Annotated in this window: 189 protein-coding genes, 3 tRNA genes and 2 pseudogenes (2 of these 194 running past the window's edge); 79 read left to right on the forward strand and 115 right to left on the reverse strand. The window is 62.7% G+C overall.

What is annotated here, in order from left to right; all coding sequences use genetic code 11:
* Positions 1 to 152: the 5' end (the start) of a hypothetical protein gene (locus tag IPM84_22800; GenBank protein ID MBK9095529.1), read on the reverse strand. The gene continues 163 nt to the left of window position 1, outside the view; the window shows 152 of its 315 coding nt (coding positions 1-152); it begins with the start codon at positions 150 to 152; the stop codon falls past the left edge of the window.
* Positions 153 to 724: 572 nt separating this feature from the next.
* Between IPM84_22800 and IPM84_22805 the strand changes: the two genes are divergently transcribed.
* Complete coding sequence (locus IPM84_22805) at positions 725 to 2,077, forward strand: IS110 family transposase (GenBank protein MBK9095530.1); 1,353 nt, start codon at positions 725 to 727, stop codon at positions 2,075 to 2,077.
* A gap of 768 nt (positions 2,078 to 2,845) precedes the next feature.
* Here IPM84_22805 and IPM84_22810 read toward each other — a convergent pair.
* A complete protein-coding gene (locus IPM84_22810) occupies positions 2,846 to 3,430 on the reverse strand; it encodes an HNH endonuclease (protein ID MBK9095531.1) in 585 nt (194 codons plus the stop codon).
* A gap of 298 nt (positions 3,431 to 3,728) precedes the next feature.
* On the opposite strand from IPM84_22810, the gene IPM84_22815 reads away from it, so the two are divergent.
* Both IPM84_22815 and IPM84_22820 read left to right on the forward strand, forming a co-directional pair.
* Positions 3,729 to 3,950: a helix-turn-helix transcriptional regulator gene (locus IPM84_22815; protein MBK9095532.1), complete on the forward strand. Its 222-nt coding sequence runs from the start codon at positions 3,729 to 3,731 to the stop codon at positions 3,948 to 3,950.
* Complete coding sequence (locus IPM84_22820) at positions 3,947 to 4,534, forward strand: ScaI family restriction endonuclease (GenBank protein ID MBK9095533.1); 588 nt, start codon at positions 3,947 to 3,949, stop codon at positions 4,532 to 4,534. Before IPM84_22815 ends, IPM84_22820 begins: the two co-directional genes overlap by 4 nt.
* On the opposite strand, the gene IPM84_22825 is transcribed toward IPM84_22820, so the two are convergent.
* The 11 genes from IPM84_22825 to IPM84_22875 all read right to left on the reverse strand — a co-directional run bounded on the left by IPM84_22825 (position 4,511) and on the right by IPM84_22875 (position 25,757).
* Positions 4,511 to 5,359: a site-specific DNA-methyltransferase gene (locus IPM84_22825; protein ID MBK9095534.1), complete on the reverse strand. Its 849-nt coding sequence runs from the start codon at positions 5,357 to 5,359 to the stop codon at positions 4,511 to 4,513. The genes IPM84_22820 and IPM84_22825 overlap by 24 nt on opposite strands.
* A 290-nt stretch (positions 5,360 to 5,649) precedes the next feature.
* Positions 5,650 to 5,853: a hypothetical protein gene (locus tag IPM84_22830; protein ID MBK9095535.1), complete on the reverse strand. Its 204-nt coding sequence runs from the start codon at positions 5,851 to 5,853 to the stop codon at positions 5,650 to 5,652.
* A 168-nt stretch (positions 5,854 to 6,021) separates the two neighbouring features.
* Positions 6,022 to 6,429 carry a hypothetical protein gene (locus tag IPM84_22835; GenBank protein MBK9095536.1) on the reverse strand — a complete coding sequence of 136 codons (408 nt, stop codon included), beginning with the start codon at positions 6,427 to 6,429 and terminating at the stop codon, positions 6,022 to 6,024.
* A 917-nt stretch (positions 6,430 to 7,346) separates the two neighbouring features.
* Positions 7,347 to 7,979: an HAD-IA family hydrolase gene (locus IPM84_22840; GenBank protein MBK9095537.1), complete on the reverse strand. Its 633-nt coding sequence runs from the start codon at positions 7,977 to 7,979 to the stop codon at positions 7,347 to 7,349.
* Between the two features lie 1,342 nt (positions 7,980 to 9,321).
* Positions 9,322 to 9,552, reverse strand: a complete 231-nt coding sequence (locus IPM84_22845; protein ID MBK9095538.1) for a hypothetical protein — start codon at positions 9,550 to 9,552, stop codon at positions 9,322 to 9,324.
* Positions 9,553 to 10,539: 987 nt separating this feature from the next.
* Positions 10,540 to 13,767: a hypothetical protein gene (locus IPM84_22850; protein ID MBK9095539.1), complete on the reverse strand. Its 3,228-nt coding sequence runs from the start codon at positions 13,765 to 13,767 to the stop codon at positions 10,540 to 10,542.
* A 32-nt stretch (positions 13,768 to 13,799) separates the two neighbouring features.
* Positions 13,800 to 15,272, reverse strand: coding sequence for a hypothetical protein (locus IPM84_22855; protein MBK9095540.1), 1,473 nt, complete (start codon positions 15,270 to 15,272; stop codon positions 13,800 to 13,802).
* Positions 15,256 to 18,276: a hypothetical protein gene (locus IPM84_22860; GenBank protein MBK9095541.1), complete on the reverse strand. Its 3,021-nt coding sequence runs from the start codon at positions 18,274 to 18,276 to the stop codon at positions 15,256 to 15,258. The genes IPM84_22855 and IPM84_22860 overlap by 17 nt, the downstream gene beginning before the upstream one ends.
* A 21-nt stretch (positions 18,277 to 18,297) precedes the next feature.
* Positions 18,298 to 22,818 (reverse strand): hypothetical protein, encoded by a 4,521-nt coding sequence (locus IPM84_22865; protein ID MBK9095542.1) that lies wholly within the window; start codon positions 22,816 to 22,818, stop codon positions 18,298 to 18,300.
* Positions 22,819 to 22,944: 126 nt separating this feature from the next.
* Positions 22,945 to 23,976 (reverse strand): NAD-binding protein, encoded by a 1,032-nt coding sequence (locus IPM84_22870; GenBank protein ID MBK9095543.1) that lies wholly within the window; start codon positions 23,974 to 23,976, stop codon positions 22,945 to 22,947.
* A complete protein-coding gene (locus tag IPM84_22875; GenBank protein ID MBK9095544.1) occupies positions 23,973 to 25,757 on the reverse strand; it encodes an AAA family ATPase in 1,785 nt (594 codons plus the stop codon). Before IPM84_22875 ends, IPM84_22870 begins: the two co-directional genes overlap by 4 nt.
* Before the next feature lie 135 nt (positions 25,758 to 25,892).
* Here IPM84_22875 and IPM84_22880 point away from each other — a divergent pair, with 135 nt between their 5' ends.
* The 3 genes from IPM84_22880 to IPM84_22890 are packed head-to-tail and all read left to right on the forward strand — an operon-like array spanning position 25,893 to position 28,844.
* Positions 25,893 to 26,702, forward strand: coding sequence for a (Fe-S)-binding protein (locus IPM84_22880; GenBank protein ID MBK9095545.1), 810 nt, complete (start codon positions 25,893 to 25,895; stop codon positions 26,700 to 26,702).
* 3 nt (positions 26,703 to 26,705) lie between these two features.
* A complete protein-coding gene (locus tag IPM84_22885; protein MBK9095546.1) occupies positions 26,706 to 28,130 on the forward strand; it encodes an iron-sulfur cluster-binding protein in 1,425 nt (474 codons plus the stop codon).
* A gap of 3 nt (positions 28,131 to 28,133) precedes the next feature.
* On the forward strand, positions 28,134 to 28,844 hold the full coding sequence (locus tag IPM84_22890) for a lactate utilization protein (GenBank protein ID MBK9095547.1): 711 nt from the start codon (positions 28,134 to 28,136) through the stop codon (positions 28,842 to 28,844).
* A gap of 20 nt (positions 28,845 to 28,864) precedes the next feature.
* Here IPM84_22890 and IPM84_22895 read toward each other — a convergent pair whose 3' ends face one another.
* From IPM84_22895 to IPM84_22915, 5 genes are all read right to left on the reverse strand, one after another.
* A complete protein-coding gene (locus IPM84_22895; GenBank protein MBK9095548.1) occupies positions 28,865 to 29,719 on the reverse strand; it encodes a carotenoid biosynthesis protein in 855 nt (284 codons plus the stop codon).
* A 326-nt stretch (positions 29,720 to 30,045) separates the two neighbouring features.
* Positions 30,046 to 31,005 (reverse strand): alpha/beta hydrolase, encoded by a 960-nt coding sequence (locus IPM84_22900; protein MBK9095549.1) that lies wholly within the window; start codon positions 31,003 to 31,005, stop codon positions 30,046 to 30,048.
* A 5-nt stretch (positions 31,006 to 31,010) separates the two neighbouring features.
* Positions 31,011 to 31,748: an alpha/beta fold hydrolase gene (locus IPM84_22905; GenBank protein MBK9095550.1), complete on the reverse strand. Its 738-nt coding sequence runs from the start codon at positions 31,746 to 31,748 to the stop codon at positions 31,011 to 31,013.
* A 121-nt stretch (positions 31,749 to 31,869) separates the two neighbouring features.
* On the reverse strand, positions 31,870 to 33,360 hold the full coding sequence (locus tag IPM84_22910; GenBank protein ID MBK9095551.1) for an SDR family oxidoreductase: 1,491 nt from the start codon (positions 33,358 to 33,360) through the stop codon (positions 31,870 to 31,872).
* Positions 33,357 to 33,572, reverse strand: a complete 216-nt coding sequence (locus tag IPM84_22915; GenBank protein ID MBK9095552.1) for a hypothetical protein — start codon at positions 33,570 to 33,572, stop codon at positions 33,357 to 33,359. The genes IPM84_22910 and IPM84_22915 overlap by 4 nt, the downstream gene beginning before the upstream one ends.
* Before the next feature lie 135 nt (positions 33,573 to 33,707).
* Here IPM84_22915 and IPM84_22920 point away from each other — a divergent pair, with 135 nt between their 5' ends.
* Positions 33,708 to 34,655: an EamA family transporter gene (locus tag IPM84_22920; GenBank protein MBK9095553.1), complete on the forward strand. Its 948-nt coding sequence runs from the start codon at positions 33,708 to 33,710 to the stop codon at positions 34,653 to 34,655.
* Positions 34,656 to 35,266: 611 nt separating this feature from the next.
* Here the strand turns inward: IPM84_22920 and IPM84_22925 are convergent.
* The 19 genes and pseudogenes from IPM84_22925 to IPM84_23015 form a co-directional block, all read right to left on the reverse strand.
* Positions 35,267 to 35,911, reverse strand: coding sequence for a hypothetical protein (locus tag IPM84_22925; protein ID MBK9095554.1), 645 nt, complete (start codon positions 35,909 to 35,911; stop codon positions 35,267 to 35,269).
* A 32-nt stretch (positions 35,912 to 35,943) separates the two neighbouring features.
* Entirely contained in the window at positions 35,944 to 36,717 is a 774-nt protein-coding gene (locus IPM84_22930) for an ankyrin repeat domain-containing protein (GenBank protein MBK9095555.1), read from the reverse strand.
* Positions 36,718 to 36,737: 20 nt separating this feature from the next.
* Positions 36,738 to 38,198 (reverse strand): NADH-quinone oxidoreductase subunit N, encoded by a 1,461-nt coding sequence (locus IPM84_22935; protein MBK9095556.1) that lies wholly within the window; start codon positions 38,196 to 38,198, stop codon positions 36,738 to 36,740.
* A 12-nt stretch (positions 38,199 to 38,210) separates the two neighbouring features.
* The gene (locus IPM84_22940) at positions 38,211 to 39,716 is read right to left on the reverse strand and encodes an NADH-quinone oxidoreductase subunit M (GenBank protein ID MBK9095557.1); all 1,506 of its coding nucleotides are present in this window, start codon (positions 39,714 to 39,716) and stop codon (positions 38,211 to 38,213) included.
* Between the two features lie 3 nt (positions 39,717 to 39,719).
* Entirely contained in the window at positions 39,720 to 40,130 is a 411-nt protein-coding gene (locus IPM84_22945; GenBank protein ID MBK9095558.1) for a hypothetical protein, read from the reverse strand.
* A gap of 5 nt (positions 40,131 to 40,135) precedes the next feature.
* The gene (locus tag IPM84_22950) at positions 40,136 to 40,495 is read right to left on the reverse strand and encodes a hypothetical protein (GenBank protein MBK9095559.1); all 360 of its coding nucleotides are present in this window, start codon (positions 40,493 to 40,495) and stop codon (positions 40,136 to 40,138) included.
* Between the two features lie 11 nt (positions 40,496 to 40,506).
* Positions 40,507 to 42,384, reverse strand: a complete 1,878-nt coding sequence (gene nuoL / locus IPM84_22955; GenBank protein MBK9095560.1) for an NADH-quinone oxidoreductase subunit L — start codon at positions 42,382 to 42,384, stop codon at positions 40,507 to 40,509.
* Between the two features lie 67 nt (positions 42,385 to 42,451).
* Entirely contained in the window at positions 42,452 to 44,020 is a 1,569-nt protein-coding gene (locus tag IPM84_22960) for a hypothetical protein (GenBank protein ID MBK9095561.1), read from the reverse strand.
* Positions 44,021 to 44,070: 50 nt separating this feature from the next.
* Positions 44,071 to 44,373: an NADH-quinone oxidoreductase subunit NuoK gene (nuoK, locus tag IPM84_22965; GenBank protein MBK9095562.1), complete on the reverse strand. Its 303-nt coding sequence runs from the start codon at positions 44,371 to 44,373 to the stop codon at positions 44,071 to 44,073.
* 42 nt (positions 44,374 to 44,415) lie between these two features.
* Positions 44,416 to 44,913, reverse strand: a complete 498-nt coding sequence (locus tag IPM84_22970; GenBank protein MBK9095563.1) for an NADH-quinone oxidoreductase subunit J — start codon at positions 44,911 to 44,913, stop codon at positions 44,416 to 44,418.
* Positions 44,914 to 44,923: 10 nt separating this feature from the next.
* Positions 44,924 to 45,412 (reverse strand): NADH-quinone oxidoreductase subunit NuoI, encoded by a 489-nt coding sequence (nuoI, locus tag IPM84_22975; protein MBK9095564.1) that lies wholly within the window; start codon positions 45,410 to 45,412, stop codon positions 44,924 to 44,926.
* A gap of 62 nt (positions 45,413 to 45,474) precedes the next feature.
* Complete coding sequence (nuoH, locus tag IPM84_22980) at positions 45,475 to 46,479, reverse strand: NADH-quinone oxidoreductase subunit NuoH (GenBank protein ID MBK9095565.1); 1,005 nt, start codon at positions 46,477 to 46,479, stop codon at positions 45,475 to 45,477.
* A 25-nt stretch (positions 46,480 to 46,504) separates the two neighbouring features.
* A complete protein-coding gene (gene nuoG, locus IPM84_22985; GenBank protein ID MBK9095566.1) occupies positions 46,505 to 49,141 on the reverse strand; it encodes an NADH-quinone oxidoreductase subunit NuoG in 2,637 nt (878 codons plus the stop codon).
* Positions 49,142 to 49,145: 4 nt separating this feature from the next.
* Entirely contained in the window at positions 49,146 to 51,014 is a 1,869-nt protein-coding gene (gene nuoF / locus IPM84_22990; GenBank protein ID MBK9095567.1) for an NADH-quinone oxidoreductase subunit NuoF, read from the reverse strand.
* A gap of 13 nt (positions 51,015 to 51,027) precedes the next feature.
* Positions 51,028 to 52,791 (reverse strand): NADH dehydrogenase (quinone) subunit D, encoded by a 1,764-nt coding sequence (gene nuoD / locus IPM84_22995; protein MBK9095568.1) that lies wholly within the window; start codon positions 52,789 to 52,791, stop codon positions 51,028 to 51,030.
* 64 nt (positions 52,792 to 52,855) lie between these two features.
* Positions 52,856 to 53,374, reverse strand: a complete 519-nt coding sequence (locus IPM84_23000) for an NADH-quinone oxidoreductase subunit B (GenBank protein MBK9095569.1) — start codon at positions 53,372 to 53,374, stop codon at positions 52,856 to 52,858.
* A 4-nt stretch (positions 53,375 to 53,378) separates the two neighbouring features.
* Entirely contained in the window at positions 53,379 to 53,735 is a 357-nt protein-coding gene (gene ndhC / locus IPM84_23005) for an NADH-quinone oxidoreductase subunit A (protein ID MBK9095570.1), read from the reverse strand.
* 201 nt (positions 53,736 to 53,936) lie between these two features.
* Positions 53,937 to 54,869, reverse strand: a complete 933-nt coding sequence (locus IPM84_23010) for an L-lactate dehydrogenase (GenBank protein MBK9095571.1) — start codon at positions 54,867 to 54,869, stop codon at positions 53,937 to 53,939.
* Positions 54,870 to 55,516: 647 nt separating this feature from the next.
* A pseudogene (locus IPM84_23015) lies at positions 55,517 to 56,233 on the reverse strand (metallophosphoesterase).
* Positions 56,234 to 56,734: 501 nt separating this feature from the next.
* On the opposite strand from IPM84_23015, the gene IPM84_23020 reads away from it, so the two are divergent.
* Positions 56,735 to 58,252 (forward strand): leucyl aminopeptidase, encoded by a 1,518-nt coding sequence (locus IPM84_23020; protein MBK9095572.1) that lies wholly within the window; start codon positions 56,735 to 56,737, stop codon positions 58,250 to 58,252.
* Between the two features lie 55 nt (positions 58,253 to 58,307).
* Here IPM84_23020 and IPM84_23025 read toward each other — a convergent pair whose 3' ends face one another.
* From IPM84_23025 to IPM84_23035, 3 genes are all read right to left on the reverse strand, one after another.
* Positions 58,308 to 58,703 carry a hypothetical protein gene (locus IPM84_23025; GenBank protein MBK9095573.1) on the reverse strand — a complete coding sequence of 132 codons (396 nt, stop codon included), beginning with the start codon at positions 58,701 to 58,703 and terminating at the stop codon, positions 58,308 to 58,310.
* Positions 58,704 to 58,798: 95 nt separating this feature from the next.
* Positions 58,799 to 59,638: a DegV family protein gene (locus IPM84_23030; protein MBK9095574.1), complete on the reverse strand. Its 840-nt coding sequence runs from the start codon at positions 59,636 to 59,638 to the stop codon at positions 58,799 to 58,801.
* A gap of 68 nt (positions 59,639 to 59,706) precedes the next feature.
* Entirely contained in the window at positions 59,707 to 60,267 is a 561-nt protein-coding gene (locus tag IPM84_23035; GenBank protein MBK9095575.1) for a sigma-70 family RNA polymerase sigma factor, read from the reverse strand.
* 456 nt (positions 60,268 to 60,723) lie between these two features.
* Between IPM84_23035 and IPM84_23040 the strand changes: the two genes are divergently transcribed.
* From IPM84_23040 to IPM84_23055, 4 genes are all read left to right on the forward strand, one after another.
* A complete protein-coding gene (locus tag IPM84_23040) occupies positions 60,724 to 61,533 on the forward strand; it encodes a hypothetical protein (GenBank protein MBK9095576.1) in 810 nt (269 codons plus the stop codon).
* 59 nt (positions 61,534 to 61,592) lie between these two features.
* Positions 61,593 to 62,168, forward strand: coding sequence for an aminoacyl-tRNA hydrolase (locus tag IPM84_23045; protein MBK9095577.1), 576 nt, complete (start codon positions 61,593 to 61,595; stop codon positions 62,166 to 62,168).
* Positions 62,169 to 62,259: 91 nt separating this feature from the next.
* A complete protein-coding gene (gene mfd / locus IPM84_23050) occupies positions 62,260 to 65,808 on the forward strand; it encodes a transcription-repair coupling factor (protein MBK9095578.1) in 3,549 nt (1,182 codons plus the stop codon).
* Positions 65,805 to 66,164, forward strand: coding sequence for a hypothetical protein (locus IPM84_23055; protein MBK9095579.1), 360 nt, complete (start codon positions 65,805 to 65,807; stop codon positions 66,162 to 66,164). Before mfd ends, IPM84_23055 begins: the two co-directional genes overlap by 4 nt.
* Before the next feature lie 130 nt (positions 66,165 to 66,294).
* Here IPM84_23055 and IPM84_23060 read toward each other — a convergent pair whose 3' ends face one another.
* Together IPM84_23060 and IPM84_23065 are read right to left on the reverse strand one after the other, a co-directional pair.
* Positions 66,295 to 67,809: a hypothetical protein gene (locus tag IPM84_23060; GenBank protein MBK9095580.1), complete on the reverse strand. Its 1,515-nt coding sequence runs from the start codon at positions 67,807 to 67,809 to the stop codon at positions 66,295 to 66,297.
* Entirely contained in the window at positions 67,721 to 69,895 is a 2,175-nt protein-coding gene (locus tag IPM84_23065; protein ID MBK9095581.1) for a pentapeptide repeat-containing protein, read from the reverse strand. The genes IPM84_23060 and IPM84_23065 overlap by 89 nt, the downstream gene beginning before the upstream one ends.
* A 207-nt stretch (positions 69,896 to 70,102) precedes the next feature.
* Here IPM84_23065 and IPM84_23070 point away from each other — a divergent pair, with 207 nt between their 5' ends.
* The 5 genes from IPM84_23070 to IPM84_23090 all read left to right on the forward strand — a co-directional run bounded on the left by IPM84_23070 (position 70,103) and on the right by IPM84_23090 (position 74,359).
* Positions 70,103 to 70,972, forward strand: a complete 870-nt coding sequence (locus IPM84_23070) for a hypothetical protein (protein ID MBK9095582.1) — start codon at positions 70,103 to 70,105, stop codon at positions 70,970 to 70,972.
* Between the two features lie 289 nt (positions 70,973 to 71,261).
* On the forward strand, positions 71,262 to 71,942 hold the full coding sequence (locus tag IPM84_23075) for a hypothetical protein (protein MBK9095583.1): 681 nt from the start codon (positions 71,262 to 71,264) through the stop codon (positions 71,940 to 71,942).
* A 53-nt stretch (positions 71,943 to 71,995) separates the two neighbouring features.
* Entirely contained in the window at positions 71,996 to 72,541 is a 546-nt protein-coding gene (locus IPM84_23080) for a hypothetical protein (GenBank protein MBK9095584.1), read from the forward strand.
* Positions 72,495 to 72,776, forward strand: coding sequence for a fibronectin type III domain-containing protein (locus IPM84_23085; protein ID MBK9095585.1), 282 nt, complete (start codon positions 72,495 to 72,497; stop codon positions 72,774 to 72,776). The genes IPM84_23080 and IPM84_23085 overlap by 47 nt, the downstream gene beginning before the upstream one ends.
* 278 nt (positions 72,777 to 73,054) lie before the next feature.
* Positions 73,055 to 74,359 carry an SH3 domain-containing protein gene (locus IPM84_23090; GenBank protein MBK9095586.1) on the forward strand — a complete coding sequence of 435 codons (1,305 nt, stop codon included), beginning with the start codon at positions 73,055 to 73,057 and terminating at the stop codon, positions 74,357 to 74,359.
* 29 nt (positions 74,360 to 74,388) lie between these two features.
* Here IPM84_23090 and IPM84_23095 read toward each other — a convergent pair whose 3' ends face one another.
* On the reverse strand, positions 74,389 to 74,841 hold the full coding sequence (locus IPM84_23095; protein MBK9095587.1) for a hypothetical protein: 453 nt from the start codon (positions 74,839 to 74,841) through the stop codon (positions 74,389 to 74,391).
* Positions 74,816 to 75,112, reverse strand: a complete 297-nt coding sequence (locus IPM84_23100; GenBank protein MBK9095588.1) for a hypothetical protein — start codon at positions 75,110 to 75,112, stop codon at positions 74,816 to 74,818. Before IPM84_23100 ends, IPM84_23095 begins: the two co-directional genes overlap by 26 nt.
* A 177-nt stretch (positions 75,113 to 75,289) precedes the next feature.
* Here IPM84_23100 and IPM84_23105 point away from each other — a divergent pair, with 177 nt between their 5' ends.
* Complete coding sequence (locus IPM84_23105) at positions 75,290 to 75,625, forward strand: hypothetical protein (protein ID MBK9095589.1); 336 nt, start codon at positions 75,290 to 75,292, stop codon at positions 75,623 to 75,625.
* The gene (locus tag IPM84_23110; GenBank protein MBK9095590.1) at positions 75,609 to 75,968 is read left to right on the forward strand and encodes a hypothetical protein; all 360 of its coding nucleotides are present in this window, start codon (positions 75,609 to 75,611) and stop codon (positions 75,966 to 75,968) included. Before IPM84_23105 ends, IPM84_23110 begins: the two co-directional genes overlap by 17 nt.
* Positions 75,969 to 76,148: 180 nt before the next feature.
* Here IPM84_23110 and IPM84_23115 read toward each other — a convergent pair whose 3' ends face one another.
* Both IPM84_23115 and IPM84_23120 read right to left on the reverse strand, forming a co-directional pair.
* Positions 76,149 to 77,573: a DeoR family transcriptional regulator gene (locus IPM84_23115; GenBank protein ID MBK9095591.1), complete on the reverse strand. Its 1,425-nt coding sequence runs from the start codon at positions 77,571 to 77,573 to the stop codon at positions 76,149 to 76,151.
* Between the two features lie 4 nt (positions 77,574 to 77,577).
* Positions 77,578 to 78,942, reverse strand: coding sequence for a bifunctional folylpolyglutamate synthase/dihydrofolate synthase (locus IPM84_23120; protein ID MBK9095592.1), 1,365 nt, complete (start codon positions 78,940 to 78,942; stop codon positions 77,578 to 77,580).
* A 127-nt stretch (positions 78,943 to 79,069) separates the two neighbouring features.
* On the opposite strand from IPM84_23120, the gene IPM84_23125 reads away from it, so the two are divergent.
* A complete protein-coding gene (locus IPM84_23125; protein MBK9095593.1) occupies positions 79,070 to 81,859 on the forward strand; it encodes a hypothetical protein in 2,790 nt (929 codons plus the stop codon).
* Positions 81,860 to 81,876: 17 nt separating this feature from the next.
* A complete protein-coding gene (locus tag IPM84_23130) occupies positions 81,877 to 82,896 on the forward strand; it encodes a Gfo/Idh/MocA family oxidoreductase (protein ID MBK9095594.1) in 1,020 nt (339 codons plus the stop codon).
* A 107-nt stretch (positions 82,897 to 83,003) separates the two neighbouring features.
* Here IPM84_23130 and IPM84_23135 read toward each other — a convergent pair whose 3' ends face one another.
* On the reverse strand, positions 83,004 to 83,345 hold the full coding sequence (locus IPM84_23135; GenBank protein ID MBK9095595.1) for a LysM peptidoglycan-binding domain-containing protein: 342 nt from the start codon (positions 83,343 to 83,345) through the stop codon (positions 83,004 to 83,006).
* Positions 83,346 to 83,570: 225 nt separating this feature from the next.
* Between IPM84_23135 and IPM84_23140 the strand changes: the two genes are divergently transcribed.
* The 5 genes from IPM84_23140 to IPM84_23160 all read left to right on the forward strand — a co-directional run bounded on the left by IPM84_23140 (position 83,571) and on the right by IPM84_23160 (position 93,380).
* Positions 83,571 to 86,795 carry an AAA family ATPase gene (locus IPM84_23140; protein MBK9095596.1) on the forward strand — a complete coding sequence of 1,075 codons (3,225 nt, stop codon included), beginning with the start codon at positions 83,571 to 83,573 and terminating at the stop codon, positions 86,793 to 86,795.
* Positions 86,796 to 86,869: 74 nt separating this feature from the next.
* Positions 86,870 to 88,306, forward strand: coding sequence for a bifunctional metallophosphatase/5'-nucleotidase (locus IPM84_23145; protein ID MBK9095597.1), 1,437 nt, complete (start codon positions 86,870 to 86,872; stop codon positions 88,304 to 88,306).
* A gap of 154 nt (positions 88,307 to 88,460) precedes the next feature.
* Positions 88,461 to 89,792 (forward strand): AAA family ATPase, encoded by a 1,332-nt coding sequence (locus IPM84_23150; protein MBK9095598.1) that lies wholly within the window; start codon positions 88,461 to 88,463, stop codon positions 89,790 to 89,792.
* Between the two features lie 77 nt (positions 89,793 to 89,869).
* Complete coding sequence (locus IPM84_23155) at positions 89,870 to 90,961, forward strand: DegT/DnrJ/EryC1/StrS family aminotransferase (GenBank protein ID MBK9095599.1); 1,092 nt, start codon at positions 89,870 to 89,872, stop codon at positions 90,959 to 90,961.
* A gap of 1,168 nt (positions 90,962 to 92,129) precedes the next feature.
* On the forward strand, positions 92,130 to 93,380 hold the full coding sequence (locus IPM84_23160) for a glycosyltransferase (protein ID MBK9095600.1): 1,251 nt from the start codon (positions 92,130 to 92,132) through the stop codon (positions 93,378 to 93,380).
* A gap of 173 nt (positions 93,381 to 93,553) precedes the next feature.
* Here IPM84_23160 and IPM84_23165 read toward each other — a convergent pair whose 3' ends face one another.
* The 3 genes from IPM84_23165 to bfr all read right to left on the reverse strand — a co-directional run bounded on the left by IPM84_23165 (position 93,554) and on the right by bfr (position 98,610).
* A complete protein-coding gene (locus IPM84_23165; GenBank protein ID MBK9095601.1) occupies positions 93,554 to 94,882 on the reverse strand; it encodes a hypothetical protein in 1,329 nt (442 codons plus the stop codon).
* A 526-nt stretch (positions 94,883 to 95,408) separates the two neighbouring features.
* Positions 95,409 to 97,898, reverse strand: a complete 2,490-nt coding sequence (locus IPM84_23170) for an alpha/beta fold hydrolase (GenBank protein MBK9095602.1) — start codon at positions 97,896 to 97,898, stop codon at positions 95,409 to 95,411.
* A 241-nt stretch (positions 97,899 to 98,139) separates the two neighbouring features.
* On the reverse strand, positions 98,140 to 98,610 hold the full coding sequence (gene bfr / locus IPM84_23175; protein MBK9095603.1) for a bacterioferritin: 471 nt from the start codon (positions 98,608 to 98,610) through the stop codon (positions 98,140 to 98,142).
* Between the two features lie 373 nt (positions 98,611 to 98,983).
* Here bfr and IPM84_23180 point away from each other — a divergent pair, with 373 nt between their 5' ends.
* Together IPM84_23180 and IPM84_23185 are read left to right on the forward strand one after the other, a co-directional pair.
* Complete coding sequence (locus IPM84_23180) at positions 98,984 to 99,985, forward strand: zinc-dependent alcohol dehydrogenase family protein (GenBank protein MBK9095604.1); 1,002 nt, start codon at positions 98,984 to 98,986, stop codon at positions 99,983 to 99,985.
* Entirely contained in the window at positions 99,976 to 102,264 is a 2,289-nt protein-coding gene (locus IPM84_23185) for a glucan 1,4-alpha-glucosidase (GenBank protein ID MBK9095605.1), read from the forward strand. Before IPM84_23180 ends, IPM84_23185 begins: the two co-directional genes overlap by 10 nt.
* Before the next feature lie 190 nt (positions 102,265 to 102,454).
* Here IPM84_23185 and IPM84_23190 read toward each other — a convergent pair whose 3' ends face one another.
* The 6 genes from IPM84_23190 to IPM84_23215 form a co-directional block, all read right to left on the reverse strand.
* On the reverse strand, positions 102,455 to 102,826 hold the full coding sequence (locus tag IPM84_23190) for a diacylglycerol kinase family protein (protein MBK9095606.1): 372 nt from the start codon (positions 102,824 to 102,826) through the stop codon (positions 102,455 to 102,457).
* The gene (gene ybeY, locus IPM84_23195) at positions 102,823 to 103,284 is read right to left on the reverse strand and encodes an rRNA maturation RNase YbeY (protein ID MBK9095607.1); all 462 of its coding nucleotides are present in this window, start codon (positions 103,282 to 103,284) and stop codon (positions 102,823 to 102,825) included. Before ybeY ends, IPM84_23190 begins: the two co-directional genes overlap by 4 nt.
* A 24-nt stretch (positions 103,285 to 103,308) precedes the next feature.
* Positions 103,309 to 103,497: a hypothetical protein gene (locus IPM84_23200; protein MBK9095608.1), complete on the reverse strand. Its 189-nt coding sequence runs from the start codon at positions 103,495 to 103,497 to the stop codon at positions 103,309 to 103,311.
* A gap of 54 nt (positions 103,498 to 103,551) precedes the next feature.
* Complete coding sequence (locus IPM84_23205) at positions 103,552 to 104,895, reverse strand: hypothetical protein (protein ID MBK9095609.1); 1,344 nt, start codon at positions 104,893 to 104,895, stop codon at positions 103,552 to 103,554.
* The gene (locus IPM84_23210) at positions 104,892 to 106,691 is read right to left on the reverse strand and encodes a carbamoyltransferase (protein MBK9095610.1); all 1,800 of its coding nucleotides are present in this window, start codon (positions 106,689 to 106,691) and stop codon (positions 104,892 to 104,894) included. The genes IPM84_23205 and IPM84_23210 overlap by 4 nt, the downstream gene beginning before the upstream one ends.
* Positions 106,692 to 106,779: 88 nt before the next feature.
* Positions 106,780 to 107,025, reverse strand: coding sequence for a hypothetical protein (locus IPM84_23215; GenBank protein MBK9095611.1), 246 nt, complete (start codon positions 107,023 to 107,025; stop codon positions 106,780 to 106,782).
* A 257-nt stretch (positions 107,026 to 107,282) separates the two neighbouring features.
* Here IPM84_23215 and IPM84_23220 point away from each other — a divergent pair, with 257 nt between their 5' ends.
* The 6 genes from IPM84_23220 to IPM84_23245 all read left to right on the forward strand — a co-directional run bounded on the left by IPM84_23220 (position 107,283) and on the right by IPM84_23245 (position 112,627).
* Positions 107,283 to 107,600, forward strand: a complete 318-nt coding sequence (locus IPM84_23220; protein ID MBK9095612.1) for a hypothetical protein — start codon at positions 107,283 to 107,285, stop codon at positions 107,598 to 107,600.
* A 74-nt stretch (positions 107,601 to 107,674) separates the two neighbouring features.
* Entirely contained in the window at positions 107,675 to 108,175 is a 501-nt protein-coding gene (locus IPM84_23225; protein ID MBK9095613.1) for a hypothetical protein, read from the forward strand.
* 995 nt (positions 108,176 to 109,170) lie between these two features.
* Positions 109,171 to 110,439 (forward strand): pentapeptide repeat-containing protein, encoded by a 1,269-nt coding sequence (locus tag IPM84_23230; protein ID MBK9095614.1) that lies wholly within the window; start codon positions 109,171 to 109,173, stop codon positions 110,437 to 110,439.
* Between the two features lie 147 nt (positions 110,440 to 110,586).
* Positions 110,587 to 111,087 carry a pentapeptide repeat-containing protein gene (locus IPM84_23235; protein ID MBK9095615.1) on the forward strand — a complete coding sequence of 167 codons (501 nt, stop codon included), beginning with the start codon at positions 110,587 to 110,589 and terminating at the stop codon, positions 111,085 to 111,087.
* Positions 111,069 to 111,683, forward strand: coding sequence for a pentapeptide repeat-containing protein (locus IPM84_23240; GenBank protein MBK9095616.1), 615 nt, complete (start codon positions 111,069 to 111,071; stop codon positions 111,681 to 111,683). Before IPM84_23235 ends, IPM84_23240 begins: the two co-directional genes overlap by 19 nt.
* Positions 111,684 to 112,150: 467 nt before the next feature.
* On the forward strand, positions 112,151 to 112,627 hold the full coding sequence (locus tag IPM84_23245) for a hypothetical protein (GenBank protein MBK9095617.1): 477 nt from the start codon (positions 112,151 to 112,153) through the stop codon (positions 112,625 to 112,627).
* Here IPM84_23245 and IPM84_23250 read toward each other — a convergent pair.
* The 10 genes from IPM84_23250 to IPM84_23295 all read right to left on the reverse strand — a co-directional run bounded on the left by IPM84_23250 (position 112,624) and on the right by IPM84_23295 (position 123,719).
* Complete coding sequence (locus IPM84_23250) at positions 112,624 to 113,550, reverse strand: hypothetical protein (GenBank protein ID MBK9095618.1); 927 nt, start codon at positions 113,548 to 113,550, stop codon at positions 112,624 to 112,626. The two genes, IPM84_23245 and IPM84_23250, sit on opposite strands and share 4 nt — an antisense overlap.
* On the reverse strand, positions 113,451 to 113,927 hold the full coding sequence (locus IPM84_23255) for a hypothetical protein (protein ID MBK9095619.1): 477 nt from the start codon (positions 113,925 to 113,927) through the stop codon (positions 113,451 to 113,453). Before IPM84_23255 ends, IPM84_23250 begins: the two co-directional genes overlap by 100 nt.
* Positions 113,928 to 114,141: 214 nt before the next feature.
* Entirely contained in the window at positions 114,142 to 115,635 is a 1,494-nt protein-coding gene (locus IPM84_23260) for an ATP-binding protein (protein MBK9095620.1), read from the reverse strand.
* 139 nt (positions 115,636 to 115,774) lie between these two features.
* Complete coding sequence (locus tag IPM84_23265) at positions 115,775 to 116,569, reverse strand: ABC transporter ATP-binding protein (protein ID MBK9095621.1); 795 nt, start codon at positions 116,567 to 116,569, stop codon at positions 115,775 to 115,777.
* A gap of 194 nt (positions 116,570 to 116,763) precedes the next feature.
* Positions 116,764 to 117,954, reverse strand: coding sequence for an ABC transporter substrate-binding protein (locus IPM84_23270; GenBank protein MBK9095622.1), 1,191 nt, complete (start codon positions 117,952 to 117,954; stop codon positions 116,764 to 116,766).
* Positions 117,955 to 118,294: 340 nt separating this feature from the next.
* Positions 118,295 to 118,975, reverse strand: coding sequence for a CBS domain-containing protein (locus IPM84_23275; protein MBK9095623.1), 681 nt, complete (start codon positions 118,973 to 118,975; stop codon positions 118,295 to 118,297).
* Positions 118,976 to 118,990: 15 nt separating this feature from the next.
* Positions 118,991 to 120,034: a branched-chain amino acid ABC transporter permease gene (locus tag IPM84_23280; GenBank protein ID MBK9095624.1), complete on the reverse strand. Its 1,044-nt coding sequence runs from the start codon at positions 120,032 to 120,034 to the stop codon at positions 118,991 to 118,993.
* Between the two features lie 25 nt (positions 120,035 to 120,059).
* A complete protein-coding gene (locus tag IPM84_23285; GenBank protein MBK9095625.1) occupies positions 120,060 to 120,932 on the reverse strand; it encodes a branched-chain amino acid ABC transporter permease in 873 nt (290 codons plus the stop codon).
* Positions 120,933 to 120,979: 47 nt separating this feature from the next.
* Positions 120,980 to 122,908 (reverse strand): long-chain fatty acid--CoA ligase, encoded by a 1,929-nt coding sequence (locus IPM84_23290; GenBank protein ID MBK9095626.1) that lies wholly within the window; start codon positions 122,906 to 122,908, stop codon positions 120,980 to 120,982.
* A gap of 22 nt (positions 122,909 to 122,930) precedes the next feature.
* Positions 122,931 to 123,719, reverse strand: coding sequence for an ABC transporter ATP-binding protein (locus IPM84_23295; protein ID MBK9095627.1), 789 nt, complete (start codon positions 123,717 to 123,719; stop codon positions 122,931 to 122,933).
* Positions 123,720 to 124,199: 480 nt separating this feature from the next.
* On the opposite strand from IPM84_23295, the gene IPM84_23300 reads away from it, so the two are divergent.
* The 3 genes from IPM84_23300 (at position 124,200) to IPM84_23310 (ending at position 127,805) form a co-directional block, all read left to right on the forward strand.
* Positions 124,200 to 124,949: a DUF4145 domain-containing protein gene (locus IPM84_23300; protein MBK9095628.1), complete on the forward strand. Its 750-nt coding sequence runs from the start codon at positions 124,200 to 124,202 to the stop codon at positions 124,947 to 124,949.
* A gap of 224 nt (positions 124,950 to 125,173) precedes the next feature.
* Positions 125,174 to 126,946, forward strand: coding sequence for a hypothetical protein (locus IPM84_23305; protein MBK9095629.1), 1,773 nt, complete (start codon positions 125,174 to 125,176; stop codon positions 126,944 to 126,946).
* Positions 126,947 to 127,118: 172 nt separating this feature from the next.
* The gene (locus tag IPM84_23310; protein MBK9095630.1) at positions 127,119 to 127,805 is read left to right on the forward strand and encodes a DUF4145 domain-containing protein; all 687 of its coding nucleotides are present in this window, start codon (positions 127,119 to 127,121) and stop codon (positions 127,803 to 127,805) included.
* A gap of 217 nt (positions 127,806 to 128,022) precedes the next feature.
* Here IPM84_23310 and IPM84_23315 read toward each other — a convergent pair whose 3' ends face one another.
* Complete coding sequence (locus tag IPM84_23315; GenBank protein MBK9095631.1) at positions 128,023 to 128,238, reverse strand: toxin-antitoxin system HicB family antitoxin; 216 nt, start codon at positions 128,236 to 128,238, stop codon at positions 128,023 to 128,025.
* Between the two features lie 268 nt (positions 128,239 to 128,506).
* Between IPM84_23315 and IPM84_23320 the strand changes: the two genes are divergently transcribed.
* Positions 128,507 to 129,313 (forward strand): SDR family oxidoreductase, encoded by an 807-nt coding sequence (locus tag IPM84_23320; protein MBK9095632.1) that lies wholly within the window; start codon positions 128,507 to 128,509, stop codon positions 129,311 to 129,313.
* A gap of 138 nt (positions 129,314 to 129,451) precedes the next feature.
* Complete coding sequence (locus tag IPM84_23325; protein ID MBK9095633.1) at positions 129,452 to 132,574, forward strand: hypothetical protein; 3,123 nt, start codon at positions 129,452 to 129,454, stop codon at positions 132,572 to 132,574.
* A gap of 162 nt (positions 132,575 to 132,736) precedes the next feature.
* On the opposite strand, the gene IPM84_23330 is transcribed toward IPM84_23325, so the two are convergent.
* Both IPM84_23330 and IPM84_23335 read right to left on the reverse strand, forming a co-directional pair.
* Complete coding sequence (locus tag IPM84_23330) at positions 132,737 to 134,014, reverse strand: DUF362 domain-containing protein (GenBank protein MBK9095634.1); 1,278 nt, start codon at positions 134,012 to 134,014, stop codon at positions 132,737 to 132,739.
* A 23-nt stretch (positions 134,015 to 134,037) separates the two neighbouring features.
* Positions 134,038 to 134,568, reverse strand: a complete 531-nt coding sequence (locus IPM84_23335; GenBank protein ID MBK9095635.1) for a zinc ribbon domain-containing protein — start codon at positions 134,566 to 134,568, stop codon at positions 134,038 to 134,040.
* A 250-nt stretch (positions 134,569 to 134,818) separates the two neighbouring features.
* Here IPM84_23335 and radC point away from each other — a divergent pair, with 250 nt between their 5' ends.
* Both radC and IPM84_23345 read left to right on the forward strand, forming a co-directional pair.
* Positions 134,819 to 135,481, forward strand: coding sequence for a DNA repair protein RadC (gene radC, locus IPM84_23340; GenBank protein MBK9095636.1), 663 nt, complete (start codon positions 134,819 to 134,821; stop codon positions 135,479 to 135,481).
* Between the two features lie 121 nt (positions 135,482 to 135,602).
* A complete protein-coding gene (locus IPM84_23345) occupies positions 135,603 to 136,424 on the forward strand; it encodes a hypothetical protein (protein ID MBK9095637.1) in 822 nt (273 codons plus the stop codon).
* Between the two features lie 16 nt (positions 136,425 to 136,440).
* Here the strand turns inward: IPM84_23345 and IPM84_23350 are convergent, their stop codons facing one another.
* The 5 genes from IPM84_23350 to IPM84_23370 form a co-directional block, all read right to left on the reverse strand.
* Positions 136,441 to 137,136, reverse strand: coding sequence for a hypothetical protein (locus IPM84_23350; protein MBK9095638.1), 696 nt, complete (start codon positions 137,134 to 137,136; stop codon positions 136,441 to 136,443).
* A gap of 117 nt (positions 137,137 to 137,253) precedes the next feature.
* Positions 137,254 to 138,498 (reverse strand): beta-ketoacyl-ACP synthase II, encoded by a 1,245-nt coding sequence (gene fabF, locus IPM84_23355; protein ID MBK9095639.1) that lies wholly within the window; start codon positions 138,496 to 138,498, stop codon positions 137,254 to 137,256.
* A gap of 276 nt (positions 138,499 to 138,774) precedes the next feature.
* Positions 138,775 to 139,887 (reverse strand): phosphate acyltransferase PlsX, encoded by a 1,113-nt coding sequence (gene plsX, locus IPM84_23360; GenBank protein ID MBK9095640.1) that lies wholly within the window; start codon positions 139,885 to 139,887, stop codon positions 138,775 to 138,777.
* A gap of 139 nt (positions 139,888 to 140,026) precedes the next feature.
* A complete protein-coding gene (locus IPM84_23365) occupies positions 140,027 to 140,875 on the reverse strand; it encodes a DegV family protein (GenBank protein MBK9095641.1) in 849 nt (282 codons plus the stop codon).
* 450 nt (positions 140,876 to 141,325) lie between these two features.
* Complete coding sequence (locus tag IPM84_23370) at positions 141,326 to 142,861, reverse strand: M28 family peptidase (protein MBK9095642.1); 1,536 nt, start codon at positions 142,859 to 142,861, stop codon at positions 141,326 to 141,328.
* 63 nt (positions 142,862 to 142,924) lie between these two features.
* Here IPM84_23370 and IPM84_23375 point away from each other — a divergent pair, with 63 nt between their 5' ends.
* A complete protein-coding gene (locus tag IPM84_23375; protein ID MBK9095643.1) occupies positions 142,925 to 143,416 on the forward strand; it encodes an acyl-CoA thioesterase in 492 nt (163 codons plus the stop codon).
* A 55-nt stretch (positions 143,417 to 143,471) separates the two neighbouring features.
* On the opposite strand, the gene IPM84_23380 is transcribed toward IPM84_23375, so the two are convergent.
* Genes IPM84_23380 through IPM84_23395 form a run of 4 tightly spaced genes read right to left on the reverse strand, consistent with a single transcriptional unit; the run spans position 143,472 to position 146,100 of the window.
* Positions 143,472 to 143,867 carry a hypothetical protein gene (locus IPM84_23380; protein MBK9095644.1) on the reverse strand — a complete coding sequence of 132 codons (396 nt, stop codon included), beginning with the start codon at positions 143,865 to 143,867 and terminating at the stop codon, positions 143,472 to 143,474.
* A complete protein-coding gene (locus IPM84_23385) occupies positions 143,864 to 144,778 on the reverse strand; it encodes a helix-turn-helix transcriptional regulator (GenBank protein MBK9095645.1) in 915 nt (304 codons plus the stop codon). Before IPM84_23385 ends, IPM84_23380 begins: the two co-directional genes overlap by 4 nt.
* A gap of 34 nt (positions 144,779 to 144,812) precedes the next feature.
* Complete coding sequence (gene scpB / locus IPM84_23390; protein ID MBK9095646.1) at positions 144,813 to 145,571, reverse strand: SMC-Scp complex subunit ScpB; 759 nt, start codon at positions 145,569 to 145,571, stop codon at positions 144,813 to 144,815.
* Positions 145,522 to 146,100 (reverse strand): hypothetical protein, encoded by a 579-nt coding sequence (locus tag IPM84_23395; protein MBK9095647.1) that lies wholly within the window; start codon positions 146,098 to 146,100, stop codon positions 145,522 to 145,524. Before IPM84_23395 ends, scpB begins: the two co-directional genes overlap by 50 nt.
* A gap of 69 nt (positions 146,101 to 146,169) precedes the next feature.
* Between IPM84_23395 and IPM84_23400 the strand changes: the two genes are divergently transcribed.
* A complete protein-coding gene (locus IPM84_23400; GenBank protein MBK9095648.1) occupies positions 146,170 to 146,388 on the forward strand; it encodes a hypothetical protein in 219 nt (72 codons plus the stop codon).
* A 393-nt stretch (positions 146,389 to 146,781) separates the two neighbouring features.
* On the opposite strand, the gene IPM84_23405 is transcribed toward IPM84_23400, so the two are convergent.
* The 5 genes from IPM84_23405 to IPM84_23425 form a co-directional block, all read right to left on the reverse strand.
* On the reverse strand, positions 146,782 to 147,273 hold the full coding sequence (locus tag IPM84_23405; protein ID MBK9095649.1) for a DUF11 domain-containing protein: 492 nt from the start codon (positions 147,271 to 147,273) through the stop codon (positions 146,782 to 146,784).
* A 379-nt stretch (positions 147,274 to 147,652) separates the two neighbouring features.
* Positions 147,653 to 149,131 (reverse strand): YfhO family protein, encoded by a 1,479-nt coding sequence (locus IPM84_23410; GenBank protein ID MBK9095650.1) that lies wholly within the window; start codon positions 149,129 to 149,131, stop codon positions 147,653 to 147,655.
* On the reverse strand, positions 149,095 to 150,474 hold the full coding sequence (locus IPM84_23415; GenBank protein MBK9095651.1) for a hypothetical protein: 1,380 nt from the start codon (positions 150,472 to 150,474) through the stop codon (positions 149,095 to 149,097). Before IPM84_23415 ends, IPM84_23410 begins: the two co-directional genes overlap by 37 nt.
* Positions 150,474 to 152,693 (reverse strand): hypothetical protein, encoded by a 2,220-nt coding sequence (locus IPM84_23420; protein MBK9095652.1) that lies wholly within the window; start codon positions 152,691 to 152,693, stop codon positions 150,474 to 150,476. Before IPM84_23420 ends, IPM84_23415 begins: the two co-directional genes overlap by 1 nt.
* A gap of 136 nt (positions 152,694 to 152,829) precedes the next feature.
* Positions 152,830 to 154,245, reverse strand: coding sequence for a glycosyltransferase family 39 protein (locus IPM84_23425; GenBank protein MBK9095653.1), 1,416 nt, complete (start codon positions 154,243 to 154,245; stop codon positions 152,830 to 152,832).
* Positions 154,246 to 154,481: 236 nt separating this feature from the next.
* On the opposite strand from IPM84_23425, the gene IPM84_23430 reads away from it, so the two are divergent.
* Positions 154,482 to 154,691, forward strand: a complete 210-nt coding sequence (locus tag IPM84_23430) for a hypothetical protein (GenBank protein ID MBK9095654.1) — start codon at positions 154,482 to 154,484, stop codon at positions 154,689 to 154,691.
* 175 nt (positions 154,692 to 154,866) lie between these two features.
* Here IPM84_23430 and IPM84_23435 read toward each other — a convergent pair whose 3' ends face one another.
* The 6 genes from IPM84_23435 to IPM84_23460 form a co-directional block, all read right to left on the reverse strand.
* Positions 154,867 to 155,451 (reverse strand): response regulator, encoded by a 585-nt coding sequence (locus IPM84_23435; protein MBK9095655.1) that lies wholly within the window; start codon positions 155,449 to 155,451, stop codon positions 154,867 to 154,869.
* 64 nt (positions 155,452 to 155,515) lie between these two features.
* On the reverse strand, positions 155,516 to 157,054 hold the full coding sequence (locus IPM84_23440) for a histidine kinase N-terminal domain-containing protein (GenBank protein ID MBK9095656.1): 1,539 nt from the start codon (positions 157,052 to 157,054) through the stop codon (positions 155,516 to 155,518).
* Positions 157,055 to 157,129: 75 nt separating this feature from the next.
* A tRNA-Pro gene (locus IPM84_23445) sits at positions 157,130 to 157,203 on the reverse strand.
* A 170-nt stretch (positions 157,204 to 157,373) separates the two neighbouring features.
* Positions 157,374 to 158,030, reverse strand: a complete 657-nt coding sequence (locus IPM84_23450; GenBank protein MBK9095657.1) for an endonuclease III — start codon at positions 158,028 to 158,030, stop codon at positions 157,374 to 157,376.
* Positions 158,031 to 158,185: 155 nt separating this feature from the next.
* The gene (locus IPM84_23455) at positions 158,186 to 158,917 is read right to left on the reverse strand and encodes an RNA methyltransferase (protein MBK9095658.1); all 732 of its coding nucleotides are present in this window, start codon (positions 158,915 to 158,917) and stop codon (positions 158,186 to 158,188) included.
* 18 nt (positions 158,918 to 158,935) lie between these two features.
* A complete protein-coding gene (locus IPM84_23460) occupies positions 158,936 to 160,171 on the reverse strand; it encodes an aminotransferase class V-fold PLP-dependent enzyme (GenBank protein MBK9095659.1) in 1,236 nt (411 codons plus the stop codon).
* Positions 160,172 to 160,603: 432 nt separating this feature from the next.
* On the opposite strand from IPM84_23460, the gene IPM84_23465 reads away from it, so the two are divergent.
* Entirely contained in the window at positions 160,604 to 161,719 is a 1,116-nt protein-coding gene (locus IPM84_23465; protein ID MBK9095660.1) for a glycosyltransferase, read from the forward strand.
* Positions 161,720 to 161,735: 16 nt separating this feature from the next.
* Here IPM84_23465 and IPM84_23470 read toward each other — a convergent pair whose 3' ends face one another.
* The 4 genes from IPM84_23470 to IPM84_23485 all read right to left on the reverse strand — a co-directional run bounded on the left by IPM84_23470 (position 161,736) and on the right by IPM84_23485 (position 166,412).
* Positions 161,736 to 163,814, reverse strand: coding sequence for a hypothetical protein (locus IPM84_23470; protein MBK9095661.1), 2,079 nt, complete (start codon positions 163,812 to 163,814; stop codon positions 161,736 to 161,738).
* Between the two features lie 33 nt (positions 163,815 to 163,847).
* Positions 163,848 to 164,636 carry a hypothetical protein gene (locus IPM84_23475; protein MBK9095662.1) on the reverse strand — a complete coding sequence of 263 codons (789 nt, stop codon included), beginning with the start codon at positions 164,634 to 164,636 and terminating at the stop codon, positions 163,848 to 163,850.
* A 183-nt stretch (positions 164,637 to 164,819) separates the two neighbouring features.
* The gene (locus tag IPM84_23480) at positions 164,820 to 165,656 is read right to left on the reverse strand and encodes a VWA domain-containing protein (protein ID MBK9095663.1); all 837 of its coding nucleotides are present in this window, start codon (positions 165,654 to 165,656) and stop codon (positions 164,820 to 164,822) included.
* A 141-nt stretch (positions 165,657 to 165,797) separates the two neighbouring features.
* Positions 165,798 to 166,412 (reverse strand): Uma2 family endonuclease, encoded by a 615-nt coding sequence (locus IPM84_23485; protein ID MBK9095664.1) that lies wholly within the window; start codon positions 166,410 to 166,412, stop codon positions 165,798 to 165,800.
* Between the two features lie 186 nt (positions 166,413 to 166,598).
* Here IPM84_23485 and IPM84_23490 point away from each other — a divergent pair, with 186 nt between their 5' ends.
* Both IPM84_23490 and IPM84_23495 read left to right on the forward strand, forming a co-directional pair.
* Entirely contained in the window at positions 166,599 to 166,883 is a 285-nt protein-coding gene (locus IPM84_23490) for a nucleotidyltransferase family protein (GenBank protein ID MBK9095665.1), read from the forward strand.
* Positions 166,880 to 167,260, forward strand: coding sequence for a DUF86 domain-containing protein (locus IPM84_23495; GenBank protein ID MBK9095666.1), 381 nt, complete (start codon positions 166,880 to 166,882; stop codon positions 167,258 to 167,260). The genes IPM84_23490 and IPM84_23495 overlap by 4 nt, the downstream gene beginning before the upstream one ends.
* Here the strand turns inward: IPM84_23495 and rarD are convergent.
* Together rarD and IPM84_23505 are read right to left on the reverse strand one after the other, a co-directional pair.
* Positions 167,244 to 168,113, reverse strand: coding sequence for an EamA family transporter RarD (rarD, locus tag IPM84_23500; GenBank protein MBK9095667.1), 870 nt, complete (start codon positions 168,111 to 168,113; stop codon positions 167,244 to 167,246). The genes IPM84_23495 and rarD overlap by 17 nt on opposite strands.
* 2 nt (positions 168,114 to 168,115) lie before the next feature.
* Entirely contained in the window at positions 168,116 to 170,233 is a 2,118-nt protein-coding gene (locus IPM84_23505; GenBank protein MBK9095668.1) for a molybdopterin oxidoreductase family protein, read from the reverse strand.
* A gap of 140 nt (positions 170,234 to 170,373) precedes the next feature.
* Here IPM84_23505 and IPM84_23510 point away from each other — a divergent pair, with 140 nt between their 5' ends.
* Positions 170,374 to 171,294 (forward strand): CPBP family intramembrane metalloprotease, encoded by a 921-nt coding sequence (locus IPM84_23510; GenBank protein MBK9095669.1) that lies wholly within the window; start codon positions 170,374 to 170,376, stop codon positions 171,292 to 171,294.
* A gap of 101 nt (positions 171,295 to 171,395) precedes the next feature.
* On the opposite strand, the gene IPM84_23515 is transcribed toward IPM84_23510, so the two are convergent.
* From IPM84_23515 to IPM84_23530, 4 genes and pseudogenes are all read right to left on the reverse strand, one after another.
* The gene (locus tag IPM84_23515) at positions 171,396 to 171,698 is read right to left on the reverse strand and encodes a DUF5615 family PIN-like protein (GenBank protein MBK9095670.1); all 303 of its coding nucleotides are present in this window, start codon (positions 171,696 to 171,698) and stop codon (positions 171,396 to 171,398) included.
* A gap of 29 nt (positions 171,699 to 171,727) precedes the next feature.
* Positions 171,728 to 171,975 (reverse strand): annotated as a pseudogene (locus IPM84_23520) (DUF433 domain-containing protein).
* A 476-nt stretch (positions 171,976 to 172,451) separates the two neighbouring features.
* A complete protein-coding gene (locus IPM84_23525) occupies positions 172,452 to 174,638 on the reverse strand; it encodes a serine carboxypeptidase (GenBank protein MBK9095671.1) in 2,187 nt (728 codons plus the stop codon).
* A 243-nt stretch (positions 174,639 to 174,881) separates the two neighbouring features.
* The gene (locus IPM84_23530; GenBank protein MBK9095672.1) at positions 174,882 to 176,453 is read right to left on the reverse strand and encodes a glycosyltransferase family 39 protein; all 1,572 of its coding nucleotides are present in this window, start codon (positions 176,451 to 176,453) and stop codon (positions 174,882 to 174,884) included.
* Positions 176,454 to 176,681: 228 nt separating this feature from the next.
* Between IPM84_23530 and IPM84_23535 the strand changes: the two genes are divergently transcribed.
* The 11 genes from IPM84_23535 (at position 176,682) to IPM84_23585 (ending at position 193,233) form a co-directional block, all read left to right on the forward strand.
* Complete coding sequence (locus tag IPM84_23535) at positions 176,682 to 177,362, forward strand: response regulator transcription factor (protein MBK9095673.1); 681 nt, start codon at positions 176,682 to 176,684, stop codon at positions 177,360 to 177,362.
* 8 nt (positions 177,363 to 177,370) lie between these two features.
* A complete protein-coding gene (locus IPM84_23540; protein ID MBK9095674.1) occupies positions 177,371 to 178,816 on the forward strand; it encodes a HAMP domain-containing histidine kinase in 1,446 nt (481 codons plus the stop codon).
* 750 nt (positions 178,817 to 179,566) lie between these two features.
* Complete coding sequence (locus tag IPM84_23545; protein ID MBK9095675.1) at positions 179,567 to 184,474, forward strand: hypothetical protein; 4,908 nt, start codon at positions 179,567 to 179,569, stop codon at positions 184,472 to 184,474.
* A gap of 773 nt (positions 184,475 to 185,247) precedes the next feature.
* A complete protein-coding gene (locus tag IPM84_23550) occupies positions 185,248 to 185,721 on the forward strand; it encodes a hypothetical protein (GenBank protein ID MBK9095676.1) in 474 nt (157 codons plus the stop codon).
* Entirely contained in the window at positions 185,718 to 186,107 is a 390-nt protein-coding gene (locus IPM84_23555; GenBank protein MBK9095677.1) for a hypothetical protein, read from the forward strand. Before IPM84_23550 ends, IPM84_23555 begins: the two co-directional genes overlap by 4 nt.
* Positions 186,108 to 186,303: 196 nt before the next feature.
* Complete coding sequence (locus IPM84_23560) at positions 186,304 to 187,383, forward strand: transaldolase family protein (protein MBK9095678.1); 1,080 nt, start codon at positions 186,304 to 186,306, stop codon at positions 187,381 to 187,383.
* 31 nt (positions 187,384 to 187,414) lie between these two features.
* A complete protein-coding gene (gene iolB, locus IPM84_23565) occupies positions 187,415 to 188,317 on the forward strand; it encodes a 5-deoxy-glucuronate isomerase (GenBank protein ID MBK9095679.1) in 903 nt (300 codons plus the stop codon).
* A gap of 40 nt (positions 188,318 to 188,357) precedes the next feature.
* Entirely contained in the window at positions 188,358 to 190,310 is a 1,953-nt protein-coding gene (gene iolD, locus IPM84_23570; GenBank protein ID MBK9095680.1) for a 3D-(3,5/4)-trihydroxycyclohexane-1,2-dione acylhydrolase (decyclizing), read from the forward strand.
* A gap of 64 nt (positions 190,311 to 190,374) precedes the next feature.
* A complete protein-coding gene (gene iolG / locus IPM84_23575) occupies positions 190,375 to 191,400 on the forward strand; it encodes an inositol 2-dehydrogenase (GenBank protein MBK9095681.1) in 1,026 nt (341 codons plus the stop codon).
* Positions 191,401 to 191,431: 31 nt separating this feature from the next.
* Positions 191,432 to 192,337 (forward strand): TIM barrel protein, encoded by a 906-nt coding sequence (locus IPM84_23580; GenBank protein MBK9095682.1) that lies wholly within the window; start codon positions 191,432 to 191,434, stop codon positions 192,335 to 192,337.
* 59 nt (positions 192,338 to 192,396) lie between these two features.
* Positions 192,397 to 193,233 (forward strand): sugar phosphate isomerase/epimerase, encoded by an 837-nt coding sequence (locus tag IPM84_23585; protein ID MBK9095683.1) that lies wholly within the window; start codon positions 192,397 to 192,399, stop codon positions 193,231 to 193,233.
* 169 nt (positions 193,234 to 193,402) lie between these two features.
* Here IPM84_23585 and IPM84_23590 read toward each other — a convergent pair whose 3' ends face one another.
* From IPM84_23590 to IPM84_23600, 3 genes are read right to left on the reverse strand one after another with little or no spacing between them, the layout of a single operon-like run.
* The gene (locus tag IPM84_23590) at positions 193,403 to 194,272 is read right to left on the reverse strand and encodes a sortase (protein ID MBK9095684.1); all 870 of its coding nucleotides are present in this window, start codon (positions 194,270 to 194,272) and stop codon (positions 193,403 to 193,405) included.
* Positions 194,269 to 194,964: a 1-acyl-sn-glycerol-3-phosphate acyltransferase gene (locus IPM84_23595; protein ID MBK9095685.1), complete on the reverse strand. Its 696-nt coding sequence runs from the start codon at positions 194,962 to 194,964 to the stop codon at positions 194,269 to 194,271. The genes IPM84_23590 and IPM84_23595 overlap by 4 nt, the downstream gene beginning before the upstream one ends.
* A 36-nt stretch (positions 194,965 to 195,000) precedes the next feature.
* On the reverse strand, positions 195,001 to 195,954 hold the full coding sequence (locus IPM84_23600) for a LysM peptidoglycan-binding domain-containing protein (GenBank protein ID MBK9095686.1): 954 nt from the start codon (positions 195,952 to 195,954) through the stop codon (positions 195,001 to 195,003).
* 165 nt (positions 195,955 to 196,119) lie between these two features.
* Here IPM84_23600 and IPM84_23605 point away from each other — a divergent pair, with 165 nt between their 5' ends.
* The 11 genes from IPM84_23605 (at position 196,120) to IPM84_23655 (ending at position 211,326) form a co-directional block, all read left to right on the forward strand.
* Positions 196,120 to 197,091, forward strand: coding sequence for a hypothetical protein (locus IPM84_23605; protein ID MBK9095687.1), 972 nt, complete (start codon positions 196,120 to 196,122; stop codon positions 197,089 to 197,091).
* Positions 197,092 to 197,128: 37 nt separating this feature from the next.
* Positions 197,129 to 199,150 (forward strand): M4 family metallopeptidase, encoded by a 2,022-nt coding sequence (locus IPM84_23610; GenBank protein ID MBK9095688.1) that lies wholly within the window; start codon positions 197,129 to 197,131, stop codon positions 199,148 to 199,150.
* A 20-nt stretch (positions 199,151 to 199,170) separates the two neighbouring features.
* On the forward strand, positions 199,171 to 200,709 hold the full coding sequence (locus IPM84_23615) for a hypothetical protein (protein ID MBK9095689.1): 1,539 nt from the start codon (positions 199,171 to 199,173) through the stop codon (positions 200,707 to 200,709).
* Positions 200,710 to 200,744: 35 nt separating this feature from the next.
* A complete protein-coding gene (gene serS, locus IPM84_23620) occupies positions 200,745 to 202,031 on the forward strand; it encodes a serine--tRNA ligase (protein ID MBK9095690.1) in 1,287 nt (428 codons plus the stop codon).
* A gap of 76 nt (positions 202,032 to 202,107) precedes the next feature.
* Positions 202,108 to 202,198 (forward strand) — tRNA-Ser (locus tag IPM84_23625).
* A gap of 11 nt (positions 202,199 to 202,209) precedes the next feature.
* Positions 202,210 to 202,301: transfer RNA gene (locus tag IPM84_23630), tRNA-Ser, on the forward strand.
* Positions 202,302 to 202,505: 204 nt separating this feature from the next.
* Complete coding sequence (locus IPM84_23635) at positions 202,506 to 203,723, forward strand: YgeY family selenium metabolism-linked hydrolase (protein ID MBK9095691.1); 1,218 nt, start codon at positions 202,506 to 202,508, stop codon at positions 203,721 to 203,723.
* A gap of 15 nt (positions 203,724 to 203,738) precedes the next feature.
* The gene (locus IPM84_23640) at positions 203,739 to 204,719 is read left to right on the forward strand and encodes an ornithine carbamoyltransferase (protein MBK9095692.1); all 981 of its coding nucleotides are present in this window, start codon (positions 203,739 to 203,741) and stop codon (positions 204,717 to 204,719) included.
* A 186-nt stretch (positions 204,720 to 204,905) separates the two neighbouring features.
* On the forward strand, positions 204,906 to 206,096 hold the full coding sequence (locus IPM84_23645; protein ID MBK9095693.1) for a hypothetical protein: 1,191 nt from the start codon (positions 204,906 to 204,908) through the stop codon (positions 206,094 to 206,096).
* 227 nt (positions 206,097 to 206,323) lie between these two features.
* The gene (locus IPM84_23650) at positions 206,324 to 210,280 is read left to right on the forward strand and encodes a hypothetical protein (protein ID MBK9095694.1); all 3,957 of its coding nucleotides are present in this window, start codon (positions 206,324 to 206,326) and stop codon (positions 210,278 to 210,280) included.
* 209 nt (positions 210,281 to 210,489) lie between these two features.
* The gene (locus tag IPM84_23655) at positions 210,490 to 211,326 is read left to right on the forward strand and encodes a hypothetical protein (protein ID MBK9095695.1); all 837 of its coding nucleotides are present in this window, start codon (positions 210,490 to 210,492) and stop codon (positions 211,324 to 211,326) included.
* A 37-nt stretch (positions 211,327 to 211,363) separates the two neighbouring features.
* On the opposite strand, the gene IPM84_23660 is transcribed toward IPM84_23655, so the two are convergent.
* Both IPM84_23660 and IPM84_23665 read right to left on the reverse strand, forming a co-directional pair.
* Positions 211,364 to 211,693 (reverse strand): type II toxin-antitoxin system PemK/MazF family toxin, encoded by a 330-nt coding sequence (locus tag IPM84_23660; protein ID MBK9095696.1) that lies wholly within the window; start codon positions 211,691 to 211,693, stop codon positions 211,364 to 211,366.
* Complete coding sequence (locus IPM84_23665) at positions 211,690 to 211,950, reverse strand: hypothetical protein (GenBank protein MBK9095697.1); 261 nt, start codon at positions 211,948 to 211,950, stop codon at positions 211,690 to 211,692. Before IPM84_23665 ends, IPM84_23660 begins: the two co-directional genes overlap by 4 nt.
* Positions 211,951 to 212,155: 205 nt before the next feature.
* On the opposite strand from IPM84_23665, the gene IPM84_23670 reads away from it, so the two are divergent.
* Entirely contained in the window at positions 212,156 to 214,216 is a 2,061-nt protein-coding gene (locus IPM84_23670) for a hypothetical protein (protein ID MBK9095698.1), read from the forward strand.
* 34 nt (positions 214,217 to 214,250) lie between these two features.
* Here IPM84_23670 and IPM84_23675 read toward each other — a convergent pair whose 3' ends face one another.
* The 4 genes from IPM84_23675 to IPM84_23690 all read right to left on the reverse strand — a co-directional run bounded on the left by IPM84_23675 (position 214,251) and on the right by IPM84_23690 (position 218,212).
* Positions 214,251 to 215,270 carry a M20 family metallopeptidase gene (locus IPM84_23675; GenBank protein ID MBK9095699.1) on the reverse strand — a complete coding sequence of 340 codons (1,020 nt, stop codon included), beginning with the start codon at positions 215,268 to 215,270 and terminating at the stop codon, positions 214,251 to 214,253.
* A 216-nt stretch (positions 215,271 to 215,486) separates the two neighbouring features.
* Positions 215,487 to 216,602 (reverse strand): o-succinylbenzoate synthase, encoded by a 1,116-nt coding sequence (gene menC / locus IPM84_23680; protein MBK9095700.1) that lies wholly within the window; start codon positions 216,600 to 216,602, stop codon positions 215,487 to 215,489.
* A gap of 136 nt (positions 216,603 to 216,738) precedes the next feature.
* Positions 216,739 to 217,176, reverse strand: coding sequence for a polymer-forming cytoskeletal protein (locus IPM84_23685; protein ID MBK9095701.1), 438 nt, complete (start codon positions 217,174 to 217,176; stop codon positions 216,739 to 216,741).
* A gap of 58 nt (positions 217,177 to 217,234) precedes the next feature.
* Positions 217,235 to 218,212 (reverse strand): ribose-phosphate diphosphokinase, encoded by a 978-nt coding sequence (locus IPM84_23690; GenBank protein MBK9095702.1) that lies wholly within the window; start codon positions 218,210 to 218,212, stop codon positions 217,235 to 217,237.
* Between the two features lie 98 nt (positions 218,213 to 218,310).
* Between IPM84_23690 and rdgB the strand changes: the two genes are divergently transcribed.
* The 3 genes from rdgB to IPM84_23705 all read left to right on the forward strand — a co-directional run bounded on the left by rdgB (position 218,311) and on the right by IPM84_23705 (position 221,169).
* Positions 218,311 to 218,943 (forward strand): RdgB/HAM1 family non-canonical purine NTP pyrophosphatase, encoded by a 633-nt coding sequence (gene rdgB / locus IPM84_23695; GenBank protein ID MBK9095703.1) that lies wholly within the window; start codon positions 218,311 to 218,313, stop codon positions 218,941 to 218,943.
* Complete coding sequence (locus tag IPM84_23700; GenBank protein MBK9095704.1) at positions 218,936 to 219,385, forward strand: acyl-CoA thioesterase; 450 nt, start codon at positions 218,936 to 218,938, stop codon at positions 219,383 to 219,385. Before rdgB ends, IPM84_23700 begins: the two co-directional genes overlap by 8 nt.
* Positions 219,386 to 219,489: 104 nt before the next feature.
* Positions 219,490 to 221,169 carry a sensor domain-containing diguanylate cyclase gene (locus IPM84_23705; GenBank protein ID MBK9095705.1) on the forward strand — a complete coding sequence of 560 codons (1,680 nt, stop codon included), beginning with the start codon at positions 219,490 to 219,492 and terminating at the stop codon, positions 221,167 to 221,169.
* A gap of 29 nt (positions 221,170 to 221,198) precedes the next feature.
* Here IPM84_23705 and IPM84_23710 read toward each other — a convergent pair whose 3' ends face one another.
* From IPM84_23710 to IPM84_23735, 6 genes are all read right to left on the reverse strand, one after another.
* Positions 221,199 to 223,346 (reverse strand): RCC1 repeat-containing protein, encoded by a 2,148-nt coding sequence (locus tag IPM84_23710; protein MBK9095706.1) that lies wholly within the window; start codon positions 223,344 to 223,346, stop codon positions 221,199 to 221,201.
* Positions 223,347 to 223,354: 8 nt separating this feature from the next.
* Complete coding sequence (locus IPM84_23715) at positions 223,355 to 223,585, reverse strand: hypothetical protein (protein ID MBK9095707.1); 231 nt, start codon at positions 223,583 to 223,585, stop codon at positions 223,355 to 223,357.
* A gap of 152 nt (positions 223,586 to 223,737) precedes the next feature.
* Complete coding sequence (locus tag IPM84_23720) at positions 223,738 to 224,061, reverse strand: DUF1670 domain-containing protein (protein MBK9095708.1); 324 nt, start codon at positions 224,059 to 224,061, stop codon at positions 223,738 to 223,740.
* The gene (locus tag IPM84_23725) at positions 224,058 to 224,537 is read right to left on the reverse strand and encodes a hypothetical protein (protein MBK9095709.1); all 480 of its coding nucleotides are present in this window, start codon (positions 224,535 to 224,537) and stop codon (positions 224,058 to 224,060) included. Before IPM84_23725 ends, IPM84_23720 begins: the two co-directional genes overlap by 4 nt.
* Positions 224,534 to 224,830: a DUF1670 domain-containing protein gene (locus tag IPM84_23730; protein MBK9095710.1), complete on the reverse strand. Its 297-nt coding sequence runs from the start codon at positions 224,828 to 224,830 to the stop codon at positions 224,534 to 224,536. Before IPM84_23730 ends, IPM84_23725 begins: the two co-directional genes overlap by 4 nt.
* Complete coding sequence (locus tag IPM84_23735) at positions 224,827 to 225,060, reverse strand: DUF1670 domain-containing protein (GenBank protein MBK9095711.1); 234 nt, start codon at positions 225,058 to 225,060, stop codon at positions 224,827 to 224,829. Before IPM84_23735 ends, IPM84_23730 begins: the two co-directional genes overlap by 4 nt.
* A gap of 20 nt (positions 225,061 to 225,080) precedes the next feature.
* Here IPM84_23735 and IPM84_23740 point away from each other — a divergent pair, with 20 nt between their 5' ends.
* From IPM84_23740 to IPM84_23755, 4 genes are all read left to right on the forward strand, one after another.
* Entirely contained in the window at positions 225,081 to 225,500 is a 420-nt protein-coding gene (locus IPM84_23740) for a hypothetical protein (protein MBK9095712.1), read from the forward strand.
* Positions 225,501 to 225,718: 218 nt separating this feature from the next.
* On the forward strand, positions 225,719 to 226,441 hold the full coding sequence (locus tag IPM84_23745) for a lysoplasmalogenase (GenBank protein MBK9095713.1): 723 nt from the start codon (positions 225,719 to 225,721) through the stop codon (positions 226,439 to 226,441).
* Between the two features lie 90 nt (positions 226,442 to 226,531).
* The gene (gene uvrC / locus IPM84_23750; protein ID MBK9095714.1) at positions 226,532 to 228,415 is read left to right on the forward strand and encodes an excinuclease ABC subunit UvrC; all 1,884 of its coding nucleotides are present in this window, start codon (positions 226,532 to 226,534) and stop codon (positions 228,413 to 228,415) included.
* Between the two features lie 4 nt (positions 228,416 to 228,419).
* On the forward strand, positions 228,420 to 229,661 hold the full coding sequence (locus tag IPM84_23755) for an MFS transporter (GenBank protein MBK9095715.1): 1,242 nt from the start codon (positions 228,420 to 228,422) through the stop codon (positions 229,659 to 229,661).
* A 124-nt stretch (positions 229,662 to 229,785) separates the two neighbouring features.
* Here IPM84_23755 and IPM84_23760 read toward each other — a convergent pair whose 3' ends face one another.
* Complete coding sequence (locus tag IPM84_23760; protein ID MBK9095716.1) at positions 229,786 to 230,109, reverse strand: type II toxin-antitoxin system prevent-host-death family antitoxin; 324 nt, start codon at positions 230,107 to 230,109, stop codon at positions 229,786 to 229,788.
* A 185-nt stretch (positions 230,110 to 230,294) separates the two neighbouring features.
* Between IPM84_23760 and IPM84_23765 the strand changes: the two genes are divergently transcribed.
* A protein-coding gene (locus IPM84_23765; GenBank protein MBK9095717.1) for a DMT family transporter crosses the window boundary here: on the forward strand, positions 230,295 to 230,686 show its 5' end (the start). It continues 511 nt past the right edge of the window; the window shows 392 of its 903 coding nt (coding positions 1-392); the start codon lies at positions 230,295 to 230,297; its stop codon lies beyond the right edge, outside the window.

Genomic DNA, 230,686 nt, shown 5'->3' on the forward strand with positions numbered 1-230,686 from the left:
GTCTTGTAGATGGCGACGGCATTCAGAATGGATTCAGCGATGTCCAACTCGGTCAGGCCATCGGCCTCCATTTCGAGGAGCGCCTTTTCGCTGAAGGCATAGTTGCCAGCCAACACCGCACGTTTGATCCGGCGGAGAATGTCGCTGCTCATAAATGACACCCCATCCTACGGCCATCGCTTCACGACTAACAACTTCTTGAACGTACGTCGTGTGATAAGCTTATTATATCACAGCTTGGGGTGAAGCTGTGCATCGATTTATGGTGTTGACGGCGCGTCGGCCTTGCTCTGCCGGCTCAACCGATGTGTTGGGTTTCTGCGCCCAACGCCAACCGTCAGCCGCCGGGGCCACCAACACCGTCAACCAGCCCAGATCCTCCCCGGTCGGCTGCACCCCCCCTTGTTCATCACAATCCCTACGGCAGAAACGGGACATCGTGTATAATGATCATGGTCAGGCGAGAAGCTACAATCGTAACACTCATTGGTATGCAAGAATCCGCGCTGCACCCTGATTCTCGGTCACGAGTGAATCCCACACTGGTGGTAGGCGCCTGTATACCACACAGATGCCGAACCCCGATGAGTAAGCTACTATATTTTACCTGTGACCGGGCTCGCCTGTCCAATCTATCGTTACTATGTCAATCAACAAGGAGGATCGCATGTCCAAATCAAGCAAGCAGGCGCAGGCCTATTCCAAGCAGGGGTCGCACAAGAACATCCCTGCGCCAGCGAGCAAACCGCTCTCCATTGTCTACCCCCATGCCGCCGGTCTCGACATCGGCAAAGACGAAATCTTTGTGGCCGTGCCTCCAGATCGTGACCCACAACCGGTGCGCGCCTATCCCACCTTCACACCCGACCTCATCGCCCTCGCCGACTGGCTGCAGGCCTGCCAGATCGGCACAGTCGCTATGGAATCCACCGGCGTCTACTGGATTCCCATCTACGAACTCCTGGAAGCACGCGGGATCAACTGTTTCCTGGTCAACGCCGCCCACCTCAAGCGCGTGCCCGGTCGCAAGAGCGATGTCCAGGATTGCCAATGGTTGCAGCAATGCCACAGCTTTGGCTTACTCGCTGGTTCCTTTCGCCCCGACAGTGAGATGCTGCAACTGCGCACTTACCTGCGCCATCGCGCTGAACTAATCGAGCGCCGCTCCCCTCATGTCCTGCACATGCAGAAAGTTCTTCACCAGATGAACCTGCAACTCGATGTCGTCCTCTCCGACATCATGGGCTTGACCGGCCAGGCGATCCTGCGTGCTATCCTCACCGGTGAACGCAACCCCCTCACTCTCGCCCGTTTGCGCCATCCCAACTGTCATTCCAGTGAGGAGACAATTGCCAAGGCCCTCACCGGTTCCTACCGAGACGACTATCTCTTCGTCCTCAAGCAATCCATGATGATGTACGACTTCTTCACCAACATGATTACTCAGTGTGACGCCGAAGTCGAACACTGCTTTGCCGCCATCAAGCCACGCCATGAAGTCCCTGAGCACACCCCGCCCCCGCTTGTCCTTGACCGCAAGAAGCGCAACTCACACAGCAAGAACGAACCAAGCGGCAACACTCGCCAACACATTGTCCGCATCACCGGCGTTGACTTCGTGGCTACCATTGGTCTCTCCAACTCCCTGGTGCAAACCATCTTCTCCGAAGTCGGAACCGACATGAGCAAGTGGCCAACCGTCAAGCACTTCTGTTCCTGGCTTGGACTCGCCCCCCGCAATGAAATCTCTGGCGGCAAAATCCTGCGTTCCAGAACCCCCAAGGTGCGTAATCGCGCCGCTCAAGCCTTCCGTCTGGCTGCTTCCTCCGCCTCCCACTCCAACTCAGCCCTCGGCGCCTTCTATCGCCGCCTGCGGGCGCGCATCGGTCCCGCCCAGGCCATGGTTGCCACCGCACACAAGATAGCGCGCATCTTCTACTACATGCTCAGGGATAAACGCCCTTACGAACACATCAGCGCCCAACGCTACGAAGAACAGTTCCGTGCGCGTGAAGTGAAGAACCTGCAACGCAAAGCCGCCCAGCTTGGCTTTTCACTCACCCCGCAAGCGGCCTGACACGAGACCGATCAAGCCTACCTGGCCTGTCCCTTGAACTGCGTTCCATCCAGCACGGTTCATCTCTGCGCGCCCACAAAACACCTGTTTTTGCCTCAACGCGCCCTCTTTTTGCCGCCGCAGCCCGCAATCTACGCCTTTTGCGCACCTTCTTCAGTCACTTCCACACCCCTTTCCCCCCGCGCCTTGGACCGTTTCTGAGTACGGAATGTTGGGCAGCGGCCCCCCGAGCACGACCTGACCGGACCGACCTGGGCAAACCAGCGGCCCCTTCCATTTCAACCGCCCGCCCGTGAACGGCCCTTCGACGGACCGCCCCACGCCAACCGGTCTCCAATCTCCGGTCTCCGGTCTCCAATCTCCGGTCTCCGGCAGAGCCGCCCAACGCCAACCGTCAGCCGCCGGGGCCGCCAACACCGTCAACCGGCCCAGATCCTCCCCGGTCGGCTGCACGGAATGTTGGGCAGCGGCCCCCCGAGCACGACCTGACCGGACGGGCCTGGGCGAACCAGCGCTTCCATTCCAACCGCCTGCCCGTGAACGGTCCGTCGCAGGACCGCCCAACGCCAACCGGTCTCCAATCTCCGGCCTCCGGCAGACCAGCCCAACGGTCGGCTTCACCTGCGGCTGCGCCTCCGTGACTTTCGCGGCCCCTGACCTCACCGGCGCAGCCGTCAGCTTGACGCAATGTTAGGCCACGCCCAAGCACCAAGCCGACAAAACGAGACCCGCCCGCCCCCGATGGCGAACTGTGTTGACCACTCGTCGTCACAGGGCACGTGTTCGTAGACCGATTTCAACTCTTGCGGCCTTGAACCAATTCCTCATTGATCCATTCGCGAGAAACTCAGGATGTACCTGGACGTAGTCGAGAAACCATCCCACGAGTCCATCCCAAATGTGGAAGTCCCCAGGCGGATGAAGTGTCCAGCCAAGTTGCTCCAGAGTCCAGTTCATCTTGGCACTGTTGCGGGCCATGGACGTCGTGACCCAGTTTGAGTCATCATCCGCTCCTCCGTGTGTGACCGGAATGAGATGGTCAACAGTGGCACTCAATTCCCAGTACGCTCGATGCGTGACATCCGTCTTCCAGTTCGGGTGGTAGGGGAAATCGATTGGCAGCGCCATCGAAATCACTCGGAGCACCGGTGGAAAGACCAGACGTTCACCTGTGTACCGATCGATGAATCCATCACGGATGAAGATACGGATCGCCTCTTGTGGGCCGTAGGTGCGCTTGATGACTTGGTCAGGGGCAAACGGGTACTCGCATCTGAGTAGATCGGCTGCTGTATCCAACGCTCCTGTCCGAATCGCTTCGCAGACAGTTTTCAAGACGCAAATCTTCTCGATTTTCTACCTCCAACGCTTGCGCCTTCTTGCCCAACGGACAAGGTTCAGTTGCGGCTGCGCCTCACGTACCTCCCGCAACCCACGGCCCCACCGGCGCAACCGTCAACTGGAACCAGTGGTTAGGCAAAGCCCAAGCACCAGACCCGCATAACGAGACCCGCCGCCCGTGGTGGCGAAACTCTCTCATCGCAATTGTATGACGGGCGAGTATGACCTTGCCGAAGCAAATTATCACAAGGTCTCAGTATGATACTTATATAGTGTAGACCTATAAGTATCATCCGTGCATAATTGCGACATGCCAAAATCGCTTCTTCACAAGCTCGGAGATAATATCCGCCAGCATCGTCTAGCGAAGGGTCTCTCGCAAGAGAAACTTGCTGAGCTGACAGGTCTACACCGTACTTATGTCGGCAGTGTTGAGCGAGGAGAGCGCAATATCAGCCTTCTCAACCTGGCCCGTATAGCGACGGCTCTGGATGCCTCCCTATCCGATCTCGTATCTGGAGTAGAACAGTGATATCACCCTACTTGGGACTGCCGATAGAGAGTTGGGAAAACCGGACTCGTGAATTGATCGATGAACATCCTCTTGAAATGATCGAGATAAACGATGTCGTTTTGAAAGTATGGAACGACATATTTAGTTCTGGAATCGGCAGCAAGCCCTTCAAAATCGGCGAGGATCTTTTTCCACGGCCACAGATCATGGCGTATTTTCTACATGAACTGATCCCCTTAGAGTTTTCTCGTCGCTATCCGGGAACTTGGAGGCGTGAAGAAACCGCCGATGAGAAAGACCTTGTCTATACCCCTGATCCAAAGTATTCTGTGGAGATCAAGACCTCTTCAAGCGCAAAGAGCATATTCGGAAATCGAAGTTATGCACAAGAGACAGACAGTCCAAAAAAGAACAAGTCAGGCTACTATCTTGCTGTTAATTTCGAGAAGTTCAAAGCATCAGTGCGGCCCAAAATAGTAGGAGTCAGATTTGGCTGGCTAGATTATTCTGATTGGATTGGACAGGCAGCAGCAACCGGACAACAAGCACGACTCGATCCCAGCGTGGGAAAATACAAGCTACTCAAACTCCCCCTCCAATAGACGCATCTGCTGAGGCGCGGTGAGAAACCTCTCGATTCTGTCAGCCGTGATTTGGCAGTAACCAGTATTTACCTCCATCCCCACAACGCTCCTGTCTAGTTGCAGGGCGGCGATAGCGGTTGTACCTGAGCCAATAAAGGGATCGAGTATTATTTCCCCGATATTCGATGACGCTTTGATTATTCTCTCAATCAACGCTCGCGGGAATTGGGCGGGGTGTGGGGTTCGCTCTCTTGAACTTCGATTTGTCCCTGACGTGACCTTTGGTATCTGCCAAACGTCTGAGGGATTCTTTCCTAGTGAGTTGACTTTTATCTTTCCGTTCTTTTTCTGATTAGGATATTTGACATTTGGGTCACGAACCTCATCAAGATTGAAAGTGTAACTTAGCGAGTCCTTTACGTACCACAGAAACTTCTCGTTACGTGGCGAGAAGAATCGCTTGCCAGCGACACCAGCACCATAGTTCCAGACAATTTCCTGAACCAAAAAGAAAGGCATTCGATTCCACAGCAAATAGGACAGTGGAATAGCCTTAGAACGATTAGGAATGGAGATGTATCCTAGATTTAGCCAGAAGGCTCCGCCGCATTTTGTCAGCCGATATACCTCCGCGATCCACTTTTCGCACCAACTGAGATAGTCATCGAGAGGCAGTATTTGTTCGTACTCCTTCCCGATATTGTAAGGAGGACTTGTGACAGTCAGATCTACGAAGGATTCCGGTATTCTTCTCATTGCGTCCAGACAGTCGACATTATAGATTGCACAGTTGGGTGCTTCATAGAATGGCTTTCCGAGATAGTTAGTTATGTTTCCGATCATGTGAGCAAGTCCTGGCAAGGCATCGTGATACTTATCATAGTCAGAGCCTCTTCTTCGCCAAGTTATCTTTCGCAAGCATTTTGGCTATCTCTGGATGCCCAACGCCGACCGTCAGCCGCCGGGGCCGCCAACACCGTCAACCGGCCCAGATCCTCCCCGGTCGGCTGTACGGAATGTTGGGCAGCGGTACCACCAGCAGAGCCTGACCGGACCGGCCTGGGCAAACCAGCGAACCATTCCAACCGCCTGCCTGTGGACGCCCCCGCCGAGGCTCCGCCCAACGCCAACCGTCAGCCGCCGGGGCCGCCAACATCGTCAACCAGCCCAGATCCTCCCCGGTCGGTGTACGGAATGTTGGGCAGCGGCCCCCCGAGCACGACCTGACCGGACGAGCCTGGGGAAACCAGCGACCCCTTCCATTCCAACCGCCTGCCCGTGGACGCCCCCGCCGAGGCTCCGCCCAACGGCACCTGCGGCTTCACCTGCGGCTTCACCTGCGGCTGCGCCTGCGGCTGCGCCTGACGGCTGCGCCTCCGTGACTTGCGCGGCCCACGATCCTACCGGCGCAGCCGTCAGGTGGAAGCAATGTTAGGCCCGTGGCCCTGAACCGTGGCGACCTGCCGCCTCGATCGCCGACAGATCCACTCCTACCGACCACATTGTTACTTTGGATTCTTGCCCTCGCCGCTCTCGCCTTCGGTGGCCTTGTATGTGAGCTTGCGTAGTTCGTTGATTTGCTCTTTCATTTGCTGACGCTGTGACGGAGAGAATACCGAACCAAACATACCCTCAGTGATTTCGAGTTCGAGGAGGCGAGACTCGGCCATAAGTACGTTTAGGCGATTCATGGTCTCCACGGCTTGCTTACCTTCTTTAGCCAGATTGCCCAATTCACGCTCAATCTCGACAGGGCCGATTTTGGCTCGCTTCACATCTGTTCCCGCAAATTGATCGATCAATTTGCGCAGAGGCTTTCTGAAGATGACAAGGGCCAACAAGATCATTACAGGCAAAGAACATAACAATGAACCAATCGTCTTTACCCATTCCATGACTTCGTTTGACGGCATATGAGTATCTCCCGCGAACGTCGGTTAGTAGTCTCCCTTATCCTGCATCCTGCGGCGTAGGTGACGGCTTGCGCGCCCAACGCCAACCGTCAGCCGCCGGAGCCGCCAACACCGTCAACCGGCCCAGATCCTCCCCGGTCGGCTGCACGGAATGTTGGGCAGCGGCGCCCGGAGCACGACCTGACCGGACGGGCCTAGGCGAACCAGCGAACCCTTTCATTCCAACCGCCTGCCTATGGACGCTCTCGCCGAAGCTCCGCCCAACGCCAACCGTCAGCCGCCGGGGCCGCCAACATCGTCAACCGGCCCAGATCCTCCCCGGTCGGCTGCACGGAATGTTGGGCAGCGGCCCCCCAAGCACGACCTGACCGAACGAGCATGGCCGAACCAGCGAACCATTCCAACCGCCTGCCCGTGGACGGCCCTTCGACGGACCGCCCAACGCCAACCGGTCTCCAATCTCTGGTCTCCGGTCTCCAGCAGAGCCGCCCAACGCCAACCGTCAGCCGCCGGGGCCGCCAACATCGTCAACCGGCCCAGATCCTCCCCGGTCGGCTGCACGGAATGTTGGGCAGCGCCGCCACCAACAGAGCCTGACCGAACGAGCCTGGGCAAACCTGCGACCCCTTCCATTCCAACCGCCTGTCCATGGACGGCCGTCAAAGGGCCGCCCCACACCAGCCGGTCTCCAATCTCTGGTCTCCGGCAGAGCAGCCCAACGGTTTGCGTTACCTGCGCTGGGGCGGGGACGGCGAAGCCGTCCAACTGGAAAAATGCTAAGGCGTGTAAAACTGCTTGGGATGTGCGCAGAATCCCCAGCGTCAGGTGCACGCTTTGTTGGGCAGGTTTTGCAAGACGGTCTTGAATTTGGTACTGTATTATTTACTTTCATTGGTGCATATATATTGGTGGATATTTTACCCAAACTTATCCATTAATTTTGGTATCTCTGACATATCGCTAAATGTAATTGCGCCAGGAAACGTAGGGCAATCTTCGTTTGGTCGATATTGCAAGGCGAACATTTTTGCGGCGCAAGCAGCTTCAATTCCTATGTTGCTGTCATCAACTACAACACACTGCGCAGGAGCGAAGCCCATTGTACTTGCGGCGTGTTGAAAGAGTAAGGGTTCTGGCTTCCATGAGCCAACTTCATATGAACTAAAAATATGATTATCAAAGTAAATAGATAAACCGCTTACTTGAAGAGCTTGACGAATTTTTTTCGTTGGGGCACTGGATGCAATGCATATTGGAAATCTAATAGAATTAAGCATTTCAATGACGTTTGGCATAGGCTTAAGTTGGCTAGAGAAAAGTTCGGAAACATGCTGCCGATAATCTATTTCAAATTGTTTTGGCAGGTTATGTTTAAGGCGTTGTTCGATATCAGCAAAAATTAGGCTAAGTTTTTGACCACGATAACGTTGCGTCAATGTTCCAACCGATTCGTTCAACTCTGGTAAAAGATCAAGGAATGCCTGATTGCATAAATATTCGCTGTCAACAAGTGTTCCATCTAAATCGAAAATTATGCAAGATGATTTCATGATGATTTCATGGTGACTGCCCAACGCCAACCGTCAGCCGCCGGGGCCGCCAACATCGTCAACCGGCCCAGATCCTCCCGGGTCGGCTGCACGGAATGTTGGGCAGCGGCCCCCCAAGCACGACCTGACCGGACCGGCCTGGGCAAACCAGCGAACCATTCCAACCGCCTGCCTATGGACGCCCCCGCTGCAGAGCCGCCCAACGCCAACCGTCAGCCGCCGGGGCCGCCAACATCGTCAACCGGCCCAGATCCTCCCCGGTCGGCTGCACGGAATGTTGGGCAGCGGCCCCCCGAGCACGACCTGACCGGACGAACCTGGGCAAACCAGCGACCCCTTCCATTCCAACCGCCTGCCCGTGAACGGCCGTCGAAGGATCGCCCAACGCCAACCGGTCTCCAATCTCTGGTCTCCAACCTCCGCTCTCCGGCAGACCCGCCCAACGCCAACCGTCAGCCGCCGGGGCCGCCAACATCGTCAACCGACCCAGATCCTCCCCGGTCGGCTGCACGGAATGTTGGGCAGCGGCGCCCCCAGCAGAAACATGACCTGCCCCCGCCGCCAGCAGAGCCTGACCGGACCGGCCTGGGCAAACCAGCGAACCCTTCCATTCCAACCGCCTGCCTGTGGACGCCCCCGCAGCAGAGCCGCCCAACGCCAACCGTCAGCCGCCGGGGCCGCCAACGTTGTCAATCAGCCCAGATCCTCCCCGGTCGGCTGCACGGAATGTTGGGCAGCGCCGCCCCCAGCAGAGCCTGACCAAACGGGCCTGGGCAAACCAACAAACCCTTCCAGTCCAACCGCCTGCCTGTGGACGCCCCCGCAGCAGAGCCGCCCAACGCCAACCGTCAGCCGCCGGGGCCGCCAACATCGTCAACCGGCCCAGATCCTCCCCGGTCGGCTGCACGGAATGTTGGGCAGCGGCCCCCCAAAGCACGACCTGACCGGACGAGCCTGGCCGAACCAGCGACCCCTTCCATTCCAACCGCCTGCCCGTGAACGGCCGCCGAAGCTCCGCCCCACGCCAACCGGTCTCCAATCTCCGGTCTCCGGCAGGCCCGCCCAACGCCAACCGTCAGCCGCCACCATCTCTACCCGAATCGCCCGCCGCGACAGATGTAGGCGGAGTTCGGCGAGCTCGGCGAGCCGTCGGCTGAACGTACTGTTAGGCGACCCCACGCCTGACCTACCCCGCGAGGCTGGCTTGCTCTGACCTGTACAACTCCCCCTGTCTGAATTGTACACTAATTTCGACCGTTCAACTGTCTCAGCCTTCATTAGGCACAGGCGGAGGCGCGCGATGTGCCGCGTCGCGTCCCCTCCACCTGCTTGCCCTGCTGGGTTATGTGATGAAGGTGTCCCCAATCTTAACGATACCCTTGTCTTGAAGGGTGTCATTTATCGCATCCATCATTCCCAAATCCTGTGGAGTTCCCTTTCCGGCAAGCACTCTGCGCAAAGCCATAAAAAAGGTCATCTCGCCTATAGAATGCTCATCGATCTTGGCCGATCCGGTTTTGATCTTCTCAGCATACGCGTTAAGTCTGCTTTCGATGAATTCAGTTGTTCCCACGATTTCCTCCATTGTGTTTTGAGTGAGTATTCAAGATTCTGATGTCAAGGGCATTTTTTCTGTTCGATCACGCACCTCCTTTGCTCATATAATTCGGGCAGAGTCCAACATCAACTGTGATGGCGAGTCGTGCGTCATCCTGCCTGTTGACCCACACTGTTACATGGGACGACCCAACGCCAACCGTCAGCCGCCGGGGCCGCCAACACCGTCAACCGGCCCAGATCCTCCCCGGTCGGTGTACGGAATGTTGGGCAGCGGCGCCCGAGCACCACCTGACCGGACGAGCCTGGGCAAACCAGCGACCCCCCTCCATTCCAACCGCCTGCCCGTGAATGGCCGTTGAAGGGCCGCCCAACGCCAACCGGTCTCCAATCACAGGGCAGAGATCAGAGATCAGAGATCAGGTGTGTGGAAGGCGAGAGTTCTGCGGTCTCTGGTCTCCAACCTTCGGTCTCCAACAGACCCGCCCAACGGCCAGGTTCAGTCCGAAGCCCTCTCGGCGTCCGCAGTCCACTCGATTCACCATCAGCATGACAACATCCCCCGCTGAGGCTCGATCTATTCATCTGTCCGCGCCAGCAGCGCGGTTCATCATTCAATGGAATCATCAGACTCTGACAGCTCAGCACTTGCGTAGCAAATCGTTCAGGGAGACCCACCGGTCCCGCCAGGCGCGGAACCCTTCATGGCACTGTCACTGCATTCAGTATACAACCCTTCTGCGCCCCTGTCAAGACCTCATCACCGGTCAGAGGTCAGAGATCAGAGATCAGAGATCGGGTGCGTGGAAGACGGGAGTTCTCCGGTCTCCGGTCTCCGGTCTCCGATCTCCAGTCTCCGATCTCCAGTCTCCAGTCTCCGGTCTCCGGTCTCCGATCTCCGATCTCCATCTCCAATCTCCCTCCCTTCCAACCACGAATCAACCGCCTTCCACGTAGGTCTCTGATCTCTGGTTTCCGTTCTCCGTTCTCCAGTCTCCGGTCTCTAATGCAGCGTCAGGTTGACGGTGCGAGCGGGCGGGTCGAGTGCGGGCGCGGCCGCGGCCTTGTTCTGCCCGGCCTGGCCGAAGTTGGTGGCGAGGAGGGAGAAGTCGAGCAGGGTGACGCAGGTGTCGCCGTTGAAGTCGGCGCGGGCGTCATAACCGGGCGTGCCCGTACACTTGCCGAAGGTGGTGACCAGGATCGAGAAGTCCAACAGGGTCACATAGTTGTCGTTGTTGGCATCGCCTTCACGCAGGACGCCGACGGCGGTCGGCGGATTGGCGCCCGCGGCCAGGGTGACGGTCTGACGGTTCTGCAGGGTGTGGCTGTGCTTGACGCGCAGGTCGTAGGTTCCAGGAACGATGCCGGTCAGGGTGAAGGCGCCGGTGGCATCGGTGGTGGGCGCAAAGCTGTAGGCCGGCGCGCCCTGGCCGGAAAGGGTCAGGGTGACGGTCAGCGGCACACTCCAGGCTGGATCGGGCGGCGCGGGTCGGCCCTGCAGGAGCACTGACGCCTGGAAGGAGGCCAGCGGGACATCGGATGCGGCGACTTCGGGACAGGCGCCGCTGACGCCCGCCGCGTTGCGCGCACAGACCTGGTAGTAGTAGGTCGCGCCGCTGGGCGCCGTCTGGTTGAAGGTGAACTGCCCGCCGCTGGCGCCGAAGCGGAAACTGACATCCGACGGCTTGACGGAGCCTTGCAGGGTGGCCGGGCCAGGCGTGAAGCCGGCGGTGGCGCTGCGATGAATGTCGTAGACGGTTGCCAGTTCACGCGCGCCGGTGGTGTCGGTCATCACGGTTGACCAGGTCAGGGTGACGCTGGCGCCGGCGCGCACGGCCGCGAGGGCGGGCGCGGCGATCGGGGTCTGCACTTTGGCCGTTTCCAGCAGCACAACGCCCCAGTTGCTGGCGACGGTCACGCTGACCGCGCCGCCGCTGACGGTGGTGGTGACGCCGCTGAGGGCATCAACCAGCACTGTGCCATTGGGCAGGCTGTAGGGCGCGGCGTTGAGGCCGCTGAAGCTGGCGGGGTGGGCCAGGTTGTCGCGGTTGAGCGCCATCAGCGCGGTCTGGCTGCCGTTGGTGCGGGCAAAGCCGTACAGCTTGTTGGCGTCTTCGATGATGAGACCGTGCTGCACATCGCCATCTTGCAGCGCGGGGTAGCTCCAACGGATGCTCGCCATCTGGCGTGAGAAGCCGGCCAGGTCGGCGGCCTGCGCGTTGGCGTCGTAGCTATACGCGCTGCCGCTGGCGTCCGGCCAGGGGAAGGGGGCGCGATTGTACGGGTCGTCCTCGTACTTCGTGCCGGCGAAAACGCCATCGTGGCTGAGGCCGATCTCATCGCCGTAGTAGAGCGTGGGTGCGCCGGGGTAGGTGAAGGCGAAGAGCCACCATTCCTTCATGCGCTGCACCGCGGCCGTGTCGCTGTCGTTGTTGCTCTTCTTGAGCAGGAAGCGCACGCGGTTGGTGTCGTGCGAGCCGGGCAGGTTCATCATCGCGTTGAAGGCCGGCGGCGGGTAGTCTTCCTGGATGGAGCGCAGGCGCGCGTTGAACTGCGATGGGGTGATGACGCTGATCGCGCCGCTGGAACTGCCCGCGTTGCTGTCGTTGTCCTCGAACGTGGTTCCGCCGCTGCAACCGTTGCCGGAGCAGCCGGTGAAGAGCCAGTTCAACATGGCTGAACGGAAGCGGTAGTTCATGACGCTGTCCCACTCGTTGCCGAGCAGCCAGGCCGACGCATCGCCCCACTCCTCGCCCAGGGTGACGGTCTGGCTGTTGACCGCGCGCACCGCGGCGCGGAAGCCTTCCCAGTAGTCGTTGGCCGGCGCGCAGGTCAGGCCGCAGTCCACATCCCCGCCTACGTCGAAGCGCCAGCCGCTGGCGCCCTGGTTGGTCCAGTAGGGGCCGACGGAGTTCAGGCCGTTGTTCCAGATCAGGCTGCGCACCGGGGCCGAGTTCGCCTGCAGCTTGGGCAACGAGCCGTAGCCGTACCAGGCATCGTAGGTGTTGGCGCCGCCGTAGCCGGGCGGGCGGCACGTGACGCGGTCGGCCGCGTCGCAGACGTTAGGATCGCCCGTACGGTCCGGTTCACAGGCCGGTGTGCCGATGTCAGGGATGTAGTACCAACCCGCGTACGGGCTGCCAGCAGACTCGCACGCGCCGCTTGCGGCGTAGAGCGCGTAATAGTCGAAATAGGGGCTGTCCGATGAGGTGTGGTTGAAGACGCCATCGAGAATGAGTTCGAGGCCGTGGCTGTTGGCGGCCGCGGCCAGGGCCTGGAAATCGGCCAGGTCGCCGAAATCGGGATCAATCTGCAGGTAGTCGGCGGTGTCGTATTTGTGATTGGAGGGCGATTTGAAGATGGGATTGAGGTAGAGAACGCTCACCCCCAGGTTGTCGAAGTAGCCGTCGTTGATCTTCTGCGTGATGCCGGCCAGGTCGCCGCCGTAGAAGTTGTCGCTGTAACGCTTGTTACAGGTGGGCGACGCCACGTTGCGCGGGTCGCACATGGTGGCGTTCCAGTCCGCGCTGTTGGAGCGCACGATGGCCGAGTTGGCGCCGTAGAAAAAGCGGCCGGCAGCCGGATCGTTGCTGGCGTCGCCGTCACGGAAGCGGTCGGGGAAGATCTGATAGACCACGCCCTGTTGCATCCAGGCCGGCACGTCGAAGGCCGGGTCGTAGACGGTGATCTGAAAGCTCTTCTGGTCGTTGTAGGCGTCGCTCATCGCGCCGCGGCCGCCGCCGTAGAACTTGGGGTCGTCGTCAGTGTAGAAGTCCTGATCGGCCGGGCTGCAGCCGCCAAAACCGTTGTCGTTCAGCTCGAAGAAGTAGTACAGAATCGTCGGCTGGCTGCCCACGGCGATGTCCGCAAACCACCAGTCGTAGGTGACAGGATCGGTGTCGAACGCGCCATCCCAGGTCATGGCCGCATAGGTCTCGCTGTCGGTGCGGTCGTTCCAGACGCGCACACGAGCTGTGGTGATGTCGCTCTGCGCCACGCGCAGCCGCAGTTTGACGGTCGTGCTCGGGGTGGTGGGGCCAACGGTCGAACGGTAGTCGCTGTCGAAGGTGTCGTGCAACACTTCAGTCCAGAAGATGTTGCAATCGGCCGCGCCCTGCGGCGCGGCGAGACCGGCAGCCGGCGGGTTGGCGGAGTGGCTCAACTGCGGCCATGAGACCGCTGCCAACAGAATCAACCCGCACAGGCGCAACCAACGCCATGTTTGTCGCATAAGAACCTCCAGAAATTTCCTTCGCGTTTCGATCAGGGGGGCGTGCAGATCTGCGCTTCGTTCCAGTGCGCAGAAGCCAGCATGATGTCGCGCACATCAATGTCGCGGTCGGCGTCCAGATCGTAGCGGAACGCGTAATTGGGCGTGCCCGGATCGCCGTCAGGATCGGGATTGTCGGCGGTGAGCAGCCAGCGCAGGGCAATCTGCACCATGTCATCCACGTCAACGATGCCATCGCCGTCGAGGTCATAACAGTTGTTGGCGACGATGACCACGCCATCTACCGCGCCGGCCAGGATCGAGCCAGCGCCGAAGGTGACGTCGGTGCGCCGCGGCGGCGTCAGGTTGAAGACCAGGGGCATCCCTGCGCTTGGCGCCAGGGCTGACAGGCGCACCTGCACGACGTCGAAAGTGCCGCTGGGGAAGCCGCTGAAGGCCCCGGCCGCGAAATCTACCGTGCCCGCGCTGTTGCTGAACTGGCTCTGGATGAGCACGGGCAGGGAGGCGCCGGCAGTCAGGGCTTGCACCTGCACGATGGCCGGATCGAAGTTGAGGTAGGCGGCCGCGCCGTTGACCGGCTGGCTGCCGGCTTGCACGCGCACCGTCACCGTGAAGGTGTCTCCGACCATGACCGTGCTGCTCTGCGGCGCCTGGAAGATGACGACGCCCGTCGGGGTCGCGGTGGGGGTCGCGGTCGGCCCGGTGGTTGCAGTCGGCGTGTTGGTCGGCGCAGTCGTCGCCGTCGGCGTGTTAGTCGGCGCAGTCGTCGCCGTCGGCGTGTTAGTCGGCGCAGTCGTCGCCGTCGGGGTGTTGGTCGGCGTCGGCGTATTGGTTGGCGCGGTGGTCGCCGTCGGCGTGTTGGTCGGCGCAGTCGTCGCCGTCGGGGTGCTGGTCAGTCCGGTTGTCGGCGTCGGCGTGGGGGTGTGCGTCTTCGTTGGTTTCGGGGTCTTGGTCGGCGTAGCCGTAGGAGTGGATGTCGGTCCGGCTGTCGGCGTCGGCGTGCTGGTCGGCGCAGTCGTTGGCGTGTTCGTGGGCGCGGCTGTCGGCGTCGGCGTGCTGGTTGGCGCAGGCGTGGGGGTGGGCGTCGGCGTGCTGGTGCTTCCTGCCACAATGATAACCAGGGCATCGTTGACCGCACCCAGGACGGAAGCGCCGCCAAAGGTGACATCGCTGCGCCGCGGGGTTGAGCGGTTGAAGGTCACCGGGGCGCCGGCGCTGGCGGCGATGGCCTGCAGACGCACGTAAGCCACATCGAAGATTCCGCTGGGGAAGCTGCTGAATGCGCCGGCGGCAAAATCCACCGTGCCTGTGCTGTTGTTGATCAGATTCTGAATCTGGACCGGCAGCGCGCTGCCGTTCGTCACCGCCTGCACCTGCAGCAGCGCGGGGTCGAAGTTCAGATAAGCAGCCACGCCGTCCACCAACTGGCTCCCCGCCTGGGCGCGTATCGTCAGCGTGAACACCTGCCCCACGCTCACCGTAGATGTGTCAGGAATGAGCGACAACGTAACCGATCCGGTTGGCGTCGGCGTCGGCGTGGCCGTCGGCGCAGTGGTCAGCGTCGGTGTGGCCGTCGGCGCAGTCGTGGGCGTTCTGGTTGGCGTCGGTGTGCTGATCGGCGCAGTCGTCAGCGTTGGTGTGGCCGTCGGCGCAGTCGTCGGCGTTCTGGTCGGCGTCGGTGTGGATGTCGGCGCAGTGGTCAGCGTCGGTGTGGCCGTCGGCGCAGTCGTCGGCGTTCTGGTCGGCGTCGGTGTGGATGTCGGCGCAGTGGTCAGCGTCGGTGTGGCCGTCGGCGCAGTCGTGGGCGTGCTGGTCGGCGTCGGTGTGGATGTCGGCGCAGTGGTCAGCGTCGGTGTGGCCGTCGGCGCAGTCGTCGGCGTTCTGGTCGGCGTCGGTGTGGATGTCGGCGCAGTGGTCAGCGTCGGTGTGGTCGTCGGCGCAGTCGTCGGCGTTCTGGTCGGCGTCGGTGTGCTGGTCGGGGCAGTGGTCAGCGTCGAGGTGGCCGTCGGCGTCGCGGTCGGCGAGATCACGGTGTAGCTGTAGTTGTCGCTGCCCGCTGCGTCCGGGTTGCGCACCCACTGCCCCAACGGGTTCTGATAGCCGCTGCCCGCACTGTTCGCCGCCTTGAGGTAGGCGCTGGCCGTGCCGTCGTTCACCTGCACACGGTAGTAGACCGTGGTCCCCGCACTCTGCGCCGGAATCGTCCCCTGCCACAGGTCGTAGGTGTACGAGGGCTGGCCGTGGAACGTCGTCGTGATGTTCTTGATCCACACCATCGGCAGGTAGGTGTCCCCCCCGCCGGTCGAGTAGATCACGTTCGCGCTGGTCAGGTCCTGCCATTCGGTCAGGATGTAGATGTCCACCGCAGTCGTCGGATAGACATTGCCCGAACTGTCCACGCTGCGGAAGGTGTACGCCTCGCCCGGCACGAACTCCGTCTGCGGATCGTCGCTCGGCGCGGCATGGTACAACGGATCCCACAGAATGTTGTTGCTCCCACCGCCGGCCGGGGTGGTGGTCGGCGTCGGCGTGTTGGTTGGCGCGGTCGTCGGCGTCGGCGTGTTGGTCGGAGCCGTCGTCGGCGTCGGAGTATTCGTTGGGGCCGTCGTCGGCGTCGGGTATTCGTTGGGGCCGTCGTCGGCGTCGGAGTATTCGTTGGGGCCGTCGTCGGCGTCGGGGTGTTGGTCGGAGCCGTCGTCGGCGTGGGGTGTTCGTGGGAACGGTCGTCGGCGTCGGCGTGTTCGTGGGAATGGTCGTCGGTGTGCTGGTCGGCGCAGTCGTCAGCGTCGGTGTGGCCGTCGGCGCAGTCGTCGGCGTTCTGGTCGGCGTCGGCGTGCTGGTCGGAGCCGTCGTCGGCGTCGGTGTATTCGTGGGCGCCGTGGTCGGCGTCGGAGGCGCAGCCGTCGGCGTCGGCGTGTTGGTCGGAGCAGTCGTCGGCGTCGGCGTGGCCGTCGGAGCCGTCGTCAGCGTCGGTGTGGCCGTCGGCGCAGTCGTGGGCGTTCTGGTCGGCGTTGGTGTGGATGTCGGCGCAGTGGTTGCGGTCGGGGTTGGCGTCGGCGTCGCGGTCGGCGAGATCACGGTGTAGCTGTAGTTGTCGCTGCCCGCTGCGTCCGGATTGCGTACCCACTGCCCCAACGGGTTCTGATAGCCGCTGCCCGCACTGTTCGCCGCCTTGAGATAGGCGCTGGCCGTGCCGTCGTTCACCTGCACACGGTAATAGACCGTGGTCCCTGCGCTCTGCGCCGGAATCGTCCCCTGCCACAGGTCGTAGGTGTACGAGGGCTGGCCGTGGAACGTCGTCGTGATGTTCTTGATCCACACCATCGGCAGGTAGGTGTCCCCCCCGCCGGTCGAGTAGATCACGTTCGCGCTGGTCAGGTCCTGCCATTCGGTCAGAATGTAGATGTCCACCGCGGTCGTCGGATAGACGTTGCCCGAACCGTCCACGCTGCGGAAGGTGAAGACCTCGCCCGGCACGAACTCCGTCTGCGGATCGTCGCTCGGCGCGGCATGGTACAACGGATCCCACAGGATGTTGTTGCTCCCACCGCCCGCCGGGGTGGTGGTCGGCGTCGGGGTGTTGGTGGGCGCGGTCGTCGGCGTCGGCGTGTTGGTCGGAGCCGTCGTCGGCGTCGGAGTATTCGTTGGGGCCGTCGTCGGCGTCGGGGTGTTCGTGGGAACGGTCGTCGGCGTCGGCGTGCTGGTCGGAGCCGTCGTCGGCGTCGGCGTGGATGTACTGCCGCTCACCACGTCGCAGTTAGCGTAGTTGACCAGGTTGCTGGGATCGTCCCAGCCCGTGGATTGATCGTCGCTCGGCGTCGAATCGTAGGCGCCCTTGCCCGCGCCGCCCTGGGTCGCGAACAGTTCGAGCTTGATGTTCGTTCCCAGGCCGATGCCCAGGGTCGCCAGGGGAATCTTCAGCTCGACGCCCTGGCTGTTGGCGTAGGCGATGTTGCTGCCGCTCTGCCCGCCGCCGCTGATGCCGCCCCAGTTGACGCCGCCAGCGCTCCACGCGCCGGCGGTCCAGGCGCGCAGCTCGGTCCAGCCGTTGTCGCCGCCGTCCATGCCCGCGATGTGGCCGCGCACGAGGAAATCGGGCAGGGTGGGATGGCTGAAGGTGATGGCGTTGCCCCAGGGATCGCTGCTGCCGCCGCCGCTCGAGTTGAGGTCAACGGTCAGGCCGATCTGGCCGCTGGAACCGGCCTGGGTGTAGTTGGGCAAATCCGCATAGACGTAAACATTCGTGTCGTCGTTGGCGCAGTAGAGATTGGTGAGATCGGTCCAGGTCGTGCCAGACCAGTCGGCAGGGCCAGGGCTGGCGAGGTCGCCGCTGGGGTCAATGGCGATGGCAGAGCCGTAGGCCGTGTCGCGCACGCCATCCAGGGTGATCGTTCCATAGCCATCGCGGCCCGCGCCGCCGGCGCCCGGGCCGTCGTTGCCTGAGAAGGCAACACTGAAACTGGCGACGGCCAGGGTCAAAACAAGCAAGAAAGCCCCTAACTTACGCATGATGACAATTGCCTCCACGAATCAACACGGGAACTGCCAGCGAGCAGCGACCCGCATGACATCCACCACATCAATGATGCCGTTGTGATCCACATCGTAACGAGCCTGGTAGAGCGGGCCGCCGGTGACCGCGCCCCAGGCCGCGGCCACAGCCGCGATGTCGTTGACGTCCACCTGGCCGCTGTCGTCGAAGTCGTAGCAGAAGGCGACGACGGTCCCGCCCGTGCTGCCGGTCAGGACCGATTGGCCGCCAAAGGTGGCGTCGGTGCGCCGGGGCAGCGACGCGTTAAAGGTCAGGGCTGTATCCGGGGCGGTGACGGCCTGGGCGATGAAGCGCACCTGCACGACATCGAAGGCGCCGCTGGGAAAGCCGCTGAAGGCGCCGGCGGCGAAGTCAACGTGGCCGACGCCGTTGTCGAACTGATTCTGGATGACGGCGGGCAGCAGGTTGTTGGGCTGCGTCAGCGCCTGCACCTGCAGCAGCGCCGGGTCGAAGTTCAGATAGACCGAAACCCCATCTACCTGCTGGCTGCCGGTGTTGATGTGCGCGGTCACGGTAAATGGCTCGCCGACCCGAATTTCCGTCGCGACGGGGACGATTTCAAGCGTCACCGCAGAGGGGCGCTGCGCGATGGGCGGGAGGGAACCGGGCGCAACCCCACCTGGCGCGCTGGCGCCGGCCTGCCCAAAATTGGTGACCAGCAGCGAGAAGTCCACCAGGGTAACGCAGGCGTCGTTGTCGAAGTCGGCGCGGGCATCGTACGCGGCGGCGCCCTGGCAGGTGCTGAAGGCTGTGACCAGGATGGAGAAGTCCACCAGGGTCACGAAGTTGTCGTTGTCGGCGTCGCCCTCGCGCAGGATGCCCAGGTTGGCCGTGTTGGCGCCGTTGTTGAGCGTCACCGTCACCTTATTCTGCAACGTGTGGCTGTGCTTGACGCGCACCTCGTAGACGCCGGGCGTGATACCGCTGATCGTGAAGCTGCCGTTCTGATCGGTCGTTGGCGTGAAACTGTAGGCGGGCGTGCCTGAGCCGGGCACAGTCAGCGAAACCGTCAAGGGGACTGCCCAGCGCGGATGGGGCGGGGCGGGGCGGCCCTGCAGCGTCACCGAGGCGGTCAGCGAGGCGCTGGCGCTGGCGATGACCACGGCGCCGTGCTCGACATGGTCCAGGACCGAAGCGCCGCCGAACGAGACATCGCTCAGGCGCGGGTTGGCGGAGGCAAAGGTCAACGGCGTACCCGGCGTGACCGCCAGCGCCTGGAAGGTGATCTGCGCCAGGTCGAAATCGCTGCCGGGGAAGGGGGCGGACAAGATGCCGGCCGCGAAGTTGATCTGGCCGGTGACATTGTTGAACGTATTCTGCAGGATGGCGGGGAGCGCGGCGCCAGGACTGATCGAGACGACCTGCAGCAGGGCCGGATCGAAATCGAGATACGCGGCCGCGCCATCCACCGCCTGGCTGGTGCGCACACGCACGGTGACGCTGAAACTGCTGCCGACGCCGGTGTTGGTGGTGGCCGGCGAAATTGCCAGGATGGCGCCGTGCGGGGTGGGAGTGATGGTAGGCGTCGGGCTGGCCGTCGCGGTCGGCGTGGGCGTCGCGGTCGGCGCGCCGCCGGTCGGCGTGGCGGTGGGGGTTGCGGTGGGCGTGGCTGTCAGTCCGCCGGCGCTGGTGGGGGTAGACGTCGGCGTGCTCGCCAGGTTGACGTGCAGGATGCGGCCCCATTGTGCGGGCACGGACAGGCTGAGATTGCCGCCGGACACGGTGAACGTGCCGCCGTTGAGCAGGTCGGTCAGCACCGTGCCATCGGGCAGGTGCGCCGCGACCGGAACGACGCCGTTGGCCGCGCTGCCGCTGTTGTTGGTGATGACCACGATCTGCTCGCTGCTGTTCCAGCGCAGGTAGCTGTAGAGCGAGTGGGTGGCGTCAATCAGGAGCGTCGTCATGTCGCCGCCGCGCAGGGCCGCGTGCTGGTTGCGGATGCCGATCAGCGTCTTGAAGTGCTGGTACATCGCCATGTCGGGGCTGCCGCCGCGGTCGCTCCACGGATAGGGGCGGCGGTTGTCCGGGTCGCCGCTGCCGGGCAGCGACACCTCGTCGCCGTAATAGACCGACGGCGCGCCGGGCAGGGTCATCTGCATGATGACGGCCAGTTCGAGGCGGTTCGTGTCCTGGTTGAGCTGGCTGAGGAGCCGCGGGGAGTCGTGGCTGCTGATCAGGTTCATCATGCCATACCAGGGCGACGGCGGCAGGAGGTTGCGGAAATTTTGCCAGGAGGCGTCGAAGCTGGCCGGCGAGCCGCCGTTGGCATAGTCGCGCAGCCAGTCCCGAAAGCAGTAGTTCATGGCCGAGTCGAGTTCGCCGGCGTTGACGAAATCCTGGTAGGGATAGCAACCGCCGGTCACTTCGCCCAGCATCAGGACTTCGCTGCTGCCGTAGACGGTCTTGACGTAGGGGCGCATGTCGCGCCACCAGTCGTGGGTGATGTCCTGCGCCACGTCGAAGCGCCAGCCGGCAATGCCCTTCTCCAGCCAGTAGCGCGTGACCGACTTACCGCCGGGACTCTGCGCGCTGCCGTCGCGGTAGAAGAACGCGCGCACGTCGGCGCTGGCATCTACGAATTCGGGGATCGTTTCGTAACCGTACCAGCCCTTCCATTTCCAGCCGTCGGTGCAGCCGGAACCGCTGCCCCCGGTGGTGAACCAGGAGCGGTAGGGATTAGGCCCTTCACACGCGCCAATGTCGGCGGGCCAACGGTTGAGGCCGTAGCCGTCCATGTACTTGCTGTCAGAACCGGCATGGTTGAAGACGCCATCCAGGATCACGCGCAGACCGTGCGCGGTGGCCGCGGTCATGAACTGATCGAACGTGGCATTGTCGCCAAAGCGGGGGTTGATGTTGTAATAATCGTTGGTGTCATAGCCGTGATTGGACGAGGCGTTGAAAACCGGATTGAGGTAGAGCGTGTTGACGCCCAGATCGTCGAAGTAGCCCTCGTTGATCTTGGCGATGATGCCCTGTAGGTCGCCGCCGAAGAAGTCAATGCCGTAGCCGGGCGTGCGCGGTAGATCGGTCCAACTGCTGTGCAGTTCGGTCACGCACGCGGGCGCGCCGGGGCCGGGATAGCCGTTGCAGGTAGTGGGGCCATAGACCGTGACGCCGCCGATGTCGTTCGACGCGCTGCCGTTGCGGAAGCGGTCAGGGAAGATCTGATAGATGACCGCATCCTTCAACCAGCTCGGCACGGTGTAATCTACCGGCGGCGCCGGAATGGTAGGCAGACTCCAGGAAGGGTTGACCGGGCTGGGACTGGCAACCCAGACGCCAGGCCCGGTGTTGCCGCCAGCAGGGTGGTAATGCCCGAGCAGGCCGGCGTCGGCGATGCGGAACTGATACCACTGGTCAATGTTGTATCCAGGGCCGGGCGCCAGGTATTCCCAGATGTCGTAGGGGCCGCTTGGGTCGGTGGCGACGACCGTGGCTGTATAAATAAAGCTGGGGTTGACGCCCGCGCCGGTGGTCCAGACCAGCACGTTGACGGTCTGCACGTCGCTGTGACAGGTGCGCAGGCGTACGGCCGCTTCGCCATCGGGCAGAATGCCGCCGACCGGGTCACGCCAGGCTACCTCCAGGTTGTTGTGATAGAGGGCCGTGGTGACGATGGCGCCGTCGCCGGTCTGCGCGGACGCGCATGAAGAGCCCGCAGTCGGCGTGGGGGTGGGCGAAGGCCCAACCGTAGGCGTGTTGGTCGGCGTCGGCGTGGGGCCGGTGGTGGGGGTGTTGGTGGGCGTGCCGTTGCTCTCGATGGCGCAGGCTGCATAGGCGCTTTGCGTGGTCGGGTCGGTGAGGCCCGTCGCCTGGTCATCGGACGGCGTGGTGTCATAAGCGCCGTGCGTGACGCCCTTCTGCGTGGCGAAGAATTCCAGGTTGACCGTCTGCCCGCTGCTCACGCCCAGGGTGCTCAGGGGAATCTTGAACTCGACGCCCTGGCTGTTGGCGTAGGCGATGCTGCTGCCCACCTGGCCGCCGCCGCTGAGGCCGCCCCAGTTGACGCCGGCGCCGCTGTTCCAGTTGCTGCCGTTCCAGGTGCGCAGCTCGGTCCAGCCGTTGTTGTCATCGCCAGCGATGCCGCTGCGGCCGGGGATGTTGCCGCGCACTGCGAAGTCAGGCTTGTTGGTGTGACTGTAGGTGATGGCGTTGCCCCAGGGGTCGCTGCTGCCGCCAGCCGCGGTCGCCTTGTCCACAAGCAGGCCGATCTCTCCGCTCGCCGTCATATTGCTGTAGGCCGGCAGGTCGGCGTAGACGAAGAGGAAGTTGTCATCATTCGCGCAGTAGAGCGCGGTCAGGTCAGTCCAGAGGGTGTGGGCCTGGCCGCTGATGGCAGCAGCCAGATCGCCGGATGGGTCGGCGGCGATGGCGGCGCTGTAACCCGCCTCACGCACGCCGTCGAGCGTGATGGTGGCAAAACCGGCGCTGCTTGGTCCAGCCGTGAGGAATCCTGTGGTTATGACGCTGAACGCAATCAGCGCGACCGTCATCATGCGAGAGAACACGTTTGCTTGCTGCACTGTCTACCCCAACGAAGTCAATTTTTCATGATGCATCAATACTTGACAAGTCAACTAAATTATAAACAGGAATAGAGACCATGTCAATTTTGCCGTCACCTACTGATTCTTGGCCACCATTTGGTTCAACCTGGACGGGCTGCCGAGCACGGCGATCACATCGCCGGCGCTCAAGCGGCGGTCGTGGGCCGGATGTAGATCAGGCACGCCCTGGTGCCGCAGGAGGACGATGCTGACATCATCGCGCTCCTCGATCTCGGCAATGGTGCAGCCGACCAGGGCCGAGTGTGCGACCAGATTGAAACGCGCCAGGGAAAGCGGCTGGCCTTCGATCGTTAGCGGGTAGGTGATGTCCACGCCGGCCGCGGCCGCGGCAAAGGCGGGCGCGGCCATGCCCGTCGCGCTGAAGGCCTTGAAACCGAACTGTTTGTGCAGGGACTCGGCGAAATCGTCATCGAAGATGCGCAGCACGACCTGGATCGTCGGGTTGAGGCTGCGCGCCTTGACCGCCATTTGCAGGTTGAGGCTATCCTGCTGAGTACAGAGCATGATGGCGCGCGCCTGGCGCACGCCGGCCGCGAGCAGGGTCGTCTCCCGGAGGCCATCATCATGAATCACGGGGATATTCAGGGCGCGCACCTCGGCCACCAGGGTTTCGCTCGGGTTCATTTCAATCGCGACCACATCCTGGTGCATACTGTGCAAGTGCTGAGCCACGCGGAACCCCAGGTGTCCCAGGCCAATCAGCACGACATGCTGGCTAAACGTCGAAGCAACAGCCATTTCCCACTCCTTGCCGCGCGCGCGACGGTTGAAGAGCATCACGCCAAAATCGGTCAGGCCGCGCGCCAATGTGCCGATGCCGATGAGGGGCATGACAAAATAAAAAGCCTGCAGGTACCACTGATTGGGAAAATCGCCGGCCGACTGCAAGAACGCCTGCGACAGCACGATGTAGATGGCTTCGGGAACCGACTCGATCGGCGCGTGGGCCTCCTGCGCCAGGGCGAAGTAGAGCAACCCGCCGCCGCCGAAGGCGATCACGGAAATGAACAGCGGCAGGCGAAATTCACGCAGCAAGATCAACGTGTCGCGCCAGGATGCACGCCACTCACGCCACCACAGGCTCAACGGCATTCCTCCCACACCAATCGCTCGAAGCCCAGGCTGACGACGGCGTAGCAGCGCAGGCGTAAGCGGTCGCCATATTTGGCCTGCAGCGCCGTCCGATACTCCGCCAGGCGGGCGGTTGCCTCCGCTACGCGCGGCGCTACCACGGGTACCGCACGCAGCGTCTCCGCCGTCAAACCACGCACCTGCTCCGCCGTCATCCCCGCCTCTGACAGGGCCACATACTTGAACTCGAACAAGAGGTCGGGCAGCGCGTACTGTCGCATCTCCGGCCGCACGATCATGCTGAGATCGGCATACGCCCGCGCCAATGCCGGCTCCGAATCCATGATGTAGGCAATATCGTTGAACAGCAGCGTCAGAAACACCGTCTTGACCGTCAGTTCATTGGCCCAGCGGTAGTCACGGTTGTCGAAAACCCGGAAGTAGCGCTGCTCCACGAATGCACACACCGGGCCCAGGTCGCCGCTGAGCAGAAACTGATCGGTCGCCTGCCGTCCCGCATCCTGGGCGCGGACGTCTGGCAGCAGCATGTCCTGAACGCGCTCGACGTACAGCTTGCGCGCCACCAGGTTCGGGATGCGCAAGATCAAATGGCCCAGGGACGTGCGCCCGCCGAAGGTCAGCACACCAAAATAGTAGAGAAACGACGCCATGAACGGCGCATCCTTGGCCGCCGTCAGCATGTCCTCAACCCCGAAGCGGTCGGCCAGCACCGACAGCGCCAGCGGCGGCTCCTCCTGGACGGCATCCAGCAGCACCTGCCCCCCGTCGGGCAGGCTGGCGATGTACGCCAGCTTGCCGCGATCCATCGCCAGGTTGCTGTCCAGCATGTGGCTGGGATTGCGGCAATTCTGCTGGAACTCCTGCATGAAATAAAGCGCCAGGGTGGGATTGTAGACCGGCGGTGCAGGTTCCTCGCAGAAACGGTAGCCATTGTAGAAGGTACGCATCATCTCCAGCGCCTCTGCAGTCTGGCTGGCGGAAAAGCGGCAGGCATCAGCAACCTGGCTCAAAGCATCAGCAATCTCGACCTCCGTGAAGCCACACAGATCATTCAGGGCAGGCTGCAAGTAAATGTTGCGCGCTGAGTTATAGCCGCTGGTCAAGTCGCTCAGCACGATCGGCGATACTCCTGTGATGAAGACCCGATCCAATCCAAATCCACTGGTTGCGCCCTTGACGGCCTTGAACAGCGTCTTCAGCGCCCCTTCCCCGCGCAGCAGCGCATCGTAGCGCGCCTTCCCAGTCGGCTGTCCGCTCATGGCCAGCTCGTTGGCAAAGTTGTCGTACTCGTCAATCAGCAAGTACAGCTTATGCGGAGTTTGGCTGATGGCCGTCAACACCGATTGCAGCGACACCAGGGCGTCGGTTGGGTGAATCTCGATAGGGCCTGGCAACATCTGTTGGTAGTAGGTCACAAAGTCCTGGATACGACCATTGACATGACGGTGCAACGCCTGCGCAATCTCATTCGCGTCGCCATACGCAGCGACCAGCGAAAAGTCCCAGCGCAGCACGAAATACTGATTGTGACGCGGCGTCGGGTTCTGCCCCACCGCCAGGTGACCAAACAGGCGCTCGAATTCCCCGGCCCGCGCGACGTCGTAATAGTTCGCCAGCGTCGAAAGCCATAGACTCTTGCCAAAACGCCGCGGCCGCAGAAACAGCAGCTGCTCGCCCATTTCTTCAATCACCGGGATGCGGTCGGTGCGATCCACGTAGAAGTAGTCTTCCGTAATCAACTTATGAAAGTCGCTGATACCGTATGGAAATTTCATGATGCCCTCCTGCACTCGCCCAAGCCTATTGTACCACTGGAATACCTGGGCGCGAAATGAGCGGTATTTCGGTTTGTCTTTGTCGGGGTTTCGTGCTATGCTGAAATGGGTCGAGAATCGCACAAGGAGTGCGCCATGTCTGCAACTTCTGTCAACGCCGGGCCGCGGCCCAGGCGGGTCAGTCTGTTTGTCACCTGCTTGTTGGATCACCTCTCCCCTCAGACGGCTGAGGCGGTGGTCACCATCCTGGAGCGCCAGGGGTTGACCGTGGATGTGCCGGCCGGGCAAACCTGCTGCGGGCAACCTGCCTTCAACGGCGGCTTCTGGGACGAAGCCCGGCAGATGGCCCGCCACACCATCCGCGTCCTGGAGAAATCCAACAACCCGATCGTGGTTCCCTCCGGGTCGTGCGCCGACATGATCGTTCATCACTTCCCCGAGCTCTTCCAGGATGAGCCGTCCTGGCTGGCGCGCAGCGAGCGCCTGGCGAGCCGCGTGGTGGAGTTCAGCCAATTCCTGGTAGACCACCTGGGTGTCACCGACCTGGGCGCCGTGGCCGCGGGTACCCTCACCTACCACGCCTCGTGCCATTTGACGCGCGGCCTGGGCGTTCGGCGGCAGCCGGAGGCCCTGCTGGCCCAGGTGCAGGGCGCAACGATTGTCGCGCTGCCGCAGGCCGACGAATGCTGCGGCTTCGGCGGCCTGTTCAGCATCAAATTCCCGCACATTGCGGAGGACATGCTCGCCAACAAGCTGCGCCACCTGGAGGAGAGCGGCGCCGACTGCCTGGTCGGTTGCGATTACTCCTGCCTGTTGCACATCGGCGCGGGCCTGCACCGCCAGGGCAAGGCCGTGCGCGTGGCCCACCTGGCCGACATCCTGGTCAACACCGGCCAGAAGGCGTGGCCAGAGCCGCCATCAGCCGCCCCTCCTGCAGGTCAATGAACCATGCATACTGCACCCATCTCTCTGTATGACCGCATCGAAACCGGGATGCACAACGACATCATGCGCGCAGCGTTGGGCGCCGCCACCGGCCGCTTTGCCACGCAGCGCCTGGCCTCCCTCGCCACGCTGCCCGACGCCGACGCGGTGCGTGACCGGGCGCGTGCCATGCGCCGGCGCACCATCGCCCAACTCGATCGCTACCTGATCGAATTGAGCGACCAGGTGGAGGCGGCTGGCGGCGTGGTGCATTGGGCGCCCGATGCGGCCGCCGCGCAGCGCATCATCACCGGCATCGCCCAGGCCAACCAGGTGCGGACGATCATCAAATCCAAATCCATGGTGACGGAGGAAATTCACCTCAACGCGGCGCTGGAAGCGGCCGGCCTGCAGGTGATCGAAACCGACCTGGGCGAATACATCGCGCAATTGGCCGAGGAACCGCCCTCGCACATCATCGCGCCGGTGCTGCACAAGACGCGCCAGGAGATCGGACGCCTGTTCCAGCAGAAACTGGGCGTGGATTACGTGGACGACCCGGCCGCGCTGGCGGCCATTGCCCGCCGCGTCCTGCGCCAGGCCTTTCTGAGCGCGGACATGGGCATCAGCGGCGTTAATTTTGCCGTCGCCAGCACGGGCACGCTGACGCTGGTCACCAATGAGGGCAACGGCCGTATGTGTACCTCGCTGCCACGCATCCACGTGGCGGTGATGGGCATCGAGCGCATCGTACCGACACCTGACGATCTGGCCCTCGTCCTGCAGATCCTCGCGCGCAGCGCCACCGGCCAGAAGCTGAGCGTCTACACGTCGCTGTTGACCGGGCCGCGCCGCGCCGCAGACCCCGACGGGCCAGAGCAGTTGCACCTGGTGCTGGTGGACAACGGGCGTAGCAGTATCCTGCAGAGCGACCTGGCCGAAATACTCACCTGCATCCGCTGCGGCGCCTGCCTCAACGTCTGCCCGGTCTATCGCAGTATTGGCGGCCACGCCTATGGTTCCACCTATCCGGGACCGGTGGGCAGCGTGCTCACCCCGCTGCTGGCCGGGATGGATGAATTTGGCGAGCTGGCGCACGCCTCATCGCTGTGCGGCGCCTGCCGGGAGGTGTGCCCGGTGCGTATTGACCTGCCTGGGCTGTTGCTCAAGCTGCGCCATGACACCGTGCAGGCCGGGCATCCGCCTCTGTGGTTGCGCCTGGGCCTGCAAGCCTACGCGCTGGCGGTTACCCACCCGTGGCTTTACCGGCTGGGCGGTAAGCTGGCCTCTGCCGGCACGCGCCTGCTGGCCAGGGAGGGCTGGATCCGTCGCTTGCCCGGCCCGTTGAGCGCCTGGACCGGTCAGCGGGACTTTCCCGCGTTTGCGCCCCGCTCCTTCCAGGAATCGTGGGCGCGACGCCGCCAGTCCCCGACGCCAGGGCAGGAGTGAGCCATGAAACCTGATCCAGATCGCACCGGGTTTGATGAAATCCTGCGCCGCGTGCGCACCGCGGTGGCAAACCCGGCCCTGGCCGCAGACCGCAGGCTTGCGGGAGAAACCCGGCTTGCGGGAGAAACCGAATTTCTTGGCAACGCCCTTGTGGCGCGCTGGCAGCAGGAGTTCCGCGCCCTGAGTGGGCACGCCTACGGCCCACTGACGCCGGCGGCCGCGGTCGGGCAAGCCCGCGACCTGCTGGTTGCGCGGGGCGCCCATGAGGTGTTAGCCTGGGATGACGAGGCCCTGCCTGTGCCCAATCTCAGTCAGGCGCTGGCCGCGGTTGGGATCAAAACGATCCATCCGCAGGTCAACACGGACCATGCTGCGCTCGATCACGTTGCTGTCGGCATCACAGGCGCCAGCGCCGGCCTGGCCGACACCGGCAGCATCATCGTGACCAGCGGCGCAGGGCGGGCGCGCAGCGCCGCGCTGGTACCGCCCGTGTACCTGGCCTTCCTACCCGTCCGCAGCATCTACCCGGATTTGCCCACCTGGATGGCGCAGGAGGGGGCGCGCCTGCTGCCGGGGACGGCCAACCTGGTCATCATCACCGGGCCAAGCCGCACAGCCGACATCGAACTGACCCTCATCATTGGCGTCCACGGCCCTGGCGAAATCCACGTCATCCTGATTGATGAAACAGCAGCCGATGATCCCATTGGCTGACAGTCGGGACGTTCAGAGGATCATGGCATCTGGTTGCGGGCAACACCGCGCCAGGCCAGGAACACGAACAGGCCCACAGCCAGGGCGCCAACCGCGGCCGGCCCAGGCAGGCGCCAGAAGAAGGCTTGCCCGATCGCTTCCAGCACCCAGGTGATGGTATAGATGAAGAGGAGCGGCCGCACAGGCACAGGCGGGGCACGCACAAGCAGCGTGATGACGGCAGACACGAGTAGCCAGCCCAGGAAGTTGCTCCAGGGAATGCCGAAATAACCGCCGGGCGCAGCCCAGATCCAAAAACCCCAGTGTACCATGTGCGGATCGAGAAAAAGATCCCAGGCAGTAAAGGCCAGGGCCGTTACCAGCGCGTAGGGAAGCGGCCGCGCGTGGCCGACTATCGCTTCTGCCACTGCCCAGGCCAGGGGCAAAAGCATGAGCCAGGCCAGGGGAACGAGCAGCGGCACGTGCGCGACCTGCGGTTGCAGCACAGCCGTGTAACGGTAGGCGCCGAACGGGAAACCAGTGGCGACGCCGAACGCCTCAGCGGCCCAGGCCAACGCAACCACGACGACCGCAACCCGCGCCACGCGCACCCCACCCCATGCGTCCGTCAGGATGGCGATCACGGCAATGAGCTGCAAGAGAACGCTGATGATGACGCCGCGCGGCAGGGCCTCGACGCCGAGGTTGCGCTGAAAAATCGGCAGTATGACGATGATGAGCAGCCAGGCGGCGCTAAAGAGGATGGCCGACTGATGCCGTGGGAGCCATAAGAGACCAGTGCGTGCCCACGTGCGCATGAAGCCAAACGCCTGGTATTCTGATTCCTGGAAGGCTTCGGCGCTTTCAGATGTCCCGCGATCGTCAGGCTTCTGCATAAGGCACTCGTTTCAGCCTCAGCCACATGAGGTCACAAGTAACTGCTGGGTCTGCCTGGAATTCAGAGAGGATTCACAGGATTGACAGGATATTCGAACTCTCGTGCCGATAGTTTTGCACACCACAGAACAAGAATCCTGTACATCCTGTTCATCCTGTCCAAATCGGCCTGCAGGGTGAGCAGTTACGGTCACAACGCTTAATGTGATAGCCGCGGACGCGACAGGTCGTGCAGCAGGGTGGCCGCCACGTTCAGGCCGGCCGCGCCCATGATGCCGCCGCAAAAAAGAACCTCGAATTGACTCGTCGTACGACGCCCTTTCGTTCATCCAGTGATGAATGGTATGACGGCCTGCAGGAAATCTTGCGGGCATTCTTCCTGCGGCACATGGCCGCAGTTGGGCATGACGGCCAGCTGCGCGCCGGGGATTTCCCGCGCCAGGCGCAGGCTCTGCTCCGTGGGCACCCAGGTGTCGAACTCGCCAGTAACGACCAGGACCGGCAGGGCAAGGCGCTTGACATCCTCGCTCAGCGTGCCCGGCGACCGGCTGGCGGCCAGGAATTCGTAGAAACCCCGGTCCCAGTTCTCGACCTTGAGCGGGCGCTGGTAGAACGCCAGCATCTCCGATGTGGCCTTCGACGGGTCATGGTAAGCGGTGGGCAGCAGATTGGCGATGTTGGCGGCTTGCGAACGCGCCAGCAGCGGCCCCAGGTGACGCATCTGCGGCGAGTTGAGCAGCGGCCTGACCAGCGAGGGCGTGCCGCCGCCGGCGTAGATGGCCGGGTCAACCAGCACCAGCGCGGAAACTCGATCCGGGTAGCGCAGCGCGACCTGCGCGCTGATCGTGCCGCCGGCCGAGTTGCCGATCAGAATGGCCCGCTGGATGCCGAGCTGATCGAGCAGACCGATCACCAGGTCAACCTGGGCGGCCGGGCTGTATGGGCTGGCGCCGGTCCAGGTGAGGGGGCGCTCGGTCAGGCCAAAGCCGGGGCGATCGAAGGCGATGACCGTGCCCAGGGCAGAGAGTTGCGGTTGCACCGATCGCCAGGTCTCGGTGTGCGAGCCGAAACCGTGCAAGAGCACCATGAGCGGCTCGCCCTGGCCGCTGCGCTTGACGTGCAGGCGCAGGCCGTTGACGGTGATGAACTCGCTGTCCGCGTCGGCCACTTGCTCCGGCGGTAGAAGGCCGGGCAGCGGCGGCACGGGGATCAACAAGGGGACGGTTAGAACCAGGAGGAGCAGGAGACCGATGACAATCAGGGCGGTACGGGCAAGTCGCTTCATTAGAATCACTTTGCAACCTCGCTCAGCAGGGCCAGGGTCGCGGCCACGGTTTGCGCTTGCTGTGCCTCGCGCGTGATGGTCGCTTCGTTGTCGCCCGACTGCTTGCCGTACCAACCGAACTGGGCATGGTTGCCGCCCTCGATGGCGACGAAGCGGGTGTCAGGCGGCAGGAGTGGAACCGAGGCGCTGATCTTGTCGCCGGTCGCCAGGCCATCGAGCGTGCCGAAGATCGAAGTCACGGCCAGGCGGCGGTCGGCCAGGCTGTTGTTGGCAGCCGGATAGGCCGCCCAAAGCGCCAGGCCCGCGACTTGATCGGGATGCTGATACGCGAACTGCGCGGCCATGGCGCCGCCCAGGGAATGGCCGCCGATGACCCAGCGCTGCACCGCGGGGTAGGCCTGCATGACCTCGCCGGCGCGGTTGGCGTCGAAGAAGGCGAGTTTGAGCGGCATCGGTACGATCACGACCAGGTAGCCGGCGTCGGCGATCTGGCGGGCGGCCGGGGCATAGGCGCGGGCGTCAACCAGGCCGCCGGGGTAGAACACCAGGCCCGTGGTTGGGTTGGCCGTCGGCGGCTGGAAGACGAGCCAGTTCTCGCCGGCCAGCGTTGTACTTTCCTGCGTGACGGTGATCGCTTCGGCCATGGGTGCGGCGGCGGACAGCGTGGTCCAGGCCAGGAAGCCGACCGCGAGCGCGATCAGCAGGAAAAGCGGAGTCAGCCAGAGTAAGCGTTTGGTTTTCATGAATGTCATTCCTTCATTTCTTCCTCACGTAGCGCTGCATGGCTACGGAAAATGAGACGGGAGGAGGCAGGAGAGAGTCACCGGCCAGTTCGGTCTCCTGGCCGGGCGACGTTATTCAGCGCTACGGTTTGGGGGCGGTTTGTTCGGCGCGGCGGGCGATTTCACGGATCATGCCGGAGAAGATCAATCCGTGCAGGGGGTAGAGGGCATACCAGTAGAGCAGGCCGAAGAGACCTTTGGAGGCGAAGAAGGCGGTTTGCACCAGCCGGGTGCGGCCATCGGGCTGCGGCTGGGTCTCGAACTGCAGCCAGGCCAGGCCGGGGACTTTCATCTCGGCGCGCAGACGCAGCAGCCGCGGGGCTTCGACGGCTTCGACGCGCCAGAAATCGAGGGCATCGCCCACGCGCAGGTCATCGGGATGGCGGCGGCCTCGGCGCAGCCCCACACCGCCGATCAAGCGGTCGGCCAGGCCGCGCAGTTCCCAGGCCCAGTTGGCGTAGAACCAGCCGCGGCGGCCTCCTATGCCGGCGAAGATGCGGAACGCGGTCTCAGGCGCGGCCGCGACCACCTGCTGGCGCTGCTCGATGAGGATGCCTTCCTGCACGGTGAACGACACCGGCGGAACGTCGCCCTGACTGCTGACCAGGGCATCTTTCCAGGTGGTCTGCACCTCGCCGGCGTCCAGTTTCGCCAGGGTGAAGCGCAGCGCGGTGGCGTAGTCGAGAGGCCGGATGGATGGGAAGATGCGCCGGGCGCTGTTCTCTCGCACGATGACTTCGTTGCGCAGGCCCTGGATCAACGGCTGCGCAATGGCCGCGGGCACGGGCGTCACCCAATGCACCCAATAGGACGAGAGGCGCGGGGTGAGCACCGGCACGGGCAGCAGCCAGCGGCGCAGCCCGCGCGCCTGCGCGTAGCCGGTCATCATCTGGCCGTAGTTCAGCACATCGGCGCCGCCAATTTCCAGGATGCGATCGGCGCTTTCGGGCACGGCCAGCGCGGAAACCAGGTAATTGAGCACATCACGAACCGCAATCGGCTGCACGCGCGTGTAGACCCAACGCGGGCAGATCATAACCGGCACGCGCTCGGTCAGGTAGCGGATCATTTCGAAGGAAAGGCTGCCCGAACCGACGATGACCGCGGCGCGGAATTCGGTGACGGTCGTGGGTGAAGGCGCCGCGTCCGGGGACGCAACCGCGGCGCGCAAGGCGTCGCCGGTAGCCTGGCGCGAGCGCAGGTGCGGCGAAAGATCGGCCTGCGTATCGCCCAGGCCGCCCAGGTAGATGATGCGCTGCACGCCGGCCTCCCGGCCGGCGCGGCCAAAGTTGGTGGCCGCGGTGACGTCGCGCTCGTGGAAATCAGGGCTGTCGCTCATGCTATGCACCAAGTAGTAGGCCGCGGTGATGCCGGCCATGGCCGCGGGGAGCGTTTGCGCCTGCAGGACATCGCCCTGCACCACCTCCACCTGCGCCAGCCAGGGGCGGCCCTGCAAACGGGCCGGATCGCGGGCCAGCACACGCACGCGATGCCCGGCCGCCAGCAAGAGCGGAATCAGGCGGCCGCCGACATAGCCGGTGGCGCCGGTAACCAAAAGATGCTGCGTTGTCATGCAAATAGCTCCATCAACGATTGTTTGCTGCGCTCGATCTGCAGCCATGCGGCCAATAGTCCGGCCAGGGGCGAGTCCGCGTCCGATTCGTGCAGCTCGGCACTGCTGGCGCTCAATTGCTCAAAAGCCTCGGGCGTCAAGGCAAAAAGCCAGGCGCTGGGGTCTGTTTCGTCGTCCACCTCGGTTGCGGACGGCGGCTCGCGGTTATCCATCTCTCTCTCCCTACATCATCCAGCTTTGAGACGGGCGGCGCGTACAAACGTCACCTCCTCGCCCGGTTTGCCCCGATCATCGGTCTGCGCTACACTGTGCGCCGTTGATTTCGGCACGATCAGGACTGGAGGATTATGTCAAACGATTCGTCGCCAGCGCGTGGCTACGCGCTGGTTCTGACGGCCGCGGCGCTGTGGGGCACGCTCGGTCTGTTCTACAAAGTGCTGATTGATCGCTTTGGTCTGACGCCGCTGACGGTGGCGTCCTATCGCAGTCTGCTGGCCGGGCTGATTCTACTGGCTGTGCTGGCGCTGCGCAAACCGCGGCTGCTGGCGGTCAACCGGCACGACTTACCGCTGCTCGTCGCCTATGGGGTGTTTGGCGTGGCCGGCTTCTTCATCGCCTACGCCTACGCGATTGACCTGGTGGGTGTGGCAGTGGCCGCGGTGCTGCTCTACACCGCGCCGGCCTGGGTAGGATTGATTGCCTGGCGCTGGCTGGGTGAGGAGATGCACCGGCGTCTGCTCATGGCCCTGGGGCTGACGTTGGTCGGATCGGTGCTGGTTGCGGGACTGTACGATGTGAGTCACCTGCGGTTGAACGGCCTGGGAGTTCTGGCCGGCCTGGCCGCCGGCCTCGGCTATGGGCTATGGAGCGTCTTCAATAAGATCGCTGTGGCCCGCTATTCCGCCTGGACCGTGCAGACGTACGCGCTGCTGATCGGGGCCGGCTGCTTTCTGCTGCTGGCGCCGGCAGGGCAGCTGCTCGGCCCGCTGGCGCTGCCGTCAAGCTGGCCCTGGCTGCTGGCGATGGCCGTCATACCGACGTTGGGCGGCGCCTTGACCTACTCACTGGGCGTGCGCTGGGTGCCGGTCAGCGTCGCCAGCGTCGTCGCCACCCTGGAGCCGGTCATCGCCGGCGCGCTGGCCTACCTGCTGCTGGGCGAAAGGCTGGCCCTGCTGCAGATCGCGGGCGGCGCAGCGATCATCAGCGCGGTGCTGCTGCTGCGGCCGCCCGTCTCCCCAGGTTCAGATGTCTTCGAGCCAAATTCAGAATGCACCCAGAATCCAAATAGGCCTTGAAAAGTTCCGGATACCGGAGTATACTGAGGGTGCCATTGCTCAGGAGGTCTATTATGCCGTCCATCGTTCGACTGTTGTGTTCAGGTGCGGCTCTGCTGTGCCTGATCTGTAGCTGTGGTCAACCGGCCGCAGACTCTGCGCCGGCGGCAACGCCGACGCACGCGTATTTGCCGAGCATCACGACACCGTCCGTGGTTCCTAACCCGCCGACGCAGACGGTCAAGCTCATCTTCATTCACCATTCCTCAGGCGAGAACTGGCTGGCCGATGAGCATGGCGGCCTGGGCGTGGCCCTGGCTAACAACAACTACTTCGTCAGCGACACCAACTACGGCTGGGGGCCGCCGGACGAGGACGCGGGTTTCGACTTGATCGGTGATCATACCGACATCGGCCACTGGTTCAGTTGGTTCGCCGGGCCGCAGCGCGACACCTACCTGGAGGCGCTGTATGCCGAGAGTGAGCAGCACGCCGGCTACACTCGCCTGCAGAGCGATCCGGGCGGAGCTAATCAAATCGTGATGTTCAAGTCGTGTTTTCCCAACTCCAACCTGATGGGTGACCCGAACGATCCGCCCAGCAGCGGTGACAACCCCTTGCGCGGCCAGGACTCAGGTTCGGAGGCCATGACCGTCGCCAACGCCAAGGGCATCTACAACGACATCCTGGCCTATTTCGCCACACGCCAGGACAAGCTCTTCATCGTCATCACCGCGCCGCCGCTGCAGGACGGCACATGGGGCGCCAACGCCCGCGCGTTCAATCGCTGGCTGGTTGAGGAGTGGTTGGACAACTACTCCTACCCCAATGTATTTGTCTTCGATTTCTACAATGTGCTGACCAGCAACGGCGGTAGTTGGCGCACCAACGACTTGGGCCGCGCCACCGGCAATCACCATCGCTGGCGTGACGGTGCGCTGCAATACGTCACCGACCAGGGGCGTAACACCACCGCGTATCCCGACGGCGGCAACGACGATCACCCCTCGCCCGTGGGCAATCAAAAAGCCAGCGGCGAATTCGTCCCGCTGCTCAACCTGGCCTACGACCGCTGGCACGCGGCGCAGACCGCGCCCGCGCTCGCACCAGTTCCCTGAGCGCATGGTGGGAGTTTCCAATCTGGCATAGCGGCGGCGTGAGAAGATCAGCGTGACGTTGACGTTGCTGCCCGCGGCAATCGCGGCGCTGATCGCGGGCGGCCCGGCCTTCGTGGCCGGAATCTGGCCCGCGGCATGGAGTGCTTGCGATGCGTTCAGGTTCTACTCCTGATGGGGGGATAGCGGTAATATCATTCAGTGGCGCCGGCCGCACGCAGGATCTGCTCGATCTCCTTGTGACCCTGGGCGATGGCGGTCTTGAGCGCAGTGCCGCCGCCGGAACCGACCACGGTCAGGTGGGCGCCGCGGGCGATGAGAAGTTCCACAACCGCTTTTCGTCCGTAGTAGGTGGCCCAGTTCAAGGCCGGATCGCCTGCGGCATCGCGCTGATTGACGTCCGCCTTATGGTCGAGCAGGAGCGTGACCATTCCCACGTATCCGCGCTGCGCCGCTTCGATCAGCGCGGTCGTGCCGTATTCGTTCCGGTTGACCAGGCTGACGTCGGCGCCGGCCGTTAGGAGGAGCGTCGCAATCGGCAGGTCGTTTTCGGCCGCAGCCAACGACAGCGGAGTCAGGCCTCGGTAGCTCAGGACGACGTTCACATCCATGCCCGCGACGATCAATCCTTCGGCCGCGTCCGCTTTGTGCTCGCGGATGGCGGCCGTCAACTGCCCCATGCGCTCCGCCTGCGCCACGGCAGGGTCGGGCGTACTGGTGGGCGGTGTGGTCGTCGGAGCGCTGGTGGCCGTGACCGCGACCGTGGCAGTGGCGGTGGGCGCCGGAGATGGCGCAGGCGTCGCGGCCGGGCCGCACGCAACCAGTACACTCAGCAGAAGCGCCAGTGCGCAGCCCTGACGCAGCGCCCGCCCCGTCCAATGACGGCGAGTTGACCCTGGGATTCGGATGTTTTTTGGGCAGAACGAAGGCCAATCGGCGTGTACGGTTGAATGGTTCGTGCTGATCATTGAGCGTCGCAATTCCCGCGTCACCCGCCAACCAGGGCGAGGAGTGTGGTGCGGGCCAGGGCCATCCACGGCGTGGGCCATACGCCGACCAAGACGGTGCCTACACTGGCGACGATCAAGGCGAGGTTCCAGGCCGGGGTCAGGACGATCTGGCCGCTGGCGGTTTCGCTGCCCAGGAACATGTTGACGGTGACGCGCAGGTAGTAGTACGCGCTGAGCGCACTGTTGAGCACAGCCACGATGACCAACCAGGTCCAGCCGGCATCCACGGCCGCCTTGAAGACGTAGAGCTTGCCGAAAAAGCCGGCCAGGGGCGGAATGCCCGCCAGCGAGAGCATGAAGATCGTCATGACCGCGGCCAGCGCCGGCTGCCGCCTGCCCAGGCCGTTGGGCGCGCTGACATCTACATCCATCTCGGCGTTGTTTTCCAGCGTCTGCAGCACCGCAAACGCGCCGATGTTCATGAAGGCATAGGCAAACAGGTAGTAGAGCGTGGCGCCGACGGCCTGATCGTTGTTGCCGGTCAGACCCACCAGGATGTAGCCGGCGTGCGCAATGCTGGAATAGGCCAGCATGCGCTTGAGGCTGCTCTGCCGCAGCGCCGCCAGGTTGCCCACCGTCATGGTCAGCACGGCCAAAATGGCGATGACCCACAGCCACGGCTTGTCGAAACTGGTCAGGCTGGCCAGCACGCGCAGCAGCGCGGCGAAGGCGGCGGTCTTGACGCCAACCGACATGAACGCGGTGACCGGCGTGGGCGCGCCCTGATAAACGTCAGGCGTCCACATGTGAAAAGGCACCATCGCCACCTTGAAGCCAAAGCCGATCAACAGCAGGCCCACGCCTACCGGCAGCAGCGGCGCCATGGGGCTGGGGGTGGAGAGCGGCGCCAGGAAGTGGGCCACCTGCACCAGGTCGGTGGTCTGCGTGGCCGCGTAGACCAGGGCCGCGCCGTACAAGAAGAAAGCGCTGGCAAAGGCGCCCAGCAGGAAATACTTCAGCGCGGCTTCGGTGGAGCGCGGCTGCTTGAGGTTGAAGCCGGTCATGATGTAGAGCGCCACAGAAAGGATTTCCAGGCTCATGAAAATGGTCATCAGGCTGGTGGAAGCGCTCATGAGGGTCATGCCGGCGCAGGCCAGCAGCAGCAGCGCGTAGTATTCGCCGACGCTGTCGCTGATGCGCTCGATGTAGCCCGCGGAGAGCAGGACGCCGGTCGCGCCCGCCGTCAGGATGATGACGTTGGCGAAGAGCGCGGTGGAATCCGCCACCACCATGTTCTGGAAGTGCCGGGCCGGGCCTTGCCACAACCAGGCGCTGGCTCCCAGCGCCAGCAAGAGTCCCGCCAGCGCCAGCCCGCCCAAAAGACGCTTGTGGCCGCGCAACCGCGTGACTTCAGCCATGAGAATCAGCAGCGCCATGCCCACCAGCACGAGCTGGGGCAGAATGGCGAGAAAATCGAGCGTCGGTATCTGAATCGTCATGTGGATGATCCTCTAAAATCCGGGGCGACCCAGGTCGGTCATGACCGCCGGCGGGGATGTTCGGAGATGCTGCGCCAGGCTCTCGACCGAAGGGGCGATCTTGTCGAAGAACAGGTTGGGGAAGAGGCCGATCACCACAAACAGCACCACCAGCGGGACCATGATCGCAATCTCACGCCGCGTGAGATCGGGCACCGCCGTGATTGTCTTTGGGACCGGTCCCTGCATGATCTGGCGGAAGGCGGTCAGCATGTACCAGGCGGCCAGGATGATGCCCGCGGTGGCCGGCCAGGCAAAGGCCGGGTTGGCCTTGAACGCGCCGACCAGGATGGTGAACTCGCCGACGAAGCCGTTCAGGCCCGGCAAGCCCACCGAGGAGAGCATGACGATCAGAAAAAAGGCGCCGTAGATGGGGATTTCTTTCCACAGGCCGCCAAGCTCCGCCATGATGCGGGTGTGCAGACGTTCGTAGAGCATACCGACCAGCAAGAACAACGCGCCCGTGCTCAGGCCGTGGTTGACCATCTGCAAGACCGCGCCCGCCATGCCCTGCGGGGTCAACGTGAAGATGCCGAGCACCACGAAACCGAGATGGGCCACGGAGGAGTAGGCGACCAGGCGCTTGATGTCACGCTGGCGCAGCGCGACCAACGCGCCGTACAGGATACCGATGACTGCCAGAGACGATAGCCAGGGTACAAAGGTGACGGTCGCCTGCGGGAAGAGCGGCAGACAGAAGCGCAAAAAGCCGTAGGTGCCCATCTTCAGGAGAACGCCGGCCAGGATGACCGAGCCGGCCGTGGGCGCTTCCACGTGCGCATCGGGCAGCCAGGTGTGGAAGGGGAAGAGCGGCACCTTGATGGCAAAGCCGAGCGCGAAGGCCAGAAAGGCCCAGAACTGCACGATGTAGGCCAGGTTTTTGCCCTGCAGCGCCACCACGTCGAAGGTGCCACCGTAGAAATAAACCACCAGGATGGCCACGAGCATCAGCGCGCTGCCGGCCAGGGTGTAGAGAAAGAACTTGACGCTGGCATAGACGCGCCGCGGTCCGCCCCACTGACCGATGATGAAATACATCGGCACCAGGCTGGCCTCCCAGAAAACATAGAACAAAATCAAGTCCAGCGCGCTGAAGACGCCGAGCATCGCCGTCTCCATCAGCAGCATGAAGAAGTAGTAACTGCGTTCCTGGCTGTGGATGCTCTGCCAGGAGAAGAAAATGACCAGCGGCATCAGGAAGGTCGTCAGCAGCACCAGCCACAGGCTGATACCGTCCACGCCCAGGTAATACTGAATGTCGAAGGCGGGTATCCAGGCGCGCTGTTCGATGAACTGCATACCGGCTTCGCCGTTCTGCCACCAGAGCAACAGGCCCAGCGAAACCACAAAGGTCGCCAGGGACACGACCAGCGCCCATACGCGCTGCGCCCGCTCATTGGGCAGGAGTAGCAAAATCAAGGCGCCGGCAAGGGGTAGAAAAACAATTGTAGAGATCAAGAATGGCATGTGGTTTCTCAGTTGCTAGAACTTCAGCGGACGGCGCTGCAGCACTTCGCTCCGTAAACGGGGCCCGTCCAGTAACACAATCAGTTTATTGAGCACATTGCGCCCCAAAATCATCTCCTGGTCATCCTCGGGATCGTCGCCGGAGAAGCCAACCACTTCGATATTCGCCAGAACCCCCTGGTCAAGGTGCAGATCAACCAGGTACAACATCACAGAGCGGTAATCGCTCCACAGTCCACGCGCCGATGCTGCGCGAAGTGCAGGCGCCCCGATTTCGATCAGCCACCCTTCTGGCGCCAGCGAAAAATCGCTGCCCGTGTCAATCAGTGCTAAGACTGACGCTGAAGATGGGCTGCTGTCCGGGCAGCTTATCCTGAGTTCAAGCACGGGGGCCGGCGGGAACTTCAGTTCATCATAGTTCGGCATGACTGTCACCGCCGCGCCGAACGGATGCGATAGCGCGTCGCCGGCTGGCTGCCGCCCGGCGTAATCAGCACCGATTGATTCCCGTAGCGATCATGAATGCGACGATAAAGCTCTCCCTGATCGGGGTCGCTGTCTACCACCTGCCCGTGGCACACAGCCACATACCGCCCTTCGAATCGCGCGCGTTCCTGCGCGTCGAGACGCTGCCACGCGTCCGTCTCGATCAGGATGCGCTGCTGACGATAGGCAGCCAGGTAGTATCGCACCGCTCGCGCCACAAGCTCAGCCGTGTCAAGGCCCTCCTGGCGGGCCGCTTGATTGACCGCCTCGATGAGCGATTCTTCCCGCAGTACAATCGGCGTCATCTCTGCTCCTTTCAGCGCAGCGCCAGATACCCCACCACGGCCACCACGCCCATGACGATCGCAAGGGCGTAAGTCCCCACCAGGCCGGTCTGCAACTGGCGCACGCCCTGCCCCATCGCGCCCAGACCCCGCGCAATTCCGTTGACCGCGCCGTCTATGCCCCGTTGATCGAAGGTGGCGTCCAGCCAGCCGGCCAGGTCCCTGAGCGGGACAACGATCATCTGCATATACAGCTCATCCACGTACCACTTCGCCTGCAGGAAGCGGTAGGCCAGGTCGTAACGCTTGGCCGTCTGCTCCGGCAGTTGCGGCTGCACCACATAAGCCTGATAGGCCAGCCAGATGCCGAGACCGGCCACGAGCGCACCCACCACCAACAGCCCCAGTTCCAACGGCAGATTCGCCGCCGTCTCCGCAACCTTCACATCGGCAAACACCGGCTCCAGCCAGTGCTCCAGGCTCAACACCGCCGGCAGGTTGAGCAGGCCGCCGACCACCGCCAGCCCGGCCAGAATCCACAGCGGCCCAGTCATCACCGCGGGCGCTTCGTGCGCCTTGTCGGCCAATTTCTTGTCACGCGCCTTGCCCCAGAAGGGCACAAAGACGGCGCGGAAACTGTAGAAGGCGGTGATGAAGGCGGTCAACGTGCCCACCAGGTAGAGCAGGAAGTTGGCCTCGAACGCCTTGAACAGAATCGCATCTTTGCTGAAAAAGCCAGAGAGCAGCGGGACGCCGGCCAGCGCGGCCGCGCCAATCAGGAAGGTGCGATAGGTCGCCGGCAGCTTCTCACGCAGGCCGCCCATCTTGCGGATGTCCAGCTCGCCGTGCAGCGCGTGCATGACGCTGCCTGCACCCAGGAACAAGAGCGCCTTGAAGAAGGCGTGCGTGGTCAGGTGGAAGATGCCCGCGCTGTACGCGCCCACCCCCACGCCCAGGAACATATAGCCAAGTTGGCTGATGGTCGAGTAGGCCAGGATGCGCTTGAGGTCCGTCTGCACCAGGGCAATGGTGCCGGCCATGAACGCGGTCAGGACGCCAATCCAGGCCACCCAGTGGGACGCAGTCGGCGAGAGTTGGAAGATGGCGTGCGTGCGCGCGATCATGTAGACGCCCGCGGTGACCATCGTCGCCGCGTGGATCAACGCGCTGACCGGGGTCGGGCCTTCCATCGCGTCCGGCAGCCAGACGAAGAGCGGAATCTGCGCCGATTTGCCCGTCGCCGCCAACAGCAGCAGCAGACCCAGCGTGGTCGCCACCCCCTGCAGCGCCGGCGCCTGGCGGAAGACCTCGCTGAAGCTGACGGTGCCGATCGTGCTCCAGATCAGCATGATCGCCAGCGCCATGCCGAAGTCGCCGATGCGGTTGACCAGGAACGCCTTCTTGCCCGCGTCGGCCGCGCTCGGCCTGTCGAACCAGAAGCCGATCAGGAGATACGAGGCCAGGCCCACCCCTTCCCAGCCCACGTACATCAGCAGGAAGTTGTCGGCCATGACCAGCACCAGCATCATCAGCACGAAGAAGTTGAGATAGACGAAGTAGCGGGTGTAGCGCGGCTCGTGATCCATGTAACCGATGGAGTAGACATGGATCAGCGCGCTGACGCCCGTCACCACCAGCGCCATCGTGACCGAGAGGGGATCAATCAAGAGGGCGATGTCTACCTTGAACGTACCGATGGTAATCCAATGCCAGAGCAGTTGAACCACGCTGCGCTCCTCGGCCGGCCGCGCCCAGAGGCCGGCAAAGAGGCCCACGGCCACGACAAACGCCAGGCCAATGGCCGCCGCGCCAAGCCAGCCGGCCGCTTTGCCCAGGCGCCGGCCGATCAACAGGTTGATCAGCGCGCCCAGCAGCGGAAAAACGAGAAGAAGCCAGGCAAAATTGAGCATAGAACGCTAAACCCCAATTCCCAAATCCAGAATCCCACCCGATTCAATATCTGGCCGTTCATCCGGCCTACGGGTGGAGATTTGCTCCAGTCAAATCGTATAACAACACCAGGTCAACACCGGGGAATTCACGCTCACTCAGCAGCGTCCCCTGTCCCTCCAACATCGCACGCACACGCCCCTCACGGTCGCCCCAATGCGGCCGCCACCAGATCAGCCAGATGCGGTGATGACCCTGCGCAGCGTAGGCGAACTGCGCCCGCCAGTCCAAATCATCGTTCGGCAGCCAAAGTTCGTCCTCGAAGGCCACCAGGTCGCGCCCCGCGTAGTAGGTGAACGGCCGCCAGTGAAACGAGGGGATCAAGACGGCGAAATCACCGGGCTGCGCCTGCGTCCTGACCCACGCCGCCACCTCACGCCAGGGTGGATTCTCCGGCGTCGCCGCCTGCGTCGCCACCGTCAGCCCCATCAACAGCAGCAGCACGCCGCTCGCAACCAGCCGCCAGCGCACGGCCGTCAGCGCCGTCACCCCCAACGCCAGCAGCAGACACCAGCCCGGCAGCGCCAGCAACAGATAGCGGCTGGCAAAAATCGGCCGCGCCTGCGAGATCAGCAGGGCCGCCAGCACCGGCGCCAGCGCATACATCAACGCCACGGTCACGGGCGCACGCCAGGCCGGCCGTCTGATCTGCCAGGCGCCCCAACCACACAGCCCCAGCGCCAGCGCGTAAGCGCCGTAGCGCAGCAGGGCCGGACCGCTGACCGGCATCCCCGTCATCTGCACCAGTGCGTAGGCCAGCGTGGCCGGGTCTGGGCGGCCCACCGCCAGGGCAATCCACAGACCCTCCCCGCGCCCCACCTGCGTCAACAGCGTGGGCAGCCAGGGCGCAAAGGCCAGGGCGATGGCGCCCTGCACGCCGATCCAGATCAGCGCGGCGGACCTGAAACTCGGCCGCGACCTGCGCCAGCGCTGGCCCAGTTCAACCAGGAACAGCAGATTGTGAACGAGCAGCACCATCACAAAATAATAGTGCGTGTACAGCCCGGCGACGCAGATAAAAATATAGACCAGCCAGCCTCGCCAGGCCCGTTCCTGCGACGCCGCACGCAGCAGCCAATAGGTTGCCAGCACCCCCCACAGCGTCAACAGTGCGTACATGCGCGTCTCTTGGGCATACCAGCGTGCATAGGCCGACAGGGCGAAGGGGAGGCCCGCCAGGAGGGGGAGGCTGGAGAGAGGGAGACCAGAGACCGGAGACCGGAGATTGGAGATCATTCGCCTTCCACGTACCCGATCTCTGATCTCTGATCTCTGATCTCTGACCTCTGATCTCTGACCAAGTATCATCAGCGCGGCGACGCTGAGCACGCCGGCCAGGACCGACGGCCAACGGGCGATGAACTCGCCGGTGTGACCTTGCAGCGGCTGGTTGCCAGAGAGTATTCTGATCGTAAAGTGCAAAACCAGGTAGTAGAGCGGGGGGTGCGTATCGGCCGCGGCCTCCTGCACCACCTGGGCCAGGGGGAGTTGGCTGTTGTAAATGCTGCTGACTTCATCCAGCCACAACGATTCGCTCGTCAGGCCGGCGCAAAACAGCCCAAAGGCCAGCAGAATCACCGCGACTTGCGCCCACAAGCGCCGGCGTCGTGCCGCAGACGGTTGACTGAACGCGACTTGCTCTGGGATTACCACTTCAACAGGGCGATTTCATCCACGTTAGTCGAATCCTTGTGCCGCATCAGCGCCATCAGGATCGCCAGCCCCACCGCCACCTCGGCCGCGGCCACGGCCATGACCAGCAGCACGAAGATCTGACCCTCCATGTGACCAAACTGGTTCGCCAACGCCACGAAGCTCAGGTTGACGGCGTTCATCATCATCTCGATGCACATGAAAATAATGAGGGCATTGCGCCGCACCAGCACACCCACCACGCCCACCACGAACAGCAGGGCGCTCAGAATCAGGTAGTACGAAGTTGGAATCATCGAACGTAAATCCCCGTCAGTCTCGCTCTCAGCCCGCCGCCATCACTGGCCCGGTTTCCTCGTCAGCACAATGGCGCCCACAATGCCCACCAGCAGCAGCACCGACGTCAGCTCGAATGGCAGCAGGTAGGAGGTGAAAAGCGCACTGCCAATGGCTTGCGTGCTCCCACCGTCCGGCGCGCCCGTCGTCGCCGGATTCGCCAGCGGCGTCAGCAGCGCGTAAGTCAACGCGGCCACCAGCAGAACGCCCAGGCCCACCGCCAGGCCACGCGTCCACACCCGCGCCGGCGCGATCGTGTCGCTCACTCGCCACCCTATCAGCATGATGACGAACAGGAAAAGCACCACAATCGCACCGGCGTAGACAATGATCTGCGCCGCAGCCAGAAACTGGGCGTTGAGCAGAATGTACATCACCGCCAGGCTGGCAAAGTTCAGCAGGAGGAACAGCGCGCTTTTTACCGGGTTGCGCGCGGCCACGAGAGCGACGGCCCCCGCAATGGCGATCAGGGCCAGGGCAAAAAACAAGACAAGCGGCATAGCTTCCCTTTCACACGTCCGACCGGATCACAACGTTCGGCTCCGGCGAGTTGAGCAGGTCTTCCTTGGTCAATATCAGGTCACGGCGGGTATACTGGGCCAGCGATAAATCGTGCCCCAGCACAATCGCCTCCACCGGGCAGGCTTCTTCGCAATCACCGCAAAAAATGCAGCGCAGCAGGTTGACCTCGTACACACGCGCGTAGCGCTCGCCCGGCGACACACGCCCGCTATCGCTGTTTTCCGCCGCCTCCACCAGGATCGCCCCGGTCGGGCAGGCCGCCTCGCACAGCGAACAGCCGATGCAGCGTTCCAGGCCGTTTTCATAGCGCCGCAAATAGTGCCGCCCACGAAAGCGCGGATAAATCGAAGCCGGCTGCTCGGGGAACTCCACCGTCACCGGCGCCTGGAACAGATGCTTGAGGGTGGTTCCCATCGCCTGCGCAATCTGGAAAGTGCCCCGGAAAGAATCCCGGATAGTATCGTTAAATGCTGACATGACTCTACTCGCTGATTCTGTCGCGCAATCCGCCGGATTGCAGCCTGCAATAAGAACAACGGCTAACCAATGACCACCTTCAGTACCGCTGTCACCGCCAGGTAGGCCAGGGACAGCGGCAGCAGAAACTTCCAGCTAAAACGCATCAATTGGTCATAGCGCGCACGCGGGATGCTCGCGCGCACCCAGATGAACAGGAACAACACCGCAACCACTTTGAGGAAGAAGTAGACAAGTCCCAGCCCGGGGAACTGGTCCACCAACGGCCCCTTCCAGCCGCCGAAGAAGAGCGTCGTCATGATCGCACTGCTGGTAATCATGTTGATGTACTCCGACATAAAGAACAGCGCAAACTTGATGCCGCCATATTCGGTTTGGAAACCGGCAATCAGCTCATTCTCCGTTTCCGGCAGGTCGAACGGCGAACGGTTGGTTTCAGCCAGCGCGCAGATGAAGTACGGAATGAACGCCACCATCATCCACAACGACTGCCACAGCGCTCGCGGCGTCTCCACCATTCCCCGCAGGCTGAGCGTGCCCGTGATGATGACGAAACTCGCCAGCAGGACCCCCATCGGCAGCTCGTAGCTCACCATCTGCGCGCTCGCTCGCAGCGCGCCCAGGATCGAATAGTTGTTGTTGGACGACCAGCCGGCCAGAATAATACCATAGGTGCCCACACTCGCAATCGCCAGCACATAGAGCAACGCGATATTGACATCAGCCATGAAGAAGTCAATCTTGCGCCCAAACAGCATCATCGAAGGGGCGATCGGCACCACCGCAAAGGCCACCAGGGCCGGCAAGAGCGATAAAGCCGGCGCCAGCAGGTACACCGGTTTATCCACGTGCGCGGGCACCACTTCTTCCTTGAAAATCGCCTTCAACGCGTCCGCCACCGGCTGCCCCAGGCCAAACTTCCAGGCCCGGTTCGGCCCATAACGCACCTGAAAACGCGCCACCAGCTTGCGCTCGTACCACGTCAGGTAGGCAAAGGCCGTCAATAGGCCAATGATCAGCACCAGGCTCTTGATGATCGGAATGACGACGAGACTCATCCAGTCCATAGTTGTCTCTTGCTTTCTCCCGCCCCTACGCCTTGCTCACGGCGATGCGCGCCGCAACCGCCTGACCAGTCAACAGGTTGGCCGGTTCGCCGGTCTGGCCTGATGGCACCCAGGCGCTGCCCGGCTGCACGCTGGCATCCACCTTAACCTGCAGCGTCACCTGGCCGGCCGCCGATGACACCGTCACATTATCGCCGGCGGACAGCCCCAGGGCCTGCGCATCGGCCGCATTCAGCCCCACGAACGGCGCCGGCGTCAGTTGAGCGATCTTCTCGGTGGCCCGCAGCAGACGGCCGCCGTCGAACAGCAGCGTGCCCCCCACCAGCGCCAGCGGATACGCGCCGTCGCCGCCGGAGGTCTTGAGATCCACGGCCTGGAATTTGCGATTAGCCGCGGGCCTGGCGCTCGTTTGTTTGCCGGTCGCGGCCAGGGCATCCCAGTGAATCCCTGCGTAGGCAGGGATGGCGCGACTGATTTCCTGCATGATCGCGGCCAGCGAATCGAAGTCGAAGCCGGACCGGCGCCGCGCTGTCCTGGCAGCCTTGTCCTTGCCCTTCTTCTCCTCACGCTTCTCTGCCGCGGCCGGCGCTGTGCCTGCCTTCTTGTCCAGCGGCCACAGCCGCGCCAGGTGCAACAGAATCGCCCAATCGGCCGCGGCCTGCCCATGCGGGCGGTTGCCGGCCAGGCTGCGCTGCACGCGGCCCTCCAGATTGGTAAACGTGCCATCGGCTTCGATGAACGACGCAGCCGCCGGCAGCACCACATCGGCCAGGTTGGCGGTTTCGCTCAAGAAAATGTCCTGCACCACCAGGAAATCGAGTTTTGCCAGGGCGGCGCGGGCGGCGGCGCTGTCCGCGGCGGGGTCGGCGCCCATGACGTAGAGCGCCTTCACCCCGCCGGCGATCATCTGCCCATAGCTGAGACCAGGCTGCGCCGGCAGCGGCGCGTTCCACAGCCGCCCCAGGTGCTCACGCGCCGCGGCATCGTCCAGGCTGGCTTGTCCCGGCAACTGCGCCGGCAGCAGCCCCATATCGCGGGCGCCCTGGCTGTTGGCCTCAAGGCCCACGTAGGCCAGGCGCTCGCCATGACCGCACAGCCAGACCAGGTTCTGCAGGGCTTGCAGGGTCGCCGCGCCAGCCGGGCCACGCGTCAGCAGCGGGCCAAACAGGATGAGCGGGTTCTTGGCCTGCGCCAATGCCTGGGCCGCGGCTTCCAGCGCCTGCTGCTCGACGCCGGCCAGGGCCTTGACCACCGCGGGCGTGACTTCGCTCACCCAGCCGGCCAGTTGCGCATAGTTGGGAATGCGACGGGCCGCCGGCTCATTCTCCCATTTATTCTTCAGAATCGCCCGCGCCATGCCGTGGAACAGCGCCACTTCGCCGCCGGGACGATAGGGCAGGTAAGTCCCCGGATACTTAGTCAGTTCAACCCGGCGCGGGTGCGCGATGAGCAGCCTGGCGCCCTTGCGCCGCGCGGCGCGCTTGATGAACAGCTCCAGCACCGGCGCCTCTTCGGACGGATCGAAGCCCAGGAGGACGATCAAATCGGCGCTGTCCACCTGGCGCAGGGCCGGCAGGCCGTTGCTGATGGCCGCCACCTCCGCGCCAAAACGATGATCCACGTTGTTCGTGCCTACCAACGTGCGCATCAGCTTCTGCAGCAGATAGCTGGTCTCGTTCGCCAGTTTGGCCGAGCCGATCGCGCCCACAGCCGCCGGCCCGCTGGTCTGCGCGATCCCGCTCAAACGGTCCGCGACCAGGGTCAGCGCCGCGTCCCATGTGGACGGTTCCAGCGCGCCGCCCTTGCTGCGACGCACGAGCGGCGTGGTCAGGCGTTGTGGGCTGTTGACGTAGTCCACGGCAAAGCGCCCCTTATCGCACAGCCACAGGTCGTTGACCGCCGCATTCTCGCGCGCCATCACCCGGCGCAGTTCGTTGTGACGCACATCCGCCCGCACGTTGCAGCCCACCGCACAGTGCGTGCAGATCGTCTCTACCCCCTCGATGGCCCACGGCCGGTAGCGGAAGCGCGAGACGCGATTGGTCAGCGCGCCCACGGGGCACAGGTCAATGATGTTGCCCGAGGTCTTGGCGTCCACCGGCCGGCCGGGGAAGATGTCAATGATGGTCTCGCCGCCGCGCTCGAACAGACCCAACTGTGGCTTATCTTCCCACTCTTCCAGGTAACGGGTACAGCGCCAGCACAGAATGCAGCGCTCCTGGTCGAGCATGATCAGATCGCTGATGGGGTAGTGCTTCTGCTTGCGCCGCTTCGGCTCCACAAACTGACTCAGCCCAGGGCCATACTCGAAGGTCTGATCCTGCAACGGGCACTCGCCGCCCTTGTCGCAGATGGGGCAATCGAGCGGGTGGTTGGCCAGGATGAAGGCCAGCGTCGCTTCCTGCGTCTCCTTGACCAGCTTCGTATCCGTTTTGACGATCATGCCCTCCGCGACCGGCACGGTGCAGGCCGTCTGCAGGCGTTGGCCGCGGCTGTCGCCAATCTCGCACAGGCACATGCGGCACGCGCCCAGTGGATCGAGCCGCGAATGCGAGCAGAAGACAGGAATATCGGCTCCGATTGTCTTGGCCGCGTCTGTCACCAGCGTGCCCGCAGGCACGGAGACCGGACGGTCATCTATTGTCAGGTTGATATTAGCCATGGGTTCAATCCAGCTCTGCTGCGTTCGTGGACGGCCGATAGGTGGGCCGCAGCGGCATCTCGGGGCGGTCCAGACCAGGATTCTTCTCTCTGATGTACTGCTCGAACTCCGGCCGGAACTTGTCCAGGTGACTCTGCAGCCCCCAAACCGCGGCATCGCCGAACGGACAGAAGGCGCGGCCGCCGGCCACGAAGTTCGTGATCGAGCGGGCCAGGTCGAGATCGCTGAGATTGCCCTCGCCGGCCTCGATGCGGATCAAGATCTTTTCCAGCCAGGAGGTGCCCTCACGGCACGGCGTACACTTGCCGCACGATTCCTCACGGTAGAACGACAGCGTGCGCCGGGCAACTTCCACCAGGGATTGTCCTTCGCCGATGACGATCACGCCGGCCGAACCAAGCATCGAGCCTGCGCCCTGGATGCTTTCGTAGTCCAGCGGTGTGTCGAGCTGCGTTTCGGTCAGCAGTTTCATCGAAAGGCCGCCCGGAACCACCGCCTTCACCGGCCGATCGTCCGGGGTGCCGCCGCCGTAGGTGTAGATCAACTCGCGCAGCGTGGTGGCGTGCGGCAGTTCATACAGACCGGGACGCTTGACCCAGCCGCTCAGGCAAAAGATGCGGAAGCCGGAACTCTTCTCGGTGCCGAACTGTTTGTACCAGGCCGCGCCGTGCCTGATGACGTGGGGCACATTGCAGATCGTTTCGACGTTGTTGACCACCGTCGGCTTGCGATACAGCCCTTCGACGGCCGGGAAGGGCGGCTTGAGCCGCGGGTGGCCGCGCCCCCCCTCCAGCGAGCTGAGCAGCGCGGTCTCTTCGCCGCACTCATACGCGCCCGCGCCGCGATGGACGATGATGTCCAATTCGTTGGCGGTTCCGAACTGGCCCTTGCCCAGGAAGCCCCTGGCTCCGGCCTCGGCAATGGCCTGCAGCAGGCGCGTGGTCGCAAAGTAGTACTCGCCGCGGATATAGATGAAGGCCTGCTTGCATTCAACCGCATAGGCCGCCAGGATGATGCCCTCGATCAACTGATGCGGGTCATACTCCATAATCATGCGGTCTTTGAAGGTGCCCGGCTCCGACTCATCGGCGTTGACCACCAGGTAGCGCGGATAGACGCCGGCCGGCAGGAAACCCCACTTGACGCCCGCAGGAAAGCCGGCGCCACCGCGACCGCGCACGTTGGCCGCCTTGACCTCTTCCAGCACCTCTTTGGGCGTCTTGGTGGTCAGCGCCAGGTGCGCGGTCTCATAGCCGCCGTCACGGATGTAGACCTCAATCGTGTGCGAGTCTGGCTTGTCCACATTCGCCAGCAGATAGCGCGGTTCCATGCCGCCGTGTCTGTACGGCCCGGCCGGGTAACGTTCACAGGTCTCGAAGCCCTGGCCGGAACCAATCAGGCCAAGCGCCTGCTCGACTTTTTCGGCCGCGTCGAGTTCCTCGAAATAGCGAATCTTGCCGGTCGCCCGCTCCGTCGCCATGAACATCGGCGCGGTGCCGCACGCGCCGAGGCATTCCATATGATCGAGCGTGAACTTGCCGTCGGGCGTCGTCTCTCCGTAATCAACCCCCAGCGCCTGCTTGAGCTGATTGGCGCAGCCTGTGGCCCCGCGCAGTTGGCAAGGCACGTTGGTGCATACCTCCAGGTGATACTCGCCCACCGGGTGTAGATTGAACATGGAGTAGAAGGACGCCACCTCTTCCACTTCGGCCGGCATCAGGCCAAAGAGTTGAGCGACATCCTGCAGCGCGGCCGCCGGCAGCCAACCCGCTTCACGCTGAGCCACATAGAGCGCCGGCAGCAGGGCCGAAAGACCCTGAGGGTAGCGCGCCATCAGTTCTTTGATTTCAGTTTGTGCTAAGTCAGAAAGCATGTTTTCATTAATCCTAGCGATCCACATCGCCCAACACGATGTCGAGAGAGCCGATGGACGCCACCAGGTCCGAAAGTAAATGGCCGCGGGCCATCGTGTCGAGCGATTGCAGGTGAACAAACGACGGGCCGCGCACGTGCAGGCGGTAAGGTTTTGCGCTGCCATCCGAGATGATGAAATAGCCGTGCTCGCCCTTGGAGGCCTCGATGGTCGAGTAGATCTCCATCGGCGGCACATGGAAACCCTCTGTCATCAGCTTGAAGTGATGAATGAGCGATTCCATGCTGCGGTCCAGCTCCGCACGCGGCGGCAACGCCACCTTACGATCGGCCGTCTTCACAGGGCCAGCGGGCAGATTGGCTGCGGCTTGCTGCACGATGCGCAAACTCTGCCGCATCTCCTGCATACGCACCAGGTAGCGCCCGTAGGTGTCGCCCAATTCAGAGGTGGGCACCTCGAAGTCGTAGTTTTCATAGCCGGAGTACGGCCGCGCCTTGCGAATGTCGTACTTGACGCCGCTGCCGCGCAGCATGGGGCCGGTGCAACTGAGCGCCAGCGCCTGGTCGCGGGTCAGCACGCCAATCCCCTGCGTGCGAGCTTTCCACAGCACGCTGTCGGTCAACATGCCCTCGTAATCATCCAAATGGGCAGGCATCAGGGCCAGGAAGTCCTGCAGCCGCGGCATGAAGGCCGGCGGCAGGTCCTGCCAGACGCCGCCAATGCGGATGTACGAGGTGGTCAAGCGGGCGCCGCATACCATCTCGAACAGATCGAGGATCATCTCGCGCTCTCGAAACGCGTACATCAGCAGCGACATGATGGTGCCGGAAAGGTCGAGCACATGCGTCGCCAGCCACAGCAGGTGCGAGGCGATACGCTGCAGCTCGGCCATGATGACACGGATGACCTGCGCCCGCGCTGGAATCTCGATGTCGAGCATGCGCTCCACAGCCACGCAGTAGGCCAGGTTGTTTTGCATGGCCGACGCGTAGTCCATGCGGTCGGTGTAAAAGACAAAATCCTTGTAACGCTTGCTTTCGCCAGACTTCTCGAAGCCGGAGTGCAGATAGCCGACGTCAGGCGCCACGCGCACCACATTTTCACCGTCCAACTCAACGATGAGGCGCAGGACGCCGTGCGTGCTCGGATGCTGCGGCCCCATGTTGACCACCATGTGCTTGCTGCTGTCCATGCCCGCGGGCATGGACGGCGCCAGCGATTCGGCCGGCAGAATCTGGCGACCCAGGCTGGCAAATTCTGGCTCGCCCCAGGTCACGGTAAAAGGCACCGGTTCGCCGCCCAGCGGCGCGTCCTTGCGCAAGGGATGGCCCTGCCAGTTGTCAGGCAGCAGGATGCGGCGCAGATCAGGGTGTCCCTCGTAGCGCACGCCGAGCAGATCGAAGGCCTCGCGTTCCATCCATCCGGCGCCGGCCCACAGCGGAGTCAGGCTGGGCACCTTGGGCGCATCGCCGCCGGGGGCAGGAGTGCGCAGACGGAGCTTGCGATTGTGCGTGGTGTCGTACAGATTCCAGATGGCGGTGAAGCGCGGGCTGTGGCCCAACTTCAGGCCGTCAATGGCCGTGGCGTCTGACATCAGGTCGAAGCCGTGCTCGTCGCGCAGCGCGTGCGCCACCGCGAACACCTTGTCCGGCCGCACGGTGACGGACGGATCGCCGCGAAAGGCCTCGGCAGCATCCAGGATCGCGTCCCCAAAACGGGCACGTAAGGCTTCTTCCACTTCTTCCACACGAACGGTTATGCTTGCAGCAGAGTCCATAAATGATTGAATCCAGTCTCACTTGACTCATTGACGCGTCGCTGTCACCGCGGTGATCAGGTGATCAGGCGGCGGTTATTTCTGGCTGGGTTGCAGTGGCGTTGGGGAAACGTCCCAACTTCTCACGACCGATCTTCTCTTGCAGCTTGGTCAGCGCGTAGAGGAGGGCTTCGGGGCGAGGGGGGCAGCCGGGGACATAGACATCCACCGGAATAATTTTATCCACGCCCTGAATGATGGCGTAGTTGTTGAAAGGGCCGCCGGCCGAGGCGCAGATGCCCATGGCGATGACCCATTTCGGTTCGGCCATCTGGTCATACAGGTGCTTGATGACCGGGGCCATCTTGTTGGACACGCGGCCAGAGACGATCATCAGGTCAGCCTGGCGCGGCGAGGCGCGGAAGAGTTCGGAGCCAAAGCGGGCAATGTCATGCCGGGAGATGCCGCTGGCGATCATTTCGAGGGCACAGCAAGCCAAGCCAAAGAGCAGGGGCCACACCGAGTTGCTGCGACTCCAATTGACCGCTTTTTCAAGCGTCGTGGTGATGACAGAATCGTCCGGTAGTTGATTCTCAAGACCCATGTGCCTAATTCCAGTCCAGGGCGCCCTTGCGCCACACGTAGACGTAGCCAACCAGGAGGAGAAGGACAAAGACCCCCATCTCGATCAGGCCAAACAGGCCGAGTTGACCGAGCAGCACTGCCCAGGGGTAGAGAAAGATGACCTCGATATCAAAGAGGATGAAGAGCACAGCGACCACGTAATAATGCACGGGAAAACGGCGCCGCGCATCATGAAACGGGATCATGCCCGACTCGATGGGTGCGAGCTTGGTTTTTGTGGGGCGTTGGGGGCCAAGCACCGACGGAACGATGATGGCGATTGCCGAAAACAGGATAGCGATAAGAAAAAGCACTAACAGCGGGATGTAGTCTAACGACACGCAACCTCCCAAATTCAATTGTTGAACGCTACGCGCCAGAGGCTATACAAAACATCACCCCACACGGCGTGTGAGGTGACGACCATGACACCTGATTGGTATTTTAGTTACATCGTGCCTTTTGTCACTACCGTTATTGTAACATGACGATAGGCACTTGTCAATCTCTGTAAGCCGTGCAGCCGATGCAGCCCTGTGCCGTCAGAGGCCAACCGACGCGGCAACCTCTCGCAACACGGTGGCCGAACGTTGCAAGGCAATCAGCTCGTCGGGGCTGAGATCAGGCAGCAGCACACCTTCGACGCCGCTCAGATCTACGATGCTTGGCAGGCTGAGGCACACATCCTGCATGCCAAACTGCCCGGTCATCAGGGTGGAAACCGTCAGAATCGTATTCTCGTCGCGCAGAATCGCTTCGACGATGTGCCGAATCCCCAGGCCAATGGCGTAGTAGGTGGCGCCCTTGCGTGCAATGATCTCATAGGCTGCGCGACGCACCTGCGTGCTGATGTCAGCACGCAGCGCGGGGCTGTATTCGATGCCGCGTTGATGACAGAAATCCTCCACCGGCAGCCCGGCCACCGTCGCCCGACTCCAAACCACCACCTCGCTATCGCCATGTTCGCCAATAACGTAGCCATGCACGCTGCGCGGGTCAACGCTCAGGCGCTGTCCCACCAGGGCACGCAGCCGGGCCGTGTCCAGGACAGTCCCGGAGCCTATCACCCGGCTGGCGGGCAAGCCTGACAGCTTGAGGCTGACGTAGGTCAGGATGTCTACCGGATTGGAGACGATGAGCAGAATGGCATCGGGCGCCGCGGCCACAATCTGTGGGATCATCTGCCCAAAGATATCCGCGTTGCGCTTCACCAGGTCAAGGCGGGTCTCGCCCGGCCGCTGCGCGCTGCCGGCCGTAATCACCACGATCCGCGCGCCGACGCAGTCCGCATAGGCGCCCGAGCGGATCGTCACCGGGCGCACGAACGGTGCGCCGTGCATGAGGTCCATCGCCTCGCCCTCGGCCTTGCGCTCATTGACATCAATCAGCACAATTTCGGCCGCCAGTCCGCTGATCATCAGGGCATAGGCCGCACTGGCGCCAACCGCGCCCACTCCCACCATCGCAATTTTCATACAGAATATCTCCTATGGTTCGCTTTGTCTGCCTGGCTCACAATTGGAGTCGTCAATGGCATCTTCCAGGCTGCCACTACCACCCCGATGTCGTAGATGTCCACCACGCCATTGCCGTTGAAGTCGTAGCGCGCATCGGGCGACATCCAGGCCGCGGCCACAATCTGGATGTCGGCCACGTCCTGCTCTCCATCGCCGTTGAAATCACAGCAGGGCAGGGGAGTCGGCGTGTCGGTCGCCGTCGGCATGTCGGTCGCCGTCGGCGTGTCGGTCGCCGTCGGCGTGTCGGTCGCCGTCGGGGTGTCGGTCGCCGTTGGGTGTCGGTCGCCGTTGGCGTGTCGGTCGCCGTCGGCGTGTCGGTCGCCGTCGGCGTGTCGGTCGCCGTCGGCATGTCGGTCGCCGTTGGCGTGTCGGTCGCGGTCGGGGTGTCGGTCGCGGTCGGGGTGTCGGTCGGTCGCGGTCGGGGTGTCGGTCGCGGTCGGGGTGTCGGTCGCGGTCGGGGTGTCGGTCGCGGTCGGGGTGTCGGTCGCCGTTGGCGTGTCGGTCGCGGTCGGGGTGTCGGTCGCCGTTGGCGTGTCGGTCGCGGTCGGGATAGGCGTAGCGGGCGCGATCAGGCTGAAGGTGTCAATCACCACACCAGCCTGAGTGATGAATTGAAAGGTCAGATGCGCATCGCTGGCCTCCACCAGCATGGCGCCAAAATCGCCATTGAAGCGCACTTCACTGCCGGCAACGGGGACGCCAAACGCGTAGATGGTGTAGCCGCCCAAACCGTTGACGAAATAGGGAAATCCGTCCACCAGGATGCGTTCATAGGTGTGGTCATGGCCGGCCAAGACTGCCGTTGCGCCCCAGGCCGCGTAAGGCCATTGCAACGTGGTGTTGGAGCCGTGCGCGGCGGATGAATAGGGCGCATGATGAAAATAGATCAGTTTCCACGGTTCTGGCGCCGCGGCCAGGGCATTTTGCAGCCAGAGGGCCTGCGTCGAGCTGTCCGTGATCCCATCCGGCTCTTGTGAATCGCTGTCCACGGCAAAGAAGTGTACGGCTCCGCGACCAAAATCGTAGTAGCGCTCATTGCCAGGCAAGGTAAAATAGTCCAGGTAGGGCTGCAGAGCGCCTGTCATCCAATCATGGTTGCCTGTCGCCGGAAAGAATCGGTTTTCCGTGGCGCCCGCTCCGTAGCTGCCGGTGTAGGGGAAGATGAAATCGTGGTAGAATTGGCCGATGTGGGGGTCAATCGTCGTCGCCTCGCCGGCCGGGTAGTTGTTGTCGCCCAACGTGATGACAAGATCGGGGTTCCAACTGGTCACCAGCGCAGCCACGGCCGCCTCGGCCTGACCGCCGCCGCCGTAATCGCCAATGACAGCGAAACGCAGCGTACCGGGCGTCACTGGCGGCAGTGGGGTTGGCCGCACATGTCCCAGCAGAGCGTTGCGCGCCGACTGCGTCACCTGCGAGCTCCCTACCAGCGGCGGCAGCCAACGCAGCAGCAGCGCCAGGCTGGCGATCAGCAGCGCGGATAAAAGCAGTGGGCGCATCCGTTGCCAGTAGTGGGTGAAGTGAGTCATAGAACGCATCGTCAGAGTCCTCTCGCGCCCAATTGTAGCACGCCGAAGGGTGCCGCGTCAATCACCCGTGGTTCCCGGACACCCTGTTTGCACGCGACGGCCGCGCCGGCGATGAGGAATCTCGGCGACAACGAATGGCCGCGCACCTGCGAATTTTTCCCTGCTGACAGTCTGAGTATAATGAACAACGCACGCGGTAGAGACCCAATGCAAGAAAAGCAAACCAAATGAGGAGAGAAAACGAGGAGACGATCCTGCGGCCCACGGAGGAGCGTCCCCCGGCAACACAACACCATGAATATCATCGTCAAACATTCCAGCCCGGACGCGGTGGCCAGTGACTTACTGGCCATCGGCCTGTTCGAAGGTCAATCGGTCAAAGAAGCGGGCTACGGCACGCTCGACGCGGCCCTGGGCGGCCTGATCGAGCAGGTCATCACCGCCGGCGACTTCAAAGGCGAAACGCTCAAGGCACGCTTGCTCTACACCCACGGCGACGCCATCGCCACGCGACGCATCCTGCTGGTAGGGCTGGGTAAGCAAGCCGAATTCACCCTGGCGGTCGCCCGCCAGGCAGCCGGCGTGGCCGCCCAAACCCTGGCCGACCTGAAGCTGCGCCGCCTGGCCACGGTGGTGCATGGCCTGACCGCCGCCGGTGTCGCGCCGGCCAGCGCGGCGCAGACCATCGTCGAGGGCACGCTGCTCGGCCTCTATCGTTTCATCACCCACAAGCGTGAGGAAAATACCCAGCGCCCCACCGTGGATGCCGATGAATTGATCCTGTTGGCGCCGGCGGCCGAGATGGTGTCGGCCCTGGAGTCCGGCGCACAGGTCGGCCAGATCCTGGCGACGAGCGCCAACCTGGTGCGTGACCTGGTCAATGAGCCGGGGAATTATGTCACGCCGAAGGTGTTGGCCGAGCAGGCGCAGGCCATGACGCAGGGGCTGGGCATCAACCTGACGGTGTACGGCGAAGCGGCGATGCGCGAGATGGGCATGGAGTCCTTCCTGAGCGTGAGCCGTGGCAGCGCCCAAGAGGCGCAGTTCATGGTGCTTGAATACTTCCCGGCCGCTGCGGGCGCCGATACCCTGGTGCTGATCGGAAAGGCGATCACGTTCGACACGGGCGGCATTTCGCTGAAGCCCAACGACGGCATGTGGGAGATGAAGTGCGACATGGCTGGCGGCGCGGCCGTCATCGGCGCGCTGCGCAGCATCGCTCAGCTCAAGCTGCCGGTGCGCGTGGTGGGCCTGGTGTGCGCGGCCGAGAATATGCCCGGGCCGGACGCCATCAAGCCCGGCGATGTGGTCAAGGCCATGAACGGTAAGTCGGTTGAGTACATGAGCACCGATGCCGAGGGCCGCATGGTGCTGGCGGATGGGCTTTGTTACAGCGCCCGTTATCAGCCCGCGGCCGTGATTGACTGCGCCACCCTGACCGGTTCGATCGTCATGGCGCTTTCGTCGGACATGAGCGGCGTCTTCGCCAACGACGATCCGCTGTTCACGCGGATTCAGAAGGCGGCGGATGCGGCCGGCGAACCAGTGTGGCGCATGCCCCTCTGGAAACCCTATCGTGAGCGTATCAACAGCGATGTGGCCGACATGAAAGGCAGCACCGGGACGCGTTACGCGGGCGCCATTACGGCTGCGTTGTTCCTGCAGGAATTTGTGCCTGAGAATACGCCCTGGGCACACATGGACATCGCCGGCACAGCCTGGCAAGAAGATCACAAGCCTTATCAGCCACGCGGCGCGTCGGCCAATCCGATGCGTACGCTGGTTGAGCTGGCACGTGCGTGGGCGAAGTAGGGAGCAGGGAATAAAAAAGAAACCGGGTTTCTGCGAGAAACCCGGTTTCTGGTTTCTATTGTATCGGCAAAGGCGGCGCCCCATTGCCGCTGCGGCTGCGCCAGAGATAAGCCAGAACACCGACAACCGACACGGCGGAGCCAATCGCCGCCGCGCTCAACATCCAATCGCGACGCGTGTCGTGATCCAATGGCTCCAACGCCAGCGAATGGGAGAGCTGGCGGTACCCGCTGGCGACCAATGACCGGTGTAGGTCCTGACGGAAGGCCGCGCGCGGCTTGACCGGCCGCAGCCAGGCCGCCAGATCACGCGCCAGGCGCAGCAGCGGCGCAATGTCATAGCGCACCTCTGCAAACAAGGCGAGGTAGTCCTGCGCATGGTCATCACCGATCAGCAGACGATCAGCATGTGACGACAGCAGGTTGGCGACGGTGGTGTCTTCAATCATCATGATCCCCCTCCTTGTAACTCTGCCACGTAACTCTGCCACGAATTAAGCCCTTTGCTTTCGTGGCATTCGTGGCAAGAAAATGAACTGGTAGAAGCCTAGATCGGATAGGCCACGATGCCAAGCGTACCAGGCCCCAGGTTGGCGGCAATGGATGTACACAAGGGCGCAATAAAAGCCTGTTTCAGAGTCAGGATTTGCTCGGCCCGCTGCATCAGGCTGGCGGCTTCATCTGGTGCGCGGGCATGGATCACCGCCAGGTTGATCGGCGCCTTGCCCACCTTCTCCACAACCAGGTCGAGCAGATGCTGCAAAGCGCGCTTGCGCGTACGCACGCGCCCCTGCACGTCAAGCGAGCCTTCATGCAGGCCAATGATCGGCTTGACATCCAGCAGAGATGCCAGGGCAAACTGCAAGGCGCTGACGCGTCCGCTCATTTGCGCGAACCGCAGATCTTGAAGCGTCAGGAAAATCAGCATGCCCTGGCGGATCACGCGCATGCGGGCCAGGATTTCTGTCAGGCCGGCGCCAGCCTGACTCATCTGCCAGGCCTCCCAGACCATGAACCCAAGTCCCGCCGAACCTGCCATGCTATCGAAAACCTCAACCTGCACCTCGTCTTGCACCATCGCTTTGGCTAGTTCGGCCGAATTGACGGTGCCGCTCAGTTTGCTGGTAATATGCAGCGACAGGACCGGGTCTCCGCCCTTGCCCGCCGCACGGTAAATGTCGGCCAGCAGGCCGGGCGCGGGCTGCGATGTTTTGGGAATCATACCCAACGTGTGGATCTTTTCATAGAAGGTCACTTCGTCAATCGTCTCACCTTCCAGATAGGCGTCCGCGCCGAAACGAATGGTGATCGGAACCACGTGCAGGGAAAGCTGTGCCAGCAGGGCGGGCGGTAAGTCGCAGGTTGAATCAGTCACCAGTTGCAGCATAGATCAAACATCCAGTTTTCTGGGGAGGCCGAAACGATCCGGCAGGCCTGGCGCCGAGCGCTCTGCCCTCACCAGTGAAAGCTGCGCGTCGCCAGGTCTTCGCGCAGCGCGATCAGCGTACGATGGTAGAGCGACTTGATCGCACCTTCCGTGCGTCCCATCATCTCACCAATTTCCGCATTCGGCAGCCGTTCCACAAATTTCAGCAAGATGAGCTGCTGGCGGTCTTCGGGCAGGCGGCGGACAGCGGCCACCAGTTCCCCACGGCGCTCGTTGTCTTCGGCATGCACATCAGGGCTTTTACCGCGCGGCCCGATGGCGGTCACATCTTCCAGCGACACGAACTTGCGCCGGCCGCGATCGCGATGCCAATTGGCCACAAGGTTATGGGCAATACGGTAAAGCCAGGCCGAGAATGGTAGCCCCCGATGGACGTAACGCCCAATACTGTCCAGCGCACGAAAAAAGGTGCGGGCTGTCAAGTCTTCGGCGTCGGCCTGGCTACCCGTCCGATAGTAGATGTAACTGTAGATGCGATCAACGTAGATCTCATACAGTTGGCCGAAGGCTTCAGGATTAGTCTTCGCTTGTTCAATCAGGCTCAATTCGCTTTCGGTTGTTCGCGCCACCAGTGACTTCTCTCCTCGGCACGTGTCCGAAGGTCGAGAGCGCCAGCTGCGCCCGGAAGCCCTAACCCATTTGCACCGGCTAGAACACCGAACGTTGCCCAAAGTTGCGCGCTGCGTCAAAGGCAACTTCGCTCTCGCACCCGGCCACGTCTTCTGCTACGTCTTCTGAATAGAACGATTGTAGCCGATACCCTGCGGCTGGTCAACTACCACAGTCAGACCGGCAGCTGGCCCGGCGCTTGGAACCGCGGCGGCGCCCGGTTCGTTTGCATTGGCGTGACAGCTCAAGAAATTTCTGCGCAGAGCGCAGGTCAACGCAGGCCAGACCCGTTGCCAACCACTTTGGGAACTTTCCTAAATCACGCTGCCGGTTTGCGCCTCGGTTAGGCTTGTGCTACACTAACCAAGATGACCCCGAATTCGCCTGATTTGTTGATTTGCTGAAGGGGAACCCTTATGACTCGAACCCGGTCACGGTTGGCCTGGACACACGCCATTGCCCGACTCCTGTTGATCGGCGCCCTCCTGGCGCCTGATTTGGCGCTGGCCTGGCAGGGTGGTCAGGTCACCATCAGCTCACCGCAGCCGTTTTCAACCCTGCGCGGCGTTATTTCCATCAACGGCACGGCCACCCATCCGAGCTTTCAGCGTTTCCAGTTGTACTTCCGCTCCGAGAGTGTGCCTGACGAATGGCACTTCATGTTCGAGCAAATCAACCAGGTAGCCAACGGCCTGCTTGGCACCTGGGACACGCGCGGCGTGCCTGATGGCACCTACGCCTTGCGTCTGCGCGTGGTGCGGCTGGATGGCAACTATGACGAAAAGGAGATCAACGGCCTGCTCGTGGTCAACACACGCCCCATTGATACGCCAACGCCAGACGCCACGCCCACTGTGCCCGAGCCGGCCGCACCCACCGCCACCCCAACCGCCCTCTTTACGCCGACGCCGGTGACGGTACAGCAGCCGCAAATTGCCACCCCCACCCCACGGGTCACCGCGGCGGTGACGGCTACGGTCGCCAGCGGCACAGTGACACCGGGCGGCACCCCTGACAGCGGCGCATCCGCTGCCGGCGCAACCGACGGCGGCAACCTTCTCGGCGACCTGTTCAACCTGGGTGAGATGCCCAGCACCCTCAGCGGCAGCAGTCTCGGTGCAGCATTCTTGCGCGGCGTCCGCCTCACCCTGGCCGCATTCGCCTTCCTGGCTGCGTATGTCGTACTCAAGTGGCTGATCCGTTGGCTATTAGCCCACCGGCCATAAGAAACCCGGTTTTTAGAAGAAACCCAGTTTCTGGGAGAAACCGGGTTTCTGAGACATTGATGAACGAAGACCTCTTCCTGATCGTGGGTCTGGGCAATCCCGGCCCACGTTTTGCCCGCCATCGTCACAACGTTGGTTTCCAGGTCGTAGATTTGCTGGCACAGCGGCATCACTTGGCGTTTCAGCGCGCCGAGTTTCGCGCGGCCGCGGCCAGCGGCACGATCGGCGAGCGCCGTGTGCTGTTGGCCAAGCCGCAAACCTTCATGAACCTGGCCGGTCAGGCCGTGGCGCCATTGGCGCGCTTCTACAAAATCCCCATCCCCCAGATCCTGGTGCTCTACGATGAGCTTGATCTGCCCCTGGGACGGCTGCGCTTTCGGTCTGAAGGCGGCTCCGGGGGCCACAACGGCATGAAATCGCTGACAGATAGCCTGGGCACCCAGGCTTTTGCGCGCCTGCGCATCGGCATTGACCGCCCGCCCGGCAAGATGGACCCGGCCGCCTATGTGCTGCAGGATTTCAGCAGTGACCAGGAATTCGAGATGGCCTTTTGCCGTCCCCGCGCCGCCGACGGTATCGAAATTTGGCTGCGCGAGGGCATCGTCGCCGCCATGAACAAGTATAACGCAGTCTGAATCAGAAAGCGGGCTTTTCGCCCACAGAAGCCTGCTTCCTGCGAGAAATCGGGCTTCTTGCCCCAGGCGCCATTGGCCAGAGAGAACGCTCATGCAACTTGCAGGCCTGCTGTCACTCGTCCAGGATATTCCAGCCTATGCTGCGCTGCGTCAACGCGCCGAAGAAGGGGCCGCGCTGCCGCCGCTGGCGCTGGTACACTCAGCGCGGCCGTTTCTGGCGGCCGCACTAAGCCGCGATCTGGCGCGCCCCACCCTCATCCTGACCGCGCGCAGCGAACAGGCGTACCAGTGGGCCGACACGCTGCGCGCCTGGCTGCCAGAGACGACCCGCGTCCATCTCTTCGCCGATCCTGACGCCCTGCCCTATGAACGCATCACCTGGTCACGTGAAACCCGGCAGCAGCGCCTGGGTACGCTTGTCGCCCTGACCCAAACGCCACGCGCTGGCGATGCGCCCAGCCAACCGCCGGTGATCGTGGCCTCAGCCCGCGCCCTGGCTCTGTTGACCCTACCCCGGCGTGAGCTGGCCCTGGCCCTGCGCCCGCTGCGCAGCGGTCAGATGACCGAGATGGCCGGGCTGCTCGAAAAATGGCTCGGCTGGGGCTATCAACCGGCGACCGTGGTGGAAGAGCCGGGCGCGTTCAGCCGCCGCGGGGGTATCGTGGACGTGTGGGCGCCCAACCTGCCCTGGCCTCTGCGCCTGGAGCTGTTCGGCAACGAAATTGACAGCCTGCGCTTCTTCGATCCGAGCACGCAGCGCACCCTGCCCGCCGAGCAGGGCGGCCGCGTGTCCGAAGTTCTCCTCGGCCCGGCCAGCGAGGCCCTGCCGCGCTACGGCCCGGCCGCCCAACTGCGCCTGGAGGCGCTCGACCTGACGCCGTGCCATGCGCCGGCGCAGCATGACTTCGAGCGCGAGCGCAGCCAATTACTCAGCGGCGTCGGCTGCCGCGGCGTCGAATGGTACATCCCCTACCTCTACAGCCAGCCGGCCACCCTGCTTGACTATCTTCCGACCCACAGCCTGCTCCTGGTGGATGATGGCGCTGAGCTGACCGCCACCCTGTCCGACCTGCAGGCGCAGGCCGAGCAACTGGCGCGCGACCTGACCAACGCCGGCGAGCTTCCCCATGGCGCCCTGCGCCCCTACGCCGCGGTGGATGACCTGCGCCTGCGCCTGCAAGCGCGGCAGCCCGTGCTGCTCGGCTTCGGCGACCTGATGGGGCGACCGGTCGCGCAAGGCACAGACCTGGCACACGCCTTCTTGCCGGCGCCTCATTTCGGCAGCAAGGTGCGCCGCGTGGTAGAAGAGGCCGAAGCCTGGCGCAAGGCCGGTCAGCGCACGGTGTTGATTACCCGGCAGTCGGCGCGCCTGGATGACCTGATGCGCGCCGCCGGCCAGGCGCCAATCGTGACCGAAACCCTGGCAGACGCCCCCCCGCCGGCCGTTTACCTGGTGCCCGGCAGCCTCAGCGAAGGTTTTGTGCTGCGCAACGAAGATCAAGGCGGCATCCAACTCACCGTGCTGACCGACGCCGAGCTGTTTGGCATGGCGCGGCCGGCGCCCAAACGGGCCATGCGCGCTCGGCCCGTGGCGCCAGAGACCTTCTTTGCCGATCTGCACGCCGGTGATTTTGTCGTCCACATGGAGCACGGCATCGCGCAGTTCCAGGGCCTGGTCAACCTGGACATGGGCGGCGTGCCACGCGAATACCTGCATCTCTCCTATGCGCAGGGCGACCGCCTCTACGTGCCGGTACATCAGGCCGACCGCCTCAGCCGCTATGTGGGCGGCGGGGACGGGGCGCCGGTCTTACACCGCCTGGGAACCGCCGACTGGGAGCACGTCAAGCAGCGTACGCGCCGCGCCGTGGCCGACATTGCCGATGAACTGCTCGACCTGTACGCGGCGCGTGAGCTGGTGGCCGGCCATGCCTTTGCCCCGGACGGCGTGTGGCAGGATGAACTCGAAGGCTCCTTCCCGTACGTGGAGACCGAAGATCAACTGGCCGCGATCGAGGACGTCAAGCATGACATGGAGCGCAGCCGCCCCATGGATCGCCTCATCTGCGGCGATGTGGGCTACGGCAAGACCGAAGTCGCGCTGCGCGCCGCGTTCAAGGCCATCATGGATGGCAAGCAGGTGGCGGTGTTGGTGCCGACGACCGTCCTGGCGCAGCAGCACTTCACCAACTTCAGCCAGCGCCTGCGCTCGTACCCGGTCAACGTGGCGATGCTGAGCCGCTTCCTCACCGGCAGCCGGCAGGACGAGGTCATCGAAGGGTTACTCAAAGGCAGCGTTGACCTGGTGGTCGGCACACACCGCCTGCTGAGCCAGGATGTGATCTTCAAGGACATGGGATTGCTCATCATTGATGAAGAGCAGCGCTTTGGCGTGACGCATAAGGAGCGCCTGAAACAAATGCGCACCGAGGTGGATGTGCTGACGCTGACGGCGACGCCGATTCCACGCACGCTGCACATGAGCCTGACCGGCGTGCGCGACCTGAGCACGATTGACACCCCGCCGGAGGAGCGCCTGCCGATCAAGACGACCCTGGCCGAGTACGATGAACAGCTCATCCGCCAGGCCATCCTGCGCGAGATGGACCGCGGCGGACAGGTCTATTTCGTGCATAACCGCGTGCTGGGCATCGAGCAGTTGGCGCAGCGGGTACACACCATCGTACCCGAAGCCCGCATCGGCATCGGCCACGGGCAGATGCCGGAGCGCCAGTTGGAGCAGGTGATGCTCGACTTTGCCAACGGCGAGTGTGATGTGCTGGTCTGCACCACCATCATCGAGAGCGGCCTTGACATTCCCAACGTCAACACGATCATCATCAACCGGGCCGATCATTTTGGCCTGGCGCAGCTCTATCAGTTGCGCGGGCGGGTCGGGCGCAGCGCGGTGCGCGCGTATGCCTATCTGCTCTATGACCGCGGCGCAACGCTGTCGCTGACTGCGCGGCGACGCATCGAGGCCATTCTGGAGGCCAGCGAACTGGGCGCCGGCTTCCGCATCGCCATGCATGATCTGGAGATTCGCGGCGCCGGCGAAATCCTGGGTGCGCGCCAGCACGGTCACATGACGGCCGTCGGCTTCGATCTCTACACGCGGCTGCTGGCGCAGGCGGTGGACGATGCCCGCACGCAGCGCCAGATGGAAGCGGGGGCCGATGGGCAGGGGCGGCGACATGCCCTGATCGCTGCCCTGGCGCCGGCCGTCACACTTGAGCTGCCGCTGGAGGCGCGCCTGCCTGAGGATTACATCGCCGATGCCGGGCTGCGGCTGCGGCTCTACCGCCGCCTTGCCAGTCTGGGCGATCTCAACGCCATCAGCGACTTCCGCCAGGAGCTGAGCGACCGCTTCGGCGCGCCGCCGCCAGCCGTTGACAACCTGCTCTACCAGGTGCGGGTCAAGGCGCTGGCAACGCAGGCGGGCGTCAGCAGCATCGCGGTGGAAGAGCAGCGCCTGATCATCAAGACGCCGTGGCTGGAAAATGCAGACGGCCGGGCGCTGCAGCAGAAGCTGGGCGCGCCCGCGCGCGTGATCAGGGACGCGGTCTGGCTGCCGCTGAACGCGCCGGATTGGCAAGCGCTGCTGGCGCGGGTGTTGGAGGGGATGGGAGGGGAGAGATGACAGATCGTGAATTTCTACAGGCTCGCCTCAAGACATTGCAGAGTTTGACCGGGACATCTGCGGTGCTCAAGGGCAGCGGGGCCAGCGGCCTGCAGAACAAACTGCACGCAGCCTGGGAATTGGAACAACGGCTGCTCGCGCGCATCCTGGCCGAGCCGGGCGACCTTGCGCAGACCATCGGCGCCTGGCAAACGCGCACGCAGGCTTTTATCGCGAAATACCCCGACCGCGAGGGGTGGAGCGATGCACAGGGGCACGCCTGGAACGCGTCACAAGTCCTTGCCCTGCTGACCGACGTGCAGCAGCGGCTGGACGCGCTGAAACAGCCGGACGAGTTCGAGGAGGAGGGAGAGTAGCGCAAAGTGCAAAGTGCAAAGTACGAAACGCTGAACGTAGAACGAGTCGCGATGATTCTAGGTTTAGGCGCCCCGAATGGTGGAAGGCCGGATAAGTCGCCCGCTGGCATGAGTGAGGTTGAGCAGGCGATCACGCAGCGAATTCTACCGCGCCCAGTTGCTTGAGCATGCGGATTTCCGCATCGGTCAAGCCAGTCACACCGGTGATGTTCAGCCCGTCGTAGGGCCGCGGGCTGCGGATCTCCTGAACAACTTGACCGCTCTCGATATCCCAGATGCGCACCGTCTCGGTGTGACTGCCGCCAGCCAGCAGACGCCCATCGGGGCTGAAGGCGATGGCCGGGACGCGGGTCTCTCCGTGCAGCGTGCGCACCGGTGCATCAGTGTCGGCATCCCACAGGCGGACCGTCGTGTCATAGCTGGCGCTGGCGAGGAGCCTTGCGTACGGGTGCAGGGCCAGGGCCACAATCACGTCGCTGTGCGCGGCCCAAGTCTGGATGCATGCTCCCGACTCAATGTCCCATAACTGTATTGTCCCGTCGTGACTGCCGCTTGCCAGTATTCCGGGTTTCGCGAAGGCCAGCCCCCACACGGCAGCGTCCATCTGCCATGTGTAGGAGATGCACCGCGTCTTGATATCCCACAGTCGAACTGTGCCGTCGTCATCGCCACTGGCTAACCAGTGACCATCTGCGGAAAAGGCCAGCCCGCGCACAGAGTTGGGGTGCTCCGGCAGCGTCACCAATTCACCGCTGTTCAAGTTCCACAGGCAAACGCTACTGTCTTCACTGCCACTGGCAATCAAGCGCCCATTCGGATGAAAAGCGACCGCCGCAACCGGCTGGCTGTGTTGGCGATGAGATAGTAATAGCCGGCCGTCATGCGTATCCCACAGGCGAACGGTCTTGTCGTTACCACCACTGACCAGTTGACTGCCATCGGGGCTAAAGGCGATCATTTCAACCCAGCCACTGTGCCCGGTCAAGTCGTGCAGACAGCGCCTCTGATCGAGATCCCAAATTCGAATGTGCCCATCACTCCCTCCAGTCGCCAGCCAGGGATGCTGCGGATGCCAGGCCACGGTCCAGGCGCGATCCACATGCCCCTGCAAAGTCCGCACGCGCTGCGGGCCGCGCACATCCCACACGTGAATAGATTGGTCGTGACTGCCCACATACAGCAGCGCCTCATCGGGGCCAGGCGCAAAGGCCAGCGCCTCGATGACGTCGTGATGCCCCTCGAAGAGGCGGTACGGCGCATAGTCGTCCATGCGCCAGACGCGCACGCGGCGGTCATGGCTGCCGCTGGTGAGCCAGGCGCCGTCCGGGCTGAAGGCCACACTGCGCACCTCAGCCTCATGGTCGGCGAAGATATGCAGGCAGGCGCCATCGCGCACATCCCACAGCCGCACTGTTTTGTCATCGCTGCCGCTGGCCAAGAGGTGTTCGGTGGTGGGATGAAAGGCCAGAGCCAAGACGCAGTCGCTATGTCCCGTCAGGGTCCTCACCAGCGCGCCGGACGGCACGTCCCAAAGCTTGATTGTCTTATCATAACTGCTACTCGCCAGCCAGCGACCGCTCGCACTGAAGCGGGCGGTCCAGACCACATCCTCGTGCCCGACCAGGGGTGCGCAGGAGCCGGCCATCCGCGACGCGCCACAGGCGCACCGTCTGATCGCTGCTGGCGCTGACGAGCAGGCTGCCGTCTGGGCTGAATGCCACCGAGCGCACACGGTTTTCATGCCCTGCCAGGCTACACAAACAGTGGCCGGTCTGAACATCCCAGAGTCGCACCGTTTTATCGCTGCTGGCGCTGGCGAGCAGCCGGCCGTCGGGGCTGAATGTTACCGAGCGCACCCAATCGCTGTGGCCTTTGAGGGTAAGCAAGCGCTTGAAGTCCCGGCAGCGCCAGAGGTAGATGTCGCCGCTGTCCGCGCCGGCCGCCAACAACGCGCCGTCCGGGCTGAGCCCGAGAGCCGCCACGCTGGAAAAGGCCTCCGTAAACACGGTCTCGCGCAGGTCCGCACCCGCCAGGTTGACTGCGTGCAGATCCACGCCCTGCAGAAAGGCGCGCCAGACGCTCACCTGGGAAAAATCGGCGCTGGTGAGATCATCCCCAATGTGCCGAAGGAGATTGAGGCTGTTGCCGGCCGTATAGCCCGGCAGGCCCGTGCCGCGCTCTATCGTTACGAGGTTAACCAGGCGCCGCGCCATGCCCCGTTGCGGCCATACCTGGCGCAGGCTCTCGGCCAGGGGAGCAGCAATGAAGCGTTCCTGGCCGAGACGTTTGTACTCCCTGGCCGTAGCGTTGAGCAAGGGAAAGCGTCGAAAATGGTCAGCCCGACCTTGTATGATCTCTTCGCCCAGGGTTTGTACCAGGCGATTGGTGACATATTCCAGCACGATGTCCTGCAGGAAGAAGCCGGCCTGGCCCTTGTCCACCAGATGACGGCGCAGTAAGGAGCTGAGGGTCGTCCAGACATCGTTGATGGGTTGGCGAGGCAGCAGGTATTCCGCCAGGTAGTCCGGGGACAGCGATGTGCGCTCGAGCGCCAGCCAGTACATGACATCCTGCTCCCTGGCCGACAGGCGGTCGAAATGTTCGTCGAGCAGGTCATTGACATCTTCGAAGGCGAAGCGCTGGCTGGTCAGGAAATCGGCCAGCTGGCCTGCGTACAGATCACGAATCGGCGCAGCCGCCAGCTGCAGCATCAAGGGATTGCCGGCATAATGCAAAACCAGGGCTTCCCAGTCGGCATGGCTACCGGCGAGGTGGGAATCCTCCAGAATAGCCTTAGCGGTAGCTGCGCTGATCCCCTTCAGCGGAAGGGTAGTCACGCGCCGCGACGCCCCTTCCCAGCGCGCCATATCTCGTGGCTTTTCGCGGCTGACCAGAACCAAGCAGCCTTGGTGCTCGGTTTCCGCCACGGCCTGAATCAGATCGCCGTAGGCGGCGTAGCCGTCACGAAAATGGCCTGCCGGTCCACCGGGGCGCATGACGGCCTCGAGCTTGTCGAAGATGAGCAGACAGCGCTGAGTGCGGAAATAGGTTAGCAGCCGGTCAATACGGCCGGCCGTGGTGGCCGGCAGAGCGGTGTCGCGATAGTCCGAAAAGAAATGGATGCAATCGCTCAGCACTTCATCCAGGGGCGGGCCGTCCTGCAGCAGCACCCATAGCGTGGCGTCGAACGCCGGCGCCGCGTCCAACGCCGCCTTTTTGGTCAGAAATGTCTTGCCGACTCCGCCCAGGCCGAAGATACCCACCAAGCGACTGTGGTCGGTCTGCAAGACGTGACGCAACTGCGCCAGTTCTGACTCACGCCCCACGAAGCCGGCCACATCCGGTGAGCGGCCCCAATCCGTGCGGCCAGCCGGCTTGGCCGGACGGGGCGGCTGCTGCGCCAGCGCCGGCTGAGCGAGCGCGGGTAACACTGCGTCAGGATGTGGATGATCGGCCAGGGTGAGCAGGGTGCGCAGGTCACGACGAAAGTCATCCCGAAACACGCTAACTTTCCGGGCCCACGCGGCTAATTCGCGCACCAGGCCTTCGACATCCTGTTGGCGTACGATGGCTTGGCCCCGGCGCCATTTGGCGATCGAAGCGCCGCTCTGCTTGCCGAGGGCTTGGCCGATGATCTCTTGGAGGTCTTCGAGCGGGGGGCCGCCTGCGTTTTTGATTTGCCAGAGGAGTTCGGTCAGCAAGTTACCGAAGCGTTTCCAGTCAGCAGGCATGGGGCCTCCTGTCGGGCGAAATTCCCAGGAAAAATTTCCAACATTCCAGGGGTGGGATGTGTTAGATTCTGAAGGATGGCGTAGACACAGTTTATCCCATCACAGCCAGATACGTCAAAAAGACGCCCTTTGTTGTCTACGATCTTCGAGGATTTGAAGCCGGAAGATCTCGCAACAACTACGCATCGTGCATAGGAGGAGGAATACATGGGTTGGCTTGATACAGTCCTGAGCGCCGCCAGCGCCGGCGCCAGCATCTACAACGCGTCGCAACTGCAAACGCTGCGCCGGCAGGGCGCACAAGCTGGGCTAATCCAAGCTATGGTCACACACCTGCGCGAGCAGATCTTTCAGTTCAAGCAGATGGCCGAGTATGGTCTGGCGCAAGAGGTCCGGTCGGTGAAGAATGCTGCGGGCGTTATCAGCATCGTCGAATCGCGATTGGACGACTCTGGCATCACGCCCGAGCTATTCCCGGAGCTGGGCGACAAAGAATACGCCATGCAGACGATCCGACTGATCAGCGAGAACAAACGCCGGCTGCTAGGGCTGCTTTCTCGGGACGAACAGAACGAAATCAGCCGCGTGGTGGCTGCCGCCGAGCGTTTGCCGGATTACAACTACTACGTGGAGAACTTCAACGACGGCAGGCGGCTGGTCGAAGCGGCGCCCACGGTGGCACAATACGCGGGACGCAACGGTTGGTTGCAGAAAAGCGTGTTTGCGCTGTTTTACTATTTCGTTGGCCTGCCGGCCAGCACCGGCCTCTTCGCGGCTCTGTTCACGGCAGGGAATTGGAGCAGCAACACGGGAATCATCCTCGGCTTCATCGCCGGGATCGGTGCGTGGATCGCCGGTTTGATCATGTACAACCGCTGGCTGCACCACAAGGAGTATCAGGAAGCCAAAAAGGTGGTGGATGAACTCAAGGATAAGATTGATCTCCCGCGCTTCGCAGCGTTGGATAAGGAGTTGAGGGGCGTGACGCACGCCCGGCAGTTGCAGGCTGAAGCGCAAAGTCTCATCACCTCCTTCTTTGGGGATACAGCAAGCCAGCCGGCGCTGATTCAAGCATGAACTCAAAGGCCCGACGACCCCGGCGCGACGGCAGAGGCCCCCATTGGGAGCTGTCCACCGGCGAGGCATTCGCTTTCGAGTTCTTCGGGGGCGGCACGATGGTCGGCTAATCTGATCCAACTATTTCACTCACACCAAGAGGAACCTATCATGTCACTCGCACGTTTTCGCAAACCCACGTTGGTTGCCCTGTCCCTGTTGGTGGCCCTGGCCGTCTTGGGCCTGGCGCCACAGCCCGCTGCCCCCCGCGTCAGAGGGTAACGCCATTGCCCTGAGAGCACCGTCCTTCGTGCGCGTCGCCAACGCGCAGGACGCGCCGGAGGCCACACCGATGGGCTTCCCGCAGGATGAGGCCGGCATCTCCGCGTATTTCAAGTCCACCACGCCGGTCAACCTGCCCGATGTACGCAGCGTGTTCCGGGTGATCGAGGTTGAGACGGCGGATTACATCATTGGGTCGGTGCCTGTGCCGGGCTACGCGGAAAGATATGATGTGCACCTGTATGTCCATCGTGATGGCTGGTTTCTGGCCTATTATCTCAGCGCGGATCCGGCAAGCAAACTCTTTGATTGGAATTCCTATACTCCTACCTCAATACCTACTCGACTCGAAAGAGTGCTGGCGATCGCTGCCAACACCGCTGGCATCGCCTTTCCTGGTTCCACCTACTACGACTTCCGCTACCCAAACGCAACGCATCTGATGATGATTGCGGAAGACACGTCCGATGGGAACAGCTTCGAAGTCAGATTGCCAGGGAGTTACAGTTACTACGAAAGAAGCTGGTCAACGCACTATACAGGAGGGTATTGCGAGACCTGGTTCATCCTGGATGGAACTAACATTGGACATAATGGCACGGCATATGGAAGCCTAACTGCCGCTCAACTTCTACCCGAGACTACCCACACCGTGCAGATCTCCTGCAATGGTTATGGTGGTCTGGCTTTGATCTACAGGGTGCCATGATGAACGCGCGTCGGTTTCTTCCCTTGGTCGCCCTATACGTGTTGGCGGTCACATTGGCTCTTCCCACTCACGGTCAGGCCGGCATCATCGTCAACAACGCCGACACCGTCCGTCAGGAGGGCGTAAGCGTGGACACGGGCCTGACCAACGTGACCAGAAGCGTCGGCCCACGCATCGTCCTGCAATACGCCAACACCAAACGCGAGGAGCGGATCATCGCGCCGCCGGCTGACCTGCGCACTCTCTTCGCCCAGGTGCCGGTGCGCATCGCCCTGCAGTACGCCAATACGAAGCGCGAGGAGCGGATCACCGCGCCGCCGACTGACTTGCGCACCCTGTTCGCCCAGGTGCCGGCGCGCATCGTCCTGCAACATGCGAACACGATGCGCCAGGCCGCCCTGACCGCGCCGCCGGGCGAGCCTGCGCACCCTCTTCGGCCAGGTCGTCAACCGCATCATCCTGCAGTACGCCAACACCAGCCGACAGGTGACGCTGGCCTATCCCGTTGCGCTGATCGGCGACACCGCGCCGCCGCAGATCAGCAACGTCGTCGTGACGCGCGTGGGCGCCAGCATCCGCGTCACCTGGAACACCAATGAGTTCGCCAACAGCACGGTGCTGTACGGGATGCAAACGGGCAGCTACCCGCAGTCGGTGACGAATCCTCTCTTCGAGAGGCAGCATGAAATCAATCTGACCGGTCTGCGCGGTGGAACAACGTATTTCCTGCGTGTGCGCAGCGCGGACTTGAGCGGGAACACCGCGACCGGGGCAGAGCGCAGTATCGTCGCAGGAGGCGGCGTGTATCTGCCGTATGTCGCGCGGCGACGGTAGCGTTTGGATCACGAAGGCGCGAAGTGACACGAAGATCGCGAAGCACAAAGATCGCGAAGCACCCCCCGCCGCGCGATCTTCGCCGTCTTCGGTCCCCCGTTATTCACTCTCCTCCCGACAAGTAGTTGGTGCTGGTTGGACAGTCTGTGTTGGCAGGTGGCTGTGGTTTGAGTATAATCTACTCGGATGATCGCCAAAAGGTACACCAATGAGGGTGGCAACGACGTATCCGGAGCAGCAAGATGAGCCACAGTCGCAGTGTGCCATTCTGGATTTGTATGTGGTTTGGCATTCTTTTTGCTCTGCTAGCCGCGCCGTCAGCCGCGCAATCGGCGCGGCCAGCGCAAACCCCGCCGACTCCGGTCACCCAAAGCCCGTCCGCAAGATCATCCGCCTCTGTGAAGGTCAACGCCAACTTGCGCTCCGGGCCGGGCACAAACTACCCTCGAATTGGCAGCGTCAAGGCTGGCCAGACTATCGAGATCGTAGCCCGCAACCACACAGGAGACTGGTACCAACTAGCGAGTGGTGCTTGGATCTTCGGCAACTTGGTGGACGGCGCGCCCGACGTCCCGGAAGCCATGAATATTCCCGCGCCACCGACCGCTACACCGAATCCAGCCTCAGTCGCGCCAGCAACGAGCCCGCCATCCACCAAGGCCGCGGACGGTCCGCCGCAGGTGGCGGTTAAGGTGAGAACCAACGCTAACCTGCGGACTGGCCCCGGGACTAACTATCCCATCGTAGGTGTCGCCAAGTCTGGACAACCGCTGACCATCATTGGGCGAAACTCAACTGGCACTTGGTATCAGACTGCCAACGGGACGTGGATATTTGGCAATTTACTCAATAGTATGCCGAGGGTGCCGGTGGCAGCGGATAATCCAGCAGCATCAGGAGCAGTGTCTACACCAGCGGTGGCGACACGGACGCCCACCGGGGGAACGACCGGCACGGGTATTGGCAGCGTTGGGCGCGCTCATTCATTAGAATGCAGCTTTGACTCTCCGCTCGCTTGCTTAGATTGGCTATTGGGCGATCCCACCCGCCGCAATACTGTCTTGGGTGGCCTAGGCCTGTGGGTCGCTGCACTCGCGTTGATGGCGGCTGGCAGGCGTTGGCGTTGGGTCATGCACTGCATCCTTGTGACGGTTCTGCTTCTTCCGATCGGCTGGTTCGTCACAATCCTGTCCGGCTTGCTGCAACTGGCTGACCCCGATAGCTCAACTTCTCCACGGGAGTTGCTTCAGAATTTCGTCAATTTGGAGCCAGTGCAGACTACGATAGGAATTGTCTTTTTGGTGCTCACCGCAGTGAGCATTTTCGGCGGTATCATAGTCTTCGCGATACTCGCCATCGTTTATGCCATCTTCCTGGCACTACTGCCTGGCCCTGACTACGTGCCGTCACCGCCCTATCCTCTGTTGGGCCATTCAGAGCATGCAACATCTGGCGAATTCAGCGACAACCGTCCAGACTATGACCCGTACTCAAGCTACCCCGATACGAGGAGCGATGACAATTCCGACGACGATGACCGAAGCAGTGGAAGCATCTGGGATGGATGGTTAGTGAAGTGGTAAACCGGCTGTCTCGGCCACCGCGCCCAGAGTTACACCGACCTCGACCGGGTTGCAGACTCCGCTGACAATAGGAACTCCAGGATCTCGGCGATCAGAAAGGGCAGATTGGGTTGTGAGAAGCTGAGGCCTGGCGCGGGCACGCGGTGATGCTTGATGTCCGGCGGCAGGTGTTTGTGGTGCGGATGGGTGCTGGCCAGGGTGGGATCATTGGGGTGCGGCTGCGAGTCGTACCAGTAGAGTTTTTCGCCGCCAAGCCATACTTCGTAGCTGTAGGCTTCGATGATGACAGTGTTGGCGTCCCAGGTGAGGCGTTCGTATACGGCAAGGCGATAGCCGCCTGTGAAGGTTACATCGCCGGTGAGTTCGGCGAACAGACGACCCCGCTGGGCCACGACCAACGTCGAGCGAGTGATCTGAGATTCGCTTCGCTGCAGCGAATAGATGTAGAGTTCGTAATCACGCAAGGACCGGAATGGGTTCATGGCGCGCTGTTCTCTTGATCACGTCAATAATGGACTGTGTCCCGGCCTGAAACGAATGTAAAATTGACTGATATTGATCGCGTCGTCGCAGCCAAAGTCGGTACGCGCTGGCCCAGGCAGTCCAATCACGGACCCATGAGTCATCCGGCGGTTCTTCGCCGTGTGCATAAGCTTCATAGAAGGTTTCGGACAAAACACCATATTTGCGCTCATAGGTGCGCATGTCGTCTTCCAAAGCATAAATATCTTGCATGATATCGTCTAATGTCATGATCACACCCCCCGCAGGAACTACTGTCAGGCCTGCATTATAGCCGAAATCCGCCGGCCCGCCAAAGTCCTCTGACAGTCCATTCTGAATTGAGTTGGTTCCGGTTGGACAGTCTGTGTTGGCAGGCGACCGTGGATCGAGTATAATCTGGTCGGATGAACACCAGGAGGTGCACTGATGAGTGTGACAACCACCCTGTCTGATAGCGTTGTGCGGCACCTGAATGATCTGTCTTTCGGCCAAACAAATAGCATCAATGACAAGCTGACATTATTGCTTGAAGCTGAATATCGGCGCCGGCTGGCGCGTTACAGTCTGACAGATCGGCAGCTCGCGCAGAAATACGTGATGAGCTTCGACGATTTCGAGCAGCAGCGGATCACCGAACAGCGCGGTTATACCTGGGAGGTGGAATCGGACGCGATGGCCTGGGAGACAGCCGTTGATGGCATCCGCACCGTGCGGCAACAGATCAGTGACCTGCGCGGACAGCGTTATGATTCAGACCATTGACGACCTCATTCTTGAGGCGCACGATGCCAGTGGCCGATTCTGGTTTGTACAGGGTTTCAACATCGTTGAGCAGACGAACGCCACTGTGACCTTGCACCTGACTATCGGCCCAAGTCTATTCGTGCAGGCTTTTTTCAGCCAAAACAGTCGGCGATTGAATTTGGCTCTGGTTAGCCAAGGCGGGCGTCTGTATGGACGCGACTACGAACATGGAACATGGCATCGCCACCCGTTTGGTCAGGCTGAGCAGCATGAACCGACACCTGAAGGGATGTCTGCGCAGCCGTTGACCCAATTTATGACCGAGATTGAGGAGATTCTGGTCGTACACGACCTGATTTGATGACCATGCAGGTCAATAACATGGGCCTGTCGTCAATCTGCCACATACGGACTCACCACGCCAGCGTGGGATACGTGTGGGATTTCGTGGGATACGTGTGGGATAACGTGGGATTGTAAGAAATCCGGCTTCTGGCAGAAGCCGGGTTTCTTGTAGAGACCGGGCTTCTTGCTGGCACGGTCACTTGAGAATGTAATACGTGGCGCGCTTCTCGCCCACGCGCAGCAGAATGCCTTGATCCACCAAATCGGCCAGGTCGCGGCGCAGGGTTTCTGCGCTGACCTCCGGCTGCAGTGCCTGATAATCGCTGTTGGTGATGCGCCCGCGCTGCGCTAGAAATTGCAGCGCGCTCTCCTGCCGTGGATTCAGATTGAGGCCGCGCCAGCGCAGGGCCGGCGCTTCCCCGGCGGCCGACGCCGGCGCGGACGCGGCGATCATCTCCCCGCCGTTGCGCAGCGTCACCTGGAAACCGGCCGCGGTCTCCGTGAACTGCGGCGGCGGCAGACCATGTTCGCTCATCACGCGCACCATGCGATCCATGCCATAGCCCAGGCGCTCGCTGAAACCCATGTCCGACAAAATCTGCACGATGGCCTCGTTGCGGCTGTAACGTTCCGCCAGCAGGTTGTCCAGCGTCACATGCCCTGGCAGGCGCCCCGGTGAGTAGACCTGCAGGCGATCGCTGAACATCAGCAGTCGGATGCCCTCGCCCCGCGCGGCGTAGTCGCGGTGCGCCACCGCGTTGACCAGCGCCTCACGCACCACGGAGATCGGATACTCTGGAACCTCCTCCCGCGCCAGGCCGCGGATGCGGTTCGTGCGCCGCATGTGGTCGGCCACGAAAGCCTCGGCCAGACGCACTTGCTGGGGCAAAACCCCGCGAATGTCCTGGCGCACGAACTCATCGCTCATGTCCGCGCCCTGGTAGCGCACGGCAATCACCTCGGCCGAGCGCAAGAAACGCTGCGGATCGCGGCCAAAGAGCAGAATGCCGGCCACCGTCGGCGCCAGCGCACCGCCGGTGTCGGTCAGGCAGCCGCGGCTGAGCAGCACTTCTTCCACCGTGTCCGCGGCCAGCCCCGACAACGCTTGCACATACGCGCGCACGCGCGACGGATCGAGATCATCGAGCCGGCTGCCAGGCACGGCTGTGGATTCGAAACCGGCGCTGCCCGGATCGCGCTGCATGAGCAAGCGGCGCAGTTCCTCGGTGGTCAGCGGCCGATTCTGGGCGGCCATGCGCGTCCAGTAGACGCCATACACGCTGTAGACGTGCGGCAAGCCCGGCGGCACATTGATCATTGCGACCAGGCCGCCAGGCAGCGTCAGCAGCTCCGGCAGCGGCAGGATCAACGGCGGCTGCGCCAGCAGGCAGGCGCTTTGCGTCAGGTCGGCCAGCGCGTCGGGCAAGGCGTTGGTCGGCGCCAGCACAACCGCGCCGCCATGAGCGTTGGCCAGGGCCGCTAACGTCGCAGCCAACTGCGCCGCGTCCGGCGCCTCATGGAACAGGGCCAGGTCATCCGCCGGCTCGCGCCGCAGCAGCGCTTCGGCCGCGGCCACGGTATGGCTGGCCGGGCGGCGCATGATGAGAGCAGAAACGGTCATCGGTTCACAACTCCAACGCCTCGGCTTCGAAGACCCAATCATCGGGCGCAAAATGATCGGGATGGCGCCGCGCCCAGGCTTCGCGACCTTCGGCGGCGATGAAGAGCGAGCCGGCAAGACAGATCACGTCGGCGGGTGACGCCCAATCCAGCGCCAGCGCCAGCGCCGCGTCCACGGTGGGCGCCGCCGTGGTCACGCCGTGCATGATCTCAGCCGCCATCTCCGCCAGGCTCTGCGGGGCAACCGCGCGCGGGTGCTGCGCGTGTGTGCAGATGAGCAAGTCGGTCACCGGCGCCAGCACGGTCAACATACCGGCGATGTCCTTGTCCAGCGACGCGCCCAAGATCAACGCCAGGCGACCGCCCCGCGCACGTTTGACCGAATCCAACAGCGCGGCCAGCTTTTGCGCGGAGTCCACATTGTGCGCACCATCCGCAATGATCGCCGGCCAATCTCCAATCTCCGGTCTCCAATCTCCTCCCACTGTCAACGTCTCGAACCGCGCCGGCCAACGCGTCTGCGCCAGGCCGCCAGCAATGGCAGCTTCAGCGAGCGCCAGCCCCTGGCCGCGCAGCATCCGCGCCATCACCACGGCCAGCGCCGCGTTGACCGCCTGGTGGGCGCCGACCAGGCTGATGTCGAAACCGGCCACGGCCGCGGCGACTGCCGTATCGCGATCCAGCAGCAGCAGGGGCGCCTGCCGTTCCTGGCACGTCGCTTCGATGACGGCCAGGGCCTCCGGCGCCTGCGGTGCGCAGACCAACGGCACCCCTGGCTTGATGATGCCGGCTTTCTCGTGAGCAATCTGCGTCAGGGTGTCGCCGAGCACCGCCATGTGGTCGTAGCTCAGCGAGGTGATGGCCGTGATGTCCGGCTGCACCACGTTCGTGGAATCGAGGCGGCCGCCCAATCCCACTTCAAGCACGGCCCATTGCACACCCTGCTGCGCAAAATGGGTCAGGGCCAGCGCGGTAATCAGCTCGAAGGTGGTCACGCCAGGCAGGCGCTCGCTGGCCGGGCGGCAGTGGGCAACCAACGTCACCAACTCGGCGCGACTGATGAGCGCACCATTGACGCGCATGCGTTCACGAAAGGTATGCAGATGCGGCGAGGTGTACAGACCGGTGCAATAGCCGGCCGCGCGCAGGATGGACTCCATGAAGGCGCAGACAGAGCCTTTGCCTTTGGTGCCCGCGACGTGTACAATATGAAAATGCTGCTGTGGATTCCCCAGGTCGGCCAGCAAAGCTCGCATGCGCTCCAGGTTGAGCGTGGTGGCGGAATAGTCAAAGCGCGGCTGGCGCTCGAAATTAACGCGGCCGAAGATGGTGTGCAGGGCGTCGAGATAGGCTGGATGGTTGTCATTCATGGCGGCGCTATTGTACTCTAGCGGGCACGAAAGGCAAACCGTGCAACGAGCGGTTGAGACAAGAAAAGAAGAAACCGGGCTTCTGCGAGAAACCGGGTTTCGATCTCATCATCGGCGCCATCCTCACTTGGTCGCGCTCGCCGGCTTCCTGCTGCTGAGCCTGCTGCTGACCTGGCCGCTGATTCTGCACGGCACGACCCATGTCCCCGGCGACGGCATTGATGACCCCGCGCTGGCCTGGAACCTATGGTGGGTCAAGTTTGCCGCGGTGGATCGCCAGCTCAATCTGTTCGACTGCCGCTGGATGTTCTATCCGATCGGCATCAACCTGGCGTTCTACACGCTGACGGTGCTCAATGGCTTGCTCTCCGTTCCACTGCAAACGGCCGCCTCCGTCATCGTTGCCAACAACGCCCTGATCCTCGCGTCCTTCGTGCTCAGCGGCTACGGCGCCTTCTTGCTGGCGCGCACGGTGCTGCGTCGCCCGCAGGCCGATTTCTGGCCGGCGTTCGGCGCGGGGATCGTCTACGCCTTCGCCTCCAGCAAGCTCTTCTACGCCGCGCTCGGTCAGGCCAACATCGCCAGTTCGCAGTGGATTCCCTTCTGCGCGCTCTACCTGGTGCGCCTGGGGCGGGCGGTCACGCTGCGCCAGGCGCTGCGCGAGGGTGCGCTGGCCGGCCTTTTCCTGGCCCTGCAACTTTGGGCGGAGATGACCTTCGCCAGTTTCCTCTTCATCCTGGTCGGGCTGTTCAGCATCCGTTGGTTGATTACCGCGCTGATCTCCCCGCGGCGCGCCGGGCTGACGCCGCGGCTGCTTGGCCTGGCGGCAATGGCCGTGGTAGTCGCCCTGGCCGCGCTGCCCCTGCTGGCCGCCATGCTGCCCGATCTGCAGGCCGAGGGCGATTTCTTCAGCCGCGGAGGTGGCTTTGCCGACCTCTTCTCGGCCGATCTGGCCGGCTTTGCCCAGCCGACGCAGTTGCACCCGCTGCTGGGCGCCGCGGCACGGGCGGCGCCATTCCCGCACGACAAAGGGCAGCATCTCTACCCCGGTTTTTCTGTACTGGCGCTGGCGCTGCTGGGCGCCTGGGCGGGGCGCGGTCGGGGTGACGGCCGCTTCTGGACGCTGGCCGCGCTCGCCTTCTTCCTGCTGGCGCTCGGCCCCACCCTGCGCATCGCCGGCCAGGATACCGGCATTCCTGGCCCGTTCAGCCTGCTGGCACAGATCCCCTTCTTCAACGGCAACCGCTACCCCAGCCGCTTCAGTGTCATGCTGATGCTCAGCCTGGCCGTGCTGGCGGCCGAGGGGCTGGCCGTGTTGGCGGGGCACAGCAGGGAGATTTTTCGTAAGCGGTCGGCGCAGGCCGACCTTGCGGCGGAACGCCCTTGCGCCCCGAATTCATTCGGCGGGCGCCCATTTTCCGCGCCGGCCGGCAGCGCACTCGCCGCGGCCAGCCTGCTGCTGATTCTGTTCGAACATCTCTCCGTGCCATTGCCGTTGAACAACCTGGCCCAAGTCCCGGCTGTTTACCAGGATGTGGCAGCCACGCCTGGCGATTTCACGCTGCTGGAACTGCCACTGGGCTGGCGCAACGGCGCACGCGTCCTGGGCAAACAAGACCCGCTCATCATGCAGCAGCAGTGGTACCAGACCCTGCATCACAAACGGCTGCTGGGCGGCAATACCTCGCGCAATCCGGCTCTCAAGTTTCAATACTTCAGCCAGGCGCCGGTGCTCAGTACCCTGCTGGCGCTGACCAACGCGGCCGACCAGCCCCCGCATGAGCGCCTGCGCAGCCTTCTCGCCGATCCGACTGCCTGGCAGCAACTGCTGGAGCACGATCGCCGCGCCGCGCCCGCTGTGCTGCGCCAGTTCGACATTCGCCTCATCACGATCCACGAGGCCGCTGCGCCGCCCAATCTCGTTACTTATGTCGAGTCGGTGCTGCCGGTGCGCCTGCTGACCGTGCGTGAGGGAATCCGCCTTTACGCGGTGACGGACATCGCGGCGCCATCACCGACCGACGTAGATTTGACCGCTGCCGCGGGCACGCTCTACCTGGGCGAAGGCTGGAACGGCTGGCTGCAGCCGCCGGTTCTCGGCGGGGTCTGGCATGGCGAGACGCCGGACGCGGTGTGGGCCGAGCGGACGCAAAGCCGGCTGCTGCTGCCGCTGGCGGAGACCGGGGCGCGCCTGACCCTGGAAGCCAAAGCGGCCGGGCCAGGGCAGACCCTGCGCGTGCGCGTCAACGGCTGGCGCTCGCCCGTGCAGGCGCTGGCGCCCACCTGGCAAATGGTGACGGTCGAGATTCCTGCCCGGGCCGTGAGTGCGGGCCTGAATGATGTCATTCTGGAATTTGGCAAACTCTACCCACTACCGTTAGAATCAGATGAAACACGGGCGATTGGCGCAACCGGCCAGCGCGCGCCCGTCCCGATTTTTGTCGAGAGCGCCGGCGAAGAGAGCGGCGATTTCGCTCATATCTGGGTCAATGGCCGCGATGTCGTCACCACGCCCGCTGAGCCGGGCTATGTCGTGGCGGTCATCGAACCGCTGCAGGGCACGGTGGAGGCTGTGCGTCGCTTCGACACCCTGGCCGACCCGACCGCGTCGAGCGCGCTGGCTGCTTTTATCCAGGGACTGCCGGCCGGTCGCATCGTGGCCGTGGCTGCGGCCGACGAAGCCTCGCTGGCGTTGGGCGCGGACGCGGTGGCCGCGTTACGCGACATCGGCGCCGCGGGCGATTTGATGGGCCATTTTCGCTGGGGCCACGCGATCATTGGCGTCGCAGGCGCGGCGCCGGGCCAGGCGCTCGAGGCGCTGGGCGCCCTGCAGCCGGTTGGTGCGGCGGTTGGCGGCGCCTGGCGCAGCCCTCAGGTGGCCGCGGCCGTGCGGCGCGTGGGGTGGCTGGCGCCTTGAATTCAACAAGGGAGCGCATGAACGAATCAACGGTACGAATTGCTTTGGTTGGCTGCGGCTATTGGGGGCCGAACCTGGCGCGTAACTTGAGCCAGGTCAACGGTGGGCGCCTGATGGTATGCACCGATACCGATGCGCAGGCGTTGGCGCGCATGGAACGGCAGTATCCACAGGTTGAGATGACGACCGACAGCGCCGCGGTCCTGCAGCGATCAGACATAGACGCGGTGGTGTTGGCGACGCCCGCGCGCACCCATGCAGGTTTGGCCCTGGAGGCGCTGGCGGCCGGCAAGCATGTCTTTGTGGAAAAACCCCTGGCACTGAGCGTGGCCGACGCCGAGCAGATGGTGGCTGCCGCGCAGGCCGGCAGCCGTGTCTTGATGGTGGGGCACGTGTTCGAATATCACCCGGCGCTGCGCCATATCAAACAGCTATTAGACAAAGGTGAGCTTGGTGATTTATACTACCTGTACAGCACGCGGGTAAACCTGGGGCGAGTCCAGGCAGACATCAACGCGCTGTGGAGCATCGCCCCGCACGACATTGCAATCATGCTGCACCTGGTGGGCGGTCTGCCCCTGCGCGTCAGCGCGCACGGCCAGGCGTTTCTCAGCGGCAGTGTGGAAGATGTGGTGTTCGTCAACCTTGAATTTGCCGGCGGTGTGATCGGGCACATTCACGCCAGTTGGCTTGACCCCAGCAAAACGCGGCAGTTGACGGTGGTGGGCAGCCGGCGCATGGTGGTGTACGACGATGTCGCGTCCGAAGGCAAGGTAAAAATATACGACAAAGGCGTCTACCGCAAGAACGAGCCGGGCTACGGCGAGTTTCAGGTCAAGGTACACTCAGGCGACATCACCATTCCGCGCCTGGACATGACCGAGCCTTTACAGTTGGAATGTCAACACTACGTGGATTGCATCCGGGAGGGACGAACGCCGCTGACAGACGGCGTCAACGGCTTGCAGGTGGTGAGGGTGCTGGCAGCGGCCCAGGCATCGTTAGCGGCCGGCGGCCTGAGCGTCGCCGTGGCATGAACAGATGATCATGCGTTCACCGCCGCCCGAACCCCTCGAATGCCCGGTAAACGCGACAGCCACCGATTTCAATCGGTGGCTGTCAGCGGTGGCTGTCTGCCGCGCTCCTAACCGTCATTCTGGGGTCTTGTCGTCGGCAGAATGGGGGGAAGCTCAGGCAGGGGTTGCAGGGTCGGCGTCGGAGTCGCCTTGGCGCCCGGGAGCGGAATCTTGAGCCGGGTGTTGGTTTGCAGTTTGGTGGAGACCGATATTCTGTTGTATTTCGCAATGGCCTTTGCCGTGATGCCGTATTTCGAAGCGATGGAGGTCAGGGTTTCACCTTTGTGTACCACGTGAGTGATCACCCGATCCTCCCGGGCTGACGCTTGTGCAGCCGGAGCATAAGCCACGACGACGAACAACAATCCAACGACCAGGATCAATCGTACGATGAACTTTGACTTAACCATTTTGTGGCCTCTTCCTCAAATCGAATCTAGGTATTGTTGTAGTTCGACGTCATGAATGACGTTAGGGCTTTTTTGTTCTGAACAATTGTCACTCTTTTGTTATACCAAGTGCAATAGGCATCAAGTACGCATTTTGCCTTGATTTGCTGTATTACCTGTTGTCATCACCCCGTTTTGACTCGTGACCGCCATCGAAGTCCCGTCTAGCCAGTGTCAGGAGGCATTATGTTGCGCCAACCACATGCGCTCATCCTTGTTTGCGTCGTGATCCTCGTTATGGCCGCGGTGCCTGTGCTGCCGGCTGCATCACAGACCACCTATATCCCATGGCGCACCTTCACCACCGACGATGGCTTGGCTACCAATGAGGTCTATGCCCTCTTTCAGGACAAAACCGGCGACATGTGGCTGGCAACCGCTGCCGGCGTCAACCGTTTCAATGGCCGCTGGCGCACCTACACCATCGCCAGTGGCCTGATCTCCAACCGGGTGCGGGCCATCACACAGAGCCGCGATATGCGCTCGATCTGGATTGCCACCCTGGATGGCGTCAGTCGCTTGACAACCGCCAGCGACGGCACGGAATCGTGGCAATCGTTCGATGCAGCCAGCGGCCTCTTGAACAACTCCGTCCGCGCCGTCATGGAAGCGCAAGATGGCTCACTGTGGTTTGGCACGGCTGATGGGATTTCGGTCTTGACCATTCAAGCCGACAACTCCATCAGTTGGGCGCAGGTCACCGCCGACGACGGCTTGGCGCCTGGTCAGGTCACTGCGCTGCTGCAAGACACGAATGGCGCCATCTGGGCGGGGACTACGGCCGGGGTGGCACGCTTCGATGGACAACGTTGGAGCGACGTGATCCCAAGCGAGGGCTTGGCCCTGGCGCGCATCAATGCGATTCTGCAGGACCGTGCCGGTGACATCTGGTTCGCCACGGAAGGCGGCGGCGTCATGCAATTGTCTCAGGCAGAAGGCAGTTGGCGGCACTACACGGCGGCGGACGGCCTGCCGGACAACAACGTCTGGTCTATCTGGCAGGACGTGCAGGGCGACTATTGGTTTGGCGCCAACTTTGGCGGCGTAGCGCACTTTGTCCCGACCAACCCGGAAGACGAACAATGGTCGCTCTTCACGGTCTCGAACAGTGGCCTGATTGCCAATTCGGTGCGTGCCATCTGGGAAGACCCCACCAGCGGCAGTCTGTGGTTTGCCACCACCGCCGGTTTGAATCGCTACGATTGGCGCCAGTGGCACAGCAGTCTGCCGGGTGACACCGGCTCCCCCACCCGCGTATTTGCCCTGACCGAGGACGATGAGGGCCGTCTGTGGGCAGGCACCGACAGCAGCGGGCTGTTTGTCCGCGATGACGAGCGATGGCTGTCGGTGGGCCTGAGCGACGACCCTGCCCAGCCGGCCGATTTCGTTTCGTCTCTGCGCTTCGATCACGAGGGGCGCATGTGGGTGGGTACCAATGGCAACGGGCTGTTCGTGCGCGAGGAAGATCAGTGGCGACCGATCACAGAGACGGCTATCTTCACCGGCGCCACCGTCATCGCCATCACAGAGCAAAAAGATGGCACCCTTTGGTTTGGGACCTTCGGCGGCCTGGTGCAGCGCCGCGCCGGCGCAGGTAGTGACGCTGACTTCTGGCGCATGTTCGGCGCCACAGACGGATTGCCTGGGCAACGCATTCAAGCCCTGCTTGTGGACAGCCATGACCGGCTCTGGGTAGGCACCGATAGCGGCCTGGGAGTTTTCAACGGTAGCGGCTGGCGCACCTACTCCAAAGAAAACTCAGCGCTGCCGGCCAACGACATCCGTTCCCTGGTGGAAACCAGCGATGGCAGCATTTGGGTCGGCACCTGGGCCAGCGGCATTGGCCGCCTGAATCCAGAAACGGAGCAATGGCAGGTCCTGACCGTGGCCGATGGTCTGGTCTCCAACGGCGTCGTGGCCCTGCTACGCGACCAGGACGACGCCATCTTGATCGGCACCGAGGGCGGCATCAGCCGCTTCGATGGCAGCACCTGGCAAAGCTACCAGGAGGCCGATGGCCTGGCCGGCGGCATCGTCACCACCATGTTTCAGGATAGCCAGGGCATCTACTGGCTGGCCACCGTGGGCGGCATGCGGCGCTACCAGCCGGAGGCGCGGCAGCCGTGGGTACGTGTGACGTCCATCAATTCCAGGATACTCAACGGCAGTCCGCTGCAACTGACGAGCGCCGACCAGGTGACGATTGACTTCAGCGGCGGCGATCAGGAAACGGTACAAACGGCACTGCTCTACCAGTACCGCTTGCTGCCCGTGGCTGAGGCCTGGCAAACGACGCGTAACCCGCGCGTGCGTTTTGGCGCGCTGACGCCTGGCGCGTATACCTTCGAGATTCGCGTACGCGACGAGGCCATGAACTATTCCCCGGTCACGCAAGCGGCGTTGACCGTGACGCGACCGCCGGCTGTCGTGGTGTTGCCCATCGTGGGCAGCGTCTCGCTCTCCAGTTTGGTTTTCGGCGTCCTGATGATCGCCATCGCCGTGGGCACGGGTAGCCTGGGGCTGACGGCCTGGTTGCGCGGGCGTCGTCGTCCACGGCAGGCGCTGCAGCGTAAGTTCAATCCCTATGTTTCCGGGGAACCGGTGCGCCGCGATGATCTCTTCTTCGGCCGTCACGAACAACTCAAGCGTATCCTGACCGTTCTGCATCGCAACAGCGTGATGATCCACGGCGAGCGGCGCATCGGCAAGACCAGCCTGCTGTTCCAACTGGCCGATCGCCTGCGCGAGGCGAGCGATCCTGACTGCGTGTTCGTCCCGGTGCTGGTTGATCTGGAGGGCACGCCCGAAACCGAGTTTTTCCATCGTTTGATGGAAGCCATCGTAGAAGTGCTACCGGCGGATGAGAGGGCCAAACTGGAGCTGGCCTATCGTCCGTCAGCCACCGAATACACGGCCCGCGATATGCGCCGCGACCTGCGCCTGATCATCGCCCATCTGCAGGAGCGGGCGACGAAGACGGTGCGCCTGATTCTCCTGCTGGATGAGGTTGATGTGATGAATGATTACGATCAATTGACCCAGCAGCAGTTGCGGCGTATCTTCATGGAGCAGTTTGCGCAGAACCTGGGAGCGGTGGTGGCCGGCGTGCGTATCAGCAAAGCCTGGGACCGGCTGGAAAGCCCCTGGTACAACCTGTTCAACGAAATCGAACTGATGCCCTTCGGCCGCGAGGATGCGCTGGCTCTGCTGCAGGAACCGGTCAAGGGTGTCTACCGGTGGGATCAGGACGCGCTGGAGTTCATTGTTGCCCATGCCAACGGCCGTCCCTATCGCATCCAGCAATATGGCCTGGAGTCAGTCAACCGCATGTTCGAAGGCAATCGCACGACCATCCAACTGGCCGATGTCGAAGGGGCGCATGAGGCCATTCAACGCATGGCCGAAACGTAGGGCGACTCGAGAGTCACCCCTCTGAAGCTGTGCACAGCAGTAACGCGTCACCCCTGGAGGCTGCAATCAAAACCGTGACCGAAACAGTTACACTCACCATTCTGCACACCAACGACATGCATGGACGCGTAGCCGCGCTGTCCAGGATCGTCACCCTGGCTCGTCAAATTCGTCAGGAGGTGACCAGCCAGGGGAGCGCGTGCGTCCTGTGGGATGCCGGCGATGCCGAGGATACGATTCTGCTCGAAAGCAGCCTGACGCGGGGCGCGGCAGTCATGAGTTTACTGGCAGCAGCCGGCTACGAGCTTCAGGCGCTCGGCAATGCTTCGATCTTGCGCTATGGGCCGCGCATCCTGCCCGAACATCGCGCCCGCTTTGGCCGCCCGCTGCTGTGCGCCAACCTGGTGGAACGCAGCAGCGGCAACCTGCCGGCCGGACTGACGCCATACACCATCGTACCCTGCGGCGATGTGCGCATCGGCGTGATTGGTCTCAGTGCGCCGATCCCCGTCTACACCGTCTTCGACCTGGAGCCGCGGCAACCGCAGGATGTACTGCCCGATCTGATCGCGCAGGTCCGAGCGGCCGGCGCGCAAACCATCGTGCTCCTCTCCCATCTCGGCTCGAAGGCAGATCAACAGCTGGCCGAAACCATCCCCGGCCTTGATCTCATCATCGGCGCTCACGATCATGTGGCGCTCGATCCGCCGCTCCTGGTCAACGGCACGCTCATTGCTCAGGCCGGCGATTATGGCCGCTTCTTGGGCCGGCTCGACCTGGCCCTGGATCGCCACAGCGGCCGCATCGTCTCACATACGGGTCGCCTGCTCCCGATCTCCGATGCGCTGCCACCCGATCCCGACTTCGAGCAGGCCTGGCTGGCCGTGCAGGCCGAGGTCAAGGCGCAGGCGGCGCGACCGGTTGGCGAACTGCTGGCGCCGCTGGAGTTGGTGGACGATCGGGAGTGCAGCGCGGGCAATCTGCTGGCCGATGCCCTGCTCGCGCGGCTGCCAGATGTCGAACTGGCGCTGGCGCTGGCCGGTCAATGGACGCATGGTCTGCCGGCTGGCCCGGTGTCCTACGGCGGGTTGAACAGCGCCATGCGCCTGTCAACCAATCCAGGCCGCGTCATGTTGAGCGGCGACGAAATTCACCGCTGGCTGGCGAGCGCCGTACAACCCGCAAACGCCGCCCGCAAGCTGCATGCCCTGCGCGATCGGGCCTGCGGACTGCCGCACGTGGCCGGCGCCCAGGTGTTCTACGATCCAGCGCAGCCCGATTCGCTCACCGTCAGCGTGGGGGGTGAGCCACTGGCGCCCGATCGCCAGGTCGCGGTGGCAACGACCGACCTGGAATTCTCAGAGATGATTGGCTACGTGGTGATTGACGAGGCGCGCGTCGCCTTCGAGGTTCCGACGATCATGGCCGAGATGCTCGAGGATTACCTGGCGCTGCACTGGCCGCTGACGCCGCCCACCGGTCCGCGCATGATGGCGCAGGCGACGGCATGATTCGTTGTTTTGATCTGGTCGGAAAAATTGCCCGCCGTTCGAGATTGATTATAATAGAAGCACGTGATGTCATTCAGACAGGTTGCCCTGCGCCGCCGACGCGGGCTTGCCTTCATGAGCGCTCATCATCGCAACGTCCAGGAAAGGCGCTACAGTGAGTAATCCGTATATCGTCGGTGGTTGGGTCAGCGGTGCGTTGCACTATGGCCGCCGTGGTTTGATCTCGCACCTGCTTGAGGGGCCGAACCACGCGCTGTGGGTGGTGGGCACCCGCCGTGTCGGCAAGACCTCGTTGCTACGCCAGATCGAGGCCTTGACCCTCACGCATCCACAGTACGTGCCGTTGTATGTGGATTTGCAGGGCATCAGCACTCGTGCAGAGTTCAATCAGGAGTTGCACTATGCCCTGGATGAAGTGGCCGCGCGCTTCGACGCCCAGGGTATTGACGCCGCTGCCCTGGCCCAGGAGGATGAGCTTGGCCTCCTGCGCACCCTGCGACGCCAACTGCTGGCCGTGGAGCGGACACTCCTGCTGCTCATTGACGAGGCTGAGGCCCTGATCAGCATTGGGCAGCCTGACCCGGCGCTCTTACAGCGCCTGCGCAAAATTTTCCTGGCCGGCAGCGGCATCCGTGTGATCATGGTGTCCACGAAAATTCTGCTGCAGCTCAACGAACAGGCGGCTGACTGGAACACGTCGCCGTTCCTGAACGGCTTTGCGCCGCGCAATTTGACCGCCCTCGATCCGGTGGCCGCCGCAATGTTGATCCGTCAATCACAATCGGCGGCGCCGGTGACCGCCAGCGAACAGGTCATTAATTGCATCCGTGACGAGGCCGGAGATCACCCCTTTCTCATGCAGATGATTTGCCAACGGCTGTGGCAAGAGGACAACAGCCTGCGCGAGCTGACGTCAGCCGATTTGATCGTGGATGACATGTTGGCCGGATTCTTCGAACATGACTACAAGTATTTGTCTGCTGGCGAGCGGCGCATTTTGTTGGCGGTTAGTCGGGCTGGCGTGCTGAGTGAAAACGCAGTGCGCGAGGCGACCGGCCTCTCGGAGTCGGAAACAGTAGGCTTTGTTTTCGGTCTGATCAAACTCGGCTATCTGCGCGTGGTCTACAACCAGTTGGCCGTGGGCAATCAGTTGCTCGACACCTGGATTCAACAGAACTTCGCGCGGCTGGAACAACAGATCAGCAGCGCGATCTCTGACAACAGCAGCCAACGCCTGCTGGAAGCCGGGCGTCGTGAGGAAATGCGTATGCTGCAGGATCAACTGGCGGTGCTGCGCAGTAACCTGGCAGAACTGGAGATGCAGCGCATTCAGTATGGGATCCAGGTGCCGTTGAGCCTCATCAACGGCATCAATCAGACAAAACGCGACATCGCCCGCCTGGAAGATCAGTTGTCCAACCTGGCCGACGGCCTGGCCAGTCCGCATACCGCATTCACGGCTGCGCCGAGCAGAAGTACCTATTAACAGTGCAATTGAGAAGAGCAGATACAAGGGAAAAATACGATTCTATGGGATCCGTGACACAGCAGGACGCCATTGCCATGGTGGACCTGAAAGCACAGTACAGTACAATCAAAACCGAAATTGATGCCGCCATTCAGCGGGTGGTCAGCAGCACGAGTTTCATCATGGGGCCTGAGGTGACCGGTTTCGAACAAGCCTTCAGCCCTATGGCCGGCGCAAGCTACAGCGTAGGCGTGGCCTCCGGTACAGCGGCGCTGCACCTGGCCCTGCTGGCCTGCGGCATCGGCCGCGGGGATGAGGTCATCACGACCCCGTTCACCTTCTTCGCCACCGGTGAAGCCATTTCGCAGACCGGCGCCACCCCGGTCTTTGTGGACGTGCAGCCCGACACCTACAACCTGGACCCGGAGCAGGTGGAGCGCGCCATCACCCCGCGCACGAAGGCGATCATGCCCGTCCATCTGTATGGGCAGGTGGCCGAGATGGATGAGATTCTCGCCATCGCCCGGCGCAGCAATCTGCGCGTGATCGAGGATGCCGCGCAGGCCCATGCCGCGGAGTACCGTGGACGCCGCGCCGGCAGCATGGGCGACCTGGCCTGCTTTAGTTTTTATCCGAGCAAAAACCTGGGTTGCTACGGCGATGGCGGTCTGGTCACCGGCAGCGATGAGACCCTCATCAAGCGCGTGCGCAAGCTGCGCGATCACGGGCGCATGAGCAAGTACGAGCACGATGAATTGGGTTGGGGCTATCGCCTGGACGCGCTGCAAGCCGCCATCCTGGGCGCCAAGCTGCCGCACCTGGAAGCCTGGACCGAGGCTCGGCGCAGTCACGCGGCCCACTACAACGAACTGCTCGCCGGCAGTGACATCGTCACACCGATTGCGCGTCCCTACAATCGCCATGTCTACCACTGCTACGTCGTACGCACACCGCGCCGCGATGAACTGGCGGCCCATTTGACCGAGGCCGGCATCGGCGCGGTCATTCATTATCCCCTGCCGCTGCACCTGCAGCCGGCCTACCGCGACCTGGGCTACCGCGCGGGCAGTCTGCCCGTCAGTGAAGCCTGCAGTCAGCAAGTCATCTCCCTGCCCATGTATCCCGAACTGACCGACGCACAGATCGAACGGGTCACGATGACGGTGAGAGCGTTCGTTGGCGGGTGAACTGAGAGTCTGTGAAAATATCCTGGCGGCAGTTCGGAGGTGGCATCATGACCACAACCCGTAGTGGCTTCGGTGTTTGGAAACTACCACATGCAGTATGCCATTGAAGGGGTGTCACGCACCCCAGAGATATTTTCACAGACTCTGAGTCCAACGGTTTCGGTGCTGGTGCCGGCGCGCAATGAAGCCGAGAATATCCCGATCTTGCTGGCGAAGGTCGCCAAAGCCTTCGACGCGCTGGGGCTGGACGGTCGCGCCGAACTGGTGTTGATTGACGATGGCTCGACCGACGGCACAGGCGATGTGGCCGCCAGTCAGACGCTCGCCTATCCTTTCCTGCGCCTGATCCGTCATCGCCGCAACCTGGGTCTCACCGCCGCGCTGCGCAGTGGTTTTCGCGCAGTCACCGGCGATCTGATCATCTTCCTGCCGGCTGACCTGGAGTCGGACCCGGAGGAGGATATTCCCAAACTGCTGCACAAATTGGCCGAAGGGTACGACGTGGTGGCCGGCTGGCGTCAGGGTCGCGCCGACGGTAAGACCTTCGCCTCTGGCATCTACAACACGGTCTCGCGGCGCCTGTTCAAGGTGCAGGCGCACGACATGAACTGGATCAAGGCCTTTCGCCGTGAGGTGCTGTTGACCCTGCCGCCCCTGCGCTCAGACTGGCACCGCTTCCTGCTCATGATCGCCGCCCAGCAGGGCTACCGTATCGGCGAAGTGGCAACCAACTGGTACCCTCGCCGCGCCGGGCGTTCCAAGTATGGCTTCAGCCGCATCCCCATCAGCCTGCTCGATGTCCTCGTGGTCAAATTTCTGCTCGCCTTCAGCCAGGCGCCCATGCGTTTCTTCGGCGGATTGGGCCTGGCCGCGCTGAGCTTGAGCGGGATCACGGCGGTTTATCTACTCCTGCTTTACCTGCTGACGCAAACCCAGCAGCGCCCGATCTTCTGGGCCGCCGGCGGACTCGCCCTGGCCGGTCTGCTCCTGATCCTGGTCGGCTTCATTGCCGAGTTGATCGTCAGCCAGGCTGAGCAGATCAAAGAGATGGAGTGGCGTCTCGACACGTTCATGGCAGAGTCCGGTTACAGGCAGAAACCGGGTTTCTCCCCGGCCAACCATCGAGCAGCGCCTCTGCAGCCGCGGCAGACCCGGCATCCACGTCACCATGAAGATCGGCGTTCTCACCCACAACTACCCGCGCTTTGCGGGCGACTTCAGCGGCTCGTTCGTCGAAGCCCTCTGTCGCGAGTACGTGCGCCAGGGCGCGGAAGTGACCGTGGTGGCGCCGTTCGATCCCGCGTATCGGCGCGCCGCGGCTGATCTGGGCGGCGTGCGGCTCCACACCTATCGCTACGTCTGGCCGGACTCCGCGCACCGCCTGGGCTACATGCGCACGATGCGGGCCGACCTGGCAATGAAAGGCGAAGCCTATCTGCTGGGCGCGCTGCTCTTCACACTGGGCAAGGCCGCGGTGGAGCGCTGGATCGCACAGGCGCAGCCGGACGTGCTGCACGCGCATTGGGTGCTGCCCAACGGCTATCTGGCCGCAGGCGCGGCGGCCCGCCGCGGCATCCCGCTGGTCGTCTCCATCCCCGGCTCTGACGCGCTGGTGGCCGGGCAAAATCCGCTCTTCAAGCGCATGGCGCGCCAGGCCTTTGCCACGGCCGGCCTGATCACCGCCAACAGCGCAGATCTGCGTGAGGTGGCGGTGCGCGACCTGGGCGCAGACCCGGCCAAATTCGAGCTGATCATCTACGGCGTTGACCCGCAGGCGCTGCGTCCCGATCCAGAAGCTGGCGCGGCCCTGCGTCAGCGCCTGGGCCTGGCGGCCGACAGTTTCGTTCTGCTGGGCGTGGGGCGCATGGTGCCCAAGAAAGGTTTCGATTCGATCATCCAGGCCATGCCGTTGTTCAGCGGCGCGCATGGCGATACGCCCTTGCCGCAGCGGGTTGACCTGGTGCTGGTGGGTGATGGCGACACGCGCGCCACGTGGGAAGCGCTGGCGCGTGCGCTGGGCGTCGAGGCCAATGTCCATTTTGTGGGCAGCGTGCCCTACGATCAGATGGGCGCATTCTACAATCTGGCCGACGTGTTCGTCATGCCGTCGGTGACACAACCGGTGGACGGGCTGAATGTCTGTGTGCTCGACGCCATGGCCTGCGCCAAGCCGATCGTCGCCACGGTGGTCGCCGGCAATCCCCTGGTGGTGACAGATGGCGAAAACGGCTTCCTGGTGCAAGAGCGCTCGCCCGGCAGCCTGGCCGCCGCCGTCACCCGCCTGGTGGAACAACCTGCCCTGCGCCTGGCCCTGGGCGCGCGCAGCCGCCAACGCATCGAGCAAGAGTTCGCGTGGCAACACCTGGCCCGCCGCTACCTGGCACACTTCGAGAGGCTAGTGGAAAACGCAAAACGCTGAATGAGGAATGCTCAGAGCTGTCCGCCAATAACAAGACCCGTCTTCGATACTCGAAAACGGGTCTTGCTCATTACTGAACGTCGTCGCAAAATCCACGAGGGTGAACCATGCTGGACGTTGACCTCAGTCCGTCAGAGGGCCAGGCATTTGTTGCCGCGAGGTCAAGCGCCTGCTTAATGCGTGCGCTTGCGGGCAACCCAAGCCAGGCCGGCAACTGCGGCGATCGCAGTCGGAATGGCCCAGGGCAGAGCGGCCAGCGGCGCAGCCGGGTTGGCGGTGACGCCGGTCAGGTTGATGGCCGTCGGCTGGTCAGGTTCGCAGGCTGTGACCGCCACGCTGTCCACTTCCCACCACCAGGCCCAGCTGGCGTTGCCGAGGTGCCAGCGGACCTTGACATCGTTTTGTCCGTCGCCGGGGATGACGGTGTCGTAGAGACGCGGGCCGCGTGCACTGGCTGTCCAAGTCTTCACGTTGGTCCAGGTGGCGCCCCCATCGGTGCTGGCGTCCACGGCGGCATAGTCACCCAGGGCATAGTAGTCGAGATTGAAGGCGACATGAGGGGCCGTCAAGCCGGTCAGGTCAACGTTCGGCGTCCACATCTCGGTGTCCATGAAGCTGCCGCTGCCGCAGTAGTCGCTGTCGGCCACGGCAAAAGCGCCCGTACCGCCACTCAAATTACCGCGCCCTCCGCCGTCAACGTTCGTCCAGACAGGCGACGCGCTGGCATTGGTGCAACTGCCGCCGTTGTTGGCCACAGCCCAACCGGCCGGCGGGAACGCGCCCTCGAAGCCTTCGGTCATGACCGTAACCTCATGGTAGCCCGCATCGCAGCGCAGGGGCGGCGGCGGGGGCTCGCCAATCAGGATGTAGTCATAGCGAATGTTACCGGTCGAGGCTCCCGTTGACACGCCAGCAAACTCCAACGTGACGTTCGTGCTGGCATAGGCGGCCAGCGAGTAGGTTGCCTCGGCCCAGTTCGGGTACGTATTGTTGGCCTGCGTCAAGTCGAGCGTCCAAACCGTCGTGCCGTTTACCTTCAGATAGGCGTAGTCGTCCGGTGTCGGATCATCTGGATCGGGGCGATAGGCCATATAGTGGAAATGCAGCATGTTGTCTGCAGCCGGAACGGCGATGCTGGCCTGGAAGACGGAGCTTGTGGTCGGTATGCCGCCGCAGTAGCCGCCAGCCCAGAAGTCCATCGAGCCATCGAACGCAGCCGCGCCCCAAACACCGCTCCAATCGCCAATCCACTCACAGGTAGAATTGGTGGTTTCGGTCCAGGCGGACCCTGGCGGTGGGCCGTTTTCAAAGCTGCCGTCATTGACCAGCGCGCTGGGATTGACAGGCGAGCGCTCGACGACCGCCAGATGCGCCGGCAGGAGCGCGGTGCTGAAAGAGAGACCATTGGCGGTCGGCGGCTCGGCCTTACTGGCCGATACAGCCAGCACCAGGCCCAGAGAAAGAATAGCTACCAGGAGAACATACAGGATTACCTTACGCATTGTACACAATCCTTCCTACTTAAGTTGTGGTCGAACGACATAGGGACAAGCAACCAGTGGACCCTGGTCAACAGACTCCAACCATGACGAGGTTTCTGTTGAACGAGGATGGTCGGAAAGAAAGAAATGACACGCTCTTATCTGGCTCTATGCCTCCTTTCCAGGGGAGAAGTCACGGGCCCGCTTGTGCCGCGGCCAACGCCATAAGAACAGAGAATCCGCTAACTGCACTACGCCAGTCCTGCACATGACGGTCAGGCTCACACAGAATCCAGGGCCGGCGCTTCATCGAGGAGAGTGACGAACAACTGACCCCATTGTAGCGCGCATGTCAGAGACTGTCAAGCAGCACCACCTTTCCCCCTTTCGTCCCTTCGTGCTCCATGCTTCGTGCCTTCGCGCTTCGTGCCTTCGCGCTTCGTGCCTTCGCGCTTCGTGCCTTCGCGCTTCGTGCCTTCGCGTCCCTTCGCGCCTTCGTGCTCCAAACCCTTCGTGCTCCAAACCCTTCGTGCTCCAAACCCCCGCCCTACTCCGCCTGATCCACCAACAGACGTCGCAGGACTTTGCCCACGAAACTCTTAGGCAGGTCCTGGCGAAATTCGATCAACGCGGGCACCATGGCTTCCTCCATGCGCGCGCGGCAATAGGCGATGACTTCCTCCACCGACGCGGTTTCGCCCTCACGCAGAACGATGAATGCCTTGGGCGTGCGTCCGATCGGCACCACGACGACCTCCTTGATCTTGGGATGCTCGTAGAGCACTTCTTCGATCTCACGCGGGAAGATAGGGTTGCGCATGGCCTCGTCGGCGTACCAAATCTCCTGGCGACGGTTGACGATCTCGAAGTAACCGTCGTCATCCATGCGCGCCAGGTCGCCGGTGCGCAACCAGGTCATGCCCGCGCCGTCGGTCGTCAGCGTTTCCAGGGTGGCTTGCGGTAGGTTCCAATAGCCGGCCATCACCTGCGGCCCGCGTACCAGCAGTTCGCCCACCTCACCGGGCGGCAAATCCTCGCCGGTTTGCAGGTCGGTGATGCGCGCTTCGGTGTTGGGCAAGGGCACGCCAATCGTACCCACACGGCGCTGACCCTTGAACGGGTTGGCGTGCGTCACCGGCGCGGCCTCGGTCAGCCCATAGCCTTCGATCAGGCGCCCTTTGGTCAGCTTTTCAAACTCCTCGGCCACTTCCACCGGCAGAGGTGCGGCGCCGCTGATGCAAAATTTCACCGAGGAGATATTGTAGCGGCGTACATTGGGTGCGTTGTTGATCGCCACGTACATCGCCGGCACGCCAGGAAATGCCGAGGGACGATAACGCTTGATCGCCTTCAGCACCTGGTTGACCTCGAACGTGGGTAGCAAAATCAGAGTGGCGCCCAACGCGATCGGCACATGCATCGCGGTGGTCATGCCATAGATGTGCGAGAAGGGCAGCACGCACAGGAACGATTCCTTACCATCGCGCATATCGCTGAGCCAGTGACGCGTCTGCAGCGTGTTAGCCACCAGGTTGGCGTGCGTGAGCATGACGCCCTTCGGCTTGGAGGTCGTGCCGCCGGTGTACTGAATGACGGCCAGGTCGTGCGGTTCCACGGTAATCTCAGTGCGCTGGGGTGACGTCTCGCGCATCAAATTTCCCCAAAGCAGGAACGTTTCCGGCGCCTCGTTGCTGACCGGACGAAAGCGCACAGCATAGAGGGCCTTGCGCCACGGGCTGAAGTAGTCATCCGTGCGCGTCTCGATCACGCGCTCGATTTGGCCCTCGGCGGCCAGGTAAGCAGCCACGCTGCGCAGGCGGTCCAGGCTGATCAGGACGCGGGCGCCGCTGTCGCGGGCCTGGCGCAGCAATTCCTCCTGATCGAACAGTGGATTGCAGGCCACCACCACCGCGCCGGCCTTCAGCGCGCCATAGAAGGCGATGACAGCCTGCGGCACATTGGGCAGCAGGATCATCACGCGGTCGCCGCGCTGCACGCCCAGTTTGCGCAGGGCGGTGGCGCAGCGGTTGGCGTGACGCTCCAGGCGCCGGTAGGTTAGATTGGCGCCGCCCAGCGGGAAGCGCACAGCCGTCTTCAAAGGAAAGCGCCGCGCGGCCCGTTCCAGGAAGCGGAACAGGGGGCGCTCCGGCAGGGAAACGGTGTAAGGAACCCCTTCATCGTAGAAGCGCAGCCAGGGCCGGGTGGGATAACGACCCCGCGTGCTGGACATCGGCCGGGCGCTGATGCGCGCAGCCGGCCGGCCGACCTGGCTGGCCGTCGGTTCGACCAGGAAGCGCTCGATGGCGCGATTGACAGCCTCGGCGCGTTCGATCATCACCATGTGCGCGGACACCGGTACTTTGATCTGTTGCGCGCCGGGGATCAGCGCAGGGACATCTTCGAACGCGGCTGTGGGGAACAGGCGGTCACGGTAGCCGGTGACAACCAGCGTGAGCGTTTGGATCTTGGGAAAGACCGTCGCTCCGTTCCAGGCGGTGAGCGCGTTGTGGTAGAGGGTCTTGGCCACATGCGGCGGCGCCGACAGTGTGCGCCTCGCCACACGCCAGAGGGGCGCCAGCCAGGCGGCGGGCAACTTGAACGGCAGCTGCGCCCAGCGGTTGAGCCGAAATTCGGAAGCGGTGCCGATCAACACCAAGCGCTCCAGGCGTTCGGGATGGTTAGCCGCATACTGGGCCGCAATCGCGCCGCCGAAGGAATGGCTCAAGAGGATGAAACGCTCCGGCAGGCGCAGGCGCGCAACCAGGGTTTCGAGATCGTGCTGAATCTCCTCCATGGTGTACTGCGAGTTGGGCTTGTCCGACTGACCGTGGCCGCGCAGGTCATAGGCGATGACGCGCGCCTCGCGGCTGAAGTGGCTCAGTTGGCGCGCCCATTGGCTGGCCTGACCACCAAAGCCGTGAATGAAAAGCATGGTGCGCTTGGGCTGCTCCGGCGCAATCTCGATGACACTCAGCGCCACCGGCGGCTTGTCCTGCACGCGCACATCGCTGCGATACAGTTCGACATCAACCTGCATGAAGGCCTCCTACGCACAAAGATGGACGGGAAAGCGCCATTATAGCGACAAGTAGACGGTAGCGGAAATCAGCGCGGAGAGCGGAGGCCATGTGGTCAAAAGTGCGTGCAACCGGGATTGCACGCACTGTTTTTCGTTTTGGGGTCTAACGCCTGGGGGCTGACGCTTGGGAGCTGACGCTTGGGGGCTGACGCTTGCAACAAAGGTTGATCCGCGCCCTGTTCGTCAACCCGCACGCACGTTAATCTGCGGCTTGATTGGCCAGATAACCTTGCAGACCCATCTGCTCGATCTGGGCGCGCTGCACTTCTGCCCATTCCACGTGCGCCTCTTCCATCGCGAGAATCTTGGTCAGGAGATCCGCGGTAGCCTGATCTTTGACCTCGCGCGCCAGGGCGATGGCGTTGTTGTAGGCGGTCACAGCAGCCACCTCAGCCTCTTCGTCGCCCGAGATGATATCAACGATCGCGCTGCCGATATGGATCGCGTTGAGATTGGAAACCGTCGGTGTGCCCTGCAAGAAGAGAATGCGGCGGATCAGCCACTCAGCGTGGTGCATTTCATCAACGGCTTGTCCCTCGATGGCCTTGTGCAGCTTCCCGTATCCCCAATTATCGCACATCTCGGAATGCACCATGTATTGGTTGATGGCGGTCAGCTCGTCCGCGAGGAGTTGGTTGAGTACGACTAGTAGTTTTGCGTTGCCCTTCATGTTGTCCTTTCTGTCAGAGTCGCCGTGATGTTCCAGGTGCGGGACGAGGTCTATGGCATAAGCACGGGTGTCGTTGTCACGGCCCTGCGCTCGCCCCCTGGGTGCGGCCTCACAGTAGATCGAGCCACAGTGACGGCTTGACTCTGCAACAATGGTATGTTACCACATGGAGTCGTCAGCGGTCAAGCGTGGCCGGGCGACTGCAAGTCGCTGCAACGACTGCGAAGCCACCTGCGTGGGCTGTGCCCCAGGACTGAAATGCACCCCGGGCGCGGTCAGAATGAGTTGACCGGGCGCCGCGGCTATGGTATAGTGCCGTCTTGCCAGGCAGCATACACGGGGTTCCCAGCCTGGCAAAGGAGTTGAGTCCATCATGTTAGCCATGCAATTACTGGCGCCCTGGCCCGTGGATCATGACGATCCACTCGTGGTGTCCGAACTGCCGGAGCCTGAGCCAGGGCCGGGTCAGATTCTGCTGACGGTGCGGGCCTGCGGCGTCTGTCATACCGACCTGCATACGGTGGAAGGCGATTTATCGCTGCCCCGCCTGCCGCTGGTGCCCGGTCACCAGGTGGTGGGGGTGATCAAAGCCCTGGGCGCGGGCGTCACACGTTTCCAGGTCGGCGACCGTGTCGGGGTAGCGTGGGTTCATGCCACCTGCGGCGTCTGCCGGTTCTGTCGCAACGGCCAGGAAAACCTGTGCGCAGAGGCGCGGTTCACCGGACTGCACAACCACGGCGGCTATGCGGGTGCCATGCTGGCCCAGGCCGACTTCGCCTTTGCGCTGCCCGCTGGCTTTGCGGATGAGCAGGCCGCGCCGCTGTTGTGCGCGGGCGTCATCGGCTATCGCGCCCTGCGTCTGAGCCAGGTGCAGCCGGGGCAACGCCTGGGGCTGTTTGGATTTGGCGCCAGCGCGCACATCACCATTCAGGTCGCGCGCCACCTGGGATGCGAAGTTTTCGTTTTCACGCGCAGCGCGGCGCACCAGGCGCACGCGGCCGCGCTTGGCGCAGTGTGGACCGGCGCACCACAGGAAACGCCGCCGCAGCCGCTGGACGCGGCCATCAACTTTACGCCCTCCGGCGCCATCACCCTCGACACCTTGCGTGTGCTGGAGCGCGGCGGCACCGCGGTCCTGGCTGGCATCCACAGCAGCCCCATTCCCGAATTCGATTACCGCCTGCTCTACGGCGAACGCCAACTGCGCAGCGTGACCAACGCGACGCGCCAGGACGCCGAAGAACTGTTGGCGCTGGCGACAGAAATTCCTTTGCAGACTGATATCGAGGTATTTACCTTGCTCGAAGCCAACCAGGTGCTGCGCCGCCTCAAGCGCAGCCAAATTACCGGCGCGGCGGTGCTGCAATGTGCATAGAAAAAACTACCAGGCACGGCTTACGGAGTCTGCCGTACTTTCGCAGTCCAAAACTGCTCCCGGTCCTGCTGCTGGCGTTCTGGCTGACGGCCTGCCAGGGACCAACACCGATTCCCACACCGGCCGCGGCCCTCACGCCCATGATAACCCTGGCGCCGGCAACACCTGTCCTGGTCATTCCCTCGCGCAACACACCGGCGCCAGCCCCCACGTCGGCCGTGCCCCGCCCCACCGGCCCCGCGCCTGAACCGGAATCCAGGGCGCGCGCGCCCGGTAACTGGAGCAGCGGCTCGCGCCAGGGCATTGGCACCGCCTTCACCTATGATGCGCCGATCAGCCAGACCAACCCGTCACGCGTCTGGTTCACCCTGGACGACGGCGCGGTGACCGACCTCTTCTGGCCGCGAATTGATCAGGCCAATTTTCACTCCCTGCGCTTCCTGGTCAGCGATGGCAAGACCTTCGTACACGATCTGTGGCATGATGCAGACATCAGGACGGAGCGCCCATCGCCCCGCTTGCCGTTCTGGCGCGTCACCCTGACCGACAAGGCGCAGCGTTACCAGCTTGTCGAAGAGGCGGTGGCCGCGCCCAACGCGGACGCCATTTTGATCAAGGCCACCTTCCAGGCCCTGCAGGGACAGCCGGGCGACTACCAGGTCTATCTGTACGCGCTGCCGCACCTGGCCAATTCGGGTCAGGACGACCAGATCAAGCTCAACCTGGGGGAAGGGGTGGCGGTCTTCAGCGACAGCCTGAACACGAGCCTGGCCTCAAGCCCCACGTTTGCGGTGCTCACCGGCGACGGCCCCTGGGTCACCGCGTCGGCGGGCTATGTGCGCAACAGCGATGGCCTGACCGATCTGGCCGACTACCGTCTGGACCAGGCCTTCGATCGGGCCGGGGACCAGGGACGGCCGGCCTTGACGATCTGGCTGCCGCCCGTCTCTCCCTGGCTGCTGGCGCTTGGCTTTGGCGGCAGTGAGAGCAAAGCGCGTGACGAGGCCGCCCGGGCGATTGCCCAGGGCTGGGACGCCAACGCGCAGGCTTACCTGGACGGCTGGCAGCGCTACCTGGACAGCCTGACCCAACCGGACGATCAAGCGCCCGATCTGTTCTACCTGAGCGCGGCCGTCATCAAGGCGCACGAGGACAAGACCACCCGCGGCGCGATCATCGCCTCCAGCGCGGTGCCGTGGGGCGACCGCACGCCGGACAGCGCGGACAAGGGCGGTTACCGGCGCGTGTGGGCGCGCGATCTGTATCACGCCGCGTCCGGCCTGCTGGCGGCCGGCGACGAAGTCACGCCGCGTCAGGTGCTGGCCTTCCTGGATGAGGCGCAGCAGCTCGCCGACGGCTCCTTTCCCCAGAACAGTTACGTGGATGGCCGCATGTACTGGACATCCACCCAGTTGGATGAAGTGGCCGCGCCCATCCTGCTGGCCTGGCGCCTGGGCGCAGTCGAACGCTATGCCAGCCTGGTCAAGCCGGCGGCTGCTTACATTGCGGCGCGCGGCCCCACCACGCCCCAGGAGCGTTGGGAGGAGATCGGCGGCTATTCGCCGGCCACGTTAGCGGCACAGATTGCGGGGCTGGTGGCCGCGGCCGATCTGGCGCAGAAGAGCGGGGATGACGCGTCGGCCGCGGCCTGGCTGGCGCTGGCCGACACCTGGCAGCGTCAGGTGAAGGATTGGACCTTCACCAGCAGCGGGCCATTGGGCGATGGGCGTTATTTCCTGCGCCTGGCGCCGCGGGGCGACCCGAACACGGATGCCACCCTGCGCATCGGCGGGCAGGTTGTGGATCAACGCACGCTGGTGGACGCCAGCTTTCTGGAGTTGGTGCGATTAGGGGTGCTGGCGCCGCAGGATGCCGGCGTGATCGCCACGCTACCAGAGGTTGACGCGGCCCTGCAGGTGGTGACGCCCAAAGGCCCCAGTTGGTACCGCTATCCCGGCGACGCGTACGGCGAGCAGGATCGCACCAGTTTGACGCTGGCACAGGGTCGTCCCTGGCCCCTGCTGACGGGTGAGCGCGGCGTGTACGCGATGGCGGCCGGCGATGAAACGACGGCTGCGGCTTTGCTGCAAGCCCTGGAAGGTTTTGCCAACGAGGGCGGCATGTTCAGCGAACAGGTGTGGGAAGATACAGGCGAAGGCACCGGTTCGGCCACGCCCCTGGTGTGGACCCATGCCGAATACCTGGTGTTGTGGCGCTCATGGCACGAGCGTGCGGTGTTCGACTTGCCAGACCTGGTGGCGCAGCGCTATGCTCGCTAACCACCCGATGACCTACGGCTCGATCTGCTATTTCAGTACCGAAGGGCTATTACTTTCAACAAACAGCAGCATCACAATGCTCCTGCAAATGCCACAGTAAGGGCGCTGTGCAGCATGAGGCGCTTCGATCCGCATAGGATCGAGCGCCTTTTTTTGTTGCCCTGAATTCATTCCAATTCATTCGGCGGCGCTATGGCGCCAGGCGCTGCCAGAGCGGCGGGCCAAGAATGATGAAACCGATGATGATGGCGCCGATCGCGCCGATCAGCACCGCGCCGGCGGCGATGTCTTTGGCTGTTCCGATCAGGGGATGCCACTCGGTGGTAATGGCATCGCCCAGGATCTCGATGGCGCTGTTGCCTGCTTCCGCAGCCAGCACCAGGCTAAACGTCAGCACCAGCAGCGCCCAGTGCGCGGCCGGTAGTCGCAACCAGGCGCCCAGGGCAACGACCAAAACAATAATCACGAGGTAGATGCGGGCGTTGCGCTGCGTGCGCAGCATGTAGCGGATGCCGGCAAACGCCACGCGAAACACGTCCAGGAAACGCTGCCTGGACCTCATGCCAGGTTGAGAATGGCGGCCTGTTTGGCCCACATCACTTCCTCCTCGCCCGGGGTGCCGTGGTCATAGCCGAGCAGGTGCAAGGCGCCATGCACGGCGAGCAAGGCAAGTTCCTCCACCACCGACCGCCCAAAGGTGGGGGCCTGTGCGGCCGCAACCGGGTAGGCAATGATCACATCGCCCAGATAGTTCACCATTTCCGGCGCGCTGACGAAGGTGGTTGCATCGGGCTGCATCTCTTGCGCAGAGAATGACAGCACGTCCGTTGGCTCATCCAGCCCGCGGTAGTCGCGGTTCAACTGGCACACGGTCTCGTCATCGGTCACCAGCACCGTCAGTTCGGCGCTGGGCCAACCTTCCAGAAGCAGCGTGCGCTGCACAACGCTGCGCAGCATCTCCTCAGCCACCAGCGGCTCGAACGGCTCGTCAATCGAAATCGTGATCAGTTGTTCGTCCATGTTGATTCTCCGATACGGGCGCGGTCAGAAGAGTGTGTAGATGAGGGGGCCGATGGCAGTGGCCTGGGCCAGGGCCATCAGCAGACCGCACAGCAACAGCACCGTCACCATGGGAATGATGAACCACAGCCGGCGCTTCGCCAGGTATCCGAGCATCTCACCCACCAGGCCAACCCGCGTCGCTGCGTCACGACTCGTGCGCTTGATATCCATCTGACAACTCCTGTGTGACGACGCCCAGTGGAGGGCGATCACGGTGATCGCCCGCTACGGTGTCGGGGTGGCGTCGGTTTCGGCCGCGCCAGCCACAGGCACCAAGCGGTTTTGTACCAAAAACCCATAGATTGCTGCGCCGGCCAGGCGCTCCGCAGCCGGTGTCCAATGCCCATCGTGGCGCAGGTGCAGCAGCGTACGCGAGGCGGCTACGTGCTCGCGAAAAACAGGCAACAAATCAATGTACGGTATGTTGCTACCGTCCAGAATGCCGTACAGCACTCGGTTTGGCTGCTCCAAATCCCAATCTTTGTCCTGCATGGCAGGGTAGTGCAACAGAAGGCCATCCCACAACTCAGGGTAGACCTGCTCCTGTGCGGTGAGAATAGCCACGGCCAGGCGTGCGCCCGAGGCTGTGACATCCTTATCGAGGGCACGCAGCAGGGTATTGGTCAGGGTGAAGGCGTCTTGCCACTGCTCGGTGGGAGGCCGACGGTAGACGCCGTAGGAGGCGGGAATATACCCGGCCGGGAGTGCAGCGTCAATCTCCTCCTGGCCCGGTTCCATCAGCCCCCAACGCACCAACCAGCGGGCCACCGGCGGCACTGCATCACGCAGCATCGGCGTGGCATAACGGTAGAGCGCAGAGAAACGATTCAGCCAGGGCCGCCAGGTCTGCAAGGGCGCAGCGCTTGGCGACTCGCCGGTGATCACCGCGGTTGACGGCACGGTCACCGGCGTTACCGGTTTGGGCACGTCCGCGGGGTCGAAGGGGTAGTAGCGCAGCGTCAGTTGTTCGCCGTCCAAATGAAAGAACGGCTTGCGAACACCGCCAAAGTTCTCGACCTCCAGGGCTTCGGAGTTGTTCAGGAAATCGTTGCCGGGGAAGAAGCCCAGAATCACCAGGTCAGGCTCATACTTGGCCCCTTCGTTGCGATACCAGAGCAGCGCCTGATCGCTGCCCCACGCGCTGACGCCGGCGTTGATGACGCGAAAGACGATAGGTGAGTCAACCGAGTTCAGACGCTGCTCAAGCACTTTGCTGAAGGTCTGCTCCAACGGCACCCGCATGCCTTCCACGTAGGAGTCGCCCAACACCAGGATGCGAAACTCATCCGCCGCCTTGCCATAGTCGGTCTCCACATCGCGCAGGCCCTTGCTGTTGATGGTGATTTCGACGTTGTACTCATTGTACGGGTTGAACCACCGCCCCGTCGCGCCGGCCAGATGCTGCCAGCCATACTGCTCATCCGGCGCCTTCCAAAACCAGCCAGGGCTGGCGGCCGGCGGCGCCAGGTTGAGGACGCGCACGGTTATTTCCAGCAGCAGGACGGCTGCCAGGATGCCGGCCAGAACCAGGCCCAGCCCGCGCAACGCAGCTCGCAGCACGCGCATCACGATGATCGCTTCCCCATCTGGTCTTTGCGGACCAGATAATTGCCAAGCACCAGGGTGTCAATCTCACTCTTGCTGAAAGTGGCGAAGGCATTGGCCGGCGTGGTGACGATCGGTTCGCCGCGCAGGTTGAACGACGTGTTCAGCAGAACCGGGGTGCCGGTGGCTTGACCAAAAGCCTCCACCAGGTCGTAATAGCGGGGATTCCAGACGCGGCGCACCGTCTGGAGTCGCCCACTGCCGCCCACATGGGTGACGGCGGGGATCTCGTGCTGACGGTTCTCGAAGATCGGTTCGACCAGCAGCATGAAGCGCGCCGGATAATGCGCGGCCGGTGAGTCCATGTCGAAGTAACGCGCCGCGGCCTCTTCGGTCACCACAGGGGCGAAGGGGCGGAACGGTTCGCGGAATTTGATCTTCTCGTTGACGATTTCCTTCATCTCGGCGCGGCGCGGATCGGCCAGGATGCTGCGATTGCCCAACGCGCGCGGGCCCCACTCGAAACGCCCCTGAAACCAGCCGATGACGCGGCCGGCCAGCAGATCATCCACCAGGGTCGCGCGCAGCTTGTCATCGGGCAGCACCTGGAAGGGGACATCCTGGCTGCGCAGGAAGGTTTCGATCTCGGCCTCGCCATACTCCGCGCCCCAGTAGCAGTGCTCCAGGGTGAACTCGCGCGGCTTGTTCAAGAGGACGTGCCAGGCGTAGAGCGCGGCGCCCAACGCGCCCCCGGAATCGCCCGCGGCCGGCTGCACATAGATGGACTCGAACGGCGTCTCACGCAAGATGCGCCCGTTGGCCACGCTGTTGAGAGCCACGCCGCCGGCGTAGCACAGGTTCTTCAGGCCGGTCGTGCGGTAGAGACTGTGCGCCATCTTGAGCAGCGTCTCTTCTGTCACCTGCTGAATGCTGGCCGCCACATCGGCGTAGTATTGATTCTGCGCCTTCAGCTCACGGCTGTGGTCGCCACCAGGATGGGTCAGGTCGGTGACAAACAACGCATGGGGGTCGCGCGGCTCGCCGAACAGGTCCACGAAGCGCTGACCAAACGTGCTGACGGTCGAATGATGAAAGGTGAAGTAGCTCATATCCAGGTGGAAGGAGCCGTCAGGCGCCACCTGGATGAGCTTCTCGACGCGATCGTTGTATTTGGGCTGGCCGTAGGGCGCCATGCCCATCACTTTGTACTCCCCTTCGTTGACCTGGAAGCCGAGCCAGGCGGTGAACGCGGAGTAGAGCAGGCCCAGGGAGTGCGGAAAGCGAACCTCCTGGTCGAGCCAGATGTGATTTTCGCCGACGCCGTCCCACTGCGCCGTGGCGCGACCCAGGGTGGCCGTGGTCCATTCGCCGACGCCGTCCACGGTCAGGATCGCGGCTTCTTTGAACGGTGAGCAGAAGAAGGCGCTGGCCGCGTGCGAGAGATGATGATCCACAAAGAGGATCTTGTCGGTCGGCAGGTCGAGTTTGTTGACGAGGATGCCTTTGACCCACAGCTTTTCGTTGAACCAGGCAATCATGGCCTCACGAAAGACGACGTAGGAGCGGGGCACGGTCTGCAGGACGCTGAGGAGGATGCGCTCGAGTTTGGGCAGCGGCTTTTCATAGAAAACAACGTAATCGAGATCAGCGGCCGTGATGCCGGCCGTGCGCAAGCAGAACTCGATCGCCTGCATGGGAAAGCCAAAGTCGTGTTTGATGCGCGAAAAGCGCTCTTCCTCGGCCGCGGCCACCAGGTGACCGTTGTGCAGCAGCGCGGCCGCGGCATCATGATAGAAACAAGAAACACCAAGTATGTACATGCGTTGTTTGGTCTGTTCAGATTTGATTTGATTTGATTCGGTACGGAGCGCCACGGGCGCCGGTCAGCGTGGCTGGCGCCGTGTGCCGTCACGACTGGAGGCGGGCGCCGTCCAGGGTTTCATTCAACGGCTCACGTATTTTCCAGAAGGTTGTGGTATCCACCGGGCCAGCGTGGTCAGGGGCTTTGAGATCAAGCGGGTCCGAAAACAGGCGCAACAGTGCGCCGGTGGGCAGGACAAGCACCAGGTACAGGAGGCTCAAAAAAACGCGCGCCTGGAAATTGCCGATAGCGCGCATGACGGACTTGAAGTTTTCCCAGAATGTCTTCAGCACGCGACGATGTGACTCCTTCGATGCCGGCTGCGGTGGATCAGCCGGTATGGTAGACGTGAACGATTTTTCGAACCGCCAAGACGCAAAGATCGCAAAGACGCGGTCAACGCGCCATCACCTTGTCGTTACTGGCCGTTCCTACGGTTCGTCGGCATTGTAGCATAGGATGAACAAAGGACAAAAAGCTAAGGCTGACCGATGCGGCCGGAAAGCTGCCACGAATTTCACGAATTTCACGAATTGATCGCAGAAAACTCGTGTCGTTCGTAGCATTCGTGGCAAGTCAGTCCTGTTCAGGCGCCAACCGCCGTGGAACGACTGAAGTCGTTACGACGAACCTTGCGCATCTCCACGTCCGGCTCGCCAAAGACCACGATGAGATTGACGCGCGCCGATCAATTTTGTTCATCGCGCGCCAGGTGCGTGAGTTCGCCTCCCCTGAACTGCTGGTCGTATGCTTCGGCGCCGATGTCCTGATGGAGGCGGCGATCACCGAGCTTACCGTCCACCGCCACCGCATCGCCGCCCGCCTGACCGCCCTACAGGCCGCCGCGACCGATTTGACAGATCTGTAGACGCCTTCAATAATACAGGCAGATGAGTGCATACCAGCGGGCGCCCCGAAGCCTGCGACAGGAGAACAGAACCCATGACTGCCACCCTGGACACCGCACTACGCGGCCCCGCCGCACGCCTGCCGACCCAGCGCAGAACGTCGCTGAATATCACCGCGGCCCTCGACGCCAAACTCGTCCAGATGGCCGGTCGCACCCGCCTGACCAAGACCGCCATCCTGGAAGCCGCGCTCGATTCCTACCACGCCGTCGTCATGAAGTCGCCCGACATGACGCTCGGCTACATCCAGGCCACGCACCCCGGTGACCTGGCTCCTGAAAACACTGATTGCTCCCGGTGTGAACAACCATGCCACCCCGGTGGCCTTTGGTTCACCGTGGGTCTCACCCACAACCAACTATCCTCGGCGGCCCGCTCTGCGCCCGCTGCGCAGCCAAAGAGTAATCCCATGGCAACCGAAATCACACCCTATACAGACCAAAGCCAGCCCAACCCGCGTCGTCGCAACCGGGTGCATCGCGGCGAGGTCGAAGCGATTTGGAACTACCGGCCTCTAAAGCAAGCGATCTTCTGAATGAACTCGCACGACGGGACGTTGACGGAGTTGCCGTCTTTCCCGGCATGCATGGGTTTGCGGCCGCCGCGCTGGACTTAGCCTGGGCAACCCAAGTTCCATGACCGCTCCGGCTGCAGAGACCGGCATTGCGCTCTACGCAACGGCCCATCTAATCTGCCGCTGCAGCGGACGGGCTTCGCCCGCCGCTGAACGGCCACACGTTAGCGGGACAATCTTCCGATAGCAGGAGGCGCGAATGATAAGAGATCCCGAGCATCCTATCCTCCCGCGGTACATGGGAATACGATGTTGTTGGCCTCAACCTGCAACTGACAACGAAGACGAGCCCTTTCTTGATCTGACGCCGCAACGAGGCCGCGAGCGACGAGTGCTCCGGTTCTGGTCGCCGCAACAGCTTACCCTGGAGGAAGCTGCGCTGACGACGCACGGAATGGTCATCGAGGACGTTCGGCATCGCGGACTCGAGGGGCTCGACGTTCACGTCAACGACTTCAAAGCCACGAACGGCAGGCTTCGGTTCTGGGCGCGCGCCGTCGAAGAACGACGGGGTCAGCGTTGATTATGCGCGGAGCGCCAGCTAACAAGGGCTTACTGAAGCACCAGGTGTTTTACTCGCGCGGCAGAACCTGTCAGGAGAGTAATCCCCCTTTCACCTGGGCCGACCTGACGCAAACTCATGTATGGGTACGGGAAGTGGCAGCAGACGACCAGGATGGCTCGTATTGCTTGATGCAGGCTGAGAAGTGGTCTCCCACTGGGCAAGCGCGAGAGTACATTCTGTCGCTTAGCCTGCTCCATACGTCGATGTATCCGGGCGATGTGCTCCACGGTGAAGACGGTCGCTATTGGGAATGCTTGCCCTGGGATGGATGGCGGGAAGCCATGCCAGCCTAACTGTGCGCGTGATCGGCGGCGCGCCGTAACCTGTCCGAAAATATAGTGACAGACACAGAGGCCTGGACCAACAACCGCGAAAGGACCTGGGTGGAAAAATGTTTACAACGAAAGCAGCAATGGTGGCTCTCTGCCTAGGGGCAGCAGTTGCAGTCCTAGTCGGTTGTGGGGGAGCAGCACAGACGCCGGAACTGACATCGATACCGGAACTGATACCGATATCGACACTGAGATCGATACCGGAACTGACACCGATACCGGAACCGACATCAGGACCGATATCAACACCGACCGCTGCGGGACCGATGTCGACATCGACACTGCCAGCTGGATGTCCACCTAATTGCATGAGGGTCAACCTAATCAATGCCGTCCTTTACGGGGTCAACCTGAGCGATGCCGATCTGCGCGGGGGTAACCTGAGCGGGGCCAACCTGCCCAGCGCCGACATGCGCGGAGCCGACATGCGCGGGGTCAACCTGCGCGGAGCCAATCTGCTCGGGGCCAACCTGAGCGGGGCCAACCTACGCGAGGCTGACATGCTCGGGGTCAACCTGCGCGGGGCCAACCTACGCGGAGCCAAGTTGGATGAAAAGACTCAGATTGATGACAAATGGCGACTGGTCTGGGAGGTTGTCAACCAAGGAGCCGCAGGACGTGACCTACGCGGGGCCGACCTGAGCGATGCCGACCTGAGCCGGGTCAACCTGAGCGATACCGACCTGAGCGATACCGACCTGCGCGGGGCCGACCTGAGCGATACCGACCTGCGCGGGGCCGACCTGAGCGATGCCAACCTGAGCGGGGCCGACCTGAGCTTTGCTGACCTGAGCGGGGCCGACCTGATCGGGGCCAACCTGCGCGGGGCCAACCTGCTCGGGGCCGAGTTGGATGAGAAGACTCAGATTGATGACAAATGGCAACTGGTCTGGGAGATTGTCAACCAAGGCGCCGCAGGACGTGACCTGAGCGGAGCCGACCTGGGCGGGGCCTATCTGAGCAGGGTTAACCTGAGCGGGGCCGACCTGCGCAAGGCCAACCTAACGTGGGCCGACCTAGTCAATGCCAACCTGAACGGGGCCAACCTGGGCGGGGCCGACCTACTCAAAGCCGACCTGCTCGAAGCCGACCTGATTGAGGCCGACCTGCGCGGGGCCAACCTGAGAGAGACCGACCTGATCTTGGCCGACCTGAGCAGGGCTAACCTCCACGGGGCCAACCTGCGCGGGGCCGACCTGAGCTTTGCCAACCTGAGCGGGACCAACCCGAGCGGGGCCGACCTGCGCGGAGCCCAATACAACGGCAAGACCAAATGGCCTAACGGCTATAACCCACAAAAGGCGGGTTGCGTCTTCGTCGAGGATTAACCGTCAAACAACCAGCGCCACTACGACGAGCGCGGCCTGGCCGGCCTAACGGCGGGCGTGATCGGCGGCGCGCCGTAACCTGCCCGAAAATACGGTGACAGACACAGAGGCCTGGACCAACAACCGCGAAAGGACCTGGGTGGAAAAATGTTTACAACGAAAGCAGCAATGGTGGCTCTCTGCTTAGGGGCAGCAGTTGCAGTCCTAGTCGGTTGTGGGGGACCAGCACAGACGCCGACGTCGGAACCGATACCGGAACCGATATCGGCACCGCCAGCTGGATGTCCACCTAATTGCTTTATGGCCGACCTGCACAGGTCGGCCCTGCGAGAGACCGACCTGCGCGGGGCCAACCTCCGCGAGGCCAACCTGCGCGAGGCCGACCTGAGCGAGGCCGACCTGAGCGGGGCCGACTTGCGCGATGCCAATCTGCGCGATGCCAACCTGCGCGGGGCCGACTTGCGCGATGCCAACCTGCGCGGGGCTGCCCTGATCGGGACCAAGTTGGATGACAATACTCAAATTGATGACAAATGGCGACTAGTCTGGGGAGATTATCAGCCAGGTGCCGCAGGACGTGACCTGCGTAAGGCCGACCTGCGCGAGGGCCTACTTGTTCGGGAGCCGATCTGCACGGGGCCGACCTGAGCGAGGTCGTCCTGACCTGGGCCGACCTGAGCCAAGCCAACCTGCGCGGGGCCAACCTAAGCAGGGCCGACCTGACCTGGGCCTACTTGTTCGACGCCGACCTGAGCGAGGCCGTCCTGACCGGGGCCAATCTGAGATGGGCCGACGTGGTAGGGACCAGGTTGGATGACAAGACTCAAATTGATGACAAATGGCGACTAGTCTGGGAGATTATCAACCAAGGCGCCGCAGGACGTGACCTACGCAAGGCCGACCTGAGCGCGGCCGATCTGCACGAGGCCGACCTGCGCGATGCCGACTTGAGCGATGCCGTCCTAAGCGGGGCCTACCTGTACGAAGCCGATCTGCACGGGGTCAACCTGAGCGATGCCTACCTGAGCGATGCCGTCCTGAGCGGGGCCAACCTGAGCAGGGCTAACCTACGTCGGGCCAACCTGAGCGGGGCCAACCTGAGCAGGGCATACCTGTACGATGCCTACCTAAGCGGGGCCGACCTGCGCGGGGCAAACCTGAGCGGAGCCTGGTACAACCCCAAGACGAAATGGCCTGACGGCTTTGACCCACAAAGGGCGGGGTGCATCTTCGTCGAGGACTAACCACCAAACAGCCAGCGCCACAACGACGGCGGCTTGACGGGGAGCATGGTGGGCAGCACCTGCGGCAACGGCCGCGGTGGCAAGGCAGACGTGGCAGGCGGCTCGTTAAGATGACGTTCCTGAGCGATCCTTGCCGAAAGTAGCGGTTGCCAGTTCTGCAAGGCGCTGCTCTAAGGCGGTGATCTTCTCGGCCTGGCTTTGTACCTGATTCTGCAACGCGACGATGGTAGCGCGGTCATCAACTCATCGGGTGTTCAGCTCGTCAGATAATAGGCGGTAAAGCGTGTCGGTCACAGCCTAGCGGCCAGTCTTTGCGGACGGCTCAGTTCAACTCAGGTTATACGGCGGCTCGACCGTTACGGAATGTGCGATGCTGTCTTGTTTGCCGCCGCATAACCCATATTCCGTTTTTGGCGGCCACGTCGTGATCGCCGCGGCAGCAGCGGCGCCAACAAGGGGGTTCCCAAATGTCATCCAATGCAAACGATCCTTGGGTCGTTTTCTTCTACGAGGCCCAGATGTACGTCCTCACTCGCGTCGAGCACCGACGAATTGTCGGCACCAAAGAGCCCGACCAAATCATCATGAATGCTCTTGTTGAGAGCGCCCTGCTGCATATGCGTGTTCTCGTGGACATCATTCTCAGTCGCGGCTCGGAGAAGGACACTATACGCCTGGAGCACCTAATCCCTCAATGGTCTGAAAGCACTGATCTCGCTTCCACCGTTGAATCCCTCAAACGCGAGTATGGTAGCAGATCCAGGGAGGACAGTCCGTGCTGGGTGGTCAACAAGATGCTGGTCCATCCCACCCTTTGGAGAAGGAATTCGTACGACTACACGGCCATATTTGGTCGGCTTGACCCGATAATCAAGATTGCCCTCCACCAGATCGGCGCTCTATCATCGCGGGCCGACATCCAGGCGTATGCCCACGACCTCTAGCGCGTCTCTCCCTGTCGTCCCACGCGTCGCGGCAAGGGAGAGGGCCACCCAACAACTCGCTGAAGCTGACCCGGCAGGCCGGGCCGAATGTGCGACTTGCCCAGCTTACTGGCTTGACGTAGAGTAGGAGAGGATCTGCCCGTTTCCACTGGGCAGCTTAGCTCGCTCTCGGTGTGGCGGGCAATGGCGGCATCAATCTCCGCGCGTGTCATGCCTTCGTGGATGTCCGGGTTGTTGGCGATGGACTTGAGCGTGACATGTGGCACACGCTTGTAGACGAAGCCTTTCTTGATGTCGCCTGCGGTCCTGTTATCGGGCGGTATCTTGCCGGTGAGATCTGATTCCTTCTTGATGCCGTCGGGCGAGTCGGCCAGCAGGTAGTACGGGTATTTGGCGGCCATCAGCCGCGTGCGCGCCAGCGCCAGGGCCACGCGGCTGGTGTCGCAGGTGATCCAGCGCCGGCCCCACTGCTCGGCGACGTAAGCGGTGGTGCCGCTGCCGCACGTGGGGTCGTGTACTAGGTCGCCGGGGTCGGTGGTCATGAGAAGACAACGCTGAATGACGTCCGGTTGTGTCTGAACCACATAGATCGATTCGGCTGACTTTCCAGAAGTATCCTCAAATAGGTTTGTTACAGGAACAACCGGAAAGTCGGAGTGGAATCTGATGAACCATGGCGGGCCACCGCGAGCCTCCAAGCGGTCGGCCCAATCAAGGCGGCGCAAGCCCTCAAGGGTAGTTTTCCAGTGCGTTCCCAAAGTAGGAAGAAATGACCCGTTCCGCCATTCAAAACCCGGGTTAGTGCTCGAAGGGCCTGCGGAAGTTAGCTTCGATAGTGCGTAAATCTTTGCACTATCTGGAAGTAGATCAGGATTTGACTTCTCCGAGCCTTCAATGGGACGGCGCTCGCTGCCAAACTCGATTCCCCATGAACCGCCCGGTGTTTCCTTAAGCCAAAGCTTTGGGTCGCGCGCTTGGAGCCGAACTTGATGCCGTAGGGCGGGTCAAGGTAGATCATCTGCACCTTACCGCGCAGCCCTTCCTTCTCCGCCAGGCTGGCCATCACCAGCAGCGAATCGCCCAGAATCAGGCGGTTGGCCCAGTTCTGCTCGTGCTGGTAGAACTCGACCTTCTGATCGAACTCCTCCGGGCCGCCGTTGAAATCGGCAAACAGGTTCAACTGATAGCCAGCCGCGGCCTCGCGCAGCGCAGAGCCGGGCTTCGCCGCCTGCGCCAGCAGGTCGTTGATGATGGATTGCGGGTGAATCTTTTTCTGGATGTAGATCGGCACCGACGGCACGGCCAAATCCTGGGCGTCCTGCTCATCCTTGCCGCGTCAGACCAACTGCGGGGCCAGGGACGGGTCACGCGGGTAGCGCAGACTCTTGGGCGCCTGCTCGTCGTCCACCCCAAAGTCGCGCGCTCCTCGGTAGGGATGTTGGCGCGCTTGTCGGTGTGACGGATGAATTCGATGTGCGTTGTGGGTTTCTTGTCGGTAGACATGGACGTTTCTCTCAGCGCAGGAGCAAGAGTGTGGAGAGGGGGAGGCTGACGATGCGCGGGTCGTCGCTGGCCGGTTCATCCGTGAGCGTCAACAGCAGGCCAAACGGTGCGTTGTAGACCGATTTCTCGACGAAACTGCGCAAACCGCGGCTGTCTTCCCAGCGAATGGTAGAGCGATACTTGACTTCCAGGGGGATGCGCTGCTCGCCCAGGGTGAGAACGAAGTCTACCTCTGGCTCGCTGGCGCGCTCAGGAAAGTGGGCGACATCCAGGCCGGTGATGGACCTGAGAAAATAGCCGGTTGTGCTTTCGGCGATGCGCCCGGCCAGGTCGCGCAGATGCGGCTGCTGCTCCAGTCCGCCTGGATGCAAGGGAACGACCTCCTGCAGCCAGCTTGCGCGCAGCGCATGGTCACACAGGCACAGTTTCGCCGGCCCGCGGGCGCGCTTCAGGCGCAGCTCCAGCGGTTCGATCAGGCGGATCAGCAGGGTGCCATCCAGGAATTTGAGGTAGGCCAGGATGCGCTGCCAGCCGATGTTGGCGGCCAGGGTGCGCCGAATCTCGTCCAGGTAGAGAGACTGCTTGGGCGATTGACCGATGTAGCGGCACGAGAGGCGAAAGACTTCTTCCAGGAGCTGTGCATCTCGTCGGGCGCCCCGCGGACCGACGCGCAGATCGTGCTGAATGGCGCGGCGAATGACCGTTTCATTGAGCAGGTCAGCCAGGTCATCCCACGGCAACTCGGCGGCTGCATGAGCAATCGGGTACGCGCCGCGTTCGGAAAATGCCTGAAAGGCTCGATCGCGCAAGATGCGGTGCTTCATGCCATGCTGGCGCAGGGCGAGCCAGAAGTTCTTGTCTTTGAGCGGAGCCAGCCCGTTGAACGGCAGAAAAGGGGCGATGTGCCCTTCCCCGCGTATCTCCAGGATTTCGCGCAGAAAGAGCGGCCCCATGTCCAATGTGCTGAGGCGACCGGCCAGGCTGTCGCGGCCAAGTTCGATGCGCAGCGCCGAGCTGCCTGTGGCCAGGACGCGCACAGCGCTGGTGTCAACCAGGAACTTCAGTTGGGGCGCCCAGGCGTCCAGGTTCTGAACTTCATCGAGAAAAAGAAAAGCGGGCTGCCCTTCTTGCGCAGCCTGGTTGAAGGTCTGCTGCAGAACGACCTGTTCGAACCAGTCGGCCAACCGCAAGATTGGTTCCTGGATCCGCCGCAGCTCGGGCAGGTCGTCGAACTGGATGTAGAAGATGTGATCTGGTGAGACGCCTTCAGCGAGAAGGGCTTGGATGAGTTGCAGCACCAGCGTACTCTTGCCCACCTGGCGAGGACCGCTCACTACCGTCACTTTCGTCGGGCCATGCTTGAGGCGTCCAAGCGCAATCGGAAACGCCCATCGTTTCACTGGCGGCAGCGGCGCCTGGGGTAATCCTCGCCACCACGGATTGAGACGGCGCAGGTTGGCTTCGAGGCCTGCGGAAAGGTTGGTCAGCACATCTTGTTGCGGCATTGGCTTCCACTCTTGCATCAATGGGGAGGGCTGGGGCAAGCAGACGTCTCGGAGGATTGTGCATCCTCGGTCATGGCCGCATTATAGCAGAGTACCAGGAAAACCTCAAGGCCCATGCCGGAAAGCGTCGCGGTTTGAATCAGCTCAGCCAGCGTTTGCGCCGTTTGTAGTGCTTGATCTCCCGATAGCTCTTGCGCTGACCGACGTCGGTCAGGCCCAGGTAGAATTCACGCACATCGGCGTTGTCGCGCAGCGCGGCCGGGTCGCCTTCCAGGACGATGCGCCCGTTCTCCATGATGTAGGCATAATCGGCGATGCTCAGGGCCAGGCGTGCGTTCTGCTCAACCAGTAGAATCGTGGTCCGCTGCTCCTGGTTGATGCGCTTGACGATGTCGAAGATTTCGGCCACCAGTAGCGGCGCCAGGCCCAGGCTCGGTTCATCCAATAACATCAGGCGCGGGCGTGCCATCAGGGCTCGGCCGATGGCCAGCATCTGCTGTTCACCGCCGGAGAGGTAGCCCGACGTCTTGGCGCGACGCTCCTTGAGGGGCGGAAAATAGGCGTAGACCGCCTCGATATCTGCCGGTACCTGGCTGCGGTCACGGCGCGTGTACGCGCCGGCCAGCAGGTTCTCCTGCACGGTCAGATGTGGAAAGACGCGGCGACCTTCCATCACCTGGAAGATGCCCCGGCGCACAATGTCGGCCGCGTCCAGCTTATCAATACGTGTGCCCAAAAACTCGATGCTGCCATCGGTCACCGCGCCATCCTCCGGCTTGAGCAGGCCCGAAATCGCCTTGAGGGTGGTCGTCTTGCCAGCGCCGTTGGAGCCGAGCAGCGCAACGATGCGCCCTTCCGGCACCTGCACCGACATGCCCTTGAGCACAAGAATTACATCATTGTAGATGACTTCGATGTTATTGAGTACGAGCATAGCGCGCTTCCTCACCTCACATGGCCCGATAGGATTGGTACACGGATCAACCCAGATCAACGCGGATGTGATAACGATCCGTGTAAACCCGCGTTGATCCGTGTCCCAATCACCTGCGTGGACGCGATGCCGGTCGGCGCAGGCCAACCTGGCGGCGGCACGCCCCTTCGCCGCAAATTCACTCGGCGGCGGCGTTATTTGGCGCCAATGAAGTCGCTGATGGATTCCCACTTACCGGCCTTGACCTGATACAGGCGCAGGGCCTTGTTGCCGGCATGATCGGTCGCGGTGAACGTCAGGGGCGAGGTGACGCCGCCGGTTTCGAAGTTACTGATCGTCTCCAGGGCGGCCTTGAGGTTCTCACCGGTGATTGGCTTGTTGCTGTCCAGCACGCGCTTGATCCCCTCTGCCATGACGGCCATGGTCCACCAACCCTGGACGTAATGCAGCCCCTTCTCCTCCAGGTTGATGCTCTTGCTCTTGGTGTAATCCACGATGTCCTTGACGCCGGCCACACCAGTGCCAGGCGGGGCAAAGGGAATCGTACCAACCACGCCTTCGGCCGCATCGCCCGCCAGCTTGATCAGGTTTTCGTCCGCGCACCAGTTCAGGCAGATGATCTGCGCATTCAGGCCCAGCCCCTTGGCGTTCTTGGCCGCCAACGAGCCAGGGCCGGACGTGTTCTGGATGATGATGTAGTTGGCGCTGAAGGCCTGTACCTGGGACAGCTGCGGCGTCAGGTCGGTGGCGCCGCGGGGCATCGCCACTTCCAGCACTTCCATGCCGTTGGCCGCGGCAAATTCGTTGCCGGCCGGCAGCGGCGATTTGCCAAAGGGGCTATCGTTGTAGAAAAAGGCGACTTTGGCCTTGCCACTGCCGCCCTTGGCCTGCCAGTCCTGCAGCGCCCAGCGTAAACCGATGACCATCTGATCGGAGTAGGTGGTGCCGATCAGAAAGTTGTAGGGTGCGTCGGCCATGACGACCAGGTTGGCCGAGTAAGAAGCCGACATGAAGGGCAGTTTGTCGGTGGCGATTTTGGTGCGCAGCGCCTCCGTGTCGCCGGTGCCCCAGCCCTGGATCGCCACCACCTTGTCCTGGGTCACATACTGCGAGTACAACTGCTCGGCGTTGGGCACCTTGTAGGCGTAGTCATTGCCGATCAGCTCGATCTTGCGCCCCTTGATGCCGCCCTTCGCGTTGATCCAATCCACATAACCCTTCAAGCCATCCGCATACGGCACGCCTACATCGGCCGTTGCGCCGGTCAGGTCAAAAATACCACCCACTTTGATCGGCTCGCCGCTTTGCGGCGCAGCGCCGCAGGCGCTCAGCAGCAGGCTGAGGACGATCAGAACAGTCAACAGACTCAAGGCACGTGTCTTCATCGTATCTCCTCCATTTCAAACAGTCTTTCAAGTAACTGCTCACCTCAGGGGGAGTGCAAAAGCCGGGGCGGATATCCTGTCAATCCTGTGAATCCTGTCTGAATTCCAGGCAGGCTGAGCAGTTACCTTTCAAGCAGTCATTGCAAGCAGTCATTGCAAGTCGTCCTGCTAAGTGTACCCAGGATTCGCGGCAAGCGACACTGGGGGCGTGAACTAAAAAACGGATCGTTGTGATATGCGCTAACACCTCCGGTAAGCCTGGGCGGGCAGGCCAAATTGTACACCGTGCAGATTCATCGGTTGGGGGCCAGGGGGGCGAGAAAGCAGAGCCGGCGGCCATTCAGACGCCCAGCGGCAATGGCTCGAACGGTTTCTCGATCAGGCGCAGGTCGGTCAGGTCGAGATCGGCATAGGCGCTGAGCGCGGCTTGCAGTTGATCGGGACGCGCGCCCAGCACCTTGAGCGTCACGCGCTTGTGCTCCCCATCCGGTTCATTGATGGTGAGCATGCTGGCGATGGCGCCGCCGGCGTCGGCCACATGTCCGGTCAGGTGATGCAGCACCCCGCGCTGGCGCTGGGTGCGCACGGTGATGCGCACGCCTGGCTCCCCGGCGCCTAGCGCCTCGGCCAGGGTCTTGAAGATGTCCGTTTCAGTGATGACGCCAACCAGGGTGGCGCCCCGCATCACCGGCAGGCAGCCGATGCGGTGCTGAATCATGATCCGCGCCGCCTCTTCCACCGGACAATCTTCAGTCACCGTCAGCACCGGCGTCGTCATGATGTCGGCCAGGCGCAGCTTGCTGAGCAGCGCATGAACTTCGTAGATGCTCAGGACCGTAGCCGGTGAGGGCGCCGTTGACAAGATGTCCTTCTCCACCACAATGCCCACCAGACGCCCCGCCAGATCAAGCACCGGCAGGCGCCGAATCCTGTGCTGCCGCATCAGCCCCACCGCCTCACTATGCGACGTATTGACCGTTGCCGTAATCGGATTACCTGTCATCCGTTCTTGCACCAACATGGCTATCCTCCCCTCTCAGTAACTAAACGGCCACAAACGGAAATAATCCTTGACATCACGCCACAGCTTGGCGATGCCCTCTGGCTCGAAGACGAGGAAGAGGATGATGGTCAGGCCGAAGATGGCCTGCTGAATGAAGGGCAGGATCTGCCCCAGGCTGGGCAGCACACCACCAAGTGCGCGGCCCAGGTTCGAGATCACCGCGGGCAGCAGGGTCATGAACGCGGCGCCGTAGACAGAACCAGACACAGACCCCAGCCCGCCGATGATGATCATCGCCAGGTAGAGAATGGACGTCTCGATGGTGAAGCGCTCCCAGGAGATGATGGTGGTGTAGTGCGCGGTGAGGGCGCCGGCCGTGCCCACAAAGAAAGAGGAGACGGCAAAGGCCAACACCTTGAAACGGAAGATATCCACGCCCATCACTTCGGCGGCGATGTCCTGATCGCGGATGGCAACGAACGCGCGGCCCACGCGCGTGCGAAACAGATTGATGGTAAAGAGCACCGTGATGGCCGCGACCGTGACCGAAACCCAGTAGAAACGAAACTGGGTATTCAGAGCCAGGCCGAACAGCATCGGCGCGGGGATCACCAGCGCCTCCACACCGCCGGTCACTGCGTCCCAGTGCGTGATGACCCACTCGATGATCTGTTGCGCGGCCAGGGTGGCGATCGCCAGGTAGAGACCCTTCAGGCGCAGGGAGGGCACGCCGAAGACGGCGCCAACGACGGCGGTGACCGACGCGGCCAGCGGGATCGTCAGCCAGAACGGCAGCCCCAGGCGCAGTGTGAGAAAACTGGCCGTATAGGCTCCCACCGCCATGAACGCGCCCTGCCCCAGTGAGATTTGCCCGGTAAAGCCAACGAGGATGTTCAACCCCACGGCGCCGACCGCGGCAATGGCAATCTGATTGGCGATCGTCAGATAATAATTGTCGGCGAAGAAGGGGAAGATCAGCACAAAGGCGATGAACAGCCCCAGCCGCACCTTCTGCGCGGGGGTCCGGCGCAAGGTCAGGTCTTGTTGGTAGGTGGTATGAAAAATGCCAGATTCCACGCTGTTTTTCCTTCTCTCCGCAGAACTACACGCGCTCGATGCGGACTTCGCCGAACAGGCCGTAGGGCCGCACCATCAGGATCAGCACCAGGACGACAAATGGCGCCACCTCGCCCAGACCAGAGGTGAGATAGCCGCCGGCGAACGATTCGAGCAGGCCGATGATGACACCGCCCACGATCGCGCCGGGGATGCTGTCCAGCCCGCCGAGGATGACGACGGGAAAGACGCGCAGGCCGATACCACTGACCGCGCCGCTGACGCCGACGATGTTGGCCACCAGGATGCCGGCGATGGCGGCCGTGACCGCGGCAATGGACCAGGCGATGGCGAAGATGCGCTTGACGCTGATACCCATGCTCAGCGCGGCCTGCTGATCATCGGCCACCGCGCGCATGGCGATGCCGTCACTGGAACGGCGGAAGAACAGCGTCAGGGCGGTGAGCAAGAGCACCGCCAGGCCGATCGCCACCAGGCGGTCGCCAGGCACGGCCGCGCCCAGGATGCGCAGCGTGGCGCTGGGGATGAAGGCCGGAAAACTGCGCGGCGCCGTGCCCCAAATACCGCTGACGAAGGCGCGCAGCAGGCTGGAAAGGCCAATCGTCACCATGATGACCGAGATGATCGGCTCACCGATGAGGGGGCGCAACACCAGGCGCTCGATGATGACCCCCAGGACGGCCGCCAGAACCAGGGTGATGAGCACGCCCAGGGGCCAGGCGAGGCCAAAGTCCGCCATCAGGCCGAAAGTCAGATAGGCGCCGACCAGGAGCAGCTCACCCTGGGCAAAGTTGATGACTTCGGTGGACTTGTAGATCAACACGAAGCCCAATGCCACCAACGCATAGATCGCGCCGTTGGTCAAGCCGGTGAACAAGAGCTGAATGAATTGATCCATGTTGGCCTTTCGTTAGAGATCGGAGATCGGAGATCAGAGATCGAGAATTATAGCGTTTCGATGCGCAGGCGAGTGCGCAGGCGGGCGGTGCGCCCATCCTGGTAGGTGATGGTCGTCTCCATGTCCAGGTGATCGTTCTGACTGTAGAGGGCGCTGATGATGTCTTCGTAGCGCTGGGCCACGTAGCTGCGACGCACCTTGCGTGTGCGGGTCAGCTCGGCATCGTCGGCGTCCAGTTCCTTGTGCAGCAAGAGAAAGCGCTTGATGCGCGCCGCGGGCGGCAGATCGGTGTTGGACTGCTCGATATGCTGGCGGATAAGCCGGTAGACTTCCGGTTTCTGCGCCAGGTCGGTGTAGGTGGTGTAGGTGACGGCGCGCTTCTCGGCCCATTTGCCCACATTGGCAAAGTCAATGTTGACCATCGCGGTGATGAACGGCCAGTCGCCGCCAAAGACCACGGCTTCCTTGATGTACTGGCTGAACTTGAGTTTGTTCTCGATGAACTGCGGGCTGAATTTGGTGCCGTCGTGCAGGGTCATCACGTCCTTGGCCCGGTCAATCACGATCAAATGGCCGTCGTCGTCGAAATAACCGGCATCACCGGTGTGCAGCCAGCCATCGCGGAAGCTCTCAGCCGTGGCCACGGGATTATTGAAGTAGCCTTCGGCCACAGCCGGGCCGCGGGCCAGAATTTCGCCGCTGGCATCAATGCGCACGTCGGTTTCGGGAATTGGATGGCCGACCGTCTGGAATTTGATGTCGCCGTCGCGATGCACCACCGCGATGCCGTTGATCTCTGTCTGGCCGTAGATCTGCTTCAGGTTGACGCCCAGGGCATGGAAGAAGCGGAAGACATCCGGCCCCAGCGCAGCGCCGCCGGTGTAGCAACGCCGGGTGCGGCGCAAGCCCAGTTTATCGGTGATCATCTTGAAGACCAGGGCGTCGGCCAGGCGATAGCGCAGGCGCAGGCCGGCGCCCGGCGTTTGCTTGCGGAACCGGGCATCGGCCATGGTGTAGCCAACGCCTAAGGCCCAACGGTACACCGCCTGCTTCAAGCGCGTGCTGTCCTCGATCTTGACCTGCACCTGGCTGAGCATGTTTTCCCAGATACGCGGCGGCGAGAAGACCACGCTGGGGCCGATCTCGCGGATGTTCTCTTGCACCGTCTCCGGTTCTTCGGGGAAGTTGATCGTAAAGCCGATGGTCAGGCCACAGCTCAGCGCCATCATCTGCTCGCCGATCCAGGCCAGGGGCAGGAAGCTGATGAACTCGTCCGTCTCGTGCAGGGGATCCACCGACATCAGGTTGCGCCCCATGCTGATCATGCTGCGATGGGTGAGCATGGCGAGCTTGGGCTTGCTGGTGGTGCCGGAGGTGGTGCAGAGGATGGCAATGTCCTCGCTGCGGCCCGCGGCCACGCGTTCCTCGAACGCGCCGGGGTGATCCTGCTCGTAGGCCTCGCCCAGTTTTTCCACATCGGGAAAGTAGAGCAAGAACGGCTCGGTGTAGTTGCGCAGGCCACGTGGGTCGTAGTAGATCACCTTGTGGACGTGATCTTTGAGCTGATCCCACATCTCCAGCAGCTTGTCCACCTGCTCCTGGTCTTCGACCACGACAAAGCGCGTTTCAGCAAAGGCGATGACGTACGCCATCTCCTCGACGATGGCGTCCTGGTAGATGCCGATGCTGAAGCCGCCCACGGCCTGCGCGGCCAGTTCAGCGAAAAGCCATTCCGGGCGGTTGTCGCCCACAATCGCCACCACGTCACGCGGCTGCATGCCCAGGCTGAGCAACCCCAGGCAAAAATACTTGACATGGCGCGCATACTGCGCCCAGGTCGTGGCCTGCCAGATGCCGAACTCCTTCTCGCGCAGGGCCACCTTGCGCTCGCCATACTGGCTGGCCCGCGCCAGCAGCAACTGCGGGAAAGTTTGGGGAGTAGATGCAAGGTTCGGTGTCGTTTGCTGATGGTTCATGATTGGGACCGGAGATCGGTGGTTACAGGTGCGGGCGCATATTGTGATCCTGGCCCAGGTAGGCACGGATGACTTCGGGGTTGGCTTTGACCGTGTCGGGCGTGCCTTCGGCCAGCTTCATGCCGAATTCCAACACCGCAACGCGGTCGCTAATGTCCATCACCACGCCCATGTCGTGCTCGATCAGGATGGTGGTGATGCCCCGCTCCTCGTTGATGTCGAGGATGAAGCGGGCCATGTCCTCTTTTTCTTCGATATTCATGCCGGCCATCGGCTCGTCGAGCAGCAGGATGGTCGGTTCGACGGCCAGGGCGCGCCCCAACTCCACGCGCTTTTGCAGGCCGTAGGAGAGGGTGCCCACGGTCTTCTTGCGGATGTGCTCGATTTCGAGAAAGTCAATGATGTCTTCGATCACCTGGCGGTGACGGATCTCTTCTTTTTGGGCAAAGCCCCAGTAGAGGCCGCCGCTGAGCACACCGCTTTTCATGTGAACGTGACGTCCCAGCATCAGGTTGTCGAGCACGGTCATGTGGCGAAAAAGCTCGATGTTCTGAAAAGAACGCGCAATGCCCAGGCGGGCGATCTGCGCGGGGCGCAGGTGCGTGATTTCATGCTGGCGGCCGGCCTGGTCGAAGAAACGGATGTGGCCCGCCTGCGGGTGATAGAGGCCGCTGATGCAGTTGAGCATGGAGGTTTTGCCGGCGCCGTTGGGGCCGATGATGGCGAGGATTTCACCCTCGAAGGCATCCACACTGACGCCAGAGATGGCGCGCACGCCGCCGAAGTTGAGCGTGATCTGATCAACCTGCATGATGCGCCGCGGCGCTGAGTTGGGCGAGTGACCGTTGGCTGACACGCGAACCACCCCTGGATGAAGGAGAACCCGATGTTGGCGAAACAAGCCGTGTTGGCGCAACTATGATAGCCGCGGGGTGTTAATGAATCGGCGATGAAAGCGTTAATACAGGCGTTAATGCGCCGAAGCATGCCCGCAAAAACGTGTTTGACAGATGTAAGAAATGGATGTATTCCCAGGCATGAGTCACAGAAGGTTCTGCGCCTGGCGGGACCGGTGGGTTTCCTGAACGATTTGCAACGCAAGTGCGGAACTGTCACGGTCTCAATGATTTTTCAGATGAATGGGCGGTTGAATCGCTGTGATTTGCCCAACCGAGTTTCAACCACGGATGTGCGAAACTCACGGAGGTTCTTGTAAGCTCTTCTTCTCACCGTTGTTATCGGTCATGCTTCTTGAGTATTCGCTATTCACGACTAAAGAGATATCGGTTCCATGCAAGAAAACATCAAAAGTATGGTTCGCGGCTTTATGTGTGGCTATTGCTTTGCACAATCAGGGTATGACATCGTATTTGCTGATCACTCAGAGACACGCCACGTATATGGGGACTTGTTGGAAGGTAAGGCAATTGCTGTACTCAAATGTCGAAATTGCAGAATGCTCAATCTGCTTGTGTTCTCTGTGAAGGAAGAAGATTTCGGCGGTTCAATGGAAGAATCAGAATTGGAACCATTTCTCGCTGAACACCCTCATGTTCTTTCTCCTGGTTTTAGCGAAGAAGAAGGATCAATTGCCCCAATGTGGATAGAGTTAATGGGGCAATATCCTCACGGATTCAAGTTGAGCAGAGACGTACCGGTTACCATACGGTACGATTTGGAGGAGGCTGGAGACTGTCTTGCAGTGGGAGCATCGAACGCAGCAGCAGTAATGTGCGGTCGAGCAATCGAGAGACTCGCGGCTGATTTCGGGATCAAGCCAGACAAAACAATGATGTTAGGCGCGATGCTCGGCGAACTGAAGGACAGAAAACTGGTTAGCGAAGATCTGTTCAACGCCATGAGCGAAGTCAAGGAGTGGAGAAATATCGGCGCACACCCCGGCAAAGACGATCAAGGAATAGAACTGTCGCAGGCCCAGAAGATCGTTGAGTTTACTTACCTGCTCGTTGAGCAGGTGTTCCCTCGCAGAGACATTCACAAGGTGAAAGATGAACTAAAGCAAATGAGGAACAAGAAGTGATTGGGTGATTCCCGAATTTACTGTGCCAATGAAGGTTTGGGTATGTGAGTAACCGAGTTTACGGGATGGTTAAGCCGCCATCACCCAAAGCCTGCATGCTCATCTCCAATCCAACGTTGCCAAGGTTAATGGCGCTTTGAGTACCTCATATGCGGCGCAGGTATTGCTCAATTCGTTCGCATTCCTGATCTCTGTGGCTAATTCATTACGCAGGATTCAATACAATGTCAAAGTTCGAAAATACGGAATATCAACTAAAACGTGCTAGGGACAATCTCAAAATAGCTGAGTTGCAGAAGGAAATAGCAGATCAAGAAGTAATAATTGCCAACGCTAGTGGATTTGGGGCAAAATGGAAGATTGAATTGGCCGAAAGCAATCTTGCGAGATTGAGACCAAAAACGAATGCCCTGCTTGCTCAAATGCAGCTTGAAGATGCCCAAATCAAAGCAGAGTTGCTCGAAGCAGAGCAGCGCGCACGCAAGGTCTTGGAAGATGAGAAGAAACGTGAGCAAGACGCAATCAGGTCAGAAGAACAATGGAAATTAGCAGAGGAACGTCGGAAGAAAGAAGGTGAAGATAGAGCTAGAAGGGAACAAGAAGCAAGAACCAGATCCGAACAAAGAAAAAAGGACCGGGAAGAAAAGGAGCGCATAAGGGCTGAGAAATTGGTGTCATTAACTCCCGAAGAACAACGAGCCGAAACAAATAAGCATCGCAGAAGAAGAAACTTCCTACTCGGGAGCATCGCAGTACTGATCCTTCTGTGTTGCGGTTGTAGTATTTGGGCACAAACAAGCGTGCGTAAAGAACGGGTGTTACCCGAGAATATTGGACCGATAGACATCTCATTACCCGAAAATTTCCAAACAAAGAACAACCTGGATTTTGTGATTGAGAAGATTGAAGTATTGTCTGAGTTAGAAGGAGACAATCCTAGATATTACTATTTGATCATTCATGGTTCCTTGACTAATCCGAGTAATGAAACGGCATGTACTGAAGCTCAGGAATATGTTCTCGCCAATAACACTAATAAAAAGAACTATACTATTGATACAGATGCCGCCTCTCATTTAAGCAAAACCTACCTAGATGGCCTGGGCTATCCAAGTACTAGAGGACAATGTCTTGAACCAGATGAAAGCGTAGGAACGTTTTTGGTATTTGATGTCTCACCGCAGACTCAAGGCCTACAACTCGAGACCTCTAATAGAAACATATCCTTGGGAGATATGGCCGCATTCATTGTAGAAAAGGTAATCGCAGTAACGCCGACCATCGTTCCTACAAGTACCAACACATTTACTCCAACCTACACTGCAACAGCTACACCTACACCTACAAACACACCTACCAGTACTGCAACGCCTACCCCAGTAACATTAGCTTCGGTCATTGTAGACGGAAAAATTTTTGGTGGGCCAGGTGAGTTTTATGATGTCGTGGGTAAAACGCTATCAGGTGGTGAATTACCGATTTACGCCAAAGCGGGTAAGAATTGGTATCTCATAAACTGGAATGGAAGAGAGTGGGTCAGTGCAAGCCTGATTTCACTCAAATCCGGTATAGAAATACCTGAAAGCGAGACTGTACCTCCAACACCCACCAACACGCCACGTCCGACAAATACGCCGACAATAACACCTACCGTGACTCCGAGACCGACAAATACACCTGATATTAGTAACGAATCTTTCGCAGAACTCATGTGTGAGCAATTTGTCACGGAAAGGTTATTGTCCCCAGCCTCGGCAAAATTCGGCGGTTTCTTCGATGACTGGGATACTGCAATATTTGTAGGAAAAGATGGCGCTGCGTTCAAATTGCTTGACATAGATTCGTCACGGGTGCTTGGCCATGGTGTTTGGGTTGTGGTCGGCAAGGTTGATGCACAAAATGCATTTGGCGCAATCATTCGCTCTGATTACGTATGTGTGATGGAGTATAGACATAGTAATGAGACATGGTATCTCCTCAAGATTTCGATCGATTAATCGAAAAGCCTCTGTGGCGGTGATCAACCACTTTCAGCCGTCAAATTGATGGTGCGCATCCAACCGGTGGCGTCGGAATTTTCGGAACTGCCATACAGGTTTGGATAAGCATGGCGACCTGATGTCATCTCGGCGTTAGTGACCCATACGGGGAAAAGAAAGGACACTGGATATGACACGATCCACTTTGCTCCCTAAAACCAAGAGCATTTTCTGCAATTCGTGCAAGCGAGAAACGAACCACATATGCATAGCTGATCACTATCACGTTGACCAAGACGATGATATACCTGAAGAAGGTGAGGTAACGGGTTTCCGACTTCTAATTTGTGCTGGATGTGAAAACGGAACATTAGAAGAGTATTTCGCTATTTATCCACTGGATGAAGACGGCGAGGTCCTCGCTGATACTATCGAGTATGAAGCAAGATATTATCCAGATCGTGGTTACTTGCAGATTGAGACAAAACAGTTCAAACGACTTCCACCCAAACTAGATGGAATATATCGGGAAGTGCTCAGAGCATTCAACAATGACATGGGAGTGTTGTGCGCTATTGGAATACGTGCGCTTATTGAGGGTATTGTTGCGGATCGAGAAATAGATAACGGTAATCTGGAGAAAAAGATAGAAAGCCTCTCGGGACTACTTCCCAAGAACATTGTATCGAACCTTCACAGCATCCGATTTATGGGGAATGAAGCCGCACATGAATTAAGCGCTCCTGCACGAGACGAGTTGCGATTGGCAATTGAAATTTGCGAAGACCTGTTGAACTACCTGTACGATCTGGATTATAAGGCCAGCTCCTTGACTGAGGTTCGAAATAAAAGGAAAAAACAGACACCTAATGCTTGAGGGCGATTTACCCATGCGAGCCCAAAGACTGATCAAGGAGCGGGGCGCACAATATCAACAGGACCTGTTGCGGATGTGGGAGAGTAATGAGTTCAAGCGACTGACTGGATTGGAGTAATGAGATGAATGCTCCAAGAATAAGATCGGCGACCCCCCTCGAAGAGAGGCGCCTGCTGGTCACATTTCTCAACGGAGTCAAACAAGATGAAGCAGGGAATCAATGACGTGCCGGCCATTGATCGGCGGCGTCTGGCTCTACATCAGGCGCCTGGGCAAGTATGGCCAGCAACCGCGCCCGGCTGCCGCGCCTGGCGCGCTCTTGCAGATAGGTCTGGGTGTTGATTATCGCTATCTTCTCCGAGATGGCAAGCGTGACAAATTGATTGATCGAAACGCCTTCCTGCTCTGCCAGGACGCGTAACTGCTGATGCATGGAGGTCGGTAGGCGTAGATTCAACACGATCTGTGGTATCGTCACGTTAGCTGTCCATACTTGTTGTGTGGCTACCAATCGAATGAGTCTTCATCGCTGCGTAAAGACAATTCCGATCTAGTCAGTATTATATGCAATACCAAACAGATTTGCAAGAAGGAGTAAAACCAGAGATGACATCGCTTAGAAGCCCATTTTTCTGTAGCCGGATACTACCGTTTCTCGAACGACATGTGCTCGACAATCTTCTGAAGGAGTGAGGTACAACGTGCAAACTCAGAACAAGGTGATTGTGGTTACCGGCGGGGGGAGTGGGATCGGAAGGGCGCTGACCCTGCGGCTGGTGAATGCCGGGGCGCATGTGGCTGCCATTGACATTCACGAGAATACCCTGCAAGAAACGCAGGGCCTGGCCGGGCCGCACAAGGGCCATATCAGCCTGCATGTGGTCAATGTGACCGAGCGCGAGACGGTCAACGCGCTGCCGGAGAAAGTCATCGCCGCGCATGGCGTGGTGGATGGCCTCATCAACTGCGCCGGCATCATCCAGCCCTTTGTGCGAATCAAGGACCTGGAGTTCGATGCCATCAAGCGGGTCATGGATGTCAACCTGTACGGACAGATTCACATGATCAAGGCGTTCCTGCCCCACCTGCTCGCACGCCCGGAGGCGCACATCGTCAACATCTCCAGCATGGGTGGCTTCTTCCCGGTGCCGGGCCAGACCATGTACGGCGCCTCGAAGGCGGCCGTGAAGCTGCTGACCGAGGGCCTCTACGCCGAGATGATCGGAACCAACGTCCATGTCACGGTGGTCTTCCCGGGCGCCATTGCCACCAACATTGCGCAGAACTCCGGCGTGGTGATCGCCGGCCTCGGTAATGAGCAGGCGCACAAGTTCTCCGCAACGACGGCCGCTGTGGCCGCAGAAACCATCATCAACGGCATGGTGCGCAACAAATTCCAGGTGTTCATCGGTCAGGACGCCCGCATGATGGACCTGCTGTACCGGCTCAACCCCCGCTGGGCCACGCAGTTCATGTTCAGTAAGATGAAAGCTCTCCTGCCGGATTAAGAAACGGTAAGATTCGCCCGCTTGGCGCCCTGCCTGTTGCCTGACCAGGGCAATGACTGACTGATAACCCCATGAACCGAATGAACACATTCAGGCTGCCGAATGTGTCTTGAGCCGTTTCTCCCTGGGGAGGTTGTCATGGTGTTGCGTCTTCACCGCTTCTGGATTCCGCTCCCCGCGCCTGATCTCGCCGCGCCGCGCGCGGCGCGGCCGCATTCCAGGCGCCGCCGCCTGCTGGCGACCGCATGGCTCCTGCTGACCGCCCTGCTCTGCGCGTGGATGGCGCGGCCGGCTGCCGCCGCGCCCCCTTCACCCACCCTGCTCGATGTTCCCCTCACGGTCAAAGAAAACGTCGGCGTTGCCATCGCCAACTACCCGGTCAGCGCGGTGATCCCGCTGCCGCAGGGCGCGTATACCAACCCGCTGCAACTGGGCATGGCCGGCGTCCCATCCCAGGTGGAGGTGCTGGAACACTGGCCCGGCGACCACAGCCTGCGCCATGTACAGGTTCATTTTCAGGCTACTGTTCCCGCCAATGGCGCTGTCGTCTACCATTTTGGCGACGGCGGGCCGCTCGCGCCGGCCGAGCCGGTCAGCCTGATCCAGGCCGGCGCGGCGTTGACGATCACCACCGGGCCGCTGCGGCTGCGCCTGAACACCGCCGCCTTCAATCTGTTCGATGCGGTCTGGTTCGACGCCAATGGCAATCGCATCTACGAGGCGGGTGAGCAGATCGTGGCGCCGCACGGGCAGAACGGCGGCGTCTTCACCCCGCGCGCGGGCGCCGGCGCAGTGCAGTACGACGCCGGCCGCAATGACCTGGCCGTGACGATCGAGCAGAGCGGGCCGCTGGTGGTCGTGGTGCGCGTGGAGGCGCCGGCGCGCTTCGTCTCCACCACCAATCATCTGCACGGTTTTGCCGCGCGCATCTACGCCTACGCGGGCCAGGCGATGCTCAAAGTGGATTATCAACTGCAGAATTCGGACAAGACCGTGGTGCGCTCCTGGCCGCTCTACTTCGAGTCGCAGCGGCTCGATCTGCGCCTGGCCCTGCAGGGCAACCCCACCCTGCGCTTTGGCCTGGGCAACGGCAGCGTTCACACCCGCAGCCGCGGCAGCGGCGCGTACCTGGCCCAGGAGATGCACGATCGCTTCGCCATCTACAGCCAGCCCGGCCCGACGCAGGTCTATTCCGCCACCCTGCCGGCCGGCACAGGGCCGGAGGGCTTCCTGGACATCAGCGACAGCCAGGTCGGTGTGACCGCGGCCATTCGCAACTTCTGGCAGACCTGGCCCAATGGCCTGGCTGTAGATGGGCAAAATCGTCTCAGCCTGGAATTGTGGCCGGCCTGGAGCGCGCATTGGCTGTCGTTCCTGTACACGCAGAATGCCCAGAGCGGCTTCAGCTCCAGCGGCATCTACTGGCTGGACGACATGCAGCACTACCTCAAGGAAACGCAGTTTTGGTTTCATGGCCCCGGCGCCGCCAACGCCACGCTGCTGGGATTGGCGCGCACCTGGCAGTTTCCGCCGGTGACCGTCGTTCCCACCGACTGGTATCGCCAAACCCACGCCACGGCCGACCTGGGCGGCGTCATCCCGCCGGCCGTCGCCATTCCACCGGCCGACGACCGCCGCCTGCCCTTCTACAACACGCCTGGCTATGATCCAGAAGACTGGTACGATCCCCAGAGCGCCTACTATGGCGCAGGCTGGATCAACTTCTGGGATCCGGAGCCGGGCTACCGTTCGGTGGCCTGCACGGCCGGCGGCTGGCCCTACGCCGCCACCCATCTGATCGCCACCGGCAATCCCGCCGATTTCTTCGAGGCTGCGGAGCACGGACAGAGCGAGCTGAATCTGCGGCCCGAATGGCTCACCGGTTACACGCACGACGCAGATTGGCCGCAGTTGCAGCTTTCAGAAAATCCCTACTGCGGCGGACGCTGGCGCATCTATGAAGGCTCTGTGTCGCCCCTGGCCGCGCCCCCCTTACCCGACACCGTCGGCGATTATCCGGTTTACAGGGCACGCGACGATCAGCACGGCTGGACCTACCATGTGGCCGACGCCTACTGGCTCACCGGCAATCCCTGGATACGCGACTGGTATCGCTTCGTGGCCGAGTTCCGCCGCGTGCGCCTGGCGCAGTTGGACCCCTTCCCAGACAATAACAGCCGTGCGCGCGGCCATTCGCTCAACCAAGTGGTGCAGGCTGCCCGCGTCGCCGGCGATGTCACCCAGCTCGACCGCCTGCGCACCCACCTGCTGACCACCCTGCGCCCGGATCAGGACCGCTTCTACGGCGATCAACGGCCGGAAACGGGCGAATCTGGCGGCGGTTTTCAGACCGGCTATCTGATGCGCATGGTGGTTGACTACCTGGAAGAGATGCGCGCCCGCGGGGACTGGCAGGCCTACGCGGAGGGGTTCAGCTATCTCAGCGGGTTGGTGGCGTGGAACTACAACTTCGGCAACTTCCCCTACTATTTCGATGCCCGCGGCGGCGGGGTGGGCTTTTCCAACGGCACCAGCCTGACCCTGGTGGACCCGGTGGCCTGGTATTACTGGCACAGCGGCCGGCAGCCCATCCTGACGCATCTGAACCAGTACGTCACCGGCGGCATCAACGGCGGGGAGCCGCCCTACGGCGAATTCAACGCCTGGAGCGGGCAGTTCGAGAGCCGCTACTACCTGTTTGTCAAGCACACCGTGCGACCGGATAGCACGCCGCCGCCGGCCATCGGCGACCTGGTGGCCCAGAGTCTGACCGGCACGGTGCGCCTGCTGTGGACTGCGCCGACCGACGCGGTGCGCTATCACATCGTCTGGAGCGATCGGCCGCTGGTCGAGCCGAACTCACTGTCGCCCGCGGTGATGAACTGGTGGGCCGCCCACGCGGTTGGCCCCACGCTGACGGCCACGCCTGGGCAGCGCCAGATGTGGACCATCGCCACCGGCGCCACCACTCCGGTCTACGCGGCCATTTTCAGCTTCGACGCGCAGGACAACCTGAGCGCCATGTCCAACGTGGCCCTGGCCGCGCCGCCCGTCCCCTGCCTGGCTGACATTGACGACAACGGTCTGATTGATCTGCTGGATGTGATGTTAGTGGCCGGCAGTTGGGGCACGGCCAGCGGTCAGCCCGGCTACGTCGCTCGCCACGACATGAACAGCGACGGCCTGATTGACATCTGGGATGTGCAGTACGTAGCAGGTCACTTCAACCAGACCTGCACAGGAACCCAGACAAGACATTAGCTTTCTCTGCCACGAATTTCACTAATTTTCACGAATTGCTCTCTGTCTTTCGTGTCAATTCGTGAAATTCGTGGCAAGAACTCTGGCAAAAAAAGACACGAATCCCGCCTTTCGAACGGCAAGATTCGTGTCAATTCGTGAAATTCGTGGCGAAGAACCTGTCTAATCGTGCGCGGCGGGCTGGAAGCGGCGGCGGGCGGCGATTTCCGGCGCTTCCTTGAGGGTGGTCCACAGGATGCCAAACGAGCGCCAGAAGGCGTCCAGGCCGGTGCGCTGCAGTTCAGCGGCGGTACGACCCACCTCTGGAAAGCCCGAGGCGTTGGGCTGCAGTTGTTCCCAGTTACGGAACAGGTGCCCCCAATCGCTGTCCAGCACCTCAGCCATTTTCTTCTTACCGAGGAGGGGATACCAGATGGAGTCGTGGTAGATGACCGAGGCCATGTACGCCCAGGGCGCCAGGAACGTCTTCAGTGACCATTCTATGGGGCGCTTGAGCGGGCCCCAGTAGATCTTGTGCTGCATGCGTGAGGCGAAAGTCATGTTCTTGAACGGCCCGTCGAAATGCCAGTTCTGCTGCGCGGCGGCCAGATCGCCCACGATCTCGATCTCGCGCGGATCGCCGCAGCCCAAACCCAGTTCATGCGCCAGGCGGATGAACTTGATGGAGAGCGGGTCAATGCCCATCAGCTTGGCGGCAATGGCGTCAATCGCCACCTGGTCGCTGCTCGCCAGGATGACGTTCTTGGTGTACGGGATCATGCAGCGCGGGCCGGGGCCGTCGCCGACAAAGGTGCCGTCCATGACGGCAAAGATACCGCGGTGAATCTTCTGCTGAATCATCAGCAGGTCCACCAGCGTTTCATGAATGACCGGATGCGTCCAGTGCCGACGCTCGTTGAGCAGACCGCCGAACGCGTTCTTCATGGCGCCGGTCGTCGTGGTGAAGACGTGGGTCTTGACCGTGGGTAGATGGATGATGTTTTCGCCGATGAAGCGTTTGGGAATGTTGAAGCCCTGCGGGTAGACCTGGTTGAGCACCAGGAACTTGTTGGCAAGGTCGCCGACCGCGTCGCGGACGTTGATCCATTCTTCGCCTTCGTACAGATGCACGTTGCGCAGGCCGTGGGCTTCCACGACGTTGAGCTGCTTGTTCTCACGCTCGCCCAGGTGCGCATCAATGACGACCGTGCGATTGTGGCAGGCATGAATCAGGTTGGGATCGTAGCCGTCCTGTTTCATGGCACGGATGACGCCTTCCAACTGCCAGGGGGTTGTGGAACTGCCGGGGTAGAAGACATGCCAGGAGATGTTGACCTTGAGCGCGGTGTCGGCGTCCTTTGCGATCACATCCTGGTAGCCGGCCAGGTTCATCAGGCGATGATAATCGTCCAGAACCGTGGCGGGCGTGGTGGTGAGAATGGCTACTTTGCTTTTGCTCATGGTTATCTATTTACCTCTTTTTCTTAACGCGGCGCCTGGGCGGGAATGGCCGTCGGCTTGGCCCAGCGTCCGTCGTCTGCCGCCGGGGATGCAGGCAGGGTTTGCATGGGGGCCACGGTGGGCACCTGTGCGCAGTACGGACAAATCTGCCAGCTCATGTCGAGCAGCCGGCCACAAGAGGCGCAGGGGCGACGCAGTTGGGCGGTGCAATGCGGGCACAGCATCCAGTCCGGCTGTATCTTGTGTTGGCAGCTGCTGCAGACAGGCTGCTCTTCCATGTCGCGCAGCAGGGCTTCTTCTTCGAGCATGCGCTCGTACCGCTCAGCCAGGGTATCACGTGGCCGCAGAAGCAGGTACAGCCCCAGGCCGACCGGCCCAAAGAGCAGAACCAGGAGCGATGCCAGCAGCGTGGCCAGAATATCACGGGTGCGGACGCGCATATCACGGAATGTCCAGATGACGAGGGCGATCCAGAAGGCCACCAACAAGGCGCCAAACACGGCCACCACGGTCTGCAGGGCGGTCCCGATTGTATTCAACAGATCAGACGACATGCGAGAGTCTCCTGTAGTAATTTCATGTAACCGGCCGATTATACCCGATTCCAAGCGATAGAGCAAAGCCCGGCCGCAAACTGCTTCTTATTGTAACGCTGTGAGAGCGGTAATGGTTGCAGGCGCGAATGCAAGGGAGTCAGTTTCGTTGTAACATTCACGCATGACATGACATCTCTCCCACTGCGAAAGGAAAAACCTGCCCATGTCCGAATCTGCCGGAGTCGAGTACACGCTCTTGATCCGCAACATGCCGACCAATGAACGCCCCCGCGAGCGCCTGCAGTACTACGGCGCCGGGGCGCTTGCCTCCTCCGAACTGATCGCCATCCTGCTGCGCGTGGGCACCGAAGGCGAAAGTGTTCTGCACGTGGCGCAGCGCCTGCTCAGCAAATATGGCGGTCTGCCTGGCCTGGCACGCGCCAGCTTCGATGAACTGTGCCAGGAAAAAGCACTAGGCCCGGCCAAGGTGACGCAGATCAAGGCGGCGCTGGAACTGGGCAAACGCTTGCTCGTCTCATCGCCCCTCGACCGGCCGCAGGTGCGTTCGCCGGCCGAGGCCGCCGAACTGCTGATGGCAGAGATGGGCCTGCTGGAGCAGGAGCAACTGCGCACGATCCTCCTGGATACGCGCAACACGGTCATTGGCATCCCCATCATCTATCAAGGCTCGCTCAACAGCGCGGCTGTACGTGTGGGCGAGATGTTTCGCCATGCCATCAAGGCCAATGCCGCGGCCATGATCGTTGCGCATAATCACCCCAGCGGTGACCCGGCGCCGTCGCCGGAGGATGTGCGCGTCACGCGCAGCATTGTGGAAGCGGGTAAACTGCTCGATATTGACGTGCTCGATCATGTGGTGATCGGGCATCAGCGCTTTGTCAGTATGAAGGAGCGTGGCCTGGGATTCTGAAGAGCGCAAAGTAGGGGCACGGCCTTGCGCCTGCCCGCCGGGCGACCGCAAGGGATCGCCCGGCTGCAAATTGAGAGGATACCAGACGGGGATCAAGATCAGGGCACAGACGGAGGCAAGGATGGCAAGAACGATGCGGACGATGGAGTTGTGTGCGTTGTTGGTGGTGATGCTGACGGCTTGCGGTTCAGCCGGCGCGCCCGCGGCAGGAAGTTCCCGCGCGCCGGGTGAACCGCCGGCCGGCGAGCGGGCATTACCTGGCGGCGGCCGGACGGGGCCGGGCAACGACCTGGCCACGCCGCGGGGGGCGGGCGCAGGTCAAGCCGGTGCTGCCGGCCGCCCCGGTTCGCGTGCCACCGGGGCGCCGGCGCCCAACCTGACCGCAGTACCGGCCAGCGATGCCGCCGTCGTCATCCAGACCTACGCCCAGGAGATGCTCGGCATCAGTGTACAGGTGACCCAGGCCCGTGGGGTCAGCGGGCCGTTGACCGTGGCGCCGACGCTGTCAACCGCCGGCAGTCAGAGTATGCAGGCCGCCGTACACCTGGCGATGGCTGCCTATGCCGGTCGCCTAAGCGGCGGCGTTGGCGTGGTGGCTTATGGCTCCGGTCAGGTGTCGGGTGATTTGACCGCGGACATCGAAGCGGCATCGCTAGGCGCCTTCAGCCTGCAGAGTAGCGCGGGCTATCCGGACGACGCCGCCGCGGCGCTGGACCTGGTCAAGCGCACCTTCCCTGCGTTGGCCAGGCTCAACCTGGCCGCGCAAACCACCACGGATGGCTACGCTTTCTACGTCACGGACCAAACCACCACCGTCAATCCTCGCACCCAGCAGGCGGAGGTGACGGCCCTGGCAGCCCTGGTCGGGGTACTGCCTGGCAGCTCAGTCATCGTGTATGTCGTGCTCGGCACGGGTGATTTTGCCGCCACGATTCAACCGTAAGAAGCTCACGCCACTATCATGTTGTAGTAAACAACCGGCTCAACTGCTTGCGCACCGTGTCGCTGAGGCGGCCGTTCTTGGCCTGCGATTGCTTGCGTATGAACTCCTTCAGGTCTCTCGCATGCACAACCGGCATGGTCGCATCGTTGACGGTCAAAACAACTTTGTTGGCCACGAAGACCACCACCGGTTGTGGCTCAACCTCGAACTCCGGCCCGTTCTGTACGATCCACTGCTTGAGACGCGCGACATCTTCCTGCGCCTCACGCGCCGGATTACCCAGGGCCTCTTGCGAAAAGGCGGTGAAAAACCGCAGCAAATTGAACGGTTGGCGCCAACTGTTCTTTGTGATCGTGATCTTGCCCTCCTGGTCGCGCGTGATAAAGACAAAGAGGCCGACCGGACTCAGCAGCACGTTGGATGCGGGCAATTGCCAGGCGAAGAATTCGTAGCGATCGTCCAGGCCCTTCAGACTGGTGGCAATGACCTCATCCGGCCGTGGTTTGCGCACGAAACGCCGCATGTAGAAAGAACCGATGTTGGCGCCCACAAAACCGAGCAGCAGACAGCCCATCGCATAGGGCAGCAGGTTGACGTTGCTCATGAAGGAGATGATACTGCCGGCCAGCAGGACTGCCAGTGAAAGGCCGGTAGTCCATTTGCCAATGATCGCGCGGCGCTGGATGTACTTTGCATTCAGGTAAATTTGCATCAGGTCGTCAGATCCTTGTTTGGTTGTAAAGGCGCAGGCGTCCGCGTCCCCGGCTGCAATCGCAGTCACGAGGACGAGGGCGGCCTGCGCCGATTGGTTTGAAATCAGATAACTGGGTCAAGCGGCGTACTTGCCGACAACCAGGCAGGCATTTTGCCCGCCCAATCCGAACGAGTTCGACATCGCCACGCGCACGGGGCGTAGACGGGCCACGTTGGGGACATAGTCCAGGTCGCACAGGGGGTCAGGTCTTTCCAGGTTGATGGTGGGGTGAATGAGGTTGTTGACCACGCTGTAGACACACGCCATGAACTCGATCGCCCCGGCGGCGCCAAACGTGTGACCGATCATAGATTTGGTCGAGCTGATCGCCAGGTCATAGGCGTGCTCGCCAAACACCTGCTTGATCGCCCGCGTCTCGGTGGGGTCGCCGATGGGGGTGGAGGTGCCATGCGCGTTGATGTAATCCACGTCACGCGGGCTGAGACCGGCATCGGCCAGGGCTGCGGCCATGGCACGCGCCGCGCCGGCGCCTTCTGGCTGTGGGGCCGCCACGTGATAGGCGTCTGCGCTGGCCGATTGCCCCAGCACCTCCGCGTAGATGCGTGCGCCTCGTTCGAGGGCATGCTCCAGGCGCTCGAGCACCATGATACCCACGCCTTCACCGATGACAAAGCCATCGCGCTGGATGTCGAACGGCCGGCTGGCGCGCTCCGGTTCATCGTTGCGCAGTGAGATGGCGCGCATAGCCGTGAAGCCGCTGAAGAAGATGTGGCCGATCAGGGCCTCCACGCCGCCCGCCAGCATCACATCGGCCGCGCCGCGGCGAATCATCTCCATCGCTTCGCCGATGGCTTGCGTGCCGGCCGCACAGGCTGTGACCACCGTGGCGAGCGGGCCTTTGCAGTTGAAGGTCTGGCTCAGGTGAAAGGCCGGCATATTGGGCAGGGCGGCGGTCACCATGTGTGGCTTCATGCGGCCGGGGCCGTGGGTGATTAGCTGACGGATCAGATTCTCCGCGATGTCGAAACCACCCAGACCGGTGCCCATGCAGACGCCCACGCGCGCCGCCTGCTCGTCATCCCACTGAATGTTGGCGTCGCGCAGGGCTTCGGCGCCGGCTGCCAGCGTAATCTGCGAACAGCGCGCCATGCGCCTGGCATCTTTCGCCGGCACCCCGGCCGCGATGGGATCGAAGTCCTTGATCTCGGCCGCAATCTGGCACGGGTAGGCGCTGGCATCGAACTGGGTCACGCGGCCCACACCGGAGCGGCCGGCCACCATGGCTTCCCAGGAGGCGGGCGCCGAATGGCCCAACGGTGTCAGCGCGCCGAGGCCGGTGACGACCACGCGCGGGCGCACTTCTGGTTGTTCACCCAGGGAGACGAGCGCGTCCTGCAGGGTCTTGTCATCCATGGGGGGTTGATCGTGCAACTGATCGCTGGTCAGATCATCGGCCAGTAACCGCAGAAGCGCCGCGCGCACGGGTGTGGGAAGGCGGTTCACTTGTTGACGCAACATCGAAGTCATCGGTTTTCCTTCTATCCTTAGCTCTTTCTTAGCTCTTTCTCAGCTCTTTCTTAGCTCTTTCTCAGCACTCACTCAGCACTCTCGAAAACGAGAACCTGTTTCCTGGGATCAATCATCCCTCAGGCTTCGCGCCTGGACACCGGCGCGGATGGCTTCCAGGGTGTTGTTTTCAACCGCCTGTTTGGCTGTCCGCAGGGCGCCGCGCACCGCCTTGGCGTTCGAACGACCATGCCCGACCAGCAGCAAGCCGTCCAACCCAAGCAGCGGCGCCGATCCATACTCGGTATAATCGAGCCGGCGCGCGACCTTGCGCAGTCCCGGCAACAGCAGGGCCGCGGGCAAGGCCAGCGCCGCCGCCAGTCCGAGCAGCAGGCGCAGCAGAAAATCAGGGACGCCCTGCGCGGTGAGCGCGGCCAACGCCACGGTGGGCAAGAGTCCAAGCGCCGCATTGCGCGCCAGGTTGGCCCGTAATTCGCGGCGCAGCGCGGTCAGCAGCAGCTTGACGATACCCTCGCCGAATTTGATGATGACATTGCCGGTGAAGCCATCGGTGATGACCACGTCGGCGACGCCGGCCACGATGTCCTTGCCTTCGACATTGCCCACAAAGTTCAAACCGCTATCGGCCTTGAGCAGCGGCACCGTCTCTTTGACCAGTTCGCTGCCCTTGCCCTCTTCTTCGCCGTTGGACACAATCGCGACGCGCGGGCGCTCAAGGTGAAAAACCCGCTCGGCGTACAGGCTGCCCATGACCGCGAACTGATGCAAGTATTCAGGCTTCACCTCGGTGTTTGCGCCGATGTCGAGCAGCAGGCAGAAGCCGTCGCCGCTCGGAAAGAGCGTCGTCAACGCCGGGCGCTTGATGCCCTTGATGCGACCGAGGACGAACAGGCCCGTCGCCAGTGCGCCGCCGGTGTTGCCACAGGTGACAAAGGCGTCCGCCTCGCCGCGCTTCACCAGGTTGGCGCCCACGGCCATGGTCGAATCGCGTTTGCTGCGGGCGGCCGTCGCCGGATGATCGGTCATCTCCAGCACCTGACTGGCATGCACAAGCGGCAGCGCCAGGCCGTCCGTCTTGTGTTTAGCCAACTCGCGCCGGATCACATCCTCCGGGCCAACCAGGATGATCTCGATTCCAAACTCACGCGCGGCTTGCACCGCGCCAGCGACAGTCACGGCCGGCGCGTGATCGCCGCCCATGACATCCAGCGCAATTTTCACGACTTTCTCCTAACCCGGATCAGCCGGGATCAAACAGGACGGTCTCTGCCACGAATTTCACAGATTGGCCCCTTTGCCTTCGTGCAAATTCGTGCCATGCGTGGCGAGGGAGTCCTTGCTCTCCGTGCCAGAAGTCAACCTACAAGGCGTAGATCGCCAGGCCCAATGCCCCCGGCCCGGCCAACGCGGCCAGCACCGGCCCAATCTCGATCACCTGCACTTCCACCACGTGCAGGCGCTGGCGCATCTCCAGGTTGAAGCGTTCGGCTTCGGGTGCGCAACGGGCGTTGACCACCGCCACACGCACCGGCCGGTCTCCGAAAATTTCGTGCGCCCGCGTCAGAATATCTTCTAATGAACGCTTGCGCCCCCGCACCCGTGCAATGGGTTGAATGGTGCCATCGTGCATGAAGCGCAGAATGGGCTTGACATCGAGCAAGTTGCCAATGCCGGCCGTCAGGCGCGGCACCCGGCCGCTGGCGGCGAGATACTTGAGCGTTTCTGTCGTGAAGAAGGTGTGCGTGTTGTCGCGGACCACCGGCAGTTTAGCCATGATGTCAGCCAGACTGGCGCCCTGCTGAGCCATTTCGGCGGCTACCACAATTTGCCAGCCGCTGTCCATCGAAGCGCCCTTCGCATCCCAGACGGTAACCCGGTGCGCAGGCGCCAGCTCAATGGCCGCCATAGCCGAGGCATAGGTGCCACTCAGCACGGACGAGACGGTGATGCAGAGAATGTCATCCTCGACCGGCAGGTTGCGAATGGCTTCAGCAAACTGTTGCGGGGTAGGTTGGGAGGTGGTTGGGAGTTTGTCGGAGGTGAGTAGAATCTGATAGAAGGCTTCGATTGATAGCTCAACTTTGTTGAGATAGCTCTTGATACCCTGCGCAGTGGGGATGTTCAGCAGGGCAGGAACTTCGACGATGTTCAGGCGGGCAATCAAATCATCGGGCAAAGAATTACTGGAGTCACAAACAATGCGGACCATGCTCGTTTCCTTTATGGGAAAAAATTGCGTTTCCATCGGATATCTGGCGCCGTCGAATCCTCAGACAGAGGAAATGGGCGGAGTGCAGCGCCGGTCGGTGGTTGGGGTTCGTAAAAATATAACTTCCGTGTTTCTCAGCGTTTTCTCGGCAAAATACAGAAACGAATTCTTTTGCGAACCCCTGGCACTCAGTATACCAAAACTAGCACGGTTGACAACTTTCTCCTTTCTGGTATAATGTCCTCAGCGTCTTACGCCCCTGTGGTGGAATTGGCATACACGGCAGGTTGAGGGCCTGTGCCCGGTTGGGCGTGTCCGTTCGAGTCGGACCAGGGGCATCAAGAAAAGTCGTCACCGACAAGGTGGCGACTTTTCTTGTTCCAGACCGACGCCGCGCCGACCCTGCGGGGCCAGGGCGCCTGACCGCCATTGCCCCGCGGCCTCAGCGGCTCATGCCTGCCATTGCCACGCAGCCAACATCACATCCACAATGTCAATGTGGCCATTATGATCGAGATCCACGCGCCGGTCGTAGCCGGTGTCCCATAATTCGGTAATCATCGTGATGTCGGTGGTTGTCACCTGCCCGTCGCAGTTGATGTCGCCCAACAGGCAGGTGCCGGCAGTCGCGTCGAGCGCGGCAATCAGCATCTTGAGCACTTCGGCGGCCTGCGCAGGCGTTACCTTGTCGGGTGTATCGCACGTGCGGTGATAGCAACTGTAACTGTCGTACTCCTGTTCGATCAGCAGAACCGCCGGCAGGTTGACATCCAGGAAGGGAACATGATCGCTGCCCCACGCATAGTACGACGTGGTGACGTTGAGCGTGGTGTAGGTCTGCGCGTTCTGGCTGAGGGTCGTCACCAGGCCCACCGCGCCGGGCACGCTGCTGCGGCTTTCCAGCAGAACGTTGAGGGGGTACGCGGCGCTCTTGTAGCCGATCATGTCCATGATGAAGACCCCCTTGATACGGCTGCGCTCACTGGCGCTCAAGGAGTTGACATAGGCCTCGGAGCCATACAGACCCTGCTCTTCACCGGCGAAGGGGATGAAACGCACCGTGGCCTGCGGCGGATACCGGGCCAGGATGCGCGCCATCTCGAGGACACCGGCGGTGCCGCTGGCGTTGTCCTCTGCGCCCGGCGCGTTGGTAGCGGCAGACTGCGACGTGGAATCGTAGTGACCGCCGATGATGTAAACATCATTGGGGCGGATGCGGCCGCTGATCTCCGCGACGACGTTGTGCGCGGTGCCGTAGGGGCTGCTGAACGCCTGCAGGGTGGTGGCATACCCCAGGGATTCGAATTGGGCCTTCAGCCAGTCGCGTGCCAACTGCTTGCCGATGGTGCCTGTGCGCCGCGTGGTGGTGGCCGGCGCTTGAATCGTGGCCAGCCAGGTGATGTCGGCAAAGGTACGGGGGGCGCTGACCGCCGCCACCAGGTCGCTACGGCTATGATCGGGAGCGGCCGCCTCGCTAAACGGCGGCGGTCCGCCCAGGATCTGATTCAACAGCAGTGGGCTGAGTGGGTGAAGATGAAAGTCCTGATGGCCGTGGTGCGCAACCTCGTCTATCTCCTGCACGTGCGGGACAACATCTGGATGCTGCGCCAGCCAGGCGTCAACGCGGGCGCGCTGCGCGATGGCCGTGTGACCGGAGCGCAGCAGAACCGGCAGGCCGTCTGGTGGCAGGCGCACGGCGACGAAACTGCTGGCATCGGCATCGTCGGCCACCAGGATCGGCGCCGGGCCGGCCGGCGGGGTCAGCGCCGCTGCCGGCATATCGCCCGCCACCAACGCCTGTGTGCCCAGTTGCACCCACCAGGCGACGCCGGGGGCATGCAACAGGTCAGCGCGCTGCGTGGGGTTCAGGCTGCTGAGATCAACCACGAAGGTGTGACCAAAAGCGGCCGCGTGCAGCGAGCCAGCCGTGCTGAGAAAAATGATCAGAAGAAGAAGCACAAGCGACTGACATTTTCTGGTTGACATGTTGACTCCTTGACCTTTGCTCGATACTACCGTCTATGCTATGCTTGCCAGCAGGAGGAAGTCATGACTGATTTGCTGACACGCCGTGAATGGCTGGAAGGAAATGAAGCGTGTGCGGTCGTTTCGGTACGCTATGCGGAGACCGACGCGATGGGCATCGCCCATCACAGCAACACCATCATCTGGTTCGAGGAGGGGCGCAGCAGCCTGCTGCGCTGCGTGGGCTATCCGTACAGTCAGATCGAACAGGCCGGTTTTTACCTGACGGTGGCCGAAGTGATGGCACGCTACGTGACGCCTGCACGCTACGAGGACTTGCTGATCATCCGCACGCGCCTGGGCGCGCTGCGCAGCCGTGGCATCCGGTTTGACTACCAGATCGTGCGTGCCCGTGACAGCCTGGTGCTGGCCGGCGGCTATTCTCGGCACATTTGCATTACGCATGCCGGGCAGCCCACGCGTATCCCGGAGGCTGTCATGAATTACCTGACTCCGTATCTGCAACCCGACTCTCCCGGTCAGCGCCCGCGGCACGGCCCATTCGCCCATGAATGAATTTAATGAATTCATTGAATTCATTGAATTCATTGAATTCATTCGGTGGACCGATCTACTCCCAGCGGTCCACCATATGGCGTTGGACGACAAGCGACGCGCCATCAGCTTGCCGAATCTCGACAGCGCCCAAGTCCCACCATTGCACGGCGCCGGTCAGCGTTTCACTGTTGCGTAAGACCAGGGTCAGCGGCCGGCCGCTTTCCTGCGCATCTACCAGCGCCGCGGTCAGCCCCTTGCGCGGCCAGTGTTGGCGCCAGCGCAGCTCCTCCGCCGCCACTCCGAAATAGACCGCCATCTTCTCCAGCAGTTGTTCGTCGCCGATGGACCGATAGCGCTGCTCGATCTGGCGATAGATGCCGGGTGCGATCCCTGTGTCCGTTTCGATCTGCCAGGGCGTCGGCCCGCCCTTGAGCGCGCGCAAGAAGCGCACATAGTCCCCCAGGCTCATAGTGTCACCGGCGTTGGGGGCTGGCGATAATAGGCAATGGCGAGTTTTTGGATGGTCGTCTCGGCGCCGGATGGCTCACGTACGGTGATGGCATACGGGCTGAACCCAATCACCTGGCCAACGACCTGGCTGCCATCGAACAGCTTGAAATCCAGCAGCGCGCCTTGCGTCTGTTTCGCGGTCAGATATTTGAATTCGAACTCATCCACCGATTCGGGCAAGTACGGGCGCTGCCGTTTGCCTTTGGGGCGATTGGGATGTTCCTCGACGATGCGTTTCTGCAAGCTGCCCAAGAGCAGAGAGGCCTCACGGCGATTCATCTCACTCAACGGCTTGCCGACCTCGGCTTCCAGTTGGCTTTGTTCCACGCCGAGACGCGTGCCCAGGCTGAGCAGATGGGCGACCTGGCTGGGCCGCACCGGGCCGGGTATGGGCGGTGCGCGGTGTTCCTGATCGGGGCGCTCCCCGCGGTCAGGGCGTTCGCGGCGCGGCGGGCGCCGGTCGGACGCGGCGTAGCGCGGCGCGCCCCCCTCGGGCCGGGGCGGGCCTGCGGGGCGGTTGCCAGGCGGGCGTTGATCTCCGTCGGACGGGCTTGGGGGCAGCGCAGGCCCTGGCCCTGCAGGCGGGCTGGCGGGAGGCTGAGGAGTAAAAGGCGCCGGGCGTGGGGCCGCGCCTGCTGCAGCGGCCGAAGGGAACGGGGCGGGCGGGGGCATGGGCGGCGGATCGGACTGAATCTTGATCTCCCACGGCTCCACATAGAGCGAACGGGCAAGCCTCTCGATGTCTGTCAGAGGGATCGGAATTTCGCCCATCTCGTAGCGCCGCAGGACTTTGGATGAGATACCGGTGCGACCGCTCAATTCGCCAATCGTCATGCGTTTGCGTTTACGTACTTTCCAGAGATCTTCCATAATCTTATGCTCCTCGATCCTATGCTCCTCGATCCTATGCTCCTCGCTCTGTTGCTCCGTCATCTGCTATGGCATGGTCTGCTGCGCCGTGCTCGTTGATTGGGCGCCGGGTGTCAACCTCGGCTCGAGCCTCCGTGGTTGTTTCATCCGCAACCGTCACCGCCTGTGCATCACGCGCGGCCAGCTCGGCCATAATGGCCTCCGGCAACGGCGGCAGGTCTTCTACGCAGTTCAGGCTAAAATACTGCAAAAACTCGAAGGTGGTGCCGTACAGGATAGGACGTCCTACCGCGTCCAGGCGCCCTTGATCTTCGATCAGGCTGCGGCTCAGCAGTGTGCGAATCACACCGTCACAGTTGACCCCCCGAATCGCTTCCAGTTGTGTCCGCGTCACCGGCTGGCGATAGGCGATCATGGCCAACGTCTCCAGGGCGGCCGGCGATAGCTTGGGGTTGGTGTCGAGTCCCAGCAGGCGTTCGATGGCGGGGGCCGCGCTCGGCAGGGTCGTCAACTGCACCAGGTCATTCTTGCGCTGCAAGCGAAGGCCGCGTCCGACCAGGCTTGCGTCCAGCTCGGACAGCGCCCCTTCGACCTGCGTCGGCTCGACCAACAACACCGCGGCCAGGCGCGCCAGGGTGAGAGGCTCGGCCGCCACAAATAGCAGGCTTTCGATCAACACGCTAAGGGCTTCTGCGCGCGCGCGGGAGATTCGGCGTCGGTCAACAGATCTGTCACCATGATGCTCAGCGTGCGCTTCCCTTCTCGATGGTGGCACGCTCGGCGTAAGGCGCATGGTCAATCTGCACTTCCACCTTGCCCAGGCGCAGGCCCATGCGCTGCTCGACCACTTCACGCGTTACGGCCAGAATCTCTTCGGTCTTCATCGGCACTTCGATGTCCGGCGTGGTGCGAACGTTCAGCTTGATGTCCACGCTCGTACCGTGCGCTTTCACCTCAGAAGTGACGCCAACCACATCGGCCAGTTGGTCAAGGTGCCAGGCGAGCCGGCGCATGACCGAATCGGCGGTCAGCGTGGCCGCGCCGCTATTGGTCTGCACTCGAACGGTCGCGGGCCGGGTGCGCCGGACTTGCAGCCAGATGAATGGAATGAGAACCAGGGCCGCGGCCACCACGACCAGCACCTGCCCCAGCCTGAACTGCGGCCCAAAATCGTAATAGGCTTGGGTCAGGGTCTCATTCAGGTTGCTGACGATCTGCTGCGCCAGACTCAAGGCGCCAAAGGGAAACACCGCAACGCCCAGCAGGCAGACAAATAGCGTAAGAAAAAACAGAAAGACAATCAGACGATTCAGGCCATGCATCGCACACCTCACATTAGGTCCGACGATCGCTCACATTAGGTCCGGCGACCGCTCACAGTTGCCGCTTCTGTGTCATTATACCCGACTTTCAGGTGTACGTCTACCTCGGCCCCTGAGAACAGAGGAACTTTCTTACAGGCGCGCCAGGCCTTTCGCAATCCGGAGACGGCCCAGGCCTATCTCAATTTGCTCGTGCTCTGGCACAACATGCGCAGCTTTCAGCGCGGCAAGCGCGCCGGCCATAGTCCCTTCCAGTGGACGAATATCACCCCTGGCGCCGACGACTGACTAACCCTGCTCGGCTATCCTGCCGCCTGAGGGCGGTCGGCCCCGGCACGACACCGCGGCGCGCCTTTGTACGGCGCGGCTGCGGTTCTGACCGGCTGTCCTGCACAAGTAGCGAAAAGGGAAAGAAGGTGTACAATAGCAGCAAATATCGTTTCATTGATTGGGTGATGTTGCTGCCCGAGGAACTAGAGTTGGAATATGACCGGCGAGTGGACGAGTATCAGGAGGAACACAAACCGGTGAAGCGCCGTTGCGTCGGCGTCGTCTGATAGGGCGTCCCTCGATTCTCCCTCACGGCTTGTAGCGCAGCTCCGCATCGGGTGCGCCGTTCTCGTTGACCGTCTTCTCCGCCACGAATTTCACTAATTTGCACGAATTGAGCTTCTGTTCGTGTCAATTCGTGTAATTCGTGGCAAAAATCCGCCCGGCTTTCTCTGCCACGAATTTCACTAATTTACACGAATCGAGCTTCTGCCCTCGTGGCAATTCGTGCAATTCGTGGCCGAAAGTCGGGCTGATGGTCTCCTTGACCCGGTTGCCGTCGCCGTCGTACACGTAGCTGGCGGTCACGCCCCCGGACATGGCGGTCAGCGTCGCGCCCGCAGCCAGTTGGCCGATGACCCATTCCAGCCGGCGCTCGGTTTCCAGGTAGCTGAAATCCCCCTCCCCGGCCGGCCAGTAGGCCAGCTCCAGCGGCAGGGTGTCGCTCACCACCAGTCCGCTCAGGTCGCGGTCGGCCAGGGTGTTGGTGATGACCACGGTGTAGGTGACGACGCCCGCCGGCTCGACCTGCTGCGGCGTCGCAGCCAGCGTCAACTGCACCGGCGCAGGCGCGGGCGTCGCATCGGGATCGGAAATGAGATCGAAGTTGGGATCAGGGGACATGAGTTTAGCAGCGGAATTTATCTGGGGGGGGGGAGGTAGCAGCAGCAGCCGTGGAAAAGAGCAGACTGCACACCACCAGCAGATGAACCAACGACGGCAGGCGCGGCGCGAGCCGGCCGCGAGCAGAATGTCGGGAGGAGAGGGGAGAGAAAGTAGAAAGTAGAAAAGAGAGAGTAGAAGAACGGCGTAACATGACAACGGACTCCTTTCGTGCAGCAATCGAAACGGCTGGGGTCAGGGACATTTTCCTGACTGCTGTAAGGAGGTCGCAGGTGGGAGAGAGAACTCGCGCCAGGGACTTCCGGCGGCGGGAGAGAACCCGGAAGGCGGGGGAACAGAGCTGTTGACGAGCCGAGCGTATCACGACCGCGGCGGTCTGTCAAGAGGGAAGATTCGAGATTCGAGACCTGAGAAGAAACCAAACACCGAGGCCCAGCAAGGTGATGAAGGTGATGAAGGTGATGCGCTGACCCTGCATCAACGAGGCGGGTGCAAAATCGAAGACCACGCGATGCACGCCAGGCGCCAGGCGAAGGCCGCGGAACAGCAGGTTAGCCTGCTCGATACGAACCGGCGCCCCGTCCACGGTGGCGCGCCAGCCCGGATAGTGGGTGTCGCTGAGAACCAGGATGCCGGGCGCGGTCAGCGTGGCGCTGATCACCACCTGTTCAGGCGCATACCGTTCGATCACGGCGCGGCCCGCGGCCGCGGCGGTCGCCTGTCCGGAGGATGCGTCGCGGTTGATCGCGACGGGCGCCGGCAGGCTGCGGTCTGCTTCCAGGACCACCTGCTGGCCGGGCGCAAAGTCCGGCCGGCGCAGCGCCTCCAGGGCCGCGGCCGCGTCCGCAACCTCGATCACGCCCGTGGCCGGCGCCACATAGGCCCGCGGCAGCACATCGCGTTTCTCGTAGATTTTGACATCGCCGGAATGCACGCGCCGCCAATCGCCCTGCGCCGGCGTGATGAGCGCCTGGCTGCTCCCGGTACGCACGTCAATCAGGCTGACGCCTTGCAGCACGAAATCGCTGCCTGGCGCTGTCCCGGTCACCTCGACCGTGACGATCTGCGAGGGCGCGGTCAGGGTCAGCACGGTCAGGTAATCCTGACCGTCGGCGTGATCGCGCCAGGGATGAGCGCTGCGCGCCTGCTGATGCGCCACCGCGCCGGCGCGCCAACTGCCCTCGGCCGTGTCCTGGCCGGCGCGCAGGGCAAATGCGGTCCAGCGCCCGTCCGCCGCCTGCACGCGCACCGCGGCCACCGGCGTGCCATCCGCCAGGCTGGCGGCGCCCGCCAGGTGCGACATCACGCCCAGGGCCGTCGCCTCGAACGGCTGGTCAGCGGGCAAGGTCTGGCGCCACGTCTCGCCGGCCGCCAGGGGCGCGCTGAACTGCAGGTCGTAGTAGACGTTGTCTACCCACACATCGAAGACTTTGTCGGTGATGATGAAGCGCGTGTTGAGCAGATCGAGGAGGGGCGCCGGCGGCACGCGTCGCAACTGCTCGCGCAGGCGCCCGTCCGGCGCCAACTGATCGTCCGGCACGAACAGGCGCTGCAGATCCACGTAACGCGTCAGCGGCAGCACGCCGCCATCGTAGCCATCCACACTGGACAGGCGCCAGAGCAGCGGCAGATTGGGCGCCACGATCTCCTTTTGCTTGCTGGCCACGATCAGATCGTACAGCGCGGCCGGGTCCAACTGTCCGGCGAACAGGTGCGCCAGGTCGGCCTGATCGCCGGGGTCGTAGGTGATGCCGGACATGCTGAGGAAGCGCCACAGGCCCGGTTCGCTGAGGAGGTACGCGGGCGCGTTACGCAGGGAGGTCACCGCGGCCGGCGCGGTCGGGTGCGTGTGCGGCAACAGGTTGCTGGCGACGAGCAGTTCCGTGACGAGAAGTGCGCCGCAGGCCAGCGCCAGCCAGCGCGCCGCGGTCGCCGGCTGGCGCGCGCCTGGAGGGCATCAACCCCGACCGCGATCAGGCCGGCCATGCCGGCGGTGTAGAGCAACAGCCAGCGGGCCGGGGCACGGAACAGCGCCCAGCCGGGGATCACGCGGTAGGCCAGGTAATAGAGGGGGTTGTAGGCGCCGACGGCCAGCGCCAAACCTCCCAGGGCCAGGGCCAGCAGCGGCCAGCGCCAGCGTTTCCCAACGCGGGCGCCCCACATAGCCAGCAGCAGGCCGCTGACGCCGAGATACGCGACATATTCGGCGTAGGCTACGGTGCCGAAGCGTGCGGCCAGGTTTTGCCCGTAGGCTGGGAGCAGCGCCCAGGGCAGCCACTGCGGCTTGAGCGAAAACGAGACCACCTCGCGGTAGGTCATGCCGTTGGCGCGCGGCGAGAGCGCGCTCAATTCGAGCGTGGGCACAAGCTGGATGGCCGCCAGCCCCAGGCCGATGACCAGGCCGAGCGCCAGGATCAACAGAGGCCAGGCGCCGGCACGGGAGAGGATCAGGCGCAGTCCGCCAGGCAGGCGCGACCAGGCCATGACGCGGCCGTTCGACGGCGCGGCTGGTGGGGGACTGCGCCAGAAGCTGAGCCAGGGCGTAGAGACCGGCGCCGATGGCGCTGATGTACCAGGCTTGCGTATGCCCCGCCAAAAGCTGCACGGCGAAGATACCGCCGATGAGAACAGCGCCAGAGATGCCGTCTCTGCCAGGCCGGCCTTGAATCCCGGTTTCGCGCCCGCAACCCAGAGCAGGGCGGGGAACCAGGCGTAGGCATTCAACTGGTTGATCTGCCCCACATGCCCGCCGATGAAACCGCTGCCGGCAAAGGCGATGCCGCCCAGCCAGGCAGCCAGCGGCCGCAAGCGCAGCCCGTGACGCAGCCAGCCGTAGGTGAAGGCGCCCCCCAGCCAGGCGTGCAGCACGATCGTCCAAACGATGGCGCGCGGCGTGCTCAGCCAGGCCAGCGGCCAGTGCAACGGGTAAAAAACCGCAGCCTGACTGTTCGCCAGAAAGGGCACGCCCAGGAAGAGATACGGATTCCACAGCGGCAGCTTGCCCTCGCGCAGGGCCGCAGCGGCAAAATCACGATAGGGCGTGAAGTAGGTGTACACATCGCCCGTCGCCAGCACGCGGTTGGTGAAGGCCAGCCGTGCAAAGAGCGCCAGCACGAACACCCCCAAGCCGGCCAACGCCAGGGCATCGAGCCAGCGGCCATGTGGCGCGTGGCCAATGGGAGATTCGTTTTGATCGGTCATCACTTTCTCCAAATTCGTCGTGTCTGGGGCGCCGAGACCCGAAAGAGCGTGCGACTCACGCGGTCCGGGTCGCCATAGACCGGCACATCGAGCAGGGCGACCGGTGTCAGGCCAAACTGCCGGCCCGTCGCCTCCAGCACGGGCGCCAGGTCAACCCCATCATCCAGCAGGTAGACGGCGCGGCCCTGCGCGTGCAGCGTTTCGATCACCGTGGCCCATTGGGCAGATGTCCAGTCGGCCGGACGCACGCTGCGCCGATCGCTCAACAGGTCGAGCGCGCCACTGTTGAGGGTGGCCCCGATGATGGCGTCAGGCTGGGTCAGGGCGGCCACCTGCGCGAATGCAGCGCGCTGCGCCGCGCTGACGAAGCCAAAACTGGCGTGCGGCGGTCGCCAGGGGCTGGTCAGCACAGGGTAGGTGCGCGCAGCCAGGGCGAAGATCAGCACAGCCACCGCCAGCGCGGCGACGATCTGCCCGGCGACGGCGCGGACGGCCCAGGCACGGGCCTGCGCGAGTACGGCAACCGCGCCCCAGGCGGTGAATAACGCCAGCAGCGGGAACAGGGAGAGCAGGTCGCGCAGACGCAGGGCGCCGTAGGGCAGGTGGATGGCAAGCAGGGCCAGCACGGTCAGGCCGAGCACCGCGCTGACGCGGGGGGCGCGGCGGGCCAGGTACCAGGCGCCCAGCAGGGTCAGCGGCCACAACAGCCCCCATTCGTTGTGGCGTAGAGCTTCGGCCAGCACCGCGGCCGCGCTACGCCCGATGTGGGCCAGGCTAAACAGGAACGATTCTGGCGATTCTGGCTGCCAAATGGCGCCGGACAGGCGCCAGTGGTACCAGAGATCGGCCAACCCCGGCGGGAGCGCGCCCAGGGCAAAGCCAACGGCCAGCCTGAGGCGTTGGCGCAGGCTGGTTGCCGGCGCCAGCCAGACCAGGAGCGCGATGGGGAGGGCCAGGAACAGTTGGGTGTGACGAATCAAGTAGGCCAGGCCAAAACAAACGCCGCCGGCCAGGCCCCAACGCATGGGCCGGCGCGCGCCATTGCGCCACGCCCACAGCCCGCAGGCCAGCGCCAGCAGGCTGAAGATCTGTGCGCTGACATCGGCCATCGGCACCAGGAGACGGTCCACCTGTTCGAAGCTGGTCGCCAACAGCCAGGCCGTCAATGCGCCGGCCAATGCTGTCCAGGGCAGGCGAGCTCCCTCGGCGCCAGCGACCAGGTGAACGAACCACGCGCTGAGAGCAACCGCCAGCAGCCCAAGCAGCGGCGCGGTCAGATAGAGGGCCGGCTCACCCCAGAGGCGGTAAGGCACGGCAAGCAGCAGGGGCCAGCCCGGCGGCCATACGGTGGCGGCTGTCCCCGCGGCGTCCAACGGCAGCGCGTAGCCGACATGGACCATGGGATACCAGGGCACGCCCGCGTCGCGCAGGGCCGGGAACAACGTGAAACGATGCAGCGGGCTGCCCGTCCCCGCCACATCCACCGCCATCTGCGCGTAGGCGTAAGGATCACTGGCGCTGACGCCCGCGGTGCGCTGACCCACATACAGCCGCGCGGCCCACAGCAAGGTGGTCACGAGGATAACCAGGGCCAGTGCCCGGTCCGGTGCCAGCGTTGGGCGCTGACTGCTGTTTGCCGGGAGCAGGATCAGGCTGCCCAGGCAGAGCAGGGTGAAGGCAAGGCCGGTCAGCAGGGCGGCCGGCAGATCGAACGGCAGGATCCAGGGATCAGGCAACAGGTTGGCCTGCACCTGGGCTTCGAGACCGCTGGGCAACGCCAGGCGCACCGCGGCAATCAGTGCGGGATAGGTCATGGGTAACAGGCCGGCCAGCCAGGCCAGTGCGCGTGCGCGGTCGGCGGCGATCGGTTGCAGGGCCAGAACCCGCACGACGCAGCCAGGCTGGTCACCCCACGGGCGCCGCGTCAACCGGTAGCCCAGCGCGATGAGGAGCGCCAGGCCCAGCGCCAACAGCGGCCACAGCCGGACGGAGAGGGCCGGCACGTTGAACAGGCGGGCCAGGGTGAGCAGGAGTCCGGCCGCGCACACCACGCCCTCCCACTGCGCGACGCGCCCGCGTGACCGCTGCTGCCACGCCCAGAGCAGACCGCCTAAAAACAGGCCGGCCAGCAGCAGGAACAGCGGCCAGGCGCGTCCCAGGGGCGGGGCTGGATCGAGCAAATAGTCAGGGCGCAGGAAGCGCTGCCAGGGAGATGCCATGTGAGAGTCCTCGGAGATCGGAGATCGGAGATCGGAGATCAGAGATCAGAGATCGGAGATCGGAGATCAGAGATCGGAGATCGGAGATCAGAGACCGGAGATCGGAGATCGGAGATCGGAGATCGGAGATCGGAGATCAGAGATCAGAGATCGGTTCGATACGATAGATTAGGAACGAGGGGGAGCCGTCGGGGCGATAGGTTGAATGCAGCCAGTGCAGGCGCAGGCCCTGTGCGGCGAGCGCTGCGGCCAGTGCGTCGTCCTGGCGCCAGGCGGGGATGACGACCAGGCGCGTGTACTGCGGGGGGCCGGCGGCGTCGGCGGCCAGGTAATCCGGCGTGGGATAGTAGATACGCTGGAACTGCGCGCTGTCCAGGTAGTATTGCCAATGCCAGCCCAACCAGTGATGGTAGAGCACGCCGAATGGGTTGTCGGGCAAATACTGACGCACCACCAGCGCCGCCTCTTCGATGCCGTCGTAAGCGCCGTGATCGCTGCCAATGGGATAGCCGCCATGAGCTGCCCGCCAGGCCGGGGCGCTCAGCAGGAGCAAGCCAATCAGCAGGATGATCGGGCCGCCGCGCCGCCACAGCCAGCGCAGAGCCAGCGCGCTGTACAGAGCCAACAGCGGCGCCAGCGGCAGCAAATAACGATCCCACACCTGAAATGATACCACAACTTGCAGCGCCAGGTAGATCAGCACAAAGCCAAGCAGCGGCAATTCCCACGGCGGCCCCGCCGGGGATCGCCACGGCCTAGAACTGGGTGAAGAGCGTCGCTGCCAGCCCTGGCGCAGGGCTAAGGCCACGCCGAGCAGGAGCAGTCCGGCTGACGCCCATCCCGGCGCAAGAACCTGTGCGGGCGTCAGCCAGGCGACCAGGCGCGGCAGCCAGGCGCTGAGCGGCGCCAGGGACAATCCGCCGTAGCTAACGGCGCTCTGAACCCAAACGGTGGGTGGACCGCCAGGCGGTGTCAGCGCCAGGCGGTGGGCATCCCAGACCAGGGCGGGGCCGAGCGCGAGGATGAGGCCGAGAAGGCCGCGCCAGGCCGCCCAGGGCGGGCGGGCGAGCGGGCGCGGCGTCACGCATACCAGTAGGGGCAGCAGGAGCAGCGCCTGCTGTTTGGTGGCCAGTGCCAGGCCCAGGGAGAAGCCCAGCCAACCCCAGCGCCGCTGCACGGCAGCCAGGCACGCGGCCAGCAGGGTGGTGGTGAGCAAGGGATCGGTGTAGAGGGTGGGCGCAAAGAGAATGGCGAAGGGCGATGCAGCGTAGACCGCCAGAGTCAACCAGGCGCTGGGGCGGTCGGTCAGACGTCGAGCCAGCGCGTAGAGCAGGGTGGCGCTGAGCAGGCTGAGGGCGACGTTGAGCAGGCGCATGGCCGCGACACTGCTGCCGACCGTCTGTTGCCAGGCGGCCAACAGCCAGAGAAACAGAGGCGGTTTGTCCACTGGCACGCCAACCAGCCAGAAGTCATGGCGCGCCAGTCCCAGCGCCCAGGCGGCGTAGAGGGCCTCATCTTCACGGATGGGGTGGGCGTCGAGCGCAACCAGCATCAACCCCCACGCAACCAGGAGCAGTGGCAGAGTGGCCCAACGCTGTGCCCGGCCCTTGTTACCGGATGTCCTGGCAAATTGCTTTGCCGTTTCAACCTGTGCTATACTGCAAGCAGGAACGGACTGCGCTTTTCCGCCTATGCAAACAGGCGCAATTTGGGCCTGTTTGCAGGATATTCTGTATTTGATCTGCCGCACAAACGGCGTTACCTGTGCCATCGAAGGAGAAAACAACGTTGACAGAGCCGGTTATGACCGAGATTGTACCGGTGGTGGAGGAAATACGCAGCCTGACGTTTGCCGATGGCTTTCAATTCGGCTGCGGCTTCATGGCGGCGACGGCCCTGGGGATGCTGATTCTGATCCTGCTCATTGTTCTGCTGGCGTTCATCCTGTCCTTGCTCGGCATCAGTGTGCTCGACCTGGGCGGTGGACTGAACTTCTAATAGTGGGCGGCGTAAGTTGCCAGGCAGTTCGTAGTGACGGCTTTAGCCGTTTCTGCGGCCACAGAGCGACTGAAGTCGCCACTACGAACCAGCGGATCACTTACGCCTAATCGAAAGACTTGTCAACGTGCTGACAGCCGGCCAACCGCTGTCAGCACGTTGTTCGTTTCTGCAATCAACCTTCGCCCACCTGGTGCGCCAGGATGATGGCCTCGGCCACTTCCTTCATGGGCTTGCGGTTATTCATGCTCATCTTCTGAATACGGCGGAAGGCCTCAGCCTCGGTCATGCCCTGGCGATCCATCAGCATGCCCTTGGCGCGGTCAACCAGCTTGCGCGTCTCCAGTGCAAGCTGGATATCGCCCACTTGTCTTTCCAACTCGCGGAATTCCTGGAAGCGCGCCAGCGCGACTTCGATGGCGGGCGCCAGGTCCGCTTCACGAAACGGTTTGACCAGGTAGCCGGCCACCCCGGCCTCGCGCGCACGGACCACCAGGTCACGCTGGTTGTACGCGCTGAGAAGCAGGACGGGCGCGATTTTGTCTTCTGTCAACACCTTGGCCGCTTCGATGCCATCCATGTCCGGCATCTTGATGTCCATGATGATGATGTCCGGGCGCAGTTCACGCGCCAGGTTGACGGCGCTGCGCCCATCCCCCACCTCACCAACCACCAGGTAGCCCAGGTGGGTGAGCATTTCGCGCAGGTCCATGCGAATGAGCGTTTCGTCATCGGCGATGATGATACGGGTACGTTCCACAGTAGTCCCCCTCTTCACAACGAGAACGATCCAGGCGTGGACAGCAGCGTCCGCGCCGCCTGGGTCAAGCGTCAGCCAGTGACGCTTTTGGAAACTCAACGATTGCGGTCGTCCCTTTGGGGATGTTGCCGCGTATTTCGAACTTGCCCTTGAGATCTTCCTGGGCCAGGGTGCGCACGATTTGCAGACCGAGGCCGCGCACCGTTTGCAGGTTGAAGTCGTGCGGCAGGCCCGGGCCATCATCTGTGACCTGCAGGCGCACGAAATCGCCGCCATCTTCGAGCACGACATCAATGAGCACGTCGCGCATGACCGGTTCGGTGCTGTGTTCGATCGCGTTGGAAATCAGCTCATTGATGGCCAGCGAACAGGCGGTGGCCTGACGACTCGCCAGGTGCAGACTGGGGCCAGCGAGCGTAATGGTGATGACCTGGCCCGGCTTTTGTTCGATGCGTTTGACCTCTTCCGCGATGCGCTGGCACACTTCGCGCATGCTGATGGGGCGACCTTCCTCGCGCGCCAGGTACTCATGAATGATCGCAATGCTGCGAATACGTTCCTCGGTGTCGGCCAGGGCCGCCCGGGCATCTTCCACGGTCACGATACGTCGCGCCTGCATCCGTACCAGGGATGCGACCGACGACAGGTTGTTCTTGACCCGATGATGTACTTCTTTGATAAGCGCCGACTTGATCTTAAGCTCCTGCTCACGATGGCGGGCTTCGGTGGCGTCATGGATCAACAAAAAGGCGCCGGCCGGCACCAGGGGCAGAGTGTGTGGGTTGAACCAGGTGCGCGGCTGCTGCCACTGCGGCTGCGCCTGGCGCAGAGGAACGGCTTTGTGTACCCAGTAATGATCGCCAAACTCGACCGTTTCTTCCAGGCAGCGCTGCGCGCGCAGCGCGCGCGCGACCACGGCTTCGTCGTTGGTGGCCAGCCCGCTTAGCCCGCGACGGCGCATGTCCTCAAGGTATCCGACCCGGCGATAGAGGTTGATGGCAATGCCGCTGAGGTATTCGATGGACCCGGCTTCGTTGACATACAGGATGCCGTCGAATTCATGGAAAGGGGACAAGTCCTCGGCGCCTCGCAACTCACCATGCACTGCCATCCACTTCAGCCAACGCATGGCTGTCTGAAAGATACGCTTTCGTCGGCGATGGCGTTCGTGTTCGATCAGGTTGGTCAGGACACTGAAGGCCGCGACGATGACACCGTTACCATCAATGACCGGCCACACCTCTTCGTCCACCGGTGCGCCATCGGTCAGCACCTCGCGCAGGCGGCGCCGATGAGCGCCGCTGGTCAAGGCTTCCATCGCCAACGGATGTTCCTGCGTGTGATAGGTGCGATGTAGGGCAGATTGGCGGTAGAGCGACGAGATGGACGCCGGCATGGCATGGGCCATGACGACCAATTCGTTACGCTGCAACTGGAACAGCACAATATCTGCGCGACTGATGTCGGCAGCAATAGACATGCCCGCCTTGACCCGTTCCAGAAAATCGCTCGTCTGGTCCGGGGCCGGAGCGGGCAGGTGTGACCCGTTCGTATTTTGTTCGACAGCAAAAGGCTCTCGATCGAGCCATGAGGCATCTGTCATAGATGCCGCCTTTCCTATGCAACCGAAAGATAGCGAAAAGCCGACGGCTGTGCAACCATCGGCCTTGTCATCAGGTCGGGGCGAGAGGATTTGAACCTCCGACCACTTGAACCCCATTCAAGTGCGCTACCGGTCTGCGCTACGCCCCGTTCGACCGCACAAATTATAACCGAGTCAGGTTGATTTGGCAAGAAGGCAACCTGCGACGGGCGCAACCAGCCGTAGGTCACGTCTCCGGCGTGACGACGCCCTCCGCCGCAGAACTTGCTTCTCTTGTCCAACGTTGTCCGGCCAGGAGGCCGGACCTACAGGAGCGGGGCTAACGGCTGCGCACGACGCCGACGCGTTCACACCAGGCGCTGAGCGGGCACTGGCTGCAGCGCGGGGAGGTGGGATGGCAGATGTTTTGGCCCAGCATCACCAAATGCCCGTTGATTTCGATCCAGTACGCGGGCGGCAGCTTGGCGCGCAGGGCAAATTCGGTCTGTTCCGGCGTCTTGGTTTGCACATAGCCCCAGCGGTTGCTGATGCGATGGACATGGGTGTCAACGCAGATGCCGGGCAAGCCATAGCCCATCGTCAACACCAGGTTGGCTACTTTGCGCCCCACGCCGGGTAGTTCGATCAGCTCTTCGATGGTCGCGGGCACGCGTCCGTCGTAGGTTTCGAGCAGGATGCGTGACACTTTGAGCACGTTCAGCGCCTTGACTTTGTAGAAGCCGACCGGGTAAATCGCCTGCTCGATGGCCTCGGCGCTGAGGGTCAACATGGCAACCGGTGTATCGGCCAGGGCAAACAGGCGTTCGCTGGCCGGACCGGTGGTGGTGTCCTGCGTGCGCAGGCTGAGCATGGTGGTGATGAGGATCTTGTAGGGGGTTTCGGCCCGCTGGGCCAGGGCGTCCACAATGGATAACCGCCAGGCGCCAACGGCCGCACGCAGGGCGATCATGATCGGGTGAATGTCGTTATCTTGCATAAAGTACCTCTTGTCAGAGTCTGTGAAAATATCTCCGGGGTGCGTAACACCCCTGCGATGGCATACCGCATGTGGTAGTTTTCGAACACCAAGCCACTACAGGTTGTGGTCATGATGCCACCTCCGAACTGCCGCCAGGATATTTTCACAGACTCTCAGGTCAACCGGCGGGCGAATTTAAGCATCTCACGCGCGATGGCATGCAGCAGCCGCGCCTCAGCCGCGCTGGGCGCGGCGCGCTGAACCAGGTCGCGCAGCCGGCGCATCATGACCGGCGCCTGGCCGGGCTTGAGAAAGCCGATGGCCGTCAGCGCCTGCTGCCAGTCGGCGAACATGGTTACAAGCGCTGCAGCGTCGGCGGGCCGGGTCAGGGTCGGCGTCGGCGCCGGATCGTCAGCAGCCAGCCATAGTTCATAGCAAACGATCAGGACCGCCTGCGCCAGGTTGAGCGAGCGATAGTCCGGCGTGGTGGGGATAGTCAGCCGCACGTGGCAGCGGTCGAGCGCAGCGTTGGTCAATCCGGACGATTCAGGCCCGAAGACCAACGCCAGGCGCCCGGCCTGCATTTGGGCGACCCATATCGGCGCCAATTCACGCGGCGTGTGCGCGGCCGGCGCCTCCTCACGCGGTCGCGCGGTGGCGCCAACGACGTAGGTGGCATCGGCCAGCGCCTCGTCCAGTGTGCTGGTCACCTGCAGGCCGGCGATGATGGCCTGACTGCGGTGCGCCAGGTCATCCAGCCGCGCCGGGTCGAGCGCCGCCGCCGCGGGGTTGACCACGCGCAATTGGCGCAGGCCAAAATTCAACATAACGCGCAGCACCGCGCCCACATTGACCGCGTCCTGCGGCTCCACCAGCACGATGACGACCCGCTCAGGTGCAAGCACAGCAGTCCTCTCCTGGCCTCAGCCCGGTTTCACATACTGCGCCGGCAAGCCAACCGCCATTGGCGGCGCCTTGACAGCGGCCGGTCCCCGCGCCAGCCACGCCCGGATTTCCGCGGCCAGGCCCAGCAGTTCAGCGTTTGTGTTGAAAAAACCGGTTGAGGCGCGCAGGCCAAAGGGCGGATGCGGGACCGTGCGAATGGTATAGCCGGCCTGCTCCACGGCCTCGACAAGGCCGGCCAATGCCTGCGGCGACCAGCCCTCCAGGTCAAAATTGACCAGTCCGGCCTGCTGCTGCGCAGGGGTGAGCAGCGTCACGCCGGGCAACGGCGCCAGCGCATCGCGCAGGGTCCGGGCATTGGCCGCGATGCTGCTGAAAATAGCGTCGAAGCCAACCTCGTCGCGCAGCCACTTCAGGCCGGCGGCCATGCCCCAGATGGTGGGTGGGTAGAAGGCGATGCTTTCGTAGCGGGCCGCGCCCGGCTGCGGCACGATCCAGCCGCGATGATTCTGCGCCAGAAAGGTGGAGTAACCGCCGAAAGCCGGCAGCAGATCATCGAAGCGGTCAGGATGCACGTAGAGCGCGCCGACGCCTTCCGGCCCGCACAGCCACTTCTGGCCGGAGCAGGCGTAGAAATCCACGCCCAGCGCGGTCACGTCCACGGGGATGGCGCCCAGGCTTTGGGTCGCGTCCACCAGCACCCACGCGCCGTGGCGGTGCGCCAGTTCGACGATCTCAGCCAGCGGGAAGACGGCGCCGCTGGAATAGCTGACATGCGAGAGCGCGACCAGGCGCGTGCGGCGGGTGAAGGCCCTGGACAGCGCGTCGAGCACGCGCTCGGCCTGGCCCAGACCCACCTCAGCGAAACGGACGGTGACGCCGGCTCGTTGGCGCAGCAGCGTCAACGGCACGGTGACGCCGGGGTGTTCCAGGGTGGTGGTAATCACCTCATCGCCCGCCTGCCAGTTCAGCCCCCAGAGGGCCAGATTGACGCCCTCGGTGGTGCTGTGCGTCAGCGCCACACTCGTGGGCGGCGCGTGCAGCAGCGCGGCGAAATCCTCGCGCAGGCGGATCTTGGTTTCAGAGAATACCTGCCAGGCCGTCGGAACGATGCGGCCTTCGTTCAGTTCCCGAGCGGCTGCCTCGGCCATCGCCACAGCAGCCGCCCGCGGCAGCGGCCCATTCGAGCCTGTGTTGAGATAGACGGCGCGTTGGACAGCAGGGAGTTCCTGACGAATTTGGTCCAGGGTGAGCATTGGGTTGTGGGTTTCTCCTTGGGTGTGAGATTTGAGATTGAGATCGGAGATCAGAGATCGGAGATCGGAGATCGGAGATCGGAGATCAGAGATCGGAGATCGGAGATCGGAGATCGGAGATCGGAGATCGGAGATCGGAGATCAGAGATCGGAGATCGGAGATCAGTAAGGCGTATTGTACTTGAAATAAGGGGGATTGACAATCGCCTGCCCCCAATTCCCCAATTTGAAATGCACCCGATGTCATGGGGCGTCTTGACCGCGCGTCAGAACGCGGGTACACTTGGCTCCGCTGCGGCGGGGGTTGCAGCGCCGCAGCGGAGAAAGCCGCGACGTGGGTTTGAGCGGTTTGGGCGGTTTAGGCGGTTTAGGCGGTTTAGGCGGTTTTGGGCGGTTTAGGCGGTTTGGGCGGAAAGAAGGTGATCTACGGCAATGGATGTGGCTCTGGCCGGTCTCTCGGCCCTGTTTTGGCTGGGCGCGCTGTTGCAGCCCTGGTTCTCCTGGCTCCAGCGCGAAACCCTGGAGCGGGAAGCGCCCGTCCCACTCGATCCTTACAATCTGGAGGATGTAACCGTCGTCATCCCGGCGCGCAATGAAGCGGCGATCATTGGCCTCACCCTGGCCGCGCTGGCTGGCCAGGGTGAGGGTCTGCGCGTCATCCTGGTGGATGACCGCTCGGACGATGGCACCGCCGGCGTCGCTCGCCGCGTGCCCGGCCTCAACTTGACCATCGTACCGGGCGCGCCGTTGCCGGAAGGATGGGCCGGCAAGCTGTGGGCGTTGGACCAGGGGGTGCGTTGCGTGCAAACCCCGCTGACGCTGCTGCTCGACGCCGACATTGGCCTGGCCCCGGGTGTGATCGCCTCGCTGAAGCACTTAATGACCGACGGCGCGCGGAACTTCGTCTCGGTGATGGCCGAACTGCACATGCAGAGCTTCTGGGAGAGACTCCTCCTGCCGGCGTTCATCCTCTATTTCAAGAGCCTCTATCCATTTGCCCTGGCCAATGGCCCGACGAAGCGCGTGGCCGCCGCGGCCGGCGGCTGCATCTTGCTTGAAACGCGCCTTTTTGCCGACATTGGCGGGCTGCAGGTGATGCGCGGTGCGCTGATTGACGACTGCACCCTGGCCAGCCAGGTCAAGGCGCGCGGCGCGCGCACCTGGATCGGCCTTTCGCGACGCGTCACCTGCGTGCGGCCCTACCGGGGGCTATCGGAAATCTGGAACATGATCGCCCGCTCGGCCTATACCCAACTGGGCTACTCACCCCTTATCCTTGCCCTGCTCACCCTGGTCATGGCCCTTCTGTTCTGGATGCCGGTGATCGGCCTGATGATCCCCAATCCATCCACGCGCCTGCTGAGCCTGACCGCCTGGTTGGGAATGGTCGCCTTCCATTGGCCCACATGGCGATTCTATGGCTTGTCACCGTTATGGCCTCTGCTAACGCCCCTGATCGGTACGCTCTACCTGAGCATGACCTGGAGCTCCGCCCTGCGCTATTATCGCGGCGTGCGCAGCGAATGGAAAGGGCGCACTTACCGGTGAACTTGCACGCAGTGGCTCAGGTGCGCAGGAAGAGCAGGCGACGCATGAAGGTGACGAAGCTCAGGGTCTCGTAGGCCGTCAGTTCGTTGTTGACTTCCTGCAGGCGCTGCACGAGATCGGCGTGCCAGCGCTTTTCCTCATTGATTGCAGGCACAAACTTCTGCTCTTCCTGGGCATGGCGCTGCGCCTCGGCCAGACGTCCCTGCACGGCGTGCGCCAGGGGCTTGCGATGGCGCTTCTCGATGCGCTCATGGTCGCTGGCGCCTTGCTTTTGCAGCGGCGCGGCCTGGTCAGGCGGAAGTGCAACCGGCAGGGTGGGCGCAATGCGCGCCTCCACCTGACGCCGCCAGGCCACCAGTTCACGCGCCCGCTGGTCGCCGACGCGCGGCACCTGACGCACACGGTCGTAGTCCACATCGGCCGCGGTGATGATGCCGGCCTTCGTCAGGCGGTGTAGGGTCAACAAACCGATGCTCGGGATGGCTTCATCGGCCAGGCGCACCTGTGCCAGCGCGTCACGTCGCTTCTGCTGCTGCCAGCGTTGCAGTCGGCCGGCCAGGCGTGCTTGCAGTTCGTGGTCAACCGTCTGTAGTTCGGCCGCCTGGCGGGTGCGCAAGGTCGTCTCGACCGTGGCCAGTCTGTGCGCGGCCGTTTGTGTACGCTTCGTCTCCCGCTCCCAGGCAGCCGTGAGTTTGTCCAGGCGCTTGGAGATCTGACGCTGCTCCCGCTGGTGGCGCGCGGCCAGGGTGAGCAGATCGGAACGCTCACGGAATTCGGGCAGGGTGACGTAGCGATAGGCCAGAAGAACGATCATCATCGCCAGGGTGGAGGTAAACCACAGCGCGGCCCATTCGACCACGATCAGGCCGAGAATCGCCAGGTAGACCAGGGCGCCGCTGGTCAGCAGTTGCAGCGCCATGCCCAGCCGTTCAGGCCACAGGCGGTCCGGCAGCCACTTCTTGGGCGACGGCCGGCTGAGTTTTGGCGCCTGCGGCTGACGGCTCACCGGATGACCGGCGATCCAACCGGCCGCGCCTGGTGCGGCGGCTGGCGGCCGCGCAGGCGCGGCCGCCAGCTGCGGGCTGACGGCGCTTGCCGCCCGACTGACCGGGGCAGTCTGCGCATGATCGTTGATCCAGGCCACGCGCGCCGCCGCGCGCGCCTCTTCCAGGGCACGCATGACCAACTGCCCATCCAGCGGCTGGACGTGGGTGGGCGGCACGCGTGCCAATTCGCTGATGAACGCAGCCAGGGGAGGCAGATCTGGCTTGGACGAGTCGCGCAGCGCCTTCAGCACAGGCGAGCGGCCAGGGGCGCGGAAGTCATCCGCATCGAAGAGCAGCTTCTCGTCGCCGCCGCGGAAACGCGACCAAAGTTCTGGCTCCACGTTGAGCGCCAGCAAGGAGAGGTAGATCACCCAGGATGAGAAATGATCGAGCGAGTCGTCGAACTGCTGCTGGTTGCGCTGCGGGTGCTGGTAGTTGCGATGGCCGATCTCGTGACTGACCTGACCACGCAGGGCCGGCACGAACATGCCGTCGTAGTCAATCAGACGCAGTTCGCCGGCGGCCACCAGGATGTTGCCATGCTGCAAATCACCATGCGCAATGCCGTGCGCGTGCAGGGTCTGCACTAGCGCCAGCCATTGGTCCGCCAGGCGGGCGAGCGCGCCCGGTTGGCTGAGGTGGTCTTCGATGTAGTCATCGAGCGGTTCGCCGTCAATCCAGGCCATTTTGAGCAAGGGGTACGCCTTGCCCTTGACGCGCATGCCGGCAGGCTGAAAATCGAAGTCAACCATGTAGGGCAGGTTGGCGCGCTTGAGGTGTGCAGAGATGGCGCGATAGCGCGCCTCCTGGTCCTCGTGCAGGCGGGTGAAGCATTTGACGCCCCACTGCTGCCCGTTGACGAAGACACGGTAAGCCTGCCCAAAGGCGCCGCTGCGCGGCCAGGGCATGCCGGGAATGCCGCGACCGGGCGGGTAGGTTTCCACCGTGCCTCTGCGCAGGTCCGGGTCGGCAAAGCAGGTGCGCGGGTTCTGCACCGCTTCGTCGTATTCGTTGGGCTGGGGGGCAGCCGGTGCGATGGGTGTGGGCATGGTTTGGTCAGGCAACCGCGTGCAAGACGCCCATCAGGCGTCTCCCGGTGTGCCCAGCAGGGTGATGCGCAACAACGTGGTGTCATCGTTGCGGATGTGGCGGGCGCGGCGCGTGTCGGCCAGCCAGGCGGCCGACGCGTCAGTGTCGCGGTCGGCCAATAACCCCTCAAGCGTGGCGGTCGGGTTGTCGCCGGCCGCGTGTGCAGCCAGGAACCAGGCGGCCAGGGCATCGGTCAGCAAAAAGAAGCGATCGCCAGGCTGCCAGGCGCCATGCGTGCGGTGCATCGCTCCGACCGCTTCGGCGTGAAAGCGCACCTGGCTGCCGATCAGCAGGGGGCGGCTGTTGAACGCCTCCGCGGTGGTCAGCGGAAAGGCGACGAGCAGGGTGTCGCCGCGCACATGCAGCAGGCAGCTATCGCCAACGGCCCAGGCTTGCCAGGTGTTCCCGCGGCGCCCCTCGGCCAGTTCCAGCCCCAAGAAGGCGCAAAAGGCGCCATCGCGCAGCTTCTCCTCGGCATACCAGGGCAGCGGTTTGGACGCGGCAGCCTGCCGCCAGGTTTGGTGCAGCACGGCCAGTTGCGTCAGCAGACGCTGACTGCGCACGAGCAGTCGTTTCTGCACGAACGCCTCGACCAGAAGACGCGCCCACAGCGCGGCGAACGAGCTTTCGGTCGCGCCATCGGCGATGGCCGCCCGCAAGCGGGTCACAGGGGTGACGGGCGCATCCAACGGAAACGCCGCATCCTCGTAGTCATTGGCGCTGTTCCCGGCCTTGGGCAGAGCCAGGTGATCAAGAAGCACCTGCACAGTGATTGACTCCATCAGAAGCCGTCTTCAGGTTCGTGTGGGGGCGAGCCTGGGCGCCGGCAGAGACGTTTCGTTATAGTAGCCTGTCGGAGAGAACCCCCAACGGGCCGGAATCGAGGCTTTAGCCGGTAAAATCACTGCGATTTCCAGCTAGAACCGGCTGAAGCCTTGACTCCAGGATGCCCCTCCGACAGGCTGCTAGCGCAAGTTGCTGGGCCGGGTGCCGATGTCCAGGAAACGGATGAGCGCGACCATGTCCGCGTTGAAGACAAAGCCGCGCGTGTCGGCGGTCACCGGATAGCCTTCCTGCTGTGCAATTTCCTGCATGTACGACGGCAGTTCCGACGACATGGCGAACAGGCTGCGCGCGTAGTCGTCCGGCAGGCCGTCGGCGCCGGGCGGGAATTCCAGCGGGTTGGTGCGTTGCGATGAAATATGGATATTGAAGAGCAGCGTCTGCCCATCGTTGCTGGTCAGGGCCTTGAGCGCGTTGGCCGCGTCCGTGGGGTTGCCGTCGGTTGACTCGCCGTCGGTGATGTGGATGACGATGGGCGGGAAACAGTTCGGGTACTGCGTCAGCCAGCCTTCGATGATGGTCCGCGCCTGGGTCAGCGTCTGCACCATCGCCGTACCGCCCTGGGCCACCGGATCAAGCCAGATGGGGAATTTGACCGTTTGCTCGACGATGCCGCCTGCGCCGTCGTCCATCTTGCGCACGCGCTCTTCGATGCGCACCGGGTTGTTGGCGATTTCGCTGATCGGGATCATCTCGCGACCGGCGAGGGCGCCGCCCAGGGCCGGGCCAACTCTGGCGCCGTAGCCGATGACGCCTACGTGATAATAGTCGCGCACCCCTTCGGACTTGGCGCATTTGATGACCAGGTTCTGCAGCAGGCGGTTGACCACATCGGCCACGCCGTCGGCCTTGCGCTTGCCGCCGGGGCCGCCGAACGGGTCGGCCATGGAGCCGGACTGGTCAATCAGGAACAGAAAACAGGATGGATTGCTGCGGCTAATCTCAGCCGTGTATGACATAGTAAGTTACTCCTTTTGTTAGCGAGGCGCCTTCAGGCGCAACTCAAACCCCTCGCCTACAGTACGGAAAACGAGCGCATTGGTTCCACGGTGCGGGCAGGAAACGAAACGACCGTGTGGGAATGGCTTGCGGGCAGGCGTCTACTCCGCGTCGAAGAGTGCGTTCACATCTACTACCAGGCCAGTCAGGGTGGCTGAGGTGGCCGTGGCCCCGCGGCCAAAGCAGCCGTGTTCTCGATACGCGTCACCTTGCAGCGCCAGCACGGTCAGGGTTTCGCCGGTCGGGTCCACAATCCAGTATTCGGGAATGCGCGCCTGGGCGTATTCGAAGCGTTTGACCGACAGGTCGCGCAGAGGGTCGTCCTCGCTCAAGACTTCGACCACCAGGTCGGCGCCGGACCAGTAGGCCTGCTGGCGCCGGCGATCGGCCGCGTTGGCGATGAACATGATGTCAGGCTCGCGAATTTTGCCAGGCCACAGGCGCAGGCGAAAGGGCGCGATCACGGCATGGCCGCCAATCCGTCTTGCAAAGGCCTTGAGCAAGGCGGCCAGGAAGAACACGGAATCTTGGTGAGTCTCGTTAGGCATTGGCAGTACCTCCAGGCGTCCATGGGTGAACTCGACCAGGTGATTGGTGTCCAGTTGCAGGAATTCTTCTTCGCTCCAGGCCCCTTGGTCAGGGAAGAGCAATGCGATATCCCAGGCTGGTTCAGCCCAGGGATCTAGTCTCGCGGCCAGGCTCTTGGTGGCAATCATTGGCTTTCACTCCTTGGCATCTCACAGGCCGGCGATCCTGCGCCGGTTGCGCGTAAGTATAGCACAGCCTGCCCACCGACAACAATCGGGTGATTGTCCGTCGCCTATTATTGTCCTGCTGCAATTGACACCCCAGCCATTTCCCGTTAGAATTCCGCTATGATGGAAGGTATAAAAAGGTATAAGATGGAAGACATAATTACTACTCTTCGATCATTCAAGACGGATATGATCGCTCGCTACAAACTACGCACGATTGGTTTGTTCGGTTCTTTTGCGCGCAACCAACAACATCCATCAAGTGACGTTGACTTGTTGGTTGATTTTCAGGATGGCGCTGATCTGTTCGATTTGATCGGTTTGAGCCAGTTTCTGGAAGAACGCCTTCAGCGCCCTGTAGATGTTGTTCCTCGTCGCGCGCTCCGTGAGGAATTACGCGACGCTGTACTCCAAGAGGTAATCATCCTGTGAGAGATCTTCGCCTTTATCTGTGGGATATACTGCATGCAATTGACAGCATTGAGTCGTTTGTCGTGGATATGGATCTGCAAGCCTTTGAGGCCGACGACAGGACGTCTAGTGCGGTCCTGCGGAAATTCGAGATCATCGGCGAAGCCACAAAGCAGGTGCCTGATTCGATACGTCATTCATATCCCGATATCCCCTGGCGTGAAATGGCTGGAATGCGCGATAGGCTCATTCACTTCTACTTCGGTGTTGACTATGAGTTGGTCTGGGAGACTATCGAAAGACGCCTCCCACAAGTCAAGCAGCATATTCGGCAAATTCTGCAGGAACTTGAATCAGATCGCAATGGAGATCGGGCATCACTCACGGATTTCGACTGAGTTGATAGCTGTCCCATGCGTACAGCGCCAGCGCCAGCCAGATGAGGCTGAAGCCGATCACGCGGTGCGTGGTGAAGCGTTCACCGTAGAGCAGCACGCCGATCAGGAACTGAAGCGTCGGCGCAATGTATTGCAGCACGCCCAGGCTGGTCAACGTGACTTGGCGCGCGCCGTGGGCGAAAAGCAAGAGCGGCACCGCGGTGACCACGCCTGAGAGCGCCAGCAAGATCGTGGTTGAAGCCGGGCCATGCGCGAAAACGGCTTGCCCGCTGCTCTGCAGAAACAGCGCGTAGGCCAGCGCGGGCAGGCAGAGCACGATCATCTCCACGGTCAGGCCGGGCAGCGACCCAAGCTGCGCCGTCTTGCGCAACAGGCCGTAGATGCCAAAGCTGAACGCCAGCGTGAGCGAAATCCAGAGCAGTCCGCTGGCGTTGAGGAGCAGATAGAGTACCCCGGCCGCGGCGATGCCGATCGCCAACCACTGCGCCCGCCGCAGGCGTTCGTGCAGGAAGAGCAGACCCAGCAGCACATTGACCAACGGCGTAATGAAGTAGCCCAGACTGGCTTCCACGATGTGCCCGTTGTTGTTGGCCCAGATGTAGACGAGCCAGTTGACCGCCAGCAAGATGCCGGTGACCACGAACGTGCGCAGAATAGCCGGCCGGGCCAGGCCCTCAGCCAGCCACTGCCACTGCCTTTGCAGCGCCAACAGCGCCAGCACCACGACCAATGACCACAGGATGCGATGAATCAGAATCTCCAGGGGCGAGACGCTCTGCAGAAATTTCCAGTAGATGGGGAAGAAGCCCCAAAGAACATAGGCGCCGGCGGCGGCCAGCGTGCCACGGCTGATTTTCATGCGTGTTGATCTTCCATGCTTTGCTGCTCGGCGGGCGCAGGAACCTGGCGACTGTCCGACCGCACCCAGACCCGGTTGCTGTGAAATGTACTCTGCCCGGCCATGTCACCCAGGGCATCGGACGTGGTCCAGTTGACGTTGTGTCCGTCTCCCTGCCGCGACCAACGGCCCTTGGGCGAGACGACCACGCCGGGGCGCACGGCGCCAGTGACCACGGCGCGCAGAGTGCAGTACCCGCGGCGGTTCTCCACGATCACCCGGTCGCCCTGCCCGATCTGCCGGGCCGCGGCGTCCAGGGGATGGATTTCCAGGAAGGGCGCCTTTTCCAGCGCCAACAGGCTCTCCAGGTTGGCCAGGCTGCTGCTGACAAAGTGATGCGCGGCGCCTGAGACCAGTTGCAGCGCATCCGCTTCGGCGCAGCCATCCGGCGCGGGCGCGGTGTCATCGTCATGGACAAAACCGGGCAGCGGATCGAGGCCCAGGTCGGCCAGGCTTTGGCTGAAAAGCTCCACCTTGCCGCTCGGCGTTGGGAAGTTCAGATCGGCGAATGGCGCTGCCGGCGAAAGCGTCAGGGGCAGGGGCCGTCCCTCTTGCAGCCGCGCCAGGGTGATGCCGTGCAGGGCCGGCAGCCGGTTGGCCGTGGCGGTCAGAACCTCTTCAATCACCTCATCGGCGCCTTGCTGCAGCCAGGGATCGTCGAAGCCGAGCGCCTGCGCCAGCAGGCGCATCACGTCCCAGTTGCTCTTGCTCTCGCCCAGGGGCGGAATGGCCGGCCGGTTGTATTGCAGATAGGTGTGCCCATACGCCTTGTGCAGGTCGGTGTGCTCCAGTTGCGATGTGGCCGGCAGCACGATGTCGGCGTAGGCGGCAGTGTCGGTCATGAACAGCTCGTGTACGACGGTGAACAGGTCAGACCGCTGCAGGCCGGCCACGATGGCGCCCGCGTTGGGTGCGCTGGCAGCCGGGTTGGCGCCGTACACATAGAGCGAGCGGATGGGTGGATCGTTGATCTCGCCCAGCAGAGCCGCGCCCAGCCGGTTCATGTTGACGCTGCGCGGCGCGGGCGGGCAGTCCGCGGCGTGAGAAACCGCCTCGCTGTCCCAGCGCAGATAGCCGCTGGTGCTGTAGGCCAGGCCGCCGCCGGCCGCGCCGTACTGCCCGGTGATGGCAGGCAGCGCGCAGACGGCGCGCACGGTCTGCCCGCCGTTGCGGTGACGGTTGAGACCATCGGCGATCTTGATCAGCCCTGGGCGCACGCTGGCGTAGCGCCGGGCCAGGTCAACGATGGCGCTCTCCGCCAGGCCGGTGACTTGCGCCACGCGCGCCGGCGGGTAATCGGCCAGGCGCGCCTTGAACTGCGGCCAACCGACCGTATTTGCCTGCAACCAGGCCTCGTCATGGCGGTTCTCCTGCACAATGATGTGCGCCAGGCCCAACGCCAGCGCGCCATCCGTACCGGGAAGGGGCGCCAGGTGCAGACTGGCGCCGTGTGCGCTGAGGGTGCGCCGCGGATCAATGACGATCGTCTCCGCGCCGGCGCGCTGGGCGCGGCGCAGTGCCGGCATGAAATGCGGCGCAGTGCTGGCTGGGTTGTGACCCCAGAGGATGATGAGACGACTCTGAGCCACATCTTCATACGCGGGGCTGTGGCGGGCGCCCAGGGTGGATTCGACGGCGAACTCCGCGGCCGCGCCGCAAATGCTGCGCTGTAAATGGCTGGCGCCCAGGCGATTCCAGAGGCGGGCGTTGCACACGGTCATCTGCACCAGGCCCAGGGTGCCGCTGTACGAATAGGGGAGGATGGCCGCCGCGCCTGACTCGACGCGGATGGCCTGCCAGCGCGCCGAAATCTCCGCGATGGCCTCATCCCAGGTGATGCGCGCCCATTGCCCGCCCCCCTTCGGCCCCACGCGGCGCAGCGGATGGGTCAGGCGGTCGGGATGATAAACGCGCTCCAGGTAGGGGCGCACCTTCGCACACAGCCAGCCCTGCGTGACGGGATGGTTTGGATCGGCGTAGAAGTTGACGGCCCGGCCGTTCTCGACTTCGCTGATGATGCCGCAGGTATCGGGGCAGTCGTGCGGGCAAGCGCCGTGGATCAGATCACTGGACATGCAGACTCCTCTTCGACGGTACAGATCACTTCTGCCATCTCTTCACACCGCGATTATACTACAGCCGCGGACAACGGTATAATAAATATGGACGCCCGGTCTGCGAGGCGATCCAGGGCACATGACAGAGGTGATAACGGATGAACAATGGTTTGGATGTCAAGCGCTTAGGTATTTTCCTGGCTTTGGCTTTTGGCCTCGCCTGGATCATCGGTCTGGTCATTTTCCTCACGGGCGGCCTGGTCAACAGCCCGGTGTTGGTTCCACAATTGCAGTTGACCCTGGCGGTTGTTCTGCTGGCGGTGGGTTACATGTGGGCGCCGGCGCTGGCGCACGTGTTGACGCGACTGCTCACGCGTGAAGGCTGGCAGGATACGTGGCTGCGACCGCATTTCAAGCGGGGCTGGCGCTACTGGCTGGCGGCCTGGGTCGTGCCGGCGCTGGCGACAATCGTGGGCGCAGCGGTCTTTTTTGCCCTCCTGCCGCGCTACTTCGACCCGGATCTCACCATGCTGCGCGGCATGTTGGCGCAGAACGCGCAGACGGCCACGATGAATCCCTGGCTGATCGTGGCTGCGCAATTGGGCAGCGCGGTGCTGATTGCGCCCCTGCTCAATGGACTGTTTACCTTTGGCGAAGAATTTGGCTGGCGAGGCTATCTGCTGCCGAAGCTGCTGCCGTTGGGTGAACGACGGGCGATGCTGGTCTCAGGCGTGATCTGGGGCGTATGGCACTGGCCGGTCATCGCCATGGGACACAACTACGGCTTTGGCTATCCGGGCGCGCCCTGGACCGGAATGCTGCTGATGGTATGGTTCACCGTCGTCACCGGCTGCTTCCTGGCCTGGGCGACGCTGCGGGCTGGCAGTGTCTGGCCCGCAGTCATAGGGCATGCGGCCATCAACGGCATCAGCGCGTTGGGCGTCCTCCTCGTGCAGGGCAACCCCAGTTCACTGCTCGGCCCGTTGCCCGTTGGCCTGCTCGGCAGCCTGGGCTGGGCCGCGGTCGCCGGGTGGATTTTGTGGCGTCACGCTGGCCGCCGCCAGGCGCCGATGGATTAGCGGGTGCAGCGACCTCAGACGTCAATTTCGGACAAGCTTTGGCTCTTCGATCCAGGCAGGCTTCGATCCAGGCAGGCTTCGATCCAGGTAGGCTTCAAAGCTCACGCGCTAGCAAACCGAACATTTCTCTCTGTTGCGACCACAAACCGGTCAGGCAGCCTCTCTGAATAGACTTCGAGTAATCGTCGTAGGACATCAATCTTGACAGCTGCCCGCTCGTCATCAAGTCGTAGTAAGACCACGCCCCTGTGAGGGCGGCGTTCGCGGTAAACTTGTTCTCCAAAGTCCTTATCATTCGTGATGAGAATCCAGTTCTCTGTAAATGCCTTATGGATAATGCGATCATCGTTCATTCCGGACGCTTCTTCGTACACGGAATAGACCGTATGCTTCTGTCGCACCATTCACCCGCCCATTCATCCACCAAAACGCACTATGCCATCTCCACAGTAAGCGGCATGAAGATGGTGCTTCAAGTGCACGGGTGGCAAAGAGGATGCAGGCTCGAATATCCTCCTGCGTGAGTCCTTTGTATTCTTTGAGAATCTCTGCCGATGTGGCGTCGTGCGCCAGCAGATTCAGAATATACTCGACGGTGAGGCGCGTCCCTTTGATAACAGGCTTTCCCACCATGACCTTGGAGTTGATCGTAATTCGCTCAAGAAGTTGTTGATCGCTCATGATTCGCCTCCCACGCGCATCATACACCCAACAGGCAATTTGGCAAAGTTTCGATAATCTGGCTCTTGAACTTTGCTGTGACGAAAGGTTGTTCTGGCCTGTTGCCGCGCCCTGCCGTGAGCAGCATGGTCTGGCGCGCGAGGTGTCCGAATTCAGGGAAGCAGTGCAGCCTTCACTGGCATCGTGGGCGACTCTCAGGCCGCTTTCAATATCGGCTGTGATTGCATAATTTCACGGCGCGGACGCTTCTTGGCCAAATCATGATTGGCTTGGAGATTTGTCCAAAACTCTGGGGTGGTGCCAAAGGCCTGTGCAAAAAGCCAAGCCGTTTCCGGTGTGATGCCACGCTTGCCATTGACAATAATGTAACATCGTCCACCCTGTTGGCCGGAGATCAGAGATCAGAGACTGGAGACCCACACACTTCCCCCACCCCTGATCTCCAATCTCCAATCTCCGGTCTCCAATCTCTCCCCCTACTTCCTCCCCCGCCCCGCCAGCATCAGCCCGCCGATGACTCCGGCGACAGCTGCCAGTGGCCCCCACTGCTTGAGCGAGTTCTGCTTGGTCTTGACGCCCTTCGACATGCGTGGAATTTTCTCCAGCTTGGCGCCGGCTTCTTTCTGCATGGCCTTGAACTCTGCGGGATGGGCACGCCAGTAATCGGCCTGCACACGCTTCTGCGCCACTTCTTCTTCGGTCACGAATTTGCCGTGCGAACGCAGACCGCCCAACTGGTAGCCGTGCTTCTTGAACAGCCGGTAGATTTCCTTCACGCGCTCCATCGTGATGTTGCGCCCCAGCGTGTAGTCCTCGAAGCGCCCTTCCATGGCCAGCAGTGAAGTTTCCGCCAGGCAGGCGTAGACGGTCTTGGGCGGCAGGCCGATGTCGTAGGTGATGTTGATGTCGCCCGGAATGAGCACCTCGCCCGATTCGATCACCAGCACGTCGGGGCGCAGCGCGGCTTCCTGCTCACTGATGTCGGGCGGGCGAGCCACGTCGCAGATCACCGCGCCGGGTTTGCACTTGGTGATGTCCACAATGCGCTGGCCGAAAGCCGAAGTGGCGGTGATGATCAGATCGCAGTCAGCCACCAGGTCGCCGGCCCGGGTCGAAATCGTCACCTGCGCGCCGGGCGTCTCCTCCTCGATCATGCGCTTGAATTCGATCAATCGCTCCGGCTCGATCGAAACCAACACCACGTCCTTGATGGCTTGCGCAATCAAGCGCGCACAGACCGAGCCGATGGAGCCGGTGCCGCCGATGACCATCGCCTTCCCCTTGGTCAGGTCCGTCGCGCCCATCTTGATGACGGCCTGCTTGGCCGCTTCCAGCGTCGCTGAGACGGTCAGGCTGTTGCCGCTGGTAATGGCAATGTCACACTGATGTGCAGTGGTAATGCCGGCATCGCCAATCACCGAGGTGAAGGCGCCCAGGCCCATGATGCGCGCACCGAAGCGCTCGGCCATCTTGGCCGACTGCACCAGTTTCTTGTAAGTGAAATTCTCGTCCCTGCTCATCATCTCGCGCGGCGTGCTGCCGAGCGAAATCAGATAACCCTCGATCTTCTGCCCGGTGGCGGGAGACTGCCCGCCGGTGATCTTGCCCACGTACATGGGTGGAACCAGGGCCGCAATCGGCTCCACGATCTCATCGGGCAGGTGTTTCGTCCAGCGGAAGCGATCGTGCTTGTGAATGAAGCCAATGTTGAGTGGATGGATGACGAAGGCAAACTTATTGAGGCCCATCTCCTCCGGCTGCAAGTAACGGACGCCCGGCGTCCATTGCAGATCGGCCATCAGGTCAAGATACGTGTCCTCGTTCAGCGGCGCGTCAGGGTTGCGCCTGGCGGCCACCAGGCAACATTCGAACACCGTGGCCGACCAGGGGCTTAACGCCCCCCTTTCGACCAGCGCCGGAATCATCGTCACCACGATGCTGGCCCCGCGGCGCTTCAGATCTTCGACATCTTCGGCGGTGGCCGATTCCACCACGATCGTCTTGCGCTTCAGGTCCTCTGGCGCGTAGCGGCGAATCGTACCGATGTCGCCGGCCAGCAGATCGGCCCATTCGAACGGCGCCTTGCTGCGCTCCACGCCGGGATGACCGGCTTCGGGCAGCAGGCGACGGAAGGGTGCGTCCTGTAACTGCTCCAGGGTGGGAGCGGCCGCTTGTTCCAGCATCCACTTGGCGCCGACGCCAGGGATGTCAGGTAGGGCAAAGAAAATCTCCGGATCAGCAAAGCGCATCTGTTCGCTACGCCGGCCGAGAGATTGTGATAGCCCGGCATGGTTCAAGCCCGGCACCATCAAGATACGCTTTCCGGCAAAAATACCGGGCTGCGCACGGTCGGCTAAAATGACACCCCAACGCTCGATGCCGGCGCGAATACCGCTGCCGTCCACGACCGGCGTCTGCGTGGTGATCCCGCTCAGGCGTGTGCCCACGGAATGTTCGCGGCGTGCCGGGCCAAGCTCCAACCAATGAGGCATGCCTTCCAGGCCGATCACATCCACGGTGCCATCAACCTGGTTCATCAAGGCTTCGGCCTTGTCGGGGTCGCCGTGGCAGCCGATACGGCGGATTTCCATCGGCTGGCCCAAGAACTCGACGGTGGTTGTGCTTTCGCCGTCGTTGATGTGAATGACAACTATTTTCTTCATCGCTCAGTCCTCCCATGCGTCAGCGCACGGATCTTGATCTGCCCGGCCTCCCGGCTGCCGCATCTACAGCACATGGCCGATGGCGCGGGCTATCCCTTGCTCGAATTAGGTCGGGAACACTGTGCCACAGTATGCCAGACCCGCGCCAATCGTACACTGATACAGGTCATAAGACGCGCGTTTGGGTTTGACAGGGACACAACGTTTCCCAGCCGGTGTGGGGCTTGCAAGGGCAGGGATGCTTCAATGAGCCATGATCCGGTAAATGCGGACTTCGTAGCCACCATCGGTAAAGATCTTGATTGGCTCAAAGGCTTGGAAGAGAGCCTCGTACTCCGCAATCTGCGCCGCATATTTCTCCGGCTCGAGGTAGAACCGTTTGAACATCCCTTCACTGAACACCAGGTAGTCGAACTTCTCGTTGATGTACCAGGCTGGTGGATATAGGATGAGCCGGTAGACTCCCAGCACGGTGAAGCGTTGGGGGTCTACGTAGGGTGCGTACGACTCCAGGACAACGCGCGCGCCGGGCGGAAGGTTCTGCGCAATCCAGACGCGCGCGGTTTCACGGCTGTCAACCGTGGTCAGGCGGTTCGCACCCTGAATGGTTCCCGTCAAGGGGATGAGGAGGGTCAACGCCAGCAGCAAGCCCGCGACGCCCCTGGCCCAGGGCGGGCGCGTGCCAGGCAGGGCGATGTCCGGGCCAGGCTCACGCCGGTACAGCCAGTCCCAGGCGTGAACCAGGAAGAGGGCCGCCAGCAGAAACAGGAAGGGCGTCAACGGCACGAGGGTGCGGTCGTTCCGCACCATAAAATTGCTGATGAACACAAAATAGGCGACAGGGAAAGCTGCCACCACGATCACGGGTTTGGTTCGCATCCACAGCCCGCGCGCCAGGGCGGCCAGTGCAAACAGTGCCGTCAATCCCTCTGCTTGCCACAGGTAAGTGACGTACCACAGGGCCGCGTTCCCTTCGCCGCCAGCATGGCCCGTCGCGTAGTGGCGCGCTTCCAGGCTCAAGTCGGCCATGAATTTCGCAGGGTCGAAGATGGCAAACGGGGTGGCGAATGCAAAGGCCAGGGCACTGGCCGCGATGGCCAGGTAGAGGCGTCTATCCCGCCAGCCACGCCAACCGGCGCGTAGAAAGTGGGTTGCCACGATGCATACCAGGATCAACGCACCGTTGTATTTGGTTGCAGCGGTCAACCCCGCCATCACGCCGGCCAGCACGTAATCCCGTGTGCGGCCGCGCTGATAAACCCGGACCGCGGCCCACAGGCTGAACACGGCAAAGAAAACCACGAAGGTATCCGGCGTAATGTAGCGGCTATGCGTCACATTCGTTGGCGAAATGGCGAGCAGGAGAGCGGCCAGCAGGCCGACGCGCCGACTACCAAACAACTGACGCCCAACCAGGTAAACGAGCAGCACCGCGCCGGTCCCAAAAGCCAGGGTCAGCAGGCGACCCAACCAGAAGGTAGCCGGCAGCGGGGTCATGCCAACACCGCCCACCAGGAGGATCGGGGCGGGGATGTCGGCCGGCGTTTGGAATACGCCGAGCACTCTGCCCACCGCATAGAAGGGCAAATACGCCAGGGAGTTGAGATAGAAAAACAGGGTCGGGTAGTTGAAGAAGTGCGGATTGAGGTCGCCCGTCTTGACCATGTTCTGGGCGATGGCGACATAGCCCGGCTCATCGGGATGATAAAGGTAGGGGAGGCCGAAGTTGATCCCCCAGAGGCGCAGCGCAACGGCGATCAGTAGAATGGCGGCCAGCGCTGGCCCCGCGCCGGCCAAACGGTAACGAGTGAGCATGGTGCAACATCATAGCACAGGAATCATAGCACGGGAAATGGGAAGGGATAAAATCTCTCAGCATCTTCACAGCATCGGCTTAACCGCGCCTCAGACGGATTGTGCTATACTGCAAGCGGGCACGAATTGCGCCTGTTTCCGTAGGCGGAAAAGTGAAGTCCATTCCCGCTTGCAGTGTATAATTTGAGCAACAATACCGGACTGTTTGGACCGCAGGCAGAATACGACATGGCAACCGTACTCATTGTAGATGATGACCCCAAACTGCTGAAGATGCTGCAACGCACGCTGGCCTATGAGGGTTTCCGTGTCCTCAGCGCCGGTGATGGCCGCGCCGCGCTGACTGTGCTGCAGGCGCAGCGCCCGGATGTGGTGGTGCTCGACTGGCTCATGCCCGGTCTCGATGGCCTGGGTGTACTCGAACATCTGCGCGCGGCCGGTGACAAGACCCTGGTATTGATGCTGACCGCGCGCGATGCCGTGGAGCAGCGCGTGAAAGGGCTGGAGAGCGGCGCCGACGATTACCTGGTCAAGCCGTTTGCACCGGCCGAACTGTTGGCACGCCTGCACGCCCTGTTGCGCCGTCCCGCGGTGACCGCCAGGGACGAAATGCTCGTCTACGCCGATCTATCACTCAACCCCATGACCCGTGAAACGCAGCGGCAGGCGCGTGCGTTTGGTCTGACCTCGAAAGAGTATGACCTGCTGCACTTCCTCATGCGCCATCCCCGCCAGGTGTTGACCCGCGAACAGATCTTGCAAGAGGTCTGGGGCTATGATTTCGGCGGCGAGGACAACGTCCTGGAGGTGTACATCGGCTATTTGCGTAAGAAGTTGGAGGCCGGCGGCGAATCGCGCCTGATTCAGACGGTGCGCGGCGTGGGCTACGTTTTGCGCGAGGAGTCGTGAGGCGCACGATGTCTATCCGACTGCGGCTAACCCTTTTCTACAGCGCGATTCTGGCCTTGACCCTGGTCGCGTTCAGTATCACCCTCTACATCATCCAAACGCGGGCGACATACGGCAGCATCGCGACCAACCTGATACGTCAGGTTGATTTTTATGCCCGGCGCGATGAGCACCCTACTGGGCCACCGCCTGGCGATACCACGGCGCCTGATCAAACGCTGTCGCCCAAAGCGCCGGCAGAGACTCTGCCCGGCGGCACCCTCCCAGGCCGTTGGACGCAAACGCGCAGCATCACCGGCACGATAACCGGACAAACGCTTGACCTGAGCGGCGTCAACCTGCCCCTGAGCGACGCTGGCCTGCAAAGTGTGCAGGCCGGCTCAGGCTGGTTCGAGACGGCGCAGGTGCAGGATGAGCCGCTGCTCATCTACAGCACGCTTGTCGCCACGCGCGCGGACGTGATCGAGATTGTGCAGGTGGCCTTTCCGGTGACCCAACCGCAACAGACCCTCAATACCCTGCGCTTGATTCTGGTGGCCGGCAGCAGCCTGGCCATCCTGGCGGCTTTTGCCCTGGGCTGGGTGTTGGCCGGGACCGCATTGCGTCCCATCCAGCGCCTTACCCGCACCGCCCAGGTCATCGGAACCGAGCGCAACTTCAGCCGCCGGGTGGAGCACCGCGGGCCGGCCGACGAGGTTGGTCAACTGGCGACCACCTTCAACGACATGCTGGGTGAACTGGAGTCAGGCTACCGACAGCTTGAAGACGCGCTGCAGTCGCAACGCCGCTTTGTGGCCGATGCTTCGCATGAACTGCGCACGCCGCTGACAACCGTGCGCGGCAACATCGAACTGCTGCGGCGCGATCCGCCCATCGAGGCCGTGGAGCGCAGCGAAGTCCTGACCGATACCAACGACGAAGTGGATCGCCTCATTCGCCTGGTCAACCAACTGCTGGCGCTGGCGCGGGCGGATGCCGGCAAGGCCCTGCGCGATGAAGCCGTCCCACTGAAGTCTTTGCTCGCAGAAGTTTGCCGCCGGGCCAGGCTGATGGCGCCGCAGCACACCATCGTGTGCGAGCCGCCGCCTGACCTGGACGTGCAGGGCAATCGAGATGCCCTCACGCAGGTGCTGCTGATCCTGGTTGACAATGCGCACGTCCACACCGCGCCCGGCACCGCCATTACCATCGCGGCCGGGCTGATCGCCGATCGCGCTGAGATCAACGTGCGTGACACGGGACCCGGCATTCAGCCCGACATACTTCCTCACATCTTCGAACGATTCTATCGCGGTGAGGTCTCACGCACCGGCAGCGGCGCCGGCTTGGGTCTCTCCATCGCCCGCGAACTGGTGGAAGCCCAGGGCGGCGCCATCAGCGTCGCGAGCGAACCGGGACGCGGCAGCACCTTCACCGTGACACTGCCTCTGCGAGCGCAGCAGCCCCGTGAATGAATTCACGGCTAAAGCAGCCCCGTGAATGAATTCACGGTCTGATACGCCCCCGTGAATGAATTCACGGTCTGATACGCTCCCGTGAATGAATTCACGGTCTGATACACCCCCGTGAATGAATTCACGGTCTGATACACCGAAACCTGCTAAAGCAGGTTGGTGTTGGGTGTGATGGCTGAATTCGTAAGACGTGCGGAGAACGAATTCACACCCCCCACCACCACACCCTCACAAGACCAATTCCCACCAGCACAACCCGCTTCAGCGGGTTTCACATATCAGACACCGAATTCATTCGGTGGGCTGAATTCGTAAGACGTGCGGAGAACGAATTCACACCCCCCACCACCACACCCTCACAAGACCAATTCCCACCAGCACAACCCGCTTCAGCGGGTTTCACATATCAGACACCGAATTCATTCGGTGGGCTGAATTCGTAAGACGTGCGGAGAACGAATTCACACCCCCCACCACCACACCCTCACAAGACCAATTCCACCAGCACAACCCGCTTCCAGCGGGTTTCACATATCAGACACCGAATTCATTCGGTGGGCTTCAGCGGGTTTCACATATCAGACACCGAATTCATTCGGTGTAAGGCACATTGTCCCATTGAGCCGCCGGCCGCAACCGGCTATACTCGCCTATGAACAGATTGTCATCGGCCGGCGCCATTTTCTGAGAGATCGTTCATGTCGGACGGACGATTTGTGAGTATACTTGCGCTCATTGGGAGGAAGTTGCATGACCTGGCATCGTTCACCTGCATCGTTGCATCCAAACGCTCGTCCAAAGACCCCGGTTCGCCATCTGCCGTTCGCATCCGCCTTCACGGGCCTGCTTCTGCTGGCCTGCCTACTCAGTGCGCGGCCCTTGCCCGTGCAGACAGCGCCGCCCGCGGCGGTCGCGGCCAATTCATCCCCGCGCTTTCCATCGCCGCCCGCAACGCGCCCAGGCATCTATGTCGCCAGCGACTACTCCGGCCTGATTGATCCGCAGCGCTACGGCAACGTCGGCAGTCTGCGCACCTGGGGCTGGGGCGAGTTCTACGACAGCGCCGGTCATTACAAATGGGACGCGTTCGAGGCCTGGCTCAACAACGTGGCCTCGCAAGGCAAAGCGGCCGGCGTAGGCATCACCACCTACAACGGCCGCTGCTGCACCAACTACCTGGAGATGCCAGCCTGGGTGCGGATCGCCTACCCCAACTCCACCTTCGATGTCTGCGACTACCTGACCGGCGCCTGCACCTCCTGGCACATCCCCCGCTACTGGCACAACGACTACCTGACCCCGTACCACACCTTCATCAGCGCCTTCGGCCAGCGTTACCGCAACGACCCCCGGCTGGAATGGGTCGCCATCGGCCTGGGCACCTTCGGCGAACTGCACGCGACCGATCCTGACAAACCGTGGTACAACTGGTACGACCACACGGCCGTCGCCAACGCCGGCCTCACCAGCAGCTTGTGGCTCTCGACCACCAAGGCGATCGCCGATTGGTACATCGGCGCCTTTTCCGAGGGCGGACAGCTCAAGAAGAGCCTGCTGGTGCAGAACGCCTCCTACACCTTCAGCGAGGCCGAACGCCGTGACCTGGCCAACTACGTCGCGCCCAAGGGCGTCGGTCTGTCCAACAACGGCCTGTACCCTGACTCCAACTTCTCCATCGTCGGCAATCAATCGGGTTGCCCCTACTGTGGTCAGCACGATCACATCGTCAACTGGAACAACCAGGTACCCATCGCCTTCGAGACCTATGACTACATGCTCTGCGACGAACAGGCCGTCTATTGGGGTATTCTCAACGGGCTTGACAAACACGTAGATTTCTTCCGCGTGGACTACACCCTGCTCTATCAAACCGACGCCAACTACAACTGGCTGTACGACAAGGTGGAGAACATCGCCCTCTTCAACCGCTTCAAGCCCTACATCGGCGCCACGCGTCAAAATGCGCCGAGCGCCTGGGTGGCGCTGCGCGAACACCGCGTGCCCCTGAACTACTGCGGCGGCCTCATCAACGAGGCCTCCTGGTATCCACAACTGGGCAATTTCGACTACTTCATGGAACAGGATGACAGCGTGGCCGGCGGTCGTACCGTGGCCGAAACCAACGACGCCAGCGTCACCAGCGGCTTGGGCTGGTGCCCGCCGGTCAGTGGCCGGCCGGTCTGCAACACCGCGGCCCACCAGGGCGCTATCCCCGCCGGCGCCGAAGGATGGGCCACCCGCCGCACCGATCGCGCCAGCGGCAACCCGTACATGTTCTTCAAAATGGACGATGGCTATCTCTACAACACGGCCGGCCAGGTCATCACTGTTTCGGTGACCTACGCCGATGTGGGCACGGGCCGCTGGCGCCTGCTGTACGATGGCCCCGGCGGCGTTGCCACCGCGGCCACACCGCTGGGCGGCAGTCAAGCCTACGTGCAGAAGCAGAACACGCAAACCTGGCAGACGGCGCAGTTCGTGCTGAACAACGCACGCTTCCTGAACAGCCTGACCGGCGCTTCCGATTTCTATCTGGACAGTTTCGACAGCAATGATGAATGGTTTCACCTGGTAGACGTGCGCCCGGCCTCTGGCGCGCTACCAACACCCACCCCCACACGAACGCCGACCGCCACCAGCACCGGGCCAACCGCCACGCCAACCACCACACCGACAGTCACGCCAACGTCACCCCCAACGCCCACCTTGACCCCAACGCCCACCGCGACGCCGGCCGGCCCGGTCATGGAAGGCTACTGGACTCGGCAGACCGTTGCCAGCCAGCCCCTGCTGACGCTCGATTTTGTGGACGCCGCGCACGGTTGGACGGCCGGCGGGCGGACTGACGCGCAGAATTGCCCCAATCCCAACTGCCCCGGCCTGCTCCTGCTCACCACTGATGGCGGCGTCACCTGGGAATTGGCCGACACCGGCGCGCTCGGCTTCATTCACGATCTCGATTTCGTCTCACCCAACAGCGGCTGGCTGGTGGGCCGTTACGGCACCATCCTCGCGACGCGGGATGGCGGCCATTCCTGGCGGCCGCAGCCCAAGTCGTCCGAATACTGGCAGTTTCTCTACAGTATCGCCATGACCGATGAACTGGCCGGCTGGTTCGGCGGCTCGCAGGGGCAGATTTGGCAAACCAACGACAGCGGCGGCCTGTGGCAGCAGGGCGCGGTCGGCTTCAGCGGCCCGGTGTGGGACATTGCCGACCAGGATGGCTGGCTGTGGATCACCAACGGCGGCATGACCGTGCAGCGCAGCAGCGACGGCGGCGCGACCTGGCAGGCGACCGATGTCAGCGGGACCAGTAACGTCAACGCGCTCAACTTCATCAGCGCCGCCAGCGGTTGGGCAGCCGGCAGCGACGGCGCCATTCTGCACAGCAGCGATGGCGGCAGCAGCTTCGACGCCCAGGCCAGCGGCGTCAGCGACGACTTGTGGGCTATCTTCATGGTGGACAGCTCGTTCGGCTGGGCGGCCGGCGCCAACGGCCGCATCGTGCATACCAGTAACGGCGGCACCAGTTGGGTCCAGCAGGGCAGCACGATCACGGCCACGATCCGCAGCCTGAGCTTCGTCAACCCCAATGAAGGCTGGGCCGTGGCCGAAGATGGCAGTATCCTGCACTACGCACCGCCAGATACCACGCCCACCGTGACGCCCAGCGCGACCGCGACCTGGGACGGCTCGACCTTCACCCCAACCCCCACCGCGACCGCTTCGCCGACGGCCAGCCGGACACCCACCGTCACCCCGACGCCCACGCCATCCCGGACGCCGACCGCAACTGAAACGCCGGCGCTCGGCTGGGTCATCCAGCGCCAGGCGCCAACCAGCACCGCGTATCAAGATGTGAGTTGCGCCTCGCCCACCGAGTGTTGGGTGGGCGGCGGCCCCAACTGGGACCCGGCGCCGGGCGATCCGGGCGTGGTTCTGCACACCACCAACGGCGGCGACACCTGGGTCGAACAGACCAGCGCCAACTTCAGCGCGGGCTACGTCCTGGCGCTCGATTTCAAGAACGCACAGGTGGGCGCCGCTGTAGGGCGAGCCGGTCAGGTGCGTGTGACCACCAACGGCGGCGCGACCTGGAGCACCGTCATGGCCGGGTTGGAGCCAGCGCATCTGTACGCGGTAGAATGGGCCGGCGCCAGCGACCTCTGGACCACCGGCAACTACAGCCGGTTCTATCAAAGCACCGACAGCGGCGCCAATTGGCGCAGCCTCAGCCTCGGTTACACCTCGGTGCCGTGGGAAGTCGAGTGCCTGGACGCCAACCGCTGCCTCGCGGCCGGCAGCGGCTGGAAGATCTTCTGGACGGCCGATCGCGGCAGCAACTGGACGAAAGTGTCGCCGGAGCCGTGCTGTCCGCATTTCCTCGGCGTGGAATACCCGGCCGCCAATCGGGCCTACGTGGTCGGCGGCGACGGCGAAAGCACATGGGCCAGCGGCGGCGTGCTGCTCATGAGCACGGACGGCGGGCAGAACTGGACGCAGCAGGCGATCCCAACCGTCGGCGACCTGCGCGGCGTCAGTTGTTTCGACGCGTTGAACTGCATGGCGGTGGGCGATGCCGGCGCCATTTTGCGCACCAGCAACGGCGGCAGCACCTGGACGCAGGAGCAAGCCGGCATCAACGAAATGTTGCTCGAAATCCACTACGTGGACTCCGCACACGCCTACGTGGTGGGCAACGGCCTGATTTTGGCCTACCGGGGCAGCGCGGCGCCAACCACGACGCCCACGTCAACCCCAACGCCTACCCGCACGGCTACGGCCATCGTCACCCCCACGCCAACGCCTACCCGCACGGCTACGGCCATCGTCACCCCCACACCAACGCCTACCCGCACGGCTACGGCCATCGTCACCCCCACGCCAACGCCTACCCGCACGGCGACGGCCATCGTCACCCCCACGCCAACGCCCTCTGCGCCGCCAACCGTGGTGGTACACGCCGTTGCGGCTTCGGCCGATGATACGCACGTCAAGACCAGCACCGGGGTGAATTACGCCGCCGCCACCAATATCCGCCTGGGCGGGTTCTATTTTGGCGGTCTGCGCTTCACCGGCCTGGACATTCCGCCCGGCGCGACCATCGTCAGCGCCACGTTGGAAGGCTACCTGTTCTGGAACAACGGCCTGCCGCTGCTGCACATCTACGCCGATGCCAGCGATGACGCCGCGGCCTTCAGCGACAGTCAACCGCTCGCCTCGCAACGGCCGCGCACCGCGGCGCAGTACACCTGGCAGCCCACAAGCCTCATTCTCAACCAATGGCTGGCGCTCGACGGCCTGGCCGGCGTGGTGCAAGAGGTGGTTGACCGGCCCGGCTGGGCCGCGGGCCAGGCGCTGGCGCTGCTCATCGAAAGCGACGCGGCCAATCAGGCCAACAACACCTATCTCGACTTCTTCGCCTGGGATGAGCCATCCACACCCACCTGGCGCGCCCGCTTGACCGTGATCTATCGGCTCGCGCCGCCCTGCACCCCCGCCGCGTTGAGTGATCTGGTCGCCGCGGCCGGGCAGTGGGGTTGGACGAGCGCCACGCCCGGTTTCCTGGCCCAGTACGACCTGGATGGCGATCAAGACATTGACATTGCCGACCTGACCCGCTTGGCGGATGCGTGGGCGCAGGAGCGTTGTCTGTGACCCGTAGCGCCGGATGATGAACATTCAGACAATGGACCGGTAACGCGTGCCTCGGCTTTCGCCCAACTCGCCCCAGCCGTAGGTCACGTCTCCGACGTGACGACGCCGTCTGTCGCAGAGCCTGCTTCTCTCGTCCAACGTTGTCCGACCAGGAGGTCGGACCTACGGGTTGCCGCCCCAGCCGTAGGTCACGTCTCCGACGTGACGACGCCGTCTGTCGCAGAGCCTGCTTCTCTCGTTCAACGTTGTCCGACCAGGAGGTCGGACCTACGGGTTGCCGCCCCAGCCGTAGGTCACGTCTCCGACGTGACGACGCCGTCTGTCGCAGAGCCTGCTTCTCTCGTTCAACGTTGTCCGACCAGGAGGTCGGACCTACGGGTTGCCGCCCCAGCCGTAGGTCACGTCTCCGACGTGACGACGCCGTCTGTCGCAGAGCCTGCTTCTCTCGTTCAACGTTGTCCGACCAGGAGGTCGGACCTACGGGTTGCCGCCCCAGCCGTAGGTCACGTCTCCGACGTGACGACGCCGTCTGTCGCAGAGCCTGCTTCTCTCGTTCAACGTTGTCCGACCAGGAGGTCGGACCTACGGGTTGCCGCCCCAGCCGTAGGTCACGTCTCTGGCGTGACGACGCCGTCTGCGACGAATCATGCTTCGGTGCGCCAACGACGCAAGCCGGAGGCATGCATTACAGCCGGCGTCGGCCGCTAGGTTTGGTCAGTCGCCGCGCACCGGCTATAATGACGCCCACCCCGCACACAACCGTCAGGGACGCGATGGCAAACACACTCGTACAACAACTGCGCGCGGCCGGCATCGAGCCGCGCAAGGCGCTGGGGCAGCACTTCCTGGTTGATGAGACGCACCTGGCGCGCATCGCCGCCGCGGCCGACCTGAGCGCGGCCGACAGCGTGCTGGAAATCGGGCCAGGCCCTGGGCCATTGACGCATCTGCTGGCTGCACAGGCGGGCAGCGTCGTCGCGGTCGAAACCGATGGTCGCCTCATCGCCTTTTTGCAGCAGACCTTCGCCGCGCAACCGCACGTCCACATCATCCATCAGGACATTCTGCAATTCGATCCGTGCGCGCTGATGCAACCTCAGTACAAGGTGGTCGCCAATGTGCCCTACTACATCACTTCGGCCATCTTGCGCCACCTGCTGGAAAGCGCGTGCCCGCCGGCGCTGACCGTGGTGACCGTGCAGCGCGAGGTGGCGCAGCGGGTGGTGGCGCGCGGCCGCCAGACATGAGCCTGTTAGCGGTCAGTGTGCAGTTGTTCTGCGAGGTGGAGATCGTGGGCAAAATTCCGGCCGGCGCCTTCTATCCGCCGCCGCAGGTAGATTCGGCCATCCTGCGCCTGCGCCGGCGCACGAGCCTGGCCGCGGACTTGGCGCTGGCGAACGTTCCCGCTTTCTTCGATGTCGTGCGTGCCGGATTTGGACAGAAGCGCAAGCAGTTGCACAACAGCTTGGCGGCCGGCTTGGGGCAGACGCCCGGCGCCATCGCCGCCGCCTTGAGTCAGGCCGGCCTGGATGGCAAGCGCCGCGCCGAAACCCTCACCCTGGCGGAATGGGGGCTGCTGTGGCGGGCGCTGTCAGGGGACTGGGGCGAGGCGATTGAGTCGCGGGCGTCTTGACAAGGTTTCAGTTGCGTGTTATTGTGATAAGTAGCCCTGCACACGTTTGCATCACTTCGAGCTGAAGACGCGCCGATCGCTTTTCAAGTAGCCTCCGAATTACACGTTTACGCCTGTCACCCGTGCTTCGATTCGCTGCAGCCACGGCCGATCGCAACACCGTGCGATTCTCGTGCTTTGTACCGGGAGGAGATTTATGACCACATCGGTTCCGCTGTATCAGACGGTTTCCACCACCCCGACCGACTATTGGAACGACTCTTGTTCACTTGACGAGCTGACCTATGCCATCGGCAACGGCGCCGTGGGCGCCACGACCAATCCTCAAATTGTCCTCGCTGTGCTCAAGAAGGAAATGCACCTCTGGCGCGACCGTATCCATCAGATCATCGCCGAAAATCCAACCTGGGGCGAGCCGGAGGTTGCCTGGCGCCTAATCGAAGAGATGGCGACGCGTGGGGCCGCCCTCTTGCAGCCCGCCTGGAAGCGTCACGCGGGACGCAAGGGCCGCCTCTCCATTCAGACCAACCCGATGTTCTACCGTGACTGGGAGGCGATCGTTACCCAAGCGCGCGACTTCGACACGCTGGCGCCCAACATGCAGGTCAAGATGCCGGTCACCAAAGCCGGTATCAAGGCCATCGAAGAGTGTACGTATCATGGCGTCAACGTCAACGCGACCGTCAGCTTCACGGTGCCACAGGCTGTGGCGGTGGCCGAGGCAGTGGAGCGCGGCTTGAACCGGCGAACGGCCGAGGGCAGGGACATTCGCAGCATGGCCCCGGTCTGTACGATCATGGTCGGCCGCACGGACGATTGGATGCAGGCGGTGACCCAGCGCGACGGCATCGAGATGGATCCGGCCTATTTGAGTTGGGCCGGCATCGCCGTTTTCAAGAAGGCCTATGGCCTGTGGCAAGCGCGCGGCTACCGGGTGCGGCTGCTGGCCGCGGCTTACCGTCACCTCGGCCACTGGTCGGAGTTCATCGGCGGCGATGTGGTGCTGACGATTCCGTACGAATGGCAGTTGAAGATCAACGCCTCGAACATTGCCGTCAAGTCACGCATCGCAGATCCCGTGGCGCCGCACATCATCGCCGCCCTGTACGAGAAAATTCCCGATTTCCGGCGGGCCTACGATGTGGATGGCATGACGGTCGAGGAATTCGACGCCTATGGTGCTACCGTGCGCACGCTGCGCGGGTTCATTGCCGCTGCCCACGACCTGATGGCGGTGGTGCGCGACTTCATGCTTCCCAACCCGGATGTGAAGTAAACCAACACCAGCCTTGCAGGAGAAACGAGCGATGAAACAATACCATGCCGACAACCTGGTGATCCATCCTGGTCAGGCGGCCGATCCGGATGTCATCGTCGAAGTCACGCCCGAAATCGCTGGCTGGGAGACAATTCACTTTCAAGCGCGACGCCTGCCCGTTGGCCGTACCTGGTCGTTCCAAACCGGCAACCATGAGTTGGTCCTGGTGATCTTGGGCGGCACGCTGGATGTCTCATCAGATCACGGTCAATGGTTCGGTCTGGGACGCCGCGCACATGTCTTTGCCGGACTGCCCACCGCGCTCTATCTCTCATGTCACACCTTTTTCACGGTTACGGCTGCCACCGACTGCGAGTTTGCGGTCGCCTGGGTCAAGGCCGACCAGGACTTCGCACCGCGCCTGGTGACGCCGGCCGACGTCAGCATCGAGATTCGCGGGGGCGACCACGCCACCCGGCAGATCAACCGCATGCTGCCGCCCGGCTTCCCCTGCCAGCGCCTGGTGGTGGTGGAAGTCTACACGCCTGGCGGCAACTGGTCGAGCTATCCGCCGCACAAGCATGACGTGCAGGCGCTGGCGGCCGATGGCAGCCTGGCACAAGCCGACCTGGACGAGGTCTACTATTATAAGATGAATCGCCCGGAAGGCTATGCCCTGCAGCGCGTCTACACCGATCACAACTCGCCGCTGCACCGCGCCGGCTTCCCCATTGATGCCGCGGTCATTGCGCACGACAACGATGTGGTGCTGATCCCAGAGGGCTACCACCCGGTCTCCAGCCCGGTCGGCTACACCACCTATTATCTCAATGTGCTGGCAGGCAGCGCGCAGAGCCTGGCCGCGCAGGATGACCCGACGTTCGCCTGGGTCAAAGATTCCTATCAGTCCCTCGACCCGCGTGTACCGATCTACGATCTCAGTCAAGACTAACGAGCACTGAAGGAGGCGCAGTGAGGTGACTACACAGACGATTCGCCTGACCCTGGCGCAGGCGCTGATCCGCTCCCTCAAGAATCAATACGTCGGCCGCGACGGCGTGGAGACGCAGTTTTTTGCCGGCTGTTTCGGGATCTTCGGCCACGGTTGTGTGGCCGGCGTCGGCGAGGCGCTGCTGCAAAACCCGGACTTCCGCTATTACCAGGTGCGTAATGAACAGGGCGCGGTGCATGCCGCCACCGCGTATGCCAAGGTCAAGAACCGCCTGCAGACCTTCGCCTGCGTCACCTCCATCGGCCCGGGCGCGACCAACATGATCACCGGCGCAGCCACAGCGACCATCAACCGCCTGCCGGTGCTGCTCTTGCCGGGCGACATCTTCGCCCGCCGCAACGTGGCGCCTGTGTTGCAGCAGATCGAGTCCGCGCACAGTCAGGATTTTTCGGTCAACGACTGCTTCAAGCCGGTCAGCAAGTATTGGGACCGTCTGAACCGGCCGGATCAACTGCTGACGTCGTTGCCCGAAGCGCTGCGCGTGCTCACCAGCCCGGCCGAGACCGGCGCGGTCACCCTGGCGCTGCCGCAAGATGTGCAGACCGAGGCCTTTGATTATCCCGTCGCCTTCTTCCACCGTCGCGTCTGGCAGATCATGCGCAATCGGGCCGACCGGGCCGCGTTGCAGCAGGCGGTCGAGCTGATCCGGGCCAGCCAGAAGCCAATGATCGTCGCCGGCGGCGGCGTGATCTACGCGGATGCCACCGAGGCGCTGCGCCAGTTCGTAGATGCAACCGGCATCCCGGTGGGTGAAACGATGGCCGGCAAGGGCAGCCTGCGCTGGGATCACCCGCTGAACCTCGGCGCGATCGGCGCCACCGGGTCCCTGGCCGCGAATCGCATGGCCCGTGACGCGGACCTGGTGATCGGCATCGGCACCCGCTACAGCGACTTCACCACCGCGTCCAAGACCGCCTGGCAGAATCCGGGTGTGACCTTCATCAACATCAACGTCACCGAGTTCGACGCGGGCAAGCATTACGGCCTGCCGGTCGTGGGCGATGCGCAGGTGACGCTGGAGGAACTGAGCGAGATGTTGGCCGGCTATGCGGTGGCCCCGACCTACCGCGCCGAGGCGCAGCGCCTGCACGACGCCTGGGACGCCGAGGTGCAGCGTATCTACGACATCCGCCTGGCGCCGCTGCCGAGCCAGGGCGAGTTGATTGGCGCGCTCAACGATGTGGCCGGCCCGGACGCGATCATGCTCAATGCGGCCGGCTCCATGCCTGGCGACCTGCACAAGCTGTGGCGCGCCACGCATCCCAAGAACTTCCACCTGGAGTATGGCAATAGCTGCATGGGCTACGAGATTGCCGGCGGCCTGGGCGCGAAGATGGCCGCGCCGGCGCGCGACGTTTTCGTCATCGTCGGCGACGGCAGCTATCTGATGCTCTCGTCCGAACTGGTCACCTCGGTGCAGGAAGGGGTCAAGCTGATCGTGGTGCTGTGGGACAACCACGGCTTCAAGAGCATCGGCTCGCTGAGCCGTTCGCTCGGGCTGGACGGCTTCGGCACGCGCTTCATCCGGCCTCAGGACGGTATGCTGGCCGGCGACGCGGCCGGCGACGCGGTCGAGCCGCTGCAGATTGACTTTGCCATGAACGCCCGCAGCCTGGGCTGTCACGTGATCGAATGTGTGACCCGCGCTGACTACGTGGCGGCGCTGCACGCGGCCAAAGCAGCCGACCGCACCACCGTGGTCGTCATCAAGAACGACCGCTTGCACAGCGTGCCGGGCTACGAGAGTTGGTGGGACGTAGCCGTGCCTGAGGTCAGTGAGTTACCCTCGGTGCAAGAGGTTCGCGTGCAGTACGAAAAGATGCGGGAAATGGAACGGTTTTTCTTCCAGGGTACGGGGTCGGGCAGCGACAGCGAGCGGTTACGTGTCGCCCACGGCAGCAACACCGCCCAACGTCCTGCCCGCACAGCATAAGAGGGCATCACCAGAGGGCATCACCAGAGGGCATCACTAGAGGGCATCACTAGAGGACATCACTATGGAGAAGGTGGAGAAGGTTCTGAATGTCGGTATCATCGGCGCCGGCCGCATTGGCAGGGTACACGCGGCAACCCTCGCCTACCGTATCCGGGCCGCGCGCATCCTGGCTGTCGCGGATGTCAACCTGACAGCCGCGCAGCAGGTGGCGGCGCAGTTTGGCATCCCCATGGCCACGGACGACCCGGCCGCGCTACTGGACAACAAAGACATCGAGGCCGTGCTGATCTGTTCGGTCACCGGCACGCATGCCCACTTCATTGAAGAGGCCGCGCTGGCGGGCAAGCATATCTTCTGCGAAAAACCGATCGCGCTCGACCTGGCTGCCATTGACCAGGCGCTGGCCGCAGCCGCAAAGGCCGGTGTGAAACTGCAGATCGGTTTCAATCGCCGCTTCGACGCCAACTTCCGCCGCGTACGCCAGGCCATCATGACGGGCGAGATTGGCACGCCCGCGCTGCTGCACATCATCAGTCGTGACCCAAGCCCGCCGCCCATCGCGTATGTCAAAACCTCTGGCGGCATGTTCCTGGACATGACCATCCACGACTTCGACATGGCGCGCTTCCTGATCGGCGCGGAGGTGGATGAGATCTACACCCTGGCTGGCATTACGGTAGATCCCGCCATCGGTGAAGCCGGCGATGTGGATACGGCGGTGATGATGCTAAAATTCAGCAATGGCGTCATCGGCACGATTGACAACTGCCGGCGCGCAACCTACGGCTATGATCAGCGGGTCGAGGTGTTGGGCAGCAAGGGCGCCATCAGCAGCGCGAACAACTACCCGAACGCCGCAACCCTGAGCGACGGCGCCAGCGTGCGGCGCGATCTGCCGCTGAACTTCTTCATGGATCGCTACACCGAGAGTTTCGCGTCGGAAATCGCCGCGTTCGTCGAAGCGGTGCAGCAGGATCAGCCAACGCCAGTGACGGGCCACGATGGCCGCGTGCCGGTCGTGATGGGCCTGGCCGCAGGCAAATCGCACCGCGAAGGCCGGCCGGTGAAGTTGAGCGAGATCGGGTGACGGAGGAGATCGGAGACCGAAAGGTAACACAATGACTCGAAAAATCTCTATCGGCAATGCGCCCTGTTCGTGGGGCGTGATCGAAAACGTCGAGGGCAGCCGCGGCGGTTACGCCCAGGTGCTCGACGAGATGCAGGAGACCGGCTATCTCGGCACCGAACTGGGCGACTGGGGCTTCATGCCGACCGACCCGGTCGTGTTGGCCGGAGAGCTGGCGGCGCGCAATCTCAAGCTGCTGTCCTCATGGGTCAGCGTCAAGCTGCACGATGCTGACTGTCATGCCGCCAGCGAGGCCGACGCAGTACGTACCGCACGTCAATTGGCGACCGTCGGCGGGCCGGACTGCCTGATCGTGTTGGGCAATGATCCCTACATGGATCCCATGCGCACCTTCAACGCGGGGCGCATCCGGCCTGACCAGGGCATGAGCGAAGCGCAATGGCAAGTTTTTGCCGCAGGCGCCAATCGGGTGGCGCGGACGGTGAAGCGCGAGACCGGGCTGCGCACCGTCTTCCATCACCACATCGGCACCTGGGTCGAAACGCCGGCAGAGACGGCGCGGCTGCTGAGCATGACCGACCCTGACGTGTTGGGACTCTGCTTCGACACGGGCCATTACCGCTTCGGCGGCGGCGACCCGTTGACCGGGCTGAAGCGCCACGCCGACCGCATCTGGCATGTCCACTTCAAGGATCACGAGCCGGCGGTGGCCGCACGCGCGCGCCAGGAGGGCTGGGGCGGCGTGCAGGCGGTTGGACACGGCCTCTTCTGCGAATTGGGCAAAGGCGATATTGACTTTCCGGCGATCCTGGCCCAGCTCCGGGCGATGGACTACAGCGGTTGGATCGTCGTCGAGCAGGATGTGCTGCCGGGCATGGGCAGCCCGAAAGAGAGCGCCCGCCGCAATCGCGAGTATATCCGCAGCATCGGTCTGTAAGTTCAACGAATGGTCATTCGGGAGCTGGCAGCCGCACTGAGAGGGGTAGAGGAGGGATCATGTTACTGGGATTTCATGGCGCGACCACGATGACGAGCGACCTGCAGACCGATGTCGCGGTTTCACGCCAGGCCGGCTATCGCGGGCTGGAACTGTGGTCAGCCAAGGTTGACATCTATCTGAAAAGCCATTCCCTGGCCGAACTGAAAGCGCTGTTCGAGGAAAACGGGGTGGCCCCGCTGAGCTTCAACGCCCTGGAGTTTGTCGGCTTTCGCGGCGACGACTATCCGAAGATTCAGAAGCGCTGCCAGGAGATGTGCGAGATTGCCGCGGCGATCCACTGCCCGCTGATCGTGGTGGTGCCCAGCCCGACCGAAGCCCGTTGGCAGCTCCCCTGGGCCGACGTGGTGGCCGAGTACGTCAGCGTGCTGCGCGATCTGTCGGACATCGCGGCGCCCTTCGGCACCCGGCTCTCGTTCGAGTTCCTGGGCTTTGGCTGGTGTACCGTGCGCACCCCGCGCGGCGCCTGGGAGATCGTCAAACAGGTGGATCGCGCCAACGTCGGCATGACGGTGGACTGTGCGCACCTCTTTGCCGGCGGCGGCCTGCTCGCCGAGATTGACGCGCTGGATCCGGCCAGGGTCTTCGCCTTTCACCTGGATGATGTGGAAGATACCTGCAAAGAGGCCATCACCGACAACACCCGCGTCTATCCCGGTTTGGGCGTCATCCCGCTGGACGAACTGTGCGCCCGCCTGAGCCGCATCGGCTACAACGACACCTGCTCGATCGAGCTGTTCCGCCCGGAGTATTGGCAGTTGGATCCGCTGCACGTGGCGCAGACCTGCCGCGCCGCCGCGCTGGCCGTTCTGTCGCCGCACTTCCAGGTAGAATAGGCCGCAGCAACGCGGCAGCTCCGGCGCCTATCCAGAGTAGCGCTGTCAGCAATGAACCCATGACACAGCCAACCTCGCAGCAGCCCGCGCCGCTGACGACCACCCATGCCGATCCACCCTGGCAGGTGGTCGCGCCCTACGTGGTTACGATCCTGCTTTTTGGGTCAGCTCAATACTTCGTGGCGATGACAATGACGCGATGGGTGTTGTTGGTGAAGGGCCAGCAGCTCACCAGGGTCAGGCGGGTGTCGGCAAAGGGGCCGATCCAACGCGCATTGGCCTGACGCACCGCCAGCGGCTCCCCCTTCTCCCTGACGATGAAGCGATCCAGCACGGTGTAGGTGAAATCCTGGTCGCCCACGCTGAGTGTGATTTCGTCGCCCACGTTGATCTCGGAGAGGCGGCGGAAGACCATGCCCCTGATGTTGTTGTGCCCGGACAGCACCACATTGCCCACATCGCCCGGTTGCGCAGAATTTTCATGCCAGCCGGCTGCGAAATCAGCCACTTCCCATTCGAGCGTGGTCTGACCATTGCGGGTGACCGAGTTCCAGCCGACGGGAACGACCGCGGCGTTCACGCCAATGCTGGGAATGCGCAGGCGCGTGGGTATGCCTGGACTGCTGGCGGTTGCGGTGGGCCGAGGCGTTTGGGTGGGGGTTGCGGTGGGCCGAGGCGTTTGGGTGGGGGTTGCGATGGGCGTTATCAGGGCGCCGCGCAGCATGTCATCGCCGGTGGCGGTAGGCGTCGCGCGCGGAGCGGCCAGGGTCGTTGGCGTTGGCACGGCTGTGAGAGCAACAGGAGGCAGCGCCGCGTCACTGACTGGCCCGCGGTTATCCGGCAGCAACAGAGCGGGCGCTTCCAATGCGGGCGCTACCAAAGCGGCCGCTGCCAGTGATGGGTCGCGGGGACCGGCGGGCAAGGGCGGCGGTAGCAGGCTGCCTTGCACATAGGTCCAGCCGGCCAGGCCCAGAAGTAGCGCACCGACCAGCATCAGCAGGCCACCGGTCAAGCGTAGAGCGGGTGTCTTCATCATCATGCGGTGTCTCCTGGGGGGAGCCGGTCGGCGTAAACGCCGCGGTAGGATGGCGGCAGCAGGCTGGCCAGGCGGCGCATGATCTGATCGGTGTAGACGACCAACTCGGCGCTGCGGGCGTGAGCGGCCTCCGGCGGCAGCCTAAATGGCTCGCCCACCACCACACGCACGCGGGCGCGACGCAGATGCGCCAGCTCTGACCAAGTCTTCTCCTGCCCCCACGCGACCACCGGCACCATCGGCGCGCCGCTGCGCGCAACCAGGTACGCGGTGCCATCGTGCCCCTTTTGCAGGGCGCCGGTTCTGCTGCGCGTCCCTTCCGGCGCAATCGCCAACATCTCACCGCGGGCCACGGCGTCCAGGGCGGCGCGCAGGGCCTTGCGGTCAACTTCACCGCGCGCCACCCAAATGGCGTTGGCAAAGGTGCGCAGCAGCCAGCCAAAGAAGGAGAATGGGCGATTATGCTTGTCTGCGGCAAACACCGTGACCTGGCGCGGCAGGATGATGAAAATCGCCGGCCCATCCATGGTATCGAGATGATTGGACACCAGTACCGCCGGTCCGTTCAGCGGAATGTTCTCCATGCCCTCGGCCTTGAAGTCGGTCAGCAACCACAGCAGGAGGCGCATCAGTGCCCGCATGAGCCGATATCCGATGGACATGGTGGGTAAGGGTGAAAGTGCGTGATCGTTCATAGCTCTCTTCTGTGTCATGGGAGTATCAGAACAGCCTCATGGGCTATTCCGCCGCGCCTGTGGTATAATCTCAATTGTCACCACGGGGCCGGTCGCCGGCACCAGGTCAATCTCGAATTCAGTATGACCGCCAGGGGGAATAACGTTGTGCTCCGGCTCGGCGCGGCGCACGCCCACTACCCGTCCCGCGGCGTCGTAGAGCGTGATCACCAGGGACACCTGCACGGCGTCTTCGGGACCGACATTGAACACCTGGCCGCTGACCTGGTAGGTCCCAAAGTTAGCGCCGCCGCCGGCCGCGGTGCGCACGTCCAGGTCGCGGTAATAGCCGCCGAGATAGGCCGGCATGGCGGTCAGCGCTTCGGCCTGGTAACCGGCAAATGTGGCCGGCGCCGAGGGGAACAGCAGGGCAAACGGCGCACGACCGTTGACTTCAACCAGGTCCGCCACCGGTGCGCCCTGCACCCGGCTCAAAACCTGGTTATCAGCGGCAAGCAGGCTAATGGCCAACTGCACGCCTTCCAGGGGTACGCCAGCGCCGTTGACGACATTGCCGAAGCACCACAGGCCGCCCAACGGCGTTTCGGCAAAAAATAGATTCTCAATCGTAAAGGGCAGCGGTGTGGCCGTGGCCGTTGGTTCCACGCCAGCCACGACGGTATCGGCCGAGGTCGGGATAATCAACTCCTGGCCGACACGCAGGCTGCGCGGGTCCAAAATGCCGTTGCTCTCCTGCAGGGCCGCCACGCTGACGCCGAAGCGGTTCGCGATGGCGAGCAGGGTATCGCCACTGCGAATCGTATAGATCACCGGCGTCGGCGTCACCGTGGGCGTCGCGGTTGGCTCAGGTGTGTAGGGCGCAGGGGTGGAGGTCGGTCGTACCGTGGCCGCTGCGGTAACGACCGCAGTGGGCGTTGCGGGCAGCGGGGTGGCCGTGGGCCGGGTGATCACCTGACCGCAGGCGCTCAAACCCACCAACAGACCAATCACCACGGCCCCCAGGCTGTGGAAATTCCATTGGTGGAGCGGACATCGAACCTGATAGATTGATTGGCAGAGCTTGCGACCTGGCGCCATGCCGTCATTATAAAACGAAAACGCTAAAACCCAAATCCTGACCTGTCAGGTTGGGGCCTGTCACAGAAGAGGACCATCATGCCGGCCAAGACCCAATTCATCAGCAGCCTGCAGCCAGGCGATGCCGTGCTTGACTTTTTCCTGGTCAAACGCAGCCGGCTGCGCCCGTTCAAGGACCCGACCGCGGGTTCGTTTCTGTCCTTGCTCCTGAGCGATCGGTCCGGCGAGATCGGAGCGCAGGTGTGGGACAAGGCCGAAGAAATGGCGGACCTCATCAGCCCTGGCGCCGTGGTCAAGGTGCAAGGCCGGGTCCGTCAGTATCAGGAACGGATCTATCTGGCCATTCGGCAGATTCGCCCGGCGCGGCCGCACGAAATCGTCCCGACCGACTACGATCTGTCCGGCGCGACCCCGGCCGGCGAGCGTAACGTGGAAGCGATGCTGGGCGTCTTACGCGATGCCATCCGCACGGTTGGGCATCTCGATCTGCTCCGCCTGCTCGACAGCATCTTCGGCGATGCCGATTTCCTGGCCGATTTTTGCCAGGTGCGCGCCAGCCCGCTGCACCATGCCTACCACGGCGGCCTGCTGGAACACACAGTGGAGATGCTGGTACTCTCACGCCCTCTGCTGGCGCTCTTCCCGGCCGTGGACGGCGACCTGCTGACGACGGCCATCCTGCTGCATGACGTGGGCCGGGTGATCGAGGCTGGCGCCAACGAGAGCATGAGCCGCCTGCCGGCTGCGCGCCTGGTCGGCCATCAGGCGCTTGGCGACGCCTGGCTGGTCGAGCGCCTGGCGCAAATTCCCGACTTTGCGCCCGACCTGGCGCTGCGCCTGCGCCACAGCGTGCTGAGTCACCACGGTTACACCGGAGCGTCCGGCCCGGCCACCCTGGAGGCGCTGGCGTTGGCCCGCCTGAATACCCTGAGCACTGAACTAAACGAGACCACGCGGGCCGCGCGCCAGGCGCAGAGTCGTCACGTCGCCTGGACGGGCGATCTGATCGCCACACGCGGACCGCTCTACGTGGGCCAGGAATCGTCCTGACCATACTCATGTGACTGAAAAAGCAAAGGAGTGTTGTATGTCCAAGATGTTTCGTTCGCTCATCGTTCTTGTGATCCTGGGCACGTTGCTGGTCGGCGTTCTGCCCGCCAGCGGCGCACCGCCCGCGCCCGACAGCCTGAGCCAGGCGGCCCGCGGCGCGTTGACCATCACGCGCGACCTGGCAACCGGTGCGGCCACCTTCGTCCGCAGTGAAGGCGGCATCGTCAGCGGCATGGAGGCCGACGCGCTGGCGAAGGACCCGGCCGGCGCGGCCCGCCGTTTTGTGGCGCAGCATGAGGCGGCCCTGGCCATGCCCGGCGCCGCGCAGCAGTTGGCGCTCAGCGCGGTCGAGCGCGACGCGCTGGGCATGACCCACGTGCGTTTGCAGCAGGTTTTCCAGGGCGTGCCGGTATTTGGCGCTGAGGTGTTGGTACACTATGCGGCCGATATGCAGACGGTCAACACCATCAATGGGCATTTTGTGCCTGGTCTGGCGGTCAACACCAGCCCAAGCCAAAGCGCGGACGCGGCGTTGGCCGTCGCACGCTCGATTGATCCACAGGCCGTGGTTTGGGCCAAGCCGGAACTGCGCATCTACACCTCGGTGATTGACCCCGCCGTCAGCGGCAATCACCTGGCGTGGTTGATTCGCCTTGACAACGAGAAGATTCCAGCGCGCTTCTTGTACGTGCTGGATGCGCACAGCGGCGCGGTGCTCACCTCGTACAACGAACTGGACACGGCGCGCAATCGCCAGATTTACACCGCCAACCACTCCCAGTCGCTGCCGGGCACCCTGGTGCGCAGCGAAGGCGGGCCGGCCACCGGTGATGACGATGCCGATCATGCCTACCAGTACCTGGGCGATACCTACAACTACTTCTTCGCCTCCTTTGGTCGTGACAGCTACAATGGCGCCGGCGCCGCGATGAAAGCCACCGTGCATTATGGCTCCAACTACCAGAACGCCTTTTGGAACGGCACGCAGATGGTCTTCGGCGACGGCTTCCCGATTGACGACGTCACCGCGCATGAGATGACGCACGCCGTGACCGAAAACGAAGCCAACCTGATCTACCAGAACCAGTCGGGCGCACTCAACGAGTCGTTCTCCGACATCTTCGGCGAGATCATTGACATGACCAACGGCGCCGGCAATGACACACCGCCGGTGGCCTGGCTGATGGGCGAGGATTTGCCGGGCATCGGCGCCATCCGCAGCATGGCCGACCCCACAATTTACGGCGACCCGGATAAGGTCTCCAGCTATGACTGCACCACCGCGGACAACGGCGGCGTCCATACCAACAGCGGCATCCCCAACAAGGCCGCCTACCTGATGGCCGCCGGCGGCAGCTTCAACGGCCACACCATCACCGGCATCGGCCTGGACAAGATGGGCCGCGTGCAGTACCGGGCGCTCAGCCAATACCTGACCCAGGCGTCCACCTTCGTGGATGATCTCAATGCGCTGAACCAATCGTGCCAGGACCTGATCGGCAGCTACGGCATTACGAGCGCGGACTGCACGCAGGTCAGCGAGGCGCTGTTGGCGGTGGAGATGAACACCGCGGCGCCTTGCAGCAGCGGCGGCTGCGCGGTGCAGACGACGGTGGCGGACCAGGCCGCGTTCAAATCGCCGGGCGAGGCCATCCACACCGCGCTCATCATGTACCGCACGCGCGAACAGGTGATGCGTGGCGCGCCGGCCGGCGAGCACCTGATTGACCTGTACTACGAGCATTCGGGGGCCATGGCCCGCATCCTGGCGCAAGACTCCGCCCTGCGACATCACATGGCCGCGTTCCTGGCCGCGGTGGCGCCTGGCTTGGACGCGCTGGCCGGTCACCAGGATCGCGCCGCCCGCCTGACGATTTCGCCTGCCGCCATGGGCCATCTGCAGGCCGTCCTCACCGGTTTCGAGCAGGCCGATCCCGCCAGCCCGCTGGCCGCCGCGGTCCGCCGCGAACGCCAGCGCTTCGATCTGGATAAACTGACCAATCAATCGTTTTCAGCCGCCTGGGCCAGCCTCAATCAACAGATGCAGGCTGCCCGCTAACTCACAGGAAGGAACCTGCCATGACCATTCGACTCATGCGCAATCTCAGGATCTCGCCCTTGCTCTTGATGGCCGCAACCCTAATGCTGCTGCTGCTGGCGTTCGGCGGCGCGCTGGCCAGTTCGCCCAGCGTGCGCGTCGCGCCCGATTCGTACGAAGGGATCGCCATCAATGGCAGCCAGGCGAGCGCGCTCATCGGCGCCGACGTCAACGATCTCTTCGTCTTTGTCTACCATGCCGCCACCACCACCTGGGCCATTATTCCGTTCCAGGTGGATGAGGTGGATGCGACAGGCTATTACACCACCACCGATGAAATCCCCACCTTCGACGCCAACGACGAGATCGCCTTCATGGTCGGCGACCTGGGCGATCAGGCGCCGGCCTGGACGTGGCTGCTCACCAGCGACCGCCTGACCCTGCCGCGGGTGGAGGTCAAGGTGGCCGACCCGGCCAATCCGGCCAACGCGGCGTATGCCTACATCGTGCGCAGCCAGGACGCGCTGGCGCTGGCGCCCGCTGATTATGTCGCCTATGTGACGGCGGACAAGACCTTCGATACACCCGCCTACCTGGCCGGCCTATCGCCGTTGGCGTCCGGCAGCAGTGGCTGGCATCCGGGGCTGGAAAAACTGCGCATCAAGAATTACACCCCTTCCCCGCAGGACATTCTGGACCGCACACACCTGCGCATCGGCATCAAGCCGCGCTTTCTGGGCTTCTGCCTGCCCACGCAATATCTGTGCGAAGAAGATCTGGCGCAGTACCTGCCGCCCGACTTCGACCTGACGCCGACGAAGGATGGCGCGGTGCGCGTCGTGGGCGGTGGGCCATTGACCCCTACCCTGATCTACCGCGATAGTCTGTATGTCTCGTCCAGCTTGGATCTGGCTACGCTGGCCGGTGATCCCAACGTGTGCAGCATCGCCTATATGCGGGTGACGTTCGACCTGCGCGACCCCAACCTGAGCGCCTTCGCGCCCGCCACCTACTACGACGCGACCGGCAGCACCGATCCGGTCAACGGCGTCGCGCCGGGCACGGCCATCGGCGGTGCGCCGCGCAGTTGGGTGCAATACAGCGGCAGCCAGGGCAGCATCGTGGTGCTGGACAGCCTGACCGCGGCCGGCGGCGCCGCGGCGCACTACTATCGGGACAACAGCAGCGCCGGCAGCTGCACGGAGGGCGCCGATCCTGGTTCGAGCGGCTCCTACGGCGAATCAGGCACGGAAATCACTAACCCCACCGGCCTGCTCAGCATCGTCTTCTCCGGGGTGATCCAACCGCCGGCCGCCGGCCCCATCGGCGCGCCGATTCGCAGCAACCTGGACAATCCGCTGCAAGAGACCGCCAGCGCGCAGTATCTGTGCAGCGTGGCGGACCTCGACGGCAACCACGTGGTGGACGTGATCGGCGACATCGGGCCGGCCGCGGCGGCTTGGTCATGCCAGAGCGGCGACGCCTGCTACCTGCCCGCGGCCGATACCAATCAAGATGGCGCGGTGGACATTGATGACGTGCAGCTCGTCAGCGCCTGCTTCGGCTGGGCCTTGCCTTGACGGAGCGGCCAACTCTTGCTAGAATTGGGCCAACTATGTTAGACATCAGATTTGTGCGTGACAACCTGGAGATGGTCAAGCAGGCCATGCAGGATTTACAGGCGCTCGACGTGCCGCTCGACGCGGCCCTGGCGCTGGACGACGAGCGGCGCAAGGTTCTGACGGAACTGGAGACCCTGCGCGCCCGCCGCAACACCGACAGCCGGCGCATCGGCCAACTGCTGCGCGAGGGGCAGCACGAGGCGGCTGCGACTCTCAAAGCCGAGCTGGCCGCACTGCCCAATGGTATCGCAGCCCTGGAGGAGCGCCTGGCGCAAATTGACCCGGCCCTGCGCGACGCGTGGCTGCGCATCCCCAACCTGCCGCTGCCACAGGTGCCGGTGGGCAAGGATGAGAGCGAGAACATCGTCACGCGCGTCGAAGGCCAGCCGCGCGCGTTCGATTTCAGCCCGCGGCCGCACTGGGAAATCGGCGAGGCGCTGGGCATCCTGGACTTCGAGCGCGGCGTCAAGCTCTCCGGCTCGCGCTTCTACGTGCTGAAGGGCCTGGGCGCCCGCCTGCAGCGCGCGTTGATTAGCTGGATGCTCGATGTTCACATCATGGATCATGGCTACACCGAAATCTATCCGCCCTATATCGTCAAGGCTGAGTGCCTGGTGGGCACGGGCAACCTGCCCAAGTTTGCTGATAATCTCTACCATGACGCGGAAGAAGACTACTGGCTGATCCCCACGGCCGAGGTGCCGGTGACGAATCTGTATCGCGACGAGATCTTGCCGCCCGGCGCGTTGCCCATCTATCACGTGGCCTACACGCCCTGTTTTCGGCGTGAAAAGATGAGCGCCGGGCGCGACGTGCGCGGCATCAAGCGCGGGCATCAGTTCGACAAGGTGGAAATGGTCAAGTTCGTCGAGCCGGCGCAAGGCGAAGTCGAGCTACAAAAGCTGATAGACAATGCCGAAGACATCGCGCGCCGCTTGCAGATTCCGCACCGCATCATCCAAATGTGTACCGGCGACCTGGCATTTTCTGCAGCCGCCAAGTACGATGTCGAATTGTGGGCGCCCGGCGTCAACGAATGGCTGGAAGTCAGCTCCTGCTCGCTCTTCACCGACTTTCAGGCACGGCGGGCCAACATCCGCTACCGGCCAGACGCCAACAGCAAACCGCAGCACGTCTTCACCCTGAACGGATCGGGCCTGGCGTTGCCGCGTGTGATGATTGCCGTGCTCGAAAATTACCAGCAGGCCGATGGCTCGGTGGTGGTGCCCGACGTTCTGCGCCCGTACATGGGCGGCGCCGAGGTGATCCGTCAGGCATAGCGTCCGCTGAACGGCCAGAATTTTTGACAGTCACCCCCGCGGATGGTATACTGGCGGCGCTTGACAAGAGGTGTCAGGAGGGATGGCCGAGCGGTTGATGGCGGCGGTCTTGAAAACCGTTGTGGCGCTCTGCGTCACCGGGGGTTCGAATCCCTCTCCCTCCGCCAGGTACTAACCGGGGGAGGTCGCATAGCATGGTCTAGTGCGCCCGCCTGCTAAGTGGGTACACCCGCAAGGGTGTCGCGGGTTCAAATCCCGCCCTCCCCGCCATAGAAAGAGCCAGCCTGGATCAGGTTGGCTCTTTTGCTTTGGCCCGGCGACTGCAAGTCGCTGCAACCATTGCGAAGCCAACCTGCGTGGGCTGTGATGCATCCTCATGGTTGACCTTCTTTGATGTTCTTTGACCGGTGACGCGCTTCGTGCTACAATGTAGCATATGTCTGACAAGATTACAAGCAACGAGGTCAATTGATTATGTCAAAAGATCCTTCACAAACCACGGTGACGGAGATTCAGCGGCGCGTGGCTGCGCAGTGGGAACCGATCAGCACCTTCTTCCGTGAGCTGTGCGCCATTCCGAGCATAGCCGGCCAGATCGAGGCAGTCGGCAAACGCATGGCCCAAGAGATGGAGAGCCTGGGGTACGATGAGGTACGCTTCGATAAGATGGGCAACATCATGGGGCGCATCGGCAGCGGCCCGCGCGTCATCGTCTATGACACCCACATTGACACGGTAGGCATTGCCGATCCTGACGCCTGGAAATGGGATCCCTTCCAGGGCAAGATTGAAGACGGCGTCCTCTTCGCCCGCGGCGCCGGCGACGAAAAAGGCTCGGCGCCCGGCATGGTCTATGGCCTGGCCCTGGCCCGCGACCTGGGCCTGCTGGACGGATTTACCTGCTATGTGTTCGGCAACATGGAAGAGGACTGCGATGGCATTGCCCCCAATACCTTCGTCGAAATTGATCCGCAGGTGCGCCCCGATTTTGTCGTCATCGGCGAACCAACCAGGATGAAGGTCTATCGCGGACACAAAGGCCGCGTGGAGATGAAGGTGGTGGCCAAGGGCCGCAGCGCGCACGCCGCGTCCAATCACCTGGGCGACAACGCCATCTACAAACTGCTGCCCGTCATTGCGGCCATCCGCGACATGGAACCGCAGTTGGGCGATGACCCTTTCCTGGGGCATGGCAAGATCACCGTTTCAGACATCAGAGCGCAGACGGCCAGCCTGAACGCGGTCCCCGACGAAGCGACGATCTTCATTGATCGCCGCGTCACCTTTGGCGAATCCAGGGACGAGGCCATCGAGCAGGTGCGGCGCTTGATCCCGGCCGCCAACCAGGCCGCCGGTGATATCAAGGTGGATATGCTCTTCTACGACATCCCAAGTTACACCGGCTTCGTTTTTCCCGTGGACAAGTATTACCCGGCCTGGGCGTTGGACGAAAATCACGCGCTGGTGCAGGCTGGCCAGGCGGCGCGCACAGCCCTGGGGCTGCCCGCTGCGCCCACCGGCAAGTGGGACTTCAGCACCAACGGCACCTACTGGATGGGCAAGGCCAACATCCCCAGCATCGGCTTCGGCCCCGGAGATGAAACCACCGCCCACACCGTCAACGACAGCAACCGCCTGGATGACGTGGTCAAGGCCACAGAATTCTACGCCCTACTGCCCGCGCTGCTATAAGGAGATTCCGAGACTATGCAAACCAACTTACGCGGACGTGACTTCATTGGCGACACCGACTGGACGCGTGAAGAGATCGAGACGGCGCTCGACGTGGCTTTTGACTTGAAGCGCATGCGCGCCTTGAACCTTCCCCATGCCTACCTGCGTGACAAAGTGCTGGCGATGCTCTTCTTCTTCACCAGCACGCGCACGCGTGGCTCCTTCGAAGCGGGCATGGCGCAGTTGGGCGGCCATGCCGCGTTCATCGAATCGCAGACCACCCAGATCAGCCACGGCGACACCGCCAAAGAGATCGGCGAAATCTACGGGCGCTACTACGACGGCATCGCCATCCGCCAGTGCGACTGGAACTACGGCAACAAATACATCAACGATGTGGCCGCAGCCAGCCGCTCCCCGGTGCTCAACATGCAGTGCGATGTCTACCATCCCTTCCAAATCCTGGCCGACCTGATGACCATCATGGAAAAGAAGGGCAAAGACCTGCGGCGCAAGAAGATCGCCGTCTCCTGGGCCTATGCCGCCAGTTACGTCAAGCCCATCTCGGTGCCGCAGTCTCTCATCATCCAGATGAGCCGCTTCGGCATGGATGTGGTACTGGCGCATCCGCCGGAGTACAGGCTGATGCCGCACCTGCTGCAAGAGGCGCAGGATAATGCCAAACGCTACGGCGGCAGTTTCAGCGTCACGCACGACATGGACGAAGCCTTTACCGGCGCCGATGTGGTCTACCCCAAGAGCTGGGGCTGCCTGCTGACCACCGAGGATGGCGGTCAGGCGGCCGAGATTGCCAAAAAATACACCAGTTGGATCACCGATGACCGCCGCATGGCCCTGGCCCACGACGACGCCATCTACATGCACTGCCTGCCCGCCGATCGCAACATCGAAGTGACCGACAGTGTCATTGACGGCCCGCAGAGCGTGGTCTACGACGAAGCCGAAAATCGCCTGCACGTGCAAAAAGCGGTCATGGCGCTGACCATGCCTTGATGCGGGATTTGACCTGATCTGTGGCCGGCGCCGGGATCAGCAGGGCCACCCACCCCTGACACCCCGGCGATTGCCACCATGCCGGCTGCCTGATCTGGTCCGAAGAAAGTCCAAAGAAAGTCCAAAGAAAGTCCAAAGAAAGTCCAAAGGAAGCCCAAAGAAAGGAGCAGGAGGAAACATCGCCCTATGAACCGACTCACCACCACTCACAACTGGCGTACACTTCTCGTGGTATTTGTCGCCGGAATGCTCGTCGGCCTGTTCGTCCTGGGCTGGGGATTATTCCCCGTCAAATGGACGAACGCCAACCTGCGTGACCTGCGTGAAGGCGCGCAAAATAACTATCTGGCAGCCGTGGCGGATTCTTATGCCGCCGGTGGCAACTTCGACCTGGCGCAGCAGCGCCTCAAGGAATGGACGCCGGCCGAAGCCCGCACCCGGCTGGACAAGCTGGCCGCGCGCTACGGCGCCGAAGGCCGTATCCAACAAGCGCAGAATGTGCAAAGCCTGGCCGACGCGGTGCAGGCTGCGCCAGCGGCCGCGCCGCCCACCGCCACGCCGACGATCACCACAGGTATCATTCAACGCAACAGCAGCCTGCTCACCCTGCTCTGCCTGCTGTTAGGAGTCCTCGTCATCGGCGCCGGCCTGGGTCTCCTGGCCTGGGTGATCGTCGCACGCCTACAGCAGCCGGCCGCCATACCCGCAGGGGCTTTGCCAACGATCGAACCGCTCCCCACGGGCAATGTCATAGATGGCGAGATAATCGGCGCCTACAGCGCAGACGCGGAACCACCGTCGCGACTTACAGCCACCACGACAAGTTATCGGCCGCCGCCGCCGATCCCCGACACTGTTTCAACCTTGCAGGAGCCTGCGCTACCTGTCGCTGCGCCCGCCAGTCTTGCGCATGAAATGCCGGCCAGCACCACCCTGGTGCCCGGCAAGCGCCTGGCCGAATTCGATGCGGTCTACCACCAGGGCGATACTGATTACGACGAAGCCTTCGTCGTAGATGGAGAGGCAGGCGCCGGTTATCGTGGGGAATGTGGCATGGGTATCGCCAGCGCCCTCGATTCCGATTCCACGCAGGCCACCGCGCTCGAAGTATGGCTCTTCGATAAGAGCGACATTCACACGGTGACCACCGTGCTGATCAGCGACCATGCGCAGGGCAACCCGGCTCTTCACGAGCGCCTGGCCGAAAAAGGTGACATTCTGCCCATTGCGCCCAACCAAATCTTCACCATCCAAGCCAAAACGCTGGCCCTAAAAGCCGAAGTTACCAGCGTGACCTACGCTGAAGGCGCCGGGGAGCCGCGCAGTGTCTTTGAATACGTGACGATTCACCTGACAGTCTACGCCCTCGAAGCCTAGCCATCACAGGGGCGCCCACAGCGGCGCCCCTGTTTTTTTCCTCACGCCGCACGTCCAGCCACCCGCCTCACCGTCTTCGTGACCACAATCCTATTCAGTCGCCCGTGCATAGTGGCTACACTGTTTGTCAGTGCTTGCAGTCCGTTTGACCGCGCCGCCGGGTTTCGCACATCGGCGGGGCGCCACGACCCCAAAGCACGACACGTCACGGTGTTTCACGGGGGATTATGATGTCAACCTTCTTCTTACGTCACAGGCATCGCCTGATCTGGATTCTGGCCCTGGCCGTAATAGCCAGTTTTCCTGGCATCCCCGCGCTGGCAGAATCCGGTCCGCTGGCGACGCCCACCACACCGCCGGCCACCGCCACGCGCACGCCAACCCCCACGCGTACGCCGACTCCCACGCGTACGCCGACCCCCACGCGCACGCCGACTCCCACGCGCACGCCGACGCGCACGCCAACACGGACCCCCACCTCAACCGCCACCCGCGTGCCGCTGGTGGAACCGGTGCTCCTGGAGCCGGAAGATGGCGAGTCTACCAGTGCCCTGACCGATCCGCCCACCGGCAGCCCCACCCTGCGTTGGGCCAGCCAGACCGTGGCCACCCATTATTATGTCCAGTTGAGCAATTCCTCCGGCTTTGCCGTGATTCTGGAAGAGGCCGATACCCTGTCTACTGCCTGGACTCCCACCAAATCCCTGGGCGACGGCATCATCTACTGGCGCGTCAAGGCCGGCAACACCCTCGGCTGGGGACCCTACAGCAGCCCGCGCTTTTTCAGCAAAGACTGGAGCGCTGGCGGTGTGGTGGTCGCCCAGCCACTGGCGCCGGCCGACGGCGCCACCCTGGCCGCCTTCTCGGCGCCAGTCTTTTCCTGGAGCGAGGTGCCCGGCGCGGCGCGCTATCTGTTCCAGGTTGATGGCGACCTCAACTTCGGTTCGGTTGACTACAGTGCGCTGACGCTCAAAGCCGCGCATACGCCCACCGTTCGCCTGGCCAGCGGCCTCTATTACTGGCGCGTCACGCCCATTGATAACCGCGAACACTACGGCGCTCCCAGCCCGCTCGTCTCCTTCCGCCTGGAATGGAATGAAACCCCCAGGCTGCTGGCCCCTGCCGACAATCCCTACCCACCGCTGACCTTTTCCCCCGAATTTCGCTGGACGGCCGTCGCCGGGGCGCGTGAATATCGCCTGGAAGTCAGCACCAGCCCAGACTTCACCACCGTCACAATCTACACCACGCGCAGCGCCGCCTTCACGCCCGATCGCAACCTGGCCAACGACCAGGAATACTACTGGCGCGTGCGCGCGGTGGATGCCCAGTTCAACACCGGGCCGTGGAGTGAGGTGCGCCGTTTTCAGATGCGCTGGAACCTGGCCCCCCGCCTGCTGACACCGCTCAACAACCAGATTGCCCTGGGCCACCCGGTTTTTAGCTGGATGCCGGTGGCCGGCGCAGAAAAGTATCAAATCCAGGTAGATGAGAGCATCGGCTTTGCGGCGCCGATCAAATTCGATGAGCGCATCTACGGCGCCGTCTACGCGCACACGGGCTGGGGCGAAATTATTCTCAATGCCACCTACTACTGGCGCGTGCGGGCCATTGATGCGCGCGGCAACCTATCACCCTGGAGCGAAGTGCGCGGCTTTGATTTCGGCGCCCGTTTTGGCCCCAACCTCATCTTTCCCCCGCACTACGCTGAGTCTGACACCAATCTGGCCGTCACGGCTGACGCGACCCAGGCCACGCCTCTCTTCATCTGGGACACGGTCCACGATGCCGGCGGCGCCCGCCCATACCAGGCGGCCGATCGCTACATGCTGGAAGTGCGCGACGCTCTCGATGGCACGCTGGCCTTTTCGTTGACCACCGCCGGTCATGCCGCGGCGCCAACCACCAACAATCCCTTCTCCGGTCTACTCAATGGGCGCTTGTACAGTTGGACCGTCACCGCCTACGTCGGTTCGACGCGCCTCGGCTTTCCCATGACTTCGCTGGCGCGGCTGGACAGCGCCCGCCAGACGCTGCCTGCCGCCGCCCCCCTGCAGTTGCTTTTTCCAGACGATGGCCGCGAAGCCACCGTGGATGCGCCTATCCTGGGTTGGCAACCGGCGCCCGCGGCCACCAGCTACCGGGTGCAGATTGCCGAAGACCGTGACTTCAGCCGCCTCGTGGACGAAGCCAGCGCACAATTCCTCAACTACGTCCCCTGGCAGGACCGCCAGGCGCGGCTTCCCAACGGCGCCTATTTCTGGCGTGTGCGGCCAGAGCCAGGTGGCGACTGGAGCGAGGTGCGTCATTTCAACATCAGTCACCGTCTGCTCACCGGCAACCGATTCGACTACCCGCTGCCGCAGCCGCTGGTCGGCAGTGAACTCAACCAGGTTGCCAGCGGCAGCAGTCAGGAGTTGAAGGGTCTGTTTGTCGCGCAGGACCGTTACGTAGACGCCAGCCGCCTCAGTTGGGTCATCGCCCTCGACACCCAGTCCTATGGCGCCCTGCAATTTGGCATCTACTTCGACACCAATCATTGCAACGATCCTGACACGGCCGTGTGTCGGGGCGGAGCGGGCGCCACGAGTGACCCGCTCGGCAAAGCCATCAGCACGGACGACCTCTATCGCCCGGAATACGTCCTCTACGCCCAACGCAACGGCGGGTTGGCAAACGCAGATTCGACCTATCTCTACACCTGGAACGGCAGCGGATGGGGCGCGGCGCAGAGCCTGGCCAGTATCGGCGGCGCGGTCGCTGATACTGGCGAAGATATCGAAATTCGCCTGCCCTATGTGGCGCTTGGCTCCGGCGACGCCAACTGGATCGGCAGCCTGGCCCTGGCCGCGTTTACCAGCGCGGCCGACAGCGCCATTCGGCAGGCGCTGCCCGCGGCCACCGGCAACACCCTGACCCGCTTTGCCTTCACCAGTGACGCACTGAACCCCATCTACCCATTCGATAGTCCCGGCGAGGGGCTGCTGGCGCAGGTCGCCATGCCCGGCCTGCGCTGGCTGATGCCGGCCTACGACTCGGTAGATGGCTACCAGGTCGAAGTGGCCCGTGATCCTGGATTCACCGATGTCGTCGAAACCTGGGAAACCTGGGAGAGCAACTTCACCCCTAGCCCGCTCTACATGTTCCTGGCCACCAGCTTCACCACCAAGCAAGTCTATGCCAACAACCAGTCCTACTACTGGCGCGTGCGGGTGCGCCATGAGCTGATTCTACCGCCGCCCAGCACCCTCTTCGACTACGGCCCCTGGTCACAGCCAAGCCGTTTCACGCTGGACAGCCTGCCCACCGGCGGACTGACATCGGCGCCCACATTTACCACCCCCACTTTCTCCTGGCAGCGCGTCGAAGGAGCCTCTGGCTACACCTTGCAGGTAGACGACAACAACGATTTCAGTTCACCCCTGGTCAACCAAGCCGTGGACGGGATCTCCTTCACGCCGACGGACACCACCGGGTTCAGCGCCATAGGTGAAGGCACCTATTTCTGGCGTGTCGCCACCCGGCGCTCAGCCTCCGTGCAGGGGCGCTGGAGCGCCACGCAAAGCTTCACGCGCGCCTCGCCTTTTCCACAACCCCTGGCGCCCATCGGCGGCGTTGCCATTTCCAATCTGCCCACCCTGCAATGGGCTCCCATTCTGACGCCCACACTGGAGCCGCGTTTCGCGGTGCCCCGCTACCGCCTCAAGATAGACGATGACCCCAATTTTGGCAGCCCGCTCCAGGTAGACACCTCCTCCAGCTCCTTCACACCGGTCTGGCACCAGCCGTTTCGTGATGGCACCTGGTACTGGAAAGTGGCCTTCCTGGATGCCAACAACCGCGAAGGCCCGTATAGCCCGCGTGAGTCGTTCTACAAGGAGTATCAGGCGCCGCCGCTGCTGTCACCGCTGCCCGGCGCGGTGACCGGCGTCACCCCCACCTTCCGCTGGCAGCCCAGCGCGCCTGCCGCCTATTACCGTGTGCAATACGACCGCAGCGAAACTTTTTCCGCGCCAGTCACTCTCAACACCGACAGCACAACCTGGACACCGACCGGCCTGGTCGTGCCTGGCCACATCTACTGGCGTGTGCAACTGCTCGATTTTGACAACCAGGTTGGCCCCTACACCCGCGGCGATGTCAACCTGGGTGGCAAACAGATCATGCCTTTCATCTCGAAATAGCCGGCAAAATAGCCGGCAAAATAGCCCGATTGAAATGACCGGTTGAGAGGACACGCGCACGTGCGGCCCGTTGAAATTGCGGCGCGGCATCACCGCTTCTTGATTTTTCGCCCTCGTGGTAGAATCAGCCTCGCCTGGCGCCCCCCGCACGGCCGGCGACCGGTCGCCCAGCGGCGAACCGAGTCCAACCTGAAAACAAAGGACGTCCGATGCCACGCTTTTTCCGTCCCTATCCCGTTCGCTACCGTACCAACCAACCTGCAGCCTGCGCACGCCTGCATCCCCACGCGGCACAGCCTGTGTGGCGACTGCTGCCACTCCTGAGCGCGGCCCTGGCCCTGTTCCTGCTGACAGGCTGCGGCGCTCCCGGCCCGGCCGCCACCCCCACGCCGACCAAAACCCCAAAACCGCCGGCCACCGCCACCGCGGCGCCGGCGACAGCCACCCCGCTGCCGCTGCCGACCGATACGCCGGTTGCCACGGCCACCCCCGTGTCCACCGACACCCCGCTGCCCACGGCCACGCCCGCGCCCACCGACACCTCCGTGCCACCCACCAACACCCCGGTGCGACCCACCAACACCCCGCGGCCGCGCGTCGTTCCGCCCACCAACACCCCGGCCCCGCCGCCAGTTGCAGACCCCTGCGCGGGCATTGGCGGCGACGGCTGCAAGTTCAAAGTGCGCGGCGGCCCCGGCTTCCAGGACAACGGCGGCGGTGAGCTGAAGATGCAGCTCGCCTTCGTTCACAGCGGCGTGGATGGCGGTCAGCCGCAGGGCGACTATCGCATCCGCCTGTTCAAAGACGGACAGCCGGTGCCCGGTCCGGAGAACGTGCTCAGCACCGCCTTGACCGCCAACCAGGGGCCGCTCGGCAAGTACAACTGGGAATTTGCCATCCCGGCCGGCCAACTACCCGGCGGCAACGTCGGCGGCAGCTACAGCATGCACGTCCTGGACGGCAACCGCGAGCGCGACAGCCGCGACTTTACCTTCTCCCTGGGCAACAACCAGGGTTTCGTATGGATCTTATGGGATCAAAGCTAGGAGGAAGTAGTAGAGCACTGCCTGGCGGCAGTTCTGGTTAGTCTGGCAAGTCAAGGGCAGCTCGCAACGCCTGGCTCAGCATACCCATCAGTCTGGGGGTCAACGCACCAATGTAGTCAGTCAGCAGTGATTTGGGCAGGCTCACCAATTCATCACAGTGAATGCTGCTGTCGTGCTTCAAACCTTCAGCAATCCCAATCGGCACCTGTGTTGACAAGCCGTCGTGATTCGAATAAACAGGCGCGCAAATGACTGTGGAGAAACGGGAGTCAATCAAGACCTGTCTGCTCACGACTACGAACACGCGCGACTTCTTGGGGTCGCGCGCCGAGGGATTTGTCACTCGATACAGGTCACCGCGTTTCATAGAGCAACCTGGTAAGTCAACACGTCTTCGGCTTCTCGATTGAGGTTTTCAGCGCGCTGATTGATGATCTCGAGATCACGGGCATTTTGCTCTTCGCGTCTGCGTTGTACCAGGAAACTACGCACCGCCTGTTCGATGAAGTCAGAACGACTGGTATTGTGCGGACGCAAGCGATCAACGGCACGCAGAAGTTCTTTCGGCAAGAATACGATTGCCCTGGCCCGACCAGGCACATTTGTCATTGTTTGATGAAACATTTACCATTCTCCCATGCCAGGCATTCACGTCAATGCGGACTTTGTACAGGTATTATACCACACTCAGTTCAGGCAGCCATCTCGACAGGACGAGGCATCACACGGCGCGAGCGCGGGTGTCTAGCCTGCGGCGCGTTGCCAGGCGCTGGCAATGTCTCATGATTACACAAGGCGGGAGTGATTTCAACTTAGCAGGAGGTACGCCATGTTATGCCGATTGTTACTCACGTTGATTTTCCTCGGGGCGTTCGCACCTGGCGCCGCGGCCAACGCGCCGCTGCTGCTGACCCTCCCCATCTACACCGACTCGCTCGCCAGCGACTGGCAGAACTGGAGTTGGGGCACAACCCTCAACTTCAACGCGGCCGATCCGGTCAGCGGCCTGCCCGATCGGGCCATCTCCGTGCAGTACACCAACAACTGGGGCGGCCTCAGCCTGCGTCATGAAGCCATTCCCGTCACTGCCTATGACACCCTGCGCTTTGCCATTCACGGTGGCGGCGTGGGCGGCCAGATCATCCAGGTGCTGTTGCAGACCAGCGACGGGGGCGGTGAACAGCCGCCCGTGGCGCTCAATCAGTATCTGCCGCCCGGCGGCGTGCCGGCCAGCGCCTGGGCCGAAGTCGCCATCCCCCTGGCCGATCTCCTGGCCGATCCCGCGCCCAGCTTTGCGCGCATCACCTGGCATAATGACAGCGGCGGCGCCAATGCCGCCTTCTACCTGGACGACATCCGCCTGACCGCGCCCGACCCGGCGCCGCCGCAACTAACCATTCACAGCGCGCAAGGCATCCGCCGTCTGCCGACCGCCCTCTACGGCAGCAACGCCGCGTACTGGAATGGCAACATCCACGCCGACCCCGATCTCGTCGCCAAAGTGGCGGCCAGCGGCATCACCGTGCTGCGCTACCCCGGCGGCAGCAGCTCCGACGAGTACCACTGGGCGCAGTGGGATCCGGGCGCGGCCAACAACGCCTGGGCCATGAACACCACCGAATTCGTCAGCCTGCTGCAGGCCACCAACACGCAGGGCCTGTTCACCGCCAACTTCGGCAGCGGCAGCGCGGCCGAAGCGGCCGCCTGGGTGCAGTTCACCAACGTCACTCACAACTGGAACATTCGCCGCTGGGAAATCGGCAACGAAATCTACGGATCGTGGGAAACGAGTTGGACACACGATGGGACGGCATACATGCAGGGCGACGCCACCCATGACGGCGCCAACGCCTTTTGCGCAGCCATGAAAGCGGTTGATCCGACGATCGAGGTGGGCATCGTCGGCGCGCTCAACGCCACCGAATACAACGGTTGGGGCCTGGCCGTGCTCAGCAACGCCAGCGACTGCATTGACTTCTACGTCATTCATTACTACGCCCTGCCGCCGGGCAACACCAGCTATCAACAACTGCTGCAAGACCCGCCGAGCCACTGGCCCGCCATCCTGGCCGAAGTGCGCACCATGCTGGCAACCTACGCGCCCTCGCGCCATCTCGAGATCGTGGCCGACGAGTACAACGCCTACTACACCGAGCCGGAGGAACTGCAACTGCAGACCGTCAACCTGCTCTTCCTGGCCGACACCCTGGGCCAATTGATCCAGGGCGGCGTCGCCGCGGCCAATCAGTGGGACATCGTCAACGGGCTTTCCAGCAACGGCGGCGACTACGGCCTGCTGCTCAACTGGGACAGCTACCGCCGCACGCCCGGCTATTTCAGCTTTCCCCTGTGGCGCCAGATGGGCGACATGCTCCTCGCGCTGGACAACTCCGCCAACGCAGCCACCACCTTCAGCGCCTACGCGGCCCTGGCCAACGACGGCCTCACTATTCTCGCCATCAACAAGACGGATCAGGCTCTGGCAGCTACACTAAACCTGCAGGACTTTGCGCCCAGCGGCTCTGGCGTGGCCTACGTCGCGGCCGGCGCCAGCCTCAGCGCGACCAGCGTCAGCTACAACGGCAACGCCAGCCCGCCCGTCAACCTGGGCAGCGTACCGCCCCTGCCGGTCAGCGGCGTCGCCTCCACCTTCACCTACAGCTTTGCGCCCTTCAGCGTCACCACCCTGCGCCTGGCCGGCGCGCCCACCTGCGCCTGGTCCGACGTAGACTGTGACGGCGCCACGCAGTTGGACGACATCACCGCCCTGGCCGGGCGCTGGGGCAGCCATGAGGGTGACATTGGCTGGAACGCGCGCTTCGATCATGACGCCGATGGCGCGCTGACCGTGGTAGACGTGCAGGCCGCCGCCGCCCAATGGACGCCGTGAACGGCCGCGTTCACGCCCGTCGAGAACTACCGTTCTACACATTCAACAGCAGTCCCGCCAGAACGGCCGCGCGCGGCGCCAGTTGCCCGATCAAGACATATTCCTCATCGGTATGCGCGCCGTCGCCGCACACGCCCAGGCCATCCAGGGTGGGAATGCCCAACGCCGCGGTGAAATTGCCATCGCTGGCGCCGCCCACTGCACGCTCGACCAGGTCCAGGCCGATCTCCTGACCCAGGCGCCGCGCCAGCTCGAACAGACGCACGGTGCCTGGCAGGCGTTCCATCGGCGGCCGTTCCACGCCGCCACTGATCTGCAGGCTGGCGCCCGGCAGGTGTGGGCGCAGCGCATAGACCTGTTGATTGACCCAGGCTGCATCTTCCAGTCGCCACACGCGCGCATCCACCTGCATTTCAGCCGCCGCGGGCACGGTGTTGACCGCGCTGCCGCCCTGAATCAGCCCCACGCTGATGGTGATGCCGCGTTCGTAATCGGTCAGGTCGGTCAGCGCCCGAACCTGGTGCGCCAGCTCCACAATGGCGTTGATGCCCAACTCGTGCGCGCCGCCCGCGTGCGAGGCACGGCCCAACGCCCTGATCGTGAAGGTGCCCACGCCCTTGCGCGCCGTCTTCAACTCACCGCCGTAGAAGGCCGGTTCCAGCACCAGCACCGCCTCGGCCTGGCGCGCCAGCGCCTCGATCAGGGGGCGCGAGTCGGTGCTCGATAGCTCTTCATCGGCCGTGCTCAGCAGGATGACCGGCCGCGGCAAGGGTCGCCCCAGGCTGCGGATAGCCGCCAGGGCCGCGGCCGCCAGCAGGGCGCCGCCCTTCATGTCGTAGGAGCCAGGGCCATAGACGCGACCATCTTCGACGCGCGGCGGATTGCGCGCCAGGCTGCCGATGGGGTGTACCGTGTCATGATGGGCCAGGAGCAAGAGCGGCTTGCCGTCGCCGCCGGCCCAGGTGGCCTGCACCATGCTGCCGTTTACCTGGCCAGGGATGATCTCCACGGCCGCGCCGGCCGCGGCCAGGTGACCGGCCGCCATCTGCGCCATGCGCGTAGTGGCCGCCGGATCGTTGGAAGGGGACTCCAGCGCGCACCAGGCCAGGAGATCGCGAATCGCCCGGTGGCGGTGTGCTGGGGGGGGGGTGTCAAAGAGCCGCGCCCGGAATTACGAAGTAGGTCTTGATTTGACCGATTGGAGGTTCCAGCCGGTTTCTTAGCCAGCATGAACGGAAAGCCTGATCCGGTCACATTGGCCTGCGCTGATTTACGCTGCGCTGAATGTGGCGCTGTGCAGGGTGACGCGCAGCAGCGCCTCGCGGTTGACAATCACCCCCAGACCCGGCGCTGTGGGGACGCTGATCGTGCTGTCCGGGTTCAGGCTGAAGGTCGGCTCGGCAATGTCAGCCGTGTAATAACGGCTGCTGGCCGAGATGTCGCCGGGTAGACGGAAGTTGGGCAGGGAGGCCAGCGCCAGGTTGGCCGCGCGCCCGACCCCTGTTTCCAACATGCCGCCGCACCAGACCGGCACGCCGTGCGCCTGGCACAGGTCATGAATCTGGCGTGCAGGTATCAGGCCGCCGACGCGACCGACTTTGATATTGATGATGCGGCAGGCGCTCAACGCCAGCGCCGCACGCGCATGGAGCAGGGTGTGGATGCTCTCGTCCAGGCAGATGGGTGTCCGCAACTGGCGCTGCAACAGACTGTGCTCGTAGATGTCGTCATGATCGAGCGGTTGTTCGATCAACAGCAGGTTGAAATCGTCAAGCTGGCGCAGGCGCTCGCTATCGGCCAGGGTGTAGGCCGAGTTGGCATCAACCTGCAGCAGCACAGCGGGGTAGGCGCGGCGCACTGCTTCGACAAAGGCAATGTCCTTGCCGGGCTTGATCTTGAGCTTGATGCGGCCATAGCCCTGCGCCAGGTAGCCAGCGACGGTATCCACCAGGGCTTCAGGTGTGGCCTGAATGCCCACACTGACGCCCACCGGCACGCTGGTGCGTTCACCGCCCAGGAAAGTCGCCAGCGACTGATCGGCGTCTGCGGCCAGCAGCGCGGCGGCGGCCTGTTCGACGGCCGCCCGCGCCATGTTGTGACCGCGCATCCAGGCCCAGCGCTCGTGCAGCGCCGGCGGGCTATCGAAGGGCTGCGCCAGCACCGCCGGCACGAGGTACTGACTGAGAACGGACCAGGCGGTATCGGTGGTTTCGTAGGAATAGGCGGGCGCATCTCCCGCCACACACTCGCCCCAGCCGGAACCGCTCGGCGTACGCAGCTCAACCAGGATGGCCTGGCGCACGGTCTGCCGGCCAAAGCTGGTTTCGAATGGAGAGACCAGCGGCATCGCAATCAGATGCAGTGCGGCCTGTTCGATATTGATCATTCTGATTTCCTATTTGCCGAATGAATTCGGGACGAAGGGGCGTTCCGCCGCCAGGTCGGCCGCCGCCGACCAGTATTGCGTCCACGCAGGGGCACGCCCACCAGGCGCGATTTCAATCGCTCTCTCGACCTGTGTCTTACGCGGCGACCGCGCCGTTGCTCTCAACCACTGGGATCTGTGCTTTGGGTGCGGCCGGGGCTGGAATCAAGAACGGCTGCTGCGGTTCGTCGCCCTGCATCACCAGTTCACCGCGTAGGTAGCCGCCGTCATCCAACAAGAAGGAGTTGACACGCACGATTCCCCAGATACGCCCGCCCTCCAGCAGCTCAACGCGCTCGGCCGTGATGGTGCCTTTGTACGCGCCTGATACCGAAACCACCCTGGCCTGAATATCGGCCATGACACTGGCACTGGCGGTAATAATCACATTCGTGGGCGTGGTAATGCTGCCGCTTTCGATCACGCCGTCAATGCGCACACTGCCATCACAACGCAGGTTGCCACTAAACGTCGCCCGTGCACCGATCAGGGCCTCGATGGCATCAGGTTCCGGTCGCTTTTCTTTTCCAAACACCAAGTTCGTTCTCCTTTCACAACATCACTGATCATTCTGAACTTCTTGCCGTCTGTCGCTACTTGTGGGGCGGCTCGCCCCATTCTTGCGGTGTCAGTTTGAGCAGCGGGCTGATCGTGCGCGCCGCGTGAATGCGCTCGATGGCATCGGCCAACAATGGCGCCAGCGAGAGCACGACCAGCTTGGGGTGCTGCTGCGCGGGGGAGATGTAGATGGTATCGGTCACCACAAGCTCCTTGATGATCGGGCTGTCGAGACGCGCCAGCGCGGTGGGCAGCAGAATCGGATGGGTGATCGCCAGGTAAATCTCCGGCCGGGCGCCAGCCTCCACCAGGGCGTTGAGTTGGGTGAGAATGCTGCCGCCCGCAATCATATCATCAATCACAATCGGCGTCTTGTCCTTCAGATCGCCCACAACGTGTGAGTTCTCGACCTCGCTGTGCGAGAGACGCCGCTTGTGCATCAGCGCCAGCGGCAGCCCCATGACCTCTGCATAGCGACCGGCCAGCTTGGCGCGTCCCACATCGGGCGCCACGATGATGGGGTTTTCCAGGTCTTTGTTCTCGAAATACTCAATGAACACCTTGCGCGCCGACAGCGGGTCAACCGGGATGTCAAAGAATCCCTGGGTCGCTTCCGCGTGAATATCCACATAGACCACGCGGGTGACGCCCAGCGTTTGCAACATACGCGCCACAACCCGCGCACTGATGGCTTCACGCCCGTGAGCCATGCGCTCCTGCCGGCTGTAGGGGAAGTACGGAACGACGACGGTGATGGTATGGGCCGACGCGCGCCGAAATGCGTCTACGTACAGCAGCAGTTCCATCAGGTTATCGTTGACGGGGGCCGAACAAGGCTGGATGAAGAAAATGTCCTGCCCACGAATGGCTTCGTGGATCTCCACATAGACCTCGCTATCTGGCAGATGCTTGGTCTCACAGGCGCCGAGTGGCATCTGCAGACATTCTGCAATCCGTTCGGCCAGGGGACGATTGGCGGTGCCAGAAAAGAGATGCAAAGGGTGTTGCGGCATACTGTCTTCTTTCTTTTTCACGAACACGATACACGGCTTGCTGTCAGTGCGATTATATGATAGGATAGGTTTCTGGTCAAAGCGGGGGGAGAGGAAAGATGCGTAAACTGTTAATTGCGACGCACAATCAGGGTAAGGTGCGGGAGTATCGTGAGTTGTTGGCCGACCTGCCGGTGGATGTGACCTACCTGGATGAAGTTGGCATCACCACCGAGGTGGCGGAGACGGGCGAGAGTTTTGCCGAAAATGCAGTGCTCAAGGCGCTGGGCTATGCTGAAATGACCGGCCTCTGGACATGGGCCGATGATTCTGGCCTGGAAGTTGACGTGCTCGGCGGCGAGCCTGGCATCTACTCGGCCCGCTACGGTGGCCTGCAGGGCGAGCAGGAGCGTTACAACTACCTGTTGGCCCGCCTGGCAGATGTGCCGGACGCGCAGCGCGCGGCCCGTTTCCGCTGCGTGGTGGCTCTCGCTTTTCCGGACGGCGACGCGTTCACGGCCTCAGGCGCCATCGAAGGCACGATTGCCCATGCCCCACGCGGCAGCAATGGCTTTGGCTATGATCCCATTTTTGAAATCGAACACAGCAATCTGACCCTGGCGGAGATTTCATCAGAATTGAAGAACGCGATCAGCCATCGGGCCAAAGCCGCACGCAGCGCCCGGCGCATCCTGCTGACGCTGCTCGCTGAGTTGGGCGAAGACGACGAGGCTCAAGATCGAGATGCCTGATCTGCTTGCCGATTTCGCGGTCACAGTGACGTTTCCTGTGGCCTGGGGCGAAATGGATGCCCTGGGCCATGTCAACAACATCGTCTATTTTCGTTACTTCGAGAACGGACGCGCTCGCTACCTGTCGCAGGTCGGCTTTTTCGATGTCGCCGCCGGGCGTGCAGCCATCGGCCCCATCCTGGCCTCCATCAACTGCCGTTTTCGTTATGCCCTGACCTTCCCGGACACCGTGACCGTGGGCGTGCGCGTCGTCGCCCTGGGAGCCGACCGCTTCACAGTCCTGCACCGGGTGGTCAGCCAGCGGGCGCAGGTGGTGGCCGCCGAAGGCGAGGGCGTCATCGTCAGTTATGACTATCACCTGGGGCAAAAGACGCCGCTGTCCGAACCGGTGCGTGCGGCCATCCTGGCGCTCGACGCCGCGGCCGGCATCACGTTGACGTGAAAGTCTAGTATGGCTGTTTTGGGGGATGGCGCACGACCTCCACCGCGTTCATAATTGCGCCAGTTGATTTTTTATTTTGTTGCGGTCTTAATCGAGTGATGGTGATGTCTCATTCTTCCGTTTCTCAACGTGGAGACACGTACGCTGTTTACGCGCCCCAGCGGATCGCGCCCTACGTCGAAGATCATTTTGCGGACAGCGAGATGATCTCGCTGCGGCTGAACCAACTTCAGACCATTCACCACATCACCGACGTGGTCAGCCATGTGGATACCCTCGATGCCGTCTACCAGGAGGCGCTTTTCGGAATGCAGCGCCTCCTGGGAGTTCGTCGGGCCGCGCTGCTCCTGTGTGACGCCGACAGGGTCATGCGTTTTCGCGCCTGGTCAGGAGTGTCGCCTGAATACCGCAGCACGGTCGAAGGTCATTCGCCATGGCCGCCGGATGACCACGATCCCCAGCCGATCCTGGTGTCAGACGCCTGGAAAGAACCGCTGTTGAGGGCGTGGCATGAGCACTTCGTTCGTGAAAACATTCGCGGGGTTGCTTCCTTCCCCCTGCGTTACCAGGGGCGCCTGCTGGGCAAGTTCATGGTCTACTACGACCAGCCACATGACTTCGATACTGTGGAGGTTCGGTTGGCCGAAACCATCGCCAACCAGGTTGCGTTTGCCACGGAGCGCCAGCGCGTGGAGGATGCCCTGCGTCAGGCGAATCAACAACTGACCGCCTGGGTCGCCAAGTTGGAGCAGCGCACGCACGAAATCAGCCTGCTCAACGAAATGGGTGACAAGCTGCAAACCAGCATGACCCTCGATGACGCCTACGCCGTCATTGCCGATTTCACACAGGCTCTGTTTGCCACCGCGCAGGGCGCGCTCTACATCCTCAATCCTGAACACAACCTGATGGAAGCGGTTGTCGCCTGGGGAAACTTGCCGCACGCCGGGCGTCGGTTTCCACCGGACGCCTGCTGGGCGTTGCGTCACGGTCGCGCCTGTGTGATGGATGAATCTCAGCGCGGCCTGTCCTGCCAACACATCAGCACCACCGATAGCCACACCTACTTGTGTGTACCCTTGTTGGCGCAGAATGAAACCCTGGGTATTCTGCACATCGAGCTGAACCCAGGTGCTCCCGCGCTGCTGCATGACGACGAGGGTCAGTTCAACGAGGCTAACGAGAAACTGGCCGTGGCCCTGGCCGACCATGCGGCTTTGGCCCTGGCGAATCTGCGCCTGCGCGAGACACTGCGCAGCCAGGCCATTCGTGACCCGTTAACCGGCCTCTTCAATCGGCGCTACATGGAAGAGACGCTAACGCGCGAGGTGCATCGGGCGGCGCGTCGCGGCACAACCCTGGGCATCATCATGTTGGACATTGACCACTTCAAGCGCTTCAATGATTCATACGGTCATCAGGCCGGCGATGCCCTGCTGCGCGCGCTAGGTAGTTACCTGCAAGAGCGTACACGCGGTGAGGATATCGTTTGTCGCTACGGTGGCGAAGAGTTCACTTTGATTCTGCCGGAAACCCCGCTGTCTGTCCTCGAGCAGCGCGCCGATCAACTGCGCGTCGGGATCACCCGGCTCCAGGTCGAGCATTATCGCGCCATAATTGGCCCGGTGACCCTCTCGGCCGGCGTTGCCATCTTTCCGGATCACGGGCTGACCGGTGATGCTGTGCTGCGAGCCGCCGACACCGCGCTTTACCGGGCCAAGACCGAAGGTCGCAACCGCATCTTCACCGCTGGCGCTGCCGACGCGTCACCAGCGCGCGCCTGACATCTCCCCTGGCTGCGTTCGTCGTCGCGTCAAGACGATGACTGACCAAACTGCCTGGCTACACGTAGAATGTCAACGATATTCACCACGCGGTTGCCGTCCAGGTCGCAGACTGGGCTGTAGAAGCGCCAAACGCCGGCCGCCATGAGGATATCATGGACATCCACCACGCCATTCCCATCCAGGTCCTCGCGCAGGCGGCCGAAGCCCATCACATAGCCGGGAATCCAGCCGGGATTGACGCCCAACTGGCCGAGCTCGTTGGACCCCCAACACTTCACGCCGCCGCTGCTGGCCCGCGCACAGGTGTGGTCGTTGCCTGCATCCACGACCGCGCTCAACATGACGCCAACGGCATCCACGGGTGTAATGCGCTGATTTGTGTTGCCGTTGCCCAACTGGCCCATCCAGTTTGCTCCCCAGCATGTGGTGGTCTTGGCGATCGCACACGTGTGCCACCAGCCCGCAGTGACACGGGTGACATCAGTCGTCAGCCCAACGATGCCCACCGGCGCGGAGCGATCCAGGATCGTACCATCGCCCAACTGTCCCTGGTCGTTTCTCCCCCAACACCAGGCGCCGCCGCCGCTCGCCCATGCACAGGTGTGCTCATATCCCGCGTCCACCGCCGCGGCGTCGGTCAGCCCGCTGACATCCATCGGCACCCACTGCCATGTCACAGTGTCATTGCCCAACTGGCCGCGAGAATTGCTCCCCCAGCATTTGACGCCCCCGGTCGTCGTCGAAGCGCAGGAGTGCAACCCGCCCGCACTCACGGTCGCAGCGCCGCTCGTCAGCCCGCTCACGTCCACCGGCGCGCTGCGATTCTCCAGCGTGCCGTCTCCCAACTGGCCGTTGGAGTTGCGGCCCCAGCATTTGACCCCGCCGTCCATCGTCAGGGCGCACGTATGAAAATACCCTGCGCTCACGGCCATGACGTTGTTCAGCCCCACCACATTGACTGGCGTCAGGCGCTGGATAGTCGTCCCATCGCCCAACTGGCCGTATTCGTTTCCTCCCCAGCACTTGACCCCGCCGTTCGTCGTCACAGCACAGGCGTGTGTATTGCCCGTGCTCACGTCCGCAACGCCAGTCGCCAACCCAATCACATCGGTCGGTGTGCTGTGATATCCCTGCGCGCCGTCGCCCAACTGACCGGAATCGTTGCGCCCCCAGCACTTGACGCCGCCGCCTGCGGTCAATGCGCAGGTGTACCATCGGCTCACACTCACGGTTGTTGCACCGCCTGCCAGCCCGGCAACATCCACGGCAATCGTGCGTGGTCCTGCTGAGAAATTGCCCAGTTGGCCGTAGTCATCACTGCCCCAACATTGAATTCTACCGTCAGCGGTCAATGCACAGGTATGAACCGAACCCGCCTCCACGCTCGCGACGCCGGCAGCCAGTCCAATCACATCCAGCGGTGTCGTACTGAATTGCTGCAAGCCGCTCGTGTCGTTGCCCAACTGGCCCGAGATGTTGTCACCCCAACATTTGACCCCACCAGTCGTAGTTTGGGCGCAAGTGTGCTGATAACCCGTTGTGACAACCGCTGCGCCGCTGGTCAGCCCGATCACGCTGACCGGTGTGAGGCGATTGATCGTTGTCCCGTCGCCCAATTGGCCGCTCCAATTCGCGCCCCAACATTGAATTCCGCCGGCTGTGTTCAGCGCACAGGTGTGTAAAACGCCGCCTTCGACGGCTTCGACGCCGCTGACCAGCCCGACCACATCCACCGGCAAGAGCCGCTGCACGGTCGTGCCGTCGCCCAACTGGCCGAGCGCGTTGTATCCCCAGCACTTCGCGCCGCCGGCCGTCGTCAAGGCACAGGTGTGCGCTCCACCCGCGCTCACGGCCGTCACATCACTCGCCAGCCCAGTCACGTCCACCGGGGTGAGCCGTTCCTCTGTCGTACCATCGCCCAACTGCCCGTGGATGTTATTTCCCCAACACTTCATGCCGCCGGCTGTCGTCAGCGCGCAGGTGTGCTCCCCGCCCGCGCTGATGGCCGTCACGCCGACCGTCAATCCCACCACATCCACCGGCGTGAGCTGCGCCGCGCCCGTGCCGTCGCCCAACTGGCCGAACTCGTTGGATCCCCAACACTTCACACCGCCGGCCGTTGTCAGCGCGCAGGTGTGGCCCCCGCCCGCACTCACGGCCACAGCACCGCTCATCAGCCCGCTCACGTCGACCGGGGCGCTGCGTTTTCTGTCGTACCGTCGCCCAACTGCCCGCGGTCGTTGACCCCCCAACATTTCAGCCCGCCGTCAGCGGTGACAGCACAGGTGTGGTCTGCCCCTGCGTTCACAGCCGCGCCAATGGCCGCTGTCGTCGCGTCTGCGCCCACAGCGGCCGGCATCATCATGAACGGCAACAACAAGACAACCAGACAACGTACAGCGTGCGCGAACATGATTTACCTCCTCGATCACTCAACCCCGCGAACCGGCACAGATCGTCAAAGTCAGTATAACACTCAGGCGGGGCAAACCCCAAACCTGCAGCGAAAAGCGTCACGGATTGGGAGCAGGAATTCCAAATAAGGTCAAATGAGCCTCGGGGCGCTCAGGCGGCCGCTTGTGCGGCCACCGCCGGTTCAGGCGAGTAGAAGACCAGGTTGGGTTCATACTCGCGGATCAACTGAACGTGTTCCCGCACGAGTGACGGCGTGCTTCGCGAGCGCCGGAATCTCGTGCAGCGGGAACTCTGTGCGAGGGTGCGGGTGACTTCGTAGTCCTTGATGTAGCGATCCACGGCGTGCTGCGAGTGGTTGAGTTCGCGAGCAATGTCGGCTGGCGATTGCCCACGCAGATAACGGCGGATCACCTCGGCCTTGTGCGACACCGAGGGGCCGATATCATGCACTGTACCACGGATCGGCACGGTCATGGCATGTTCCTGCTCATATTGGCGCAACAATTGCCGCGTAGGACTCGGCCAGGCCGCTGAGCAACGACAAATCCAAGAGGGTCAGGACACGCCCTGGTCATACGCCTCCTGACACCAGCGGACGAAACGCTGTTGATTGAAGGTGCGCGCGCCGGCGGCTGATCGACGCCCTGATCCGCACTGAGCAGCGCCACCTCCGCGTCGGTGACCAGGTGCAGGCGGACATGCACCAAGTCGCGAATCTCGGGCGTTTTGCCCGTGGCCCCGTTGTACCGCCACCGCGGGCCAGTGACATGCCGGGGCGGCAGGTCGGTGGCGTAGGCTTGCTCCACCAGCGTCAGAATATCGGCGATGATGGCGTGCGCCACGACGGGGCCGCGCTCGTAACCGTACTCGTTAAGAAACTTGTGGAGCAACTGCTGGTGCAAGGAGCGTTTGGCCCAGCGCGTTTCAGGCGTACTAGTCTGGGTTTTCATCGGATCAAACGCCCCCTTTTAATCTCGGCCGGCGTGGCTGTGGCCGCGTCGGGCGTGCCGAGCAGAATCTGCAAGCGGTCGTTGGCCGCCGGGCATTCTTGATACAGCGTCAGGTACTCCTGAATGGGGCGTTCAGACAGCCCGGTGGCGCTGCGGATGGCGGCGCGGTCCAAGTGCTGCGCCTGCAAGCGAATGATGCGCACGAAGTCGTCGCAATAACGTCGAATGGCGCCGATACTGTGATGCCGCCGGCGCTCGATCTCGCTGGAAGGTGTAACCGGCGAGATAATCACCGACGATCTGCACCTTGTGACTGACGCCCGCCGATGTCTTTGACTTGGCCGCGTGTCGGCACGCGCAAGTCCTGTTTGCGCAACTCATGCACGTCGCGTTTGATCGTCGCCAGACTGCTGCACAGCAAACAGGCCAGGTCTTCGTGGCTGAGCAGCCCGCCTTGCGCCTCAGCCTCTTCGGTGAGCCGTAAGAGCCGCTGCTGCCGCAGCGCCGCGACGCCAGTGCCCAGGCGATCAAATCATCCGGGCTGTGCAACGTCAACTTCACGGCACCCGCTGGCATGCGGTCAGCTTCTGGCCCGCCGGACTGGCTTACCACGGCCAGGTAGGTCAACTGGCCGTTCTCACGCCGTTGGGGATAGTAGTCCTCGTCATAACGGCGCAACTGTCGAGCAAGGTGCGCCACCAGCGGCGCCAACTGAAAATCGCGCTGGATACGTTCGATGATGGCTCCCCGCTTCTTTGGTCTGTAAGCGGGCAATGGCTTCCAGATTCCATGTGCTCCTCCTGGGATGCTGCGTCATACGCTATTCTAGGTGATGATCTTCGTTTGGACCATTGCTCGGCTGGGATTGCCAAATCCTCGTGGCCGCCGGATTGCCAAATCCGGCGGGAGCTGCTGGCCGAAACGAAGATCGTCGCCCTATTCTACATCCCGAGGGTCATTTGAGCCTAACGTAAATGTGGTCGCTGAAGACATCTGGAATGAAGGCTTTAGCCGGTTATTGGGCACTTGAGAACCCTGTGGCAGACCGGCTGAAGCCTCGATTCCGGGACCATTTGGATTTGCTGGATTGGGAGCACGGACGTCTGTTGTTTGACCTGTGGCCGCCGCAAGAGTACAATCCTGACCCGGATCGTGATCATCGTTTCAGGAGGACCCATCGTATGACTTTTCCCGTTGCTGGCCCGATGCGCACCTGGCTGCTGGCTTTGCTGGCGCTGTGGGCGCTGTTGCTCTTTGGCGGTTTCATTTTTGGCGCGTCCGGCGCGGACCAATCGCAGCGCATCCCCACCTGGATGCGCATGACTTCCTCGGCCGTTCTGGTGGTGGCCGGCTGGAGTTGGTGGCTGGCGGCCGGCCAGGATAAGGACGTGGCGCTGCTGATTGCCGTGGGCATGACGCTCGGTTTCCTGGGCGACCTGTTCATGGCGAAGCTGCTGCCGGCGTCGCCGCACGTGTTGTGGGGCATGGGCGCGTTCGGTCTGGGGCATGTGGCCTACATCGCGGCCTTCATGCGGCTCGCCACCGTCCTCGGCTTGACGGCCAGCGGGCCGCGCTGGGGCGCCTTGCTCGTGTGGCTGCTGATCGGCCTGGCCGGTTGGTATTTCGTGGTCTTCCGCGGACAGCAGGCCACCGCGCTGCACTGGGCCGCGCTGCCCTACGCCCTGCTGCTGGCGAGCACGGCCGGCCTGGCCAGCGGATTGGCACTGCAGGCGCGTTCCTTCATCCCGCTGGCGCTGGGCGGCGCGCTCTTTCTCACCAGTGACCTCATCCTGGCCGCGCAATTGTTCAACGGCCTGTCATTTTTCCTGGTGGGCAGCGTCGTCTGGCTGACCTACGGCCCGGCGCAGGCGTTGATCGTCTACACCGCCCAGAATCGCCCTTGAGCAGGCCGGTCAGATAGGGGTCGCGTTGCTGAAGGCTTGCTAATCGCTTTGTCAGTCAGCCATGCGCGTGCTACAATCTGCCCCATGTCCATTTCCGACACATTGCAGGCCAAGCTCGACAATCTCCCCACGCGCCCAGGCTGTTATCTGATGAAGACCGCCGAGGGCGCGATCATTTACGTGGGCAAGGCCATCAACCTGCGCGCCCGCGTCCGTTCCTACTTTCAGCAGCAGGCCCTCCACACCACCAAGACCCGGCGTCTGGTGAGCAACATCGCCGATCTGGACTGGATCATCGTTGAAACCGAGCTGGAAGCCCTGGTGCTGGAGAATGAGCTGATCAAGCGCCACCAACCGCGCTACAACATCCGCCTCAAAGATGACAAGACCTATCCATACATCAAGATTCACTGGGCCGAAGATTACCCCAAAGTGACCATCGTGCGGCGCATGGCGCGTGACGGCGGCCGCTACTTCGGGCCGTACACCTCCGCTTACAATGTCCGCCTCACCCTGGAAGCCCTGCGTCACATCTTCCCCTATCTGACCTGTAACCGCGACATTACCGGCAAGGACGAACGCGCCTGCCTCTACTTTCACATCGGGCGCTGCAACGGTCCGTGCATCGGCGCGGTCAACCGTGACGAATACCGCGCCATGGTGCAGGGCCTGGCCGATTTTCTCAGCGGTAACACCGAGCCGGCCCTGACCACCCTGCGCGGTCAGATGACAGACGCGGCCGAAAACTGGTACTTCGAACGCGCCGCACGCCTGCGCGACCAGATCAAGGCTGCCGAGCAGTTGGTGGAGCGTCAGAAGGTCGTCAGCGGTCAGCAGCAGGATGAAGACCTGATCGCCTTTGCCCAGACCAACGGCGACACCTGCGTACAGGTTTTCTTCGTTCGTCATGGCAAACTGATCGGGCGTGAGTCGTTCGTGTTGGAGGGCGCGGAAGGCGACGAAACCGATGCAGTTCTCAGCGCGTTCCTGACCCAGTTCTACAGCGAGGCCGCCTACGTCCCGCCGGAGATCGTGCTGCCCAAGGACCTGGACGAGCGCCTCATCATCGAGCAGTGGCTGCGTTCGCGCCGCGGCGGCGAGAAGGTGGTGCTCACCGTGCCGCAGGAAGGTCAGCAGCGCGACCTGCTGGAGATGGCGGCCCAGAACGCAGCCGAAACCCTGCACGCCCTGCGCGCCCAGTGGCAGGCCGACAAGAACAAGCAGGTCATTGCCCTGGCCGAATTGGGGCACGCCCTGGGGCTGGCCGACGCGCCCGGCCGCATCGAGTGTTACGACATTTCCACCTTGCAGGGCACCAGCACCGTCGGCGCGATGGTGGTCTTTGCGCAGGGCACCCCCATGAAGAGCGATTACCGCAAATTCAAGATTCGCGGCAAAGGCAGCCTGGGCGCCGGTGAACCTGACGATTTCGCCTCGATGCGCGAGATGCTGCGCCGCCGCTTCCGCCGCGCCGTCGAACCGCCGGCTAATGAGGGCGCGCCCGGCCAGGCGCCTCGTAAGGGCGACCAGATGTGGCAGCGCCTGCCCGACCTGGTGGTCATTGACGGCGGCAAGGGTCAGCTCGGCGTGGCCGTGGAAGTGCTGCGCGAGTTCGACCTCTTCGACCAGGTGCCGGTCATTGGCCTGGCCAAGAGATTCGAGGATGTCTATTTCCCTGAGCAACGTGATCCCCTGGTGCTGCCTCGCGACTCTCAGGCGCTGTTCCTCTTACAGCGCATTCGCGACGAGGCGCACCGTTTTGGCATCACCTTCAATCGTGAGCTGCGCAGCAAGGCAGGCGTGATGTCCGAACTGGACAAGGTGCCTGGCATCGGCCCGCGGCGGCGCAAAGAATTACTCAAGCGTTTCGGCGATCTGGAGACGATCAAGCAGGCGAGCATCGAGGAGTTGGCGGCCGCGCCCGGCATGAACGTGGCCGCGGCCGAGGCAATCAAGGATCATTTTGGGGACTAACGCCGTGCAAAACACTCTGTCACCGTCGTTCGATTTCAGCCGCGTGGGCCGGCGCATCACCGTGACGCTGCTGGCTGCGCAGAGCTTCGGCTCGGCCGGCTTCATCGCGGCTAACACGGTCAACACCCTGGCCGGCGCGCAGTTGAGCGGTTCCCCGGCCCTGGCCGGCGTCCCGCCCGCCATCTACCAGCTCGGCGCGGCGCTGGCCGCGTTCGGCTGGGGCTACGGCATGGAGCGGCTGGGACGACGCGGCGCGCTGGCGCTCGGCCTGATGCTGGGCACGGTCGGCGCCGGTCTGGCCGCGGCTGCGCTCCTGGTTCGCTCATTTCTGCTCTTTTGCCTCGGGCTGGCCCTGCTCGGCGCGGCCAATTCTGCCATGCAGTTGGCGCGCTTTGCCGCGGCCGAGGTCTACCCGCCGCAGGCGCGCGGCCGCGCCATCTCCAACGTGGTGCTTGGCGGCACGGTCGGCGCGGTGGTCGGCCCGCTGCTCGTGGGGCCAACCGGCCGCTGGGCCGCGGCCAACGGCTTGGACGAGCTGGGCGGGCCGTACCTGGCGGCCCTGGTGCTCCTGTTCCTGGCTGGCCTGGTCATCTTCGTCTGGCTGCGGCCCGATCCGCGCGACGTGGGCCGCGCCCTGGCTCAGCTCTACCCTGACACGCATGGCGAGTCAGGCAGCCGCCGGCCGCTCTCGCAGCTTCTGCGCCAACGGCCGGTGATCGTGGCCATGGGCGCCATGGTGATCGGGCAGGCGGTCATGGTGATGCTGATGATCATCACCTCGCTGCACATGAAGGGGCATCACCACGAGCTGACCGACATCTCGCTCGTCATCTCATCGCACACCTTCGGCATGTTCGCCTTTTCGGTGCTGTCCGGTCGCCTGGCGGACCGTTGGGGGCGCCGGCCTGTGATTCTGATTGGCGCGACCACGCTGGTGCTGGCCTGTTTGACCGCGCCGCTTTCGCCAGAGGTGCTGCCGCTGGCGGTGTCGCTCTTCTTTCTTGGCTTGGGCTGGAATTTCTGCTACGTAGGCGGTTCATCGCTGCTGGCGGATCAGCTTTCACCGGCGGAGCGGGCGCAGACGCAGGGTTTCAACGATCTGCTCATCGGCCTCTCTGCGGCCGTGGGCAGCCTGGGCAGCGGCGTCGTCTTCGCCGCGCTGGGCTACGGCGCCATGGGGATCGTCGGCGCCGCGCTGGCCGTCATCCCGATTATTCTGGCGCTTTCTCTACGCCAGAAGACATGAACAGGTCATCGAGATCACTCCACTTGCGATGACGAACGGCTTCCAATTCATCGCCCGTCCATCCCATTACTTCGCGGAGAAACGCAACAGCAGTATGTTGGCATCAACAAGCACACGAGGCTTCTTACGCGGGGTGACCATATTGTTCTTCGAAGACTTCGTGTTTCGTAGATTCCAGTTCCGCCGCGAATTCCTCTTCACTGATATGACGCTGTTCTACCTCGCGACCAAGATAGCGCGCAAAACTGTGAAAGGCGGCTTTGCGCCTGACGTATGCCATCAATTGCTCGTACTCTGCAATCGGGAGAATAACCGCAACGGGTACGCCGCCGCTTTGAACAACTGTATGTTCCTGGACCGTGCGCAAACGGCGAACCAGGCCGCCAAAATTACGCTGCATCTCCGCAACGGTTATCGTTCTCTGTACCCTACCTGACAGCTGTATCATTGCAGTCTCCTTGCCCGCACTGGCTCAAGAGTCGTGCTGAATCCTATTCGATCTTTGGCCATGGCGCGCTGACCTCCCTGATCGCCCATTTCTCCTGGGAACATTCGACAAGATCGGAATTCATGCTAAAATCACTCCGATTCGATCACACCGTTGAGTGTAACCCATTACGGAGTAGCCGTCAAATGAGCCTGCTTTCTCCCTCTATCGCCCCCGCTTCCGAACATGTCGCCCGGCCGCCCTGGCAGGCCTACGCCGCGATGATCTTTGGTCTGATCTGCATTGCCACCTCCGGCATTTTCGTGCGCTGGGCCGGGCTGCCGGGGCCGGTGGCCGCCTTCTATCGCACCTTGATTGCCGCCAGCGCCCTGGCAATTCCGTTTGGCCTGCGCGCCCGCCAGATCCAGTGGTCGCGACGCTCGCTGGCGATCGTGGCGGCCGCCGGTGTCTTGTTCGCCTGTGACATGGGCCTGTGGAACACGGCCGTTCAGTACACCTCGGTCGCCAACGCGGTCCTGCTCGGCAACACCGCGCCCATCTGGGTGGGACTGGGCGCCATCCTGCTCTACCGCGAGCG

This window comes from Candidatus Amarolinea dominans, from assembly GCA_016719785.1.
Lineage (GTDB): Bacteria > Chloroflexota > Anaerolineae > SSC4 > Amarolineaceae > Amarolinea > Amarolinea dominans.

Coding starts and splice junctions, on each gene's coding strand:
- IPM84_23260 (MBK9095620.1), bottom strand. CDS start 115,635: ATGCCGCAACAAGATGTGCTGACCAACCTTTCCGCAGGCCTCGAAGCC.
- IPM84_23415 (MBK9095651.1), bottom strand. CDS start 150,474: ATGACCGATCAAAACGAATCTCCCATTGGCCACGCGCCACATGGCCGC.
- IPM84_22835 (MBK9095536.1), bottom strand. CDS start 6,429: ATGCCGTCAAACGAAGTCATGGAATGGGTAAAGACGATTGGTTCATTG.
- IPM84_23245 (MBK9095617.1), top strand. CDS start 112,151: ATGTCATCCAATGCAAACGATCCTTGGGTCGTTTTCTTCTACGAGGCC.
- IPM84_22850 (MBK9095539.1), bottom strand. CDS start 13,767: ATGCGACAAACATGGCGTTGGTTGCGCCTGTGCGGGTTGATTCTGTTG.
- IPM84_23425 (MBK9095653.1), bottom strand. CDS start 154,245: ATGCTGGTTGCGCTCGACGCCCACCCCATCCGTGAAGATGAGGCCCTC.
- IPM84_23020 (MBK9095572.1), top strand. CDS start 56,735: ATGAATATCATCGTCAAACATTCCAGCCCGGACGCGGTGGCCAGTGAC.
- IPM84_23530 (MBK9095672.1), bottom strand. CDS start 176,453: ATGCTCACTCGTTACCGTTTGGCCGGCGCGGGGCCAGCGCTGGCCGCC.
- IPM84_23705 (MBK9095705.1), top strand. CDS start 219,490: ATGTCTCATTCTTCCGTTTCTCAACGTGGAGACACGTACGCTGTTTAC.
- IPM84_23185 (MBK9095605.1), top strand. CDS start 99,976: ATGTGCATAGAAAAAACTACCAGGCACGGCTTACGGAGTCTGCCGTAC.
- IPM84_23120 (MBK9095592.1), bottom strand. CDS start 78,942: ATGAATGACAACCATCCAGCCTATCTCGACGCCCTGCACACCATCTTC.
- IPM84_23310 (MBK9095630.1), top strand. CDS start 127,119: ATGACACGATCCACTTTGCTCCCTAAAACCAAGAGCATTTTCTGCAAT.
- IPM84_23605 (MBK9095687.1), top strand. CDS start 196,120: ATGCCGGCCAAGACCCAATTCATCAGCAGCCTGCAGCCAGGCGATGCC.
- IPM84_23650 (MBK9095694.1), top strand. CDS start 206,324: ATGATGTCAACCTTCTTCTTACGTCACAGGCATCGCCTGATCTGGATT.
- IPM84_23045 (MBK9095577.1), top strand. CDS start 61,593: ATGAACGAAGACCTCTTCCTGATCGTGGGTCTGGGCAATCCCGGCCCA.
- IPM84_23315 (MBK9095631.1), bottom strand. CDS start 128,238: ATGCATCAGCAGTTACGCGTCCTGGCAGAGCAGGAAGGCGTTTCGATC.
- IPM84_23380 (MBK9095644.1), bottom strand. CDS start 143,867: ATGAGCCTGGGGGACTATGTGCGCTTCTTGCGCGCGCTCAAGGGCGGG.
- IPM84_23325 (MBK9095633.1), top strand. CDS start 129,452: ATGGTGTTGCGTCTTCACCGCTTCTGGATTCCGCTCCCCGCGCCTGAT.
- IPM84_23025 (MBK9095573.1), bottom strand. CDS start 58,703: ATGATGATTGAAGACACCACCGTCGCCAACCTGCTGTCGTCACATGCT.
- IPM84_23505 (MBK9095668.1), bottom strand. CDS start 170,233: ATGTCCAGTGATCTGATCCACGGCGCTTGCCCGCACGACTGCCCCGAT.
- IPM84_23610 (MBK9095688.1), top strand. CDS start 197,129: ATGTCCAAGATGTTTCGTTCGCTCATCGTTCTTGTGATCCTGGGCACG.
- IPM84_23095 (MBK9095587.1), bottom strand. CDS start 74,841: ATGAACCCATTCCGGTCCTTGCGTGATTACGAACTCTACATCTATTCG.
- IPM84_22880 (MBK9095545.1), top strand. CDS start 25,893: ATGTCTGCAACTTCTGTCAACGCCGGGCCGCGGCCCAGGCGGGTCAGT.
- IPM84_23555 (MBK9095677.1), top strand. CDS start 185,718: ATGAGCCTGTTAGCGGTCAGTGTGCAGTTGTTCTGCGAGGTGGAGATC.
- IPM84_22945 (MBK9095558.1), bottom strand. CDS start 40,130: ATGCCGAACTATGATGAACTGAAGTTCCCGCCGGCCCCCGTGCTTGAA.
- IPM84_23525 (MBK9095671.1), bottom strand. CDS start 174,638: ATGAAGAAAATAGTTGTCATTCACATCAACGACGGCGAAAGCACAACC.
- nuoI (MBK9095564.1), bottom strand. CDS start 45,412: ATGTCAGCATTTAACGATACTATCCGGGATTCTTTCCGGGGCACTTTC.
- IPM84_23130 (MBK9095594.1), top strand. CDS start 81,877: ATGAACGAATCAACGGTACGAATTGCTTTGGTTGGCTGCGGCTATTGG.
- IPM84_23115 (MBK9095591.1), bottom strand. CDS start 77,573: ATGACCGTTTCTGCTCTCATCATGCGCCGCCCGGCCAGCCATACCGTG.
- IPM84_23265 (MBK9095621.1), bottom strand. CDS start 116,569: ATGCTCGTACTCAATAACATCGAAGTCATCTACAATGATGTAATTCTT.
- IPM84_23660 (MBK9095696.1), bottom strand. CDS start 211,693: ATGAAACGCGGTGACCTGTATCGAGTGACAAATCCCTCGGCGCGCGAC.
- IPM84_22860 (MBK9095541.1), bottom strand. CDS start 18,276: ATGCGTAAGTTAGGGGCTTTCTTGCTTGTTTTGACCCTGGCCGTCGCC.
- IPM84_23515 (MBK9095670.1), bottom strand. CDS start 171,698: ATGGTGCGACAGAAGCATACGGTCTATTCCGTGTACGAAGAAGCGTCC.
- IPM84_23060 (MBK9095580.1), bottom strand. CDS start 67,809: ATGGCCGGCTCCTGCGCACCCCTGGTCGGGCACGAGGATGTGGTCTGG.
- IPM84_23330 (MBK9095634.1), bottom strand. CDS start 134,014: ATGAGCAAAAGCAAAGTAGCCATTCTCACCACCACGCCCGCCACGGTT.
- IPM84_23535 (MBK9095673.1), top strand. CDS start 176,682: ATGGCAACCGTACTCATTGTAGATGATGACCCCAAACTGCTGAAGATG.
- IPM84_22900 (MBK9095549.1), bottom strand. CDS start 31,005: ATGAAGCGACTTGCCCGTACCGCCCTGATTGTCATCGGTCTCCTGCTC.
- IPM84_23110 (MBK9095590.1), top strand. CDS start 75,609: ATGATTCAGACCATTGACGACCTCATTCTTGAGGCGCACGATGCCAGT.
- IPM84_23545 (MBK9095675.1), top strand. CDS start 179,567: ATGACCTGGCATCGTTCACCTGCATCGTTGCATCCAAACGCTCGTCCA.
- IPM84_23470 (MBK9095661.1), bottom strand. CDS start 163,814: ATGCCCACACCCATCGCACCGGCTGCCCCCCAGCCCAACGAATACGAC.
- IPM84_23760 (MBK9095716.1), bottom strand. CDS start 230,109: ATGATACAGCTGTCAGGTAGGGTACAGAGAACGATAACCGTTGCGGAG.
- nuoH (MBK9095565.1), bottom strand. CDS start 46,479: ATGGACTGGATGAGTCTCGTCGTCATTCCGATCATCAAGAGCCTGGTG.
- IPM84_22885 (MBK9095546.1), top strand. CDS start 26,706: ATGCATACTGCACCCATCTCTCTGTATGACCGCATCGAAACCGGGATG.
- IPM84_23420 (MBK9095652.1), bottom strand. CDS start 152,693: ATGGCATCTCCCTGGCAGCGCTTCCTGCGCCCTGACTATTTGCTCGAT.
- IPM84_23440 (MBK9095656.1), bottom strand. CDS start 157,054: ATGACAGATGCCTCATGGCTCGATCGAGAGCCTTTTGCTGTCGAACAA.
- IPM84_23180 (MBK9095604.1), top strand. CDS start 98,984: ATGTTAGCCATGCAATTACTGGCGCCCTGGCCCGTGGATCATGACGAT.
- IPM84_22840 (MBK9095537.1), bottom strand. CDS start 7,979: ATGAAATCATCTTGCATAATTTTCGATTTAGATGGAACACTTGTTGAC.
- scpB (MBK9095646.1), bottom strand. CDS start 145,571: ATGCGCCTTACGCCGAGCGTGCCACCATCGAGAAGGGAAGCGCACGCT.
- IPM84_23365 (MBK9095641.1), bottom strand. CDS start 140,875: ATGGTCCGCATTGTTTGTGACTCCAGTAATTCTTTGCCCGATGATTTG.
- IPM84_23225 (MBK9095613.1), top strand. CDS start 107,675: ATGACTGCCACCCTGGACACCGCACTACGCGGCCCCGCCGCACGCCTG.
- rdgB (MBK9095703.1), top strand. CDS start 218,311: ATGCGTAAACTGTTAATTGCGACGCACAATCAGGGTAAGGTGCGGGAG.
- IPM84_23375 (MBK9095643.1), top strand. CDS start 142,925: ATGACTGATTTGCTGACACGCCGTGAATGGCTGGAAGGAAATGAAGCG.
- IPM84_23395 (MBK9095647.1), bottom strand. CDS start 146,100: ATGCATGGCCTGAATCGTCTGATTGTCTTTCTGTTTTTTCTTACGCTA.
- IPM84_23480 (MBK9095663.1), bottom strand. CDS start 165,656: ATGTCATACACGGCTGAGATTAGCCGCAGCAATCCATCCTGTTTTCTG.
- IPM84_22930 (MBK9095555.1), bottom strand. CDS start 36,717: ATGATCAGCACGAACCATTCAACCGTACACGCCGATTGGCCTTCGTTC.
- IPM84_23720 (MBK9095708.1), bottom strand. CDS start 224,061: ATGACCGTGCCGATCCGTGGTACAGTGCATGATATCGGCCCCTCGGTG.
- IPM84_23540 (MBK9095674.1), top strand. CDS start 177,371: ATGTCTATCCGACTGCGGCTAACCCTTTTCTACAGCGCGATTCTGGCC.
- IPM84_23700 (MBK9095704.1), top strand. CDS start 218,936: ATGCCTGATCTGCTTGCCGATTTCGCGGTCACAGTGACGTTTCCTGTG.
- IPM84_23370 (MBK9095642.1), bottom strand. CDS start 142,861: ATGTCAACCAGAAAATGTCAGTCGCTTGTGCTTCTTCTTCTGATCATT.
- IPM84_23580 (MBK9095682.1), top strand. CDS start 191,432: ATGACTCGAAAAATCTCTATCGGCAATGCGCCCTGTTCGTGGGGCGTG.
- IPM84_23070 (MBK9095582.1), top strand. CDS start 70,103: ATGGGTTGGCTTGATACAGTCCTGAGCGCCGCCAGCGCCGGCGCCAGC.
- IPM84_23560 (MBK9095678.1), top strand. CDS start 186,304: ATGACCACATCGGTTCCGCTGTATCAGACGGTTTCCACCACCCCGACC.
- IPM84_23105 (MBK9095589.1), top strand. CDS start 75,290: ATGAGTGTGACAACCACCCTGTCTGATAGCGTTGTGCGGCACCTGAAT.
- IPM84_23595 (MBK9095685.1), bottom strand. CDS start 194,964: ATGAACGATCACGCACTTTCACCCTTACCCACCATGTCCATCGGATAT.
- IPM84_23490 (MBK9095665.1), top strand. CDS start 166,599: ATGGAAGACATAATTACTACTCTTCGATCATTCAAGACGGATATGATC.
- IPM84_23655 (MBK9095695.1), top strand. CDS start 210,490: ATGCCACGCTTTTTCCGTCCCTATCCCGTTCGCTACCGTACCAACCAA.
- IPM84_23710 (MBK9095706.1), bottom strand. CDS start 223,346: ATGAGCGGTGCTGTGGCCGTGAGTGCGGGCGGGGGCCACACCTGCGCG.
- IPM84_23285 (MBK9095625.1), bottom strand. CDS start 120,932: ATGGATCAATTCATTCAGCTCTTGTTCACCGGCTTGACCAACGGCGCG.
- IPM84_23345 (MBK9095637.1), top strand. CDS start 135,603: ATGGCAAGAACGATGCGGACGATGGAGTTGTGTGCGTTGTTGGTGGTG.
- IPM84_23465 (MBK9095660.1), top strand. CDS start 160,604: ATGGATGTGGCTCTGGCCGGTCTCTCGGCCCTGTTTTGGCTGGGCGCG.
- IPM84_23350 (MBK9095638.1), bottom strand. CDS start 137,136: ATGCAAATTTACCTGAATGCAAAGTACATCCAGCGCCGCGCGATCATT.
- IPM84_23550 (MBK9095676.1), top strand. CDS start 185,248: ATGGCAAACACACTCGTACAACAACTGCGCGCGGCCGGCATCGAGCCG.
- IPM84_22935 (MBK9095556.1), bottom strand. CDS start 38,198: ATGACGATTCAGATACCGACGCTCGATTTTCTCGCCATTCTGCCCCAG.
- IPM84_23210 (MBK9095610.1), bottom strand. CDS start 106,691: ATGTACATACTTGGTGTTTCTTGTTTCTATCATGATGCCGCGGCCGCG.
- IPM84_23040 (MBK9095576.1), top strand. CDS start 60,724: ATGACTCGAACCCGGTCACGGTTGGCCTGGACACACGCCATTGCCCGA.
- IPM84_22815 (MBK9095532.1), top strand. CDS start 3,729: ATGCCAAAATCGCTTCTTCACAAGCTCGGAGATAATATCCGCCAGCAT.
- IPM84_23385 (MBK9095645.1), bottom strand. CDS start 144,778: ATGGAAGATCTCTGGAAAGTACGTAAACGCAAACGCATGACGATTGGC.
- nuoL (MBK9095560.1), bottom strand. CDS start 42,384: ATGCTCAATTTTGCCTGGCTTCTTCTCGTTTTTCCGCTGCTGGGCGCG.
- IPM84_23165 (MBK9095601.1), bottom strand. CDS start 94,882: ATGCGTAAGGTAATCCTGTATGTTCTCCTGGTAGCTATTCTTTCTCTG.
- IPM84_23405 (MBK9095649.1), bottom strand. CDS start 147,273: ATGTCCCCTGATCCCAACTTCGATCTCATTTCCGATCCCGATGCGACG.
- IPM84_22905 (MBK9095550.1), bottom strand. CDS start 31,748: ATGAAAACCAAACGCTTACTCTGGCTGACTCCGCTTTTCCTGCTGATC.
- IPM84_23665 (MBK9095697.1), bottom strand. CDS start 211,950: ATGTTTCATCAAACAATGACAAATGTGCCTGGTCGGGCCAGGGCAATC.
- IPM84_23460 (MBK9095659.1), bottom strand. CDS start 160,171: ATGCTCACCCTGGACCAAATTCGTCAGGAACTCCCTGCTGTCCAACGC.
- IPM84_23290 (MBK9095626.1), bottom strand. CDS start 122,908: ATGAACCATCAGCAAACGACACCGAACCTTGCATCTACTCCCCAAACT.
- IPM84_22910 (MBK9095551.1), bottom strand. CDS start 33,360: ATGACAACGCAGCATCTTTTGGTTACCGGCGCCACCGGCTATGTCGGC.
- IPM84_22825 (MBK9095534.1), bottom strand. CDS start 5,359: ATGATCGGAAACATAACTAACTATCTCGGAAAGCCATTCTATGAAGCA.
- IPM84_23155 (MBK9095599.1), top strand. CDS start 89,870: ATGGTGGACCTGAAAGCACAGTACAGTACAATCAAAACCGAAATTGAT.
- IPM84_23670 (MBK9095698.1), top strand. CDS start 212,156: ATGTTATGCCGATTGTTACTCACGTTGATTTTCCTCGGGGCGTTCGCA.
- IPM84_22875 (MBK9095544.1), bottom strand. CDS start 25,757: ATGAAATTTCCATACGGTATCAGCGACTTTCATAAGTTGATTACGGAA.
- IPM84_23615 (MBK9095689.1), top strand. CDS start 199,171: ATGACCATTCGACTCATGCGCAATCTCAGGATCTCGCCCTTGCTCTTG.
- menC (MBK9095700.1), bottom strand. CDS start 216,602: ATGATCAATATCGAACAGGCCGCACTGCATCTGATTGCGATGCCGCTG.
- IPM84_23745 (MBK9095713.1), top strand. CDS start 225,719: ATGACTTTTCCCGTTGCTGGCCCGATGCGCACCTGGCTGCTGGCTTTG.
- IPM84_23635 (MBK9095691.1), top strand. CDS start 202,506: ATGTCAAAAGATCCTTCACAAACCACGGTGACGGAGATTCAGCGGCGC.
- IPM84_23485 (MBK9095664.1), bottom strand. CDS start 166,412: ATGATTGCCACCAAGAGCCTGGCCGCGAGACTAGATCCCTGGGCTGAA.
- IPM84_23000 (MBK9095569.1), bottom strand. CDS start 53,374: ATGGGTCTTGAGAATCAACTACCGGACGATTCTGTCATCACCACGACG.
- IPM84_23335 (MBK9095635.1), bottom strand. CDS start 134,568: ATGTCGTCTGATCTGTTGAATACAATCGGGACCGCCCTGCAGACCGTG.
- IPM84_23160 (MBK9095600.1), top strand. CDS start 92,130: ATGAAGATCGGCGTTCTCACCCACAACTACCCGCGCTTTGCGGGCGAC.
- IPM84_23270 (MBK9095622.1), bottom strand. CDS start 117,954: ATGAAGACACGTGCCTTGAGTCTGTTGACTGTTCTGATCGTCCTCAGC.
- nuoG (MBK9095566.1), bottom strand. CDS start 49,141: ATGGCTAATATCAACCTGACAATAGATGACCGTCCGGTCTCCGTGCCT.
- IPM84_23645 (MBK9095693.1), top strand. CDS start 204,906: ATGAACCGACTCACCACCACTCACAACTGGCGTACACTTCTCGTGGTA.
- IPM84_23300 (MBK9095628.1), top strand. CDS start 124,200: ATGCAAGAAAACATCAAAAGTATGGTTCGCGGCTTTATGTGTGGCTAT.
- IPM84_22970 (MBK9095563.1), bottom strand. CDS start 44,913: ATGCCGCTTGTCTTGTTTTTTGCCCTGGCCCTGATCGCCATTGCGGGG.
- IPM84_23010 (MBK9095571.1), bottom strand. CDS start 54,869: ATGAAAATTGCGATGGTGGGAGTGGGCGCGGTTGGCGCCAGTGCGGCC.
- IPM84_22950 (MBK9095559.1), bottom strand. CDS start 40,495: ATGACGCCGATTGTACTGCGGGAAGAATCGCTCATCGAGGCGGTCAAT.
- IPM84_23100 (MBK9095588.1), bottom strand. CDS start 75,112: ATGACATTAGACGATATCATGCAAGATATTTATGCTTTGGAAGACGAC.
- radC (MBK9095636.1), top strand. CDS start 134,819: ATGCCGACCAATGAACGCCCCCGCGAGCGCCTGCAGTACTACGGCGCC.
- IPM84_23725 (MBK9095709.1), bottom strand. CDS start 224,537: ATGAAAACCCAGACTAGTACGCCTGAAACGCGCTGGGCCAAACGCTCC.
- IPM84_23190 (MBK9095606.1), bottom strand. CDS start 102,826: ATGAGGTCCAGGCAGCGTTTCCTGGACGTGTTTCGCGTGGCGTTTGCC.
- IPM84_23640 (MBK9095692.1), top strand. CDS start 203,739: ATGCAAACCAACTTACGCGGACGTGACTTCATTGGCGACACCGACTGG.
- IPM84_23275 (MBK9095623.1), bottom strand. CDS start 118,975: ATGTTGGTGCAAGAACGGATGACAGGTAATCCGATTACGGCAACGGTC.
- IPM84_23715 (MBK9095707.1), bottom strand. CDS start 223,585: ATGTTCGCGCACGCTGTACGTTGTCTGGTTGTCTTGTTGTTGCCGTTC.
- IPM84_23675 (MBK9095699.1), bottom strand. CDS start 215,270: ATGGCGCAGATGGCGGCCGGTCACCTGGCCGCGGCCGGCGCGGCCGTG.
- IPM84_23170 (MBK9095602.1), bottom strand. CDS start 97,898: ATGCAGGTTGATGTCGAACTGTATCGCAGCGATGTGCGCGTGCAGGAC.
- IPM84_23305 (MBK9095629.1), top strand. CDS start 125,174: ATGTCAAAGTTCGAAAATACGGAATATCAACTAAAACGTGCTAGGGAC.
- IPM84_23090 (MBK9095586.1), top strand. CDS start 73,055: ATGTGGTTTGGCATTCTTTTTGCTCTGCTAGCCGCGCCGTCAGCCGCG.
- IPM84_23065 (MBK9095581.1), bottom strand. CDS start 69,895: ATGCCTGCTGACTGGAAACGCTTCGGTAACTTGCTGACCGAACTCCTC.
- IPM84_22865 (MBK9095542.1), bottom strand. CDS start 22,818: ATGATGACGGTCGCGCTGATTGCGTTCAGCGTCATAACCACAGGATTC.
- IPM84_23140 (MBK9095596.1), top strand. CDS start 83,571: ATGTTGCGCCAACCACATGCGCTCATCCTTGTTTGCGTCGTGATCCTC.
- IPM84_23590 (MBK9095684.1), bottom strand. CDS start 194,272: ATGATGATGAAGACACCCGCTCTACGCTTGACCGGTGGCCTGCTGATG.
- bfr (MBK9095603.1), bottom strand. CDS start 98,610: ATGAAGGGCAACGCAAAACTACTAGTCGTACTCAACCAACTCCTCGCG.
- IPM84_23200 (MBK9095608.1), bottom strand. CDS start 103,497: ATGGATATCAAGCGCACGAGTCGTGACGCAGCGACGCGGGTTGGCCTG.
- IPM84_22915 (MBK9095552.1), bottom strand. CDS start 33,572: ATGGATAACCGCGAGCCGCCGTCCGCAACCGAGGTGGACGACGAAACA.
- IPM84_23235 (MBK9095615.1), top strand. CDS start 110,587: ATGTTTACAACGAAAGCAGCAATGGTGGCTCTCTGCTTAGGGGCAGCA.
- IPM84_22890 (MBK9095547.1), top strand. CDS start 28,134: ATGAAACCTGATCCAGATCGCACCGGGTTTGATGAAATCCTGCGCCGC.
- nuoF (MBK9095567.1), bottom strand. CDS start 51,014: ATGCTTTCTGACTTAGCACAAACTGAAATCAAAGAACTGATGGCGCGC.
- nuoD (MBK9095568.1), bottom strand. CDS start 52,791: ATGGACTCTGCTGCAAGCATAACCGTTCGTGTGGAAGAAGTGGAAGAA.
- IPM84_22920 (MBK9095553.1), top strand. CDS start 33,708: ATGTCAAACGATTCGTCGCCAGCGCGTGGCTACGCGCTGGTTCTGACG.
- nuoK (MBK9095562.1), bottom strand. CDS start 44,373: ATGATTCCAACTTCGTACTACCTGATTCTGAGCGCCCTGCTGTTCGTG.
- IPM84_23475 (MBK9095662.1), bottom strand. CDS start 164,636: ATGGAGTCAATCACTGTGCAGGTGCTTCTTGATCACCTGGCTCTGCCC.
- IPM84_23510 (MBK9095669.1), top strand. CDS start 170,374: ATGAACAATGGTTTGGATGTCAAGCGCTTAGGTATTTTCCTGGCTTTG.
- IPM84_23135 (MBK9095595.1), bottom strand. CDS start 83,345: ATGGTTAAGTCAAAGTTCATCGTACGATTGATCCTGGTCGTTGGATTG.
- IPM84_23690 (MBK9095702.1), bottom strand. CDS start 218,212: ATGCCGCAACACCCTTTGCATCTCTTTTCTGGCACCGCCAATCGTCCC.
- IPM84_23230 (MBK9095614.1), top strand. CDS start 109,171: ATGTTTACAACGAAAGCAGCAATGGTGGCTCTCTGCCTAGGGGCAGCA.
- mfd (MBK9095578.1), top strand. CDS start 62,260: ATGCAACTTGCAGGCCTGCTGTCACTCGTCCAGGATATTCCAGCCTAT.
- IPM84_22895 (MBK9095548.1), bottom strand. CDS start 29,719: ATGCAGAAGCCTGACGATCGCGGGACATCTGAAAGCGCCGAAGCCTTC.
- IPM84_23055 (MBK9095579.1), top strand. CDS start 65,805: ATGACAGATCGTGAATTTCTACAGGCTCGCCTCAAGACATTGCAGAGT.
- iolB (MBK9095679.1), top strand. CDS start 187,415: ATGAAACAATACCATGCCGACAACCTGGTGATCCATCCTGGTCAGGCG.
- serS (MBK9095690.1), top strand. CDS start 200,745: ATGTTAGACATCAGATTTGTGCGTGACAACCTGGAGATGGTCAAGCAG.
- iolG (MBK9095681.1), top strand. CDS start 190,375: ATGGAGAAGGTGGAGAAGGTTCTGAATGTCGGTATCATCGGCGCCGGC.
- IPM84_23295 (MBK9095627.1), bottom strand. CDS start 123,719: ATGCAGGTTGATCAGATCACGCTCAACTTCGGCGGCGTGCGCGCCATC.
- IPM84_23450 (MBK9095657.1), bottom strand. CDS start 158,030: ATGCAAGATAACGACATTCACCCGATCATGATCGCCCTGCGTGCGGCC.
- IPM84_23030 (MBK9095574.1), bottom strand. CDS start 59,638: ATGCTGCAACTGGTGACTGATTCAACCTGCGACTTACCGCCCGCCCTG.
- IPM84_23585 (MBK9095683.1), top strand. CDS start 192,397: ATGTTACTGGGATTTCATGGCGCGACCACGATGACGAGCGACCTGCAG.
- ybeY (MBK9095607.1), bottom strand. CDS start 103,284: ATGGACGAACAACTGATCACGATTTCGATTGACGAGCCGTTCGAGCCG.